The organism is Glutamicibacter protophormiae (genome assembly GCF_014647495.1).
Lineage (GTDB): Bacteria > Actinomycetota > Actinomycetes > Actinomycetales > Micrococcaceae > Glutamicibacter > Glutamicibacter protophormiae.
In genome coordinates, this window is sequence record NZ_BMPH01000003.1 from 114942 (window position 1) to 339622 (window position 224681).

Here is a 224681-nt window from a genome sequence, read left to right on the forward strand (position 1 = left end):
TCACCGCCGGGGAAGTCCAGCACATGGTGGACGTGAAGAACCTGATCGGTTTCGCCTACGTCCTGGGCGCCTGCCTTGCCGTGCTGATGGCCATCGGCATCTGGTACCTGGCCAAGCGCTACGCCGGCGGCGTGCGCCGCGCGCTGTTCTCCGGGGCCATCGCCACCCTGGTGCTGATTGCCGGACTGGTTGCCTTGGCGTTCATGGGCTGGCAGTCGTTCTTCAGCGACTTCCACGCGCTGTTCTTCTCCGAGGGCAGCTGGACATTCAGCATCAGCGACACCCTGATCCGCCTGTACCCGGAGCAGTTCTGGATGGATTCGGCCGTGGCCGTCGCCGGGCTGATCCTGCTGGCCGTGATCATCGTGCTGATCACCTGCTGGCCCACCGGGCGCCGCCGCGAAGCGGCCCGCCTGCGCCAGGAAGCGCGCGCCTTCGGACTGGGCGGCTAGAGAGCACACGGGCTGAAAAGCACGCAGGCTGGTCCACCACGAATCGTGGTGGACCAGCCTGCGTGCTTTTGCGGGGGAGCTGGCCCTAGCGCTGGTAGAGCTCGTCGGCGCGCTGCGCGAAATCGCGGAGCACGTCATGGCGCTTCAGCTTCAGCGTGCTGGTCAGATGCCCCGACTCCTCGGTGAACTCCACCGGAAGCACCACGAACTTGCGGATGGATTCGGCCTTGGAGACGGTGGAATTCGCGAGGTCGAGGTAGCTTTGCACTTCCTGGATCACCTGGGGATTCGCTGCTGCCTCGGCCAGCGACATGGGTCCGAGCCCCTGCGCCTTGGCCCAGAGCACCAGTTCCTCCGGGTCCAAGGACACCATGGCGGCGATGAACGGCCGGTTTTCCCCGACCAGCACGCACTGCGCCACGATGCGCCCGGCACGGACCATTTCCTCCAGCGGGCCGGGGGAGACGTTCTTGCCGCCCGCGGTGACAATCAGCTCCTTCTTGCGGCCGGTGACCTTCAGGTAGCCGGCGTCGTCCAGCATGCCGGTGTCGCCGGTCTTGAAATAGCCCTCCGCATCGAATGCTTCGGCGCTGGCCGCGGGATTCTGGTGGTATCCGGAGAAGACGCCGATGCCCTTGATCAGGATTTCGCCGTCCTCGGCGATCCTGATGCTGGTGCCCGGGATCGGGCGGCCCACGGTGCCCACCCGGGTGCGGGTGGCCTGGTTGACGGTGGCCGGGGCTGTGGTTTCGGTCAGGCCGTAGCCTTCGACCAGCTGGATGCCGGCCCCGCGGAAGAAGTGCGCCAGATCCTCGTTCAATGCGCTGGCTCCGGAAATTGCGTAGCCGCAGTCGCCGCCGAAGACCGCCCGCAGCTTCGGGTAGAGCACCTTGTTGAACAGCGCGTACCGGGCGCGCAGCCCCAGCGGCAGGCGGGCCTTCTGGCCGCGGGCCCTGGCATCGCGGATCCGGGAGACCGCGATGGCGGTCTGCTCGGCCTTCAGGAACAGCTCGCCCTTGCCGCCCGCCTCGGCCGTGGACAGCGCGGCGGTGCGGATCTTCTCGAACACGCGCGGGACTGCCAGCAGGAAGCCCGGCTTGATCGCGGCCATGTCCTGGGCCAGGGTGGCGGTGGAATTCGAATGCGCGATGACGGTGCCGCCGTGGATGCAGGTCTGCTGGACTGCGCGGGCCAGCACATGGGCCAGCGGGAGGAACATCAGGGTGCGGCGTCGGTCGCCGAGGATGTCGTCCATATGAGCTGCGAGGTTGTGCGCGACCAGCGCGAAGTTCGCGTGGGTCATGTTGCAGCCCTTGGGGCGGCCGGTGGTGCCGGAGGTGTAGACCATGGTCGCGGTATCGGACAGCTTCATGGACGCACGGCGCTGCTCGATGAGCTGTTCATCGACGTCGTGCGGGTCGGCCAGCAGCTTGTGCAGTCCCACCGAGGGGATCAGTTCCTTGTTGGAACCGTCGGAGCCTTCGAACATGTGGGTGATGACCGGTTCGCCCAGCTGGGCGGCGGCCTGGCGCACGTGCGAGCGCAGCTCGTGGTCCTCTGCGAACACCACGCGCGCCCCGGAATCACGCAGGATCCATTCAATCTGGAACGGGCTGGAGGTTTCGTAGATCGGCACGGAGATTCCGCCGGCGAACCAGATGGCCTCCTCGGCCAGCGCCCACTCGTAGCGGGTCCGCGAGATGATGGCGACCTTCCCGCCGGGCTGCAGCCCGTCGGAGACCAGCTTCATGGCCAGCCGCTTGACATCCGCCAGGAAGCGGTCGGCGGTCACCTCATGCCACGAACCCGAGCGCTGGACCATGAACAGGGCCTGCCCGCCGGATGCCGCAACGCGGTCCACCAGCAGGTTGGTGGCGTTCACCTCGGGCGCCAAATCCGTCAGTTGCTCGACGTGCACTTCTTGCATGGAAGTTGATTCCTTCGACATCGTTGGTGACGCGTTCCATAGGAAAACCGCATCTATTGGTGGTTTGCGGGGCGCGCAAACCTCCGGGGACTACCCCCAGTTGGGGATCCAGAGCAGCGCGCGCCAGTACTCATCGGCGATCAGCTCGCCGCTCCAAATTGGCCAGAAAAGGGCGGAAACCAGGAGCAGCACTGCCAGGAACACGGAGACCGCGGCAATTCTGGGGCGTAGAGCTGCGCCCCGGCGCGGATCGCTGGAAATGAACTTCCCTATCATATACGTCAGCGCGAGGACCATGGCCGGAACCATCGGCAGGGTGTAGAAGAAATACATGGTGCGCTCGGGGTACATCAGCCAGGGCAGGAAGCCGGCGGCGCCGGCCGAGAGGATGGCCCCGGCGCGCCAGTCCCGCGCGCCGATCCACCAGAGGACCAGCAGCAGCATGCTCAGCGAGCAGGCCCACCACATCACCGGGTTCGGCAGATCCGTGATGACCTCGGTGCAGCGCGAGACATCGCATCCGTTGACGCCCTGGTCGTAGCCTTCGAAATAGAACATCACGGGGCGTCCGGCGAAAGGCCAGGTCCACGGGGAGGACTGCCAGCCATGTGCGGACCCCAGGCCCGTGTGGAAGGTGTAGCCGGCCTGGTGGTATTCCCACAGCGAGCGCAGCGGTGCCGGCAGCCAGCCGACTCCCTCGCCGGGATGCTCCTCGGCCCAGTGCCGGTAGCGTCCGCCGCTGGTGGCGAACCAGCCGGCCCAGGTGGAAAGGTAGGTCAGCAGGACCACGGGCATCATGGCCACGAAGGCGTAGGCGCCATCGCGGGTCAGCGCCGAGCTGAACCATTTGTGGATGCCGGCGGTGCGCCGTGCGGAGAAGTCCCAGAGCACCGCCATGACGCAGAACACCGCGACAAACGAGAGCGCCGACCATTTCACGCCGACCGCGCAGCCGAGCATCACCGCCGCGGCAAGCCGCCACGGCCGCCACCAGAGCATGGGGCCGTGGGCCAGCAGGAAATCATCGGGCCGGTTGCCGGCCGGCACCGCGAGTTTCCTGGCCAGGGACAGCCGTCCCTGGGCCCGGTCCTTGAGCAACGCGTAGAACGCGGCGGCGACGAAGAACATCAGGAAGATGTCCAGCAGCGCGGTGCGCGACATGACAATCGAGTGCCCGTCGACGGCCATCAGCAGCCCGGCAACGCCGGCCAGGTAGTGCGAGCCGAACAGCAGTCGGGCGCTGAGCGTGACGAGCAGGACCGCCAGCGTGCCGAACAGCGCAGCGGAGAAACGCCAGCCCATGCCGTTGAAGTCCCCGAACAGCAGCATGCCCAGGCCAATCAGCCACTTGCCCAACGGCGGGTGCACCACAAAGGACGGATCGCTGGTCAGCCGCGGATCGCCGGCGATGAACTGCGCGTTGACGTCCTCTTCCCACTCGCGTTCATAACCGCTTTGCAGCAGCGAATAGGCGTCCTTGACGTAGTACGTCTCGTCGAAGATCAGCATGTGGGGATGCGACAGGTTGATGAAACGCAACAGCCCTGCAATGAGCGTGACCGCCAGCGGTATGATCCACATCAGCGGCCCCCGGGGAGCCGTTGCGGTCAGCAGCCGAAGTTTCAGGCTCTCCAAGGTGAAGGCCTGGCGGGCAGATCGCACGTGACCGGTGTCCGGGGTTTGCAAGGCAAGGGGGCTCATCAAGAGTCATGCTACCGGCGAGCTTGGCAGAATGTGCGCTTTTCCCACATCGCGTAGGCTAAAGAATGTGCAGAACTCAGAGAATGAGGGCGTCATCGTCCTGGGAGCCACCCCGATAGGCAATTTGTCCGACGCGTCCCCGCGCCTGAAGGAAATCATGCTGAGCGCGGATATCATCGCCGCGGAGGACACCAGGAACTTCCACCACCTGGCCAACGCCCTGGGGTTGAAGATCAGTGCCAGGGTCATGAGCTTGCATGAACACAACGAGGCCCACAAGCTCTCAGAGGTGCTGGAGCTGGCCAAGGCCGGGTCCACCATCCTGGTGGTTTCGGATGCCGGAATGCCCGCGGTTTCGGACCCCGGCTACCCGTTGGTGGCCGCCGCCTTGGACGAGGGAATCCGCGTTACCGCGGTGCCCGGCCCGTCCGCGGTGCTCACCGCCCTGGCCCTGTCCGGCCTGCCTACCGGCCGCTTCACCTTCGAGGGATTCCTGCCGCGCAAAGCCGGCGAACGCCGCAAGCGGCTGGACGCGTTGCTGCACGAGGAGCGCACCATGGTGTTTTTCGAAGCACCTCACCGCGTCGCAGATTTCCTGGAGGCGGCGATCGAGGCCTTCGGAGCCGACCGGCAGGCGGCGGTGGCCCGCGAACTGACCAAGAAGTTCGAGGAGGTCCGTCGCGACAGCCTGGGCGAATTGCACCGCTGGGCGCTTGGAGGGCTTCGCGGGGAAATCGTGGTGGTGGTCTCCGGTGCCCCCGAACCCGTTGCCGCCTCCATCGAGGACCTGCTGCCCAAGGTCGCCGAACTCGTCGCCGCGGGAACCCGGATGAAGCAGGCCGTGGCGGATGTTGCCGAGCAGTTCGGGGTGAAGAAGCGGGACCTGTATGAAGCCGTCTTGGCCGAACGTAAGGTAAGTGAAATATAGCCGATTTGCCGTAGGCTGAATGCACAATGGATTCGCGCTTTCATAGTGCAACGGGCGATTTACAGCGCACGCGTGGCAAGAATAGCGTTGGGATCAACGAAGATTAGCTTCATTTAGATTTTCAGGAGATGTGCGTATGTCGATTACCGCTCAGCGCGAAGCCGAGTTGCTCGCCAAGGTGCCTACCGGCCTTTTGATCAACGGCGAATGGCGCGATGCCTCTGATGGCGGCACCTTTGACGTGCTTGACCCGGCCACCGGCGAGAAGCTTCTCACCCTGGCCAGCGCCACCAGCGAAGATGCCATGGCTGCCCTCGACGCCGCCGATGCAGTCCAGGCTGAGTGGGCCCTGACCGCTCCACGCGAGCGCGCCGAGATCCTGCGCCGCGCCTTCGATCTGGTCACCGAGCGCAAGGACGACTTCGCGCTGCTGATGAGCCTTGAAATGGGCAAGCCGCTGGCCGAGGCCTACGGCGAGGTCACCTACGGCGCCGAGTTCCTGCGCTGGTTCTCCGAAGAGACCGTGCGCCACTACGGCCGCTACATCACCACTCCTGAGGGCAAGAACAAGGTCCTGGTCCAGCACAAGCCTGTCGGCCCGTGCCTGCTGATCACCCCGTGGAACTTCCCGCTGGCCATGGCCACCCGCAAGGTCGGCCCGGCAGTTGCCGCAGGCTGCACCATGGTGCTCAAGCCGGCCAAGCTGACCCCGCTGACCAGCCAGCTGTTCGCCGCCACCATGATGGAAGCCGGCCTGCCGGCAGGCGTGCTGAACGTGGTCTCCGGTGCTTCGGCCTCGAAGATCTCCGGTCCGCTGATGCAGGACGACCGCCTGCGCAAGGTCTCCTTCACCGGCTCCACCCCGGTGGGCAAGCAGCTGATGAAGGACGCCGCAGACAAGGTGCTGCGCACCTCGATGGAACTGGGCGGCAACGCGCCGTTCATCGTCTTCGAGGACGCCGATCTGGATGCCGCAGTCGAGGGCGCCATGGCCGCCAAGATGCGCAACATGGGCGAAGCCTGCACCGCGGCCAACCGCTTCCTGGTGCACCAGGACGTGGCCGAGGAATTCACCGCCAAGTTCGCCGCGGCGATGAAGGCGCTGAAGCCGGGACGCGGCACCGAAGCCGACTCCACCGTCGGCCCGCTGGTCGAGGAGAAGGCCCGCGACGAGGTCCACGCCTTGGTCGAGGCGGCCGTGGCCAGCGGCGCCACCGCCCTGGTCGGCGGTGCCCCGGTTGAAGGCCCGGGCTACTTCTACCAGCCGACCGTGCTGGTCAACGTGGCCAACGACGCGCAGATCCTGGGCCAGGAGATCTTCGGTCCGGTCGCCCCGGTGACCACCTTCACCTCTGAAGAGCACGCCATCAAGCTGGCCAACGCCTCGGAGTACGGCCTGGCGTCGTACATCTACTCCAAGGACTTCAGCCGCCTGTTCCGCGTGGCAGAGCAGATCGAATTCGGCCTGGTCGGATTCAACGCCGGCGTGATCTCCAACGCCGCCGCGCCGTTCGGCGGAGTGAAGCAGTCGGGCCTGGGCCGCGAGGGCGGCGCCGAGGGCCTGGCCGAGTACACCACCGTGCAGTACATCGGCATCGCCGATCCGTACGCAGCCAAGTAGGCAGCCAGCATCAGCAGCTGGCGGGCGGCCCCTTTTGACAGGGGCCGCCCGCCAGCTTTTTAACGCCGCCTACGTTGCCGAGGCCCGGGGCGCCCGGGAATCGTCAAGCCGCCGCAGCCTTGCCGAGCGCAGGGAAGCGGGGAACAGCGCCGCGGCCATCCGGGAGCGCAGCGGCAGAGCCAGGTGCAGTTGCGCCCGCACCGTCTGCAGGTCGGAGACCAGCTGCGCCGCGGCATCGGGTTCCGGATGCCGCGCGGCGTAGAAGCTGGCCTGGACGGCAGATTCCAGCCGCCGCAGTTCGCCGTCGAGCCGGGCGAAGTCCTCGCCGAGCCTGCGTGTGTAGTCGCTGACCGACTCCTGCTCCCCGGCCCGCCTCCCGGCGTCGGCGCCGATGGCCTGCAGCTCCACCCACAGCGCCTCGGCCGCAGGCCCGCCGCCGGCGGCGATTAATGCCTGGCGCTGCCTGGACAGCCGCCGGCGCCGCAGCGGGGCCAGCGAGAGCGCCCCGCCGACCACTGCGATCAGCAGCGCCAGCGCCCACCAGCTGTTGGCGGGTTCTCCCGCGGCCACCTGCGGCGCGGCGGCCGGCGCGCTGGCCTCGGCCGATTCCGCGGGACGCTGGGTGGCGCGGTCCGTGGGAACTTCCTCGTCGCCGAACCCCGCCGGCCCGGCGGTGCTGGTTTCCTGCGGGGCATAGCTCGGCGGCTGGCCCTGGCCCGGGGTCGGCTCGAAGGGAACCCAGCCCAGGCCCTGGAGGTAGAGCTCGGGCCAGGAATGCGACTGCTGCCCGGTGACCGCATAGCCGGTCAGCGTGGTGCCCGGATCCAGCCGCGATTCGAGCTCGCTTTCGACGGGGTCCTTGCCGATTTCCACGCTCTTGCCGTTGGCCTTGCCCGGGGCGTAGCCCACCGCGATCCGCGAGGGGATCCCGGCCTGCCTGGCCATCAGGGCCATGGCGGAGGCGAAGTGCACGCAGTATCCCTGCCGGCGTTCCAGGAAGGCTTCGACCACACGCTTGTTCGCGCCGTCGTAGCCTTCACGCAGCGGGGTGCGCTCGGAATACCCGAACTTGCGCGAGCGCAGGAAATCCTGGATCGCCACGGCCTTCTCGAAATCGCTGCCGGTCGCCTCGGCATCCCGGTAGGCCTCGTCCAGCGCGCCGTCCAGGGCGGTGCGCAGCGTGTTCTCCGGATCCTCCGGCAGCTGGCGGTAGATTTCGCCGGGCGCGTTCGGGGCCACCCCGCCGAAGAATCCCAGGTTGCGGGCCATCTGCGGGCTGAGGTCCAATTCCGAATAGGCCACCGCAATGTCCCCGGTCGCCGCCACGGCGTCGCCGCTGAGCCGCGCCACCGAGGACTCGGGGACCCAGTTCCAGTTGCCGACGATGCCCTCCACGAAGTAGCTGCGGTCCGGCAGCGGCAGCACCGGGGAGGAGATGCCGTTGGCCCATTCCAGCCGGGCCACCTGCTCGTTGGCGTTGAAGGTGGTGAAGTCCTCCTGCATGGCCGTGTTGCCGAAGTAGGTGTCCTCCGGCAGCGCCTCGTTCGGTTCCCAACGGGCCTGCGACAGATCCTCGATGACCGAGGTGCGCAGGTAGGGGGCCTTGTCCGAACTGGTGTAGTAGCTGAGGATGGTGCTGCCGTTATTGGCGCGCAGGTCGCGGCCCAGCGTCAGCAGCGGATCGACGTTGCTGGCCAGCAGGTCGCCGGAGGGGCGGATGCCCTCCGGCAGCATGCCCTTGCGGAAGCCCGGCATCCAGAAGCTGGCCGCCAGCATCGCCGCGATGCACACCAGCGCGGTGGCGGCCAGGAAGCCCAGCTGGCGCGGACCAGGGAAGTGCGCAGCGGCAGGCTGCTGCCCGCCGCGGAACAGGTAGGGAAGCAGCGCCGTGTAGCCCAGCACCGCGGCCAGCAGCAGCGCCACGTTCCAGATGCCGGCGCCTTCCTGCTTGAACAGCGAAGCGATGACCGGGGCGAAACACAGCGGGGCGATCACCAGCAGCGCCACCTTGCGGAAACTGGCCAGCAGCTCGACGAGCAGGCTGATCGCCACCGCGCAGACCAGGATGGCAAACGCCACGTAGCGCGAATAGGCCACCGGCGGCACCTGGGTGGACAGCTGCAGGGCCGCCTCGGAGAGCACCGCGTTGAACCACTGGAAGCCGCTCAGCGTGTACCCGGTGGACAGCATGGCTTCGTGCTGGAACAGCGCGACCAGGCCGACCAGGGCGGCGACCGGGTAGGCGAACCAGTGCAGCCCGCTGATTCCGCGCAGCACCCCGGCGCTGAGGTGGATGGCCAGCACCGGCAGCACCAGCCCCGGGAACCAGGCCCGTCCCTCCACGACGCCGGTCAGCGAGGAGAATCCGGCAAGCACCGCCACGGCCAGGCAGACCGCGGCCGTGGCACGGGCCAGCAGGTTGTGGGCCAAGGGTTCGGTGGGCGCCGGCCGCCGCGGCTCGGCCTCCCGGGCCGGGCGGGCGGGGGAGTCGTGCAGGGCCGCGCTCATGAGAGGCCTCGCGCGTCATCCAACGAACCATTGCCGTGCAGCACGTGGATGTTCCATCCGGTGCGGGCCAGCAGCTGCTGGACCTGGGCATGGCGTTCGGGGTGGGCGGCTAGCAGGAACAGCTCCACATCGCGCACCGTGCGGGACAGGGCGGCCAGGACCGCGGCCTGGTCCGGGCTCACGTGGCCAAGGATCATGATCACCGGTTCCTCGCGCAGCGAGAGCAGCTCGCGGTGCAGGTTCGTTCCAATCAGGTCCTGGACCGGGCGCTGGCCCGTCGCGGAGGGCAGCGGACCGAGTTCCGCGCTGGCCAGATGGAAGTCCTCGAAGCTCGAACGGGCGGCATGCTCGGACAGCTGCAGTGAATCCCCGCCCACCAGCGGGCTGCCGTCCAGATCCCGGAACAGCAGCTGGTACCCGCTCTCCGCGTAGCGCTGGCCGATGCTGCAGGCCAGCGACAGCGCGTTCTCGAAGCGGCGGCTGCTGGCCAGCTCCGGCCCCAGTCCCTGGGGGATGCCCACGCGCAGGTCAGCGCCGCCGGATTGCCAATGCTCCCCGGTGCGGTCCAGCACCATCAGCGCCTGGGCGGTGGCCACGTGGTTCTCCTGGCGCACCATGAGTTTTCCGTGGCGGGCGGTGGCCTTCCAATGCACCTGGCGGATCGAGTCCCCCTGCTGGTAGTCGCGGGTGGCCACGTCGTAGTAGTCGGCCGTGGTGCTGCGCGAGAACCGGGCATCTCCGGTGAGCATGCGTTCGCCCAGCGAGGCGAACCGCGACAGCGGGTGGATCTGGGCGCGCACCGGCACCGGCTGCGGCTGTCCGATGGACACCATGCCGCGGATCAGTCCCAGCGGATCGGAGATCACCTGCCGGGCCGGGCCCAGCAGGTGGATGCCGCGCGAGCGGAACACCAGTTCGTAGTCCACCGCGCCGGGGCCGGCCAGCTCGGGGCCGGGGCCGAAGCCTTCGGGCAGGGTTTCGCGCAGGCGCACCTCGTCAGGGCATTCGAGGGTGACCAGCGCGGCCTCTCCCACGGTCGCCGCGGGGGAGTGCAGCGCCCGGCGCAGGCTGGTGGTGCGCCGGGCGCGCAGGACGATCAGCCAGCTGGAAACCGCCAGCGCGGCCAGCCCGACGCCCAAGGCCATCAGCTCGTGGCGCCCGAGCACATAGGCCAGGGCGACCAGCCCCGCCCCGGCACCCAGGGTGTACCAGCCGCGCGGGGTGAACAGGTCCAGATGCCACCGGCGCAGGGCCTCGGGGCCCTCGTCGGAGCGCGTCCAGGACAGGGCATTGCGCGAGTCGAAGCGCTGGGGCTTGTCCATGCGTCCACCGCCCTAGCTGACCGGCGTGCTGGCCAGCAGTTCCTGCACGACGGCGGCAGGTTCCACGCCGTCGGCCAGGGCACGGCGGGTGAGGATCAGCCGGTGCCCGAGCACCATGTCGGCCACCGCGCGCACGTCTTCGGGCAGCACGTGGTCCCGGCCGGAGATCGCGGCATGCGACTTGGCGGCGCGAACCCACTGCAGCAGCGCGCGCGGCGAGGCGCCCAGCTGCACCTGCGGGTGCTCGCGCGAGGCGCGCCCCAGATCCACCACGTAGGCGCTCAGCCGGTCGGTGACCGTGACGAGCTTGACCTGGTCGATCATCCGGACCAGCTCCTGTAGCCGCAGCACCGGAACCAGCGACTGCAGCGGCTCGTCCCGGTGGTGGCTGCTGAGCATGGCCAGCTCGTCGTCGCGCTGCGGGTAGCCCATGGAAATCCTGCCCATGAACCGGTCGCGCTGGGCCTCGGGCAGCGCGAAGGTGCCCTCGGAATCGATGGGGTTCTGGGTGGCGACCACCATGAACGGGCGCTGCAGCGGGTGGGTGATGGAATCCACCGTCACCTGCTGCTCCTCCATGCACTCGAGCAAGGCGGACTGGGTCTTGGCATTGGCGCGGTTGATCTCGTCGGCAATCACGATGTTCGCGAAGATCGGGCCCGGATGGAAGGTGAACTCATGGTTCTGCGGGGAATACACGGAGACGCCGGTGACATCGCTGGGCAGCAGGTCCGGGGTGAACTGGATCCGGTGCACCGAACCGTCCACGCTGCGCGCCAGGGATTTGGCCAGCATGGTCTTGCCGACCCCCGGCACGTCTTCCACCAGCAGATGGCCCTGGGCCAGCAGCACCACCATGGCGTTGGTGACGGCCTCGGGTTTTCCGGTGATGACGGTTTGCACCGCTTCGAACACGCGCTGGCAATTGTGCCTGAACGACGAGTCGAGCGAAGGCAACGTTGGGTTTGCGCTCATGCGCATCCTCCTGACAGGTTCAGCCTGCTCGCAAGGTCGTTGGGCGCAGTCGAATCCAGATAGCTGTTGCACATATCGTATGGGGTTCTTTTGTCCAGCAACAGACTCTAATTGCCGGAATTCGGACCCGCCGGCTGCGGCCTGCACCATCGTGGTGAGAGAATGTCTGGTGGGCCCAGCGCCCGGAAGAACAGCGGATGTGAAGGACCAGCGGTGGCAGCGAAGAACGAAACGACGAACCCCGGCGATATCTACGCCGGCATCCCCACGGCCTACCGTCCGGACGCCCAGCAGGTTGCGGCGGCAGACGGGGAGCGGGGCCGATCCGGGACCAATGAGAAGGGCGGCTCGAAGCGCAACCTGCGATACCCCGAAGCGCCGGCCCCGCTGCCGGTGGCGGTGGTGGACAACCATACGCACCTGGACTTCCTGGACGGCGAGGTCCGGGTCGAAGCCGCCGATGCGCTGGCCGCTGCGGCGGCCGTGGGGGTCAAGGGCCTGATCCAGGTCGGCTGCGACGTCGAGTCCTCCGAATACGCCGTCAGGGCGGCCAATGACTTCCCCAACGTGCTGGCCGCCGTGGCGATCCATCCCAACGATGCGGCGCGGCTGGCTGAACGCGGAGCCCTGGAGGAGGCGATTGCCCAGATCGAGCAGTTGGCCGCCGATGACCGGGTGCGCGCCATCGGGGAGACCGGACTGGACTATTTCCGCACCGGCGAAGAAGGGCATGCGGCCCAGGAGCATTCGTTCCGCGAACACCTGCGCATCGCCGTGGAGCAGGGCAAGGCGCTGCAAATCCACGACCGTGACGCACACGACGATGTGGTGCGGATCCTGAAGGATTCGCCCCTGCCCGGGCGCGTGGTCTTCCACTGCTTCTCCGGAGGCGCCGAGCTGGCGCGGATCTGCAATGAGAACGGCTGGTACATGTCGTTCGCGGGGACCGTCACCTTCAAGAACTCGCATGACCTGCGTGAGGCGTTGAGCCTTGCCAAACCCGAGTTGCTGCTGGTGGAAACCGATGCCCCGTTCCTCACCCCGCACCCGTTCCGGGGACGGCCCAATGCCAGCTACATGATCCCGTACACCGTGCGTTTCATGGCCGAAACCCGCGGCGCGGATCTGGCCGAATTCTGCGCGCAGCTGGAGGCGAATACCCGCGAAGTGTACGGGGCATTCTAGACCCGTCGAATGTGTTGATGGCCATATGACTGTTGCCTGAAATGTAACAATTCGGTTACGGTAGATGCAGATGTGTTGCACGACGGTGCCCAATTACAGGGCGGCTGGTTGAAACGCAGCCTGATCCTGGTTCCAGAGCCTGGGAAACACGGCGCAGAAACTGAATGATAGACAGGCGGCCTAGCCGCCGGGCCGGACAGCTTTTCCGGGGCACCTTCCGGAGCCCGGCCTACAAACGATGGGGATCTCACTACCGTGACTCACTTGCTCAAGAACCGCTGGGCTAAATACCTGGTCCAGGCGCTCGCCGTGGCCCTGGTGATTGCCGGCACCGTTTTCTATATCGCCGGCCAGAAATCGATCACCATCTCCGTCGACGGCGAGAGCAAGGTGGTCACCACCCGTGCCGCCACCGTGGCTTCCGTGCTTGAACAGCAGGACATCGCCCTGGGCGAGCGCGACGAGATTTCCGTGGCGACCGACGCCCCGGTGGTCGACGCGCAGAAGATCGAGATCAAGCGCAACAAGTCGGTCCAGGTCAACCTGGACGGCACCGAACGCGTGGTGCACACCACCGGCATGACCGTCGCCGATCTGGTCGAGGAACTCGATCTGGAAAAGGGCGCCGAGATCTCCATGGATGAATCGCAGAACCTGGCGGCAGTTGCCAGCGACATCAAGATCATCACCCCGAAGGCAGTCACCCTGCTGGTGGACAAGAAGAAGACTGAGGCGTCGACCACCGCGCAGACCGTCAAGGAGCTGCTCGCCGAACATGGCGTCTCCCTGGGCGACGACGACGAGGTCAACGTCAAGGTCAAGAAGGACACCGAGAAGGACGTCGAGACCAGCACCAAGATCGCCGACGGCCAGCAGATCGAGGTCATCAAGGTCAGCATCAAGACCTGGGACGAGACCCGCGACATCGCCTTCGAAACCGAGAAGGTCAAGGACAAGAATCTGGCCAAGGGCAAGACCAAGGTGGAAACCAAAGGCGAAAAGGGCGAGCGCGAGCTGACCCTGCGCCAGGAGACCCGCAACGGCAAGAAGGGCGAGGAAGAAGTCCTGAAGGCCAAGGTCACCAAGAAACCTGTTGCCGAGGTCGTCAAGGTCGGCACCAAGGAAGAAAAGAAGGAAGAGAAGAAGGATTCTTCCTCGAAGGTCACCAAGGCCCCATCCGGCAGCGTTTCCGCGAACTGGGCTGCACTGGCCAAGTGCGAGTCCGGCGGCAACTGGTCGATCAACACCGGCAACGGCTACTACGGCGGCCTGCAGTTCTCCGCTTCGTCGTGGCGTGCGGTCGGCGGCACCAAGTACGCACCGCTGCCGCACCAGGCAACTCCTGCCGAGCAGGTTGCCGCGGCAGAGAAGCTGCGTGCCAGCGGCGGCTGGGGTCACTGGCCAGCCTGCTCGTCCAAGCTGGGACTGCGCTAGGCACCGCCCCGAATAACTTCATTGAGCGCAACGCGCCGGTTCACTGGAACTGGAGCGTTGCGCTTTTCGTGCGTCCGGCTCCGGCTGAACTAGAATTGAGAACGTGATGTCTAAGGAATCTATGCCGCTGCTTGGGGCCACCGAAATCCGTCGTCTGGCCGATGAGCTGGGGATCCGGCCTACCAAGACCCTGGGCCAGAACTTCGTGATCGACGGGAACACCATCCGTCGCATCGTGGCGGCCGCCAATGTCTCCCCGGAGGAGACCGTGCTGGAGATCGGACCGGGGCTCGGTTCGCTGACCCTGGGCATCATGGACGCCGCCGCCAAGGTGGTCGCCGTGGAGATCGATCCGCCGCTGGCCAAGCGCCTGCCGCAGACCATGGCCGAGTTCCGCCCGGGCCGTGAAAACGACCTGACGGTGATCCTCTCGGACGCCATGAAGGTCACCGAACTTCCCGGCGAGCCCACCGCGCTGGTGGCGAACCTCCCGTACAACGTCGCGGTTCCCGTGGTGCTGCACCTGCTGGAGCACTTCCCCTCGATCCGCCACGGCCTGGTCATGGTGCAGGACGAAGTCGCCGACCGCATGAGCGCGGGCCCGGGCAGCAAGATCTACGGCGTGCCGTCGGTCAAGGGCGCCTGGTACGGAACCATGCGCAAGGCCGGAGTCATCGGCATGAACGTCTTCTGGCCGGCCCCCAAGATCCAATCCGGCTTGGTCGGGTTCACCCGCGACAAGGACCGCAGCGATGCGCCGGACCGCAAGCAGGTCTTCGCGATCATCGACGCCGCGTTCGCCCAGCGCCGCAAGACCCTGCGCGCGGCCCTGTCCGGCTGGGCAGGTTCCGGCGTGCGCGCCGAGCAGATCCTCACGCTGGCGGGCATCGACCCGAAGGAACGCGGCGAGAAGCTGGACATCGACGCGTACATTGCGATCGCCCGCGCCGCCGAGCAGGTTCCGGCCGAGCCGAAGCCAGAGTCCTAGACATGGCCAAACAGCGAGTCATCGCCACCGCACCGGGCAAGATCAATGTCTACTTCCGTGTCGGCCCGCCCCGCGAGGACGGCTACCACGAGGTCGCCAGCCTGTATGTCGCGGTGTCGCTGCTGGAGCAGATCGAGGCGACGCTGCGCGAGGACGGGGAACTGCAGCTGAGCCTGGAACCGGGCTCCGCGGTGGTCTCCGATCCGGAGAACTTCCCGCTGGGCGAGCACAACCTGGTGTACAAGGCAGCGCAGCTGCTGCGCCAGCACACCGGCTGCACCCTGGGCGCGAACCTGCATATCACCAAGCGGGTGCCCATCGCCGGCGGCATGGGCGGCGGTTCCGCGGATGCGGCCGCGACGCTGGTGGCCTGCAACGAGCTGTGGCAGACCGGCCTGGACCGCGAGGAACTGGGCCGCCTCGGAGCCCGGCTGGGCGCGGACGTGCCCTTCGCCCTGATGGGCGGCGCGGCCATCGGCCTGGGCGTCGGCGACAAGCTCGCCCCGCTGCTCACCCGCGCCAAGACCCAGTGGGTCCTGATTCCCGCCAGCTACGGGTTGTCCACCCCGCGCGTCTACGCCATGCTCGACCGGCTGCGCAGCGGGCAGGAAATCGCGGTGCCGCAGGAGGTGGATCCAGACGTCATCGAGGCGCTCATGCACTCGGACGCCCAGGCCCTCTCCCAGGTGCTCGTCAACGACCTGACCCAGGCATCCCTGGCGCTGGCCCCGGAGCTGGGGACAGTGCGCGACCTGGCCGAAGGCGCCGGCGCGCTGCGGGCCATGGTCTCCGGCTCCGGCCCAACCCTGGCGCTGCTGGTCCGCGATGCCGAGCATGCCGGACAGGTGCGCGCCCAGCTGGGCGACGAGGTGGGCGTGGCCACGCTGGCGGTCAGCGCCCCGGCTCCCGGTGCGAAGGTCGAACTCTCCGAGTAACCTCCGGTTTATTTTGGCCAAAGCTCTTGTCAGGCTGTTGCCCGGCTCATAGGGTGAATCCTGAACCCGCAAAGTGAAGCACGTTCATTTTGCGATGCGGCAGTGAAGGATTCTGATGATCAACGGTCACGTATCCCATTGGTGGGAGCACATCGGTCTGCCCGATCCGCGCCCTACCCTTACCGGCCACCACACCGCCGATGTGGCGATCGTGGGCGCCGGCTTCACCGGGCTGTGGACGGCCTACTACCTGGCCAAGGCGCAGCCGGGGCTGAAGATCATGGTGGTCGAGTCGCGCCATGTAGGCTACGGCGCTTCCGGCCGCAACGGCGGCTGGCTGACGAACACGGTGACCGGCGGCCGGGAACGCTACGTGAAGAGCCACGGCCGCAGCGCCGCCGAGGCGTTCCAGGAGGCCATGAACCGCACGGTCGCCGAGGTCATCGCCGTCTGCGAGGCCGAAGGCATCGAGGCGGACATCCAGCAGGGCGGCGAATTCGAGGTCGCCTGCACCCCTGCCCAGGAAATCCGCCTGCGCTCGCACGCGAGGTCCGAAGCCCAGTGGGCGCACACCGACACCAGGCTCCTCGAAGCTCCCGAAGCTTGCGCGAAAATCAACGTCGCCGGAACCCGGGCGGCGCTGTGGCACCCGCATGCAGCGCGCATCCACCCGGCGAAGTTGGTCAAGGCCCTGGCCGCGGTGGTGGAAAAGCTCGGCGTAACGATCTACGAAAACACCCACGTCACCACCATCCGACCGCGCCAGCTGGAATTCGAGGGCGGAACGCTCAACGCTGAATTCATCCTGCGTGCCACCGAGGGCTTCACCGCCGGCATCAAGGGGCACAAGCGGCTGTGGCTGCCGATGAACTCCTCGATGATCGCCACCGAGCCGCTGAGCCAGGGCCTCTGGGAGGACCTGAACTGGAGCAGGGGAGAGGTGCTGGGCGACTTCGCCCACGTCTACATGTATGCCCAGCGCACCGCCGATGACCGCATCGCCATCGGCGGACGCGGGGTGCCGTACAAATTCGGCTCGCGTACGGACACCGACGGCAAGACGCCGCAGGTGACCATCGATGGGCTGAGCGAGGTGCTGCACCGGATGTTCCCGCAGACCGCATCTGCCCGCATCGACCATGCCTGGTCCGGTGTCCTCGGGGTGCCGCGCGACTGGGCGGCCACCGTGGGCCTGGATCCGGCCACCGGCCTTGGCTGGGCCGGAGGCTACGTCGGCACCGGCGTGGCCACCACCAACCTTTCCGGGCGCACCCTGCGCGACCTGGTGCTGGGCGAAACCACCGAGCTGACCGAGCTTCCGTGGGTCAACCATCGCGTGCGCCAGTGGGAGCCGGAACCACTGCGCTGGATCGCCACCAAGGGACTGTACGCCGCGTACGGCTGGGCCGACCGCAGCGAGTTTAACGGGCGCGGCACCACCTCGCCGATTGCCCGCATGGCGGACCTGATTACCGGCAAGCCCTAGCGGGGACGCCTGTCGCGTGGATGGGTCGGAAGCGATGCCTGAGGTCAGCCGGCCTTCGGCTCGGGGCCGGCCATGTAGAGCAGCGCCCTGTCGTAGTCGCTGAGCAGGTCAATACGAGTGAGATTCTTGAACCGGACATTAACGACTTTCTCGTACCAGCGTGTGTTCGGATTGATCATGTGTATCCATGCTGATTTGCGGCGCAATTCTACAACCGTGCCAATCCACAACTTGTCCGGGGCTCGCTCTTCCTCGTAGAGCAGGATAAGCGGCGCGGTCGCAGAGGTTGTGCCGTAGATGCTCCCGGCAGAGCCCAGATCGATGTCGTCGAGGTTCAGCTGAGGTGCCGCCGGTGTCCGGGATTCAATGAACGGCATGAATTTGCGCTTGAGCTTCACCCTCTAGAGGTCTGCAATGCGCAGGATCATGTATCCGTTGAAGTACGCCCTGTCGCGCAATTTCACGAGCAGGACCCAGTCCTCGCCCAGCTTGCTGACGATTCCTTCCTCGCGTTCGTCCGGCGCAACACTGCGTGTGAGCCTCACTGGAATCTGCCCGTCGAGCGAATGGGCCAGCTTCCGCCGGATTTTTGATTTCGACTGTTCCTTGCTCACAATCCATCCGTCTTCGATGCGGCCTGTCCCATGCGCTTGATGGCTTCGACCAGGATCGGGCGGGGGAGGGCGAAGTTCATGCGCACGAACCCCTCGGACCCTTTGCCGCATTGGGCGCCCTCGACCAGTGCCACGCGGGCCTGGCTGAGGAAGAACTCGGCCGTTCGTTCGCCGTGCCCCAACGCCTTGGCATCCAGCCAGCCCAGATAGGTCCCCTCCGGCGGGAGCCAGAACACCCCGGGCAGATGCTCTTCCAGCAGCTCGGTGAGCAGATCCCGGTTGTCCCGAAGATAACCCAAGACCTGCTGGCGCCACGGTTCCCCGCTGTTGTACGCCGCGATGGTAGCCAGTTTGCCAGGCGTGGAGGCTCCATGACCGATGAAGAATCCCTTGTCCCGCCAGAGGTCCAGATCGGCCGGGTTGGAAAAGACCAGTTGCGCGCACTTGAGGCCCGGCATGTTGAATGCCTTGGTCGCCGAGGTTGCCGTGATGGCGTGCGCAGCAGTTGCCGGCGACAGCGAGGCATAGGGCACATGGGCCCCCTGGAAAACCAGCGAGGAATGGATTTCATCCGAGAAGACCCTGGCTCCCTGCTCCTGGACGACTTCCGACAGCGACTGCAGTTCCTGCCGCGTGTAGACCTTGCCGATGGGATTGTGCGGATTGCACAACAGCACCAGACCGCCGCCATTTTGCAGCGCTTCGCGGATGCCGGACAGATCCATCTGCCACCCGGAGTCGCCGCGCAGCATCGGCACCTGGATAATTCGGCGGTTCTTGAGCGCCGGATAGGTCAGGAACGGCATGTAGGCCGGGGTTGGAACCACGACCGCGGCCTGCGGTTCCAGGAAGATGTCCAGCACGGCACCAAGCCCGGCCAGCACATCGGCAATTGGCGCGATGAACTCAGGATCGGGCGTCCAGCCGAAGTTCCTGCCGTAGTAGTCGCTGGCCGCTGCCGCCAACTGCGCATCGAGCGCCGGAGGCGGGTAGCCGAAGAGTTCCGACTCGGCGTAGTCGCGCAACGCTCGGCGGATGGGGGTGGCCAACGGGTAATCCATCTCCGCCACCCACGCCCCGATGGCGTGCTCATGGGCGGTCCACTTCAGCGATCCGTTGGCGCGCAGCTGCTCTTCGGTCAGCTCATCCCACTCAGCGGTAGACACGGAAGCCCACCCTTGCCGGGCGGTGTTCTCCCAGCACCATCTCAACTTGTGCCCGCGCCTGATCCTCGATCGAGTCTGGGCGCAATGCCGCGAGGTATTCGCGGTGTTCGCTTAATGCGGCGATGGCGGCATCGATGTCCTGCTGTTCAATCTGGACGCAATGCGTTGGCGCCCCGTCGGCGAAAACAGCGATCATCTGCACTTCGGTGTGCGGTGGATCGGTGAGTTCGGGGAAGATCCAGGAGTTGGCTGCGTCGGAGACCGCATCGAGTACGGCTCGGCCCACGGCCTGGTGGTCTGCTGAGTTCCGGTAGACGCCGCCGAAGGTGCGTTCAAAGTTCAGCGTGATGACCACATCGGGGCGGTGGCGGCGGATCGCTGCAGCAAAGGCGCGGCGCAGCTCGATGCCGTATTCCAACCTGCCGTCGGGCAGGCCCAGGAATTCAAGCTCCTGAACTCCGACATGGGTTATGGCCCGCCGCTGCTCGATTTCACGCAGCGGTCCGGCCTGCGCCGGGGCCATGGTCTCGATTCCTGCTTCGCCGGCGGTCGCCAAGACATAGGCTACCTCTTTGCCCTGCCGGGTCCAGCGGCTCACCGCCAGTGCGGTCCCGTACTCGGGGTCGTCGGGGTGCGCCATGAGCACCAGCGCCCGCTGCCAGTTCTCGTCGAAGACTTCCAACTCGGGTTCGTCGATTCGCGTGGTATCCATGGGCTCGATTCTTCCCCAAAGGGCTGCGCAATACCAGCAATGGTGGATACGCTAAACGGCATGGACTTGGAACTTGATGGAAAAATTGTGCTGGTTGTCGGCGGGACCGGGCTGATCGGCTCCGCGGTGGTCCGCTGCCTGCGGGCCGAGGGAGCGATCGCCATCAGCGCCGCACGTTCTGCCAGCACGGACCTGCAGCTGGATGCAAGCGATGAGCACTCGGTGCAGGCTGGCATCCAGCAGGTGATGGACATGCATGGACGGATCGACGGCTTGGTGCATGCCGCCGCACCCAGCGCCAGGACACTGGATCCGGCCGGGAACTCCGACCCGGCCCGCGTCATGGAAGCGGTGCAGGGAAAGGCTCTGGGGTTCTTGCGCATGGCCAACGCGGTGCTGCCGCATATGCGGGCAGCCGGCTCCGGACGGATTGTCGGGGTCTCCGGCCAGAACGCACTGGTGACCGGAAATATCGCAGGTTCGGTGCGCAACGGGGCGCTGATCACCATCGCGAAGCACCTGGCCGATGAGCATGCGGGGACAGGGATCGGGATCAATACCGTAAGCCCGGGGATTGTCAGCGAGCATCCGGCGACCTCGGTAGCGCCTGGCGGTTTCGGCGATACGACTCCGACGCAGGTCGCCGAGGTGATTGCCTTCCTGCTCTCGCCGCGGGCCGCGGGGCTCAGCGGTGAATCGATGGCCATCGGGCACCGGGTGCGCGGCGTCGTATCGATGTAGCAGCAAAAGCAGTCGTTTTTGGTGTTCCATAGGCCGAACCCTCCGCAGGACAGCTGACATGAGAAATTGGGCCGTGTAGTCATAGATTTGCACTTTCCCAGAATTCAGCCACGCCCCGAGGCCGCTGGCTCGGTATTCCAAACGATCGCTCCATCCGTTTCCGAGTCTCGTTCCGGCAAATTCAACAAAGCACACCAATAGCTTTGATCAATTCACCTTCATTCATCAAGTACACAGGAGTACACTGAGTACACAGCTATTCACAGGAGAAATCTTGGTCAGTCAGCAAATAACTCAGAATCCTTTCCGTCCCACGGCAGGAGCCGAGCCACCGGAGCTCATCGGCCGAAGCGGACTATTAGACGAGTTCTCCTACGGTCTGCAGATCCGATCCGGTGCCCCAGGCTTGCTCACTATTTTCACCGGAGCCCGCGGTATCGGCAAGACCGTCATGCTCGGCGAGGCTGAAGATCTCGCGCGGGCCCAAGGATGGCTAGTGGTCTCGGAGACTGCAACGACAGGTTTCCTGGGACGAATAGGTGAAGCCATGCGTTCAGCAGCTGAAGAGCTGGGAGAAGGGCCTAAAGGCCGCCGGATTACGGGCGTCGGAGTCGCAGGCTTCTCGATCACCGCTCAGTTGCCTCCGGCCCAGCAACTGGGATGGAGGCAATTGGGCGAACAACTGCTGCAGTTGCTTGAAGAGAAGCGCACCGGGTTGGCTATCACCCTAGACGAGATTCACGGTGCCAACCGTGATGAACTTGCTCAGCTGGCAGCCTTCGTTCAGCACTTTATCCGCCAAGGATTGCCAATTGCCCTATTGTTTGCAGGCTTGCCCGCCTCCGTCTCCGATCTGCTCAATGAGGGCGTCGCAACATTCCTCCGAAGAGCAGACCGGATCGACTTGCATGCCGCGGCAATCCGCGAGGTTGAGGACTCCTACCTCGAAACGTTTGCAAGCCTGGAGCACCCAATTTCGTCGAAACTCGTTCGGAAAGCAGCCGAATCAACTGGAGGCTACCCATTCCTCATACAGCTGGTGGGGTACCACTTGTGGCAGATTGCGGAGTCCAAAGATGCCCCGCTGACGGCAGCAGACGTTGAACTGGCTTTAGCTGCCGCGCACCGGAAAAACAGTCGCGTAGTCCTAGCCTCGGCATTGGCCACGGCATCGCCCAAGGATATTGAGTTCTTACAGGCAATGTCTGAAGATGATGGGCCATCGAGCACTGCTGATATCGGCAGGCGTCTCGGAGACGCAAAAAATACCATCGGCAACTACCGAGCCCGGCTCATTGACGCCGGGCTCGTCCAACCCGCAGGCCGCGGACTGCTTGACTTCGCCATCCCTGGTCTACGTGAGTATATCTCCGGGATTTGATGCTAAAAGGATGCAGTTCATCAATCACAGCCAGCCTTTGCCCTCTAAGGAGGAGCCCGAGATTAGGTTTTAGGTCCGACCTACGATGAGTGCTTGATCCAAAAATTGCGGGCTCTAGCGGTCAAAGAAGTATCGCTGTGTCGTTAGAGGAACCTTGACCGGGCACTTGATTCAGCGTTCCATAATTTGAACCGAATTCTGGGTTATGTGGACGCGGAGGCCGGGCTGATTTTCCTTGCTTCCCATTGACTCATTGGTCAATAATTTTGTTGAGATTCCGAAGTAGTTGCTTGAAACGTTTCTCGCCGTCGCTGCTGAGGCGCACTAAGGTGTATCCGTAGCGATTCTTGCGCTCCTTGGTAACTTCGACCAGTCCACGATCCTCTAGATCACGGATGATCTTGGATAGGTCAGTGGCGGGCAGCCCGGTCGAGGCTTGCAATGCGGGGTAGTCTGCCTGTTCCACCTGGAGAAGATGGGAGAGAGTGACGAAGCGCTTGGGGGCCAAGAGATGGGGATCTAGATCTTGATAGCTCATTGCAACCCGCTACCGTCGGACTACAAGGAATAGGTAGAACACGAGCCAGGCAACAGGTGCCAGACCAGCAAAGATCCATGCCTCAGGGAAAGGTGCGGTGTCACCGCGGGTGATGCCGCGCCAGATTGGCAGTGTCAGCCACGTCGCGAAAGCAATAGTCGAGATAGTGGAAGCCTTGAGTCGTGGTTCGTTTGGGCGCGATCTTCTGTTGGTGACCCAGAAGTTTGATGCTATTAGCGCTCCGGCGGTCGGGATAACGGCCCACCATGGGTATCCCGAAAGTGCAAGCACGCCGGAGGCAAATGACAGGATAATCGTGGTTGCCGCGTTCAAGTGATCCCACAGTTCCAGTCGGCGCCTGGGGCGGGATGGTACCGAAGCTAGTAGTTCCCTTGCCTGAAGCGGAGACATCCGAAGTTCATCTGCGCTGCTGTCGTCGCGATCGCGTCCATTCATGATTCAACAATTGCATCTACCTACATATTATGCAAGTAGAGGCAGGTGCTATTTCATGCCCTGATGGGCCGCATGGAGTTCGACGTCGGGCATTCCGTAAGCGGAACCTTGACTGGGACACAAACGTCGGGGCAGAGAAAACAGAACGGTTAACAGTCAGGACTGCATCATGCCGTCATCTATTTCGAATACATAGAAGCCGTTGTTGAAAAACCAAGTAAGAGACACTCCCGGATTATTCAGTCTTCCCTGCCATCCAGGAAGACCGATAAAAGTGGTTTCCATTCCCAAGGCGTGCACGCGTGTTGTTGCTTCATCGAGAATGGTGGAATCTTTCACCTCCGGCTTGTTGTCCGTGATCTCCCACAGGTGGCATACGACTATATACATCCCAGCGGTGTTATTGACGACGTCACAGTAATCCACGAGATCGAAATAGAATCCATCATTCATGGTGACATTCTCTATGAAGATCAAGGATCTACGCGACAACGTCAACGACTCCTTCGGTTCTCATTTACGGAACCTCTACTGGGACGTTCTACGAAAGCCAAACGGACTCCTTTGGCTACTCCCTATTTCCATACGCAACACCCCCACTAGACTAGCGATAAGCATCCAGCTCAGCAGTGCAGATGACCGGCAACGCAGCGCACCCAGCCAACAGAGCCCAAATCCACAGCAATAACACCGGCCCTGCGAAAACAGCCAAGACTCCACCAAGCAGCGCAGCGACCGGCATAACACCCAACGTGATAGTGCGCTGGGAGGAACCTACAGAAGCCAGAGTCTCAGCAGGAATGGCACGAGGCAAGACCTCCGCCCCAGCAACCGAAGCTATAGCCACCAAGAAACTCCAACTCATCGACTGCGCAGCAAGCCAAATCAATTCGTGTCCAGGAAGCTGTTGGCAAGCAATAGCCATGGCGACAGCTGGCATCGACAGCAGCGCAGCAGCAGTCCGCAAAATCCGGAGCCCGAATTTCGCCGACAATCGCGGAGCGACCGCTGCGCCAAGTATCGCCCCGACGGCCGAGACAATTCCCAAAGCAGCGAAAAACGCCGGAGCGATACCCAGATCCCGTAGCAGGAAGACAGGAAGTACCGTGTTGCCGAGCATCACCCCAGCATTGACTAGCGCGCTGGAAATCGTCAATGACCACAGCGCAGGATTCCGCCGCAGGGTACGAAACCCATCGGAAAACTTTCTGCGTTCTCGTCGATTCAGATTGGAAGAAGCTACTTTCGGCGGAATCCCGCGTTGCAGCAAGAAGGAGACAGCATAGGAGCTGATCGTTAGCCACAACAAACCTGGCAGGCCCAAGAGCCCGAGCATAGCGCTTCCGATAGCGGACGCTGTTGTACCAGCGCTCTGATCAGTAATCGTCAAACGTGAGTACGCGAGCTTCAGCCCTTCTTTGGGAACAATCCCTTGAATGACAGGACCCTGGGCCGTGGTGAAAACGACATCGGCCATTCCGATGACTACTGCAACCCCAAGGACAACTGGCCCCGAAAGCCAGCCAGCGAAAAAGGTGGCAGCAAGTATCACTAGGGCCAAAAAGCGGGCGAGACTTGCGGCACCCATGGCCCTGCGCCGGTCCCGAAGACGGTCGATGAGCATGCCGATCGGCATCCCCAGCAGCAGGAACGCACCCAAGCCGATTGAGTTGATGACACCGACAAATCCGGTACCGTATCCCAAGACGGTGACTGCGAGCAAGGGCATGAGCGTGCGCGCCATCGCGTCTCCGAACCCTTCGGCAGCAGTAGTGGCCAAGATGAATCGGAAAGACCTGGGGAGTTTTTCCGGCGTGAGTGTGCTCAGCGCTGGTGTTTCACTCGAAGTCATGATGCAACTCAACATTCTGTAAGGTAGTACCTGACAGAATGTCAGGTACTACCTTACAGGTCAAGTGCCCCCGTAGACTGGGCACCATGGGACAGAGCGCTAAAGGTGTCAGAGAAATTGCTTCAGCAGATCAGCCATTCATGTGTTCATTCTGTCTTCGACCTCGTGAGGAATCCGGCGTGCTAGTGGGCGCTCCCGCGGTGGGTATCTGCCGTAAGTGCACAGAAGCTGCGGTGGTCCTTTTCCAGAACTCCGCTCCTGAAGCAGAGCCGATGCAGCGAGCTCCATGGGACGCTTTGGATAACGAAGAGCTCCTACGCCAACTGCCCAAGGTCGCGAAAGCCCGAGATGACGTTGAAAATCACCTTAGAATTTGGGTCGGAGCAGCGCGGAGCCGGAAAATCAGCTGGGCCAGCATCGGAGAATCCCTAGGAATGTCCCGCCAGTCAGCCTGGGAGCGCTTCCATCAGTCTGTTGTGACTGAAGATAAATCTGCTTGACGCTAACCGTCCGCGAGCGGACTTTGTGCGGGTCGCTTGATCAGGTCTACTTATCTGCGGATAAAAAGCTAACGTCATGCGTGCTCCACCATTGTGTTCCGGATCCTAGATCTGGTTGGCTGAGAAGAGCGCAATGCAGATAAGTACGAGAAACCAAGGTAGCAAAATGTTTATTTGGTACCAATCGAGTGTTCCTAATCATCGTGGAATATACCCTGGAATTTTCGGTCTTGCCAATACGCTGGCCAATAATGGAAAACTGAGCGATACAGACTGGGCCACTTGGAGGTCAGGTAACGACTGGTACAACGCGGCGTACCCCGATCCGTGCAAAACGAATCCCGCTGTTTACGATTCTCAAGTGAACCCGCACGCGGCAGCTTGGTTCAAGGACACTGCTACGCATTTGCTAGAACGCATCGAACCGTATCTGGAACTGCTCAAACGGCACGACGTACAGGTTGTGAAACTCATCAGCGCTGATCCAGGGCAAATCATCTACGAGGATACGGTGCAGATCGTCGTTGTTCCGCACGAAGTCAAGATCTGATAGGCCTTCTAAGGTTGAGTCACACCGCCCATTAGGGGAACGTTGCGCGGACGTGCACGATAGTTGACATCACATTCTGGTCAATCAGTGCTCTCGTTGACATGTAAAGATAAATCCATGACTTTGGAAACCTTTATCTTGTCAGAAAATAAGTACTGCCTACGCAGGGCTGTTGAAGAAGACCTCGACGCACTTGTTGAGCTCTTGTCCAACGATCCTATTCGTCAAGCCGAGAATCCAGCGGCATCTGAGCATCGTGCTCAATACTTGAATGCCTTCCGGGCGATTGATGCAGACCCCGCGCAGTTGCTTGTGGTTGTGCTCAACGAAGCGGATGTCGTCGTGGCCACCATGCAGTTGACCGTCATTCCGGGTCTCGCGCGATTTGGCGCGACTCGACTAACAGTGGAGGCCGTCCGGGTAGACGAACGGTTGCGTGGTAACGGACTCGGCTCAGAGATGATGAAATGGGCCGTCGCAGAGGGCCATCGGCGCAATGTTGCTTTGGTCCAACTGACTAGCGACAAAGCCAGGGAAGATGCACATCGTTTCTATGAACGTCTCGGCTTTACCGCATCTCACGTAGGGTTCAAATTGGCGCTCTAATCGGCACACAAAGATGATTTTTGGGCATTAGTCAATCGACTGATGCCCCGAATACGCGTTCTTGATCGAGGCTGTCGCAATGTCCCGTAAGGCGGTCCTCATGCGGGACATAAGTCTTGTTGGCTTGGCATATTTTCGAAACTCCGGGTTTCCAACGATTTCAGATTCCCGTATACCCCGCCCGCAAAAATGCCCGGTGAAGGTGCCTTATACGGACACCGAAGTTGGTGAGTTTGGAATGCGATCCAGTACAAATATGTCGTAGCTTATTTGCTGGACGAGCATTGGCCATAGACTATTTCACTCGGCTGATTTCGACCGATTCTGCTTCAAGCGCGAAGTCAGTTTGATCGGATTTCTTGCCATTGGCTTGAGCTGTCACAGTGTGCACTCCGGGGTAGTACTTGCGTGTCGTTATAGGCCTGAACGAATGGGTCTTGCCCAGGGTGACAGTCTCGCCTGGCCCGATTTTCCGTGTGGCAAGTTTGAATGTCTTGGCTCCGTGAGATCCATTTGCGCGCAGGAACCCGACACTGTAATCGATGGCAACGTTGGCTTCAGTGCCGCTATGGTTCGTAACCTGTGTGGTGAATGCGATCTCACCGTTCCAGGCGATGCGGTCACTGGCAAGCAATGGCGCGGAGATCGACAGATGGTCACCGGAAAAACCGAGGAGGGACAACGCTTCGGGATGGCCTTGCTTGGTCAAGGTTCGCAATCCGTGCCGAAGCACCCACGCGGTGTTTTCATCGGCGTTGCCAGCCCATGCGGTGGCCGTCTCGATGAGGGCCTCCTGATCCGCCCGGCTGAGGTCGTTGAGGTGGTTCGCGACCGATCGACGAACGTATTCCGCGGGATCCCGATAGCTGGCGTCGAGAATGGCGCGGGTCTCCCTGGGGTTGGCGACGAGCCAGGGGACGCGTTTTGCCCAAGGGAGGTACAGACGAGTCCCTTCGGTGGCCAGGCGGCGAACGTGTTCATTCTCGTGCTGCGTCCAGTCTTGCGCGTGCTGGAGTGCCCGTTCCGGCCGAGCGATTATCATCGCGCGGATCGCGAACTCACAGGTAAGCCTGTCCGTGAGCAGGGCAAGCGTTTGCATGGCCGCATCGAAGCCTTCGATGGCTCCGGAATCAATTGCCTTGGCGGTGATGAGTTCGGAAACAGGCCAGATCATCCAGCCTGTGAGCAAGGGGTCGCTGAGCGCCTCGTAGATGATCGTTCTGGTGCTGATGAAGTCGACGGCTAGGTCTTTCAGCAAGGCGTTCCGGACGATATCAACTCGGTCTCGCAGACGCATGCCTGCGATGCGTCACGCTGAATCTTTGAGATGGTCCAGCCCGTTTCCAGGAGCAACCTCGGGCAGCGAAGTACGCAATTGCGTAATCACGGTCGGGTTGATGAGTTCGTCCATGGATCCCATATGTTGTCCTCCAAGTGCGCTTGCTAAGGATGAGCTGCTTAGACTGTCAGATGGCTGGCGGACCGGAACGATCGAGGAAAACAAATTCGGGGCATTTGGTCTGCTTCCCAGGAGAGGCGGTGCCCACACGCTTTGGCGACCGACGACAGAAGCCTTCTGACGGTCGAATCGAGTGCCGGATTCAGCCAAGCCGTGAATACATGTACATGTCCTTACGCGCTCCACCAATTTCTTCCCAGCTGCGCAGTAGGCCTTCTCGCGTGTAGCCGCAGCGCTCGGCTGTCCTCCAAGAGCCTTCGTTCCAAGGCTCGACATAGAGTTCCACGCGATGAATGTCCGGCAGTCTGAGCCCCCATTGCGAGATCGCTTCCAGTGCAGCGGAGGCGATTCCTCTGTTGCGGTGCGATGGCCCAACCCAATAGCCGATGCTGGCTCGGCCATGATTGGAATTTTTCAGCCATAGTCCTATCTGGCCCAGCGCCTGATCCGAGACGGCGTCCGCGATGGCAAACGAATAGCCGGATCGTTCAACGAGCCGGTGGTGCTGCCGTTCGATGAATTCGCTGATTTCTTTCCGGGTACCGTTGCGGGGAACTGTTGTGATCAGTGGAATCAGCGGATCGGAGGAAGCATCTTTAATCAACGGTGCGTCTCCTTCGATAAACGGGCGAAGGCGATAGCCGCAAGCATCTATGACAGGCTGAATCAACGGGTCCATCTTGAAAGACTAACTGGTCGATAGGGCGACTGGTTCCGTAAATCTTGCGGTGCGCGTGGGTCGGCTCACAGGTCAAGCTTCGGGACGGCAACCAGTAGGCAGCATTTTCAACACATCATGATTGGCAGGTCGATTGCACACATGGGTTCGGAGAGCCGAATAGCCATTCAGATTCGACTGGGTCGGCATTGCCGCAGAGGAATGCTCCGAGGGATCAAGTTCTAGCTCAATGGGTCGTTTTCCAATGCCATTCGGTATGGGCCAACTGGGATTCGAACGCGACCAGCGCGCCGCAGGCATCGTAAACCGGCATCCGGATACCCCTGCCGCTCTGCGAGTACCCGTCATGAAGAGGCACGGAATCCAGGCCCAAAAATTCTCGAACACCTGCTCTGATTCTCACGCTTCAAACCTAATGCACGGCACTGCAGCTCTCAGGAATTTGCGTGACGGTCAGGGCGGGATATTCGATCCCCGCAATGCAATGAACAAGAATGACGCGAGACCGCAATTGGAAGGAAATACAACGTGTCGGATCTGTGTCTCGAAGATCGCCAACTGCTTTTACCCGGAGGTGAACCACAAGGCTACGGCAAACTACCAATCCGATTTCTTGAAGTTGGTAAGCGGGCAAGGACATGTTAAGAATCCGCCGTCTGCAAGCTTGCCGCGAAGCAAAAGCAAAGCGATGGCTACCACCGAACGGTTGTCGAACTTCAAATGGTTCTCAACTTTGCGTGTTCGGGATAGCCATCGCTGTCCGAGTTAAGCCGGGCAAGAATTGATCAAGCTGGCTTCAGGATCAGCCGACGATCTCGGAGAGTTCCAGCCAGCGTTCTTCCAGTTCGTCAACCTGGTCCTGCAATTCGCTGATTTCTGCGGTGAGCTTGCCCAGGCCTTCGTAGTCGGACTGGTCATGGCTGGCCATCTTCTCGTGGATCTTGGCGATCTTCTCCTGCAGCTGGCTGACCTTGCGCTCGTTGGCGTTCAGCTCCTTCTGCGCGGCGCGCAGCTCGGCGCCGCTCGGGCCTGCAGGCTTGGCCTGTTCGGTGCCGGAAGACTGCGACGGGTTGGACCCTGAGCCAGTGCCCTGGGCGCTGCGCAGTGTCAGGTATTCGTCCACACCGCCCGGGACGTGACGGAAGTGCCCGTCCAGGATCGCGTACTGCTGGTCGGTGACGCGCTCCAGCAGGTAGCGGTCGTGCGACACCACGATCAGCGTACCCGGCCAGGAATCCAGCAGGTCTTCCAACGCGGCCAGCATGTCGGTGTCGACGTCGTTGGTCGGCTCATCGAGGATCATCACGTTCGGCTCGTCCATCAGGATCATCAGCAGCTGCAGGCGGCGGCGCTGGCCGCCGGAGAGCTCGCGGACCTTGGTGGACAGGTGGGCCGAGGAGAACCCCAGGCGTTCAAGCAGCTGGGCCGGGGTCAGGTCCTTGCCGTCCACGTTGAACGTGGTGCGGAAGCGGCCGAGCACCTCGCGGACCAAGTCCTCGCCGATCTGGTCCAGTTCGCGGAATTGCTGGTCCAGTACGGCCAGCTTCACGGTCTTGCCGCGCTTGATCTTGCCGCTGGAGGGCTCCACGGTGCCTGCAATCAGACCCAGCAGCGTGGACTTGCCCGCGCCGTTGGCGCCCAACAGGCCGGTGCGCTCGCCGGGCCCGATGCGCCAGGTGAAAGGCTTGAGGATCTGCTTCGGGCCGAAGGACACCGAGGTGTCCAGCAGGTCGATGACGTCCTTGCCCAGTCGGCTGGTGGCCATGCGCTTGAGTTCCAGCGGGTTGCGCACCGGGGGCACGTCGGCGATGAGCTGGTTGGCGGCCTCGATGCGGAATTTCGGCTTGGCGGTTCGGGCCGGTGCGCCGCGCCGCAGCCAGGCCAGTTCCTTCTTCATCATGTTCTGGCGCTTGGATTCGGTGACGGCCGCGATGCGGTCGCGTTCCACACGCTGCAGCACGTAGGCGGCATAGCCGCCTTCGAAGGGCTCGACAATGCCGTCGTGCACTTCCCACGTGGTGGTGCACACCGCGTCGAGGAACCAGCGGTCGTGGGTGACGACCATCAGCCCGCCGGTGTTCTTGGACCAGCGCTCGTTGATGTGCTCGGCCAGCCAGGAGATGCCTTCGACGTCCAGGTGGTTGGTCGGCTCGTCGAGGATCACGACGTCCCAGTCCTGCACCAGCAGGGCTGCCAGGGCCACGCGGCGGCGCTGGCCGCCGGAGAGCGTGCCCACGGTCGCTTCCCAGTCCAGGTCTGCGACGAGGCCGGCGATGATGTCGCGGGTGCGGGCATCGCCGGCCCATTCGTGGTCGGCCATGTCGCCGACCACCGCGTAATGGATGGTTGAGTCCGAATCCAGGGTGTCGCTCTGGTCCAGGACTCCCACCCGCAGGCCGTTGCGCTGGGTCATGCGTCCCGAATTCGGCTGGATCTTGCCGGAGAGCATGCCAAGCAGCGAGGACTTGCCTTCACCGTTGCGTCCCACGAGTCCAATACGGTCGCCGTCGGAAATGCCGATGGTGACCGAGTCAAAGACAACGTGGGTTGGATATTCCAGATGCAGGGCTTCGCCCCCGAGTAAATGTGCCACGTCTCCAGTTTACTTTCCGGGGCAAATCGAAAGACCAAGCTGTGATAATCGCCTGATTATCGAAGTTGCCATCGCGGTGCGCGTGCGATAAAGCTGAGAATAAAAGTGACTCTCAATACGGTGTTTTGCGATTTCACACAGCACCGCCGGGCATGGCAGAATAATGAGCGTGCTTGGCTGGTTTACCCGCCGAGAACATTTTCCGCCCTGGTGTAATGGCAACACGCCAGCCTTTGGAGCTGTGCATTCTAGGTTCGAATCCTAGGGGCGGAACCATTTTCCAAGCGTCGCTGCTGCGGCGCTTTCTTGGTATCAAAGTTCAGTTGCCTTCGATCTGCGCGATAGACTGGCTGAGGGGTTTTTCTTCACTGCCCAAAACCCCAAAGCGACCCGCAGGAGAAAAGCAACTTGAGCGACCAGGTCAACGCACCAGTAGCCGTCATCGTCCTCGCCGCAGGCGCAGGAACCCGAATGAAATCGGCCAAACCGAAAATCATGCATGAAATCGCAGGTCGCTCCATGGTTTCCCATGCGCTGCATGCGGCCTCTGCGCTTGAACCCCGGAACCTCGTTGCGGTGGTCCGCCACCAGCGCGACCTGGTTGCCGAGCATATCCTGACTCAGTTCCCGAACATCACCATCGCGGACCAGGACGATGTTCCGGGCACCGGACGCGCCGTGCAGCAGGGCCTCGAGGCCATTGATCCGAGCCTTGAAGGCACCGTCGTGGTGACCTACGGCGATGTGCCGTTGCTCACCAGCGAGGTGCTGCTGGAACTGGTCGCCACCCATGAGTCCAACGGCAACTCGGTGACCGTGCTGACCACCGAGCTGGATGACCCCTCCGGCTACGGACGTATCCTGCGCGATGCCAACGGGGACGTCTCCGGAATCCGCGAGCAGAAGGACGCCTCGCCGGAAGAGCTGACTGTCAAGGAGATCAACTCCGGCATCTACGCCTTCGACGCGCAGATGCTGCGTTCGGCACTGAACGAGGTCACCACCGACAACGCGCAGGGCGAAATGTACCTGACCGACGTGCTGGCCATCGCCCGCTCCCACGGCGGCCGCGTGGCCTCCTCGCGGATCGCGGACCGCTGGCAGATCGAGGGTGCGAACGACCGCGTGCAGGTTTCCAACTTGGCCCGCATCTACAACCAGCGCAAGAACGAATTCTGGATGCGACAGGGTGTCACCATCGTGGACCCTGCCACCACTTGGATCGACGCCGAGGTCATGATCGGCCAAGACGCCACCCTCAAGCCGGGCACCCAGCTGCACGGCGAAACCATCATCGGCTCCAACGCTGTCGTCGGACCGGACACCACCCTGACCAACGTCGTGGTGGGCCAGGGCGCAACGGTCAAGCGCAGCGACGCTACCGACTCGCGCATTGCCGACGGTGCCTCGGTGGGCCCGTTCGCCTACCTGCGTCCGGGCACCGACCTGGGTGCCGACGGCAAGATCGGCGCCTTCTACGAAACCAAGAACGTGACCATTGGTCGCGGTTCCAAGCTCTCGCACCTTGGCTACGCCGGGGATGCTGAAATCGGTGAGTTCACCAACATTGGTTGTGGCAACATCACCGCGAACTACGACGGCGAAAAGAAGCACCGGACCAAGATTGGTTCGCACGTGCGCACCAGCTCGAACACCGTGTTCGTCGCCCCGGTCGAAATCGGGGACGGCGCCTACACCGGTGCCGGCGCCGTCGTCCGCAAGAATGTCCCGGCCGGTGCCTTGGCACTGTCCGTGGCTCCGCAGCGCAACACCGAGGGCTGGACGCTGGAAAAACGTCCCGGCACTTCTTCGGCTGACGCCGCGTTCAAGTCCTCGTTGAACTCCTCGGTTTCCGAGTAGTCCGGCACGGATTAATTTTCCTCAGTACACCTCATTTGTGATAGCGAAGCGAGCGAGAAGACATAACCATGAGTGAACTCAGCCATAACGTCGACCGAAAGCTGGTTCTGGCGTCCGGGCGCGCCCACCCGGAGCTGGCGGCCGAAGTGGCCAAGGCCCTGAACACCGACCTGCTGCCGCTGAACGCCTACGACTTCGCCAACGGCGAGATCTACGTTCGGTCGGACGAGTCGGTGCGCGGCAAGGACGTATTCCTGATCCAGTCCTACCCGGCTCCGCTGAACAACTGGCTCATGGAGCAGTTGATCATGATCGATTCGATGAAGCGCGCCAGTGCCCAGCGCATCACCGTGGTTGCCCCCTTCTACCCCTATGCGCGCCAGGACAAGAAGGGCCGCGGCCGCGAGCCGATCTCGGCACGCCTGGTTGCCGACCTGTTCAAGACCGCCGGTGCGGACCGCGTAATCTCCTGCGACCTGCACACCGCGCAGATCCAGGGCTTCTTCGACGGCCCGGTCGACCACCTGTTCGGCTTCCCGCTGCTGGCTGACTACATCAAGACCAAGGTCGATGTCAGCAACGCCACCGTGGTTTCCCCGGACACCGGCCGCGTGCGCGTGGCGGAACAGTGGGCCGAACGCCTGGGCGGCACCCCGCTGGCCTTCGTGCACAAGTCCCGCGACCTGACCGTGCCCAACCAGGCCGAGTCGAAGACCGTAGTGGGCCAGGTCGAGGGACGCACCGCGATCCTGATCGACGACATGATCGACACCGGCGGAACCATCGCGGGCGCAGTGCGCGTGCTGAAGGAAGCCGGTGCCACCGACGTCATCATCGCCGCGACCCACGCGGTCTTCTCCGACCCGGCCGCACAGCGCCTGGCAGAGTGCGGGGCCACCGAGGTTGTTGTCACCAACACCCTTCCGATCCCGGAAGAGAAGCGTTTCGAAAACCTCACCGTCTTGTCGATCGCCCCGATGCTGGCCCGCGCCATCTCAGAGGTGTTCCACGACGGTTCGGTGACGAACCTCTTCGAAGGACGCGCCTAGCAGCCCTCGGTTCGCAAGCCTTCGGCCGGCACCCACTGGGTGCCGGCCGAAGGCGCGTTAATAGCCAGATGGTGTTCTGCCGACTCTCTGACTTAGAGGTGTAGGGAGCCAACGAATCGGGAGGCTGTTTGCTGCGGTGTTTCGCCTGCGGTATAGAGGGTGGCGGTCGCCATCCTCCGGCTCAGCGGATCATCGAGCCATTGGGCGAGGAAGTCGTGGGATTCACGGATCCAATCGGTGCCCTTGACGACGATCGATCGTTCCCTGAGGATCTGCAGAGATCGATCTCGATCGTTACACGGTTCGACGTAGAGAACGTGCTCAACCGGAGCGAGAGCGTTCGCCGTTTGCCGTGCATATCGTGCCTGCGTATAGGATGCATGTCCGGCGCCCAAGGCCACCACCGTGCCGGGATATTCCGCCATGGCCCGCACTACAGCATGGGCACGCGCCTTTTCCCACTCTTGCTCTGCGGCAACACGGCCAACAGCATCGATGCGTTCAATCAGTTGTGCAATGCTCCAGCCGACTTCACCGTAGTAGCCGTCGCCAACATCGTCGAGGTCAATGAATTCCACGGACAGTTCTTGGGCGATGAGTTGGCCCAACGTGGATTTTCCGCTGGCCGCCGGTCCGAGCAGGACCACGCTTGGTGTCGTTGGCATAGTCTTGAGTCTTGCATGAAGTGCCACAAGCAGCGAGAAGCGATGGAATGAAACCGAGAAGTGTCGTCATTGGTGGTGTGAGCCGCCAAGGCATCGAGAAGCGGCTTGCAGCGGCAGGAGTAGAACTTAACGACTACGCTCGCATGCTGCTGGCCCATCAAGTATTCGACTCAGTGAGTCCTGCTGAGCAGGCGAATTTCGCTAGTTTTCGGGTGCAGGATCTTGGAATCCAGCAGCCAGCGACGCTAAAAACGATATTCGATCTTGCCATGAGTCAGGACCTCGCACTTTGTCCTGCTTCGGCCGGCCCATTTCTGCGCTTGGCGACCATGGATCAGCAGAACTCGACGAACTCGATCCTCAGCGCTGGGAAGAAGCCGGTGAACTCACTGACAATTGCCTCACTGCCGTTGGGCACCGACGATTTTCCCAAGGGTTTCTATTTGCGAGTGGTGGACGGCGTGCCCTGGCTGCGCGGCTATCGCTGCGAAAATGCCTATGAGTTCGCGCCGGAGGATGCCTTTATTTTCCAGATACCAGGGCTTGGGTGATCTGGGCGTGGTGTTGGCTACAGATTTTTTCACGGGGCCCGGCAACTGGTAGAATTATTCACTGTGCCCAGGCGAGGGAAACACCAGCAATGGTGTGACCGTTATCGACAAGGCCGGAAAAGCTCTTTCATCTCTTAGATGTTGGTTGCTTCCCGAGTCCACGCAAGGGCCTAAACGAAGCAATCATTTCCTAAGGAGATTCATCATGGCATCTGTCAACCTTGACGCCGTAGTACGCACCGATTTCGGCAAGGGCGCTGCCCGCCAGGCTCGCCGTGCAGGCCAGATCCCAGCAGTTGTCTACGGCGCAGGCTCCGAGCCACAGCACGTTCTGCTGCCGGCACAGGCAACCACCCTGGCTGTTCGCGACCGCGGTGTTGAGCTGGTCCTGAACATCGAAGGCACCGAAGTCAAGACCACCATCAAGGACATCCAGATCCACGCGCTGAACCGCTCCGTGGATCACCTGGACCTGCTGGTCGCTGCCTAAGCATTACGACAAGGCATATAGCTAAGCATCATGAGCAATGACACTTGGCTCGTAGCCGGGCTCGGGAATCCCGGGCCCGGCTACGCTGGCAATAGGCATAATATCGGGCAGATGGTGCTCGATGAGCTGGCCAACCGCGCCGGCTCGAAGTTCAAGACCCACGCATCGCGCGCCCAGATTGTCCAGGGGCGCATGGGCGTGGGAGGTCCCCGCATAGTCCTGGCCAAGCCCATGACCTACATGAATCTCTCCGGAGGCCCCGTGGGCAATCTGGCGAAGTTCTTCGGCATCGGAATTGAGAACCTGATCGTGGTCCACGACGAGATCGATATTCCCTTCGACACCATCAAGCTCAAGCGCGGCGGGGGAGAAGGCGGCCACAACGGCCTGCGCGACATCTCCAAGGCCATGGGATCCAAGGACTACCTGCGGGTGCGCACCGGAGTGGGCCGACCGCCCGGACGCATGGATACCGCCGACTGGGTCCTCCAAGACTTCTCGAAGTCGGAGAAGCAGGTCTTGCCGTTCCTGATCGACAATGCGGCCGACGCCGTTGAACTGCTGATGTCGCAGGGGCTGGAAGCCGCCCAGGGAAAGTTCCATACAGCCTGAAACCTTCGGAATCGCTCCGGCCCCTCGGATTCTTGGGCCGGGGCTTTTCCATGCCCGCCGGACTCCAGTGCGGTCCAGTGCGGCCGTCGCACCGGCTGGGAATGGGGAGAATTCTTCCGCATTTCCCTGTTATGGTTTCTTGAGCCTGTTAACCGTGGCTGATTAGCAGGAAGTCATCAAGTTAAGCGAGTGATACCGGTGCCTCCACCCCACACCCCTCAAACCCAGCCGCCGATGACCGAACGCAGGAACAGCGGAGGGCTGCCGCTGGGCGAAAACGGCCTGCCGCTAAACGGTGCCCAGGCCTTCAGCGAATCCTCGGAGCGGGTGGTGGCCTACCTGAACGCGCATACCCCGCTGGCCGACTGGTCGGTATCGCGAGTGGTGCACGGAGAACAGGTCCACGTGCACGTCCACCAGGATCAGCTGCTCAGTACCGGAGCGAGAATCGACTGGAAAGAGTCCTTCTGCAGCCGCATGGCTTCCGGCGCCGCCCACGTGGTACGCGATTCGCGCACGGACCCCGATTATTCGGATCTCGACGCTTCCGAATACGTGGGTGCCTATGCGGGCTACACCATCAGCGACGACCGCGGTGAGATGTTCGGTGTGCTGTGCGGAGTCCGTACGGAGCCGCTATCCGACGAAGAGCAGCTCGATGAGCAGCTGCTGAACCTGTTCAGCGAGCTGCTGTCCACGCAGCTGGAGCTGGCCCGCGGCATTGACCGGGAACGCCGGCGCATCGAATTATCCGAGGCGTTGGCGAACACGGATGCACTGACCGGCCTGCTCAATCGCCGCGGATGGGATGCCATGGTGGCCGATGCCCAAGAGCGGCTGGAGAGCTTCGGCGATGCCGTGGCAGTCGCCGTTGTCGACCTCGACGGCCTGAAACAGGTGAATGACACCCAAGGGCACACCGCGGGAGACGAGCTGATTATCCGAGCCGCCCAGACGCTGAAAGAGGCCGGCGGAGCCTCATGCCATGTGGCCCGCTACGGCGGGGACGAATTCATGATTCTGGCCAACGGGGTAGTTCCGTCACAGGCCGCAACATTCTTCGAGACCTTTGACGCCGCGCTGGCGTCGGCCGGCGTCGCGGCATCTTGCGGTTTCGCTGCGGCGGAGCCTGGGCTGGCCAGCCTCGCGGACTGCCTCTCCGAAGCGGACCGCATGATGTACCAACGCAAGCACAGCGCAAGGTAGCGCGGAATCCGGGCAACCCCGGGACTCCGGCACGGCCGCGGAAAATACCGCTCAAGCAGTGAGCCAAGTTCACCTCGCGCCCATGAGGCATGTCCTTAAGGCGGAACTTACTAAGGACTAACTTAGGTGTGCAACGGGTTCCAGAGTGGAATAATTACCTAATGTACCTATTGCCTAATCGCATGGCCGCCGGTTTTGCCGGTGGTGTGCTGGGCGATTCATGACGAGAATCCGGAGGACCTGTGCACACCATGACTGGTCAGACTGAAGCGGCCGAAGCGCTTACCGCCAACGAGGTGGCACGTATCAAGGCGGACTTCGAGATCCTTGAGCACCAGGTCAACGGCGCCGATATGGTGTACCTCGACTCGGGCGCCACCAGCCAGAAACCGCGGTGCGTCTACGAAGCCGAGCAGCACTACTACGAAAACGCCAACGCCGCGGTGCACCGCGGTGCGCACACCCTTGCTGTCGAGGCCACCGACATCTTCGAACAGGGCCGTGAAACCGTGGCGAAGTTCATCGGTGCCAAGACCAACGAACTGGTCTGGACCTCCAATGCCACCGAAGCCCTTAATCTGATCAGCTACTCGATGTCCAACGCCTCGCTGGGACGCGGGGGAGACGCCGCCGCCCGGTTCCGGCTCGGCCCGGGCGACGAGATTCTCACCACCGAACTCGAGCACCATGCGAACCTGATCCCCTGGCAGGAACTGGCCTTCCGCACCGGCGCCACCCTGCGCTACGTGCCGATCGCCGAGGACGGCTCGCTGCGCTACGACCTGATCGATTCGCTGGTCACCGAGCGCACCAAGCTCGTGGCATTCACCCACGTATCAAATGTCCTGGGCACCATCACCGATACCCGGCGTTTCGTCGACGCCGCCCGCAGGGTCGGCGCCTTGACGGTGCTTGACGGCTGCCAGTCCGTTCCGCACCTGCCGGTGGACGTCAAGGCCTTGGACGTGGATTTCATGGCGTTCTCCGGGCACAAGATGCTCGGCCCGACCGGCATCGGCGGCCTCTACGGCCGCGAAGAGCTGCTCAACGCCATGCCGCCATTCCTCACCGGGGGATCCATGATCACCGTGGTGGACATGGAACACGCAGAGTACCTTCCGGCACCGCAGCGCTTCGAAGCCGGAACCCAGCGCATCTCCCAGGTCCATGGCCTGGCCACCGCCGCAAGCTACCTCGATGAGATCGGCATGCAGCGCATCGCCGACTGGGAAGAGCACCTGGGTGCGCTTTTGTACGAAGGACTTTCCGCGCTGGAGGGCGTGCGGGTCTTCGGCCCGGTCGATGCCAAGCGCATCGGCACCGTGCCATTCGAAGTCATCGGCGTGCACCCGCACGACGTAGGCCAGTTCCTGGATTCGCGCGGTATCGCCGTGCGCGTTGGGCACCACTGCGCGCAGCCGCTGCACCGCGCACTGGGCGTCACCGCGACCACCCGCGCAAGCACCTATCTCTACAACACCGAAGACGACGTCAAGGCCCTGATTGAGGCTGTGGCTTCGGTGCGCGAATACTTTGGAGTCTAAAATGAACGAACTCGACCAGCTGTACCAGCAGGTTATCCTCGACCATTCCAAGCGACGCATCGGCTCGCCGCTCGTTGAACCGGAGACTGGCCACCGCCACGGCGAATCGCACCAGCACAACCCGATCTGCGGGGACCAGATCCGCGTGCGCGTGGAACTTGAAGGCGAACAATTCACCGCCATGAGCTGGGAGGGGGACGGTTGTTCCATTTCCATGGCCTCCGCCTCGGTGCTCAGCGAAATGCTCCCCGAATTGACCCGCGAACAGTTCCTGGACAAGCTGGATCTCTTCCGGGAAATGATGCGTTCCAAGGGAACCATGACCCCTGATGAGGAGGTCCTGGAAGACGCCGTGGCCTTCGCCGGGGTCTCCAAGTTCCCAGCCCGCGTCAAGTGCGCCATGCTGGCCTGGGTGGCCGCCGAGGTCGCCATGCTGGAAGCGGCATAACAACAACGTGAACTAAAAAATCTCTGGTTCCGCCCAAGGGTGGAACCAGAGATTTTTTGCGTTGCGAACCAGTCAGGAACTAGTTGTCCTCATCCTGCTGGTAGACGTCAGGGATGCCGTCCTTGTTGTCATCACGGGTCTCGCGTTCGGCGATCTCCTTGTAGCGGCGGTTGCGCGGAACCAGCCATAGGGCGCCGAGGATCGCGGCGATGAACGAGCCGGCCAGGATGGCCACCTTTGCGTGCTCATAGTGCTCCGACTCCAGGCCGAAGGACAGCTCGGAGACCAGCAGCGAGACGGTGAAACCGATGCCGGCCAGCAGGGTCACTCCGAACAGGTCGCCCCACTTGGCGTCCTTGTCCAGGGAAGCCTTGGTGAATTTGGTCAGCACCCAGGTCGAGCCCATGATGCCGATCGGCTTGCCGAGCACCAGACCCAGCACGATGCCCCAGAAGACCGGGTCGGTCAGCAGTCCGCCGCTGCCGGATTCCGGGGAAATGACCGTCACGCCGGCGGCGAAGAACGCGAAGACCGGAATGCAGAAACCCGAGGACAGCGGGCGGAAACGGTGCTCGAACTGCTCGGCCAGGCCGATTCCTTCGCGTCCGTCGGTGCGTTTGACCGGGACGCAGAAGCCCAGGACCACACCGGCAATGGTGGCGTGGATGCCGGAGCCGAAGACGAAGATCCAGGTGACGATGCCCAGTGGCAGCAGGATGATCCAGGCGGCCCACAGGCGGGTCGCGAAGAACTTGCCCAAGGTCCGGGCCAGAACGGTGAACAGGATGATCGGGATCAGCGACAGGGCCAAGTAGCCCAGCTTCAGGTCGTCGGTGAAGACGAAAGCGATGATGACGATGGCGATCAAGTCGTCAACCACGGCAAGGGTCAGCAGGAAGATGCGCAGCGCGGTCGGCAGGGACGAACCGATCACCGCCAGCACCGCGACGGCGAAGGCGATGTCAGTGGCCGTGGGAATGGCCCAACCCTGCATCAGCTCGCTGCCGAAACCGCCCGAGGCCGCCGCGACGATCACGAAGATCAGTGCAGGAACTGCGACGCCGCCGAAGGCCGCCGCGACCGGGACGGCCGCGGTCTTGACGTTGTGCAGGTCGCCGATGACGAATTCCTTCTTCAGCTCCAAGCCGGTGAGGAAGAAGAACACCGCCAGCAGGGCGTCGGCGGCCCAATGGCCGATGGAGAGATTCAGGTCGACACCGAAAATGGTGGGCCCGAATTGGAAATCACGCAACGCGAAGTAGGATTCGCGGATTGGCGTGTTGGCCCAGATCAGGGCCAGCACTGCGCCGACAATCAGGACCAGGCCGCCGACGGTCTCCTTGCGCAGGATGTCTCCGATACGCACGGACTCGCTGTAGCTCGGCCGGGAAAATAGGTTCTTTGGGGAACCCGAAGATGGAGTGTTGGTCATGCGTTGTACTCGCTTACTTCGTTAAATGAACAATTCACGCCGACCAGACTTCCCGGCACACCATGTTCAACCCTAACGTAATTCGCGTCCCAACACGCAGACGCCCGGAGGCCGGGCGAAAAAAATCACCGGTCCGGGCGTCTGTGGTCGGCGTCTCAAGCGACGTCGTCGACGCTACTTCGAAAGCCAGGCATTCACCTGTGAAGCCTGAAGATTCAGTGCCTTGCCCAGGTACGGCTCGGCCGCCGAGGCAAGCTTGCCGCCGATGAATGGAATCGAGGAGGAGACCTTGCCCTCAATGGCGAATTCGGTGGTGTCGCCCTGGGCGGTCAGCTTCTCGCTGCCCGATACGGACACGGGCACGCCGGCCACATCGATCTTCACGGATGCAGAACGGTTGCCAGCGGCATCCGGAGCGCTCCACTGCTCAACCTGGGTTACCTGGATCGAGGCACCGACGAACTTGCGGGCGATGTCCGGCACGCGGTCGGTAGGCATGGCGCGAACGGTGGTCAGGGTGAAGGCGCCGGAGGTGTCACCGCTGACGGTGAAGTCCTGCAGGGTGCCGTTGGCCAGCGAGGTCAGGTGCTCAGCGAAGCCGCGGTCAGCCAAGGTGGCGATGACCCGGTCGGCCGGGTGGGCGATCTGAGTGCTTGCGTTCAATGCCATGAATGGATATCCCAATCTAGAAATCTGGGCGGCCGGGAGATCGGCAGCTGCCGGTCCCGGATAATGGACAACATTAACCCTATCTGCTCACCTCGATTAGGTAGGCTAGGAAGGCATCAAAACAACATATTGGCATTTAGCCGGCCGCGGAAAAGCTTTGCGGTCGGTGTTCGTGGTGTCAAACCGGGCTGAACGCCTCGCGCGCGTTGGCCCATAACCTGCCCGAGAGGACACGAAAGCCGCATGAGCCTAGTTGGACTTCATGATTTCCTGCGTGAAGAATCGTCATTCCGCCGTATCCGCCAAGGTGCCTCACAAAGTTTTTCCACCCGCAGCGACGAGCTGGAAATTGCCGCGCCGCAGGGCATGCGTCCGATTATCGGCGCCCACGTCAGCCAGGGGCTGGCCGAAGGACATGACCGCGCCGTCACGCTGATCGTCACCGCCACCGGCCGTGAAGCCGAAGACATCTCGGCCTCGCTGGCCGCCTACCTCCCGTCCAAGCACGTCGCCGAATTCCCTTCCTGGGAAACCCTGCCCCACGAACGGCTTTCCCCGCGCAGCGATACCGTGGGCCGGCGGCTGGAGGTACTGCGCCGGCTGCATGACGGGGATCCGGATCTGAAGATCATCATTGCGCCGATCCGCGCCGTGCTGCAGCCGCTGGTGGCGGGTCTGGGAGAACTGCGCCCGGTTACCCTTGCACTGGATGCCGAGCCGGGATTCGACACGGTGATCCGGGATTTGGCCGCCGCGGCGTATGCCCGCGTGGACATGGTGACCCACCGCGGAGAATTCGCCGTGCGCGGCGGCATCATCGACGTGTTCCCGCCCACCCTGGAGCATCCGGTGCGCGTGGACTTCTTCGGCGACCAAATCGACACAATGCGCTACTTTTCCATCGCGGACCAGCGCTCCCATGACGGGGCCGGGCCGACCTCGATCACCGCAACCCCATGCCGTGAAATGCTGATCACCCCCAAGGTGATGAGCCGCGCGGCAAACCTCAAGGCCAGCTTCCCGGCCACCACGGAAATGCTCACCAAGATCGCCGGCGGCATTGCGGTGGAAGGCATGGAATCCCTGGCCCCGCTGCTGGTGGACGAGATGGTGCCGCTGCTGTCGCTGCTGCCCGAGTCTTCCATTGCCTTGGTCATGGAGCCTGAACGCGTGCGCGCCCGCGCCCACGACCTGAACGAAACCAACGCGGAGTTCCTGGCCGCTGCGTGGGCCTCGGCCTCGGACGGCGCCAGCGCGCCGTTGGACCTGAGCACCGCCGAATCCGGGCGCAAGCTCGAATCCGGTGATTTCGCCTCGCTCGCGCAGACCGTCGAACACGCACACCAGGCCAAGGTCTCCTGGTGGGCCGTCACCTCGCTCGGCTCCGATGAGGAACTGGACCTGGGCGCGGCCACCATCCGCGTGCCGGCTCGCGAACCCCACGGCTACCAGGGCGACATCGAGGCGATGATGGAGTTCATCGCCTCCCGCGTGGCCGACGGATGGCGCCTGGTGGTTGCCACCGAGGGCCCCGGCCCGGCTGCGCGCCTTTCCGAGCTCTTCGGCGAATACAAGATCCCGGCCCACCGCGTGGAAGACCTCTCGGCGGAGCCCACCGCGGGGCTGATCGAGATCACCCAGGCCACCGCCGGGCGCGGCTTCGTCTTCGATGAGCTGAAGACCGGGCTGCTGACCGAAGCGGACCTGCTGGGACGCTCCAGCGCCTACCCGAACCGCAAGTCCCGCAAGCTCACGGTCAAGCGCAAGCGCAACGCCGTGGACCCCTTGAGCCTGCAGGCCGGGGACTTCATCGTCCACGAGCAGCACGGCATCGGCAAGTTCGTGGAGCTGGTCTCCCGCAAGGTCAATGGAGCGGGCAAGGACGCCAAGCGCGAATACCTGGTGGTCGAATACGCTTCCTCCAAGCGCGGAGCACCCGGGGACCGGCTTTTTGTCCCGATGGACCAGCTGCACATGATCACCCGCTACGTGGGCGGGGAAGCCCCGACGCTGTCCAAGATGGGCGGCTCGGACTGGGCCAGCACCAAGTCCAAGGCGCGCAAGGCCGTCAAGGAGATCGCCGGGGACCTGATCAAGCTGTACTCCGCACGCATGGCCAGCCGTGGCCATGCCTTCGCCGGCGACACCCCGTGGCAGGGCGAACTGGAGGAGGCCTTCGCCTTCATCGAGACCCCGGACCAGCTCACCGCCATCAACGAAGTCAAGGCGGACATGGAAAAGGAGATCCCGATGGACCGGCTGATCTCCGGCGACGTGGGCTTCGGCAAGACTGAAATCGCGGTGCGCGCGGCCTTCAAGGCCGTGCAGGATTCCAAGCAGGTCGCAGTGCTGGTTCCCACCACGCTGCTGGCCTCCCAGCACTACCAGACGTTCACCGAACGCTATTCGGGCTTCCCCGTCCGCGTGAAGACGCTGTCCCGCTTCCAGACGGCCAAGGAATCCAAGGAGATCCTGGCCGGGCTGAAGGACGGCAGCGTGGACATCGTGATCGGCACCCACCGATTGCTGTCAAAGAACGTGGAGTTCAAGAACCTGGGCCTGGTGGTCATCGACGAGGAACAGCGCTTCGGCGTGGAGCACAAGGAAGAGCTCAAGAAGATGCGCACGAACGTGGACGTGCTGGCCATGAGCGCCACCCCGATCCCGCGCACCTTGGAGATGTCCTTGACCGGCATCCGCGAAACCTCCACCCTGGCCACCCCTCCGGAGGAACGCCACCCGGTGCTCACCTATGTGGGCCCGCGCAGCGACAAGCAGATCAGCGCCGCGATCAAGCGCGAGCTGATGCGCGACGGGCAGGTGTTCTTCGTGCACAACCGCGTGTCCTCCATCGACCGGGTCGCCGCGGAACTGCGCGAGCTGATTCCCGAGGCGCGCGTGGAGGTGGCGCACGGCAAGATGAGCGAGTCGCGGCTTGAGCGGATCATCCAGGACTTCTGGGAGAAGAAGTTCGACGTTCTGGTCTCCACCACCATCATCGAAACCGGCCTGGACATCTCCAACGCCAATACGCTGATCGTCGACCGCGCGAACAACTACGGGCTCTCGCAGCTGCACCAGCTGCGCGGCCGCGTGGGCCGCGCCCGCGAACGCGCCTACGCCTACTTCCTGTGGGACGCGGAGAAGCCGCTGGGCGAGGTTGCCCTGGAACGCCTGAAGGCCGTGGCCGCGCACAACGAGTTGGGCTCGGGGTACCAGCTGGCCATGAAGGACCTGGAACTGCGCGGTGCCGGCAACCTGCTGGGCGGGGAGCAGTCCGGGCACATTGCAGGGGTGGGCTTCGACCTCTACCTGCGCCTGGTCGGCGAAGCAGTAGCCGACTACAAGGGCGAGGGCGAAGAAGAAGCCACCGAGATGAAGATCGACCTTCCAGTCAACGCGCACCTGCCGCACGACTACGTGCCGGGGGAGCGACTGCGCCTGGAGGCCTACCGGAACATCGCCTCCGCGGAAACCAGCGAGGCGCTGGACGAGGTCCGCGAGGAGCTGGAGGACCGCTACGGCAAGCTGCCGCTGCCGGTGCAGAACCTGCTGCGCGTCGCGGCCCTGCGCATCCGCGCCCGTGCGGTGGGACTGCACGACATCCAGCAGGTCGGCAACCACATCAAGGTGTCGCCCGCGAAGATCGAGGACTTGCCGGCCAGCCGCCAGGTGCGCCTGGAACGGCTGTACCCGGGTTCGGCGAACAAGCCGGCGCTGAACTCCATCTTCATTCCCAAGCCCAAGACCTCGCCGGTCGGCGGACGGGACCTGGCGGACGAAGCCATGCTGGACTGGGCGGAGAACCTGGTCTACGCGATCTTCGAACCCACCCCGGTGGCTGCGGCGAAGGGGTAGCGAAGACTGGATGCCTGATGCAATCAAGATCAGGCAATTGCACAGCGACGTGCCGGGAGCCATAGCTGCCCCGACACGTCGCTGCGGAACCGAATACGCCAGAAGCCAACGGCACATCCCTCTGGTTTGGCTCAAGCAGCCGCCTGTTTATGCTGACCAACGTCGCCAGTAGTTATCCGCGGCTTGCAGAAGGGGCCGTCTCGAGGTTCGAACGCCAATGAGTGGATAACCGGACAAGTGTTCCGGGGAGTTATTGTTTCCGATGTAATTGATGAGTAATAGCGCTGCAAATACGGGAAGTGAAACCAAGCTCGCCAACGTCAGCAGTACCGCATAACCTTTTCCCGGAGCCTGGCCTTGGCGCTTTTGAATTCGGAAACCTGCTGTGCGAGTACCGACGGTGACCCCAGCAGAATACGATATGAAATTGATCATCGCGGCAACCAAAATCCAGCCAATGGCCACGGCAGGAGCGGAATCGGGACCGAAATAAAGCATTCCCAACACTGGTAGCCATATCACCAACGAATCTGCGAATATCGCAGTAATCGCGGACGGCCAGTTCACGAGGTATTTGCGGGGCATGCTCACCGAATAATCATTGCATTCTTGTACAGCGACTTCGCCAACCCGTGTGACTTTGACAGAAGGATTTGGCTCAGCTGCTCGGTTCAGCATTCGACGGCTTCCCAAGGACATCGTGGCAGCGAACTTGAATGCTGAGTCTAATCCCTGCTGCGCACATGCTGTGCCAAGGCGACGGTCGACTGGGTCGGCAGCGCACCGTGGAAGTCGGCGGGGCGGGGCCCGCGCAGCGTGCGCAGGGCATAGACGATGACCACCAGATCCACGACCTCCTGCAGCAGGGCTCCGGTCACCGCCGGAATCACACCCGTGGTGGCGACCAGCATGAGCCCAACGCTCAGCCCGATGCCGATCCAGATGGCGCTATGCGCCACGCTCAGGGTGTAGCGGCTGATGGCCATCACCTGGGCCACCGGTCCGAGCGAATCACGCAGGACCACGGCGTCGGCGGCCTGCCCGGCCGCGGTGGAGCCGCGCGAGCCCATGGCCATGCCGATGTCCGCGGCGGCCAGTGCCGGGGCGTCGTTGGTGCCGTCGCCCAGCATCAGGACCGGCCGGGGCTGCATGTCCTTGAGCAGCTGGACTTTCTGTCCAGGGCGAAGCTCCGCTTCGACCTTGCCGATGCCCACTTGGGCGGCGACGCCCAGCGCTGTCTGTTCCACGTCGCCGGTAAGCATGACCTGGTTTTCCACGCCGTGGTCGCGCATCCAGCGCAGCACCGCGGAGGCTTCAGGGCGCGGTGCGTCGGCCATCAGAATCACGCCGGCGAAGCTGTTGTCCACTGCGACGTAGGCCGCGGACTGCCCCGGCTCAAGCTCGACCCGCTCCAGGGCCGGGTCCATGGCGGCGATGAACGACGGCTTGCCCACGGCTACCCGGCGCCCGTCGACCAGGGCGCTGACGCCGTTGGTGGCCACTTCCTGCGCGTCTTCGGCAGGAAGCAGCGGCAGCCCCCGGTCGGCAAGCGCAGCGGTCAGGCCCGCGGCCATGACATGGGTGGAGAACTGCTCAGCGGAGGCTACCAGCTGCAACAGTTCGTCCGGATCCAGCTGCGTCTGGATGCCGACCAGCGCGGGCCGGCCTGCGGTCAGGGTGCCGGTTTTGTCGAAGGCGGCGCTGCGGACCTTGGCGAGCTGCTCAAGTACGGCCCCGCCCTTGACCACCACACCTTCCTTGGAAGCGCGGGACATGCCGCCTAGGAAGGCGACCGGCACGGCAATCAGCAGGGGACAGGGGGTGGCGAGCACCAGGACCTGGGCGAAGCGCACCGGGTCTCCGGACACCGCCCAGGCGATGCCCGCAATCAGCAGGGACAGCAGGGTGAAGGGAATTGCGAACTTGTCGGCCAGCCGCACCACCGGTGCCTTGGAGTCCTGTGCCTGCCGTACCAGCGCGATGATCTGCTGGTACTGGCTGTCGCTGCTGCGTCGCAGCGCCTGCAGGTAGACGGCCTGCGAGCCGTTGACCGACCCCGACATCACCTCGGACCCCCTGGCATGGATCACCGGAAGCGGTTCGCCGGTCAGCGAGGATTCATCGAAGCTTCCAGTCTCGGAACGCATCAGGCCGTCGACGGGAACCAGCTCGCCGGGACGCACCAGCAACAGGTCGCCGACCTCCACCTGTTCCACCGGGACGTCGGTGACATCCTGGCCGGACTCATCCGCGGCGAGGTGGGCCTGCAGTGGGGAGCGGTCCAGCAGCGCGGAGAGCTCGCTGGTGGCCCGGCGCTGGGCGAAGTCCTCCAGGGCTTCGCCGCCGGAAAGCATCAGCACGATGATCAGGGACGCCAGGTACTCGCCGACCAGCAGACAGGCGATAATCGCCACGAGCGCCAGGATATCCAGTCCGTAGTGGCCGCGCAGCAGGTCCTTGACCATCCCGGCGCCGATCCATAGCACGGCGCCAGCGATGGCAATCCATGCGATCCACCGGCTGGCGGCGTCCATGCCGGCCAAGGCGGCGGCTCCCGTGGCGAGCAGGGCGATGACCGCCGCGGCCAACAGCGGATAGCGTCGAATCAGTTGTCCCAGCTTCACGATGTCTCCCTATCGACCGGTCAGCGCCTGTGTATCGAATAGTCTCACCATAGCAATGATGGCCGGTCCGGAGCCGGGATTCGTCTGGCGGTGAAGTCCAACAGGGGAGTCGTGACGGTAACTTCAAACAGCTCTTCAGAACCGCCTAGGAGTCATGATCGGGATGCTGATCATCACTATTCCGGTGGAGTTCCGTTTCCTTCGTGGATCTCTTGATCAGCTTATAGACCACGATGGCCAGAACCACGGTGATGACCAGAGGGAGGACGTAGAAGACAACTACTTCATGCGCGTTGGGTATTAATGGATTCATGCACCCCCACACTACAGGCAGGGGACGTCGGCCGTGCTGAAATCTGGTCCCAGGGCCGGGGCCGAAGGCCGGTTAAGCAACAGCGGGGAGGCCCGTAGGCCTCCCCGCTGTGATGAAGTATTTTACTTCTGGAATTCCGATGCTGCTGCAACCAATTCCTCGGCCTTGTCGGCGCGGCCCATGAGGTGCATCGGCACCGCGAAGGCGATGACGGTCAGACCGAAGCAGAGGATGGAAGGAATCCAGGCATTTTCAAAAGTCCAGAACGACAGCGAGTACAACGCGCCTGCGAAGACCGCGAAGAAGATAACGAAGGCGACCAGGTTGCCAGCCAGACGACCTTCACCGGAATGGGCAGTGTTCTTGCCGTTCGAGTACACTTTTGCTCCTTGTTGACTTTTGGTGCGGCTGCCTAGTAGCTGGAACCGCTTTGCTCTCCCTCTAGGATAGCAACTCCTGAGCTGGAACCTAGCCTTGTTGCACCGGCTTCAATCATGGCGCGCGCTGTTTCCAGGCTGCGTACGCCGCCGGAGGCCTTCACACCCATCTCGGCGCCGACGGTGCGGCGCATCAGCGCCACATCTTCCACGGTGGCTCCGCCGGTGGAGAATCCGGTGGAGGTCTTGACGAAATCGGCACCGGCGGCCTTGGCGGCTTCGCAGGCAAGGACCTTTGCGTCTTCGGTCAGCAGGCAGGTCTCGATGATGACCTTCAGGATCGCTCCGCCCTCATGGGCGGCCTGGGCGATGGCGAAGATCTCATTGACCAGCGCGTCGCGGTCCCCGCGCAGGGCGGCGGCGATGTCGATGACCATGTCGATCTCGTTCGCGCCGTCGGCGACGGCCTGTGTGGTTTCGAACACCTTGGTGGCGGTGGCGGAGGCGCCCAGCGGGAAGCCGATCACCGTGCAGGTCAGCACGTTCGTGCCTTCCAGTTCGCGGGCGACGGTCGAAGTCCACACCGGGTTCACGCAGACGGACTTGAATTCGTACTTCTTGGCCTCGTCGCAGATCGTCGTGATCTGTTCGCGTGAGGCGTTGGCCGCCAGCAGGGTGTGGTCGATGTAGCCGGCGATGTCGCGGGCGCTTAGTTCAGTCATGATGTCCTCGAATTGTTGGTGCCGCGTTTCCGGGCGGCAGGTATCAGTTGGCGTTCAGGTACGCGGCCAGTTGTTCCTTGATGGCCAGGACCTGGGTTGTGGCATCGAGGCGCGCCTGGGCGACCTGTGCGATGTCATCAACCGGCTCGATGGTTTCCAGGTAGCACTTCAGCTTCGGCTCCGTTCCCGACGGGCGGATGATGACACGCGCCCCGGAGAAGGTATGCAGCACCATGGCATCGGTGGCCGGAAGCCTTTCGGAGCCCTGGGAGAGGTCGGTGACCTCGCTGACCGCGGATCCGCCCAGATGCTCCGGGGGATTGGTGCGGATCTTGTCCATGAGCACGGGAATCTGAGCCAGGTCGGTGAATCGCAGCGACAGCTGGTCGGTGACGTGCACGCCATGGCGGGCGGCCAGCTCATCCAGCCGCTGCGGGATGCTGCTGCCTGCGGCCTTCAGCTGCGAGGCAAGATCAGCGAGCATCACACCGGCGGAGATGCCGTCCTTGTCGCGCACCAGGTCCGGGGCGACGCAGTAGCCCAGCGCCTCCTCGTACCCGAAACCCAGGTTCTCCACGCGGGAGATCCACTTGAAGCCGGTCAGGGTTTCCTCGTGTTCGCGCCCGGCATCCTTGGCGATGGCTGCCAGCATGCGCGAGGAAACGATGGAATTGCCCAGCTTGCGGCCCTCGGGCAGGCGGGTGGCCAGATGGTCGCCCAGCAGCCAGCCCACTTCGTCGCCGCGCAGCATGCGCCAGGCGCCCTGGTCTTCCACGGCCGCGGCGCAGCGGTCGGCGTCCGGGTCGTTGGCGATCACCAGATCCGCCCCGACCTCTCGGGCCAGCGCCAGCGACAGATCGATGGCGCCCGGCTCCTCGGGGTTGGGGAACTTCACGGTCGGGAACTCCGGGTCCGGGTGCTCCTGCGCGGCGACCATGTGCACGTCACCGAACCCGGCGTTCAGCAGGGCCTGGCGCATGGTGTGCCCGCCCACGCCGTGCATGGCGCTGACCACCACACGCAGCTGGCCGCGGTCAGGCTGCGGCTCGACGACCGGGCCGATGGCGGCCAGATACTCGGCTTCGATATCGCCCTCGGTGCCGGCATCGGGCAGTATCTGCCATCCCGAGTCCGCCTGCGGGATCTGGGAGACCGGCTGACCATGGTCGATCAGCGCCGCAATCCGTGCGTCGACAGGGGAGACGATCTGCGCGCCGCGGCCGGCGTCGTCCGAGGCGCGGCCGCCGATGTAGACCTTGTAGCCGTTGTCGCGCGGAGGGTTGTGGCTCGCGGTGACCATGATGCCGGCCTCCGCGGAAAAGCGGCGTACCGCCCAGGCCAGCACAGGGGTGGGCAGCGGTGCAGGCATCAGCAGCACCTCGAAGCCCGCGGCGGTGAACACCGCGGCCGAATCCCGGGCAAACACATCCGAGTTGTAGCGGGCGTCGAAGCCGATGACCACCTTCGGGGTGTAGGCGCTATCGGCCTGCTGCCCCAGGAAGCGGGCGATGCCCGCGGCGGTGCGCAGCACCACCACGCGGTTCATCCGCATGGGGCCCGCACCGAGTTCGGCGCGCAACCCGGCGGTGCCGAACTCCAGCACGCCGCTGAAGCGGTCGGCCAGATCCTCCATTGCGGCGGCGTCCGACCGCGCGCGGGAGACCAGCTCCTGCAGTTCGGCGCGGGTGGCATCATCCGGATCCGCGGACGCCCAAGCGGTCGCGGTCTCCAGCAGCTGGTGCTGTGCGGATTCGTTCTCCATGGTTCTCCCTGCTTAGTTCTTACTCACACGCGCGTCACGGGGCGGACGCCGGTTGGCTGCCGCCCCGCCGGAGCCTAGAGGCGCGCGATGATCTGCGCCAGGAGCTTGGAAATACGCGGGCCGGCGGCTTGGCCTGCCTCGATGACTTCCTCGTGGCTCAGCGGCACCGGGCTGATGCCGGCGGCCAGGTTGGTCACCAGGGACATGCCGAAGATTTCCATGCCGGCGTGGCGCGCGGCGATGGCTTCCAAAGCGGTGGACATGCCCACCAGGTCGGCGCCGATGCGCTTGGCCATCTGGACTTCGGCCGGGGTCTCGTAATGCGGGCCGGTGAACTGGGCGTACACGCCCTCGTCCAGGGTGGCATCGACCTCGCGGGCGATGCCGCGGATGCGCGAGGAATACAGGTCGGTCAAGTCAACGAAGGTCGCACCCTCCAGCGGGGAGGCGGCGGTCAGGTTGATGTGGTCGGAGATCATGACCGGGGTGCCCGGAGCCCAGTTCTCGTTCAGGCCGCCGCAGCCGTTGGTCAGCACCAGCTGGGTGCAGCCGGCGGCCGCCGCGGTGCGGATCGGGTGGACCACTGCGCGCACGCCGCGGCCCTCGTAGAAGTGGGTGCGGGCGCCGAGCACCAGCACGCGCTTGCCGGATTCGGTCAGGATCGAGGAAATGGTGCCGTGGTGGCCGGGCACCGCGGCGGCGTGGAAGCCTGGAATCGCGGTGGCATCCAGGGTGTGGGTAGTTTCGCCGACCAGCTCTACGGCCTGTCCCCAGCCGGAGCCGAGGACCAGGGCGATGTCATGCTGTGCTACGCCGGTCTGCTCGGCGATCGCCTGGGCAGCCTCGGAAGCGAGAACTTGTGGGTCATTATGCATATCAGTCACGTGAAATACGCTACCGCCCACGGGGCGCTTTGTCAGGTGAAACTAGTGCTTCACAACCAAAATCACGCCAGACCTCCTGCGGCGACGATGTGCGCAATATCCGCCCATGGTGAACAATGGTATCCGTGAGCGCAGAACGTAGGAACGAAGCAACCCGATTGGTAATTCTCGGCGGCGGCCCGGGCGGATATGAGGCAGCCATGGGCGCGGCCCAGCTGGGAGCCAACGTCACCGTGGTGGAACGTGCGGGCATGGGTGGTTCAGCCGTGCTGACTGACGTTGTGCCGTCGAAGACCTTGATCGCCACCGCGGATGCGGTGCGACGCGTGAAGCACGCTGAGACCTTCGGTGTCCACGTGGATGGACTGGATTCGGCAGTAACCGACTTTTCGGTGGTCAACCACCGTTTGCTGGACCTTGCCAAGGAGCAGTCCGGCGATATCCGCACCACCTTGGAACGTGCCGGCGTGCGCATCATCATTGGCGAAGGCCGCCTGGTGGACAACCGCACCGTCCATGTATCGCGCCCCGACGGGTCCGAGCAGACCGTTGAGGCCGACGCGATCCTGTTGGCGGTTGGTGCGCATCCGCGCGAGCTTCCCACTGCCAAGCCGGATGGGGAGCGCATCTTCAACTGGACCCAGATCTACAACATGAACGAGGTGCCCGAGCACCTGATCGTGATCGGCTCCGGTGTGACCGGTGCCGAGTTCGCTTCCGCCTACAACTTGCTGGGCGCCAAGGTGACCTTGGTCTCCTCGCGCGACCGCGTGCTTCCTGGCGAGGATGCCGATGCGGCCGGCGTGCTGGAGGATGTCTTCAAGTCCAACGGCGTGAATGTCGTGGCGCAGGCCCGCGCCGAAGGCGTGGAGCGCAAGGGGGACAAGGTCTTCGTGACCCTGGCCGACGGCCGCGTGCTGGAAGGCAGCCACTGCCTGGTTGCCGTGGGTTCCATTCCGAACACCGAGGGCTTGGGCTTGGAAGAGGCCGGCGTGCAGCTGACCAAGTCCGGGCACATCCAGGTTGACGGCGTCTCCCGCACCACCGCGACCAACATCTACGCCGCCGGCGACTGCACCGGCGTATTCGCGCTGGCCTCCGTTTCCGCAATGCAGGGGCGTATTGCCGTCGCCCACCTGCTGGGCGATTCGGTAAAGCCGCTGAACCTGGACCTGGTGGCATCGAACATCTTCACCTCCCCTGAGATCGCAACTGTCGGCGTGACCCAGCGGGCCGTGGCTGAAGGCAAGTACCAGGCCAATATCATCAAGGTCGACCTGAACACCAACGCCCGCGCCAAGATGATGAACGTTGACCAGGGTTTCGTGAAGATCGTCTCCCGCAAGGGTTCGGGAACCGTGATCGGCGGCGTTGTCGTGGCACCGCGCGCCAGCGAACTGATCTTCTCGCTGGCCTTGGCCGTACAGAATTCGTTGCATGTGGATGACGTGGCGGAGACCTTCACGGTCTACCCGTCGCTGTCCGGTTCGTTGGCCGAGGCAGCGCGCCGCCTGCACCGGCACAGCTAGTCGCAATAGCCGCTGGGCCGCCGCTCTTTCCGAACTTCGGAAAGGGCGGCGGCCTTTCCCATTTGTGACATCGACTAAAGCAGATTTGTTCTCTGGATCTTCACAGAACGCGATTGCTCTGATATGGAGTTTGAAGAGATGGTACTAGTCATCCCGTATTCAAGGGACTACGAATTTGTGCAGGTCGGAGCCTGAATCATCGGTGAGTGATTGACGCATTCGAATCAAATGTCCAAATAGTGGACACCGGTATCCGTATGCTGAGCACGCGGGTTTAGGATTGTTACATTCGATTATCGCTCATCACTAAGGAGAAGCCTCCATGTCGAAGGCTAATACCGCGGTAGCGCCAAAGGAGAATACCCGTGGCCGGGTGCTGTTTGCCAGCATGATCGGCACCACGGTGGAGTTCTTCGACTTTTATGCGTATGCCACTGCATCTGTGCTGGTTTTCCCGGCCCTGTTCTTCCCGAACGCAACGACGATCAACGCGATCCTCTCCTCGTTCGCCATCTTCGGCGTGGCTTTCATTGCCCGCCCGCTGGGTTCGGTCGTCTTCGGCCATTACGGCGACAAGCTCGGCCGCAAGGGCACGCTGGTTGCTTCGCTGCTGCTGATGGGCATTTCGACATTCCTGATCGGTTTCCTGCCTCCGGCGCAGGGCATGTGGACCGTGCTGGCGCCGACGGCGCTGGTGCTGTTGCGCTTCGCCCAGGGCCTGGCATTGGGCGGCGAATGGTCGGGTGCCGCATTGCTGGCCACCGAGAACGCCCCGAAGAACAAGCGCGCGATCTACGGAACCTTCCCGCAGCTGGGAGCCCCGGTCGGCTTCATCATCGCCAACTTGATGTTCGTGCTCCTGCAGACCTCGCTGACTCCCGAGCAATTCATGGCCTGGGGCTGGCGCATTCCGTTCTACTTCTCGGCTGTCATGGTCGTCATCGGACTGTGGGTCCGCCTGAAGCTGGTTGAATCGCTTTCCTTCCAGAAGGTGATTTCGCAGGACAAGGTCCTCAAATCGCCATTCAAGGCAACCATGAGGCACCACTGGCGCCCGGTTGTTGCCGGTACCTTCATCATGGTGGCCACCTACGTGCTCTTCTACCTGATGACTTCCTTCACCTTGACCTACGGCACCGCTCCTGCCACCGAGGAAGCGGCCCGCGCCGCGGCCGAGGCCAAGGGCAAGGTCTTCGACGCTGCCGGGTTCGTCCCGGGCCTGGGCATCGATCGTCCGGTCTTCTTGACGATGCTGATCATCGGCGTGGTGTTCTTCGGTATCTTCACCGTGGCCTCCGGACCGCTGGCCGAGAAGTTCGGCCGTCGCAAGTTCCTGATCTGGGTCACCGTGGCGATCCTGATCTTCGGCGCCGGCTGGACGCTGTTCTTCGGTCCGGGCCAGGCCGCCGCCATGGTGGGCCTGATCGTTGGCTTCACCCTGATGGGCCTCACTTTCGGCCCGATGGCCGCATACCTGCCTGAGCTGTTCCCGTCGAACGTGCGCTACACCGGCTCGGCCATCGCCTACAACATGTCTTCCGTGATCGGTGCTGCCCCGGCCTCGTTCGTGGCCATCGCACTGTGGAATGCCGGTGGCGGCAACACCGTGGGCGTGGGCATCTACCTGGCCATCGGTGCAGTCCTGACCCTGGTTGCACTGTTCATGACCCGCGATACTTCGGATGTGGACATGGAAGAGTTCGTCGAGTAACTAACTCCGGCGTGATGCGCAGATGACGCACGAATAGCCCGTATCAACCTTTCGAGGTTGGTACGGGCTTTTCTATTTTCCTAAAAACTAAACAGCGGGTGCTCTGCCATTCATCCAAATGACAATGTCGAGGACTCTAAGAAGAGACAACTTGTGCGCGGCAGGGACACTTGCGCGCAGTACCCGGGCGAAATCTTGTACGGGTTGGTATTCTTCCTCAGTTAGTTGCATTGCCTCCCACCACATCTGCCAGAAATCGCGATCCGTTGCTTCCAGCTCCGCAAGGACAATGCTGTCCTGTATCGGAACCAAATGGGGACGCTTTCGAGCCATGAGTTTGCTTGTAAGAACGGGCCCCATGCCCCATAACTTTTCGGAAGGACTACGCCGGAGAGTATTCCACAGCCGCTGTAGTGCGGAGTGTTCGTCGTACATGGTGAAAGTGCATGAGGGATCATTAATCGCAAGATTAGTTGGGATAGAAGACAAGATCTCGGAGATTTCATTTTTCCGTGTCTCAAGAAATGCCCAAGCTGCTCGCGGCGGCACATTTACAGAAAGAAATGAGACCGCCACGATGTCACTAGCCGTGATTTCATTAGGATTTTCGTCATGAACGGCGAGTTCATCGAAATGCCGCCCGACAAATGCATCGTGGCCGGAGGCAGCATTGCCCTCCAAATATGTAGATAAATGCTGAATGGCCAAATGGTTTGGCGTCAATTTGCCAGTTTCAAAATTTCCGAGCTCATTACTGAGGTAGTCGAGCACCAAACGATCAGGATTGTCATCGAGATTTCTAAGCAAGGTTGTTCCTCATCACTATGGTTTTCTGTGGGGAATATCGTCAATCTAATTTTGCCTTCATTCAGCACGCAGTACTTGAATTGCCCCCAATGTGAATGACACGGCATCAGATATGCCCTTACATCAGCGTTCCGATCGTGGAAGCATGGCACTCACGAACGAAGTATCGGTGATGAGGAGCCAGCATGAAAATCGCAGTGGCCGGAGGGACCGGAGTTATCGGGAAGCAGGTTGTCCAGAAAGTCGATGCCGCAGGACATGAACCCATCGTGCTTTCTCGCTCGGCGGGGTGCGACCTCACCAATGAGCATTCAGTGCGCCGGTGGCTGGTTGGTTGCGAAGCAGTGATTGACGTATCCGGGTCGTCGACGACCAGTGCTTCGGCGTCCATGCGCTATTTCACGCAGTCCACGGCCAACCTCTTGATCGCCGGCCGTGAGTCCGGAGTGCGAAACCACGTGGCCCTGTCCATTGTCGGCGCGGCGCAGATCGACGCCGGATACTATGCGGGCAAGGCGGCTCAGGAGCGGATGCTGCGCGTCCTGCCCGGCGGCTATACGCTGCTGCGCACCACGCAGTTCCATGAATTTATCGGGCAAACCATCAATCGGCTCTCTGCAGGACCGGTGCAGGTGGCACCCAAGATGCGCCTGCAGCCGATTGCCGGCAGCGAAGTGGCTCAGGCCTTGGTCGAGTTGGCTGTGCAACCGGTAGCGGGAATCGTGCAGGAGCTGGCCGGACCCAGGGAAGAATGGATGCCCCAGCTCTTCGCCCAATACCTGGCCAAGAAGAACCAGTCTCCGAGGATTGTCGAGGTGCCGTTGCCCGGAGCGATGGGCAAGGCCATGCGCGAAGGAGGGATCCTGCCCGGGCCGGGCGCAAGGCTCGGGATCGAAACCTACAGTGATTGGTTGGCCAATCAGTAGTGCAAGAGTCGGGCGGAATCTTGAACAACCAGCGCATTCACGGCATAGGGGATTGCAGAGCCGAGGCAAGCGAGAGTTGGGGGAAATGAACGAGTTCGATCTATACCCGGATGACACAGGAGGATTCGATGTCCGAGTCGATGGGCGTTTCCTTCGGGACATTTTGTCGGAGGCTGAGGAAGAGCGATTCCCCTTCATTTCCCTGCTGCGACGGAGTCTGAGTCCGAGCGTTCTGGAGATGCAATTAAGGCGATTTTGCGGCGATGCTCCAGGAGAGTTCTATCCGCATCGGGTCTGGCTATATTTTTGCCCGGTATGTTTTGATGAAGGCTGCGGGGGTGTCAGCGTCAATATACAAACTTCGGGGGAGCATGTCATATGGAGCAATTTCTGCTTTGACAGCGAACCTGAAGAAGGGGAAACGGAGCAGGGCTTGCTTGAAGAAGACGATGCGCTTCTGGAAGTGGGACCGTTGATTTTCGACAAGACCAAGTATCTGGCAGCCGTGACATCCCTAGGCAACGACCTATTAGGCCGTCGCAGGATATGAGACTCCTGGTCAGCAGGGAATACGTGTCTGCTATGGCGGTATTCGACCGGCACGCCGCGTTGGAGGGAATCGGATGCCGGAGGGCTTGGTTCGCGTGCTGCGCGAACCAAGCCCCGACGTTGCGTGGAACTCCTACTTCTCGTCGTTGATCGAAGCGATCACGGCGCCCGAGGACAGCGTCTCGCCCGGGGTGACTTCCAAGCCTGCAATGATGCCGTCGCGGTGCGCGGTGATCGGCTGTTCCATCTTCATGGCTTCCAGCACCACAATCAGGTCGCCCTCGGAGACCTCGGCGCCGTTCTCCACGGCAACCTTCACGATGGTGCCCTGCATCGGTGAGCGCAGCTCGGCGCTGTTGGCCCCGGCGGCGCCGGCGGCCTTGCGGCCCGGCTTGCGCTTCTTCTTGGCTGCGGTGCTCTTTTCCGCACCGTTGGAGGACACCGAGCCCAGCGACGCCGGAAGGGTCACCTCCAGGCGCTTGCCGCCCACCTCGACGGTGACGGTGGTGCGCTCGGCATCCTGCTCCTCGGCCTGTTCGGCAGGGAACGGGTGCGGAGCAATGAAGGTGTCGAATTCGGTCTCGATCCAGCGGGTGTGCACCCGGAACGGTCCCTCGGCCGGAACGAATGCCTGGTCGCTCATCACGGCGCGGTGGAACGGCAGCACGGTGGCCATGCCCTCGATCTGGAATTCCTCCAGCGCGCGGCGGGCACGGGCGGCGGCGATCTCACGGGTCGGCCCGGTGACGATCAGCTTGGAGATCATCGAGTCGAAGTTGCCCGAGACGCTCTCGCCCTGCTCGATGCCCGAGTCGACGCGGACGCCCGGACCGGATGGCAGGTTCATCTTGGTGATGGTGCCCGGGGTCGGCATGAAGCCGCGGCCGGCGTCTTCGCCGTTGATGCGGAACTCGAAGGAGTGGCCGCGCAGCTCGGGGTCGCCATAGCCCAGCTCTTCGCCGCGGGCGATGCGGAACTGCTCGCGCACCAGGTCCATGCCGGCGACCTCTTCGGAGACCGGGTGCTCAACCTGCAGGCGGGTGTTGACCTCGAGGAAGGAAATGACACCGTCCTGGCCCACGAGGAATTCGCAGGTGCCGGCGCCGGAGTAGTTGGCCTCGCGCAGGATGGCCTTGGAGGATTCGTACAACCGGGTGACCTGTTCTTCGCTCAGGTACGGGGCCGGAGCCTCTTCCACGAGCTTCTGGTTGCGGCGCTGCAGCGAGCAGTCGCGGGTGGACACCACCACGACGTTGCCGTGCACGTCGGCCAGGCACTGGGTCTCCACATGGCGCGGGGCGTCCAGGAAGCGCTCGATGAAGCATTCGCCGCGGCCGAAGGCTGCAACGGCTTCGCGGACGGCGGAGTCGTACATCTCGCCGATTTCCTCGCGGTTGCGCACCACCTTGATGCCGCGTCCGCCGCCGCCGTAGGCGGCCTTGATGGCCAGCGGCAACCCGTATTCGTCGGCGAACGCGTAGACTTCCTCGGCGGACTCGACAGGGTCCTTGGTGCCGGGCACCAGCGGGGCACCGACCTTCTCCGCGATATGGCGGGCCTTGACCTTGTCGCCCAACTTGTCGATGGCTTCTGGGGGCGGGCCGATCCACGTCAGGCCGGCGTCGATGACAGCCTGGGCGAACTCGGCATTCTCCGAGAGGAAGCCGTAGCCCGGGTGGATGGCGTCTGCACCGGAGCGTTCTGCGGCGTCCAGGATCTTCTCAATGCGAAGGTACGATTCGGCTGCGGTGGTGCCGCCCAGCGCGTAGGCCTCGTCGGCCAGGCGCACGTGCAGGGCATCGCGGTCGGAGTCTGCATAGACGGCAACCGATTCGATTCCTTCATCGCGGGCGGCACGGATAATGCGCACTGCAATTTCGCCGCGGTTGGCGATCAGTACCTTCGTCAATGGATTCATCATGAACCTTGTCTTCAAAAATTGGGGGTTTCTCACCTAGGAGCCTATCGTTTTTGTGGGAACTATATGTAGTTAACCGCTCAAACCGGGGTGTTTGGCCAGAAACTTTGGAGGATTCCTACAAAATGGGCCTCCCGATGATGAAAGCCTGTTGCGGCCGGCTCCGGCGCATCCGTGGTGCACGGGTCGAGGGCCCGGAAGTCGCAAACGGCTCGACGGGATGAATTCCGCTGGATCTAGCTCATAAGCGCCGGCAACAGGTCCCTGCTTGTTCCCTCCGAGGCAGGCTTAGGCACGTGCCCGGTGGCGCCGCACGGCCGCACGATTCGCGCAGCGGACACAGCAGTATCGCTGGCGCCCATTACGCGTCACGTCCACCACGACGTTGGCGCACGGGGAGGCTTCACAGCGGTGCAGCCGGTGCATGCCGCGGGTGGTCAGGTGCAACGCGGTACCGGTGCAGATGACCGAGCGGAGAACTTGTGGCATGCTTTGGCCGTCGTCGCGGTAGTGCAGATGCCAGCCCTCGTTGTCATGGTCGACGAGGCGCGGATGGGTTGCTGCCGAGGCCAGCTGGAGATTGAGCAGTTGCGCCCGTTCCCGGTCCGAGGGGGCGTCGACCACCTCAAGCCAATCATCAATCACCAAGCGTACTTTGGCGTGGTCGTCGGGCAGGCTGGGGAAGGGCATGGTCATGCCTACCTCACGGGTACGCTCTTCAATGCCGTCACGGTCCAAGGGCCAAGCGTTGGCCAGGGACGACGCGAGCAGGACGGCGTATTCGCCGTAAGGGTTGAGTTGCATAAGGTCATTACATCATGCTGATCTCATGACCTACATAGCCAGGGCCGAAAAGCCTGAAACCCTGAACCACAGCGACGGCGGCAAGCACAGCTGGGAAGTTGAATCCCGGCATTGGACCTCTGAGGGAGAGGTGCTCTACCAGCTCTGCAGCACCTGTTCCTGCCGTCGCCTGCAGCTGCGGCCATTCATGCTGCAATCATCGTTGCACGTCCATGAACTGCGGTAGAGACTTTTTAGGTTGCGCGGATGAAGCCCGCAACCGCGCAACGAAACTCCTAGCGCGAGACGACGTGCGGAATGAAATTCGCGAAGTTGTCGGTGATGGGCCCGTGGCTTTCGCGGATCGCGAGTCCCGAGGGTTCGCCGTCGATCATCCACACACCCAACACCGTGCTGACGTCCTTGCCCTCGTCTTCGCGGTGGAAGACCGGCGGCAAGGCGAGCTCCTGGAGAATGAAGCCTTCCTCGCCGTAGCCCTGGACTTCGCCCATGGTGAGCTCGCCGTTGGGGCGGTGCAGGGTGATGTCCGCGCCTTCGCGGCTGAGCAGCGGTTTGCGCACGTAGCCCAGGCGTTCCAGATAGGACGGCTGCTGGCCCTCGAACCACGCAGGCAGCAGATACTGCGAGCGGTCCGGGTCGTTGCCGAAGAGCTTCCACAGCACCGGCAGGATGGCCTTGGTGCTCCACAGCATCTTGTAGGGCGGTTCGATCCAGATGGTGCCGCCCTGATATGAGGCCCCGTTGAATCCGGAATCAAGCATGTCGTTGAACAGGTCGTCGGCGTGTTCGCTGTGGACCATGTGCTCCCACGGGTAGAGCTTGAAGATGACCTGGATCAGCGGTCCGTCTTCCCCGGCACGGTAGCGTCCGTCGCCGTCGACCCACAGGTTTTCGATGTAGATGGTTTCGGTGCGGTAGCCAGCCGCGGCGCAGGTGTCGCGCAGCACCAGCGTATTCATTTCATCCTCGTGGGAGGCGTCTTCTGCGCTGCAGGCGAAGTAGACCGTGGGCATGGCGCCGATCTTGCGCGTGATCAGCGCCAGGTTGCGCTGCCAGGCGACCACGAGGTCTTCGTACATGTTGGTCCACTGGGTGGCCCCCAGGCTGCGGTTGTCCTCAAACCATTCCCACTGCACGAGGGACTCGACCAGGGAGGTCGGGGTGTCGGCGTTGAATTCGTAGAGCTTCGGGATGCGCTGGTCCGCTTCCGGATGGTTCAGCCCGCCGAAGCGGAAGTCGAAGCGTCCGTATACCGAACCGCAGGCAGGCTCTTCGTTCCAGCTTTCGGCGATCGCGCGCATGGCTCGGGCGGGAATGCCGAAGCGTGCCAGGTCGGCAGCTCCTGCGGGGGAGAGCAGATAGTCCCCGGCCTCCTCCAGCATCGCGAAAACCGATGCGGAGGCGCGGTGCAGCACCTCGATTTCCTTGGGCGACAGCTCGTAGTAGGCGTCGTCGCGCCAATAGCGGTAGAGCTCGGGAGAGGTGCTCACCCGATCCTCATGGGTGTAGACCAATCCTGCGGCATTGACCTTGGCCAGGTAGCCCGGGCGGGCGGTAGTCATTTTGCGCTGCATCGTGCTTAGCCTCCCGAAGTCCCGCCGCCGAAGCCGCCCGAGTGGCCGGTGCCGCTGTTCTTTTTGGAAGTCGAGCCGAACCCGGCCGGCTTTCCGGTAGATGCCGAGTAGCCGTTGCGCACCGTGCCGGACAGTCCTGCCTTGCTGCGGGCGGTCGCGTCGTCGGAACGGAAGCGCTGGTTGGACTGCGCCGGATCGAGCTTGGTGCCCGGACGCAGGCCGCCGGCGTAACGGCCGATCATGAAGAACATCAGCGCCGTGCCGATTCCGGGACCGTGGTGCTGCGCGGAGGTCTGCTGGGCGTCGTCGCACTGGGTCTCGTCGACAATGACATTGTCTTCATCCACGCAGTACACAGTGTCTTCGGGCGCGGTGGACGTGGATTCAAAACCGGTGTCGGAGGTGGAAGCGGATTCGAAACCGGAGTCGCTGCCGCAGCTGGTCAGCACCAGAGCCGCAGCGGTGGCTACCGCCGGCAAGGTGAATCGTCGTTGGACGTTCAAAGTTTGGGTACTTTCTGAAGGGAATAGGATTCCTACAGCAATGCTATCTAGTCGAGGCGGTGGGCCGGTGCAATGACGGCACTGGCCGCCGCGCGCAGATAGCGGGACTACTCACACCGGCCGCAGCCAGGCAACGGCAACCGGAAGCCTGCAGTCGGAGAATATTCGGCGAGTGGTCCATCAACTCGACGCCAGCGAATCGATGATTCTGAATCGTTGTCGTTCAACCGAACTGTGCATTCATGCTCTCCGATAGGCTCCGGCCAAGATGACTTGAGGAGTGTGCCTGGTGAGAATACGTTTTCTCGGCCCGGCGCTGTTGCTGGGCATGGGTGTCGCTTTGCTCCCCGGCTGCGCAAGCGATTCCGGCATCCCGGCGATTGACAGGCCGGCGAAGGCCGGGGACCGATGGCCCGGCGGTTCTTTCCGACAGCGGCATGTCCCTTGAATCCTCCCGGCTGCTGGCCACCTACAATGACCTGGACTACTACGCCGCTACGAGCGAGGACCAAAAAATGGCCTGCTTGTTCACGTTCAGCCATGAAAGTCCCGGTGAAAGTGTGATGAGCGGACGCGGCGGGCTGGGCGAGGCGGATTTTATTGTCGAGATTTCAACTCCCGAATGAGTTAAGCAGCGGTGCCCGCCACGAAGAATTCGTGGCAGGCACCGCTGCTTAACTCATTCGCTGGTCGCTACTTCCAGAGGTCAATGATTTGAACCCCGGCGTTCCCCAGCAGGGTGCGAAGCGTGGAAACATCCAGCCCCACGACATTCTGGAAATTTCCTTCGATGGACTCGATGAAGGAAGCCGCCAGGCCGTCAATGGTGAAGGCACCGGCGCAGGGCAGTGGCTCCCCGCTGGCTACGTAGGCCTCGATCTCCGCTTCGCTGACCTTGGAAAAATGCACCACGGTGGAAGAGATCTGGCCCTGGGCCGTGTCCGGGGCGGCAGTGTCGATGAGCCAATGGCCCGAGTGCAAAACGCCGGTCGAACCACTCAGCTGCTGCCAGCGCTCGCGCGCCACCTCGGGGGTGTGCGGTTTGCCGTAGGCCACGCCGTCCAGTTCGAAGACCGAATCGCAGCCGAGCACCAAGGTGCCTGCCTCGTGGTCATCTGCGGCGACGTCCTCCGCCTTGGCCCTGGCCAGCAGCAATGCCGTCTGCGCCGGAGTGCGCGGACCCAGCTCAGCAACGGCGGCCTGGAGCACGGCATCCTCGTCGACTGCCGAAACCCGGGTAGTGAACGCCAGGCCCGCATCGGTGAGCACCTTCTTGCGGCCCCACGAGGCGGAGGCGAGCAGCAAGCGCGCCGGAGTTTCTACAACTTCACTCATACGGTGACATCCTCCTTGGCGCTGGAGGAGCCGCCATGCGGGTTCTCGTTGTCTTCGGCCTCAAGCATGGCGTTCAACTTTGAGCCTTCCACATCGACATCCGGAAGGATCTTGTCCAGCCACTTCGGAAGGTACCACGCCTTGTCGCCCAGCAGGTGCATGAGCGCCGGGATCAGCGTCATGCGCACCACGAAGGCATCGAAGAGCACACCCACCGCCAGGGCGAAGCCCAGCGGACGGATCATGGTCAGATGCGAGAACACGAAGCCGGCAAATACCGAGATCATGATCAGCGCGGCGGCCGTGACCACCGGCGCTGCCATGGAGAAGCCGGAACGGACCGCGTCGCGTGCTGGCTCGCCATGGGCAAAGCGCTCGCGCATCGCCGAGACCAGGAAGACCTGGTAGTCCATGGCCAGACCGAACAGGATGCCGGTCAGCAGGATCGGCAGGAAGCTGAGCAGCGGGCCGGGCATGTTCACGTCGAAGACGCTGCCCATCCATCCGAACTGGTAGACCATGACGCTGGCGCCGAAGGCCGCGGCCAGGGACAGCAGGAACCCGCCGGTGGCCAGCACCGGCACGACCACTGAACGGAAGACCAGCAGCAGCAGGATCAGCGACAGCCCCACCACGATCGAGAGGTACGGAACCAGCGCCTCGGTGACCTTCTCCGACACGTCGATCTGGGCGGCCACCTGGCCGGTCAGCGAGATCGTGGCGCCGGTGGCGTCATGGAACTTCGGATAGTCAGCGCGCAGCTGGTGCACCAAGGCCTCGGTGGCTTCTGAGGAGGGGCCGTCGGTCGGGATGACCTGGATTGCCGACAGCGTACGGTCCTCGGTCATGGTGACCGGAATGGCCGCCACCACGCCGTCGTAGTCGCGCAGCATGTCCGCGACGTCCAGGGACATGGTGTCCGCGTCGCGCTGCGACAGTCCTTCCGGGAGATCCGCAAGGACCAGCAGCGGTCCGTTGTAGCCGGCGCCGAACTTGTCGCTGGTCTGCTCGAAGGCCTGGAATGCCTGCGAGTCGGCCGGTTCGGCGCTGCCGTCAGGCAATGCCGTGCGCATCTGGGCGGAGGGCAGGGCGATGGCGCCGAGTACCACGACCACCAGCAGGACGGCCGGGATGGCCACCTTGGTCACCATGCGCACCCAGCGGGAGGAGAACGGTTCCTTGATGGTCGGGTTCTCCGCCTCGGCTGCGGCCTTGGCGCGGGCCCGCTTGGAGACCAGGCGGTTTCCGGCCAGCGACAGCAGCGCGGGCAGCAGGGTGATGTTCAGCAGCACCGAGCAGAGCACGGTGAACGCCGCCGAGAGGCCCAGCACGCTCAGGAACGGCAGGCCCGGCACGGTCAGCGCGGCCAGCGCAATGATCACGGTCAGGCCGGCGAAGACCACGGCGTTGCCGCTGGTGCCCACGGCGCGGGCGATGGATTCGCCCACCTCCATGCCGCCCAGCAGCTGGGACCGGTGCCGGTGGATGATGAACAGTGCGTAGTCGATACCCACCGCAAGACCCAGCATCAGAGCCAGCGCGGGGGTAATCGAGGCCATATCGATCAGCGAGGAGAACGCCAGGGTGGTGCCGACGCCGGCGCCGACCCCGAGGATGGCCAGCAGCAGCGGAAGCCCTGCGGCGACCAGGGTGCCGAGCATGACCAGCAGCACGATTGCCGCAATCACCACGCCGATGATTTCTGCTGCTCCGAAGATCGAGGAGATATCCTGGATGATCTCCTTGGAGAACAGCACCTCGACGCCATTGGCCTGCGGGCCGGCGGCGATGGCGGTGATCATGTCGCGCTCGGAGGCGGTCAGCGCATCGGTCTGAACCTTGAAGGTCACCTGCGCGACGGCGGTGCTGCCGTCTTCGGAAACGAAGCGCATGCCGTTGCTGGAGTTGACCTGGCGGGAAGCGAACTCGAGTTCGGCCCGCCCCGATTCCAGGTCCTTCCCAGCGGTGGCAATGTCCTTTTCCGCCTGCTCCAGCTCGGCGGTTTTTTCCTTGATGGTCGCTTCGCCGTCTTCAAGCTTGGTTTTAGCTGCGGCCAATTCCGCCTTGCCTGCCTCGAACTCCGCCTTTTTCTGGTCGAATTCGGCCTGGCCGGCGTTCAGCTTCGATTGGCCGGCACGCAGCTCGGCCCATCCGCTATTCAGCTTGGCGCGGTTGGTGGCAAGCTCCGACTTGGCGGCGTCCAGCTGGGACTTCGCACCGGTCAGTTCGGTCTTAGCGGACACCAGCTTGCCGCGGTTCTTGTCCAGTTCGGCTTGGCCGGTTTTCAGATCGGCGGCGCCGGAGTCCAGCTGCTTGCGGGCGGCATCCAGCTTGGCCAGCCCGCCCTGGGCGGCATTGACCTGGTCAAGGGACCCTTGGGCTTGGGCGATGCCTTCCTTTGCTTGGTCGCGTCCGGCAACGGCTTCTGCCTTCTTGCCTTCCGCTTCCTCCCGTCCGGCGGTGAGCTGCTCCAACATGCCGGTGTACTTGGCGATATCGGCTTCATTGTTCTCTGCCTTCGCCTGGTCCAGCAGCTTCTGAGTCTGGACGATCTGGGTGCTTAGCCCTGCTATGGCAGCGTCTGCCTGCTTGATCCCGGCTTCTGAAGCCGCCAGGCCTTGTTCGGCCTGCTTCAGCCCGGCGGTGGCCTGCTTCTTTCCTTCTGAGAGCTGCGCTTCGACCTTGTCGCGAGGCTGGCCCTGCAGGATGGCTTCCATCCCTGCGGCGTAGTCCTTCTCTCCGGAGTCGATCTTGGCCTGCGCCGCGTCGAGTTTCTTTTCGCCTGCCTGGAACTGCTCCAGACCCTTGTCGTACTGTGCGCGGCCGGCGTTGTATTCCTTGAGACCGGCGTCGTATTTCTTCTGCCCGGCATCCAGCTGGGCCTGGCCGCTGGTCAGCTGCGCTTCGGCCTGCTGCAATTCGGCGCGTCCGTTGGCAAGCTGCGCCGCTGCGGCATCGATCTGAGGCTGCCCCGCGGCGATCTGCTCCTGGCCCTTGTTGTACTCGGCCCAGCCATCGGTGATGCCCTGCTTGGCATCTTCCAGCTGCTGCTTGCCATCGGCGATCTGCTGCTTGCCGTCATCCAGCTTCTTCTGGCCGTCGACCAGCTTCTGCTGCGCCTTGTCCAGTTCCGGCTGCGCGTCATCGAGCTGCTTCTGCAGCTTGAACGGGCTCGTGGCATCCACGACCTGCGGGTGCAGGCCCAGCTGTTCCAAGGAGTCGGCGATCGACTGCTTCTGCGCTTCGTTCAGCGGTTTGCCCGAGCTTTCACGGAACACGATGGAACCGGAGCCGCCGGCAAGATCCGGAAGCTCGTCCTTCATCCGGTCCAGCGTGCGCTGGGTTTCGGTGCCCGGGATGGTGAAGCTATTGGACAGCTGCCCCATGAAGAGGCTGGCGGAGACGCCGATGAAGATGAATGCGGCCAGCCACATCGCGATGACGCGGTAGTGGTGCCGATGAGCCCACCGTGCGAGGCGGTAAAGCATTGAAGCCATGGGATTAGTCTTCCTGGAGTGGTAGCGCGGCGGTGGTGGGCAGGGCGGCGAACCCCTCATTGAGGGTCTTCATCGCCTGGGTGATCAGGTGGTGGAACTCGGCAATCTGCTGATCCGACAGTTCCATGGGCGATCCGTTGGGATTGGGAAGCCGTTCGATCCATTCATCGAAGGCTGCCTGCCCCGCACCCAGGATCGCGTGGGTGAAGACTCGGATGGAGAAGCTGTCCGCCTGCGGATAGCGGCGGGCCACCCGCTCGATGACATCGGTGGTGGCGATCTGCCATTCATCCATATTGGTCGGATAGCAGCCGGTAGGGGAATCCGCCTTGAGATAGGCGCCGAACAGGGCGACCTGGCCCAGCAGCTTGGCGACCTCGTCGGATTTCAGCGCCAGCACGATGGCCTCGATCAACGGCAGGGTATCGGTCAGCTCGTTGATGGACTCGACCATGGTTTCCAGCACCGCATGCAGCGGGTACGACATGATGGCGTCGACCGTGGGGAAATAATTGAACAGCGTGCGCCGGGAAATGCCGGCGGCCTCCGCGATCTGGGTGGCGGTGATGCCGGCGCCATGCCCTTCGTGCAGAAGCCCCGATGCGGCGGCGACGATCGCCTGCAGGGTGGCTTGCTTGTTTTTTTCGCGGCGATTGCCGACGCTGAGGGAAGTCACATACTTACACTACGTGCAAAGTTGCACTCTGTGCAAAACAAAAATGAGTGCACTGCGCAGTGCGGCACTGATGGTTTCGGCTATTCCGTGGTGCGGTTGCCGGTCTGAACTGGATTGGGGGCTCCAGCCATTGCACGGGCTGACAAGCCGGCCAGCCGCTCTAGCGGACCGCGTCCCAGGAAAATGGCCCAGAGGGTGCTTCCGATCAACAGCGCCATCATGGTGAGGGGCAAGGCCGTATCCGACATGAGCATGCCTCCGGGCCCGGCAGCAATAAAATAGCTGACCAGATGGGCGCAGTAGGAAGTCAGCGGCATCGAGCCCATGGCGGCCACGGGCAGAGCTATCCAGCGCAGCGGCGCAGCAACCAGAAGACACAGGCCGAGAACGATGAGGGCGAACCCGCCCGAGCCGATAATTTCCGCAGTGGCGCCGGAGTGCGGTTCTGCGCTGAAAAATGCCTTCCATGCGGAGGCCCCGATTTCTTCGGGGCTGATTGTCTGCGCAAGCCCTGTCCAGCCCATGCCGGAGAAATACGAAGCATCGTAGGAGGAGCTATCGGGCCATTGGCCTGAAGAAAGCTCCGGCTCATCCATGCTTTGCCGCTCGGGGATCTCCTCCGGCGGCACGCAGCTCACGTAGGAACCGGGCACGCCTTCACAGTACATCCCGCCCAGATCGAGTTTCTCTGCCGGCACATACTCGGGCATTGGCATGCTGGAATCACCGATCAGGTCCTCACCGTCAAAGCTTTCTTCCAAGAATGGCGTGACGGATCCCGGCGCGGGGATGAGGGCCGCACCGTAGCCGATGAATGCCAGCATCATTCCCGCGGCCAGGAGCTTGCCGGCCGTGGCAGCTGAGGCAAGTCGGAATTGTCCAATGGCCATCCCCGCAAAGATCAGCGCGAGCCAGGCGGCGGCCGAGTAGATGCCGAAGAACGTCAGCATGACTCCGGGGGCGGAGGGTTCCAAGAGGACGGTCTTCAACACTGCTAGTGTGGCGGGGCCCAGCACAGCGCAAATAACCGACAACACCAAGAGTTTGCCTGCGCTCCAACGTAGAAAGGGTATTGCCGCTACGTAAAGCACTCCGTAGATCGTCAAGATCACCGCGATGGGAGTGTTCAGCAATTCTAGGACCAGGCCAATGGCAAAGATGAAGGCGCCTCGACCCAACATGGCAAGCCTGATCTGGGGGAGCTCAGCAGCCGAGGGGCGCGACCTGCCTCCTGTCATGAGGCTGATGGAGATGCCTGCCAGCAGGGCGAAAAGGAGAGAAGACCGGCCGTTGGCCAACGCGCCCCAGGTGCCCGGTGTGAACAAGTCGACTTCTTCGGGCATATCAAGGTGCGCGACGACCATTCCCAGAATTGCCAAGCCGCGAGCCAGGTCCAATCCCATGACACGTGGGGGCCGTCCAAAATTCTGCAGCCGGGTTCTGAAGCTTGCCTGGGAATGCGCGGGAGCTACCGGATCTTCGCTCTGTTCGATGGTCGTCACAAGCTGAATCTTATAGTCGATTTCGTGTGTGACCTGTAACAATTTGGATACTTTTATTGCCTTGACATCGCTTTGCCATTTCCGGGCAAGAGCTCTGGGGGGCTTAACCGAAGTGACCACCAAACCCCGAAGGGTTTGGTGGTCAAACGACGGCGAATATTCGGGAGCTAGGCCTTGGCTGGCTCCAGTTCCTCGGACAGGTTGTCCTCGGCGAACGGATTCCCGTTGCGCGGCGCGTTGTAGAGGTCCAGATCCAGGATGCCTTCGCGCTTGGCGACGATGGTCGGGACCAGCGCCTGGCCGGCGACGTTGACCGCGGTGCGGCCCATGTCCACGATCGGGTCCACTGCCAACAGCAGGCCTACGCCGGCCAAGGGCAGTCCCAGGGTGGACAGCGTCAGGGTCAGCATTACGATGGCCCCGGTGGTGCCGGCGGTTGCCGCTGAACCCAGGACCGAAACCAGAGCGATCAGCAGGTAGTCGGTCAGCGTCAGGTCGATCTGGAAGAACTGGGCCACGAAGATCGCGGAGATCGCCGGGTAGATCGCGGCGCAGCCGTCCATCTTGGTCGTGGCGCCCAGCGGCACCGCGAAGGAAGCGTAGCCCGAGGGAACGCCGAGGTTTCGTTCGGTGACGCGCTGGGTCAGCGGCAGGGTGCCGATCGAGGAACGGGAGACGAATCCCAGCTGGACTGCCGGCCAGACGCCGGAGAAGTACTGCTTGATGGACAGGCCGTGCAGGCGGATCAGGACCGGGTAGAGCGCGAAGAGCACCAGGGCCAGGCCTACGTAGATGGCCAGGGTGAATTTGCCCAGCGCGCCGATGGTGTCCCAGCCATAGGTGGCCACCGCGTTGCCGATCAGGCCCACGGTGCCGATCGGCGCGATGCGGATGATCCACCACAGCACCTTCTGGATGATGGCCAAGATCGACGCGGAGAAGTTCAGGAACGGTTCCGCGGCCTTGCCGACCTTCAGCGCGGCTACGCCCACCGCGATGGCGATGACCAGGATCTGCAGCACATTGAAGCTGACCGAGGTGCTGGCGACGCCGTCGTCCATGCGGGTGCTGGCGCCCAGGCCCAGGAAGTTCGACGGGACCAGGCCGGTCAGGAAGCCGAGCCAATCGCCGGTCTTGCCGGTGTACTCTTCCGGGGTTCCCTGTCCGGTATTGGCGCCCGGCTGGAAGACCAGGCCCAGGGCCATGCCGATGGTCACGGAGATTAACGCGGTGATGCCGAACCACAGCAGGGTCTGCCAGGCCAGGCGGGCTGCGTTGGTGACCTTGGAGAGGTTTGCAATCGAGGCGACCACTGCGAAGAAGATCAGCGGAATGACCGCCGTGCGCAGCAGGGCCACATAGCTTGAGCCAATGATCTGCAGGGCTTCACCCAGACCGTTGGGCTGTTCGGCGGTGCTGCCGGTGTACTTGGCGGCCAGGCCGAGCAGCAGGCCGACAATCAGGGCCGCGATGATCTGCGGCCCGAAGCTTGTCATCCAACGTGGTAGTCGGGAAGAAGATGCGGTTTTTGACATGTCACAAACCGTAGGCCTTAAATTCCGCGTGTGCGCAGTTTCTGTTACGCAACATTACGAATGGGGATTTACTGTGATCTGCGACGAAGCCGGTGGGCCCGAAAGAGCTGTGAATCACCGCAAATGTGGGAATTTTCCGGCCGGATGGCGAAATGTGACGGCGGCGCTCGACGGTGCGCGCGCAGCTCGCTACGCGCCGAACGGCGCTGCTGGTTGACATTGTCTGCGGCGCGGCTTCGGAGGGCCGGCTCCGCGGAGGGAAGTCTCCCGGAAACTGTTGACAGGCAAGTGAATACTTGCCTATTCTCGGTGCATGGCAGATCTATTCAAGGCTCTGGCGGACGGTACCCGGCGCATCATCATGGATGAGCTGGCGCAGCGCGATAGCCAGACCCTGTTTGAAATCTGCGGGCGGTTGGCGATGAACCACGGGCTGGCCATGAGCCGGCAGGCGGTCTCCCAGCACCTCGCTGTGCTGGAAGAAGCCGGGCTGGTCGTCTCCCGCCGTGAGGGCCGCTATAAATTTCATCATTTGGACACCGGGCCGCTGCGGGCGATCGCCCAGCGGTGGCCCCAATCCACCACCGAGGACTAGAGGATGAACCAATGAAGATCTACATCACCAGCGTCTTCGTCGACGACCAGGCCAAGGCGCGGGAGTTCTACACCACGGTGCTGGGCTTCGTGGTCAAGCACGACATTCCGATGGGGGAGGACAGCTGGCTGACGCTGACCGCGCCGGATGCGCTGGACGGTCCCGAACTGCTGCTCGAGCCTGCGGGGCACCCTGCGGTAGGTCCCTTCCGCGAGGCGCTGGTCAATGACGGCATCCCGTTCACCTCCTTTGCCGTGGAGAATATCGATGCCGAATACGAGCGGCTGCTGGCGTTGGGTGTCGTTTTCACCCAGCCGCCTACCCAGATGGGCCCGGTGACCACCGCGGTCTTCGACGACACCTGCGGCAACCTGATCCAGCTGTCGAGCTACGGCGGCTAGTGCCGCCGGCGGCTTAAACGACAACAAGGATCCTCCGTCCATCGGGTCGGGGGATCCTTGCCGTCGTGTCAGGCGCGGGCCGGGAGCGTCTCAGCCATCGAGCAGGGCACGCTTGAGCGTGTCCAGCCCGACCGAACCCAGCTTCAGCGCACGGGTGTGGAAGGCCTTCACGTCGAAGTCCTCGCCGTCGCGGACGGCCAGCTCATCGCGGATCTGCTCCCAGAGGCGCTGGCCCACCTTGTAGCTCGGCGCCTGCCCGGGCCATCCCAGATAGCGCGTGAACTCGAAGTCCAGCTGTCCGGGGGAATCGTCGAAGTTGGCGCGCAGGAAATCGTAGCCCTTCTCCGGGGTCCAGGTTCCTTCGCCCCATGCCGCCGGGACTTCCAGTTCGAGGTGCACCCCGATGTCGAAGACCACGCGGGCTGCGCGCATCCGCTGTGCGCCGAGCATTCCCATGTAGTCTCCCGGATCGTCCAGGTAGCCCAGCTGCTGCATCAGCCGTTCGGAGTACAGGGCCCAGCCTTCGCCGTGCCCGGACACCCAGCACAGGTTGCGGCGCCACTTGTTCAGCGTGTCCGCCTGCAGCTGGGCGGTGCCGATCTGCAGGTGGTGGCCCGGCACACCCTCGTGGTAGACCGTGGTGAGCTCGGACCAGGTGGTGAACTCGTCCTCGCCCGGCGGGATGGACCACCACATGCGTCCGGGGCGGGCGAAGTCCTCGGACGGCCCGGTGTAGTAGATGCCGCCGTCTTCGGTCGGGGCGATCATGCATTCGATGCGGTCCATCGGCGCCGGGATGTCGAAGTGCGTTCCGGCCAGGTCCAGGATCGCGGCGTCCGCCTTGGACTGCATCCATTCGCGCAGTGCGTCCTTGCCGGCCAGCTTGCGGGCCGGATCCGCGTTCAAGATCTCCTTGGCCTCGGCGATGGAGGCGCCGGGCTGGATCTGTTGCGCCACGCGTTCCTGCTCGGCGATGATCCTTCCCAGTTCCTCGACGCCCCAGGCGTAGGTCTCTTCAAGATCCACCTCGGCGCCCAGGAAATTGCGCGAGGCGAGGGCGTACTGTTCGCGCCCGACTGCATCCTTTGCCGGGGCCGCGGGGAGCAGTTCTTCTTCCAGGACCGCCGCCAGTTTGCGGTACGCCGTCTTGGAAGCCTCGGCGCCGGAGGCCAGGGAGTCCTGCAGGGAGGCATCCAGCATCGCGCCGTCGGCCGCCAGCTCGTCGAAGAAGCCGCCGTCCTTGGCGTAGTCGGTGGACTGCTCCATGACGATCTTCACCTGGCGCCGCGCGGCGACCAGGCCCTTGGCGGCGGACTCGCGCAGGGACTCGATGAAGCCGTCCATGGCGGCCGGCAGGTTGGCCAGGCGTCGGGCGATATGCCCGAAGTCCTCGGCCGATTCCTGCGGCATGAGGTCGAAGATCGCGCGGATCTCCTGGGCCGGGCAGGCGATGTTGTTCAGCTCGGTGCGCCCGGTGGCGATGATCTCCAGCTCCAGCCCCAGCCGCTCCTGCATGGCATCGAGGGTGACCTTGTCGATGTCGTCTGCGGGCTGCAGCTCGCCGAGCTTGGCCAGCGTGCCGCGGGTGGCTTCGGCATAGCGCTGGGTTCCGGCGGGGGAGTAGTCGCCATACAGGCTTTCGTATCCGGGCAGCCCGAGTTCCGCTCCGAGTTCCGGATAGATCTGAAGGGTGTGCTCGAAGTGCTCATCAGCCACGGCGTCGATGGCCGTGGCTGCGCGAGGTGATGTCTCGTTGTTCATGCGGCAAGCCTAGTTGATCTGAAACAGATGTTGAAGAGATGAAGTGAAAATGAATTGGCGTGAGCCCTGCCCGCTGCTGGCGGCGCTTGCCGGCGGCCGAATGGCGCATTGGGACGCGCGGAGTTATGGTGGTTAACTATTGCCTACCTATCGGTAGGTAGGAATCAATAATCACCGTGCATAATCTTTCGAGGAGCAGCAGATGCCCACAACCCAGACCGCCGCCAAGGCCGGCGCCTGGTTCGCCATCTCTTTGGCACTGGTCACCATCCTGGGACCGGCAGGAACCGACATGTACCTGGCGTCGCTGCCCGACATCGTGGCCGACCTGAAGGGCACCGAATCCATGGGCCAGCTGACCTTGACGGTCTACCTGCTCGCCATGGGTGTCGGGCAGCTGGTCTTCGGCCCGCTCACCGATGCGTACGGCCGGCGCAAGCCGCTGCTGGTGGCATTGGTGGCCTTCCTCGCCGCCTCCTTGTGGGCCGCCGGCAGCCCGAGCCTCGAGGTGCTGCTCGGAGCCCGCGCACTGCAGGGGCTGGCCGCCGCGCTCACCCTGGTGGTGGCGCTGAGCATGGTGCGCGACGCAGCCCACGGCGTGCGGGCGGCCCAGCTGTTCGCACTGCTGATGACCATCGAGGGCCTGGTGCCGGTGCTGGCGCCGACCGCCGGCGGGTTCATCGACCAGCACTTCGGCTGGCGCATGGTGTTCCTGGTGCTGGCCGGCCTGACCGCCATCGCCACGGTGAACGCCACCTTCACCATGTCCGAAACCCTGCCCAGGTCCTCGCGGATACGGCTCAGCCCCGGTGAAATCCTGCGCACCTACGCGCGCATCGCCAAGGATCCGGCCTTCCTGCTGCCGGCGCTCGGGCTGTCCCTGGTCTTCTTTTTCCTGTTCGGATACATCGGCGGCGCGCCGTTCGTCTACCAGGGCGAGTTCGGCCTGGACGCAGGACAGTTCGGGCTGCTCTTCGGCTGCACCGGGCTGGCGGTGATGCTCGGGGCCATTCTCACCGGACGGCTGGTTGGCCGCATGGGCGCCGCCAAGCTCGCGTTCATCGGCACCGCGCTGGTGCTGGGCGGAGCGGTGCTGGCCTTCGGACTGCATGCGTCCGGGCTGGGGCTGGGCGGCATCGTGGCGGGCATGTTCGTCTCCCTGTTCGGCCTGGGCATCGCGGAGTCCACGCTGATGGCCCTGGCCATGGGCTCGCAGAACGTTTCGCTGGGTTCAACCGCCGCCCTGCTCGGGGCGCTGCAGCTGACCATTTCCTCGGCGGCCACACCGCTGTCCGGCATTGCTGTCGCGGCCGGCGTCCCGGCCTGGCTGGGATTCCTGATGGCGGGCGCGGCGGCGGCCCTTGTTATTGTGGGTATCAGCGCCAAGCGGGCGCCGGTGCTGACCGATTTGGAAAGCCACTAGGAACCACCAGCACGGATCAAGCGGAGCAACCAGCGCACCATGTCACTTTCCCCCTCGGCCCAGAAGATCTGCGACGTCGCGGTCAAGCATTTCGCCCGATTCGGCTACGACGCCTCGTCCTTGGCGGCCATCGCCGAAGGCGCGGGCATGCGCAAGCCGTCGCTCTATGCGCATTTCGCCGGGAAGGATGCGTTGTTCCTGCAGGTGCTGGAAATCGCGCTGGACGAGGAGAAGGTGGTGGCCCGCACCTCCCTGGCGGCACAGGGCGGGCCTGCGGATGTTCCGGGGGACGGCTACCTCTCCGGGCTCCAGGAACGCTATGACGGTTCGCCGCATTTCCAGTTCCTGCTGCGGACGGTCTACGCGCCGCCGGTGGCCATGCGCGAGCAGATTATCGACAAGTACCGCGGCTACGAGTCCGAGCTCCGGTCGGCCTTCATGGAAAGCCTGGAGCCGTCCCTCGCAGAGGATCGGGCGAACCTGCTGACCGAGGCGTTCCTCGGGGTGGTCGACAGCCTGCAGGTCGAGCTGATCTACAACTCGCCGCAGACCTTCGAGGTCCGGCGCGATGCCATGTGCCGGATGCTGGGGGCATTTGCCGCGGCTTCGGCGCAACCGGGGAGCTGAGGGGCGGGACCACCGGCAGGCCGGTCGTTCGGCAACAGCGCAGACAAGAATGCCGGAGCACCCTCAGGGTGCTCCGGCATGCTCATTGCCGGCGTGCTTAGCGCCGGCCCAGGTTCCAGGACAGGCGCGGGGTGCTCAGCGCAGTGCGCTTGCGCAGCCGCGCCACGCGCTTGGGCGCCTGCACAGTTCGCGCGGTGTCCTGCTCCCGGGAGTCCATCGCCATCAGCAGTGCGGTGACCGCGGCCAGCTCTTCGGGCGTGGGATTGCCGCGGGTGACGGTCAGCTGCGCGGCAGCAGAAGCGTGGGCCTGCTGGTCCATGGTGGAACTCCTTATGCGTCGTGGAAGAAGGGTGCGTGGCGCCGGGTGCCTACAGCGGGATGTTGCCGTGCTTCTTCGCAGGCAGCGTGGCGTGCTTCTCGCGCAGCGCGCGCAGCCCGCGCACCAGCTGCAAGCGGGTTTCGCTCGGGGCGATGACCGCGTCCACATAGCCCAGCTCGGCGGCCTGGTAGGGGTTGAGCAGCTCGGCTTCGTAGTCGTCGATGATCTGCTTGCGGCGTGCCTCGACGTCGCCGCCTTCGGAGTCCACCGCCGCCAGATCGCGGCGGTACAGAATGTTGACCGCGCCCTGCGCGCCCATCACGCCGATCTGCGCGGTCGGCCAGGCCAGGTTCAAGTCCGCGCCCAGCTTCTTGGAGCCCATCACGATGTATGCTCCGCCGTAGGCCTTGCGGGTGATCACGGTCAGCTTCGGCACGGTGGCCTCCGCGTAGGCGTAGAGCAGCTTGGCGCCACGGCGGATGATGCCCTGGAATTCCTGGTCCTTGCCGGGCAGGAAGCCCGGCACGTCAACCAGGGTCACGATCGGGATGTTGAAGGCGTCGCAGTGGCGCACGAAGCGGGCGGCCTTTTCCGAGGCGGCGATGTCCAGGGTGCCGGCGAACTGCATCGGCTGGTTGGCGACCAGGCCCACGGTGCGGCCCTCGATGCGGGCGTAGCCGATCAGCACGTTCGGCGCGTACAGCGCCTGCATCTCGAAGAACTGGCCGTCGTCCACCACTGACTCGATCACGGTGCGCATGTCGTAGGGCTGGTTGGCCGAGTCCGGGATCAGGGTGTCCAGTTCCAGGTCGTCCTCGGTGAGCTCCAGCTCCTCGTCGAACTCGGCGATCAGCGCGTCGGAGAGGTTGGAGGAGGGGAGGTAGTCCAGCAGGTCCTTGCAGAACTCGATGGCGTCTTCCTCGTCGGCCGCCAGATAGGTGGCGGTGCCGGTGTTGGCGTTGTGCTGGCGCGCGCCGCCCAGGGTCTCCATGTCGATTTCCTCGCCGGTGACGGTCTTGATGACGTCCGGGCCGGTAATGAACATGTGGCTGGTCTTGTCGACCATGATCACGTAGTCGGTCAGCGCGGGGGAGTAGGCGGCGCCGCCGGCGCTCGGGCCCATGATCAGCGAGATCTGCGGGACGACGCCTGAGGCGTGGACGTTGTTGCGGAAGATGTCCGCGAACATGGCCAGGGAGGCCACGCCTTCCTGGATGCGGGCGCCGCCGCCGTCCAGGATGCCGATGACCGGGCAGCCGTTGCGCAGCGCGAATTCCTGGACCTTGACGATTTTTTCGCCGTTGACCTGGGAGAGCGAACCGCCGTAGACAGTGAAGTCCTGCGAGTAGACGGCGACCTGGCGGCCGTCGACGGTGCCGTAGCCGGAGACCAGCCCGTCGCCCATCGGCTTCTTCTTCTCCATGCCGAAGGCGGTGGAGCGGTGCACGGCCAGGGCGTCGAATTCAATGAAGGAACCCTCGTCCAGCAGCATCTCGATGCGTTCGCGGGCGGTGTGCTTGCCGCGCGCATGCTGCTTTTCGATGGCGGCCTGTCCACTGGGAGCTTCGGAGAGCTTCTGGCGGCGGCGGAACTCAGCGAGCTTGCCGGCGGTGGTGGACAGGTCGATTGCTTCGTCTGCCTCGGTACGGCCCTGCGTCATGCCCTGGTCTCCCTCGGATCGGTCTGGATGTGTAGGAATGGCACAAGAAAATTGCCAACCAAGCCAGTCTAACTGGGAAAACAGACAGTTTGTTTGTAGGAAACTTACAAATTGGGGCAATCCTGAGCATGACCCACGCCAGAATAAGTTACCCAGTAGTAGCTTACCGGTCGCATCTGACGTAACCTAGGTCACATGACTATTGAATCGCGAACCCTCATCGCCCCCGACCATTCCCGGCTGGCCGGGCGCACCCTGCTGATGAGCGGCGGCAGCCGCGGCATCGGCCTGGCCATCGCGACCGCCGCCGCCCGCGCTGGCGCCAATGTGGTGCTGCTGTCGAAAACCGATGCCCCGCACCCGAGCCTGGAAGGCACCATCCACACGGCGGTGCAGCAGATCAACGACGCCGGCGGCAAGGGCCTGGCAGTGGTGGGCGACGTGCGGGTGGACGAAGACGTGCAACGCGCGGTGCAGCAGGCGGTCGAGGCCTTCGGCGGCATCGACATCGTGGTGAACAACGCCTCGGCCATCAACCTGGCCAAAACCGACCAGCTGGACATGAAGCGCTACGACCTCATGCAGGACATCAACGTGCGCGGCACCTTCCTGCTGTCCAAGACCGCGCTGCCGCACCTGCGCGAGTCCGCTCACGCCCACATCCTGACGCTCTCCCCGCCGCTGAACCTGGACCCCAAGTGGGCCGGGATGCACCTGGGCTACACCATGGCCAAATACGGCATGTCGCTGACCACCCTGGGCCTGGCCGAGGAACTTAAGGACAGCGGCATCGCGGTGAATTCGCTGTGGCCGGAAACGCTGATCGACACCGCCGCGATCCGCAACCTGCCCGGAGGCCAGCAGATGATCCGCGGCGCGCGCAGCGCGGACATCGTCGCGGATGCCGCACTGGCGATCCTTTCCAGCGATCCCGCCGGCGTCAGCGGCAATTTCTTCACCGACGGCCAGGTGCTGAACCTGGCCGGCGTCGGCGACCTGAGTGGCTATGCACTGAACCCCGATGTCCCGCTGGTGGAAGACATCTTCCTGTAAAGCCCGCGGGGGCCGGGCCGTGCGTGACTTAGGGTGGAATTCATGAGCATTGAAAACCAATCCGCCCGCGCCGCACTGGATCCGGCCGTCTTCGACGCCCTGGCTGGCGAGCTGGGGCTGGGGCTGGTCAGCATCCGTGACACCTCCGGCTCGACCAATACCGAGCTGGCGGACCTGGCCGCCTCCGGGCAGGCCGGCAACCTGAGCGTGTACTTCACCGAGCACCAGCAGCAGGGCAAGGGGCGTCTGGGACGCGGCTGGATCACCCCGGCCGGCTCCTCCATCACCGTCAGCGTGCTCGCGGTGCCGGGCGCTGCGATGCCCACGGACTCGCTGTCCTGGTACACCATGCTCGCGGCCTTGGCCTGGTGCCAGGCCGTTGAAGAGCAGGCAGGGGTGGCCGCCCGCATCAAATGGCCGAACGACGTGCTGGCCGGGGACAAGAAGATCTGTGGCATCCTGGCGCAGCTGGTTTCCACGCCGAAGGGCTTCGGGGTGGTGGTCGGCACCGGCATGAACGTCGACCAGGACGCCGACGAGCTGCCGGTTCCCACCGCCACCTCGTTGCGCCTGGCCAGCGGATCGCAGGTTTCGCGCAGCGCCCTGCTGGCCGGCTACCTGCGCCGCTTCGCCGCCCTGGATATCGCCTTCCGCGAAGTCCGCGGCAATGCCTCGGCCCAGATGCCTGGATTCTCCGGCGCCAGCCTGAGCGGCATGGTGGCGGCGAAGCTGGCCACGCTAGGACACGACGTCCGCGTCGAATTCCCAGATGGGAGCCTGCTTGAAGGGCAGGCGGTGGCCCTCGAACCCGACGGCGCGCTGTTGGTGCGCGACGGAGCGGCGCGCACCCACCGGGTGCTGGCCGGAGATGTCCACCACGTGCGGCGCGCCGATGGAAAGTACGCCTAACCTGCTGGTGGAACTGCGCCGGGACTAGTATTAGTAGAACTGAGGCTTCAAGGACCAACCAGGGCAGGAGGGACGAGGATACTGACGATGAAGGTGCCGCTGCATGAGAGGGAACGCGTGATCATCAAGACGCGTGAACATTCCCGAGTGCTGAGACAACCCATTGTCGCCTTCCTGCTGCTGACCGTGATCTGCACGTTCCTGCTCGGCTACCTCAGCCGCACGGACCTTTCGCCCTGGCTGGCCGACAACGCCGGCCTGTGGGTCGTGGTGACGCTGGTCCTGTGGGCGGCGCTGACGCTGATCTGGTGCGTCGCACCCTGGGTGCGCTGGCTGCGCAGCCGGATCGTGCTGACCACCGAACGGATCCTGTTCCGCTCGTCCTTCACCTCCGGCAAGCTGCAGTCCGTGGGACTGTATACGGTGCGCGACCTGATCGCCCACACTAAAAAGCAGAACGCCATGACCCGCGCCGGAACCCTGGATATCGTGCTGGGGCACGGCTACGTGAGGATTGCCCATGTTCCCTCGGTCCCGTACTTCAGGTCCCTGGCCATCGAAGCGATGACCAGCCTGCGCAACAACCAGTCCCCGGTGCAGACCGAGGCATCCAAGAGTGAGGGCATGGCTCCATGAGCACCGAGCACAGCACTACGCCACGGGCCGACACTCCGCAGTCCGCCTCCGTCGCAGCCCACCAGGCCCGCGAACACGCCCCGGTGGAGACCGCGCCCGAAGCGGACCCGATCCTGGAGCTCGCCCAGGCCATGGAGAAGCCGCTGCAGGTCCCGGCCCACACCCCGGACGACATCCGCGACACCGTTGCGGCCCTGGAGCGCCGCTTGATCGGCGGGCAGCGCGAACTGCGCCGCCGCGAGGTCGCCGCCGACGCGGGCATCTCGCTGCACTCGGCCCGCAAGCTGTGGCGCGCCATCGGCTTCCCGGAACTCAGCGACGACGAGGTCTTCTTCACCAAACGCGACGAGGAGGCGCTGGCCACCATGGTCGGCCTGGTGCGCGAAGGGCAGCTGACCGAGGAAACCGCGATCTCCCTGATGCGCTCGGTGGGCCAGATGACCGACCGCATGGTGGTCTGGCAGATCGAGGCGCTCGTGGAGGACATGATCGCCAACCAGAACATGTCCGACCGCCAGGCCCGCCGCCAGCTGTTCAACATGCTGCCGGACCTGATCCCGCAGATCGAAGACCTGCTGCTCTATTCCTGGCGCCGCCAGTTGAACTCCGCGGTGCACCGCATGGCGCTGCGCGCCGAGGCCGGGGTGGCCGCCTACAAGCAGGGCGGCGGCGACGACGACGGCGACACTCCGCTGCCGCTGGCCCGCGCCGTGGGCTTCGCGGACATGGTCTCCTACACCTCCCTGTCGCGGCGCATGAACGAGCGCACGCTGGCCAAGATGGTGCAGCGCTTCGAGTCCAAGAGCGCGGAGATCATTTCCGTGGGCGGCGGCCGGCTGGTGAAGACCATCGGCGACGAAGTGCTGTACGTGGCCGAGACCCCGCAGGCCGGCGCCCGGATTGCGCTGGCGCTCTCGCAGGAGTTCGAAGCCGATGAAATGCTGCCGCAGACCCGCGGCGCGGTGGTCTGGGGACGCATCCTCTCCCGCCTGGGCGACATCTACGGCCCGACGGTCAACATGGCCGCCCGGTTGACCTCGCTGGCCCAGCCCGGCATGGTGCTCACCGATGCATTGACCGCCAATACGCTGAAAAACGATCCGCGGTTCGTGCTCACCGCGCAGGAAATCACCGCGGTGCGCGGCTTCGGGGAGATCCAGCCCTTTGAGCTGTCCCATGGCGAAGGTACAGGACTGGTGGTCGACTGATGCACGGCGAAACTCAACCGGTACCCTTCATCCTGGCCGCGGCCGGGCGCACCGACGTGGGCCGGCGGCGCACCGAGAACCAGGACCGCATCCTGCTGGGCCAAGTGGCCTACGCGGTGGCCGACGGCATGGGCGGGCACGAGGCCGGCGAGGTCGCCAGCCAACTGGCCGTGGAGACCATGGAGGAACTGTGCACCCGCGCAGCGAAGACCTCCGTGCCGACCCTGCCCACCGTGTCCCAGGTGCGCAGCCAGGTCCAGCTGGCCGATGACCGCATCCGCGACGCGCTGGAGTCCCGCGGGGGCACCACGCTGTGCGCGCTGGTGCTGATCAAGGCCGCCGGGCAGGGCCGCGACTCGGTCACCGCGCCGGTGGCCATCCCGCCGTGGACGCAGAGCTTCGCGGCCCAGGGCGGCACCGACGTGATTTCGAAGATTACCCCGGAAATGCTCGAGGCGCACCGCCGCGGGCAGGAACCGGCCACCGCCGCCATGCCGGTCGTCGAAGAGGTGCCGAGCCTGGCGCTGGTGAACGTCGGCGACTCGCGCGGCTACCGGCTGCGCGACGGCGCCCTGCAGCAGTTGACCCGCGACCATTCGGCCGTGCAGGAAATGGTGGACGCCGGGCAGATCACCGAGCTGGAGGCCCGGAACCACCCGCACCGCAACCTCATCACCCGTGCGTTGGGCGCCGGGGCCGAAAGCCACCCGGACATCACCGTGCTGCAGCCGCGCATCGGGGACCGCTACCTGCTGTGCTCCGACGGGCTGAGCGGCGAGCTCACCGAAGACCTGCTGCAGAGCATTCTGGTCAGCTACAAGGACCGGCACGTCGCCACCGAGGTGCTGACCGGCGCCGCGCTGGAAGCCGGCGGCCGGGACAACATCGCGGTGATCGTCATCGACGTGCTCGCCGTCCCCGCAGCACCGGCGGCCGAGGCCGAGGTTCCCGCCAGCTAGGCCTGCTGGCTCCGCTGCGGGACAGTCGAAGGGGCAGAACCGGCCGGCCGGATCCGGGCAACCGGTGCAGCCGCCGGAACCGGGGATTGCAGATGCTCGAACGCGGCGGCGAAGCCTGCCGCACCGGCCGCGTCGGTGCTCTGCTGGATTCGGGCCAGCAGCGCAAGCGAAGTCTTCAGCCGCTCGTATTCCAGCCCGTCCCGGACCTCCTGCATCAGGTGCGCACGCTGCTGGTGGCTCAGATCGCTGAATTCCTGCTGTCGTTCCATGCTTCGCCTCCTCCACCATGAATCCGGTGGCCGCAAGCCTACTCCGACAGGACGGGAAGGGCATCCGATAATCGGGTGTGGGCAGAACTCAATCCAAGGGTTCTCTGGGGCACAATTGGATACGTGAGTGAAAATGACGTAACGCCAGTTGAGACCACAAACGCCCCGCCTGCCCCGGCGCGTGAACGACATGACGAGCTGGTCGAAAAGATCCGCGCGCACCGCGAGGCCTACTACCAGCAAGATGCCCCGCTGGTCTCGGACTCCGAATACGACGCCTTGTTCCAGGAACTGGAACTGCTCGAAGCCCGGTACCCCATCCTGGCCGGCCAGGATTCACCCACCCAGGAGGTCGGCGGCGAGGTTTCCGCGGCCTTCGCCCCGGTGACGCACGCCAGCCGCATGTACTCGCTGGAAGACGTGTTCTCGCTGGAGGAACTGGACGCCTGGCTGGAACGCGCCGGCGCGAACGCCAACCGCCTGCACCCGCAGATCCCGGTGCGCTGGCTGTGCGAGGTGAAAATCGACGGGCTGGCCCTGAATCTCACCTACCGCGACGGCAAATTGGTCCGCGCCGCCACCCGCGGCGACGGAACCACCGGAGAAGACGTCACCCACAACGCGTTGACCATCGCGGACATCCCGCAGCAGCTGGCCGGTTCCGGCTGGCCGGCCGAATTCGAGGTCCGCGGCGAGGTCTTCATCGCCACCGAGGACTTCAACGCCTACAACGAGGCGTTGATCGAGCAGGGCAAGGCCCCGCTGGCCAATCCGCGCAACGCCGCCGCCGGTTCGCTGCGCCAGAAGGACCCGGAGCAGACCGCCAAGCGCCCGCTGCGCATGTTCGTGCACGGGCTGGGGCGCAGCCGCGACTTCCCCATCACGGAGCAGTCCCAGGCCTACGAACTCATGCGCGGCTGGGGGCTTCCGGTCTCCCCGTACGGCCGCGTGGTCGAGTCGCTGGCCCAGGTGCGGGACTTCATCGCCGAGCACGGCGAGAAGCGCCATGAGCTGATCCACGACATCGACGGCATCGTGGTGAAGGTCGACGACCTGTCCACCCAGGAGCAGCTGGGCTACACCTCCCGCGTGCCGCGCTGGGCCGTGGCCTACAAGTACCCGCCGGAAGAAGTGCACACCAAGCTGCTGGACATCCAGGTCCAGGTGGGCCGCACCGGCCGGGTGACCCCCTTCGGCGTCATGGAACCGGTGCTGGTGGCCGGGTCCACGGTGGCACGCGCGACCCTGCACAACCAGGAGGTCGTCAAGGCCAAGAACGTGCTGATCGGGGACACCGTCATCCTGCGCAAGGCCGGCGACGTGATCCCGGAGATCGTCGGCCCGGTGCTGGCGCTGCGCGACGGCAGCGAAACTGCTTTCATCATGCCCACCGAATGCCCGTCCTGCGGCCAGCCGCTGGCTCCGGCCAAGGAGGGGGACGTGGACATCCGCTGCCTGAACGCGGAATCTTGCCCGGTCCAGCTCACCGAACGCGTCGCCTACCTGGGCGGCCGCAGCGCCCTGGACATCGAGGCGCTGGGCTACGAGGCGGCCGCGGCGCTGACCAGCGGCCCGGGCGAGGACCCTGCCACGCAGGGCGGGGTGATCCTGCCGGCAGGCCCGGGCCCGCTGCACAACGAGGCGGAGCTCTTCGACCTGAAGGACAAGCTGGATCAGCTGGCCGAGGTCAAGGTCTGGCGCGAAAAGCGCGTGAAGGGCGAGGGGACCGGAAAGTTCGACCTGGTGCCCTACTTCTTTACGAAGGCCACCGCGAAGAAGCCGTCGGTGCCGACCAAGAGCACGCAAAAGCTCTTCGACGAGCTGGAGAAGGCGAAAGGCAATCCGCTGTGGCGTGTGCTGGTGGCGCTGTCCATCCGCCACGTCGGACCCAACGCCTCCCGCGCCATCGCCACCCGCTACGGTTCCATGGACGCGCTGCTTGAGGTCATCGACGCAGGCAACGCGGTGGAGGAACTGAGCCAGATCGACTCGGTGGGCTCCATCATCGCCGAGGCGCTGGTCGACTGGTTCAAGGTCGACTGGCATCGGGACATCGTCACCGCCTGGCAGGCGGCCGGGGTGAAGATGGTCGACGAACGCGACGAGAACATCACCAAGAACCTCGAAGGCCTGGCCATCGTGGTTACCGGAACGATGGAGAACTATTCGCGCGACACCGCCAAGGAAGCGATCATCGTGCGCGGCGGCAAGGCGACGGGCAGCGTCTCGAAGAAAACCGATTTCCTGGTGGCCGGCGAGGCCGCCGGGTCGAAGCTGGACAAGGCCCGGTCCCTGGGGGTCCCGGTACTGGACGAAGCCGGTTTCGGCATCCTGCTGGAGCAAGGGCCGGAGGCGGCCCGCGAGGCGGCGCTTCCCGCGCCGGAAGGAGAATAAGACCATGGATCGAACCATTGCCCACGACCCGCTGGTGCTGCTGGCCCGCAAGGCCGCAGCCACCGGTGCTGAGATTCTTGCCCGCCGCGACGAGTCGAAGTTCAACACCGATGAGAAGTCCGCTGCGGGGGACTGGGTCACCGACTTCGATCGCGCCGCCGAGGAAGCCATCCGGGCGACCATCGTGACCACCCGGCCGAATGACGAATTGACCGGGGAAGAATACCCCAGCGCCAAGCCGGCGAATCCCAGCGGCCTGCGCTGGAGCATCGATCCGCTGGATGGCACCACGAACTTCGTGCGCAACATCGCGTACTACTGCTCGTCGGTGGCGGTCTGCGAGAAGGACGAAGACGGCAGCGAGCGCTGGGTGGCCGCGGCCATTGCGGCCCCGGCGCTGCACGTCGAGTACTTCGCGGGACGCGGGCTGGGCGCCTGGAAGCAGGACCTGCTCACCGGCAAGCTCACCCAGCTGAGCGGTCCTGCCGACACCGAGGCGCGCATCCTGGCCACAGGTTTCGGCTACGACCCAGCACGCCGGGAATTCCAGGCATCCGTGCTGCAACAGGTGATCGGCGATTACGTCAACGTGCGCCGCCTGGGCTCGGCGGCGCTGGATTTGTGCCTGGTGGCCGAGGGCGCGCTGGATGCCTATGCCGAATTCGGCACCCAGGAATACGACTGGGCCGCCGGCGCGCTGATCGCCGAGGAAGCCGGAACCCTGGTCGGGCGCCCCGTCGGCTATCCGGGATGGCAGTACGCGGGACTGGTGGACGCGTCCAAGCTGCCAATGCCCGATTGAGCGCAAGCCTTCGTCAACGTCGTGGGCGTCTAGCCTAGAACCGTGCCGAGCAGATTGCCCGCATCATGGATCGCCCCGCCGACCAGCACACCGCCGCACACCTGTGAGGCGGTGTGCTGTCCGCTGCGGATGCGCGCCCAGGACAGCACCGCGACGCCGGCGAGGAGCAGAGGCATGCACCCGCCCATGCCGTTGGCTGCCTGCAGCGCCGCATAGGTTCCCACCGAGAGGTGCACTAAGACCTTCCACCTCAGATTGATCATGGACACCGCGAACAGGCCGATCAGGATGGCCAGGACTTCGCGGAAAATCCCGCCCCCGGCGCCCATGGCCCAGAGCAGCAGCAGGGTCGCCAGCGTGACTGGCGCCAGGAAATGGGAGATGCCGAGCGCCAAGCGTCTGACCTGCTGGCCTGGGGCAGCATCCGCGGTGAGCCACATAGGGTAAAGCCTGGCCTATCGTTGTTTTTCCGTGCTCCCACGCCTACTGGGGACCGGGCCGCGGACGGGCAGCGTGGGCGCTTTGCGCAGGCTACCCAGCTGCCAGCGCTCAGGTTATGCTTCCCAGAAGAACCCTGGAGGGACAGCATGCTCAAAATGGCCAGCTGGGTGATTCGATCGGCTATGACCCTGGCAGCCATGGTCGGACTTGCCGCGGCCGGGCTGGTGGCCGCAATGTTCATACCCGATGTCGGCAAGGACGAGTCCTGCGAATTGAACACGCCATATCTGGTAGACAGGACGAGCGCGGCAGGGGCCCGCCTCGAAGTGGCGGTGGACCCGGCTGGCTGCGACGCGGATCTGCCCGAGGGGCAGGTGATCCACCTGGAATTCAAGGTGGAGGATGCTCCGGTACCGCAAGCCGGGCAGAGCGACGCCCGGATGGATCAGGACGGATCAATGCACGCGGTGCTCCCGGTAGATCCACGGAACACGCAGGGCCTGTTGACCGTGAAGGTCATCGGCAGCGTCCCTGGCTGTGACGAAGACACCGCCGCATGCGCCGCATGGTTCCATGAACTTATATCCCGAATTGAAGTCCTGAATGAGTCAGCCGGAGGTGGACAGAAGGAAACTGTTCCGGCTGCGGATCAACCGGGGCATGTACCAGCCCAGCACGAGTCTTTCCGCCAGCCAGCCCAGGGGCCCTAACGGGGCGGCGAAGCTGATTTTGTCGATCATGACAGTTTCCTGGCCGCAGTCGATGAACTCGTGGACGTGCCGGAAGTACTTGAACGGGCCGTGCAGCTGCTCGTCCGTGAAAGTGGTGTGTTCCCGCAGCGCGGTGATCTTCGAGGTCATGCGCAGCGGAACGCCGAAGTGCGTCGCCCGCCACGTCACCTGCTCACCGAGGCCGATCGTGCCGGTGGTGACACCGGCAACGGCGCGCTCTCCCGAATCCTTCATGGAGTCGGTGTGAGCATCGATGTCCAGGGACTTGTCCCAGAGCGACGCAACGCTCTGGGAGGTGCGGGAGACGCACTCGAAGTAGACGGCCATAGGGCCAGACTAGACGATGACCAGGTTCTCTTCGGAAATTCCTGCCGCGGCATCGTCATAGTATTCGCGCTGGGTCAGCTTGGAAGCCGCTGCCTCGTCCAGCACCACGACCGCGTCGCGGTGCAGCTGAAGCACCGAGCCCGGGCAGGCAGCGGACAGCGGCCCCTCGACCGCTGCGGCGATGGCGTCGGCCTTGCCGGCTCCGGTAGCCACGAGGACCAGCCGATCGGCATCAAGGATGGTGCCCAGCCCCTGGGTGACGCAGTGGGTCGGCACATGCTCGATGCCGGCAAAGAACCGTGCGTTGTCCTCGCGGGTCTTGGCGGCCAGGCGCTTGATGCGGGTGCGGCTGGTCAGGGCGCTGCCCGGCTCGTTGAAGCCCAGGTGGCCGTTGGCGCCGATTCCCAGGATCTGGACCTGGATGCCGCCGGAGGCCTTGATCGCGGCATCGTAGGCATCCGCGGCTGCCTGCACCGCCGGCACCGAAGCCCCGGTGCCCTGGGGCACGGACAGGTTTTCGGCGCGCAGGCCGATGACGTTGCAGACCTCGTTGATCAAGGTCTGGCGGTAGGACTGCTCATGGGTGTCCGGGATGCCGATGTACTCATCCAGGGCGAAGCCGAGCGCCTCAGAGAAATCTGCGCGTGATTCGGAGACCGCCTTGCCCAGTTCCCGGTACAGTCCCAGCGGGGAAGATCCGGTGGCCAGGCCCAGCACCTGCCGTTGCCCCGCCCCGTGCTCGGCCAAGCCTGCCAGGACGTTGTCAGCGGCGATACGAGCTACTTGGTCAGCGTTCGAACCAATCAGTACGCGCATAGAATGAGGATCCAATCTTCGAAAAACGGGGTGCGCCGGGCGGCGCGGCGGTCTGCTGCAGTCAGCGCAAGCGCAGAACCGCGAAAACACTATTCTCTCAGGTTTTACCCTGGGCTAGCATTTTTGTTCCGCGGGGATCTGCAACATCTCCATCACGGTGCGGGCCAGCACGGGGGAGGCGCCATAGGTGGTGATGTCGGCCCCGGGAGCGGGCCAGCCGAAGTTCACCACCAGCACGCGGTGGCCAGCCTGGCGCAGCTGGGCGGCCAGTGTATGCACCGCATGGGTTTCCGACAGGGCCCGGGCCGCCAGCAGCACCTTCGCGCCGGGACGCAGATCTTCCGGTGCGGCCGTCGAAGCAACGCTGGACAACCCCCACGGTACGTGGCCCACGGCCATGTTGCTGTCGGTGTCCACCTGCACCAGCTGTACCTCGGCTGGATCCGAAATCCAACCGGCAACCTCGGCGGAGGTTTCAAAGGCCTGCGACCAGTCGCCGGTCACCAGCTCGCACGGTTCGCAAGCCCGGTCCTGCACCCGGTAGTGGGTGGCCAACGCGGTGTTGCGGGCCGCCGCATCGCGCAGGCGCTGCGGATCAAGGGTGCCTTCGCGCACTGCGTGGAGGATGGCGTTGACAACTTGTTCGTAGTCTTCGCGTTCCATGTCGGTGCCCAGGCACAGCAGGTCGGCGCCGGCGCGCAGCGCACGCACCGCTGCCACCGGGATTCCGGTTTCGGCGCTGGCACCGGCCATGTCCAGGGCATCGGTGACGATGACCCCGGTGAAACCCAGCTCATCGCGCAGCAGGTCGCCAAGGATGGCGCTGGAGAAAGTGGCGGGATTTTCCGCATCCAGCGCCGGAACCATGATGTGGCTGGTCATGATGGCCGCGATGCCGGTCTGGATCGCCGCGGTGAATGGGGCCAGTTCGCGTTCGGCCAGGGTGAAGGGATCCACCGCGACGACCGGCAGCGACAGGTGCGAGTCCGTGGAGGTGTCGCCGTGCCCGGGGAAGTGCTTGGCGCAGGCGGCAACCATTTCCCCCTGCAGGCCCACGGTGAACGCTGCGGTGTGCATGGCCACCTTGCGCGGGCTGATCCCGAAGGAGCGCACCCCGATGACCGGATTCTGCGCATTGGTATTCACGTCCGCGTCCGGGGCCAAATTCAGGTTGAAGCCGTAGGAACGCATTTCGCGGGCGATGGCCCGGGCACTGGCGCGGGTGAGCTGCGGGTCGTCCATTCGCCCCAGCACCGCGTTGCCCGGCTGGTTGGAGCCGTCGCGGTAGTGCAGCCGGGTGACGTCTCCGCCTTCCTCATCCAGTGCCAGAATGGCCCCGGGGGACGCCTGGCGGATCTGGCTCATGAGCGCGGCCAGCTGCCCGGTGTCCTGGATATTGCCGCCGTAGATGCACAGCGATCCGAGCCCGGCTTCGAGTTCTTCGGCAACCCATCCGGGGAGTGTGGTGCCGATGAACCCCGGCATGAGCACGGCGCGAGCCAGGGAACGCAGCGCCTGGTCGTCGTGGTGGTTTTCCATGGTGTTATCCCTTCACAGCGCCGCCGACCAGGCCGGAGGACATCCGGGACTGGACCAGCAGGAAGAAAATGATGACGGGTACGGCAACCAGGGTGGAGGCCGCCATGACCATGCCCCAGTCGGTTTCACGGGTGGCCGAAGCCTGGATGAATGAACGCAGCCACAGCGGCAGCGTCTTGGCCTGGTCTTCGGTCATGACCACCAGTGCCACGGTGAATTCGTTCCAGGCCTGCAGGAAGGCGTAGACGCCGGAGGCGACCAGGCCGGGGGCCAGCAACGGAAAAGTGATTCTCAGGAATGCCTTGGTGCGGGACAGGCCGTCCACCATGGCGGCTTCTTCCAGCTCCACCGGCACGCCTGCCACGAAGCCGCGCAGCATCCAGATGGTGAACGGGACCACGGCCGCCGCATAGAGCACGGTCAGGCCCAGCACGGAGTTGAGCATGTTGACGCTGGACATCATCTTGTACTGCGCGATGAACATGCCTTCGGCCGGCAGCATCTGGATCAGCAACAGGGCCAGAATGAAGGACTTTCGGCCGCGGAAGCGGAAACGGCTGATGGCCAGCGCGCCGAGGAATGCCACGATCAGGCAGATGCCCACGGTAGCCAGGGTGACGGCCAGCGAGACGCCGAGCGCCTGGACGAACGCGCCGTCGGAGAGCACCGCTGCGAAGTTGTCGAAGGAGCCGCCGACGGGAAGGAACTGCGGGGTGGTGGACTGCAGCGTGGTGTTCGGAAGCAGGGAGGAATTCAGCATCCAGTACACCGGGAAGGCCCAGATCAGGGCCGCCGCCAGGGCGATGGCCCCGGAGATGTAGGTGGTGATCTTCGTGCGCATCAGTGTTCTTCCTTCATCAGCGAGCGGACGTAGTACCAGCTGATCCCGACGGTGATCAGCAGCATCAGGATCGACACGGCACTGGCAATGCCGAAGGATCCCGAGCCGACGCCGGCCTGGTAGATGTAGGTGCCGAGCAGGTGGGTCTCATTGGCGACGCCGCCGGCATCCTGCAGCAGCTTGATCTGCGTAAAGACGCGCAGGTCCCAGATCAGCTGGAGCAGCATCACGATGGAGAGCACCGGGGCGATGACGGGAAGGATGATGTGGCGGGTGCGCTGCCAGCCGGTGGCCCCGTCCATGGCCGCCGCCTCCAGCATCTCCTCGGAGATCTGGGTCAGCCCGGCGAAGATGCTCAGCGCCACGAATGGCACCGAGGCCCAGACGACGATGACCAGCGCGGTGATGAAGAAGGTCACGGGGTCGGCCAGCCAATTGTGTCCCTGGGCGTCCACTCCGAGCTTGACCAGCACCCAGTTCAGCAGGCCGCGGCGCCAGTCGACCAGCCAGACCCAGACGGTCATGGAGGCGACCACCGGCATGGCCCAGGCCAGCAGCAAGGCGATCTGCAGGATCAGGCGCACTGACTTGTGCACGCGCTTCATCAGCAGCGCCAGCAGGAAACCGAGCAGCACGGTGAAGGAGGCGGCGAGCAGGCAGAAGAGCAGGGAACGCCCGAGCACCACCCAGAAGTTCGCGTCGCTGAGCAACTCGACGTAGTTGGCGAATCCGACGAATTCGGGGGCCTGGCCGAACTGCTGCTTGAGGCCGAATTCCTGGAAGCTGGTGACCAGCTGCCAGCCCACGGGGTAGCCCAGGGCGAGCACGAGCAGCACGATCGTGGGAAGGATCAGCAGCCGGGCGCGGGAACGCGGCGGCTTGGACGGGCGCACGGCGTCGGGCCGGTCCCGGTCCTTCGCCGGGTTCGGCGTGGAGAGCTGGGTTGTCATGACGGAGTTCCTTGCAAGGGTGGTGACGAAGTTCAGGTCGGTGGCGAGCCGATGGCCGGAGCACGAGGGTGCTCCGGCCATCAGCGGGCCCGGTGGTGAACTCTTACTTCAGGTTCAGCATCGGGGTGATCTTGGCGTCGTATTCCTCAGCCAGCGCCTTCAGATCCGTTGCGGATTCGATCTTGCCGAAGAATTCTTCCAGCACGAGGTTGGTTTCCACAGCGGCCCAGCCCGGAGCGGCAGGGGTCAGCTTGGAGTTCTTCATGGCCTCGATGGTGGTGGTGGCGAACTGGTCGTCACCCAGCGAGGAGGAATACTTCAGGTTGGCTGGCCCCAGGCCGTTCTTGCCCAGCATGTTCTGGTATTCCTCGGAGAAGATGACGCGCATCAGTTCCTTGGCCAGTTCGGGGTTCTGGCTCTTGGCCGAGATGCCGATGTTCGAGCCGCCGGCGAGCACCGGTGCCGGGTTGCCGTCGTTGCCCGGCAGGGCGAAGATGCCGAAGGTCTCGTCGTTCCATTCGCGCGCGTCCTTGCCGTCCACCTTGGTCAGGTCGCCAATGGACCAGCGGGCCCAGTTCGGCGCCATGATGGTCGCGGCGGCCAGGGAGGTCTTGCCGGTCGGCTTGCCCGCTTCGTCCAGGATCTGGTCCGCGTCGTTGATGTACAGCCACGGGGTGACGTCCTTCGCGTCGGAAGGAGCCTTGGACGCGTTCTTGTACAGGTCCTGCAGCTGTTCCAGGCCCTTGAGGGTGTTCTCGTCGGCCAGGGTGGAGACCCACTGGTCGCCGTCCTTCTTGGCCAGGTCGCCGCCGTTGGCGAAGATCCAGGAGACGCCGTTGCGCCAATCCTGGCCGCCCAGGAAGAAGCCGGAGAAGTTCTTGATGTCGCGCGGGTTCTTCTCGGTGATGGTCTTCACCGCGGTGTTGAACTCATCCAGGGTCTTCGGGGTTTCCACGCCGGCTTCTTCCCAGAGGTCCTTGCGGTTGAACATGTAGCGCGAGCCGGCGTAGTACGGAAGGGTGAACTTCGCGCCGTCGACGCTGCCGGCCTCGACGAAGGACGGGATCAGGTCGGCGCCGCCGAGCTCTTCATACAGGTCGCTCAGGTCGAGGAACGCGCCGATGTTGGTGAAGGTCGGGGACTGGGTGTTGCCCATTTCCACGACGTCCGGGGTGTTGTTCGCATCCGGCAGCGCGGTGGTCATCTTGGTGACCAGGTCGCCCCAGCCCTGCTCCTCGATCTTCAAGGTCGCGCCGGTGTTCTCCTTGAAGGTGTCCTTCAGGTAGGTGCGCAGTTCGTCGGGGGTGTCGCCGCCGGCCAGCCAGAGGGTGATGGACTTGCCGGCGTTGGCCTCCTTGTCCAGCGGGGCGTCGGAGGACGGGGCCGGGGTGCCCGAACCGCCGGCGCAGGCGGTGAGGGCTACGGAAGCTGCCACGGTCGCGGCAAGAGACAGCAGTGTCTTCTTCACGTTGATGGTTCCTTTCGGGAATGCATGTTGCGAGTGATTTGGGTAGAGCATGTCGTGCAGAACTGGCGGGTGTCGATTGCTCAGGCCACCCCCAGCTCGTTGAACAGCACGTTCACGGCCGCACCGCGGAGCACGATGTCGTCGGGGTTCCGAGAGAGCTGAACCGTGAAATTGGGGCGCTGCGAGGTGTTGGTCCGGGCGCTGATGGTCTCACGCACCGCGGCGAGCAGCTTGTCGTCGACATAGCGGGCCGGCCCGGCCAGCACCAGGTCCTGCACGTCGAGTACCGAGACAATGGGGGCCAGCACGATGCCCAGGCGTTCACCGGCCTGGGCCATGACCGAGCTGTGGTGGTCGGCTTCCGCTACGCCTTCCGGACGCTGGGCCAGCGCGCGGCGGATGGAAGGGATGGACGCCCAGGTTTCCACGCAGCCGTGTTTCCCGCAGACGCATTCAGGCCCCTGGTCGGTGCCCACGATGACGTGGCCGAGTTCCCCGGAGGCAGCATTCGCGCCGCGGACCCGGGTGCCGTTGACGATGGTTCCGCAGCCGACGCCGCGGCCGAGCTTGACCAGCATCATATGGGCGCTGCCGCTGCCGAAGGTGTGCTCGCCCATGACGGCGCCGTCGGCGTCGTTGACCACGTGGGTGGGGAGATTGAAATGTTCGCAGACCTGCTGGCGCAGGTCGAGGTCTGTCCATCCGAAGTTCGGTGCGGTGAGGATGCATCCGTCGTCGGTGACAATGCCCGGGGTTCCCACGCCGATGCCGATGATGCGTTCGGTGGCTGCCTGCACGGCGCGCGCGGTCAGCTCGATGACTTGGGCCGAGGCTGCCTCGCCCTTCTCATCGGTGGTTTCCAGCTCCACGCGGGTCAGCACGTTGCCGTTGAGGTCCATGACGGCGGCGCGCATCACGGCCGAGTCTGCGAGGTCGACGCCGATGATCTGCAGGCCCTGGCGGTTGATGTCCAGCAGGATGCTCGGCTTGCCCGGGCGGCTGGCGCTGGAGGTGCCGACTTCGATCACGTGGCCGCGGGAAATCAGTTCGACCACCAGATCCGAAATGGTCACGCGGGTCAGGCCGCTGGAACGGGAGAGGTCCGCGCGGCTCATCGGTCCCTGCGCATACAGGTGCTGCAACAGCAAGGCGAGGTTGAGCTCGCGTCCGTGCGACGGCAGTGAAGCGGTGCGCCGGGACATGGTGCTGCGGTTGCCTGTGGTCGAAGTCATGACTGTTAGTTAACTTTACTAACAAACATTTGGTAAGTAGTTTTTCGCGGCAAAAGATCGCCCAGCGCTCCGGAAAGTGGTGTCGATCACCAGATCAAGAACTGATAAAGGCTATTTGACCTGCTAAATCGCTGGAATATCGCGAATCCATTGAAGTCGATCACGGAAATCATAACTTTTGAATGCATGGATGATTATTCCGGCTCCCACCGTGGTGGGATCCGGTAGTCGAACGGTGGCACTATTAACGAACCATGTCTTTGATTGATGAATTTCGCGTGACCTGCGACGGTCTGGTTATCGAACCGGCCGCGCCAGCCGACTTTGAGCGAGTCGGCGACATTACCGTTGACGCCTACCTGGCGGCTGGGCACTTCGACGACCCCCAACACGAGTACATGCAGTTCGTCCGCAGGGTTGCGGACCGCGCGGCCAAGGCGGAGGTCTACGTTGCCCGTCGCGAGGGTGCGGTGATCGCCTCGATGACGCTGGTTCCCTTCGGCAGCGACTATGCCGACATCGCCCGCGCAGGCGAGCTGGAGATCCGCATGCTCAGCGTGGATCCCGCGGTGCAGCGTTCAGGTGCCGGGAAGGCCATGGTGCTCGCCGCAATTGAGCGTGCACGGCAGCTTCCGGGTGTGCACACGGTCTCGCTGACCACCGGAGGAAACTGGACCGCAGCCCGGGCCCTCTATGAATCCCTGGGATTTGTGCACTGCCCGCAGCGCGACTGGTACGTGCCCAATACTGAGATCTTGCTGGTCGTTTACACCATGGATCTCGGTTAACGGTCACGTCATTGTTGGTTCTCGGCGCCGGGTCATAGAATGGCGCCATGAGTGCACTTCGCCGAAAAGTCATTGCCCTGTCAGTTGCGAGTCTTGTTGCAGGCACCCTGAGCGCCTGTAGTTCAGCCCCCGCAGACCCGGCTCCGTCGGCAGACGCACTGGCCGCCGCGCTGAACTCCGGAGACTTCTCCGGCATCGCATTCAGCAACTCTGATGCGGCCGCGGCCGCGGCAACGCTGGACACCGCTTTCGGCAAACTCGAGGACATCAAGCGCACCAGCACCGTCAGCTCGGTGGCCACCGACGAGCAGAAGCAGGACGGGGTCACCACCGCCACTGCTACCATCCAGACCGTCTGGGACGTGGATGCGACCGAGACGGATCTGAGCTACCAGACCCAGGCAATCTGGCAATACGACGCCGAGGGCAAGACCTGGCAGCTGCGCTTCGACCCGTCGATCCTTGCTCCGGACATGGCCGAAGGCGACTTCCTGGCGGCCAGCTTCGAAGCAGGCGTCCGGGGCAACATCACCGACGGGGAAGACAAGAATATCGTCACCGAACGCCCGGTGATCAATGTCGGCATCGACAAGACCCGCGCAACCAGCGACGAATGGGCATCCTCGGCAAAGGCGCTGGCCAAGCTCGTGAACATCGACGAAGACGCCTTCGTGGCCAAGGTCAAGGCCGCCGGCGAGAAAGCATGGGTGCAGGCAATCGTCCTGCGCGATGACGCAACCCGCGAGGTCACCGACGAGCAGATCGCCAAGATCCCGGGAGCCGTCGGCCAAGCCGACCAGATCCCGCTCGCGCCGACCCGCTCCTTTGCGCGGCCGCTGCTCGGCTCGGTCGGCGAAGCCACCGCGGAAATCATCGAGAAGTCCGACGGCAAGATCCATGCAGGGGACCAGGTGGGCCTCTCCGGCTTGCAGGCAACCTACAACGACACCCTCTCGGGCACCTCAGGGGTAACCATCTCCCGCTACAACGCCGCGAAGGAAGCCCAGTCCGAGTTGTTCTCCAGCGACCCGGTGGACGGCAAGGACGTGCAGCTGACCCTGGACCAGGACCTGCAGAAGGAAGCGGATGATCTACTGGAAGACGCCGAATCCAACTCGGCCATCGTGGTGATCCGCCCGTCCGACGGAGCGGTGCTTGCCGCATCCTCCGGTCCGGTGTCCTCAGGACTGAACACCTCGCTGCAGGGCAAATATGCCCCGGGTTCCTCTTTCAAGGTGGTCAGCGCCTTGGCAATGCTCCGTGACGGGGCGAGCGCCAGCACCAAATTCGACTGCAAGGCCACCACCGTGATTGACGGCAAGACCTTCAAGAACTTCGACGGCTACCCGGCATCGGCCCTGGGAAATATCCCGCTGTCCGAGGCCATCGCCCAGTCCTGCAACACGGTTTTCGTCGACGAAGGCGAAAAGATCGGCGGCGCCAAGCTGGCCGAGGCCGCGGCGGCCCTGGGTCTGACCGGCGAGGACGGCACCGGAGTCGGCGCGGTCCTCGGCTCGGTGCCCACCGATTCCACCGGAACCGAACAGGCGGCGAACATGATCGGCCAGGGCGTGGTGGAAGCCTCGCCGCTGGGCATGGCAACTGTCGCAGCCTCCGTCCAAGCCAAACAAACCGTGTCGCCCAAGCTGGTGATCTCACCGGAACCCAAGGCGCCTGAAGCCGCGAAGTCCAAGCTCACCGAGGAGGAAGCCAGCGAGCTGGCCACGATGATGGCCGCCGTCGTCGACCATGGAACGCTCAAGGACCTGAAGGGCACCGGCACCGGGAAGATCATCGGCAAGAGCGGCACCGCCGAATACGACAGCGAGCGCAACGCCCACGCCTGGGCCATTGCCGCCCAGGGCGACATCGCCATTGCCGCATTCGTCGAAGACGGCAACGGCGGAGCGCAGACCGCAGGCCCGCTGGTGAAGGACATGCTCAAGGCTGCACAGTAGGCATCAGGTTCAGGCTGCCCTCCAGGAATTTCTGGAGGGCAGTTTCTGATTGCGGTTTACGCCTCTTGGCAGTAGGCCCCGTACGCCTTGCGCGCCGCATCCGGGGCTTTCGCATCCAGGGTCAAGGCACAGTCCAGAACTCCCGAGTCGGGATCGATCCACGTCGAGAATTCCAGCTTGTACCGGTTTTCCGGCTCATTCTGGCATTGGACGCTGAATTCATGGGTCAGCGGTGTCGCGGCGAGGTACACCAAATTGCCGGCAGATCGATCGGAATTGGCGAGCAGCGAATCAAATTCGCCGGCGCGGGGGAAGGGCAGTTCTTCGAGCCTGTCAGGAGAAACGGCATTCACTGCAGTGACAACTGCATCAAGGTTGTCCCATGCGGGCAGCGGGGTCCACGCGACGGAAGATGCAACTTCCTGATTGAGCACTGTTTTGCCCAGATCCTGATCGTAGAACCTGTCGACCCGGATGAATTGGGGTTTTCCTTCGGACTGCCCCGCACTCACCACATACGGTCGATCGCAAGAAGTGGTGGGTGTTGGTGTCGGGATTTCCTCCCCTTGCGGCAGACCAGGGCTCGTACAGGAGACAAGTCCCAAGGACAGGCAAGCTGCCAACGCTGCGATGCGGCCTTGCTTCATCTATTTACTCCTTGTCGGTCTACCGCTTGACTGCGGCTTTAGCCGCCGGTGAGTATGAATGATAATTCAAGTCAGACCGCAGATATCCTTGTGCAGCCACGGACAGCTTCGGTTGCTTGCCAGTAGCCTATCTGTGCACCTTCGAACTGTACAACCGGCCAGGAATACGGCGTCAGCTGGCGAAGTACTCGCGATCCAGGAATCCCATGACGAGCGCGTCGTGGAATCTTCCGTCATGGAAATACGCGTCCCGTTCCCTGCCCTCGACACTGAAACCAGCCTTTTCGTAGGCACGAATGGCGCGCGAGTTGAACGCAGCGACCTTCAGGGCGACGCAGTGCAGACCCAGTTCCTTGAAACCATAACCGCACATGAGTTTCACCGCGCGGGTTCCCAATCCCTTGTCCACGTATTCCGGGCCGATCATGATGGACAGGTCGGCGGCGCGATGGGGGAGCGTGCCGCCGTACAACGTCACATGACCCACCAGGGAACCGGTGGCTTTCTCGAAAATGCTGAAGCCTGCCTTGCCGCTCTCCGGCCGATTAACGCACCAGGACGCGAACATGTCGGCCAGATGCTGGGATGGGCGGGGCTTGATGACCCTTTGCTGCAACACGGCCCACCGCGGATCGTTCCACCACGGTGCCAGCACCGCGAAGTCCTCCGGTTCGGACTCGCGAAGCACCACTGCATCGTCTTCAAGCAGCGTTGTCCCATAGTCCTGGGCTTGCTGCCCGGTGGTCCACTCGCAGTTAGTTTCCATGCCGTCTATGCTAGGCATAAACGTCCTGGCTCCTGATCATTTGGTGCAGTACTTGTGCCAAAACAACCCACCTGAAAGTCGATGCGCATGGGAATCATCTACAACACGACGATGAAGCCGAGCAAAAACGAACTGGTTGAAGACTGGCTGGTCCGCCAGGATTTCTTCACCGGCAAGAAGAAGCCGCAGCTCAAGCACGTCGGCGGCTTCCGGCTGGAAGACCCTGCAGGGGAGGTCGGCATCGAGTTCCGTCTTTATGCTGATAACGCCGATCTGAGCGACGTCATCTACCACGTCCCGCTGACCTACCGGGACGCACCGTTGTCTGGGGCCCAGAAGTACCTGCTGGGGACCAGCGAGCATGGAATTCTGGGCAAGCGCTACATCTATGACGCCGAAGGCGACCCGGTCTTCACGGCGCGGTTGCAGGCGTTCGCCGAAGGCAAGGCCGTCGCGCAGCACCATACCGAATCCTTCGCGGATGAACCGCGTGTGATCCTGACCAAGGACGCCGTTGGAAAGAAGCTGCAGATCATCCGACGCCCGGTGCGCTCGGCCGGCACCCGGTCCGGGGTCGTGGGATATTGGGAGAACGCCCTGGGGCAGGACCTGACCGGTTTGGTATTGCGCACAGCGTAGCTGATGCGCCACATTACGGCCTGATGGCAGTCCGGCACGGGATAGACTTGTCTATGAAACCCATCCGCCCATTCTAGGGAGATATATGTCTGCCATCAGCCGTGAGGACCTTGTGCACCTGGCACAGTTGGCCCACATCGAGATGAGCGACGCAGAGCTGGACAAGATGACCGGTGAGCTCGACGCAATCGTCGGTGCCATCGCGTCTGTCAGCGAAGTCGCCTCCTCCGACATTCCAGCAACCAGCCACCCGATCCCGCTGACCAACGTCCTGCGCGAGGACGTGGTGGGCCAGACGCTGAGCATTGACGAAGTGCTGCTCAACGCGCCGGATTCGGACTCGGACCGCTTCAAGGTCCCGGCAATTTTGGATGGTGAATAATCCACGTGAACGAACTGATTAAGCTCTCTGCCGCAGAACTGGCCGCCAAGCTGCGTGCTGGCGAAGTGACCTCCGTGGAAGCCGTCCAGGCGCACCTGGACCGCATCGCCGAGGTCGACGGCACCCTGAACGCCTTCCTGCACGTGAACGCTGAGGAAGCGCTCGCCGTGGCCGCCGAGGTCGACGCCATCCGCGCCGCCGGCGGCGCCGAGGCCGAAGCGCTGCACCCGCTGGCCGGCGTGCCGATCGCCATCAAGGACCTGATCGTCACCAAGGGACAGCCCACCACCGCGGCATCGAAGATGCTCGATGGCTGGATGAGCCCGTACGACGCGACCGTGATCGAGAAGATCCGCGCCGCCAAGCTCCCGATGCTGGGCAAGACCAACTTGGACGAGTTCGCGATGGGATCCTCCACCGAGCACTCGGCCTACGGCGTGACCCGCAACCCTTGGGACCTGGGCCGCATCCCGGGCGGTTCCGGCGGCGGCTCGGCCGCGGCAGTGGCCGCCTTCGAGGCTCCGCTGGCCCTGGGCACCGACACCGGCGGTTCCATCCGCCAGCCGGGCGCCGTCACCGGCACCGTGGGCGTGAAGCCGACCTATGGCGCGGTCTCGCGCTACGGCGCCATCGCCATGGCCTCCTCGCTGGACCAGATCGGCCCGGTGTCCCGCACCGTGCTCGACTCGGCACTGCTGCAGGAACTGATCGGCGGGCACGACCCGAAGGACTCCACCTCGCTGCCGCAGGACCTCGAAGGCCTGGTGGCCGCCGCGCAGACCGGCGCCGCCGGCGACCTGACCGGCGTGCGCGTGGGCGTCATCAAGGAACTGCAGGGAGAGGGCTACCAGGAGGGCGTGCAGGCGCGCTTCAACGAGTCCCTTGAACTGCTCAAGAACGCCGGCGCGGAAATCGTGGAGGTGTCCTGCCCGAACTTCAAGTACGCGCTGGGCGCCTATTACCTGATCATGCCTTCCGAGGTCTCCTCGAACCTGGCCAAATTCGACGGCGTGCGCTTCGGCCAGCGTGTACTGCCGACCGAGGGCCCGCTCACCATTGAGCGCGTCATGGCCGCCACCCGCGCCGCCGGCTTCGGCGACGAGGTCAAGCGCCGCATCATCCTGGGCACCTACGCCCTGTCGGCAGGCTACTACGACGCCTACTACGGTTCGGCCCAGAAGGTCCGCACCCTGATCCAGCGCGACTTCGACGCCGCGTTCGAGCAGGCCGACGTGCTGATCTCCCCGACCGCTCCGACCGTGGCCTTCGAGCTCGGCGCGAACGACAACGACCCGGTCGCCATGTACCTCAACGACGTGGCCACCATCCCGGCAAACCTCGCCGGCGTCCCGGGCATCACCGTGCCCGGCGGCCTGTCCGAGGGCCTGCCGGTGGGCATCCAGTTCCTGGCTCCGGCGTACGAGGATGCCCGTCTGTACCGCGCCGGCGCCGCACTGGAGACGCTGCTTGAAAAGCAGTGGGGGCGCACCCTGATCTCGCAGGCACCGGCCATTGACACCGCTTCGATCGCGCAGGAGGCCTAGGGAATCATGAGCAACTACACCGATGAACTAGTCGATTTCGACGAGGCCCTGGATCGCTACGATCCGGTGCTCGGCTTCGAGGTCCACGTTGAGCTGAACACCAAAACCAAGATGTTCTCCGACGCCCCGAACGCCTTCGGCGACGACCCGAACACCAACGTCACCCCGGTGGACTTGGGCCTGCCCGGCGTACTGCCGGTGGTCAACAAGACCGCAGTGGAGTACTCCATCCTGATCGGCCTGGCGCTGAACTGCCAGATCGCCGAAAAGTGCGGCTTCGCCCGCAAGAACTACTTCTACCCGGACACCCCGAAGAACTTCCAGACTTCCCAGTACGATGATCCGATCGCCTTTGACGGCTGGCTGGACATCGAGCTGGAGGACGGCGAGGTCTTCCGCGTGGAGATCGAGCGCGCCCACATGGAGGAGGACGCCGGCAAGCTGACCCACATGGGCGGCGCCGCCGGACGCATCCAGGGCGCCGACTACTCGCTGGTCGACTACAACCGCGCCGGCGTGCCGCTGGTGGAGATCGTGACCAAGCCAATCGTGGGCGCCGGCAAGCGCGCCCCGGAGCTGGCCCGCGCCTATGTGGCGGCGGTTCGCGAGATCGTGAAGAACCTGGGTGTCTCGGACGCGAAGATGGAACGCGGCAACGTGCGCTGCGACGCCAACGTTTCGCTGATGCCGAAGGACGCACAGAAGTTCGGCACCCGTACCGAGACCAAGAACGTGAACAGCTTGCGTGCCGTGGAGCACGCGGTGCGTTTCGAGATCGAGCGCCACGCAGCGGTGCTGGATTCCGGGGCGAAGATCGTCCAGGAAACCCGCCACTGGCATGAGGACACCCGCTCCACCACCTCGGGCCGCCCGAAGTCGGACGCGGATGACTACCGCTACTTCCCGGAGCCTGACCTGGTGCCGATCATCACCACCGCCGAATGGGTGGAGGAACTGCGTTCCCGCCTGCCCGAGCCGCCGGCAGACCGCCGCAAGCGCTTGAAGGCCGACTGGGGCTACGCGGACAAGGAATTCCGCGACGTGGTGAACGCCGGGGTACTGGACGAGATCGAAGCGACCATTGCCGCGGGCACCTCCGCCGCCGTGGCCCGCAAGTGGTGGATGGGCGAGATCGCCCGTCTGGCCAAGGCCTCCGACAAGGAGATCGCAGATCTGGGTGTTACGCCGCAGACCATCGTTGAGCTGAACTCGCTGATCGAAGCGAAGAAGATCAATGACAAGATCGCCCGCCAGGTGCTCGAATTCGTGCTGGAAGGGGAGGGCTCCCCGACGGATATCGTCGAGAAGCGCTCGCTGGCCGTCGTGAATGACGACGATGCGCTGGGCAAGGCCGTGGATGACGCCATGGCCGCCATGCCTGACGTGGTCGAGAAGATCAAGGGCGGCAAGATGCAGGCCATCGGTGCGCTGATGGGCCCGGTCATGAAGGCCACCCGCGGCCAGGCCGACGCCGGTCGCGTCCGCGAGATCGTGATGGAGAAGCTGGGACTCTAGCCCGAGCTTCACCAACGTCCGATGGCCCGCACTCTTGAAGTGCGGGCCATCGGTGCTTAAAGGTGGTTCTCGACGGCAAGTTGGTACCGAGGGACGGACAGCGGCCGCGTTGGTATTGGGTGTTGTCCAGAATGGCGGTGCGATTGTCCTGCCTGGTCCTGCGACAACTATGCACAACGGGTAGCTGGAGCTGATGCCGTGGAAATTGAAGATCCAGGCGTCGCTAGCCCTCAAAGTTCATGAGGGTTGAGCAATCTGACGCTAATCTGGTTAAAATCTTTTGTATTTCGCGTTACGAGAGTCATCCCGTGCACAAGCGCAGTCGCAGCAATCAGGGCATCCATTTCGGGCATTGGATCTGGCACGTGCAGGCCGGCCGCCACTGTTGCAATTTCCTCGGTAACCGGATGAATTTTGCGAGAGAACGTCGTTCGAACACTGTGTTCAAGCCATTCTCGAAGCAAGCGACCTTGAACGTTGTCTCGGCGTTCGAGCCTTTGAACTCCTTTTTCAAGTTCGAAAATAGTGATAACGCTAATCGCCAGCTCGGATATCCTTTGCTGGGAAAGCCAGTTGTTCAGTGCCGGCGAACTACGCCGCCGTGCGTCGCTCAGAATGTTCGTGTCGAGAAGATAGTTCATAGCTCAACCGGCGGTCGTGACACCGAACGTTCTGAAATTTCGAGCTCAATTTCAGTGTTCTGACCGCTCCAGAGGATATCGCCAAGTTTCCTGTCTGAGCCCAGCAGTTTGTCGTAGTCCTCGACGCTGAGCAAAACGTGCGAAGGGCGCCCATGATCAGTAATGGTCACGGGACCATGCAAAGCCGCTTTCTTTGCAGCAGAGACGTCTTGATTGAATTCTCGGCTGGTAAATGTTGTGTTCATTCTGACCCCCGATCGAAGTACCTACAGTAGTTACATTACGCTCAGTCGCAGTAGCGCGGAAGGCCATCGTGGGACTGTGGGTAGATCGCCACTTCTGTGATTTCGCGACGCTACGGTAGCTAAAGGATCTATGCTGGCTGGTCCGCTTGGGATCAGGCGGCTAGGTGGCAACTAAACCTGCCCACCATGAGGAACACGCTCGACTGGCAACAGCTGCGCACGGTGTCGCTGAATCAAACTGTCTTTTCCGATTGCCGGGCGGGAGGCAGCGTAGAAGAAGCACCGCGGGAAAGAGCGAAACCGCTGGGCCGATAGTTGGGCAGAGAAAACTCAGGACTGGGGTGCCAGCGAGGCGAGCACGAACTTGCCGGTGGCTGTAGCGGGGGAACCGGGCACAAGTTTCACGGCATCCAAGTAGGCAAGCTGTTCTCCATTGACCGTGCAGTGATCATGCAGGGCAATGAGCATCTGGAGAACTTCAGCGCTCGGTTCAATGACCGCTGAATCTAGGATCAATGCCTGCGGGTCCCAGTTCTCCCTAAGTGCCATGACGTTCAGGTCGAGGAATCCTTCGCTGCGCGGAGTTGCCTCAACCTCGTCCTCGCCTTCGAAAACGATGATGCCTTCTACCGGCAGGTCTATCTGGCGGTTGTTGACGACCAAATCGACGGCGCCAGGACCCAGCGCCACCTGGCTGCGTCGAATTCCCGGGTACCGACTGTAGGGCTGGGTACCGGTAATTTCGGCAATGCTGATCTTCCACGTCCAGTCGCCGCCGTTCGCGAGGTCGTCGCTGAAGAGCGTGCGCGTAACACCCTTGCCGTTCTTCCATAATTGCGGCGATAAATCTGCATAGCGAACGATGGACATTGTCATGATGAAGTTCGATTCCTTGCTGTAGTTTTGAGCCAGTTCCATCATTTCATTGACCACGGAAGCAGAAACCGGCAACCCGGTATCTACTGTCTGATCGGACAGAAAATATCGGGAAACTGCGATTCGGCTTTGCCGCGAAAACAGAATTGCGCCGTGTTGATGAGTTTTGATCATCTGACCGAGAACGATGCCTCTGAATTCATTAAATCGAGCAGCTACCCAGCCCGCGTGAGTAGCCATCGGTCCGCGGAGGAAGCCGCCAGACTCGTGCACCATGGCTGGGTCTGGAACTCGTCGTCGCAGGGATACTGGATCTGCGACGGGGATCCACTGTTTCGTGGTAGCGAGTATTGAAGAGTTGAGTGATCATGGACCGCTGGTCGATCTGGGGCCCGCTGCAGGATGCTGCGGGCTGGGCATGGAACTGTAGTTCTGCAGGTGCTTGCCGACAACGTCTCTACCGAAGTGCCAGAAGTGATCCGCGTCGAGGGACAGCCTCGGGACAACGACGTTGCCATGCGCAAGACCTCCGTACCTGCCGTCGTCGTCACGCAAGCTCGCTGTCACTAGGGCTGGCCAACTGATGTCGGACAGTTTCCTGCATCGATAGCCTTTGCCATGATTCGAGTCGACTGGGAATCCGTCGAGACTGCAACCTTTGAACTACAGGACGTCGTCGCTGATTTTCAACAGGGGCATCAACCACCTTGAAGATCAGACGCCCGGCGACCATCAGCAGCTGGATCGTCCGGACGACCCGCAGCTGAGCATGGCACACCAGGCTTCGTTGTCGCCCTCCCTGGCGAGCGCTTCTGCTGATATTCTTCGGGCATGAACGGGCAACAAGGGGTGAGTCCACTGTATGCACGGGCCGGGCGGACACTGCTGGGTGCCGCGATGCTGGTGGGGATCACCGGATGCGGCACAGCATGGGGTCCCGGGGGACAAGCTGACACCTCGTGTATGCCCCCGCACTTCACTATCAGCCCGGCATCAGCCCCGGCGGGCAGCGAGGTGGTGATCGCAGCGCCGCCAGCCCTGTGCAACCCGGCCTATGGAGCGCAGGCAGAAATTGAATTGGAGATCACCGATGCCACCGGCGAACGGATCCTGCACACCACAGCACCGATGAAGGACGATGGCGAATTCAGCTATCGCTACACTATCGATGCGAAGGCCGCCCCTGGGGTAGCTCAGGTCGTCGCCTACCCACATGAGTTGGATTGGTGCGATGACACAGGGGAGAACAACCGGCTCAAAGGACAATCTGAGATCCAGCGGACTTCGTGTGTGATCACAACCAGGGAGCTGCTCGTTGAAGACGCGAGGACCGATACTAGTCAGTGAAAGGGTTTGGATAAACCGGTAGTGGACTACGTATTTTTGAACGTCGCGCCCAGTCTACCCGGACGGTTCGCCTAGGATGGATCAATGACCGAAGCCTCTGCAGCCGTGCCCGGGCTGCCAGCCGCAGAAGTAGCAATCACTCGTAGCCTTGTCCGCGAATTACTTCAGGAACAGGTACCGCAATGGGCCGGATGGGATCTATCCTACGTAGCGACCGGCTGGGATAACGAGGTTTACAGACTAGGCGATGAACTGCTGATTCGACTCCCGAGACGAAAAATGGGCGAGGCCACCGGGCGAAACGAACGTCAATGGCTGCCAAAACTCGTCCGGGAAACCGGGCAGGACGTAGCGAGCATAGTCTTCGAGGGACAGCCTAACGCGGCCTACCCTTTTACGTTTTCAGTGGTGAAATATGTTCCGGGGCAGAGTGCCGCGAGAATCGGACGCCCCTTGCGTGATGGATACGCGCCGGAAATGGCAACCTATTTCCGCCTACTGCACCAGCCGGCAACGGACCCCCGGCCCGTCAGCGACTATCGTGGATGCCCATTGCAGACACTGGACATTAAAACGCGTGGAGAAATCTCCTTATTGGCGTCCGGACAGCGGGCAGCCGCCGTCGAAGTGTGGAGGGCAGCTGTGGAAGCGCCGGTGCATGAAGGACCGCCGCTGTGGTTGCACGGTGATCCGCATCCCCACAACACGATCATCAAACAGCACGGCCGGGAAATACGACTGGCAGCCCTGGTTGATTTCGGGGATCTATGCACCGGGGATCCGGCGTCGGATCTTGGTGCGGCGTGGATGCATTTCACCGTCTCGGGTACAGAATCATTCATGGCCCACTATGGTGTGCTTGAAGGCAGTCCGTTGTGGCTGCGGGCGCGGGGATGGGCCCTGCGATATGCGATCCTGACATCGGGCCTGGCCGAACAGGATCCGTTGGGCATTGTCGGCAGGGAAACCCTAGAGCTTCTTTTACGCTGAACATCGATGACTTGCCGGGAGACTTTTCACTAGTTGGCGGGGAGGCAAGCTGGCCTGCCTGATGCGCAAGGCACACTTCATTGGTGACAGAATAAGCAATGCTAACCAAAATGGGGCAATTGGCCCTTCGAAAGGTTCATCGCTACATGTCTCACAAGATCGATCCGGCTCGTGCCAGGAATTTCGCGTCGGTGCTCCAGGAGATCTTCGCGGCGCCCGGGCGCTCGCGCAAGGACATCGCGGATGCCATCGGCATCAGCGTCGCCTCGGTGACCAGCATTGCCGCCAGCCTCCTGGAACATCGGCTGATCAGCGAATCTGCGCCGGTCGCCGCGGGGCAGGGCCGTCCGAGGGTTCCTCTGAGCGTTGACACCGACTCGAACTTGGTTATGGGGATCCACCTCGGCCCGCGAGTCACGGGTATCGTGCTGACCGGGCTGGACGGAGTTGCCAAGGCCTCCGTGCTCGTCCCGCACTCGGGGATGGCCGCGGCAACGGCCTTTGAGCTGGTGATCGCCCAGGCACAGAAGCTGGTTGCGGACCATGCCGACGGACGCCCGGTCTTGGGCACCGGGGTGGCTACCGGCGGCATCGTGGATCGGGAACAGGGGTTGATCGTCGAGAACGCGGGAGCCGGATGGTCGCAGGTCCCTGCGCAGCGCATGCTCGAAGCCCTGCCCCAACCGCTGGTCTTGGACAACAACGCCCGCGCGGCAGTGGCCGTGGGGGATCTGGGCGCCCGTTCGCTGCGCGATCAGGGGCAGACGCTGCAAATCCCTTCCCAGGACCAGAACGTGGTGCGCTACTTCGAGGCCGACCAGCAGGCCGAAGCAGTTAAGTAGTCCGAAAATGAACTCAGGGCTCGGCGAACCAGATGGTTCACCGAGCCCTGCGGGGTCGTTTGGCCCGTCGTGCTACTTCGCCTCGATGGCCAGATCCGCCAGCTGGTCCATGTGGGTGAAGATCGTGCTGGCGCCGGCCTGAAGCAGTGCCCCGGGATCGGTGCTGGTCGGGCCTCCGGAGGAGTAGCCATAGACCGTCGCCCCGGCCCCAACTCCGGCGGTGACACCCGTAACGGTGTCCTCGATGACCAGTGCCCCGCGGGGATCGATGCCCAACGCTTCGGCAGCGGCCAAGTAGACGTCCGGGGCCGGCTTGCTGCGCGGGAACTCCAAACCGCTGAACACCCGGTCTCCGAAATACTTGTCGAGCCCGGTCAGCGCAAGCTGCATTTCCACCTTGGCGCGGTCGGCACCGGTGACGCAGGCGATTTTCGAACCGTAGGCGCTGGCTACTTCCGCCACGGCCTGCGTGGATCCTGCCACCGCGCGCAGCTGCGTACGCAACGCTTCGTCGCGACGGGCACGGAAGCCGGCAATCCAGGTGTCGTCGATGCGCACGCCGGTGTGCTGGTAGATCGGTTCCCACTGGTCCTTCAGCGCCTTGCCGATGAAGATCTTGATACTGTCTTCCATGCTGATGTCCCATCCGTTTTCCTGCAGGATGCCTCGCAGAACGGAGTTGGTGATGAGCTCGGAATCCACCAGGACCCCGTCGCAGTCGAAAAGGACGGCAGAGAATTTTTGAAGCAAGGCGTGGAGTTCCCATCCGGTTGAAAGCGTGGAATGTGCTGTGCCGCTGGTGACAGAGTCGGCACTCAGCCCGCGGCCATTCGGTGTCACGTCTTCAACAATAGTTTGTTCTCGGAAGCCTTGTCGTTTCGCCGGCATGAGACGCACAGGTTTTCCCGTGAGCCCAGAGGTATCCGGCCCGGCAACGGGCGGATCTGGTCTGGAGCGAGTGGTGTAAGTCCTCAAGAATGGGCGGCGATACGTCGATCCAGTTCGTTGCGCACCTGAGGCCACTCGGCTTTTAGGATCGAGAAGACCACGGTGTCGCGCAGCGACCCGTCAGGCATCCGCGAATGGGCCCGCAACACCCCGTCCTGCTTGGCGCCCAGGCGCGTGATCGCCATGCGCGACTGGAAATTCATCCAGTGCGTGCAGAACACCACGACCTCGCAGCCCAGCGTTTCGAAGGCGTAACCCAACAGCAGCCGCTTGCTTTCAGCATTGGCACCGGAACCGTGGGTGCTGGCCGCGTTCCAGGTGTAGCCGATCTCCACGCGGGGCAGCCCGAGGTCGATGCCGCAGTAGGTGGTCATGCCGATGATCCTGCCAGGCAGGCCGGTATCGGGATCGTTGAGCCGGGTGGTGAACGCCAGCATGGAACCTTCCGATTGCAGCGTCAGACGCCTGCGGATTTCTTTGCACATGTCATCGGGGCGCGGCACCGAGGTGTACCAGAGGTTCCACAGCTCGCCGTCGCTGGCCGCCTGCACCAGTTCGTCGTGGTGGTCCAGAGACAGCGGTTCAAGGGTGACATGCGCACCGCGCAGGGTGACGGGGTCAAGAATTTTCATGCGAATACTGTACGCGCTGAAAATCGTCCCGGCACCCTCCGCGCCGCCGATAATCTAGGCAGGCGGGAATCCCGGAAGCAGGTGAGGGCTATTCGGTGTCCTGCGTCAGAGCCACAGCCAACGCGGTGGAACACATCATTGTTGCGCCGCCAGACACCGCCACGGTGCAGGCAACAGCCAGCGCACCAGACCCAACGGCAGCCAGCATGCCCAGCGTCGCAGCGATGCCATGGGTGCCGAACACGGTGGCGATTCCGTCCAGGTACAGCGGAACCAATCCTCGCTTCTGTGCACCCACGCACCGGAGTAATCGTGGCGGATTGGATGGGACGAGAAGTGCAGGGTGCATATTTCTCGACGTCATGCGTTGGAAATTTTCGCGCAACGTCCCATTGCTACTGTGATGCATCATGACGATGATTATCCGGCGAGCAGATTTCACCGACCCCCGGCTGCCCGCGTTCCTTGCCGCGCATCACTCCGACTTGGCACCCCAGTCTCCGCCGGAGTCACAGCATGCGTGGGGCATCGAAGCGCTGAAGCGTCCGGGCGTCAGGTTGTGGGTAGGGCAATCCGCAGACCAGCTTGCGGCCACCTGCGCGCTGGCACCCTTGGAACCGGGACATGAGGAGCTCAAGAGCATGCGCACCCACCCCGGGGTGCGCGGGCGAGGTTACGCATCGCGGATGCTGGCGCACGCCATTGAGGATGCATCGAAGCGGGGTATCACGCGAATCTCGCTTGAAACCGGGTCTGCGGAGTTTTTCGCTGCGGCGCGAAGGCTGTATGCCGTGAACGGATTCGAGCCCTGCGCCCCGTTTGGGTCCTATGGCGAGGACCCATACAGCAACTACATGACCCGTTCGTTGACCTAATTCGGTCCAGCGGACGGGCATTGACTAACACGGAAGCGAATCGGGGAGCATCCTCGGGGTAGCGACGACCGCACCGATCTCGTTGGTGCCGCGATAGGCACGGCAGACTCCGAGCCCGCGCGCTGCGAGGTTCGACTTGATCTGGCGCAGCGAATCCGGGGCGAACCCCTGCCATCGCATGTGCATCAGGACAGTGTCGCCCGCCCGTGCCGCGGAGGCACGCGAAATGATGATCGCCTTGTTCTGAACCTGCCAGTCACGGGTGTCGACGGTCCAGGTCCAGATCTTCATGCCGATGCTGCTATAAGCGCACCGGGCCGCGGTATCCAGTGCACCGTAGGGCGGGCGGCCCCAATTGGTGCGCACGCCGGTGCCCAGCAATTCGCGCTCCGCTCCGGCACAGGAAAGCGTGGTCAAATCACGGTGCGTCACCGAATGATTGATGACCCATTGGCCCTTGGCGCGGGCGCGGGCAGCCAAATCGACGCCGTAGCGGCTTCGGAAAGAGGAGAGGCAGTCCCCGGTCGGAGCGAGGACCAGGCCCATGTCATTGCTTGCTGCGTACCCGATGGCCGAGTCGAGGGCCGCCAGGGTGCGCGGGCAATCGTCGAAGGTCAGCACCACGCGAGGTCCGCGGTTGGGTCCCTTGCCCTGCGACGTGGAAGGCGGTGTCTTCTTCAGATACGACCCGCTGGCCCATCCGGTGCGTCCCCGATAGGTGACCTTGTACCAGCCGCTGCTGGCACGGGCAGATACATCGACCCGAGCTCCTCGCGGCATCTCGGTGACGATCGGAAAGGTTGCGTTGCTGCCGGTACGCAGGTTGAGTTCATCCTGGGTGTAGAGCTGCGTCGGCAGGGTCTGGGTGGTGGCCTTGAGGTACCTGCCGCTGGCCCAGCCTGTATAGCTCTTGTAGATGACTTGGTACCAGCTGTTGCTTGCCCGGCTCAGGACGGAGACAACGGAACCCTTGGGCATCGTTGCGAGGATTCCGAAGGAGACTCCGCTTCCCATGCGCAGATTCAGCTCGTCGAGCGTCACCATGACGGACGGCAGGCTGACGGCTGCTGGCGAAATAGTTTCGGTGATCTGGGTGTCTTGGAACGCCGGTGGTGAGGTATTCGCAGAAGTTCCCGTGGCGCTCGCGCCGATTCCACACAGAACGCAACTAAGCGCCGTGGCCAGACCGATGGCACGCATTCGGAGACTCATGCGAATCGCCCCCAAAAAATAAGTGGCTGCCCCTGCCATTAATATGATGCTTCATTATGGGCCTGCACCACGGACCCCACAAGCACTAGAGAGTGTTAAATGACTGGGAAAAAACACGTGGCATGGTGCGCGTATTTCCCCATGTCACACGGCCCAACTTTGGCTGACTCCAAGACTGCGGGGGAAGCCCGCCATGGCGTGTTCGGCTAAGCTCCGACAAGCCCCCGGATGGTCTGCCGGATCGCCTCCACGACATCCATGACCGGCTCCCGATGGAGGTGTTCCGCCCGGACCAAGACGTCGATTTGTCGACCTGCTGATAGGCCCTGAATTGGTCGTAAAGTCACCGCGCCACCCAAGGATTTCCGCGCGGTATAACGCGGCAGGATCCCGAGGCAGCCGCTGGTCTCGATCAGCGACCCGGCGGTGGCGTAGTCGTTGACCCGGTGCTCTACCACCGGTGCGCGTCCGGCCAGGGCCGCGATGGTTTCCAGAACGTCGGCAGGGGAGTACCCGGAACGCGAAACGACCCAGCGCTCGCCGATGACCTGTTCGGGGGAGAGCTCCGCGTGCTCTGCGAGCGGATGATCCCGGTGCAGCGCGATGTCCAGCGGCTCGAAAGCCAGCGGGATGACTGCAACGTGGTTCTGCGGCCACGGCGCGGTATGGGGCATGCGGTGCGCCAGCACGAGATCATAGGCGGAGGTCAGCGCCGGGAAATCCTGCTGCGAGACATCTTCGTCGGAGAATCTCAGGGGCGGCAGGGCGCGTTCGGTCCAGTTGAGCAGAGGAGCGAAGATCGTCTGGCCGATGGAATGGAAACCTGCGACCTTGACCGGCGTCTGTCGGTCTTGGTCCTGGGTCTGGATCTTCGCCGAGGCTTCGGCGAGCGTCGAGGCGACGTGTGCCGCAGCGGATGCCAGCAGCCTGCCTTCAGCAGTCAGCACCAAGCGCCGTCCGTCCTTCATGGTCAGCGGGGCGGTGAAATTGCGCTGGAGTTGGGCCAGATGCTGCGAAACCGCCGAGGGGGAGACATACAGCGCTTTGGCCACCGCATTGACGCTCCCCAGATCGGCAAGTTCGCGCAGGATCCTCAGCTGATGTAATTCCATGAAGTAAATACTAAATCGTCAGATCAGTATTTCGATGATCAACTAAGGTGTTATCCGTGCCCGGACGGTGCGACACTTGAACTGATCCCATAATTCGTGTCCACGACGCAGCTTCTTGATCAAAGGAATCCCTGATGAAAGCCTTGTACAAGTCCGGACCACACGCCGGTTTGGAACTCGTTGAACGTCCGGAGCCGGAAGTAGGCGTCCACGACGTCAAGATCCGCGTCATGACCACCGGCATCTGCGGCACCGACCTGCACATCGAAGCCTACGACGAGGCCGCCAAGGCCATGATCAACACCCCTCTGGTTCCAGGCCACGAATTCTACGGCGAGGTCGTCGAGGTCGGGGACTTCGTTCACAACGTCAAGGTCGGCGACCGCGTCTCCGGCGAAGGCCACGTGGTGTGCGGGCTGTGCCGCAACTGCCGGGCCGGACGCAAGCAGATGTGCATCAATGTCAGCTCCGTGGGCGTGCAGCGCGACGGAGCCTTCGCCGAGTTCGTCTCCATCCCGGAGAGCAACGTCTACGTGCATCGCGACGAGCGCATCACCCCTCTGCTGGGCGCCATCTTCGACCCCTTCGGGAACGCCGTGCATACCGCCCTGCAGTTCCCAATGGTCGGCGAGGACGTGCTGATCACCGGCGCCGGGCCTATCGGCCTGATGGCCGCCGCTGTGGCCCGCCACATCGGCGCCCGCAAGATCGCCATCACCGACATCTCCGAGCAGCGCCTGGACCTGGCCAAGACCATGGGCGTGGATCTGGCCGTGAACGTCGCCAAGCAGCGCATCAAGGACGCCCAGGGCGAGCTGGGCATGATCGAGGGCTTCGACTACGGCATGGAGATGTCCGGACACAAGACCGCGCTGCCGGAAATGATCGAGAACATGAACCACGGCGGCAAGATCTGCATGCTCGGCCTGCCCAGCGAGTCCATCGACATCAACTGGGGCAAGGTCGTGACCCACATGCTGACCCTGCGCGGCATCTACGGCCGTGAAATGTTCGAAACCTGGTATGCCATGAGCGCCATGCTCACCAGCTCCGAGCTGATGCGCGAGCGCATCTCCTCGGTCGTCACCGATTTCCTGCCGGCCAGCGAATGGCAGCAGGGCTTCGAGGCAGCCCGTGGCGGCCACGGAGGCAAGGTCGTGCTGGACTGGACAGTCTTCAGCAGCTAAGAATCGCTCGGATCAACAAGGAGTAATTGGGAATGTATACCGACCTCAAGGAACAGCTTGCCGGGGAACTGGATGAGCTGCGCACCGCGGGCCTGTTCAAGGCCGAACGCCACATCGACTCGGCGCAGTCCGCGTCCATCCTGGCCGGCTCGCTGGGCCAGGACGCCCGCAAGGTGCTGAACTTCTGCGCCAACAACTACCTGGGGCTGGCCGACGACCCGCGCATCATCGAGGCCGCCAAACAGGCCATGGACGAGCGCGGATTCGGCATGGCTTCGGTCCGTTTCATCTGCGGCACCCAGGACCTGCACCTGGAACTGGAGTCCGCCGTCTCCAAGTTCCTGGGCACCGAAGACACCATCTTGTTCTCCAGCTGCTTCGACGCCAACGGGGGCGTCTTCGAGTCGCTGTTCGGCCCGCAGGACGCGATCATCTCCGATGCGCTGAACCACGCCTCGATCATCGACGGAATCCGCCTGTCCAAGGCCGCGCGCTTCCGCTATGCCAACCAGGACATGGCAGACCTGGAAGTCCAGCTGAAGGCCGCGGCCGCCATGAACGACGGGGCCGGCGCCCGCCGCACCATCATCGTCACCGACGGAATCTTCTCCATGGACGGCTACATCGCCCCGCTGGAAGCCATCTGCGACTTGGCCGAGCAGTACAACGCGCTGGTCATGGTGGACGACTCGCACGCCGTGGGCTTCATGGGCGCCACCGGCGCCGGAACCCCGGAACACGCGGGTGTCTCTGACCGCGTGGACATCTACACCGGCACCTTCGGCAAGGCCCTGGGCGGCGCCTCGGGCGGCTATGTCTCCGGCCGCGGCGAGATCGTTGCGATGCTGCGCCAGAAGGCCCGCCCGTACTTGTTCTCCAACTCGCTGGCTCCTGCCATCGTGGCGGCGACCTTGAAGGCGCTGGAACTGGTGGAGGGCTCGGGCGAGCTGCGCGAGAAGCTCTTCGAGAACGCTGCGCTCTTCCGGACCCGCATGAGCGAGGAAGGCTTCGACCTGCTGGACGGGGAGCACGCCATCGTCCCGGTCATGTTCGGGGATGCGGTCAAGGCCGCAGAAGTGGCCGGCAAGATGCTGGAGCACGGCGTCTACGTGACCGCCTTCAGCTTCCCGGTGGTTCCGAAGGGCGCAGCGCGCATCCGCGTGCAGCTCTCCGCCGCCCACTCGGCCGAGGACATCGAGGCTTGCGTGCAGGCGTTTGTCGCCAGCCGCTAAATGACTCGGGCATCGCCCGCAGTCTTCCGGCGAGACGGAAGACTGCGGGCGATGCCTGTTTAAGAAGTGGAAATGCCGGAAGCGCGCGATACCGGGCCTAGGGAAGATCCAGCGAGATGACCGCCATGAAGCCGCGGCCGCTGATGCGCGGCGAATCCTCTTCGCCGCCGATCACGGTGTCGCGAAGCTCCAGCGCCGACTCGGAGTTCTCGCGCAGGACGCTGGCCTTGCCCTGCAGCAGCACCCCGAACTGGGAGCCGAACAGGTGCTGTTCGCGTTTCTTCGACAGCTCCACGATGCGCACGTTGCCGCGTACCTTGCCGCTGCGGGTGATGAGGTTCAGCGCCAGGATTTCCCCGGTGGGCAGTGCAGCGGAGGTGGCCGCTGCGCCGGGGAACTTGAAGGGCCGGTAGATCTCCAGCGCCTGCGAGGCGCCGTCGACGGTGAGTTCGAGCAGCTCCCCGGCGATGACCGTGAGGGTGCGTTCGCAACCGTCGTAGGGCGTGAAGTCCCCGGCTTTCTCGATGGATGCGACCGAGATCCGCCAGTCCCAACCGCCTTCCGGAGCAGTAGCCAGTGATCCGTCATCGGCCAGGATGCCCTTGGCGATTTCCCGGATCTGCCCCTGGGCTGCTCCCCACGGTTTCTTGGGGCTTGAAGAAAGCTGGATCTGAGTTCCGATGGACAGCGAGGCATTGCTTTGGCTCATGGTTCGAGCTTATTCTCCCTACCGGGCTATCACGATGCCTGACACCGTTACTGGCTGCTGAAACTTGTGCAGGGTTCTGACCGACAGTCATGGCACGGCATTGGGATCGCGGTGCCTGACTGGAATACGCTTACCCCCCCCCGGCGCGATGAAGTGTTGCCGGGGAGTAGCAACCCGGAAGCCTAGCGGATGCTGGCGCTTCCTTCTGACAGGCCGGTACGCACAGGGCCGGAAATCCATTGCTCCAGCATCTCGTTGTGCTGCCCGAGAACCGGAGCCGGCGAGGGAGGCACCGAGCCGGTCAGCCGCAGTGGAGATGCCAACGTCTTGAATCCATCAGATTCCACCGCAACAGTTCCGCGATATACCGAATGTTCGCTGGCCAAGGCGTCATTGACCGATTGTACCTTCGAGACCGGAACTTGGTGCTCGGAGAGCAAGGCAATCGCCTGGTCGGCGCTGAACGGAGCCAGAGCTTCTTCCAACGCCGCGCGGAACTCGACCGGGTAGGTGTTGCGCAGCGTCTGTTCCTTGAATCGCTCGTCCTCTAGCCATTCTGGTCGGTTCAGTGCTTCGGTCAGGCGTGGGAACAGCCGGTCGCCCGCAATAGCAATGGCAATGGAACCGGACCCCGTGGCATAGGTGCTAAACGGAGTCGACATGGCGTGGTCGTTGCCGCAGGCGACTGGTTCTTCGCCGTGCAGTGCTCGCATGCCAACGGATTCCAAGACCGAGATCAGGCTGTCGAGCATGGCCACGTCGACCTGCTGGCCCTTGCCGGTGTTGTGCCGCTCGTTGACGGCGGCCAGCGCTGCAATGGCGCCGTAGAGGCCGGGAATGAGGTCGCCCAAGCTGACACCGGTGCGGGTCGGTTCTCCTCCTGGCCATCCGGTGATCGACATGAGACCGCTCATGGCCTGAGCGATCAAGTCGTAGGCAGGTGCCTTCTGCAACGGCCCGTCCTGCCCGAAGCCTGAGATGCTCACGATGATCAGGCGGGGATTGATTGCCATGAGATCTTCTGCTGCCAGCCCTAGGCGGGCCATCACGCCGGGGCGGAAGTTTTCAATGAGGATGTCCGAGCGGCGCACCAGTTCAAGCAGCTGTTCGCGCTGTTCGTCAAGCTTCAGATCCATGGTAAGGCCGTACTTGCTGCGGTTGAACAGCCGGTAGTAGGCGGATTCCCCGTTGTACCAGGGGCCGAAATGCCGTGAATCGTCGCCTTCAGGGCTTTCGATCTTGATGACCTCGGCGCCCAGATCGGCCAGGATCATGGCGCAGAAAGGGCCGGCAAGAACTCGTGAGAGGTCAAGAACGCGCAGCCCCTCAAGGGAACCAGGGGTGTTCAGCGACGCTGGTTCTGGACGATCGTTGAGGGACATGGTGGTGAATCCTTTTTCTGTGGCTTGAAGCACGCCAGCTGTTAGTTGTTGTTTCCATCACAGCATTGAATGACCGTCCGAACCCAATCGACCCTGATTAAGTCGTCTGGGATTACAGACTTCTTGGCTTACTATTGTCGGATGGGAGTGAATAATGCGCCGCAGGTTCCCGCGGCTAAGAATGTGCTGTCGGTGCTAAGGTATATTGCCGCGCAGGCCGGGCCGGTGGGCGCCGGCGCCATTGTGCGGGATGTCGGTCTGCCTCGCTCCACGACTTACCACCTGTTGGCAGCCCTGATTGAAGATGGCTTCGTTACGCACCTGCCAGAGGAGCGCAAGTATGCGCTGGGTGTGACGGCCCATGAGCTCGGTTCCGGATATTCGCGTCAGGCGCCGCTGCAACGTATTGCACGATATCCAATGACTCAGTTAGTGGAGCGCACCAAACGCACGGCGCATCTGGCTATCATGCATGGACGCGACGTCATCTACGTCATCGAGGAACGTGCCAAGCGGCAGGCCGACCTAGTGACCAATCCCGGTGTGAGGCTGCCCGCCCACCTCACGGCCAGCGGACGGGCAATGCTTGCGACTTTTTCCGCTGAACAACTTGCAGCCTTGTATCCTGGCCCGGAAGCCTTCCCTACGAGGTATGAAACCGGGGTACATACCCCTGAAGCGCTCAACGAACTTCTAGTCCAGATTCGCGCGGTTGGGTATTCGTGGGAGCAGGACGAGGTGACCGAGGGATTTTCATCCATTGCCGTCCCTGTCATGGACCACGCCGGGCATGCGGTGGCCAGCGTGACACTCACTATTGCTAACAGAGAAAATCTGAATAAAGCTGCAGCATCGCGGAATGCCACTGTGGGGGTTCTTCCCGAGCGCACCATACACTTGGAGGATTTGGTCTCCGAGTGGCTACCGCAAGTCACTAGGACCGCGGCCGAAATCTCACGCAGGTTGCGTCCAAGCGGGTGATGCCACGAGAAGCCGGCTTAAGCGGAGGGGGAAACGAAAAAGACTTCCGGAGGGTGCCGCGACTTCTTCGGTAAAGAAGTTGCCGCACCCTCCGGAAGTTCCACTTGCAGTGTTCAGGTCTTGGACGCCGGTGGCTAGGCGCGGTGCGAAGTGCCTAGTCCGCTACGCCTGGTGGGAAAACCATTTCTTTGGGAGGGTGCTGGAACTTGCGGGCCACGGGGTAGTACACCGCAGCAGTCACGACCAGACCGACAATCCATGAAATATCGGCGCCCCCCAAAAGCGCTGTCATCGGCCCGGTGTACATCGTCTGGGCGAGAAATGGGATCTGGACCAGCACGCCAACAACGTAGGTGATCAGGGCCGGGACATTCCACTTTCCGTAGCGTCCCTTTGGATCATAGAGCGCGGGAATGTCGACCTTCTCCTTGGAAATCAGATAGTAATCAACCAGGTTGATTGAGCTCCACGGAATGAAGACCATCAGCAGCATCAGCACGAAGTTCTTGAAGTTGGAAATGAATTCTTCGGTCGCCAGGATCGCAATCAGGATTGAAATGGTGATGAATCCGATGACGTAGGCGAAACGAACCCACGGGGCAAAGCGCAGCTGGCGGGTAAACGCGCTGACAGAGGTCAGGATCGTCATGTATCCGCCGTAGGCGTTGAGAGTATTGACCGTTAGCTTGCCGACGACGATCACTACGTACATCAATACGGCAATGGCTCCTCCGCCGGCAAGGTTGCCCACGAAGCCGATTTGCTGGTCGAGGAAATCCTGGCCGGGAGGCATCGCGATCGAAGCGAACAGTGCGCCAAGAATCATTGACCACTGCGCGCCGAGGACCGAGCCCGAGAAACAACCGAGGAAAGTTCGATGTGCCGGGGTGTCGGCAGGGAGGTAACGGGAGTAGTCGGCCACGTACGGTCCGTAAGTCAGCTGCCATCCGGCGCTCAGTGAAATGGAGAGCAGGAAGGTCGGGATGGCGAAGCCTTCGGGGCTCAGGATCGCGCCGATGTCGTTCGCCATGAATAGCCGAATACCCAAATAGGTGAAGCCGATGATCCCCACGGTCGTAGAAATGCGCCCCAGAGCGTGAATGTACTTGTAGCCGAGCGTTGCGACCAGAACGGTCAGTGCTCCGAAGACGACAAGACCGACAATCGGGTTTCCGGTGGGAATGATCTGGTCGACGGCCTGGCCGGCGAGCACAGCACCGGTTGCCGCGAAGCCCAGGTACATCACGATGACGAGCACCAGTGGAAGCACCGCTCCATAGACGCCGAACTGTGCGCGGCTGGAAATCATCTGAGGCAGACCCAACTTAGGCCCCTGCGCGGCATGCAGAGCCATCACTGCACCGCCTAGAACATTGCCAATGAGCAGTCCGATGATTCCCCAGAACGCGTTGGCACCGAAGATCACCGAAAGGGACCCGGTGACGATGGCAGTAATTTGCATATTGGCACCAAACCACAGGGTGAACTGACCAAACGGCTTTCCGTGGCGTTCGCTTGCAGGCACAAAATCGATGCTGCGGCGCTCCACCGCCGGCCCGGTTGTGTTGACTGTTTCGATCCTTGACATGTGTCGTTCTCCAAATTTTTGGGAAGCCACATTCGGTTGTGGCTCATCAAGCATGCTTTGAAAAGTTGGCAAGATTATGAAGTGTGACACGAATCTCGTCTGGGATTACAGACAAACGAAGCTTTTCTGTGATCCAGGCCATTGATGGTCTGAAAGTAAGGCTATGTTCGATGGAGAACGGCCCGACACTTCTTCTGGAGGATCACAATGACAACCAACGCTTCAGCGCCAACTGCTGCCACCGAATTGCCATATGCGGACGGAGACTTCTTCGGCTTCGAGTCCCTCTTGCCAGCCCACGAGCTTGATCGGCTGAACGCCATCCGCGACTGGGTGGAGGCAGAGGTTCGCCCAATCGCGCAGGACCACTGGAATCGCAGCGAATTCCCGGTCCACCTGATTCCGAAGATCGCCGAGCTGGACATGATCAGCCCGGTGCGCCGTCAGGGCTACTCCCACCTTCTGGCCGGCATGATCACCGCCGCCATCCACCGCGTCGATGCGTCCTTCGGAACGTTTTTCAGCGGCCATGACGGACTCTTCACTGGATCGATTGAGCTGCTGGCGTCCGAAGAACAGAAGGCCGCCTGGTTGCCTGACATCTACGCGCTGAAGAAGACCGGCGTCTTCGCGATTACCGAACCGCTGGCCGGCTCAGATGTTGCCGGTGGCACACGGACGACCGCCGTACGAGACGGGGACAACTGGATCTTGAATGGCGAGAAGCGCTGGATCGGCAACTCGACCTTCTCCGACTATGTGCTCGTCTGGGCCAAGGATGTTGCTGACGACCAGGTCAAGGGGTTCCTCGTGGAGACCAAGACCCCGGGATTTAGCGCAACCCTGATGGAAAACCGCATCGCGCTTCGTGCGGTGCAGAACGCGGATATCGTGCTGGACAATGTAGTGGTACCGGATTTCTTCAAGCTCGCGAATGCCAACAGCTTCCGCGACACCAACAAGGTTCTGAAGTCCACTCGTGCCACGGTGGGCTGGCAGGCTGTCGGCCTGCAGATGGCAGCATTCGACGTAGCACGCAAGCATGCGGTGGAGCGACTGCAGTTCGGCAAGCCGATCGCCTCCTTCCAGCTCATCCAGGAACAGCTGGTCACCATCCTGTCCAACGCACAGGCTTCGATGGGCATGATGGTCCGCCTGGCCCAGATGGAAGACGAAGGCACCAGCCGCAACGAGCACTCGGCGCTGGCCAAGGCGTTCGTCACCAAGTGTATGCGCGAGAGCGTGGCGCTGGGTCGCAGCATCCTGGGTGGCAACGGCCTGCAGGTCGACTACGAAATTGGCAAGATCTTCTGCGATGCCGAGGCCATCTACACCTATGAGGGCACTTACGAAATCAACACCCTGGTCGCCGGCCGCGCGATCACTGGGGTGGCGGCGTTCGTCTAGCCGGTCGGCGCTTCGGCGCATCATCGAATCGTCTGGGATGCCAGACGGGTAGATGTGCCGGAGCGCACATTTCCGGGACCGTGGATGGTTCGATTAATACCAAGAACCCTACCTCGGGAATCCACTCCAGACTTCAAGCACACCAACGAAGGAATTATCATGAGCTTCACCCAGCACGACCCCTCACGGGTCATCCGCGCACCTCGCGGCACCACCCTCACCGCCAAGTCCTGGGCCACCGAAGCCCCGCTGCGCATGCTGATGAACAACCTCGACCCGGAGGTCGCCGAGCGTCCCGAAGACCTGGTGGTCTACGGCGGCACCGGCCGCGCCGCCCGCTCCTGGGAAGCCTACGACGCCATCATCAAGACCCTGACCGATCTGGAAGAGGACGAGACCCTGCTGGTCCAGTCCGGCAAGCCGGTCGGCGTGTTCAAGACCAACAAGTGGGCGCCGCGCGTGCTGATCGCCAACTCGAATCTGGTGGGCGACTGGGCCACCTGGCCCGAGTTCCGCAAGCTCGAGGCCGAGGGCCTGATGATGTACGGCCAGATGACCGCCGGTTCCTGGATCTACATCGGCACCCAGGGCATCCTGCAGGGCACCTACGAGACCTTCGCCGCCATCGGTGTCAAGCGATTCAACGGGACCCTGGCCGGCACCTTGACCCTGACCGGCGGCTGCGGCGGCATGGGCGGCGCCCAGCCGCTGGCCGTCACCCTCAACGGCGGCGCCTGCCTGATCGTTGACGTCTCCGAGGACCGCCTGCGCCGCCGCATGGGCAAGCGCTACCTGGACGACGTGGAGCTGGACCTGGACGCAGCCGTTGCCAAGGTCACCGCAGCCAAGAACGAAGGCCGCGCACTGTCCGTGGGCTACGTCGGCAACGCCGCCGAGGTCTTCCCTGAACTGCTGCGCCGCCAGAAGGCCGGCGAGATCTCCATCGACATCGTCACCGACCAGACCTCGGCCCACGACCCGCTGTCCTACCTTCCGGTGGAATACACCGTGGAGCAGTGGGATGCCGAGGCGAAGGCCGACGAAATCGGCTTCACCAAGAAGGCCCAGGCCGCCATGGCCGCCCACGTCGAAGCCATGGTCGGCTTCCAGGACATCGGCGCCGAGGTCTTCGACTACGGCAACTCGATCCGCGACGAGGCACGCAAGGGCGGCTACATGCGGGCCTTCGAATTCCCGGGCTTCGTTCCGGCCTACATCCGCCCGCTGTTCTGCGAGGGCCTTGGCCCGTTCCGCTGGGTGGCTCTGTCCGGCGATCCGGAGGACATCCGCGTCACCGACGAGGCGCTCAAGGAGCTCTTCCCGGAAAACGAGCACCTGCGCCGCTGGCTCGATGCGGCCGCCGAGCACGTTGAATTCGAGGGTCTTCCGGCCCGCATCTGCTGGCTGGGCTACGGCGAGCGCCACAAGGCCGGCCTGCTGTTCAACAAGCTGGTCGCCGAGGGCAAGGTCTCCGCACCGATCGTGATCGGCCGCGACCACCTGGATTCCGGTTCGGTGGCCTCCCCGTACCGCGAAACCGAAGCCATGAAGGACGGCTCGGACGCGATTGCCGACTGGCCGCTGCTCAACGCCATGACCGCGGTGTCCTCCGGTGCCAGCTGGGTTTCGCTGCACCACGGCGGCGGAGTCGGCATTGGCCGCTCCATCCACGCCGGCCAGGTCTCGGTGGCCGATGGCACCGAGCTGGCAGCGGCCAAGCTCGAAGCGCTGCTGACGAACGACCCGGGCATGGGTGTCATCCGCCACGTGGATGCCGGCTATGAGCGCGCGGTAGATGTTGCCAACGAGCGCGGCGTGCGCATTCCGATGGCAGAGTAGTTGAACTTGTCGTGGTGGCTGCACTCACTGGGTTTAAGGTGTGTGCAACCGCCCCGCACACCCTTTGCGCTGGAGACCTTCCTGCGCAATGAATGACAGTTCGGTTGCCGGCGCCGATAGTCAGGTTGCCGCTGCATCAAGAAAAGGACATTCCACAACGTGAGCACAGTAAATTCCCTGCTAGCCGCGATCAGCGGCGAGGGCCGCGACGCCAAGCGCGGCGGCTACTCGCGCCCGGTCTACTCGGACGCCGAGATTACGCTGCGCGAGTGGTTCATTGCCGAAGCCTCCGTGCGTGGGCTGGAGGTGTCCACGGATGCCAACGGCATCATCTGGGCTTGGTGGGATCTTCCGGGGTCCGCCGGGGACGACGCCTCGCGCAAGGGTTCGCTGGTCACCGGCTCCCACCTGGACTCCGTGCCCGGCGGCGGCGCCTTCGACGGCCCGCTGGGCGTGGCCAGCGCGCTGGCCGCCTATGACGTGCTGGCCGCCCGGGAAGCCTCCGGCGAGCTGGTGCGAAACCGTGCCCTGGCGCTGGCCGTCTTCCCGGAGGAGGAAGGCTCGCGCTTCGGGGTGGCCTGCCTGGGTTCCCGGCTGCTCAGCGGCGCCATCGACCCGGTGAAGGCGCTGAACCTGCGCGACGCGGAGGGCAACACCTTCGCTGACATCGCCGCCGCCAACGGGCTGGACCCGGCGCGCATGGGCCGCGACGAGAAGGCCCTGGCCCGGATCGGCGACTTCATCGAGCTGCATGTGGAGCAGGGCCGCGGGCTGAACACCGAACAATACACCGACGCCGCCGGCCGCGGGCCGGCCGTCGCGGTGGGCAGCTCCATCCTTGGCCACGGCCGCTGGCGGCTGAGCTTCAGCGGCCAGGGCAACCACGCCGGCACCACCTTGATGATCGACCGCGCCGATCCGATGGTGGCCGCCGCCCAGCTGGTGCTCAAGGTCCGCGAGATCGCCACGGCGCAGCCCGACGCCCGCGCCACCGTGGGCCGGCTGGAGCCGGTGCCCGGCGGCACCAACGTGATCGCCTCCCGCGTGGACATCTGGCTGGACGTGCGCCACCCGGACGACGCGGTCACCGCCCTGCTGGTGGAGAAGATCCACGGCCAGGCGCAGAAGATCGCCGCCTTCGAGGGCTGCTCCGTGGTGCTGACCGAGGAATCGCTCTCCGGCACCGTGCACTTCGACGCCGCGCTGAGCGCCTCGCTGGAACGCTCCGTGCACCGACTGGTTCCCGACGCCCCGGCGCTGCCCACCGGCGCCGGCCACGACGCCGGCGTGCTGGCCGCCTACCTGCCCACCGGCATGCTGTACGTGCGCAACCCTTCGGGCATCAGCCACTCGCCGGAAGAATACGTGGAAGACGCCGATGCCGAGGCCGGCGTGCTGGCCTTGGCCGACGCCCTGGAGGACCTGCTGTGAGCGGAAAAACCACTACCGTTCCGGCGCCGGTCAACGCGCACTCGCACGCCTTCCACCGGATCCTGCGCGGCCGCACCCACCAGGGGGACAACGGCGGAGCCGGGAACTTCTGGACCTGGCGCGAACAGATGTACGCCGCCGCCGCCGGGCTCACCCCGGCCGGCTACGAGCAGCTGGCCACCGCGGTCTTCGCGGAAATGGTCGTCAACGGCTACAGCGCGGTGGGGGAGTTCCACTACCTGCACCACGACGCCACCGGTGCACCCTACGCCGGGACAGATGAGCACGGCATGGAGATCGCGCTGGGCCGCGCGGCGAAGGCCGCGGGCATCCGCCTGGTCCTGCTGGACACCTGCTACCTGCAGGGCGGGCTGGACGCGCTGGGCAACGCCATCGAGCTGAACGAAACCCAGCGGCGCTTCACCGACGGGGACGCCGCCGGCTGGCTGGCCCGCCACGCGCGGCTGCGCGAGGCCCTGGCCGAGCTGGACGCAGGGGAAGGGCTGCTGAGCCTGGGAGCCGCCATCCACTCGGTGCGCGCGGTGCCGCCAGCCCAGCTGGAAGCCATCGCCGCCGGGCTGGACCCTGCCTTGCCGCTGCATGTGCACCTGTCCGAGCAACCGGCCGAGAACGCGTCCTGCCAGGCGGCCTTCGGGCTGAGCCCGACCGGGCTGCTTGAACGCCACGGCCTGCTGGCCCCGCGGCTCTCGGCCGTGCACGCCACCCACCTGAGTGATGCGGACATCGCCGCGCTGGGCGCCGCCGGCGCGGGCATCGTCATGTGCCCCACCACCGAGGCGGACCTGGGCGACGGGATCGGCCCGGCCCGCGAACTGGCGGACGCCGGCGCCGTGATTTCACTGGGCAGCGACCAGCACGCGGTGCTGGACCCCTACCTGGAGCAGCGCGCCCTTGAACACGGCGAGCGGCTGCGCAGCGGGCAACGCGGGCGCTTCTCCCCGGCGGAGATCTCCGCCGCCGCCCGCGAGGGCGGTCTGCGCTCGCTGGGCCTGGCGGAGAACGAGGACCACCTCGTGGTGCGCACCGACACCATGCGCACCTCCGGGTCGCGCACCGCCCAGCTGCCGCTGAGCGCCACCGCCGCAGATATCGTGCAGGTCCACGTCAATGGCAAGCTGGTAGCCAGCAATGGCCTGCACACCACGCTGGGAGACCCGGCGGATTTGTACGCAGCATTCTTCACCGAGTACCCGGAGTTTTCATGAGCACCACACTGATCACCAACATCTCCGAGGCCTTCCTCTCGGACGCGGCGCACACCCTGATCGAGAACGCCGCCATCCTCATCGACGGCGAGGACATCGCATGGGTCGGCGAAGCGGAGCACGCCCCGGAAGCCGATTCCGTGATCGACGCCGGGCAGCGCGCCGCGCTGCCGGGCTGGGTGGACTCCCACAGCCACCTGGTCTTCGCCGGGGACCGCAGCCGCGAATTCGTGGCCCGCATGGCGGGGCAGGACTATGCCGCCGGCGGCATCGCGGTGACCACCAAGGCCACCCGGGCCGCCTCCGACTACGACCTGACCCGGCTCGTGATGGGACGGGCCGCGGAAGCGCTGGCCGGCGGCACCACCTATCTGGAAACCAAAACCGGCTACGGGCTGAACGTGGAGGAAGAAGCCCGCCACGCACGCATCGCCTCCACCGTGGTCGACCAGGTCACGTTCCTCGGAGCCCACCTGGTCCCCGCGGACATGGACGCCCAGGAGTACATGGACCTGGTGTGCGGCGAGATGCTCGAACGCGTGCTTCCCTTCGTGCAGTTCGCCGACGTGTTCTGCGAGCGCGGCGCCTTCGACGAGGCGCAGTCGCGCCAGGTGCTTGCCGCGGCGAAGGACGCCGGGCTCGGGCTGCGCGTGCACGGCAACCAGCTGGGTCCGGGCCCCGGCACCCAGCTGGCCGTGGAATTCGGCGCGGCCAGCGTGGACCACGTGAACTTCCTGGACGCAGACGACGTCGCGGCGCTCGCCGGATCCTGGGCGGACTGGGATGCCCGGGCCCGTACCGGCACCGCGGGGACCGTGGCCACCTGCCTGCCCGCCTGCGACCTGTCCACCCGCATGCCCTTCGCCCCGGGCCGCGAGCTGATCGATGCCGGGGCGCAGATTGCCCTGGCCTCGAACTGCAACCCGGGCACCTCCTACACCTCGTCGATGGCCTTCTGCGTGAGCACCGCGGTGCTGCAGATGCACCTGAGCATCGAGGAAGCGATCGTCGCCGCCACCTACGGCGGCGCGCTGGCGCTGGGTGTGCAGGATCGTGTGGGAAGCCTGGAAGTGGGCAAGAGGGCGGACATCCAGCTGCTGAACGCCCCGTCCGTGGCGCATCTGGCCTACCGCCCCGGCATGAACCTCTCCGGTCCGGTCTTCCGGGCCGGGCAGCTTGCGGCGGGGCAAATTTAGCGAGTCCGGTAGTGGGGCCGGGCACCTTCGTGGTAAACAAGGAGTATGGCTAATACTGCATTCAAAGGTACCCCTGTCCAGACCATTGGCGACCTGCCAGCCGTAGGCTCGCAGGCACCTGCCTTCACCCTGACCGACACCGGCCTGGCCGACGTCACCAGCGAATCGCTGGCCGGACGCCGCGTCGTGTTGAACATCTTCCCGTCCGTTGACACCGGTGTGTGCGCAGCCAGCGTCCGCCGCTTCAACGAACTGGCCGCCGGCCTGGAGAACACCACCGTGGTGTGCGTCTCCGCTGACCTGCCATTCGCCATGGGCCGCTTCTGCGGCGCCGAGGGCATTGAGAACGTCGTGTCCGGCTCCGTGTTCCGCTCGGACTTCGGTTCCGATTACGGCGTCACCCAGATCGACGGCCCGCTGGCCGGTCTGCTGGCACGCTCCGTTGTCGTGCTGGACGAGTCGGGCAAGGTCATCTACACGCAGGTGGTCCCTGAGATCACCACCGAACCAGATTACGATGCAGCTATCGCAGTCCTGAACTAGCAATCAACCGGCGGCCGCCAGCCGATGAGGTGGTTCTCCAATGGCGTCTTTGCCGACCTGTGGTCGACGAAGACGCCATTTTTTGTGCGCGCCCGAATCTGCTGTCCAAGATTCCCCAAGGACTTTGCCCCGGGGGATTCTCAAGATGCACTTCTATCCCCATATTCTTTGTAGATTGCTTATGATTGTTATGATCGAAAAGAAATCATAAAACATCAGATACTTTTCACTGAGTGGTCAAACGGTTTCACTGTGAATGATGAGGGAGAATATCGATGAGCGAGCGGTCCCTTCTGGGTGCGCACATGGAACAGGAGCTGGTTTCCCAGCCAGAGATGTGGCGCCGCGCCATCGCCCAGCAGCAGCCCGAAGACCTGCTTCCGGCCAAAGGCGCCAAGGTCGCAGTGGTCGGATTCGGTGCCTCCTGCTTCATAGCCGATGCCTACCCGGCCATGGGCCACCGCCACGACCCGATCTCCAACGCAGCGCCGAACCGAGTAACGTGGATACTTGGCACCCAGCCCGAAGGCCTGGACACCGATGTGACTCGCACCGGCGCGATCTACGCGAACGAGGACCGCCGCCTGCTGGCCGACCTCGCATCTATCCACCGGGTGACCCTGGACCGGGCTCGCGCGTGCAATCTCGATCCGGATAGCCCACGCAACCTGACCCGTTTGGTCATCCTGGAAGGCTAAAGGCCATGAGTGAACATTTCCTGCTCTTCGACGTCGGAGGCACTGACATCAAGGCGGGGCTGGCCAACACCAATGGCGATATCCTCCAGGTGCTGCGCGAACCAACCCGCAAAACAGCACCTGAGGAATCCGCCGCCGAGCTGGTCACCCAGCTCGGCGAAATCTCGCGCCGCCTGACGGCCGAATCCGGCACCACCCCGGTCTCCGCCGGCCTGGCTGTCTGCGGCCTGGTCGACCCTGAAAACGGCATCGGCATCTTCTCCGCCAACTTGGGCTGGCGCGACGCGCCGCTACAGGCCATGGCCCGCGAAACACTCGGCGTCCCGGTGGGCTTCGGGCACGACGTCGCCATGGCCGCTCGCGCCGAGCTCGAACTGGGCAGCGGCGCCAAGGACGCGGCGCTGCGCCGCAATGCCGTGGTCATGGTCATCGGCACCGGGATTGCCAACGCGCTGATGGTCGACGGGCGGCTGATCAGCGCCGGGGGATACGCCGGGGAATTGGGCCATGCCCAGGTGCCCGGCGGGCTGCCGTGTGCCTGCGGCGCCACCGGCTGCCTGGAAACCCTGGGATCCGCCGGGGCCATCGCCAAACGCTATCTGGCGGCCACCGGCAAGCGCGGCGGAGCCCGTGAAGTGTTCGCCGCCCGGGCAGCAGGAGACCAGGTCGCCGCGGGCATCATCCACGATGCCATTGAGGCGTTGACCTTCACCATGGCCCAGCTGTGCTCCTCGGTGGCTCCCGAGGGCATCGTGCTGGGCGGCGGACTGGCCCAGGCCGGCCCGTCGTTCTTCGCCGAGCTGCGCGAATCCCTGCACCGCAGGCTGTCCTTCCACCGCGAACCGCGGCTGATCCCCGCGCACCTGGGTGCCGACGCCGGCCTGCAGGGCGCGATGATCCTGGCTGGGGATGCCGCCGGGCGCTCGGCGCGCATCGCCCTGTGATCCTGGCGCTGAGGCCGACCCCGGCGACCGACAAAACCTGCGTGGTCCCCGGGGCGGACCTGCTGGAACGAATTCGCTGCCGAGAACCAAACCGCTGAGCGTGGCACTGGCCAAATTCATCGGCCAGTACGCGACCGTCTGGCCAGAAGTCTTCGACGTTGCCATCGTGGCTATCGTGCCGCTCATCATCCTTTTCGCGCTGAATGAATAAGCGCCTGAGTGGCGGCCTGGCCGCCGGAACGGTCAACTAATGTCGCAAAATACAGCTCTGGAAATCGTCGCCACCAGCGGAGCCTGCGCCCGGAGGGCTTTCGCCGCCGGCGCAGACCGCATCGAGGCCTGCGAAGCACTTGAACTGGGCGGCATCAGCCCGGGGCCTGAAGTCTTGGAAGATATCTTGGAGCACCGACCAGCGCTAGGCGTGCACGCACTGCTGCGCAACCGGCCCGGGGACTTCCACTACGGCGAGGCGGATCTGCAGGTCATGGAACGCCAAGCAAGGCGGCTGGCTCGCACCGGCGTGGACGGTCTGGTGCTCGGCGCGGTGGATGCCAGCGGGACGGTGGATCTCAAGGCGGTCGCACGGATGGCGGCGGCTGGACTGGAGGTGAACCCGGAGCTGGAAATCACCATGCACCGGGCCATCGATGCCAGCACGGACCCGGTGGCATCTGTGACACAGCTTTTGGACCTTGGCATCCACCGAGTGTTGACTAGGGGAGGGCAAGACTGCGCCGGTGAAGGCCTGGAAGTCATAGAGCGGATGGTGCAGGCCGCCGGCGGCCGGATCCAGATCATGGCCGGAGGTTGCATGAAGGCCCGGGACATCGGCCCAGCGCTCCGCGCCGGAGCCGCGGCTGTGCACTTCTCCGCCAAGACACAGCATGCCGGCACCATCAGGGTCTCGGAGCAACATGTGGAGCAGCTGCGCAACATGCTGAACGCGCTGACCGATTAAGGAGGCAGGATCCATGAAACGCGAGGAGCGACTTAACCATATCCTCGACCTGCTGGCCAGCCGCGGCCAGATCGATGTCGATGAGATTGTGCAGCAGCTGAGCACCAGCCCGGCGACTGCCCGGCGGGACCTGGATTCCCTGGCTGCGGCCTCGCTGCTGACGCGCACCCACGGCGGGGCGGTCTCCAACTCCGTGGCCTACGACCTGCCCTCGCGCTACCAGCGCGAGGAACACGACGAAGAAAAAGTGCAGGTGGCCAAGGCTGCCGCGGCGCTGGTGGAAAAAGACATGGTCATCGGACTGTCCGGCGGCACCACCACCAAGGCCATCGCCACCGAACTGGGGCTGCGCCAGGAATTGGTCGGAGAACCGGGCAGGGTTACCCTCACAGTGGTCACTAACGCGGTGAATATCGCCTCGCTGTTGGCAGTGCGCCCGCATATCCGGGTCATGGTCACCGGCGGGGTGCTCAACGACCGCTCCTACGAGCTGGTCGGGCCTATGGCACAGGCTTCGCTGGCGAAGATCACTCTGGATCTGTCTTTTGTCGGGGCCAACGGACTGGATGCGCAGACCGGCCCGATGGTAGGAGACGAGATGGAAGCGGCGGTCAACGAGCAGCTGATCCGCCAGTCAGAGCGCAGCTTCGTGGTGGTGGACTCCTCCAAGATCGGACAGCGCTCGTTTGTCATTCTGGACAGGGAACACCTCACCGGGATCATCACCGATACCAAGGTCACCGATGCGCAGCGGGCGGCATTGGCTACAGGCGGCATGCCGGTGTACAGCTAGGCAGACCCCTGTCCGGAAACGGCGGGCGGCCGTCCGAAGTGCTACCGGTTGCGGGCGCCGGCCGCGGCGGCCGCGCGCAGGATGCGCGGGCCGATCTTGCGCATGAGCTTGTCCAGCCGGGGCTTGTCGCTGCGCGAGAGGGCATCCGAAAGCCGTTCCAAGCCCATCAGGCCCAGCCAGATCCTGGCCCGGCGGGCCTGCTCGGTGTCCGGGGCGATCTGTTCGACCAGGTCCTGCCCGTGCCACAGCGCCAGGTAGGCGGTGTTCAGCGCCGGGTCCCAGGCGCAGGCCAAATCCCAGTCCAGGATCCCGACCAGCTTCCCGTCCGCCCAGTGCATGTTCTGGCCCGCCAGATCGCCGTGCACCAGCGAGGGCGGCACCTGATCCAGGTGGGCGATCTGCGCAAACACGGACTCGGCCGCGGTGCGCAGCTGCCCGGACAGGTAGCCCAGGCAGCGGCTCCGCGAGCCGTCGTTCCATCGGCCGCGGAACGCGAACGGCTCGGCCAGGTCCGCGGCCAGCGGTTGGAGGTCCACGGCCGCGAGGTCCTGCACGATCCGGCGCAGCACCACAGGATCCCCGCGATGCGGTGCGTGGGCGGTGCCGGGGATGAAGCGCAGGGCCACCGCGTTGCGTCCTTCGAATTCGAGCATCGCGCTGCAGGCGGTGGGCACCCGGTATGGCAGCTGCCCTGCCACGAGGTTGTGCAACCGGATGCTGCGCGGCATCTGGGCGCTGGAGGCTTCGGTACGAGCCATGCGGATGACGGCTTGGTCGTTGGCCAGCAGCACGGTGTGGAACTGCCCGGCCTCATTGACCACCCCGCCCTCCCAGGACAGCTGGGGGCACAGGGCCCGGCCCAGGTTGATCTCGGCTTCGGTGGCGGGACGGGACACGGCAACTCGCTTCGCGGATCAGGGAAAACAGCCTCTTCAGGCTACCGCATGGCGTCCCGATCGCTGGGTGTCCGCACAGCTTGCGCGGTCTATGATCAAAGACGTGAATGCACAGACCAGCACCCAAACCGAGGACCGGCGCACGCTGAAGATCGAGATCGCGCTGGTGATGGCCCTGTGCCTGGGACAGAGCGCGGTGTACTCGATCATCAGCTTCGCCGACAAGGTCACCAAGGCGCCGCTGTCCGAGCAGACGACCTCGATGAACAACCCGCTGAGCACCCGCGAGTACTTCGACCTGGCCTACCAGCTGCTGGACATCGTTTTCGCCCTGGTTCCCGTGCTGCTGGCGCTTTATCTCATGAAGCGCAGCACCGGCACCACCGTGTCGATGATCGGCTTCGACCTGCGCAAACCCGGGCGGGATACGCTGCTGGGCGCCGGCCTGTTCCTGGCCATGGGGCTGGGAACCCTCGGCGTCTACGCCGCGGGAAGGGCGCTGGGCATCACTACGGCGCTGTCCACCGCGAATCTCGGGGACTACTGGTGGAGCATCCCGGTGCTCATGCTCTCGGCCGCGCGGCATGCGGTGCTGGAGGAGGTCATCATGCTCGGCTTCCTGTTCACCTACGCCAGCAAGCTCAAGCTGGGCCTGTGGACCACGATCATCGCCTCGGCGCTGATCCGCGGCAGCTACCACCTCTACCAGGGCGTCGGCCCGATGATCGGCAATGTCGTCATGGGTGTGGTGTTCGGCTGGGTCTACCACCGTTACGGCCGGGTGATGCCCCTGGTCGTCGCCCACTTCCTGCTCGACGCCATCGGCTTCGTCGGCTACCTGCTGCTCGGCCCGGCAATTGGCATCGGCGCCTAGCCTGGACGTAGCCTTCTGACATGGAAATCATCGAACTCTCCGAGACGTGGGTGGACCAGGCCGTCGAGCTATGGGAACGCACCGGGCTGACCCGTCCTTGGAACGACCCGCAGGCCGATACCCGCAAGGCCCTCGCCGGTACGGATTCCACGATCTTGGGCCTGGTCCATGGACAGCGGCTCATTGCCACCGCCATGGCCGGCGATGACGGGCATCGCGGCTGGCTGTACTATGTCGCCGTCGACCCGGGCTCGCAGGGCCAGGGATGCGGGCAGCGCATCGTGGAGGCGGCGGCGCAGTGGCTGCGCACCCGGGGCACCGTCAAGGTGCAGCTGATGGTTCGCACCGGCAATGATGCGGTGACGCAGTTCTACGAGAAGCTCGGCTACGAACGCCAGGAGGTCTCGGTGCTGGGCAAGCGGCTGGTTCCCTGACCGGCGGGACATTTGAAGCGCACGTTCAGAAAAAGCGGATAAAGTAACTCCGGTACAAATATCCGCCACTGTGAAGAAACCCTTCCTGATGAAAGAGCATCCGGCAGGGACTTGAAGGGACGACATGCCGTTCGCCGAACTCTGGAGCAAATCGCGCGCCTGCCTGGCACTGATGGCGATGCTGATTCTGACCGAGCTCTTGGCGCTGCTGGTCCCGGTGGAGATCGAAAATACCAGCAGGGAAGGCCTGAGCGTCGTTTCCTCCTTCGGCGTGCTCTTCTGCGGCGCGGTGTTGGGCACCTACGCTGCGTGGGTGGGAAGCCGCTTCGGCGTGCAGGCCCTGCGCCGCGTCCGCGGACCGCGCCGCATCGCGGCGACCGCCCTGAAGCTGTTGGCGCCACCGCTCGTTGTCGGTGCCAGCGCCTACCTGCTGGGCTACGCAACGGCCATGTACCGGATGGGCGAGATGTTCTTTCCCGATCCCGGCCTCTTCCTGCTCTCGATGCTCATGATGCTGGGTTTGTGCCTGGGTGGCCTGGGGCTGGGATTGCTGTTCAGGCCGGGGCCGGCCATCACCTTGAGCATCGTGCTGTTCTCCGGGCTGCAGCTCTTTTCGTTGCTGGCGCCGGGCCCGGTGCTCTCCAACATGGCCGGACTTTCTGGATGCTGCAGCCTGGATTACGGGCCGAACCCCGGGGTGATCCAGGCCGTGGCCCTGTGCTACCTGGGCTGGACGGCGCTCGGTCTCTTCGCGATCTGTCTCAGGGTGCGGGCAATGGGCAAAACGCTGCGCCGGCTCCTGGCGGTGGCCGGTGCGGCGTCGCTGGCCGTGCTGTGGGGCGGCGGGGCCTTGGCCGCCCAGGAGGCGGGATCCGAGCAGGAGCTGAGCCGTACCTCGCAGTTGCTGTGCGAGCGGCCGGGCGACGGGCACCAATACTGTTTTTGGCCCGGCCAGGCCGCGCATTGGGGCGACTGGGGCTCGAATATCGTCTCGGGCATTGCCCGCATGGAAGAAGCCAGCGGGATCCGGCAGCCCGAGGCCATTACCAGCAGCAAGGCCCACGCCCTGGCGACCGGAGGACTGCGCCTGGATTTCGAGGACCGTTATTCGCCCGAGTCGGTCATGTGGGAGCTGGCAATGGCAATGGCGGTCAGCCCCACGGAAGAATGCCTGGGCGGTTTGGCGGAAGATCATGTTTTGCCCGACATCGCGGCGGTCGATTCCGAAGCCCAGCAGCAGATGTGGGCGCAGTACGACCTGCTGTACCAATGGTGGGCCGGTAAAGCCGATCGCGACTACCTGGATGACGCGGAAAACCATGAGCTCGCCGAGCTGCGGGACCTGGACGAGCGGGCCCAGGCCGCCTGGGTGCGGAAGGCGGCTGCCGGTATCGAAGACTGCCAGCTGGTGCCGCTGCCAGGTTCGCAGGACGGCCGCGGACTTTCGGGTTAAAGAACCAAAGGTAGGTGGGGACGCCGTTGTCCCCGCCTACCTTTGGTGTGGTGCCCGGTAATCCTAGAGGACCACCGTGCCCTTGCCGGTCTTGAACGTCACCGACAGGATGCCAGGAGTTCCGTTGGGTGCCTGGTACTTGGTGGTCACCGGCCCGAGATTGACGTTCTCCGGCTGTCCCAGCCATTCAAGCACGCGCTCGCGGGAGCCGGCGATGCTGATCTCGCTGATTTCACCGGTCGGATCCAGCGCGCGCGAGGGATGCAGTTCCTCGGTGCCGTCGTCCCAGCGCAGCAGGTAGGGTACCTGCGGGTCCGCGATCAGCCCCTTGATGCCGATCTGCTGCCAGGTCAGTTCGCGGCCGTCGGGGAACTTGCGGTTCCCGGGAACGGCCTTGCGTTCCAGGCGTTCTTCTGCGCCGCTCAGGTCGTCCAATGAGACGCACCAACCCATCCAGCCGCCGCCCAGCTCGGAGCGGGCGCGAACGGCCTGACCGAAGGGAGCCTTGAGGCTGGCCGGATGATTCAGTACCTCGACGACCTCAAGGTACTGGTTGTGCTTCAGCGGGAAAATGACATTGCGAGTTCCAAACCGTGGATGCACGCCTCCCTTGACGAATTCCAGGCCCAGGGACTCTGCAATTCTCTCAGCAGTTGGCATCAGCCCGTCTGGGCCGCATGCGTACGTAACGTGATCTAGCCTCATCATGTGCCAATCATGACAACAATGTGATCCCAGTCTCTACTTAGGCGATCCTAAGACGCGCGTGTCCTTCGAATTCTGTGCGGCAACCGGGCGGATCGCCGTGAATATGACTGATTGAGACTCCGTCCGCGCTGGCGAGTTGTCAAAATATTCGATTCTCAGGCACACTGGAAGCAGGTCATGAGTCCCAGTAACAAGCCCCGGCTTACTGGGCGGCAACCCTCCAACCGCGGTGGGGTGCCCCGGGTGAAGACCTGGCCCTTGAGCTATTCGGCGTCGAGGACAAGCGCGGGTTACCCCTCTGGCAACACCTCCTAGAGGTACTGCCCGGCGGTGTGTGTTCAGTGGTGTACCCCCATAGTTACGGAACTTTTGGAGGCTGCCATGAGCAACAACTGGTCGTTTGAAACCCGTCAGATCCACGCAGGCCAGACCCCTGACCCGGTCACCGGCGCACGCACCCTGCCGATCTACCAAACCACGTCCTTCGTTTTCCCGTCCGCGGAGAGCGCCGCCGCGCGCTTCGCGCTGCAGGAGCTGGAGCCGATCTACACCCGCATCGGCAACCCGACCACAGAAGCCGTGGAAAACCGCATCGCCGACCTCGAAGGCGGCGTGGGCGCGCTGCTGCTGTCCTCGGGGCAGGCCGCAACCACCTTCGCCATCCTGAACATCGCCGAGGCCGGCGACCACATCGTGGCCAGCCCCAGCCTTTACGGCGGCACCCAGAACCTGCTCAAGCACACCCTGAAAAAGCTGGGAGTGCAGGTCACCTTCGTCTCCGACCCGGACAACCTGCAGGAATGGCGCGAAGCCGTCCAGCCGAACACCAAGGCGTTCTTCGGCGAGACCATTTCCAACCCGCGCCAGGACGTGCTGGACATCGAGGGCATCTCCGCGATCGCCCACGAGGCCGGCGTCCCGCTGCTGGTGGACAGCACCCTGGCCACCCCGTACCTGATCCGCCCCATCGAATGGGGCGCGGACATCGTGATCCACTCGGCCACCAAGTTCCTCGGCGGCCACGGCAACGCCATCGCCGGGGTGATCGTGGATTCGGGCAACTTCGACTTCGCCAAGAACCCGGAGCGCTTCCCGAGCTTCAACACCCCGGACGAGTCCTACAACGGCCTGGTCTACGCCCGCGACCTGGGTGTCAACGGCATCCTCGGCGCCAACTTGGCCTACATCCTCAAGGCCCGCGTGCAGCTGCTGCGCGACCTGGGTTCGGCTCCGGCCCCGTTCAACGCATTCCTGATTGCCCAGGGACTGGAAACCCTGTCCCTGCGCATCGAACGCCACGTGGAAAACGCGGCCAAGGTGGCCAACTGGCTCGAAGCCCGCGCCGATGTCGAGGCAGTGGCCTATGCCGGCCTGGAATCCTCGCCGTGGTTCGAGCGCGGCCGCAAGTACAGCCCCAAGGGCGCCGGCTCCGTGCTGGCCTTCGACCTGCCCGGAGGAGTGGAAGCCGGCAAGGCGTTTGTCGATGCACTGCAGCTGCACTCGCACGTGGCGAACCTAGGCGACGTCCGCTCGCTGGTCATCCACCCAGCTTCCACCACCCACGCGCAGCTCTCCGACGCGGAGCGCCTGGCCGCCGGGGTCCGCCCGGGCCTGGTGCGGCTGAGCGTCGGACTGGAACACATCGACGACATCCTGGCCGACCTTGAGCTGGGCTTCCAGGCCGTTGCAGCCCTTGATGGCAAGGAACTGCAGGAAACACGCTAGGCATGGCATCCATTGTGACTACCGAAGACGCCCTTGACGCCGAAGAGCTCACCGACGGGACGCACGGCATTTTGCGCCGTGCCTCGGTGGGGGAGTATTCCTTTGAATTCGGCGGCTACCTGCCGCAGGTGACCCTGGCCTATGAAACCTGGGGCACGCTGAACGCGCAGCGCAGCAACGCCGTGCTGGTCATGCACGCCCTGACCGGGGACGCCCACGTCTCCCGTGGCGATTCGCAGACCGACGGCTGGTGGGAGGACTTCGTAGGCCCCGGCCTGACGGTGGACACCAACCGCTTCTACGTGGTGTCGATCAACATGGTCGGCGGTTGCAATGGGTCCACCGGTCCCTCCTCCCTGGATGAGCAGGGTGTGCCGTGGGGTTCGCGGTTCCCGTTCGTCACCATCAAGGATTCGGTGCGCCTGGAGCAGCGCCTGGCCGGGCAGCTGGGTGTTGAACGCTGGCACACCGTGCTCGGCGGATCCATGGGCGGGGCCCGAGCGCTCGAGTACGCAGTGGAATTCCCGGACCAGGTCGCAAACCTGTTGGTCATGGCCTCCACCGGCCAAGCTAGCGCCGAACAGATAGCGTTCGCGCAGGTGCAGACTCAATCCATCCGGCTTGATCCGCATTTTGCCGGGGGAGACTACTACCAGAACCAGACGCGCCCGGACGAAGGCCTGGGGCTGGCCCGCCGGTTGGCCCACCTGACCTACCGGTCCGAGGCGGAGCTGGAGCACCGCTTCGGCCGCAAGGCGCAGGACGGCGAGGTCCCCGATGCTCCCTTCGAAGGGCGCCGTGGACGCTACCAGGTGGAGAGCTACCTGGACCACCAGGCCAGCAAGCTGGTCAACCGCTTCGACGCGAACAGCTACCTGGTCCTCACCGAGGCCTTGATGAGCCACGACGTGGCCCGCGGGCATGAATCCTTCGAACACGCGCTGGCGCGGCTGGAACAGGTCAACGTGCTGGTGGCGGCAGTGAAGTCCGACCGCCTGTACTACCCGGAGCAGTCGGTGAAGCTCGCTGCTTCCCTGGCCACGCCCAAGCCGGTGCACTACATCGATTCGCCGATCGGCCACGACGGATTCCTGACAGACGCCGCCCAGCTGGACGGGGTGCTGCGCACACTGGTTTTCGACGAGGACTAATCGAGAGCGACATGGCATGGAACGAAGGCCGCACCACCAGTTATCGGTGATGCGGCCTTCGGCATGTTCGGGGCTAGGGAGCGCTGTCGCCGGCTCCCAGCGAGTCGTTCGGCGTGCTCTCGGCAAAAGGCGTCGGGGTGGGGCGCTTGGCCGTGATGCCGTCGCCTGAGGACTGGTGGCGCAGCCGGCGCAGTACCCACGGGGCCAGATGCTCGCGGGCCCAGTGCAGGTCCTCGATCCGCGCTTCCTTCCAGCTGCGGGTGTCCTGAACCGCGTCGATGCGGGTATCGCGCGTGTGCGGGACGTTCAAGGCATCCAGCGCCATCGCCGCGATGCGCTGGTGGCCCAGCGGCGAGAAGTGCAGGCGGTCGGCGGACCACATGACCGGCTGGTGCAGTTCGCGCAGCGCCCACATGTCGGCCACGATCGCGTCGTAGCGGGCGGCGACGGTGCGGACGTTTTCGTTGTAGATCGCCACGCGGCCGCGGATGCTTCCGAGCACTGGGGTGTCGCGGATATCCGGGCCGGTAAAGAGCAGGATGGTGGCTCCGGTGGAATTCAGCCGGGAAATGGTGGAGTCGAGCTGGTCGGCAATCTTGTCCGGATCCCCGCCCGGGCGCAGCACGTCGTTGCCTCCGGCGCAGATGGAAATCAGGTCCGGTTTCAAGTCGATGGTCGGTTGGACCTGCTCCTCGATGATCTGGGCAATCAACCGGCCGCGGATCGCGAGGTTGGCGTAGGCGAAGTCCGGCACACCCCGGCTGAGCTCCTGGGCCAAGCGGTCGGCCCAGCCGCGGAAAGACTGCGGGGACAGGGGATCGGGGTCGCCCACGCCCTCAGTGAATGAATCCCCGACCGCTACGTAGCGGCGCCAGGGGTGCACCGTGGAATTCTCGGAATCAGGGGTTTCGAAACTCGGGGAAATAGCCACAAGCTACATTGTTACTCGTTAGTAACGTTGTGTCAACGATTCGAGAAAACTATCCGAGCAGGACCTTGCTGCGGGCCTCGGCGTATTCCTCGGCGCTGATCAACTGCTTGGAACGCAGGTCGTCCAGTTCACGCAGCCGGTCCTCCTTCGACTGGGCCGGGGCGAGCAACGCTGACTTCGAAGCCTTGGCCGCGATGTCGGTCTGCACGGTGAAGATGTCGACCCCGGCGTTCTTGGCCGCTCGGTAGTTGCGCACCCAGACCACGATGATGAATACGACCACTAGCGTGAAAACGACAATGAAGAGTATGGACAAGATGCTGACGCCGGTAAACACGGTTTCCATGGTGTCCATGGGATTGGAATCGAGCAGTGACGAGGGGGTGTCGACCTCTTCGATGAACTCCACTGGGGCATCGTCAAAATTCATTGCAGGTACGGCCTTAAGTTGGCGGACATGGGCTTGAAGAAACTGATGGCACTAGTCAACCACGAGTTCCGGGACAGCGAAACAAGTAAATCCAAACGTTACAGATTCGCAATAACGTCGACCGGCGCCTCGGTGTCGATTGATATGCCACGGACCCCGACTGTCGATAGGCTTGAACCACTATGAATAATCCTGAAGCATCAACGGTTGCCCTGATTTCCCGCAACGACGAAACCCGCCTCGACACACCGCTGCTGGTGTTCCTGCACGGCTACGGCTCGAATGAAGAAGACCTCATGGGCTTGTCCCGCTACCTGCCGGAGGAGTTCACCTACCTTTCGGTGCGCGCTCCGCTGCAAGCAGGGCCCGGCTTCAGCTGGTTCCCATTGACCCAGGAAATTGACTACTCGATCGATGCAGTGGCGCAGAGCGTGAAGGACCTCTGGGTCTTCTTGGAGCCGATTGCCGCTCAGCACTCGTCGCTCACACTGCTCGGCTTCTCGCAGGGTATGGCCATGGCCACCTCGCTGGCCCGCTACCAGCGCGATGCAGTGTCTGCAGTAGTCGGCCTGTCCGGTTTCGCGGTCGAGGCTCCGGAGCTTGACCTCTTTGACGACGCGAAGCTCAAGGCTAACCCGCTGCCGCTCTTCTGGGGCAGAGACCTGGCCGACCCGGTCATCACCCGCGACAAGATTGAATTCACTCTCGGCTGGGTTCCAGCCCACACCGAGCTGACCAGCGAAACCTACCCGCAGATTGCCCACTCGGTGAGCATGGAAGAAATCCAGGATGTCGATTCTTTCCTCAAACGCGAGGTATTAAAGCTCAAGGGTTAGGCCTGCTTCGCAGGGCCTGGGCAATCGACTGGGCCCTGCTCAGGGTGTTGGATAATCGCAAGCAAGACTGCTCTCAATGGTGACGTGGCCCCCCGATCCCACGACCTTTGACCGGTGCAAGCCTGAAGTGAAACCGCTGTCTATCGCCGTTTGCGAGTCCACCGACGAAGTCGGCCGCAGAGCAGGGTAAAGGCCTGGATCTAGCTGGCTTACCGCTTATGGGGCCGAGGGTTATTCGATGATGCGAAACCGTTGACAACGGTGTGTCGGATAAGACCGGTGTATGGAAAACTTTCATCATTCCCCAGCCATGTCCTGATTGCAGCTGCCATGGCTGGACACAGGGAACTCTGCTCGGACGCTCCGAACCCGCGGGTCGGTGATGGAACCTCCGGTGTCGCATTGGAGCTGAATGAACGCATAGACTCTACTTCGGCCTCATGGACTTCCCGGATGTCGCAGATGGCGTGACCGGCGGGTAGATCGTTGCGCACCATCTGTGGGGAATTGCCGACGGTATGCCGGGGAATGATATTGACGTTTTGAATAAGCCGCACTGCGCATGCACGCCTTGGGAATGAGTCCGACCCTAATCGGACTTCCGTGGTGGCAAGGAAACTTCGATACCCCGGCAACGTCTCTTGCTTGGTTCTTCAACAGGTGTTTCCATGTCTTCGACATGCGCGACGGTGTGACAAGGCCTGAATTACTTGGAACGAAGTCAACCGAGTCGAATTTAAGTGCCGGCCAAACGATGCATTGAGTCGATCGTTTGTAGGCTTGTCTTATGAAACCTCTGGTTGGCAAACTCACGAAGATGCTGGCCGTCATTCTGGCAGCAGTAGTCATCATCGTCATTTCGGTATCCACGCTCATATCAAATGCGATGGAAGACTTGATCGCGGCCGTTGAGGATTCATCGCACCACGACCCGGCTACGATGTACAAGGACGACGAACGTAAACTTGCCAATAAAATAGCGAAGCTTCCTGCCGTCGAAACATCGGATTCAGGCAAATCGGACGCCAATACGACAAGAATTCAGATCGTCTTATCTACGCCATATCCAAGCAGCGGCGACCTTATGGCGATTTCCTCCGCCTGCACTTCGCATGCAACACTGTGGGGTCCTTTCGAGACAAGACCCGTCGTCTGCACAGTCGTTTCCGGTTCAGGTGAATCCGTGGACACATACAAGTGGCTCTTGGACTGACCTGCCTGCCATTGGGGAGTCTCGCTTCGCCACGGTGCCGGTAGGCCTCGTCGAGCATGAACCTTGGCAAAGGGGTTGTTGAAGCCGCTCCAAACTACAATGACTCAGCAAGATGGTTCACGCGGAACGGGGCACTATCGCTGGGCTAGCGCTCGCCGAGGAGGTATCGCTCCTCGGAACTAGGCGCGGCTGGAAATCTTGACGCATTCGCCGTTAACGCAGACCACGTCGTTCTGGTGGATCTGTGCCCCGCGGCGGGTTTCCACTTGCCCGTTCACTGTAACCGCGCCTTCGGAAATCAGCTCCTTGGCATGGATGCCGTCCTCGGCGAGGTTGGCCAGCTTCAGCAGCTGTCCCAGCCGGATGGACTCGTCGCGGATTTCCAGGTCAAAAGCTTCGTTTGCACTCATGGGCACCATTCTTCCCTATTGAAGACGCGTCAAGTCGCGCATCGGGGAAAAGAGCGGGGAAGTTCACCTGCCGATAACTTGGACCGACTTAGTTTCACAGGCCTTGAAACGATAGTCTTGGAAGGTATGTATTTTTCTACGGACCGCAACCAGCGGCCTCGTAATTTCCTATGGAGTTGATATGGCGCCACAGTCCAAGCTTGATCAGGTCATTTCCCTCGCAAAGCGTCGCGGGTTCGTCTTCCAGGCCGGTGAAATTTACGGCGGTTCCCGCTCCGCATGGGACTACGGGCCCCTGGGCACCGAACTGAAGGAAAACATCAAGCGCGAATGGTGGCAGTCCTTCGTGCGCGGCCGCGAGGACATGGTGGGTCTGGACTCGTCCATCGTCCTGCCCAAGGCCGTCTGGGAAGCGTCCGGCCACGTCGCGACCTTCACCGACCCGCTCGTCGAGTGCACCCAGTGCCACAAGCGCCACCGTCAGGACCACCTGCTTGAGGCCTTCGAGGCCAAGAAGGGCCGCGCCCCGCAGGACGGCATGAGCGAGATCGCCTGCCCTGACTGCGGCACCAAGGGCCAGTTCACCGAACCGCAGCAGTTCTCCGGCCTGATGAAGACCTTCCTCGGCCCGGTGGATACCGAAGCCGGACTGGCCTACATGCGCCCGGAAACCGCGCAGGGCATCTTCGTGAACTTCGCCAATGTGCTCACCGCCAGCCGCAAGAAGCCGCCGTTCGGCATCGGCCAGATCGGCAAGGCGTTCCGCAACGAGATCACCCCCGGCAACTTCATCTTCCGCACCCGCGAGTTCGAGCAGATGGAGATCGAGTACTTCACCGCTCCGGAAGACGCACCGAAGTTCTTCGACCAGTGGGTCAAGGACTGCTGGGACTGGTTCCTGGACCTTGGAATCAAGGAAGAGAACCTGCGCCAGTTCGACGTGCCTGATGGCGAGCGCGCGCACTACTCGGCCGGCACCATCGACTTCGAGTACCGCTTCGGCTTCCAGGGATCGGAGTGGGGCGAGCTCATGGGCGTCGCCAACCGCACCGACTACGACCTGTCCAGCCACGCCAAGGCCTCCGGAGCCGAGCTGAGCTACTTCAACCAGGCCACCGGCGAACGCTACACCCCGTACGTGATCGAGCCGTCCTTCGGCCTGACCCGCTCGATGATGGCATTCCTGGTCGACGCCTACACCGAGGACGAAGCCCCGAACACCAAGGGCGGCGTGGACAAGCGCACCGTGCTCAAGCTCGACCCGCGCCTGGCCCCGGTCAAGGCCGCCGTACTGCCGCTCTCGCGCAACGAGAACCTCTCGCCGAAGGCCAAGGATCTGGCCAACGAGCTACGCAAGCGCTGGAACATCGATTTCGATGACGCCGGGGCCATTGGCCGCCGCTACCGCCGCCAGGATGAGATCGGCACCCCGTTCTGCATCACCGTGGACTTCGACACCCTCGAGGACCAGGCCGTGACCATCCGCGAGCGCGACACCATGGCCCAGGAGCGCGTCGCCCTGGACCAGGTGGCGGCCTACCTCGCCGAGCGTCTGAACGGAGCCTAAGCGCCCGATGAATGAACTGGAATTCCGCCCCTGGCGTTCCGGGGACGACCTTGAGCTGCTGCAGATCTTCGGCGACCCGCGGTCCCCGCAGGCGCACCAGGATCGCACCATGCTGCGCGAGAACAGCGATGCGCCGTTTTCCCGCACGCTGGTGGCCACCGTCGATACGGTGGCCGTCGGCGCGGGTGTCGTCTTCGCCTCGTCGCTGCACCCGCAGCGGCTGTGGTTGTACGTCGAGGTCGCCCCGGACATGCGCCGCAACGGCGTGGGCACCGAACTGGTGGCGCGGCTGCGCGAGCAGATCCCGGCGGGGACCGCGAGCGAGCTCAAGGCCCGCTACACCGTGACCGCAGGCGACAGCGCGCAGGCCGCCGCGGCGTTCTGCGCCGCGCTGGGCCTTGGCGAAATCCAGGTCTCGCGCGATGTCATCATCGAACCCGGAGCCCTGGCGGAACCGGTGTTCGACACCAATGACCGCGTCATCGAGGAGCTGTCCACCGGCAGCGTGGAACTGACCCGCCTGGTCATGGACTTCTACAATGCGGTGCACGCCGACTGGGATCCGGCGGCCATGACCGTGGGCTCGGCCCAGCGCATGCTGCTGGACGAGAACACCGGGGCGCAGGCCGCGCTGGTGCTGCGCGACAAGCCGAAGACCGAGGGCGGGGTGCCGCTGGCCTTCGCCGTCAGCTACATCCCGGCCCGCGAGAACGCCCCCTCTGACGTGCTGGTGGGCCACAACCCGGCCTTCAGCGACGACGAGGTGGCCGAGGCGGTGCGCGACATGGTCGCCATGCTGGTCTACCAGCACCCGGTGAAGCTGGAAGTCGACTCGTCGATGTTCGTGCTCTCCTCGCTGGTCGATGCGCTGGCCAGCGTGGAGCAGGCCACCGTCATCTCCACAACCCACATCATGGCCAGCGACGCAGCTCGCTAGCCTTGGCACACCGCAACGGGACCTGCATTGCAGGTCCCGTTGTCGTTTTTGAACCGGACATCCACTGCACGAAAGCCAGCTTTTGACCTCCCGCACCACCACGCCGGGCTCCCGCACCGGCGGCACCCTGCTTTTCATCCTGCTCAGCGTCGGCTCCGGGCTGCTGCTGTCCATCCAGTCGCGCATCAACGGCGCGCTGGCCACGGCGTTGGGCGACCCGATCGCCGCGGCCACGTTCAGCTTCGGAGTGGGCCTGCTGGCCCTGGTGCTCACCGCGCTGTCGGCGCCCACGGCCCGCCGGGGCGTGCGGCGGATCCCCGCGGTGCTGCGCGAGCGCCGGTTCCCCTGGTGGTACCTGGCCGCCGGAGCCGTCGGCGCGATGATCGTGTTCAGCCAGTCCGCCACCGTCCCGCTGATCGGGGTGGCGCTGTTCACCGTCTGCCTGGTCACCGGTCAGTCCATCGGCTCCATGGTGATGGACCGCGTGGGCTTCGGCGGGGCGGTGCCGCGCAAGATCAACTTGCTGCGCGTGATCGGCGTGGTGCTGACCATTGCGGGTGTGGTGTGGGCGGTGAACCCCGGCGCGGCCGGAACCGAGCTGTCCAGCCAGCTGCTGCCCATGGGCTTCGCCCTGCTGGTGGGCATGCTGATGGGTTTCCAGGGCGCGGCCAACGGGGCGCAGTCCGCGGCCTACGGCAGCGCGATCGCCGCCACCCTGGTGAACTTCGTGGTGGGCTTCGCGGTGTTGGCCGCCGTGCTGCTCACGCGCCTGGCCGGCGGGGTGGAGCTTGCGCCGCTGCCCACCGAGCCCTGGTACTACATCGGCGGGCTGCTGGGTTGCATCTTCGTGGGGCTGACCGCCACGGTGATCAAGCGGCTGGGGGTGCTGGTCACCAGCCTGGCCGCGGTGGGCGGGCAGCTGGTCGGCTCGCTGGTGCTGGACATCGTGGTGCCGGCCGCCGGCAGCCACGTGAGCACCGCAACGGTGCTGGGAACCCTGCTGACCCTGCTGGCGGTGGCGCTGGCCACGGTATCTGGGGCTCGCGGGACCACCGCCGCGGTGGAAACCCGGCAGAAGATCCACCGCTAGTTCCGGACGAAGCGCCGTTTACCTGGCGTTTTCCTTGCCCGCGTAGGCTGATTCCATGAACAGCGAGCAGCACACCCAAACGGGGTCGGCCTGGGAAGTGTTCCGCGTCTTCCTGAAGCTTGGATTAACCTCTTTCGGCGGGCCGATAGCGCATCTGGGCTACTTCCGCACCGAGCTGAGCGAACGCCGCCGTTGGGTCACCGACACGCAGTATGCGCAGCTGGTGGCCCTGTGCCAATTCCTTCCCGGGCCTGCCTCCAGCCAGGTGGGTTTCGCCCTGGGCCTGCACCGCGCCGGGATGCGCGGAGCGCTGGCCGCTTTTGCCGCCTTCACGCTGCCCTCCGCGGTGCTGCTGGCCCTGTTCGCCTACGGCGCCTCGCTCTTCTCCGGGACGATTGGCGAGGGCTTGCTCTCCGGGCTGAAGATCGTGGCGGTGGCCATCATCGCCCAGGCGGTGCTGGGCATGGCAAAGACCCTGACCCCGGATGCCACCCGCGCCTCGATTGCGGTGGCCGCCGCGCTGGCGGCCCTGCTGCTGGGCGGTAGCCTGGGACAGGTGCTGGCGATCGTGCTGGGCCTGGCGGCCGGCTACTTCCTTTGCCGCACGCCCCAGCCTGCACAGGCAGGCAGCTCCGAGGCGCCGCTGCGTTTCACCGTCAGCCGCCGTGCCGGAGCTTTCAGTCTGGGCGCGTTGGCCCTGCTGCTGGTGGGCGCCCCTATGGCGGCGGCCGCCACGGGGTGGGGAGCGCTGTCGCTGTTCGACGCGTTCTACCGCTCGGGCGCGCTGGTCTTCGGCGGCGGGCATGTGGTGCTGCCGCTGTTGCAGGGCGCGGTGGTGGACACCGGCTGGGTCTCGAACCAGGATTTCCTGGCCGGATACGGGGCGGCGCAGGCAGTGCCAGGGCCGCTGTTCACCTTCGCCGCCTATCTGGGAACCATCTCCACGGTGGGTCCCGGCGGCGTGCTCGGTGCCGCGATCGCTCTGGCAGCCATCTTCCTTCCCGGCTTCCTGCTGCTGGTGGGGGTGCTGCCGTTCTGGAACGAAGTATCAGCCCATCCACGGGCGCAGGCCATCATGCGCGGAGCCAACGCGGCGGTGGTGGGAATCCTGGCCGCCGCGCTGTACGACCCGGTGTTCACCAGCGCGGTCACGGGACCCGGGCAGTTCGCCCTGGGCCTGGTGTGCTTCGTGCTGCTGGTGTCCTGGAAGATTCCGCCGTGGAGCGTGGTGGTTATCGGCTCTTTGGGAGGAGTTCTGCTGGCGCTGCTCGCAGCCTGACCACCTTGGTTCCGGCCGCCAGATCATGCGGTCCGCGACCCTCGCGCTGCAAACCGACCATCAGCAGATAGACCGCCGGCAGCACATCGGCGAAGACCGCCACCGCGTACAGCCAGGCCGGGAATATGGAGCTGCCGGTGGATGCAATGGCCACGAAGTGCCAGGCTGAGAAATGGGCGATCTCCCACGGCAGCAGCTTGACGACGGTGCGCAGCAAGATCCGCGGTTTGGATGCCTGCCCGCCGCTCCGCGCATCGACGACCCGCAGATTCAGCTGGCGTTTGCCGAGCGTGGCCTGCGCGGCGGAGGATTCCGAAAGGTACAGGTAGACGCCCACGGGAAGCACCAGCACCACGAAGCCCAGCAACTGGGCGCCACCGGTTCCCAGCTCGAGCCAGTTGTAGATCTTGCCGGTGGACAGCCACAGCAGGACGGTAGCCAGAGCAAGCACCACCATCCACCCGAGGATCAACAGGTAATCCACGAGCGAGGCCAAAACCCGGCTCCAGAAAGTGGGTCTGGTCGACTCCTGCACGGCCGCCATGCCTGTATGCTAGCACGGCTGCACTGTGAGGGCCATGGGCGGCAGAGGTGATCAGTCCAGCCCGCTGATCTTGTAATCGCGGGCGATTGAGCTGGTCATCCGTCCCCACAAGCTCGACGCTGCGCGCTCCTGATGGGCCTTGAACGCTTCCGGATCGGTGAATTCTTCCTCAACCGACCAGACCAGCGGATCCTGCGTGGGGGATACCTCGAAAGAGATGCAGCCCGGCTCATTGCGGGTGAGCTCGACATGCTCCGGGAGATGGTCGATCACCACATCGGCTTCTGCAGTGTTTGTGCACAGCAGCAGCCCGTTCAAACGCACGTTGTCCATTCGGCAGTCCTCCAAGTCCCGATGATTCTAGGCGAGATTCTTCCTCATTTTGATGCTCGTGGTTTCATAACTGAGCAATTCATGCAGACCCCGCGTCGAATGGTTGATCCCGAACACGCTCAGCCCGAGTGTGGGTGCGCCCTGGGACCGTGCGTAGTCTTCAGACAAGAGCATGCCTTCCTCGCCGCAGCCCTTGCCGCGGTGCTCCGCTTCGATCAGGATGTCCCGGACCCACCAAGCGCTGGGGTCATTGGACTGGTCGCGTCCGATCCAGAGGCAACCGACCTCGGAGCAAGCCGAATCACTCAAAATGAAAATCGCATTTGCGACGGTGGCAAGCCTCGCCGGGAACGCATCTCGAACGCTTGCCACGGCAGCCATGCGCGAACAGAGCTGGGTTCCAGTGCTGAGGCATTGAGGGACATCATCGAATTGTGACTTGACCTGTCGCGTTGCACGGCGTTCACGGCTGAAACCGGGTTCGCCGTGCGTTGCAGATCTTTGCTGACGCAGCTGTGCAGGTGCTGGAGATGAACAAAAATTCTGTTCATTTTCATCGGTGGCCTTCCGCCGGATCCGTCATGCCTGGATTCCGATGAAGAATTCGAGGCGCGGCTGCAACGGCTTTTTCCTTGACAGCCATGGGTACGCGACCGAAACTGGCAATTACTGGTCATCATCTGGTTCCGGCACGTCTAACGGCCGGCATCGCTGGAGAGGCATGAAGCATGAGTGCTGGGAATGCTGGAAGTGAACGGAACGTCAAGGACCCAACGATGCTTGATGCGCTGGTGCCGCTGTTCTCCATGATCCTGCTCATCGCCGCCGCCTTGCTGGTCTTCGGCCTGGAAGCCTTGGACGGTCCGATCCAGGTGGCGCTGGTGGCGTCCTGCCTGGTGGTGTCCCTGGTCGCCCTGAAGAACGGCCACCAGTGGTCCGCGGTGCAGCAGGCAGGCCAGTCCGCGCTGGCGTCCATCACCTCAGCGGTGTTCATCCTGCTGGCCGTAGGGGCACTGATCGGCACCTGGAACTTGTCCGGAACCATCCCCACCATGGTGTTCTACGGTTTGGCCGTGCTCTCTCCGGCGTGGTTCTATCCGGCGGCCGCGCTGATCTGCGCACTGGTGGCGCTGAGCATCGGAAGCTCGTGGACCACCGCCGGGACCATTGGCGTGGGGCTGGTGGGGATCGCGGCCATGCTGGGTGTCTCCCCGGCGATTACCGCCGGGGCGGTCGTCAGCGGAGCCTATCTGGGAGACAAGCTTCCCCGCTGTCGGAAACCACCATCCTGACCGCCCAAATGGTTAAGGCCGACGTGATGACCCACATCAAGGCCCAGGCCTGGACCTCGGTGCCGGCCTTCGGGCTGGCCATGGTGTTCTTCACGATCCTGAGCCTGACCGGCGGGGCCGATTCCGTGCCGCCGGCGCCGACCGAGGTGGAACTGGACAAGCTCGGCGAGGTCTTCGCGATCACCCCGTGGAACCTGCTCCCGCTGCTGTTGCTGGTGGTCCTGTCCGTCAAGAAGGTGCCGGCCTCCATGGCCCTGTTCTTCTCCGCGGTATTCGCGGGAATCACCGGCGCGATCCTGCAGCCCGGGGTATATGCCGCCTTCGTGGGGCAGGAAGCGCTCGGCGTCCTCGACGCCGTCCGCGCCGTCTGGCAGGCGCTGGCCACGGGATTCGAAACAACCACCGGCCTGGCGGACATCGACAGGCTGCTCTCGCGCGGCGGCATGGATTCGATGCTGCTGACCCTGTGGCTGATCATCGGCGCGGTCACCTTCGGGGCGCTGATGGACGAGCTGGGACTGATCTCGCGGATCACCGAACCCATGATCGCGCGGGCCAAGAGCCGCGGCGCACTGTTCCTGACGGTGTTCGCCTCGGCCTTCGGCCTGAACATCGTGGCCGGGGACCAGTACATCGCCCTGGTGCTGCCGGCCCGCACCTACCGGGCTGAGTTCGCCCGGCGCTCGCTGGCCCCGACCAATCTCTCGCGGCTCTGCGCCGACTCCGGCACCGTCACCTCCGCGCTGGTTCCCTGGAACTCCTGCGGGGCGTTCATGGGATCCACCTTGGGGGTGGCCACCGTGCTGTACCTGCCGTTCGCGTTCTTCAACATCTTCTCGCCGCTGCTCAGCGTGCTGTACGGATTCACCGGGTTCAAGATCGTGCACACGGAGCCGGAACCGCTGGAATCCGGCAGCTGACACGAAAGGCGCCTGCGGAACAGACTGCGCGGGGGATCAGTCCGCCAGCTCCGTGAAGCTCACCTGGCCGTCGGGGCTGGCCACGGCCAGCAGCGAACCGGGCCGGGTGGACAGGGCCTCGGTGATCCGGTTGGCCAGCTGCTGGGTGATCTCCTCGGGCAGCCGCGGACCGCTGGACGCGATCCAGCGCACCGCGAGGCCTTCGGTGAGCTGCAGCGTGGACAGCAGGTGGTCGCTGCCGTGCGGCGCGACCACGATCACCGTGCGTACGTCCGCCGGGGCCGGTTCGGCCGGTGCCGGGGAGTCCTCGGCCGGGGCGGCCGGGGCCTGCAGCCGGGCGGCGGCCAGCCGTTCCCGGTCCGACTTCCACAGGGCGAAGTGGTAGGCCGATACACCTGCGGTGGCGAGCAGCCATCCCAGCGGGGCGCGGATGTAGTCCAGCAGGTTCAGCGCCGGGCTGGCCCCGCCTACCAGCATCTCGAACACCCGGTAGCCGACAATCAGCAGGGCCACCAGCGCGACGACGGCGCTGACGCCGAAGAACAGCACCAGGTACACGCGCCGGGATTCGGGATCGGCGGGGGAGCCGGGCTGGAAGTACTTCACCCAGAACAGGATTCCCACCAACGCCAACGCGATGCCGGTGCGCAGCACCGAGGGCGCGGTTTCGGAATTCAGCGGGGAGGAAATCGAGGCCAGCAGCGCGTTGACGACCATGCCCAGGCCGCTGGCCAGCAGCGCCAGCGAGATGCCGCTGATGATCTGCCGGGACACGGAGACGACCAGCGTCCCGCGGCCCGCGAGCTGCCAGTGGTGGTAGGTCCAGAACATGGCGCCGGACAGCAGTGCGGAGATCGCCAGCGGGCCGAAGCTGGCGAACCTCTCGCCCATGGCGCCGATATCCCACGGCAGCGGGATGATGATGTTCAAGGCCGCGGCGGCAGCCAGCAAGGTGGCCAGCGCGGCCAGGCAGACGCCAACCAGCATTACCACGAAGGAGGTGAAGACATCGCGCAGCGTCTGGACCCGCTGCAGCTTCCAGTGCCAGAACCACAGCACGGCGGCGCCCACGGCCCAGACCACCGCGCCGAGCAGGCGGGGCAGCGGGCTCTGGCCTAGCAGCGTGATGGCCGGGACGAAGATCAGCTCCAGTGCGGTGCGCAGCGCCATGGCCAGCGAGAATCCGGCCAAGCCCAAGGCGTAGGCGTTGCCCAGGGTCACGGCCAGGTGCGGGAGTTCGCGCGGCGCGTACTTCACCGAATTCAGCATCCGGAACTGCCAGAACGTGATCAGGCCCCAGCCAAGGACGGTGCCGGCCCTGTCCTGCCAGGTGTCGGCGGCGGTGCCGCCGACCAGGCTGGAGAGCAGCTGGAGCAGGGCGGTGGAGGACATGATCAGCGCGATCAGGTAGACCGCCGAGCCCTGCATGGACCAGATCGCCGCATCGGTGGGATGGGCGGTGACCAGCTTCCTGCGGATCCATACCCAGAGCGCCCAGGCCAGCGGCCCCGGAATGACGGTGAAGGCCAGCGCGGTGGCCAGGACCAGCTGGCGGTCCTCGTCCACGGCAAGGCCGCGCAGCGACATGCTGATCAGCAGGGACAGGCCGATGCCCAGCAGCACGAGCAGGATCAGCAGCAGCCCGTGCAGGATCAGGCCGCGCAGGGCGTTGACGGTCTGTCCGGTGGCGGTTTTCGCAGGTGCGCTCATTGCTAGAGCCCCAATTCTTCCGCGGTGCACAGGCTCATCTGCCACGGGGCGGCGGTGATCAGCCAGGTGCCGTCGATCTTCTTCAGTTCGAAGTTCTCCTGCGACTCGTAGGATTCGAAGGGCAGCGCCCCGTCGGTGGCATAGGCGATGGACACCGTGATGGTGGAGCTGCGGTCGGTGGTGACCTCGCGGATCAGGCTTACCTGCGCGGCGCCGTCCTCCGTGAGGTAGTTGACGCAGTCCTGCTTGTCTTTCCCGTCTTCAACAAGTGCCTGCGCTGCGGCCAGGTCCGAGGACTGGTAGGCGAGCACGTAGCGCTGCACGACCCCTGCCGGGGTGTCGGCTTCGCGCAGCGGCGGGGCGGGGCGCAGCGAAACCACGATCAGGGCGGCTATTATCAAGCCCACACTCGCCGTCACCAGGGCGATCAGCGCGCCCCTTGCCGGCACAGAAATACTTGTCATAGTCTAATTTTCTGATATTGCCGATGGATAAACCAGTTTCGTGACGTTGCGGTTTGATCAAGATCTCACCGCAGGATTTGCCCCCATGGGCGATAATGGAGTGGTGACGATCCTGACTGATGTGCAAAGCGAAACGCCGACCCTCAAGCTGCCTCCGCTGCAGCTGGGCAAACTCACCATCGAGACCCCGGTGGTCCTTGCCCCGATGGCCGGCGTGACCAACCGCGCCTTCCGCCGGCTGTGCCGCGAATACGGCGGCGGACTGTATGTCACCGAGATGGTCACCGCCCGCGCGCTGGTCGAGCGCAACCCGGAATCCATGCGCATCATCTCCCACGACGCCGACGAGGACATCCGCTCCATCCAGATCTACGGCGTGGATCCGGCCACCGTGGGCGCCGCCGTGCGCTTGGTGGTGGAGGAGGACCGCGCGGACCACATCGACTTGAACTTCGGCTGCCCGGTGCCCAAGGTGACCCGCAAGGGCGGCGGCTCGGCCCTGCCCTGGAAGTCCGACCTGTTCACTTCCATCATCGAGGCGGCCACCCGCGAAGCGGCCAAGGGAGATGTCCCGCTGACCGTGAAGATCCGCACCGGCATCGACAACGACCACCAGACCTACCTGGAATCCGCCAAGATCGCCCGCGACCACGGCGCCGCCGCGGTGACCCTGCACGCGCGCACCGCGGGCCAGTACTACGCCGGCCACTCCGACTGGTCGGCCATCACCACCCTGCGCGAGGCCATGGACGATATGCCGGTGCTGGGCAACGGCGACGTCTTCAGCGCCGAGGACGCCATCGAGATGGTGGAGCAGACCGGCGCCGCCGGCGTCATGGTCGGCCGCGGCTGCCAGGGCCGCCCGTGGATCTTCGGCGACCTGCAGGCGGCCTTCGAGGGCCGTGCCGAGCGCATCCGCCCCGGCGTGCGCAAGGTCGCGGACACCGTGTACCGCCACGGCGAGCTGCTGGCCGAGTTCTTCGAGGACGAGGGCAAGGGCATGCGCGACATCCGCAAGCACATCGCCTGGTACTTCAAGGGCTACCCGGTGGGCGGGGAGATCCGCTCCCAGCTGGCCCAGGTCCCGTCCCTTGAGCGCCTGCGCGAACTGCTGGACCAGCTGGACCTGGACCTGCCGTACCCGGGCGACGCCGCCGAAGGCACCCGCGGACGCGCCGGCCACCCGAAGAAGACCCACGTGCCGGACGGCTGGCTGGATTCGCGCAACATGACCGATGCGCACCGCGAAATGATCAAGGCCGCGGAGCTGGACATTTCCGGCGGCTAGGCCCGCAGCTACGCCGACGGTGGATAAACCCGGCGGCCCGCCAATTAGTCACTAGACTTGGAGCTATGACTCAGATCCCCGGATACACCGACATGGATGCGGAACGCTGGGTGCCCGAGCCGGCCAAGAAGTCCTACCGCACCGCCTTCGAGCGCGACCGCGCCCGCGTGCTGCACTCCTCGGCGCTGCGCCGGCTGAGCGCCAAGACCCAGGTGGTCGCCCCGACCCAGGACGACTTCGTGCGCAACCGGCTGACCCACTCCCTGGAAGTGGCCCAGGTGGGCCGCGAACTGGGGGCCGCGCTGGGCTGCGATCCGGACGTGGTGGACACCGCCTGCCTGGCCCACGACCTGGGCCACCCGCCCTTCGGGCACAACGGGGAGAAGGCGCTGGACAAGCTCGCAGCGGACATCGGCGGGTTCGAGGGCAACGCCCAGACCCTGCGGCTGCTGACCCGGCTGGAGACCAAGACCTTCAGGCACAACGGCCACTCGGCCGGGCTGAACCTCTCGCGCGCCTCGCTGGACGCTGCCTGCAAATACCCGTGGCTGCGCGCCGACGCTCCGCAGGTCGACGGGAAACCCACCCGCAAGTTCGGCGTCTACGCGGATGACGCGCCGGTCTTCGACTGGCTGCGCTCGGTGCCCGAGGCCCAAACCGGCGTGGTGTGCATGGAGGGACAGGTCATGGACCTGGCCGATGACATCTCCTATTCGGTGCATGACGTGGAGGACGCCATCGTCGGCGGCAACCTGCAGCTGCGCTGGCTGAAGAAGGATGCCGCCCGCACCCGGGCGCTGCAGGTCACCAAGGACTGGTACCTGCCAACCACCGCGGACCAGGACATCGAGGCGGCGCTGCGCCGCCTGGAGCAGAGTCAGGAATGGGTGGCGCACTTCGATGGCTCGCGCCGTTCCATGGCCGGGCTGAAGGACATGACCAGCCAGTTCATCGGGCGCTTCGCGGCGGCCGCCATGGACGCCACCCGCGCCCGCTACGGCACCGGCCACCTGACCCGCTACAACGCGAGCCTGATCGTCCCGGAGGAAACCGAGCACGAGATCGCTGTCATGAAGGGCATCGCGGCCAGCTACGTGATGACCTCGGAGGGGCGCCAGCCGCTCTACGACCAGCAGCGCACGCTGCTGGCCGAGCTGGTGGAACTGCTGCTGGAGACCGGCAGGGACAACCTGGAGCCGATCTTCGCCGCGGACTGGGAGGACGCGGCGGACGCGGACGCGCAGCTGCGCGTGGTGATCGACCAGGTCGCCTCGCTCACCGACGTCTCCGCCACGCAGTGGCACTCCTATCTGGTCAAGGGCGAGGCCCCGGACGCAACGCTGTTTTAGAAGGGAATCATGGCAGGGCTGATCAAGCGCGAAGACATCGACGAGGTGCGCAACCGCACCGACCTGCGCGAGGTCGTCGAATCCTATGTCACGCTCAAATCCGCGGGCATCGGATCCTTCAAGGGCCTGTGCCCGTTCCACGACGAGCGCAGCCCCTCCTTCCACATCCGCCCGCAGCTGGGCACCTTCCACTGCTTCGGCTGCGGCGAATCCGGCGACGTCATCGCCTTCATCCAGAAAATGGACCACTCCTCCTTCACCGAAACCGTGGAGCTGCTGGCCGCCCGCATCAACTACGAGCTGCATTACGAGGACGGCGGCCCGGGCCCGCGCCGCGAGGACTACGGCAAGCGCCAGCGCCTGGTCGATGCGCACAAGGTCGCCGAGGAATTCTTCCGCACCCAGTTGGAAACCGGCGAGGGTGCGGCGGCGCGCGAGTTCCTCACCGGCCGCGGCTTCGACGCCGAGGCGGTGGCGCACTTCTCGGTGGGCTACGCGCCCAAGGGCTGGGACGGGCTGCTCAAGCACCTGCGCAGCCGCGGCTTCGTGGACGAGGAGCTGAAGCTCACCGGCATGTTCTCCGAGGGCAACCGCGGGATCTACGACCGCTTCCGCGGCCGGGTGGTATGGCCGATCCGCGACCTGTCCGGGGCCACCATCGGCTTCGGCGCGCGCAAGCTCTACGAGGACGACCAGGGCCCGAAGTACCTGAACACCCCGGAAACCCAGCTCTACAAGAAGTCCCAGGTGCTCTACGGCCTGGACCTGGCCAAGAAGCAGATCTCCAAGGGGCGGCAGATCGTGGTGGTGGAAGGCTACACCGACGTCATGGCCTGCCATCTGGCCGGCATCACCACCGCGGTGGCCACCTGCGGCACCGCCTTCGGCACCGACCACATCAAGATTTCGCGCCGTCTGCTGCAGGACGACGGCACCGGCGGCGAGGTGATTTTCACCTTCGACGGCGACGAGGCGGGCCAGAAGGCGGCGCTGCGCGCGTTCGAGGAGGACCAGCGCTTCATCGCCCAGACCTACGTGTGCGTGGAGCCGACCGGGGTAGACCCCTGCGATCTGCGCCTGCACCGGGGCGACGAGGCGGTGCGCGAGCTCATTGCGAACAAGCGGCCGCTGTTCGAATTCGCCATCCGCGCCGAGTTGAAGAAGTTCAACCTGGACACCGTGGAGGGGCGGGTCCAGGCCCTGCGCCAGACCGCGCCGATTGTCGCGGCGATCCGCGATTCGGCCATCCGCCCGGCCTATGCCCGCGAACTGGCCGGCTGGCTGGGCATGAACAACGAGGACGTCAACCGGTCGGTGGCCGCGTCCATCAAGCGGGCCAAGCTGCCGCGCAACACCCCGCCCGCGCAGCCCCAGGCCCAGGCCCAGGCGCAGGCGCAGGGCACCCCGAGCGCTCCTGCCTTCGAGCGCCCGGACCAACGCGACCCGGTGATGCGGCTGGAACGCCAGGCGCTGGAAGTGGTCATCCAGCAGCCGCAGCGACTGACCGACGAGCAGTGGCAGGCCTTCTATGAATCGCGCTTCATGGCCCCGGCCCACGCCGCGGTGCATGACGGGATCGTCGCCGCCTCCACCGCTGGCGCCTCGGCCGCTTCCTGGGTGGAAGTCATCCGCGAGGAGGTGCCCGAGCAGCTGCGCAGCTTCGTCTCGGAGCTCGCCGTGACCGTCATTCCGGCGCTGGACGAGCACAACCTGAACCGGTACTGCTCGGACATCATCAACGGCTTGATTGAGCTTCAAATCACACATCGCAAGGCGGAGTTGATCGGCCGGCTGCAGCGGGCCGAAATGGACCCGGATGGCGAGGAATATTCACAGGTCAATAAGGAATTGATGGAGCTGGAGATGCGCCGGCGGATCCTTCGGGGAACCTAGCGCGCCGATTTTGCATTCGGGAAAACCTCGGGTAAAGTTATATCTCGTTGCAATCCTCCATAGCTCAATTGGCAGAGCATTCGACTGTTAATCGAAGGGTTACTGGTTCAAGTCCAGTTGGAGGAGCCAAGGAAAATCTCCCAGCCGTTTCATACGGCTGGGAGATTTTTGTTGTGCCGGAAATCAGTGCTCCCAGAGCCTGCGGGATTCCAGGTACCAGAAGTAGGCGAAGAGCCCGATCTGGAACCATTCGATGATGAACACCGCCTGCCGCACACCCAGCCATACGAGCACCGGCCAGGCAGCCAGGCCCGCCCCCATCAGCCACAGGATCCCGGCATAGTGGATCCGCCGCCCGCCGCTGGTGTCGTGCTCGCACAGGCCGCCGGCGCCCAGATGGCTGGCGATCGCCAGGGCCATCGAGCAGACCAGCAGGAACGCAGCGGTGACATGGACGCCGGCGAAGTACGTGCCCTCGACAACCCGCCAGAGCACCAGCAGCAGGAAGACTGCCAGCAACACTGCACACAGGATCATCAAGAACCGCCGCCGCGGCGTGCCCAGCAACTCGGGGCCCGGCCAGCGCCTGGTCCTCCACCCCAGATAGGCGAAGACGGCCGTGACGACGAGTACGGCGATGATGGCCACGCGCACGGACAGGATGGAACGTGTTCGCCCCGCCTCATCGAGCAGGGCCAGCGAGGCCTCGAAACGGGTGGGAACCAGCGCGACGAACATGGCGTAGAACCCCGCCAGGTTCAGGGCCAGGTCCTCCACCGGCGGACCGGAATACACCACCAGCAGGATGCCGGTGCTGACCACCATGGCGACGAACAGGTCCCGGGCCGGCCCGAGGTAGTAGGAGCTGATCGAGTCCTCGATCCGATGGTTCACCACCGCGTAGACGAGAATCGCAATGATCAGCAGCAGCGGCACGACCAAAAGCATCAGCCGCACGTAGCGCAGGGTCTCCAGTCCATCGGGACGATCCGTCATGTTGCCCATATCCGCATTCTGCACCGGGACCGCGTGGCCTGGCTAGGGGACAGGGGCGGCAAGGCCGGCAGCGGGCCATAGTGTCGGTCGCGCTTGGCATGATGAAGTCCAGGTCGTTCCAGACCTCGGCACGCAGAAGGACATCACTTCCCGCCGCTGCCGAAACCCGGTGCGCTGGGCGCGCCATCATCACTCGAGGAATCATTCATGTCTGTTGGAAATCAGCTGGACCCCGGCCACCAGATGCCGGCACCGGCTCCCGCCCCGGTCGCGAAGTCGTCGGCCGGCAAGGGCCTGGGCGTCGCCGCCCTGGTCATCGGCATCGTTGCACTGTGCCTGTGCTGGGTGCCGATCGTCAACAACTTCGCCGCGGTGCTGGGCTTCATCGCCCTGGTCCTCGGCGTCGTCTCGCTGGCCATCGCGTCGAAGAAGAACGGAGGCAAGGGGCTGGGCGTCGCCTCGAGCATCATTGCCGTTGTCGCCATCGTGCTGGTGTTCGTGACCCAGGCCGCCTACGTGAAGGCGTTGGACGGGTTGTCGGCGGCCATCGAGGATGCCGGCGACGGCGAAGTCGCCGCTTCGGAAGAGGTGCTGGAACAGGCGCAGGATCCTGCGCAGGCCCTGGACCTGGGGCAGGCCGCCGCGATCGGAGAATACACGGTCCGCGTGGATGCGGTGAACCTGGAGGCGGACAAGGAAATCGCCGCCGCGAATCCGTTCAACGAAAAGCCCGAAGGCCAGTACGTGCTGGTTGACCTCGCCACGGAGTACAACGGTGCCGAGGAAGGCGACCCGTGGATCGACCTGACGGTCGAGCTGGTCGGCTCCGACGCGCGCATCTACAGCACTGCGACCAACATGGCGGTGACGGAGCGCCCGGCGACGGACGTGCCGACCCTGACCGCCGGGGGCGAGGGCTCCTACCAGCTGGCCTTCGACGTGCCGGCCGCAGCCGTCGAGGACGCCAAGATCCGCGTTACCGAAACGCTGTCCTTCAAGGACGAGTCGGGCCTCTGGGCCACCAAGTAGTTCCAGAGCGCCCGAACAGCCGCAGGATGCAATCCTGCGGCTGTTCGTTGTCCGGCGCTGCTTGCGGCCTGCAGGGTCAACCGCGGGTCTTGCGTGCGAAGACGTAGAGGGAGAGGCCCCAGGCCGCTGCGAGCAGGCCCAGCAGCCAGGCCGCGGAGACCCAGATCGATGCATCCACGCCGCTCCCGGTCAGCAGCGAGCGCAGCGAATCGACGATGGCGGTGATCGGCTGGTGCTCGGCGAACCAGGCCACGGCCTTGGGCATGGAATCGGTGGGGACGAACGCCGAGCTGATGAACGGCAGCAGGATCAGCGGGTAGCTGAACGCGCTGGCCCCGTCCACGGTTTTGGCGCTGAGTCCGGCGATGACCGCGACCCACGTCAGCGCCAGGGTCGTGGCCAGCAGCAGGGCCGCGACGGCCAGCCAGTCCAGGACGGAGGCCTGGGCGCGGAAGCCCGCCAGGAAGGCCACGCCGATGACCAGCAGCAGGGAGATGGCATTGGCCGCCAGCGAGGTCAGCACATGGCCCCACAGTATGCTGGACCGGGAGATGGGCAGGGAGCGGAGCCTGAGCATCATGCCTTCGGACATGTCCAGGAACAACCGGTAGGAAGTGTAGGCGACGCCCGAGGCAATGGTGATGATCAGGATTCCCGGGAGCATGTAGTCTACATAGGATTCGCTGCTTCCGGTGTTGATCGCCCCGCCGAAGACGAAAACGAACAGCAGCATCATGGCGATCGGCGTGATCGCGGTGGTGATGATGGTGTCGGGGCTGCGCAGAATGTGGCGCAGGGAGCGAGCGGTGAGAAGACGGGTGTCGTGCAAGGCTGCGCTGCTCATGACGTGGCTCCTTCCGGGGTGCTGGCGGAACCGACGAGGTTCAGGAAGATGTCTTCCAGCGTCGGTTCCTTGGCAACGTGTTCGATCGTGGCCGGGGGCAGCAGCTTGCGCAGATCGGCCAGGGTGCCTTCCTGGATGATGGTGCCGTCGTGCAGGATGGCGATCCGGTCCGCCAGCTGTTCGGCCTCGTCCAGGTACTGGGTGGTCAGCAGGACGGTGGTTCCGGAGGCGGCCAGTTCCCGGATGATGTGCCAGGTCTGGATCCGGGATTGCGGATCCAGCCCGGTGGTCGGCTCGTCCAGCAGCACGAGCGGCGCGCCGCCGACCAGTCCCATGGCGAGGTCAAGCCGTCTGAGCATGCCCCCGGAATAGGTCGAGGCCCGGCGCGATGCGGCTTCGGTGAGGTCGAAGCGTTCGAGCAGCGCGTCGGCTGCGCGCTCCGGATCGGGTTGCCGACGCAGCCTGGCGAGCAGGAGCAGGTTTTCCCGGCCGGTGAGCACCCCGTCAATGGCGGCGAACTGCCCGGTCAGGCTCAATGACTCGCGCACATGGCGGGGCTGGGTCGCGGTGTCGAAGCCGTTGACCAGTACCTGCCCCGCATCGGCGGACAGCAACGTGCTCAGGATCTGGACCAGCGTGGTCTTGCCCGCTCCGTTGGACCCGAGCAGTGCGTAGATGCTGCCGGGCTGAACGACCAGGTCCACGCCGCGCAGCACGTGCAGGTCCTTGTAGGACTTGTGCAGCCCGTGGACCTCGATTGCCTGCATGGCTACTGCCCTTCTTCCTTCCGTTCGGCCTGGTCGATTGCCTCGATCAGCCGTGTGCGTTCCTTGTCGATCCAGCGCTGGCCTCCGTAGGCCGCGGTGAATTCCTCGGCGAACTCCACCGGGTTTTCACCGACGATTTCGCGTACCGGGGTGCCGGCCGCGGCGGCGCCCTCGAAGAGATCGGCCAGGTCGCCGAGCATGGCGACCAGGATGTCGCCGTCCGTGACCCCGCCTTGGTAGAGGAAGTAGCGCTGCAGCGCGGCGGCGGTTTCCTTGTAGGGGGAGGCCAGCTCCTGGAGCCGTGCGGCATTGCGCTTGTACTGCTTTTTCTGTTCCAGGGATCCGGTCATCATTTCGATCCATTTGGCTGCCATGATTCAGCGTCCTTTGCTGTTGTGGGGGAGGTTTTCAATGCGGCTGACCAGCTGGTTCCACGTGGACCAGAAGTCCTTGAGCTGGGCCCGGCCCGCGTCGTTGAGGGTGAAGACCTTGCGCGGCGGCCCCTTGGCGGAGGGGACCTTGTCCACCGCGACGAGCTTCTTGGTTTCAATGCGAATCAGCAGTGCATAGATGGTGCCTTCGGCGATATCGGTGAAACCGCGTTCTCGAAGTTCGGCGGTGATTTCGTAGCCGTACGCGGGGCGTTCGGCGAGGATCGACAGCACAATGCCTTCGAGGGTGCCTTTCAGCATTTCGGTCATCTGTGTTCCCATGGCATCTCCTGTCTACTTAGCGATGTTGAGTACAGGTAGATAGTAGAACTAAGTAGCAGTAACTAGCAATACTTAGTAGTGAAGTTTTTTCCTGTTCAAGCAAAAGCGATTCCCACAGGGGACTGGAACACGCAAATTTTCCGGACGAAAGAACCCGACAACGAACTAGGCTGGGGCCATGGAAAACGCAGCCCGATGGCGGTTGATCGATGAGGAACGCCGGCGCCTGGACAACGTGCTGGCGGCGCTGGAGCCAGGGCAATGGGAACTGCCGACGCTGTGCGGGGACTGGGACGTGCGGCACGCGGTCGCGCACCTCAGCGCGGCCGGGTCCACCGCGACCCCGCGATGGCTGGTGAATATGGCGCGCTCGGGGTTCAACACCGACCGGCATAACGCGCGGCTGCTGGCCGGGCAGCTGGGGCGGGACTGGTCCGAGACCCTGGAACGCTATCGCCTGGTCTGCACCCGCCGCATCGCCCCGCTGGGATCCAGCCAGGGCCTGCTCGGCGAGGTGCTGGTGCACGGGCAGGATATTACCAGGCCGAACAAACTGCGCCTGGACCCCTCTGTCCCGGCGGTGCGCGAGGTCGCAGAATTTTTCGCGGCCAAGGATTTCGCGGTGAACAGCAAGACTCTGTCTAAGGGGCTGGCCCTGGTCGCGCTGGACGACGAATTCTCCGCCGGCTCCGGCCCTCAAGTGCGTGGAACCCTGCTGGACCTGGTGATGGCGATGGCCGGGCGGCGCGAAGCCTGCAACCGGCTTGAAGGCGAAGGCGTCGCGGCCCTCGCCGCCCGGATCGGGTAGGCGCCGCACCGGAACGCACGGCGTTCCCGGCGCGGCACCCGCGGAGAAGGAAAAATCCTACTCCATGGCAACGAGCGCCGATGCCAGCGGATTCTCCAGATCTCCGGCATACAGCAGGCCGCCCGACTGGTCCGCAAGATTCAGCATCTGCTGGTTGTTGCGCAGCTGGAGACGGTTCAGGCAGGAAAGCGGAAAGTCCTGGGCGAACAGCACCAAGCGGTCGAAGTCTTCGGCGAAGTCCGGATGCCCGCTGCGGTAGGCCAGCAGGCGCTCGGAGACGATGCGCCAGAAGTCGTCCTCGCCCAGCACCTTTTCGGCGTCCAGCAGCGGCGCGAGGAAGCGGAAGAACGAATCGAACACGTCGGTGAAGATCGACAGCACGGGATCGCCTCCGGTGCGTACCCGGCGGACCTCTTCGGGCAGTTCAACCCGGTCGGAGAGCACCGCAATCTCCTCGCCCAAATCCTTGAGCAGCACTCGCTGCACCGCCCCGTCCTTGAGCACCAGGATGACATTCTCGCCATGCGGCATGAACACCAGGTCGTAGGCCGCCAGGCAATGGACCAGCGGAACCAGGTACGCATCGAGGTAGGTTGCCAGCCACTGCCCGGCGTCCAGGCCGCTGCCGCGGATCAACGCCGCGGCGAACGACCGGCCCTGGTCGTCAACGTGCAACAGGCTGGCCATGGTGGCCAGGCGCTCGCCTTCGGCCAGGGTGCCGATGGGGGACTCACGCCACAGGGCGGCAAGCATCTTGCGTTGCGCCGCCGAGGCATCGGTGGCGGCTTCGAATTGCGGGTTGCGGTATCCCACCGCGGCGATTTCGCGCAGCAGCTCCACCGGCTGCGTGCTCAGCACCGGGTCCTTCTCGAACAGCTCGCCCAGCCACTGGTTGATCGCCGGGGTGGCCTTCATGTATTCGGCGCTCAGGCCGCGCATGAAACCCATGTTGAGGATCGACATGGCCGTCTTCACGTAGTGCCGTTCCGGGTGGTCCACGTTGAAGAAGGTGCGGATGGACTGCTGCGGCTGGTAGTGATCCGCGCTGGCGCCCAGCCAGATCAGCTGGCGGGCGGCGATGTCGTTGGCGAAAGTGATGGACAGCCTGTTCTCCCACTGCCATGGATGCACCGGCAGCAGGATGTAGTCCGCCGGATCCCCGCCCGTGCCGTCCAAGGAACGCTGAAGCGTCCGCTCCAGCCGTGCGCGTTCGGCCGAACCCAGTTCCGCGGCCAGCAGCCCCTCGTAGTCCAAGGTATCGACCGAGCTGAAATGGGCCCGTGAGCGATGGGCGGCGACCCAGCCCAGGCGCAGCGCTGTTCCGGTCTCCGGGGCGTAGCGCAGGTAGTCGGTGCGGCCCAGTCCCATGCGTCCGTTGTTGGCGACGAAGCAGGGGTGCCCTTCGGTCATCGCCGCCTCGATCCGCTGGAACGACTGCGCTGCAGTTCCAGCGAACCGCGCCAGCTGCGCGCTGGAGTGCGAGGCCTGCAGCTGCTTGTAGCAGTGGCTGCTGAGCGTCGAGGACAGTTCTTCCAGATAGGTGGGCAGCTGGGCTTCACCCAGGGTGAGTTCGCTGCGGTAGAGCGTGACGAAATCGAGCACGTCGACCGGGGCCGGCTGCCAGGATCCGTCGGCCCAGCGTTCGTGCCGGATCGACTGCGGCTGCACCAGCCAGTGGTTCATCCGGTACCTCCCGGCGGTGAACCGGTAGCGGTGCCCGTCCTTGTGCAGGCTGTACGACCGCTCGCCGTGCTCGGCAGGCTCCAGCAGCCGTTCATGGCTGAATTCACCCAGCGCCTTGGCCAGGACATGGCGGTTGGCGCGTTCCCAGCGTTCGGGGGAGAGCACGGTGCCGGTTGGCACCGTGCCGGTGGCTTGCTCGAAATCGGCGCGGGTGATGATCGACAGCAGCGCATGCTTGGTGCCGCCGTTTGCCTCCACCAGCCGAACCGGCCCGCAGGGCCTGAATCCCACGCTGGCGTTGAGCGCCTGGATCGACTTGTTGCGCAGGTCCGGCTCCACGATGATCCGTTGCACCCGCGGATCGGCGAAGCCTTGCTCCACGGCGGCGGACAGTGCACGGTTGGTGAACCCTGCTTCGGGCGCGGTGGTTGCCGGGGCCAGGAAGTGCAGTCCTAGATCGCCGGGGACGTGGCGGTAGGCGCCAGCCAGCGGGGAAGCCAGCGGATCGTAGAGTTCCACCAGGAAGCGGGCGGCCTGGTGCTCAACGCCCAGCAGCACCTGATACCGCGGCGTGCCCAGCAGCTCGGCGTAGGCCGACTCGATCTCCGTGGCGGTGGCGTGCGGCATGCCCCAGAACGCTGCGTGTTCGGTGGCAATCCAGGAATGCAGCAGTTCGGTGTCTTCGGGCAGGCGGAGGGAACGGAATTCAAAAGTCATGGGTGCTCCTAGGCGTGGGTGGCCGTTGCAGTGGGCAGGATGTCGAGGGAATCGGCGCCGAAGCGCTGGAAGGCGATGCGATCTTCCACCGGGTAAGCGGTCTCCTGCGTGATCCGGTTGAGCAATACAGAGTTGCGGTAGGCGCCCATACCCAGATCCGGGGCGGTGAACCCGTGGGTGTGCAGCTCCGCGTTCTGCACAAAAATGCCCGGACCGATGCCGTACTCCCGGTCCACGTCCAGCCGCCCGTCGGGCAGGGTGTTGATCCGAGTGCTGATGCCGGCCAGGAAATCCGGCAGCTGGCTCGTGTAGCCGGTGGCCAGGACCAGCTCGTCGGTCACGAATGACAAGTCCCGTGCCGTGCATTTGTGGTGCAGTTTCACGGCCAGGCCCTCGGGGCGCAACTGGATGTCGGTCGCGGCGCACCCGGTGCGCAGATGCACGTTAGGGCGCCCTGCCACGCTGCGTTCGTAGAGCTCGTCGTAGATCTCGTTGACCAGGTCCGCGTTGATACCCTTGTAGAGCCCCTTTTGCCCGGCGGCCAGCCTGTCGCGTGCACTTTGCGGGAGCGCATGGAAATGGTCGATGTATTCGGGCGAGGTCATCTCCAAGGTCAACTTGGTGTATTCCAGCGGGAAATAGCGTTCCGACCGCGTTGCCCAGATGAGATGGTCCTCCTCGGGCAGGCTGCGCAGCAGGTCCAGGAAGATCTCCGCCGCGCTCTGCCCGCTGCCCAGCACGGTGGTGACCTTCGGGCGTGAGGTGCGCGGCTGCAGCAGGCGGCCTCGATGGCGCAGGTAGTCGCTTGAATGGACGGCCTTGGCCGCGGCGGCTTCGCCGAGCGCCGGCGGGAGGTAGGGCTGGGAACCTGTCCCGAGCACCAGCTTGTCGCAGCTGAATTCGTCAACGCCACCGGCGGTAAGCACCGATACCCGGTAGCGGCCCGCGGCATGCTCGACCGCGAGGACCCGATGGCCCAGATGGACGCTGTCGAGTTCTTCGGCCGCCCAGGCAAGGTAGTTGCTGTACTCGGCGCGCAGCGCATAAAAGTCTTCGCGGATGTAGAACGGGTAGATCCGGCCTTGCTGCTTGAGGTAGTTCAGGAAGGAGAACCGGCTGGTGGGGTCGGCCATGGTGACCAAATCCGCCATGAAGGGCACCTGGAGGTGGGTGCCTGGCAGCATCATGCCGGGGTGCCAGCTGATCGTATCCCGGGCTTCGAAGACGGCCAGGCTCAACTGCTCCAGCGGCTCGGCCAACGCGGCGAGACCGAGATTGAAGGGGCCGGCACCGATGGCGATGACGTCAAAATGCTTCACAGTGGTATTCCAGCTTTCTGATCGGAGAGTATTTCGCGGCCTACCCGGCAGATGACATCGAGAATGGCGCTGATATCGGACAGGGAGGTGTTCGGGTTCAACAGGGTGAGCTTGAGCAGGCGCTCGCCGTGGTGGGTGGTGGCAGCGATCATGGCTTCGCCGGAGGCATAGAGCCGATGGCGGATCTGGTCGGCGAGCTGGTTCTTCTGCGTCCGGGACAAGGCGGCGTGCGGGGCATCGAAGGCGAACACCAGGGTGCTCAGCTGCACCGGGGCGACCAGCCGCAGCTCGTCGCGCAAGGCCACTTCGCGCTCGGCCATTTCCGCCAGCTCGATCACCTGGTCGAACATGTCGCCCAGTTCTCCGGCGCCCAGCGTGCGCAGCGTGGTCCATAGTTTCAAGGCATCGAAACGGCGCGTGGTCTGCAGGGACTTGTCCACCTGGTTGGCGCTGCCGGCCGCCTCGGACCGCGGATTGAGGTACTCGGCGTAGTGGGTGATGGAGCCGAAATCCTGGCCGCTGGCCAGGATGAGCGCGCTGGATCCGATGGGCTGGAAAAACGACTTGTGGTAGTCCACCGTGACGGAGTCCGCGGTTTCGATGCCGGCCAGCCGGTGGCGGTGGCGCCGGGAGATCAGCAGCCCGCATCCGTAGGCGGCGTCGACATGCAGCCAGGTCCCGTGCTCCGACGCGATGCTCCGCAGTTCGGGCAGCGGATCGATGGAGCCGAAATCGGTGGTGCCCGCCGTCGCGCTGATGCTCATCGGTTGCAGCCCGGCCTGCACGTCTGCCTCGATCTGCCGGCGCAGGGCCGCGGGATCCATGCGGTGCAGGGGGTCGGTGGGAATCGCAACGGCGGCCTCGACGCCCAGGCCGAGCAGCATGGCGGAGTTGCGGATGGAGAAATGTGCATCGGCGGAGCAGTAGATCCGGAGCTTCGACAGGCGGTGGGGCAGCGAACCCTGCAGCTTGGCGGTGGCAATGTTACGGGCGATCAGCATGGCCTGGAGGTTGGATTGGGTGCCGCCGGAGGTGAAGATCCCGTCAGCCTTCTGGGGATCGAAGCCGATGAGCCTGGAGGTCCAGTCCACGAGCTTGCGTTCGATCAGGGTGGCCCCGGCGCTTTGGTCGAAGGTGTCCATCGAGGTATTCACGCTGGTGACCATGGCCTCGATGGCCGCTGCGGGGATGGCTACGGGGCAGTTCAGGTGGGCGGCGTAACGGGTGTCGTGGAAATAGATCGCATCCCTCAGATAGAGCCGCTGGATCTCTTCCACAGCATCGTTGAGATTGCCCAACGGAGTATCGAGGTCCACGGCCTCGATTGCCGGTCTGAGCTCCTCGGGGCTGGCTCCGGTGGCGGGGGAGGCTATGCCGGATAGCTGTGCGGCCAAGTGACTCAGTACAAGGGCCGACTCGGTTTCGAATTGCGCTGCGGTCTGTGCAGACAACAGCGAGCTGCCATGACGTCGTGAAATCACGGTGGCTCTTTGCATGGAAGGCAATGGGGTACCCAAGTGCATGCTCCTCAGTTTTGCGCGGGAATGTATGGTCAGGCTTACCTAACGACAACTATTAAGAACATAAGATATTTAGTTAATGCAAGCCCGGTAACTCAAATTGAAAGTTTCATGACGCTGATGCCATTTGGGCGCGCTTGTGGTAACGCCGGATATATTTGGCCGCTTTGACCTGTGCGTTTCCGAATGCGACACGGTAGCACCTGGGAACCTAGCGGAGCGATTTCCGCCGGATCGGCATGCTTGAAAGTTTGAGCTAATCGATTGACTTGCAAGCAGGAGTGCGATTGGCATGTTGACTGGTAGGTTTCAAGAACTAGGGGAGGTGGCATATGGCTGATCTGCGCAAGTCGCAACGAATGCTGCTGTGCTCGAATGCCGCAGATGCCGCCGGCCGGACTCTGGGTGAGTTCACCGTGGAACTGCTCTTCATTTCCACCTTGGCCGCCAACGCATTCGACATGGGTTTGCTTAACGCCCTGGGGACGTTGGCGTTCGTGGCGGCCACGCTTCCGGCGGGATATGTGGTGGATCGTCTCGGACCGCTCCGAGTCCTGCGGCTCGGACTCGGCGCCAAATTCGGACTCATGGGTTGTCTGCTGATCCTCAGTGCTGCCGGGGCGCTGAGTATCGCGCTGGGGCTGGTCCTGGCGACGCTTCTGGGCTTCTGCAATGTTTTCAGCGAAACGTCCCAGGCCACTGCGGCGCCCGCGCTGACAATTGAGCGGACCTCGATGGCCGGGCTCATTGCACGGCTGGCCGCAGCCGATCAGGCATTGAGCATCATCATTCCGGCCGCCGCGGGAACGGTGTTCGCGCTTTTGGGCGCTCCGCCGTTGCTGGCGGCCGCCGCGGCCTTGCTGCTTGCGGCATTCGGCACCTCGTGCGCCATCCGCGGGAAGGAAGCAGCTCATCAAGCGGGGGCTGAAACCGTGCGAAGCGTATCTGGACGAGGGTCCTTCGCCGCCGGCATGCGCTACGTGTGGGGCAGCCCGATGCTCAAGGCGCTGACCTTGAGCGTCGCGTTTTCCAATCTGGGACTAGCGATCGGTTCGGCCGTTGAAGGCCTCTTCATCGTCAATGAGCTGGGGCTGGGTGCCACGGGGTTCGGACTGTATGCGGCACTTGGCGGACTTTCCGGCTTGACGGGTGCCCTGCTGGCTCCACGGTTGGCAGAAAAATTCACGCCAAGCCAGCTCGCGCTGCCGACTATCGCGGGGCAGGTCGTCTTGTCGGGTCTGGTACTCGCCGCGGGATTCGCCGCGCCGCCGCTGGCGGTCATTCTGCTCGCCGCGCATGCGTCCGGGTGGGGGATGCTGCTCCTGGTGTTCAACGTGGCAATGGCAACGTGGGTAGCCGAGATTACCCCTGAGCAGCTGCTTGGGCGCGTTACCAGCGCACGTCGATTGTTCACATTCGGCGTCGTGCCACTCGGGGGCCTGCTGGGCGGAGGCATCGGCGCAGTCTTCGGAATCCGGGCGGCATTGGGGGCTTGGGTGCTGGCAAACGTTGTGGGATTGGCGTGCTACCTGATGCTCTCCAAGGCTGGCCGGCATGCGCAAGATCCGTCTGTCGATGAAGAAGTCCCTGAACCCTAGCGGATAGGCTTAACTTCCAACCGCTGCCAACGACGAAGGCGACTCACCTCGTGAAACTCGTTATCGATGCCCGATACACCCGCATTACCCACCATGACGGGATCAGCCGTTTCACGGCAGGGCTGATTGCGGCGGCTTCCGAGCTTGCCGAGGTCACGATGCTGATCAATGATCCCCGGCAACTGCCAATGCTGCCGGACGTGCCCTACCTGAAGGTGTCGTCCCCGACCAGCCCACTTGAGCCGCTGGTAGCGCTGCGGGTCAACAAGCTGAACCCCGATGTCGTGTTCTCGCCGATGCAGACCATGGGGACGCTCGGGCGCAAATATCCGGTGATCCTGACCCTGCACGACTTGATCTACTACTCGCATCCCCACGCCCCGAAATTCCTGCCGGCGCCGATCCGGCTCGGCTGGTACCTGTTCCATCAGGTGTACTGGCCGCAGCGCTGGCTCCTGAACCGGGCCGATGCGGTGGCCACGGTATCCAATACGACCGCTTCCCTGATGCGCGAACACAACCTGACGCGCAAGCACATAGGGCTGGTCTCGAATGCGCCCAGCGGAACTTTTGCCCGGCGCTCGGAAACTGCCGAACCCAGGAAGACCCTGCTGTACATGGGCTCATTCATGGAATACAAAAACGTCGAGACGCTGCTTGCAGGCATGGAGTTCCTGCCCGACTTCGAACTGCACCTGTTGAGCGCCATCGCGGATCAGCGCCGCAGCGAACTCGAGCAGCGGATCCCCGAAGGTGCAAGAGTCGTTTTCCACAACGGCGTCAGCGACCAGGAGTACGAAGAAATGCTGGGAGAATGCACCGCCTTGGTGACCTTGTCGCGTGAAGAAGGCTACGGGCTGCCGCTGGTGGAGGCCATGAGCATGGGAACCCCGGTCGTCGCCACCGACATGCCGATTTTCCGTGAAGTCGCGGATGATGCTGCGCTCTTTGCTGCGCCCGACGATCCCCAGGGTTTCGCGGCGCAGGTGCGCCAGCTGGCGGACAGCGGCACATGGAGCCTATTTTCGCGACGCGCGGTGCAGCGCGCGGAAAATTATTCCTGGGAACGTTCTGCCCGCCAGTTGATCGAGCTCGCAGGGTATGCCTCAAATCACAGGGCGAGGTTGAAGGGTGGCGCGGGAAAAACTTCCGGTGCCATGGGGTAATACCCGGAAAATCAACGGGAAAATGCCCCACAATCCCATGGCCGCTGCCGATTTGAAAACCCGGCTTGGCCAGTGATAAGGTATATCTCGTTGCAATCCTCCATAGCTCAATTGGCAGAGCATTCGACTGTTAATCGAAGGGTTACTGGTTCAAGTCCAGTTGGAGGAGCGAAAAGAGCCTCCCAATCACCTCTGGTGGTTGGGAGGTTTTCTCATTTTCGTGGACAGAAGCGCTCGGCTACTGGTCAGGGCGCGCACAATTTTTTGCATCGCTTATAGTCAACCGGGTTCAGGCGATAGACTTTCGATCGAGAACAGATACACCCGTGGCATGAGATCGAGCCGTGGGTATTACGCCTGAAGACTGAGTCGCCTGCGACAACTGGAGTGCTAGCGTGAGTACTACCGGTTATCCGGCCATCAAGAATATGGAGAAACCATGTCTGAAGCTGAATCGACCCAGACTGATGAAAGTCTGAAGTCGAGCGTCAAGAGTGCCAAGGCACAAGTCGAAGGCCTCAAGGAACTTGTTCCGCAGCAGATCTCGGACGAACTGAAGCTCGCGACGACCCTGCTTAAGAGCAAGGGCATCAGCCTGGGCATGGCTGGCGCCATGGCCGGCGCGGCCTTGGTCCTCGTCCTGCTATTCGGTATCGCTGTCGTGGTCACCTTGATCAACGTTTTGACGATCTGGCTCCCAGGCTGGGCTGCTGCTTTGATTTTGGCGGGAGTCTTCCTGGTTCTTGCCGCACTTCTGGCGCTTGTCGGATACCGCAAGGTCAAGAAGGCGATGCCGCTCAAGCCTGAGGCAGCGATTCGCGGCATCCGCCACGACATCGGTGTTCTCAAGGACGGCAGTAATTTCGACGTCACCACCCTGGACGAACCGTTGAAGAAGAAGTCCGAAGACGCCGAGGGCAAGGATTCCAAGTCCAGCGAACCCAAGCCGCCGGCACCGAGTGCCGATGAGCTCATCCTGCGCACCAAGCGCCGCCGTCGCCAGATCCAGGCCCTGCGCGACAATCTCGGAGAAAGCATCCAGGTTCCGCTGGCGAAGGTCGACAAGGTCCGCCACTTTGCCGAAAGTACCGGTGAACGCGTCAGCAACGCGGCCGCCAAGGCTCGCAGCTTCGTGCGCCCGTCCTCCGCTTCCGGCGAAGACCTTTCGGAGTCCGACAGAGCCGCTGCCGAACGCATGGAGAAAGCCAAGCCTTTCGTCGTCGCGGCAGGCTCAGCGACCGCGCTGGCGGTTGTGCTCCGCAAGCTCTTCAAGCGCTCCTAGGCTTTGATGCCGAGGGCGGACGCGCGCGACGTCTCGCGGCATGAAAACAACTAGGCCAGAAAGGCACTGACATGGTTTGGATCGCTATTGCAGCGGCACTATGCAGTGCCTTTTGCCTTGCTTTCGGAGCCCACTTCCAAGCCATGGCCGTGCGCAATTCCGTGGGCGGTCTCGATCTGAAGATCGGAAACATCGGCAAGCTCGTTTCCAATGGGCGCTGGATGAGCGGTTTGCTCCTGATGGTCTCGGGCATGGCGTTGAACGTCTTTGCGCTGGCGAATGCGCCATTGACGGTTGTGCAGCCTGTGGGTGCCATCGCGTTGGTCATCACCGCCTTGGTCAACGCCAAGGAATCGGATCTGACGCTGAACCGGCCCACCGTATTGGCCATCGCCAGCTGCATGGCCGGCTCGGTTGGTTTCGTGCTCATGGCCATCATGGTCACCAACACCAACCAGAGCATGACGCAGGCCGAAGCGCATCTGATTGAATTCATCCTCGCCTGCGTCGTGGCTGCGGTGGCCCTATGCACAGTGGTGTTCCACAAGCGGCTCGGAGCGTTCTTTTACATCGCCGGCGCCGGAATCCTGTTCGGATTCGTCGCCGTGCTCGTACGCATGATTGCAGTGGCCTTCCTGAATCTGGGGGACGCAAGCCTGTCCAATCTGCCGTGGCTCGCCGGGCTCTCCGTGGTCGTCGCCGGTTTGCTCGGATCGTATTTCGTCCAGAAGGCCTACGCCAAGGGCCCTCCCGATCTGGTTATCGCTGGACTGACCGTCATCGATCCGATCATCGGCATTGCCATCGGCGTGATCATCCTCGGGGAGCTCCGACCGGATGTGCCGGTGCTGATATCCCTGGCCATGCTGGTCGCCGGCATTCTGGCCATCATCGGTGTGGTGGCCTTGTCCAGGCACCATCCTGATGTCATTGAGCGACGGGTCAAGCATGCGGCGCACCGCAGCAAGAGTATGCAGGGCGAAGAGAAATAGTCGTGCCACGCGGCACGCAATGGAATTAGTACATGTTGAACGACAAAGGATGCTTGTGGCCGAGGATAAACCGCTGACTATCGTCATCGCCGCCGATACCTACCCGCCGGATGTAAACGGCGCCGCCATGTTCTGCTATCGCCTGGCAACGGCCATGCATGAACGCGGCCACCGGGTGCATGTCTTGGCTGCGCGAGGAGAGTCCGGCCGAACCTATACGGAGGTTCGCGACGAGGCCATCGTGCACCGACTCAGGTCGCACGCCGTGCCGACCCACGAATATTTCCGCATCGTCTTCCCCTGGGAAGTCAATCGGCAAATTGAGAAGTTACTTGCCGAAATCAATCCGGATGTAGTGCATGCGCAAAGCCACTACATGATCGGACAGCACACCCTCGCCTGGGCGCGGAAGCACAAGGTCCGATCCATCGCCACGAACCACTTCATGCCGGAGAACCTGGACCCCTTCCTTCCGTTCCCGGTCTGGTTCAAGAAAATCGTGGCGCACAACTCCTGGCGGGACATGGGCAAGATCTTCGGCCGCGCCGACGCCGTGACCACCCCGACGCCGCTGGCCGCCAAGGCTATGCGGGAGCGGGCCAGGCTGAAGGACGTCCTTCCGCTGTCCAACGGCATCGAGGTCGGCAACTATGAGCTGGCCGAGGGTGAAACTGTGCTCAAGAACGAGGCGCCCACGATCCTCTTCGCGGGCAGGCTGGCCGTGGAAAAGAACATCAATGAACTCATTGAAGCGCTGCCGCTGATGCATTCGGTACCCAACGCAATACTCGAGATTGTCGGCGGCGGCGAGCAACGCAAGAACCTGGAACGTATCGCCGTCGAGCAGAAAGTCGGCGACCGGGTGCGCTTTTTGGGGCAAGTTCCAGATGAAGAACTCCGCCAGGCTTACCTGCGTTGCGATGTTTTCTGCCAGCCTGGCACCGCTGAATTACAGTCCCTAGTGACCTTGGAAGCATTGTCGGCTTCCAAACCCGTAGTGCTGGCAAACGCCATGGCCTTGCCGCACCTCGTGGACGAAGGCATCAACGGTTACATGTTCACCCCCGGGGACCGGCGGGACCTTGCCGACAAGCTGGAAAAGGTGCTTGGACTCGACGAGGCCGGCCGGGCCAAGCTGGGCCAGGCAGGTCATCGCAAGGTGCTGAACCATGCGCAGGAAAAGACCATGGACGCCTTCGAAGCCCTGTACCGCGGACAAAAAGTGACCATCCACTAATTGGGTTCAACCCCGTGCGCCGAATCGGCGTTTGGGCTGGTGATGCCCTAGAATATTTCGAGTGTGCTTCGCTTGGACTGACAGGAAAGCTCACGGATGGGGAGTTAGCTCAGTTGGTTAGAGCAGGGGACTCATAATCCCTTGGTCGTCGGTTCAAGTCCGTCACTCCCTACCAAGCAAAATCGCCCGGCGACCTGCGTAAACAGGTTGCCGGGCGATTTTCGTTTAAGACCATTTTCGTCGGTTTGACCATAATTTGACCATAATTTTATTTTTCATGCGCCGAAGTTTCCGCGATTCCGGAAGCGGTCCTGCAGTGAAATCACGTTATCCGGCTGCGGTACCGGTTTGGGCTCCGGCTCAGCCCAATGCGCGGACAACTTGTCCGCGACGTCCTGGTGCATCTCATCGAGCACATGCTGGTAGCGCTGCAGCATGGAGATCTGCGACCAGCCCAGGATCTCCATCACCACCCGTTGGGGAACACCGAGCAGGAGCATGGTCGTGGCCGCCGTGTGCCGGCCGTCGTGGATGCGGCCGGGCGGCACCTTCGCCTCGGCTAGCAGCTCGCGCCACGCCGTCCAATCCGCCTTCGAGTACAGTGGCATCCCGCCCGGCCGGCAGAAAACCAGATCCCGCTCAACCCCGTTCTGGTCCTTCCATACCGCCCACGGTTCGTGCGCGCGTATCGTTTTCCGGGCCTCAGCATGCCTCAGGAGCGCCTGACGCAGTGGACCTGGCATGGTTACGCTACGAACGCCTGCGGCGCTCTTAGGCGCGCCCGTGAAGTATCCGCCGCCCCTCCGCATCGGGCAGTGCCGGCCGAACTTCCGCCCGCACTTCGGCGCCAGCGGATCATCCGGGTTGCACCCGTGCTCCCACGGCAGCACGAACAGCTCACGTTCGATGCGGATCTTCCCGTTCTCAAAGTCAATATCCGACCAGGTAAGCCCCAGCGCTTCACCCTGGCGCGGACCCAGCATCAGATTCAGCAGCCACCGCGCCTCATCATCCCGGCTCTTGGTCGCCGTGATCATTCGCCGCACCTCTTCGGTCGAATACACCTGCGGCTCAAACGGCTCTGGCGAGGGCGCATCCAAGACCAATATCGGGTTCTTCCCGAGGACTCCGCGCTTGACCGCCATATTCAGCGCTCGCCGGAGGATGGCGTGGAGCCCGAGGAGGCTGGTTTCGGATAGCCCAGCTTCGCGCATCGCCGCGTAGATCACTTCGAAGTCGGTGGGCGTGAGCTTGTCCAAGCGCTTGCCGGCCAGCCGGTGGGGCCGGATGTGGCTGTTGATCTTGTTGCTGTAGCCCTTGCGTGTCTGGGGGCTCTTGGCGGTGGCTGGGGCGATGTTGGCGAGCCAGTAGTCGAGCCATTCGATCAGGCGAGGCTTGAGCCCTACAGTCGATTGGCCAGCGTGGACTTCGCGCAGCGCTTCACGGAGCTTGCGGGTGCATTCCGCTTTGGTCTTGCCATAGGCCGATTTGAGTATGGCGTGGCCGCTGGGCTTGTAGCCGGCGACGTAGTTGGCTTGCCAACGGCCGTCGGCTCGCAGCCTCGGTTCGGAGCCTTCCTGGTTGCCCCGCTTGGCGCGGGGTTCTGAGGTCGTCATGGTTCCCTCCTTGGGGAAATTGTGCGCGCCGAATAGACCCCGCGAGCGGGGTTATTGGCGAGTTGTGGAAAACAGGATTAGGCGATGTGCTCTGAGGCTGGCCAGAGCTGCTGGATCTGGTCGCCGTCGAGTGTCTGCAGGCGGTCGATGACGACTTGCTCGGTGACGCCGAGTTCTTCGGCCATCACCCAGGGGCTGCGTGACCAGCCGGCGACGCGCTGCAGGTCTTCGAAGCTGACTAGGAAACGGGCGGTCTCCAAACAGATCTGTCGTTCGACGGATGGCGGCTGGCAACCTTGGTGGCCGTGCTTGATGTGGAAGGCCTCGTGTGCGAGGAAACATCGCCGCTCGGCCGCCGTGAGTTCTGGGTCCACCCAGATGCGACGGCCGTCTGTGGCCGCCACTAGATCTGGGTGGGGTCGATTCCAAATGATTACTACCTGGGCAAGCGTGCGCAACATGCCCCAAACGTTCTGCATGATTCGAATATATATTCGAATCATGGTGTGGGCCTAATGCAAGAGGAGACTTGTGTTGTTGCTTTTTAGTAGTTAGGACACCATTGCTTGCAGTTCATTTGCGGCGTTTGATGCGTCTAGGTCGAGTATGCCAGCGTGCTGTTCGACCGGTCGCAGTAGGTCATCCAGAAGATCCCTATCGGCTCTGTTGAGCGGAAGCATGGCTATGATTCTAGGAGCTTTTCCGACGCGTTCCACGGCATCGATTCGAGTTCGAAGGTAAGATATCGCCAATGGATTTGGGCTTAGGGCTTCGAGGGTTACACGGTGGTCTTCGCCTAGCCCAAAATCAAAAGGAATCGGCACCTCGGGAGTATCGAGGTCCCAGCGTCCGGGTAGCAGAATTCGCTCGTGAACCTCGATTTGAGCCTCAGCAAGGACATGCCTCGCGAGATCCAAAGGAGCTTGGATTGGCTTCTCGGGAAGTGTCACCATTTCGCTGAAAAGTCTATCGGCGAGAAAGCGAGGTTCGCCGGCTATTTCCATGATTGTTCCGCCGTGGATGGCGCTAAAGTTTGACGGTCGCTTCTCTGGTATCGATAGTGCCTCGCTCCATCGGCCGGTATGTGCTTTACGTGCAAAGTACTCTATCCAGGACTGATAGGTCGATTTAGATACGCCGATACCGCGTAAAAGACGGCCGTTGATTTTACCGCTGCGGTCCACACCACGAAATCGCAGAATCCACTGCTCGCCCACATTTAGAACGACGCCAATGTTGCGAGGTTCATGTCTCCGCAAATCAGCGGTAATTTGGACGAGGTACCAGTCTGCGTGCATGAGATCCTCCTTCTGTGAGTGGTCTAGTCAGTCCGCGCGGGAACCTGGGATATTCTGGCCAAAGAGATCTGGGACCTCAAGGTTATATGTGTGCGCCGACAGAAACACTATATTTAAGGTTCTGTGGTGCAGGAAACGACGGTACTGATCGATATGCGCTTTGCTGGCCAGTTTACGTTGGTACGCGGCATCGCAAGCTGCATCTACCCACCGTTTTCCCTGGCTGAATATAAGGCCTGTCCACCAGCCCAAGAGTTCAGCTGATGGAGTGACTTCTCGGTAGACCTGCGATCGATGAGTTGAGTTTTCAACTCCCCGCAAAGCATTCGGATGTCGAGGGTCCACTCCGTTGAAACACTGCTCATGATCGATTGCCCACAACCCCACATCGGGCGTCCAGATCAGATTTGCGTCTGTACGGTCGATGTTGAGTAGCCACACGTCAAAAGCAGCTATACCTGAGTATATGTGAGGCTCCACTACTGCGGCTTCCTGCGGGTTCGGTGGCGCGGAAACTTCGCCATCGGTGCCAACAATCGCGGTTGCCCAGGCGCGGGCATTGTGCTGGACGGCAGCAAGCTCGCCGAAGGGGACGGGGATACCCATGGAGTGCGCGAGTCTTGCAGCTAGGTACTCGTGGAGAACGACTGGGTGTTCTGAATCTTCGTCTGATTTCACGAATACTCGCGCAATGCCTTGCTGTAAGTCTTTTGAACCTAAATCGCTAGCCACTAGTTCGGATACAGCTAGCCCAGGAAGTCCGCGGAATGCCACTAGTGATCGTCCCTCGAATTAGATGCGTCCACGCCGGTTTGTTCGTCGAGCTGCTCGTGTATGTTCTTCGATTTCGACTTCGATGGTGCGGCTAAAGGATTCACGGCTTTGAGTCCCCTTTGGCAGGTCCACTACTCTGCAGTTTAGCGACATTCGCCATAAGAGCCGCTAGCTCAGAAACTGCCGCAGTATTATTAGGCGGTTCTGGATTTTTGTCGTCGGCGCCTGGTTCGTTGCCGAAAACTCTTCTCGCAAATTCCATGCGCAGCTGATCTCGGGCACCCTCCTCACCGATTAGTTGTATATATGGCGTGAAGGTTTGGAGCTGGACACTGACCGTGTCACTCCAAACCGAGAGCCTACGGTGATAATTGGACTGCCTTAGAAGATATGTGCCAATTGCGGATCCACCTGCGACTACCGCAAGTTTCCATGCCAAGGTTGGCCAATTAAACGCCTCGTCGGCAAGGATAAAAGCGTAGATTACGGCAAAAATTGCCACCGTACTCAGGACCGTAATCCCAACCCAAAAGTATGCCGTTGACTTCTCATCGTGAGAGTTATGGAAGTTTTCGAAATGCTTGATTAGAGCCTTCTTGGAGTCTTCTTCGTTTAGGACTTCTTGTTGAGCCTGAACCGATGCATAGCTCTGTTGGGCTTGATCAGCTAACGCGGCAGCATTTTCAGCAATAGTTCGGTATTTGTTGAGTTCGGCAGTTCTTTGGGTAGCTTCCTCGTTGAGCTTTTCGACTTGTTGCGCCAACTCATTCGCTCGTTGAAGGGACGATTGGAGATCGTAACCACCCTTGGCGGCTCTCGTCAGCTCATCTCGAACTTTAGAAAATTCGGCGTCTACAACTTCCTGCTGAAGCTCCCTGCTGTAAGCGAACCTCAAATTTATGGCTGACTCATTTACCCGATGCATACGCTGATGAACATCGTTGGGTCGCTCGCGGAGCTCCATATATTGACCCATATCAAGCATCATGGCGAATTCGTCCTGAACCCATCGAATGATTTCATCGCAATCTTGAAGGCGCGTCCGTTTGGGTAGATTCAAGTCGCGAACGGAACTATTTAGAATCATCTCAACCGACTGCAGAGATTTTGCATCAGCCATGTCGATAATGTAGACCATGTCACTCAAATAGGAATCAACCGCTAAGGCCACATGATCGGCAATCAGTTGTCGCATACGGTGTGATGCAGGGGAGCCCTCAGGCTTGTTGGCCCAGTCCCTGAATTGAGTTGCGATGTCTCCAAGGCTAAGACGGAGCTGACGGAAGGCCATTTCCGCAGATTTATTTACATTGGACGTCATTTAGTTCTCGTTCCTCGAGTCCGATTCCTCGTCGAGCTGTTCGCTCCTGGTTTTCACCTTCGGATGCGCTGCCAATTGCTCTATCGGCGGGGCCGGGTACTTCTCGGCTTCGGCGCCGTGGAATTCGATGATGCTGTCATCCGGCCCGGTCTTCTGTTCCTGGCCAAGGTTACTTTCAGAGGAGACACCGCGACTTTGGTGCCGAGAAATTTTCGTAGGTTCTGAGCTGGTGCGTTCTGCATTGCTGCCTGCTTCGAGGTCGACGAGGACCCGAACCATCTCTACGACTGCTTTCCGCGATTTAGGCGAGAGGTTGTCTGCGCCTGGTGGGAGTTCGTCTGCGAGTGGCGGGCCCGGGACTGGTTGTCCCGCTGCTGTGAACGCCACAGAATCCTCAACGCCGGCAAGCCAGGCAATCGCACGAAGGGTTTGTTCGCCTGGAACAGACTTGTACGTGTTGCTCCGAATTTGGTTCAAAGTCGTGTAGGTGATTTTGAGACCAGCCTCTTGAGCCTTGAAGGCAAGTTGCCGGGCAGACGTTTGGTGTCGCTCGACCGCCATCTCTATGAGGCCCTTGAGGGAATCTGTATCGTTCACAACCACGACTTTCCTAGATGAACTCTCGCTTGCTCAATTCCCTGAACTTTGCAGGTGAAAAGTAACAAGTTCATCATCCCAATAATTTCGCGGGTAAATCCACTTTTCGACTTGACAACTTGGTGAGTAGTGAATGATAGTTAACTTGTCAGATCGAAAAGTGGAAGGAATACTGGTTATGCGTGGAACGCGTCGTCATCTCAATCTCGTTCGAAAGGAGAGCTGGATGCGTGTTATCGATCCCGCTGCGCTGAGGCGCAAGCGGATAAATCAGCGGTTCAGCCAGCGTGACCTAGCTGGCCTGGTCCGTCGCTCGCAGGCTACGATCCACCAGCTGGAGACCGGCAAGATGAAGACCCTCACCGAGGATCTGGCTCTGTTGATCGCTGCTCGGTTATTCACCGACTGGGAGGACTTGTTCATCCTTGAGGAGCATGAAGTTGCGCCTCGTGTGACAAGTGGGGGATCATCCGGCGTCAACTCGGCGGTGAACGCGGCATGAGTGTCGACGAAGCCAAGAGCAACCTGCAAGCTCAGCTCGACTCCCAGGCGCTCGCCGCCCAGGTAACTGTCTCCCGGGATGAACTTGAAAAGTTGCTCGATTGGGCGGACTCCGCCAGTCGAACTATCGGCGAGTTCGTCGCCTGGGCCAATTCGTGCCCGGCAAACGAAGAGCCCCCAGCAGTTGCACCTGCTGAGGGCGGATCGGGAGTAGGCACGCTGTGGATTCCCGAGTCGGCAACGCTAGACGATCTTGTGTCAGCTCTCGGTCCCGGCGAGTTTCCGACCATCGATCAGGATATGTCCGAGGTCGTCAAAAGTTTCGAAGATGGCTCCCTTTATCCGCTCGACGTCGATCGTGTTGTCCAGGAGGGTTGCCGCGTAGTTGAAAGAGATCTGGCTAGCCCTCGTGATGAGGTACGAGACAGCCGGGCGGTCATCCTCTGTAGGAATGAAGACGAAGCGGAAAGCGGCGTGCTTGTTAAGAAGTTCGCACACTGCAACGTCAAGGGCAGCAAAGATCAGGTCCGCGTTTGCTTCAGCAGTGATGACGTCGGCTCCGTTGAGATTCATTTTGGCCATCAGATTTCCCTCTCGGTAGTTGGAGCACCGGATGGTGCGGGTGTTGGAACCTCTGAGTCTACCGAGAGGGGTCAAACTCCGACCTTGTCGGAAAAAGAAATGCCCTCAGCAGTTGCACCTGCCGAGGGCGACGAAACCAAAAACCAGTCTGCAAGAAAGGTGTGATTTCAATGCCCAGTGTAATCGGTTTCCCGATCCAGGGTGCAGGAAACTGCCCCGGCACTATCGACGTGGAACCAGGCGTGCCTGTCGAATCCCGTCCCGTCCGGCTCCTGTACACCGTTGCCGATACCGCGGAACTGCTATCCATTGGCCTGTCTTCGGTCTACGACCTGATCAACGCCGGCGACTTGCCAAAGGTCATGGTCGGCACCCGCGGCAAGACCACTCGCATCGCCGCGACTGACATCCAGGCATACATCGACAACCAGAGAGTAGTGGCGGAGTCATCGTGGGCAATGTGAACCGAACCTACGCCGACGGCGGCAGGGTGACCGGCAGCTCGTCTAAGGGCAAGGTCTTGATCATTCCGGAGGGCCGTGGGCTCGCCGTCGCTGAGCTGGATATCAAGTGGCGCCACTACCCGAAGGCCGACAAGGCGATCCAGGCGCGCAAGGCTGCGGCGTTATGGGCGAACTACTTCTACCGGGCCGCGACCGCCGACGTGTTTGTCGACATGGGGTCGATCAGTCCGGCCGATCCGGACGGCAAGGGCGGGATCTTCCTTGGCAGGAAGCGCACCCACGACTTCACTGTTCTGGAGGATTTGCCTGAGCCGGTGCCAGCAGCGTCCCTATTTGGGGGTGGACGCTGATGAGCGCCGGAACGATTATCGCCCGCGCAACGAGGCGCATGTGGCTGATCTGGATGCCGGCTATCTTCGCAGTCCTGGCCGTCGCAGTGATGACAGCTTCGATGCAGAACGGGTTGAGCGTGCTGGCCATCATGGTGGCCGGCGGGCTCGTGCTCATGTCCTTGGGGGACTGGTTCTCCGCCGAACTCGCAGCTAACCGCGCCAGCTGACCGCTGGCACCACACACTCTCTTTTTTCTTTCTCTCGACACACCTTATGGAGGATTTCGTGTCTCAAAAACCAGGTGAACTCAGAATACTGCCGGTCTCGGCCATCCACCCGGACCCGAAGAACCCGCGCGAAGACATGGGCGACATCGACGGCCTGGCGCATGAGCTGAAGACCATCGGCCAGTTCGACTCGATCACCGTGTACCCGCATCCGGAGCTCGACGGGGACTACATGATCCAAGGTGGCCACCGCCGCCACGCCGCCGCGCTGCGCGCCGGCCTGACCGAGCTCAAGTGCGAGATCGTGCCTTCCCCGGAGAACGCCGCACTCGACTTGTACACCGAGGCCCTGTCTACCGGCACCAACCACATGCCGCTCGACAGCATGGGCCAGTCCAAGTCGCTGCAGGGCATGCTGACCGAGGGGAAGTCCGAGGCATGGATCTCGAAGAACTTCAACATCCCCAAAGCAGAGGTGAAGCCCCGCGCCCGCCTGGCCGACAACCCGCGGGTCGCTCAGATCCACGCCCGCGGCACCATCGACCTGCTCAGCGCCGCCGCAGTCCTCGACGTCGAGGAAGAGACTGGCGATACCAGCATTTTCGACGGCATTGTTGACGATCTGGAAGCTTCCCACTGGAAGAAGGACCAGATGGAAGTGAACCGTCTGATCGAGCAGAAGAAGCAGAACGCCCGCCGCGACACCCTCCGCGCCGAGCTGACCGAGCAGGGCGCCGTCGAAATCGACTCGCAGAACCGCTACAGCGGCAAGTGGGCCAAGACCGAGCAGGTGCTCGACGTGGCCGGCCATGTGGCGGCGGGGCATCAGTTCGATGTGAGCACCCCGGATTCCGTGGACTGGTGGGAGAAATCCAAGGCCGCGGCCAAGGCGAAGGCCTCCCCGGAAGAGAAGGCGCGCCGGGAGAACATCCGTCGCCTGGACGGCGTCCTACCGATCGCGCAGCGCGCCCGCCACAAGTTCGTGATCGACAAGATCCGCGACCGCAAGGGCATCGAGGACCGCAACGCGCGCGGCCTGCTGGTTTCCATGATCTTCCAGGAAGCCCGCGGCGACTACGAGACGTTTAAGCGTCAAGCCATTGGCGAGGCCGTGGGCCTCCCGTTCCCGGAACTCGAAGATGATCAGACAAACCGAGCCCCGGAGGTGGAGGATGCCCGGAAACGGTGGGAGGCCGAGGCGCGCAAGGTAGCGCTGGGCTTGACCCTGCAGCAGCTTTCGCTACTCCTGGCCTACGTGCCGGTGGCAATCACAGACCGGAACCTGGGCAAGACGAATTGGTACATGCGCGACTCGTGGGAGAAGGAGAACCGCTGGGCTCCGCTCTCGCGCTGGTACCAGCAGCTGATCGACTTCGCCGGATACCTGCCGTCCGAGGACGAAGCAGAAATGATCCGGATCGCACAGCAGACCCGCGAGAACGCGCTCAACGACGTTCACCTGAACACGGCGACCTGCAAGAACTGCAACCAGGAAGTCGTCTCCGACAAGCACTGGGCCGGGATTTGCGCCGAGTGCGCGCCGGCCATCGACGGAATCGAGGTGGCCTAATGTCTCCGGGCCAAGTTTCCGACGAACTGGGCAAGCCACCCGCGCCAGCAGTCGATCCTGGCCGGATCCGCTCGCAGGCCCAGCACCCTGCGACGGCCGGCACCGCACCAAAGCAACGGGTCGTGGATCTGGACCGCGGGCATGAGCAGATCCTGCCAGCGCTCAAGCACGTGCTCAGCTACCCTCGCACCACAGTTCGCGCTGTGCCTGGTGTGAAGCCCGGGGAGACGATCTACGTCGCGAAGGTCTGGGTCGCACCGGGCCGACCAGCGCGGGTCAACGCTCGCTCGGTTACCAAGTCCACGGGTTCCCGATCTGAAGTGTTCTGGTGGGCGCAGCGGGCAACGGAGCACTTCCGTGACATCACCGAGTTTCACCGCACCGGCGAGCTGGGCCGGCCGCACAGAAGATGGGCGCCCCAGTGGTAACCAGAGGCAGCGCGAGCACGGTGAAGTACCAGCTGGCAACGCACTCCGACACCATCGACTGGCGCCAGGAAGCGGAGTGCAGGAAGCACTACGACCTGCTGCGCGGCGGGGGAGACCCGTGGTTCCCTCCACCAGGTAAGTCAACGGAGGTCAACGACAAGGCCTTGAAAATTTGCTTCAGCTGCCCGGTCCAGCAGCAATGCCTGGAATATGCGCTGGAGAAGAAAGAACTCAAAGCCGGGATCTTCGGGGGCAAGACCCCGACCGAACGGCAGTACATCTTCAAGAAACAACAGCAGGCCAAGGGCATCAAGACCAAGACCCGGAAGAAACGAAAGGCGAAAACATCATGATTACCGCACCAGAAGCACTAGAAGCAGTCTCCAGAAGAACCGCCGGCGCAGACACCGGCAACGTCGCCGTGACCATCCCGGCCCGCGAGCTGCTGGCCATGCTGAAGAAGATCCGCATCGTCGGACGTATGCCGGCGCCGTTCCTCACTCTAACGGCACTGCGCTTCCAGGAGTCCGGCTGGCTGGAAGCCACGACTTTCGATTACCAGACCAGCCTGCGCATCACCCGCGGCGAGGCAACGGGCGAGACGGTGCACGAACGGCTCATCGCAGGGAACTATGTCATCAACACCCTGACAGAGCTGGTGCGCGGCGCGGCCAAGGATTTGGACGTCACGCTCAAGTGGGAGTGGAAGGCCAAGGACTCGATCAGCCTGCTGACACTGGAAGCCGATGGGTTCGAAATCGCGGTGCCATCGTCGCTCGCCAGCGCGTCCCAGGCAGAGGAGTTCGGAACTATCGCCGACTGGAAGAACGCGCTGGGTCAGGAGCAAATCGCTGGGGCAGTGGTCGATGTGCAGGCATTCCGCGACCTGCTCGACTCGGTAGCTCACACGGCGAGCAAGGATGACACCTTGCCGGTCCTGACCGCGATCAACGTCGTATTCTCCGCGGACCGCATCACCGCGTACGCCACCGACCGGTACCGGCTGGCGCGGGCCTGGATCCCTTCACCCGTCTCTTTCGAGGGGAGCTTCCTGATCAAGTTGTCCGAGTGGAATCGGATCCGGGTTCTCATGGACAAGCCGGGGGACATGCACCTGCTTTTGATGGGCTCGGGTGGATACAGCCAGTTCGAAGCGGTGCACTTCTCCGGGAAGGACTTCGTCGTCAACGCTCTGACCGTCAACGGTGAATACCCGAAGCTGCGCGACCTGTTCGCCAAGGAATACTCGTCGCACATGGTGTTCTCGGCCGCGGCCATGAAACGAGCTTCCCGGGTCATCGGGTCGACCACCGAACGGAACCAGCCTTTCGAGCTGACCAGCGCCGAGGATCGCACTGCGCTTCGAATCAGTACCACCTGGGAAGAGAACCCGGCGAAGTCGCCGCTGATCCCGGCGGAGGGTGAAGCCGACGTGCGAACTGCGTTCAACCCGTACTTCTACCAGGATGCGCTCAGAGCGCTGCCCGGCGACAAGGTGCGTCTCTCGTTCGCAACGATGGCTCAGCCTGTCCGGATCACCAGCGGTCTGGAACCCCTCGACTCGGTCGTGCTGGAACAGCTGGTTATGCCGGTTCGCCTGCCGCCGAAGCAAGACAAATAGGCCGTCAATCCTTGTTTCACAGAAAACAAACCAAAAACATTGTATTGGAGGAAATCGTGACCGAGATTCAGACCCACATCTACGAGGACGAAGAAGTGCGCACCCTTCTCGTCGACGGGCAGCCCTGCTTCATCGCGAATGACCTGTGCGAAGTGCTCGGGTTGGCCAATCCGCGCACCAGCCTCGCTTTGCTCGACGAGGACGAAAAGGGTGTACACACTATGGACACCCTTGGCGGAGACCAGCAGATGGCCTACGTGACCGAAGCCGGGATGTACTCGCTGGTGCTGCGCTCGCGCAAGCCGGAAGCGAAGGTGTTCAAGCGGTGGCTGACGCACGAGGTGCTTCCAGAGATTCGACGCACCGGCATGTACGCGGTCAAACCGAAGACCCTGGAAGAGCGTGCTCTGGAAATCGTGGGGGAGCTGCAGTCCGTCGTCGCCAATCAGGCGCAGGAGCTGGAAGCCGCCCGCCCGAAGGTAGCCCAGATCGACATGTACCGGCAGGCCGAGGGCCTGCAGACGATCAGTGACCTCGCCAACCAGCTGCAGGTATGGGCGCAGTCCAACGCGCCTGCCGCAAGGGTGCGGCACCAGGATGTATTCGACCTTGCCGGCGAACTGCACATCATCATCCGCGGGGAGACCGTCCGCCGCAACCAGGCCACCGCGCAGGCGGTCAAGGCTGACTGGGTCAAGGTCAAGGAATCCATCATCGGTTCCGGCGACAGAGAGCGCGTCGTGTTCTCGGTCAGACTCACGCACCGCGGTGCCGGACGTCTCTGGGACGCCGCTATCGCACGCCTGTCCGCAGGCGAACCCATCTACAGGAAGAAGGCAAGCTAATGACCGTTGAAGAATTGCTGGGAAGCGTGGCCGGGCTCATTGAGCAGTACGGCCCAATCATCATCGTGCTGTACTGCGTCTTCGCGGTCGTAGTGCTCGGCCTGGTAATCACCATTTTCGTTTTCGTGCTGCGACAGTTCCACCGCATAAATCGTGACTTCGACGATTTCGACCGACGCCACCGGGGTGGTCGGTGGTGAGCCTCCAGATCACCGTCTACGCCAAGGACGACTGCGGCGACTGCGCCCGCACGAAGATGCTTCTCACCCAGAAGGGCATCGCACACGCGACGAAGCACGTCGCCGAGGATAACGCCAAGCTGATCGCATCGCTCCGCTCGATCTCTGACGCGAAGGGCATCCCTCTGGGCATGCCCATGGTCGAGGTAACGAACCTCGACCTTGGCGAAACAGAACAGTGGTTCGGGCACCGCCCCGACCTGGTCCTGCAGCACATCATCAACCCGACAAGAAGAAGAGGCTAACCATGACCGAGAACATCACCGTATGGGAGCTTGGCGAAGACAGCGAACTGTGGCTGGTCACCGGCACCACCGACGCGCACAGCGCCGACGAAGCCGTGCGCCAGTGGGTCGAAGCAACAACCGGGGAAACCATCGAAGCGCTGCACGACGCAGACGACCTGATCGAATTCAGGGTCACCCGCCGCACCGATTGGGCATGGCGGCCGGGCCTGAACCCGGACGACCCAATGGAAGATGCAACGCTACTCCACGGAGGCCCGACCAAAACCGGCATCCTGCCGACCTTCACCGGGTTCCTGGTGCAAGCATGAGCGTCATGATCGAAGCCCGCCGCCTCAACGGCACCGACCTCGGCCGCACCATCGGCAACTTCGGAGTCCTGAAACAGGTATCCCACGGAACACTCCAAGTCGAGGTCGAAGAAGACAACGGCAACCTGAACCCCATGAACCTCAAAACGGTCATCATCAAAACCAGCACCGGTGAATACGCACTCACCCCCAGCACCAAAATCACCATCACCGGCAAGCGCTCGTCGGAGTCCGGGCAGTGAGCGCGTGGTCGTGGCTGGTGCTGGGCATCGGCTTGCTCGTGTTTCAAGCACCGTTCCTAGCGTGGACTCTCGCCAGATTCCTCCGCGTATCCATCGACAACGAAAGGAAAGCCGATCATGAGCAGTCCAAGTATCGCTAGAGCGATAGACCTGGCCAAGCGCGCCGAGCACTGCCGGAAGACCGGTCAGCCGCGCATGGCAGCGCTGTACGAGAAGAACCTGCGCCAGGCACTCCGCAAGGTCGAGAAGGAAGCCCGAGCTGCCCGAATCCAAGCAAATTCATTCCGCGCCTTCCAGTACCTCGGGCAGGACTTGGTCGAAGGCATAGGGGCTATTGCAGAAGGGTTAGCCGCGGTTGTCGAATCCATCGCGGATGCCGTGACTACTGTGCAGAGCACGCGGCAGTCAGATTTCGCGCTCGGCGGTCCCCTGCCAGATTTAGCACCCATACATCAGCGTAGGAGCAAGGAATGAAGCCAGGAATCATCAACCTCGCCAAGCTGAATCGAGCACAGCGCAAGATGCTCTTTGAATGGGCATCGGCGAATGGCGTGCGGCACTACGTGCCGCTTGAATCCCACATGGTGATCACCGGGAACAAGTTCACCGTGGAAACCTTCGACATCGAGCGCATTGGGCAGAAGAACACGAAGTGGGCGCGTCGGTTCGGCTCCCGGAACATGCCGCGTCGTATCCGGACATACCGAATTCGGGTTCCGTTTCGGGCACCCGAGCGAGGCCCATCTGTAGGAGCTCAGTGGGAGGACGAAGTTAATGTCTGAACAGCCCAAGCTAGACCCGTTCGCAGTCGAAGCGACGGCGAAGAACCTCTACAACCAGTATGGGAAGGGTAACTGGGGTGCTGATTGGGATTACCTGCACCCTCGAATCCGCGCCGAGTACACCGACAAGGTAGAAGAGCTCGTCAGTGAGTACTTCGCTGCCGCACTGCCGGGATTGTCCGGCGGTCCATGGTCGGTTACCCAGATCCGTACATACTTCGAGTGGGGCGGGCAGGTGCGCCTAGACCCAGCGGAGTTCGACAGGGTACTGGCCAACGAACGTGCCGAAGCACTCGAAGAAGCGGCAGACGCAATGGACGCCGACGCAAGCGTGCACGATCCGCTGCGACTGAAATCCGATTGGATACGAATCCGCGCCGCACAGCTCAGGCAGGAGACCGAAACCAGATGACCGAGACCCAGGAGCACCAGGGCCCGCCGCAGATGCTCAACCCGGTTCGGGACATGGAAGAGATCCGCATCGGTGAGATCAACTATTTCCACCGCGGGCTCCACGCCCGCATCCCGCTGCCGGGAAACAAGATGATCTACGGGCAGATCGTCTTTGCACTGCACAGCGAGCTGTCCAGCAAGATAGCCCTCCGCTGGGGCGGCGAGCAGATGGAAACCAAAGCCCACCCGGAGCAGATCATCAGAATTGAGGCCACACCATGAACCGTCGAATTTTCCGCTACGAACTCAATGTAGATGACCAGGTGCGCGGACTGCCGGCCGGGAAGGTCGTGCACTTCGCCGACTACCGGATGAAAAATATCACCGGAGAGCGCAACCGTGTTGAAGTGTGGGTCGAAGCCGAGTTGGTCGGGAACAGCTTGTCATTCGATTTCGCAGGCGTGCAGAACGTGCAGATCTTCAGCACCGGGCATCCCATCCCCGACGGCGCCGACCACCTCGCCAGCTGCCTGGCCAGCCAGTTTGTCTGGCACCTCTACCGACTCCCGGAAACCCCCGCAGGAGACAGCTGATGCAAAATACCGAAGCCCGCGCACCGCCGCCGACCACCACACGAAACGAACGTACTGATCCATTTCATGAAAGGAGGGAAAAGAATTGCCATTCTTCCAAGTTGACGACCAACTCCACGTCAATCCCAAAGCATCAGCGCTCGCCGAAAAGGCGTTGCAGGATGACTTGGTGGGGATCGCAGCCATGGGGCTGTGGACGATGGCCGGCAGCGTGACCCAGGCGGCTTTGACCGACGGCCTGGTCTCCCACATCCAGCTGATGAAGATCCTGCTCAATAGTGATGCAGTTGATCTCTTGGCCGGGCAGTTGGTTGAGACGGGCCTGTGGCATACCGCCGGGCATGCATGCGAGCAATGTCCTGCAGTCAAGGAGGGGCATTATCTTTTCCACGACTGGTTCCAATTCGGGTATGACACCGGCGACAACGTACGCTTGGCCAGAGCCAAGCGTAAGGAGCTCGCTGATCCGCAGATTCGCGCCGATGTGTGGGCGCGTGACGCGGAGGACTTCCCGAAGTGTTCCAGGGGAAAATGCCGCTACTGCGGCGACATGGTCTTCAAGAAGACCAGCAAGGGAGACAAGCGCCCTGAATTGGATCACATTGACCCTACCCTTGCCGTGGGTGCCAGGAACATCGTGTTGTCCTGCGCCGCGTGCAACCGGGAGAAGGGCAGACGCAATCCGGAGCAGGCAGGCAAGACCCTGCGCCCCGCTCCAGTCCGTGAAACCGCTTCGGCTTTGTCGAGCTCGACGATCGCACCTTCGGGTCCGCTGAACGTCGCTCCGGAGACCGTCCCGGAATCACCGGCTGTTGAGCTGGGGGCGCAGGATCCAGCCTCACGCTTCGGACTCAACCTCGCCGCCAAGAAGCCGGCAGCCTCCGGCGCTCCGTTGAGCTCGACGATCGCACCTTCGGGTCCGCTGAACGTCGCTCCGGAGACCGTAGAGGCACCGCCGGTCATTCAGGCAGCCACCGCTCTGTCGAGCTCGACGATCGCGCCCAGGGGCCTGCAGAACGTCGCTCCGGAGCAGGACGCCGAACAGGCCGAGGACGAGACCAGCGCGCCTGCCTGGATGATCGAGGAAAACCCCGACATTCCGGCTGCAATGACCAAATTCTCGACCATCGATGGTCCAGTAGACGAACCATCCATGGTCGAAGAGCAAGAAGCTGTCTACGGGCGCGCGCATGCGCGTGCACGGGCTGGCAGGGCAGGGCAGGGCAGGGATGGGTTAAGGGCTGGGTCTGGCCAAGGTCAGCCTGAGCTACCCACTGATTCCTCTAAGCCTCGAAGATCCAGATCCAGACGCAGACGGGGAAAGAAGAATCCTGATCTGCAGTCGCAACCTTCCAGCACTCAACTCTCAGGACAGCAGGACCATGGCACCCATGATGCGGGTGAGGCTCCGGCTGTGTTGACGGGTGGGAGGTACGGGTCCAGGTATTACGGGGTCAAGGGTCAGAAGGTGGACGAGCCGAACGTCGATTGCCAGCTCCATGGATTGCAGCTTCCATGCCGGAAGTGCCAGGACTCGGTCGATGGATGCGCTGCGGGTGGTGGTGCTTGAAACCTGATCAAGTCGAGGGGTGAGTGCGGTTGTTGGATTGTTTGCAGGATTTGATGAGAGGAAGCACAGTGACTCAGGAGAATGTTTTGAGTGAGAAGCAGCAGTTGAAGCGTGGCCGTACGTGGCGGTTCCGTGATCAGTTGCTGGATTGGTCTCCGGAGATTATCGAGGTTGAGGGCGAGGGGCCTCGCGTGGGGATGCAGAAGCCGTTGCTGTTGGAGCTGCAGGAACAGGTGCGTCCGTCGGGGGAGGGTGGTGCTGGTGGTGCTGGGTTTGGCCCTGGTATGCCGGTGGCTGCTGCTGCGTTGGCGTTGATGCAGGATATTGAACGTGAGGTGGCTGATCGGTTATGGTCGTTGCCTCGGCCGGCTCAGGTTCCGGAGAAGCTGGCTCAGCGGATCCAGTATTGGGTGACGTGCTTGAATGATCGTCCTGATCTGATCGATGAGTGCTATACGGTGCTGGGTGGTTGGGTGCAGCGGATCAATGATCTGTTCAATCCCCCTACCGTGGTGCGGTTGCGCCGGAAGTGCCCGGCCTGCAATCTGTCCCATGTATGGGAAACCCTGGATGGGGAGAGGGTGCAGAATCGTGCCCTGGTGGCTGCGATCCGCCCGGCCTCGGATACGCCCGTACTGGTTGAGTGCCGGGCATGTGGCGCCGGGTGGTGTGGGCCGAGCATTCATGAGCTGGAGGAGCTGACGAGACCGCAGGAGTAGTGCGTGTCGCTGGTGGTTTGCATTCCGTAGGTGAGGTGGTTTAAGCTGAGACCACTTGCTACACGTGTATCCAAATCACGGTGATTCGAGAGGGCTGGCCGACATGGCTGGCCCTCTTGTTCGTTAAGGCTGTGGGTTGGAGGTGCAGTGGTGGCGACTTCTCGCACCGGCACGGCGCTGTGGAAGAAGATTGTGGCGCGTGTGCGCTATCGCTGTCGGGTTGTGGAAGGTCAGACGCGTTGTCCTTGGTGCAGTGTGGTGCTGAACTGGGAAGTGTCGAAGCTGCCGAACTCGGCAGAGGTTGATCACATCGTTCCTTCTGCTCAGGGCGGTGCGGACTCGGAGGAGAATGCGTGGGTGATTTGCCGGCGGTGCAACGGCTCCAAGGGGAAGCGTTCACGGCCGCGGAGCGTCGTTCATCACGCGCCGCTGCGCAACTCGGGTCGCTTCTGATGCGGCTCGCTTCGCCCGGCGTGCCCCTGGGGGGTATCCCCTACCCCCTCTCAGCCAATCGCCCCCACCTCGCATAGCGATATATCCCCCCGGGCTTCTGACCTGAGGTTTTGAAAATTATTCGACTCTGACTAGGTGTTTTGCGAATGGCTTGCGCGCTCACCTGGTTGCCGGATTCTGACTAGGCATTTTGTGGTCAAAAACCCCGGAATCTCGAGGATTTTTGCGTTACAACTTGGTAGAATTGAAGCATGAGGAAATGCGAGCACTGCGACAAGGATCTGGCTACGTGGCGTAGCCGGCGTGCTCGCTTCTGCTCGGTCCGCTGCCGCGTTGCCAGGTGCCGCGCCAACAAGCGAATCCCCAAGGATCTGACCAGCCGCAAATGCTGGGTACGCCGCGACGCGCTGAAGCGTCCGCTCACCACCACCGGCGCACTGGCCTCCGTCAGCGTCTCCAACGGCTGGACCTCCTATCAGGACGCCAAGAACGCCACAGCAGGCGTCGGAATGGGCTTCGTCCTGGACGGCTCCGGCATCGGCGTCATCGACCTCGATCACGCGTTCGCTGCCGACGGCACGCTGCACCCCTGGGCGGCCGCCGTGCTGGACCAGAACCCGGACACCTTCACCGAAGTGTCCCAGTCCGGCAACGGGCTCCACATCTGGGGCTACCTCGCCCCGCAGCGCGGAAAGAAACTCCGCGACGGCCGAAACATCGAGATCTACTCCATGGGCCGATACATGGCGCTCGGAACCCCGCGCCGGGGAACCAGCCCAACACTCAAACCACTCGTCGTCCCCATCTAGCGCGGCCCGGTGCTGCGCTCGCCGTGAAGGAGTCAGCACCGATGGCAACCAATGATTTCCCTGAAAAGAACGCGTTGACCGAGGCGGTTCGCCTGGCGGACGGTTTGGGGCGGCGCGTCTCCGTGGTGCTTCACCAGCGTCGGAACGTCTTGCCACAGATTTTTGCCGATACCATGGCGCTGGCCACCCCTACGCGGGTCGCTCGTGTGCGCCGCGTCTACGGCAGTGAGCGTATCGACTTCGCCAGCGGAGGTAACATCCGATTCTTCGCGCCGCCGCGCACGATTGCGGGTGACAGCGCCGATGTGCTGGTGCTATCCGATGAGCTGACAGAAGAGCAACGCGAATACTGCATACCCGCGATTGTCACCAGCAAGAACCCGGCGGTCATCCAGCTCGGTGACCTCGCGAACCGATGAATCACGAACCAGCCGGTCTGGGGGAGCGCGGCGCCCGGGTCTTCCGGTCCCTGACCAAGGACGAGACGAGCCCCATGATCCTTGAAACAGCGATCGAAGCAGCCCGCGCTGCCGACCGGCTCGATGACCTCGACCGTGCGATCCAGGGCGAAGGCGTGCTGGACCTGATGCGCGCCGCACTGGAAGACAACGGCGTCTACGGTGGCGAGCACAAGATCACGATCAAGCTCCAATTCTCCGGAGTCCTCATGGAAGGCCGGCAGCAGCAGGACAACTTCAGGAAGCTCATCGCCGAAGTCGCACGCCTCAAGACGCTAGGCAAGCCAAAGACCGAGGGCGCCACACCGGCCCCAGAAGCGCCGAAGGTCGACAACTCCACGGAGAACGAACTCGACAAGCGGCGCAAGGCGCGGGAGAGGGCGCGCAAACACGGGTAGGACGGTGATGCACGGTGCTGTACGGCAGTCAGATCCCGTTGCACAATACCGCACCGGACGGCGAGGAGTATCTGGACGACCATGGCGAGGACGCGGTCTGGTACGCCCAGAAGTACGGGCTGACCGCCGACCCCTGGCAGAACACCACCGTGTGCTCCTGGCTTCGGCAGACACCGGACGGCAAGTGGGCCTGCGCGGTCGCGGGTGTCACCGTGGCGCGCCAGAACGGCAAGAACGGCGGCTTGGAAGTCGTCGAGCTGTACCTGATGGCCCAGCTCGGGATGAAGATCCTGCACACCGCGCACGAGGTCAAGACCGCGCAGAAGGCGTTCGCCAGGCTCAAGCACTTCTTCGGGGAATCCAAGGACGACCCGAACGCGAAGTTCCCCGAGCTCAACGCCATGGTTGAGAAAGTCCGCAACGTCAACGGCCAGGAAGCGATCATCCTCCGCAACGGGGGAAGCATCGAGTTCGTGGCCCGCTCCAAGGGCTCGGGCCGCGGCTTCACCGTGGACGTGCTGGTGCTCGACGAAGCCCAGGACATCAACGAGGAGCAGCTGCAGGCGCAGTTGCCGACCATCTCGGCCGGCCCGGCGCAGAACCCGCTGACCATCTACATGGGCACCCCGCCGTCGCTGGAAGAGCTGGCCAAGGGAAACGGGCGCCCGTTCCTCCGGGTGCGAACCAACGCGCTCAAGGGCCTGCAGCGCATCGCCTGGGTGGAATTTGGAACCCCCGAGTACATCGAGGACATGACCCCCGAGGAACTGGCCGAGTACGTGCAGGATCCGGCGAACCACGCCAAAGCCAACCCGGCCTACAACCTGCGCATCATGCCTTCCACCATCGAGGGCGAGCTGGGCCAGTTCTCCCCGGAATCATTCGCGCGAGAACGCCTGAACAAATGGCCCAAGAGCCTCGAACACGTCTCGGTCATCCCCACCGAACGGTGGAGCGCCCTAGGCGTCGAACCACCGCCGCTGGCTGTCGCCAACCTCTGGCAGACCGCATCTTTCGGCGTGGACATGAACCGCGAACGAAACCGCGTCTCCATCTCGGTCTCATCATTCGTCCCGGAAGACGAAGAGAAGATCGTCCTGGAACTCATCGGCTCCGCCAAATACGACGACGGCGGCACACCCAAGCTCGTCCAGTACCTCTGGGACCGCGCCAAGCGCATCCACCCGGTAGTGATCGACGGGCGCTCGCCGGCCGTGTCGTTGGTGCCGCATCTTCGGAAGAAGAAGATGAAGGTTCGTGTGCTGGGCGGTGCCGAGTTCGTCGAGGCATCCATGGGGTTCTATGACGCGGTCATGCGTGACAAGACGATCGAGCACCATTCGGAGCCGCGCTTGGACCAGTCCTTGGAGGGCCTGGGCAAGCTGGCCGTGGATAAGACCGGCGCGCAGTGGAAGTTCACGCCGATGGATCTGACCAAGCCGTATCACCCGTTCATGAGCACCTTGTGCGCTCATTACGGGGCAGTCAAATTTGTCCGCCGCCGTATCGGCGAATCCGCCGAAACCCGAGATAGTCACGGGTTCGGTTAAGAATCTGAGGAGGTGCGTTCGTGATTCGTGCACTGGATGACGATGAGCTCAAAGAACACACCGAGATGACTAAGCGCATCGAGGACAAGTACCGGCGCAACAAGCTGAAGCTTGATTACTACGACATGAAAGCCAAGCTGGATTTCATCGGCTTCTCCATCCCAGATGACATGAAGGACTTGGAAAGCGTGATCGGCTGGGCGGCCAAGTCGGTGAACGTCCCATCTGACCGCATCCGGCGCACCGGCTTCACCGGCCCCGAAGGCAACGCGACGCTGACGCGCCTGACAGAGCTGGAGGAAGAAACCGAGTTCCAGCGCCTTGAAACCATGGCCCGGCACTCGGCCGCGCAGACCTCATGCAGCTTCGCGTTCTTCACCCCCGGCGATACCGACGCGGGAGAGCCGGAGAAGATCGTCAGCATCAAGGACGCCACGATGGCCACGGCGATCATCAACCCGCGAACCCAGCAGGTGACCGCCGCACTGGAAGTCGTGGATCGAAACACCCAGTTGCTGTACCGGCCGTTCGTGACGCTCCGCTTGGAGCGCCGCGGCGGACGCTGGGTGGTCGCCGACGAGTACGAGACGGGCACTCGCCGGGTACGCTGCACCCCGTACACATGGCGCCCGGAGCTTCGCCGGCCTTTCGGCTCGGCACGCATCAACCGGGCCGTCATGGGGCACATCGACCGCGCGGTGCGCACGATCCTCCGCCAGGAAGTCAACGCCGAGTTCTACAGTTCGCCCCGCGGTGTTCTCGAGGACGCGCACAAGGGTGCGTTCTTCGACAAGAGCGGCAAGCGGATTGACCCGTTGCGCGCCATCGGAGCGATCTGGGGCATCCCGGCCTACCGGGACATGGAAACCGGCGACATGCGCTCGCCGGCCTTCAAGCAGCTGACCCAGGCGTCGTTCCAGCCGCACTCCGAACTTCTGCGCAGTATCGCCATGAACTTCCACGCCGACACTGACATCCCCCTCGGTCAGCTCGGAGTGGTTCAGGACAATCCATCCTCGGCCGACGCGATCCGTGCCGCGGAGGATGGGTTGATCGCCGTCTGCGTGACGCAGAGCGACCACTTCGGGTACAGCTCCCGGAGCGCCGCGCTGAACATGCTGTCCTTGGAAGCGCCCGACAAAGAGATGGACGCGATCACCAAAGACATGGCGAAGATCCGGCCGAAGTTTGCGAACCCGGCGACCCCAACGCCGGGTTCGCAAGCTGACGCTGGCTCCAAGTTCGTGACGGCATTCCCCGATCTGCAAGGCTCGGATCTGGCGCTGGAACGCTTCGGGCTGGACTCCGACGAGGTCAGCAGGGCCAAGGAGTACATGCAGTCTAAGAACGGCAAGAGCGCGCTGCAGCAGGCGCTGGAAGCCGCGTCGGCACGCCCCCAGGCGCAAGCATCCGGACAGCAGAAAGTGCTGCACCCGCTGGAGGAACAGAAGCTACGCGCCGAGATGCTCGGCCTGCTGCGCCGCGCCGGCGTCACCGCGGAAGCAGCGGCGAAGTCCGCCGGCCTTGAAGGCATGGAGTTCGTGCCAGGTAACCCGGTGACCATCCGCGAAGAGCCGGCCTGATGGCCAGCAGCGAGGAAGCCCGCCAGCTCCGTGCCGCAAACGCGGAGCTGGTCGGGCTGGTCACCGACGAGCTGGAATCGATCTTCTACGCACTGAATCTGGAACGCCCGGAACAGACCCGCGACGCGATGATCGAAGTCCTGCCGCTCCTCCTGGACAAGTACGGGCCAATCGCCGGGCAGATCTCGGCCGATTGGTACCGCATGATGATGCCAGGATCCAAGCCGGAAGTGATCGGCTCGAAGATCAAGCTCGAACAGATCCAGCGAAAAGTTCATTGGGCCGCCGCCGACCTGTTCACCGACAACCCGTTCGCCACCCTCCGCAAGCTCACCAGCACCATGGGAGTCTGGGCCCGGCAGCCGGGACGGGAAACAATCCAGATCAACGCGAACCGCGACAAGGTCGGATGGGGACGAATCCCCAGCGGGCCGAAAACCTGCGCATTCTGCCTGATGCTGGCCAGCCGCTCCGGCGCATGGCTCTACAACAGCGAAGAATCCGCACTCCGCGCCGGCCACGGCGACAAATACCACCACGAATGCAACTGCGAGCCAATGCTCATTCGTGGAGCTGACGACCTCCCCGACACCGGCTTCGACCACCGCGGCGCATACGTGGCCTACTCGCAGGCCATCGAATCCGTCGGCGGAGCCGCATCCCCGGACGAGATCACCGCGGCCCTGCGCCGCATGTTCCCAGACCTCCTCACCGACGGGGTCCACGAAATCTACTGAGCAGGACAGGCGCGATGCCTGCCCCGCTGCACGTCTCGCGATGAGACACCACCACCCACCAAAGGAGCACATCACCATGCGCAAACCCACCCCACCAGCCTTCTTCGAACCGCTGCCCTACTACATGACCGCGATGGGCATGCAGGGAGCGCGATTCATCGAAGGCAACGACGGGTCCGGATCCGGCGAAAGCGGCAATAACGGCGACGGCGAGCAGGGCGGCGACAACCAGGAAGGCGGAGAGGGAGGCAACGACCAGGGCGAACAGCTCAAGGAGTCGGGCAAGAAAGCCCTCGAAGCTGAGCGCAAACGCGCCAACGAACTGGACAAGCTGCTGAAAGCCGAGCAGGCCAAGACCAAGGCCTTCGAGGACGCGAAGCTCACCGACGCCCAGCGCGCCGAAAAGAACACCAAGGAGCAGCAAGAAGAACTCCAGCAGCTCCGCCGCGACAACCTCCGACTCACCGCGCTCGCCGGTCACTCGATTCCTGAGAAGTATCAGGCGTTGGTGAAGGGCGAGACGAAGGAAGAGCTGGATGCCTCGGCTGCATTGATCGCTGAACTTCTGGCTCGCGCCGGTGGCTCCGGAGACGGGAAACCTGGCCAGAAGCAGGACAAGCAGGAGAAGCGTGATCCGGTGCCCGGTTCGGGTTCCGGTGGTGATGGCCCCAGCCAGAAGAGCTTCGCGGCCGGCGCGGAGCGCTACAAGCAGCGCAACCCGAAAAAAGACTAGAGAGGAAGAAACCCCATGGATCTGAGCATCAAGCGCGTGACCTTCGGAGTCGAGGATCAGTCCTGGCTCGGTTCGGCCCACGGCACTAACGCCGCGCAGACGATCACCCTGGACGTCTCCACGTTCACCAAGGCCACCCACTACCCGGAAGGCCTGCTGAAGTCCGGCCTGCCGCTGATGAAGCTGCCCAGCGGGAAGTACGGACTGCACACCGGCCCGGCCGAACCAGTGGCAGATACCCCGGTGCTGGCCGGGTTCCTGTTTACGACCACCCGCGCTCCGGAGAGCTCGGCAACGCCGATCGGCGCCGCCCTGCTGGAACACGGGCGCGTGAAGGTCGCGAACCTGCCCGTACCCGTCGACCCGGCTGTGCAGGCGACCGCCGCCGGCCGACTCATCTTCGCCTAGAAAGGAACATTTCTCATGGCACTGACCCTTGATGACCGTTATGTCGCTCCGCAGGAGCTGACCGGTTATGTACGTGAAGCGCTCTCGGACCTTCCGCAGAACGCGTTCAACCTGGAAACCTACCTGCCGGACAACCCCGTTGATGATATCGAGTTCCGTGCGGTGACCGGTGGCCGAGGCCTGACCCAGGTTGCGAAGTTCCGCAGCTTCGACACCGAGTCGAATATCGGCAAGCGCGAGGGGATCGCCAAGATCTCCGGCGAGCTGCCGCCGATCTCGGAGAAGATCCGCCTGGGCGAGTACGACCGCTTGAAGCAGCGCAAGGCCGACACCGCGATTGCCGATGCGATCATGGACGACGGCGTGAACCAGGCAATGAAGATCCTGGCCCGCGCCGAAGTCGCCCGCGGTGAGCTGCTGCAGACCGGAAAGGTGACCATCACCGAGAACGGTCTGGGACTCGAAGTGGACTTCGGCCGCAAGGCCACCCACAGCCCGACCGCGGCAACCCTGTGGAACGCCCCGGGCTCCAAGCCGATCGATGACCTGCTCGCATGGGTTGCGGTCTACCGCAAGACCAACGGCATCAAGCCGGAGACCATGCTGACAGACCAGCAGGTCGTGTCGGTGCTGATGCGTCACGAGCAGATCCGGTCGATGACCCTGGCTCCGGGCGCAACCACCCAGATCGTCACCATCGACGCGATCCAGGCCCTGTTCACGTCCCTCGGCCTGCCGCGCATCGAGGTGTACGAAGCGCAGGTCGCGGGCGACGACGGCGACGCCGTGGACATCTTGGACCCGAAGAAGGTGACCCTGCTGCCTCCGCTGACCGCCAAGATCGGTGAAACCACTTGGGGCACCACCGCCGAGGCGCTGTCTCCGGCCTACAAGCTGGACGAGGAGATCCGCCCGGGCATCGTGGTTGGTTCCTACTCGGATCAGGATCCGGTCGCGCAGTGGACGAAGGCTAGCGCCATCATGCTTCCGCTGGCGCCGAACACCAACCTGACGCTGGCCGCCAAGGTTCTCTAGAGCCTGCCGCGCCACATCGACGCCCGCCGGCGGTTCCGCAGCCCGCGAGGGTTCGGGACCGCCGGCCGGGCGCACCAGACTCGATACAGAAAAGGAGCGTGAACCAGATGCCAAAATTTACCGCGCACGTTCACCTTTACGATGAAACGGGTGTCCTCGTGTCGTTCGCCCCGGGTGACATCGCGCCGGCATGGGTCAAGACACTGGCCGGAGCCCACGTCCTGGACAAGCCGTTCAGCAGCAACAGCCCGTCGAACCGCAACCGTCAGGCGGCCGCCAAAGCCGACCCGAAGAAGCAGGAACCGAAGGGCCAGGAAGAATCTGGCACCTCGGAGAAGGAAAACGATGAGGAAGCTGGCAAGGAGTCCGAAGACGCCGGCAAATCGGAAGGCTCCGACGCTGAAGACGACGAGCTGTCGTTCACCAGCGAGGAATCGGACGAAGAGGGCAAGGGCCAGTAATGGCTTCGCCCTTCGCGAACCTCGCGGACCTGCGCAAGCACTGGCCAGCCCTACCCGCCGAGGATGAAACCGAAGCGGAGCAGAAGCTGATCGAGGCGGCGCTGATGATCCGCCAGCAATTCAAGGACATTGATTCGCGGATTGCGCGCGGCGACATCGACGCCGACGTGGTCAAGCTGGTGGCGTGCCGGATGGTCAGGCGGGCCATGGACCTCCCGGAGGACGTTCCTGAGAACGCTGGCCAGCTCAGCTTCGCGGCCGGCGGCTTCTCGCAGTCGATGACCTTGCGGAACACGGACGGCTCGCTCTATCTGGGCAAGCAGGACATGAAGCTGCTGGCCCCGGACGACGAGTCCGGCCAGTTCTTCAACCTCATGCCGGGAAGGTGAGCACCGATGGGTATCGTGTCCAGGTTTCCGAAGTCGTGGAAGATCACCGTCGAGGTGCACCGCTCCGGCGGGTCCGACGACAACGGCGACCCGAAGCCAGTGCAGGTCATCAGCCTGAAGGAATGCTTGATCGGCCCGCGCTCGTCCACGGAGAAAGATTCCGCCTCGGACGCTGCGACCAGCGAGCTGTCCTTGTTCCGGGATCCTGACCCGGGCTTCCGCTTCAAGTCGACCGACCGGATCGTGGTTCCTGCAGGAGCATTCAACGCCGGGTCTTACCTGGTGTCGGGGCGGCCGCGGGAATTCCCCATCGGCGTGGAAGTGCCGCTGGAAGGGGTGGGCCCGGATGTCTAAGCACTACGAACAGGATGCCACGGGGCTCGCCGAGGTCGCCCGGTCGCCCAAGATGCAGGCCGCGATGGTTGGCATCGCCACCGCGGCGGCCGCCGGAGGCCGGGCGATCAGCCCTGTGGACTCCGGAGAGTACCGCGACAGCTTCCGGGTTGTGCCCACCACGAACACGGCGGGCTGGAAGCGGGAAAAGCGCGCCGCGGCGCGCATCGAGAACGTGGCGCCGCACGCGGCAGCAGTGGAGCGCCGAAACAAGATCCTATCCAAACTCGCCTCCATCATCGAGAGCGGGTAACCCCATGATGGAGGTATCGCATGTTCGTATTCCCTGACGCAGCAAAATGCGTGAAGGCCGAGCTGGAGGCCGTCGGCTTTGACGCTACCTTGCAGCTGAACCCCGAGGACCTCGATGGACGCGAAATCGTGCATATCAAGGACATCGGCGGGACAGAGCAAAGCGTGTTCCGCACAGACCGCCTCACCGTGGACGTATACGCCCAAGGTCGCACCGCAGCCAAGGACCTCGCAGAGGCAGTCCGCGCTGCGCTCCTGGATCGTCCGCTGGACACCCCGGACGGTGTGGTCGACAGCGTCAAGGTCGACGTGGTCCCCACCAAGGAGGAATTCCCGTCCGCCACCCTGGTCAAATTCACCGCGATTTACCGGGCCGAGACCCGGCCGATCTAGACCGCCCATCCTAGAAGAAACCACCACCAAGCCCTTCCACCCGGGAGGGCTTTCTTTATGCCCGGATACCGGGCGGAAAGGTCGTGTGAGCAATGACTGCACAGACTTGGGGCGCTTTCCAGAGCGCCAACGAAAACGCGAAGGGTGTCCGCAAGACGCTCGGCGCTGCCCTGTTCCTCGCACCGGAAGATGCTGCGGTGCCGGGGGAGCTGGTCGACGCGACCGGCCTGCTCATCAATGAGCTGCCCGCCGGGTACCTTGCGGTCGGCCTGCTGTCTCCGGACGGCATCAACCACGAGCGCGAGACCGACTCCGAAGGTGTGCCGGCGTTGGGCCACCTTTCGCCGATCCGCGAGGACGTCACCGGGGACACCCGCAGCATCACCTTCACCGCGCTGGAAACCGTGCGCGCCAACGTGGTCGCACTGGTCGAAGGCATCACCCTTCCAGAAGTGTCGGCGGCCGGACTCGTCCGCTACTCGGTGCCGGACTTCCCGCAGAACAAGTTCTACCGCTGCGTAGCGATCACCTTCGACGGCTCGATCACCGAACCGTGGTTCGAATCCAAGTTCTACCCGCGAGTCTCCGTGACCAGCTTCCCCTCGGAAGCCTGGACGCAGTCCGATGCCCGATCGTTCGAGATCGGCCTGAAGGCCTACCCGGATTCGGAGCTCGGCTACATCAAGGACGAGCAGAAGGGCGGCCTCGGCTTCAAGAAGAACGCCGAAGCCCTCGGCTGGGAGATCGCCACCCCGTAGCCGCGGCCTATCAATACTTCGTGGCGGCTGGTTTCTCTGGGTGTTCCAGCCGCCACGGATTTACCTCCAACACCCGAACTCTTCAACCAAGGAGCACACCATGACTGTCCTGGTAAGCCCAGACAAGAAGATCGAAATCCCGACCGAGAATCCGACCGAAATCGTGCGTCTCAAGGCCGAAGGCTTCACCGTGAAGCCCGGAACCGACAAGCCCACGGATAAGCCGGCCAGCACCCCGGCCAAGTCCACCAAGTAACCACCCAAAACACCCAGAAAGCAGGTTCGTCATGACCGATGCACCAAAGATCAACGCCACCCTGAACGATCTCGATTCCGGAGCTCAGGCTGGTTCCTTCGTCCTGGGATTGAAGGGCGGCAAGCGCATCACCTTCCCGGACCCGGGCGCGATGGAATGGACCGCTGCCGAAGAATTTCTTCAGGACCTGCAGTCGCAGAACACCCGCGGAATGCTGGAAAAGTGGCTGTCTGAAGCTGACTTCAAGAAGCTGCTCGCCGACAAGCTGAACCTGTACCAGATCAGCGAGCTGGGCAAGCTGGTGAACGCCCACTACGAAGCGATCTTCGGTGAGCAGGGAAACGGCATCGGCTCCTAGGAGCCCTGTACCGGTACCGTGACGCGATCACCGCAGACCTTGCGCAGGTCTACGGGGCAGACCTCGAACAGCTGTGGGGCGCTCGCCGATGGGCGCACCTGCTGCGGCTGATTGACGGCCTGCCCGACGCGTCACGGTACAAAGCCGCGATCCTCAACGATCCGGAGATGGCACGGCTTCTGGTGGAGCAGGAAAGCGGAGGCGAGTACTCGGCACCGATCGAGGAATGGGACACGGCGAACAAGATCGCCGCCATGACCTATGACCGGATGGGCGAGCTCATCAAAGCAGTCCTGTCCACCATCCAGGTGCAGAAGGGCAAATCGCCACCGAAGTACCCGGCCAAGCCGTTCCCCGGCCCGCGCACTGCGGTCGAGGACGCTCGGAAGGCATTGGCCCGGGAAACCGGGCAAATGCTCATCAACTGGGCCACCCCTCACGCCGCCGACGGCTAAAAACACCCTCCAAAGATTCGCTCGTTTACGACCTTCTGAGGAGGGTGTTTTGGCATTTAATGCTGGCAACGCATTCGTGACAGTCACGCCACGATTCGTCGCGTTCCAAACCTACGTGCGCCGTGAGATGAACTCGGTCATGCCCACCGAGGGGCGCTCCGCCGGCAACGCCTTCGGCAAGTCAATGTCCGAAGGCGCGCAGGCCGGAATCAACTCCGAACTGCCAGGACTCAAGCGTGCCGCCGAAGCCGCAGGCAAAACCGTACAGTCCGCCACCGAGAAAACCGTCAAGGCCCGCGACACCGCGGCCGACGCGGTCGGCAAGCTGCGCGTCGCCGAAGAGAAGCTGAACCAGGTACGAGACTCGGGCAAGGCGACTCCGGACCAACTGGCCGCGGCCGAGGAGCGCGTGGCCTCCGCACAGCGCAAGGTAGAACAGACCTCCCGCGCCGCCGAGAGCGCGCAAAAGACCTACGTCGAGGCCATGAAGACCTCGTCCGCGGCCCACGAGACCCTGCAGAAGGCCGCCGAGGAATCGGAAAAGGCCACCAAGGACGCAGGCAAGTCCTCCTCCGAAGCATCCAAGACCTACGCCTCCGGCTGGCGCGGCGTGGGCCAGCGCATCAAGGGTGCGCTGACCGGCGGCGTGAAGACCGCTACCGCGGCCGCCAAGAAAGAAGCAGAGTCCGGCGGCAAACGCGCCGGCACCGGATTCTCCAACGCATTCAAGGGCGCCGTCACCGGCGTAGCAGCAGGCTTCTCCGTCGCCGCCGTCGGCGGCTTCGTCAAGGACTCACTCGACCTCGCCGGAGCAGCAGAGCAGTCCGTCGGCGCCATCGACACAGTCTTCAAGCAGAACTCCGCCGTCATGCACCAGTGGGCCGCGGACGCGAAGAAGAACGTCGGCATCTCCTCCAACGAGTACCGCGAACTGGGAACCCTGCTCGGCTCCCAGCTCAAGAACGCCGGCACCCCCATGGACGAGCTCGCCGACAAGACCAACGGCCTGATCGGCATGGGCGCCGACATGGCCTCCATGTTCGGCGGCACCACCAAGGAAGCCGTCGAAGCGATCTCCTCAGCCCTCAAAGGCGAAATGGACCCCATCGAGCGCTACGGCATCACCCTGAGCCAGACGGCACTCGAAGCAGAAGGCCTGTCCAAGGGGATCCTGAAACCAGTCGTCGACTCGGAGAAGGTCTCCGAAGCAGCAACCAAAATGGCGCTGGCCCAGAAGAAGTACAACGAGGTCGTCAAGAAGCACGGCAAGGAATCCGACCAGGCCCAGCGCGCACAGCTGGCACTGACCTCCGCGGAGCGCGCCTACAACAAGGCGACAGCCGGCAAGGTGCCGAAGCTCGACAACGAATCAAAGGCGCTCGCCGTGCAGTCGGCGCTGTATGCGCAGTCGGCTGACGCGCAGGGCAACTTTATGCGCGAGGAAGACACCTTCGAGCACAAGCGCCAGGTGGCGATCGCTTCCTGGCAGGACTTGAAGCAGACCCTCGGCAATGTTTTCCTGCCCGCGGCGACGCAAGTGTTTTCTTTCATCGGTGACCAGGCGATTCCGGCTCTGGAGTCGTTCGGCGGCTGGGTGAAGCAGAACGAGGGTTGGCTGAAGCCACTGGCAATCGCGGTGGCTTCGGTGGCCGGCGGGTTCCTCGCGTTCAGGGGCGCCATCTCGATCATCAGCGGTCTCACGACGGTTGTGACCGGGTTCAAGGGCGCTTTCGCGGCGCTGAACGTGGTCATGAAGGCGAACATCTTCGGCATCATCATCAGCGCGATTGTCGGGCTGGTGGCCGTGTTCATGTACTTCTGGAACACGAACGAAGGCTTCCGGAACTTCTTCATCAACGCGTGGGAGGCGATCAAGAACGCCGTCGGCGTCGCCGTGGAGTGGATCAAGGGCGCACTGGCGACCATGGGCGACTTCTTCAGCACCGTCTGGGGAGGCATCAAGGTCGGCGTAGCTGCGGTAGTGGACTTCTTCACCAACACAGTCGCGCCGATGTTCGTGTGGTTCTACGAGAATGTCATTACCCCGATCTGGAACGGCATCAAACTGGTCATTGCCATTGCCGTGACCGCGGTGATCGGCATCATCAAGATGTGGGTCTGGGTGTGGCAGAACATGCTTGCGCCGGCGATCACGTTCGTGTGGGAGAAGATCCTCAAGCCCACGTTCCAGGCGATCGGCAACTTTTTCGCGTGGGTGTGGACGAACCTGCTGAAGCCGGCATTCGACGCGCTCGTTGCCGGATTCAAAGCGGTCGGCACGTTCTTCTCCTGGGTGTGGACCTCGCTGCTGAAGCCGACGTTCAAGGCCCTCGGCGATTTCTTCGTCTGGGTTTGGAATACGCTGCTTAAGCCAGCTTTCAATTGGGTAAAGCAGAGTTTCACGAATATCGTAAATTCGATTAAGTGGACTTGGAATAACGTCCTCAAGCCGGTTTTCAACGCCCTGGGCACTTTCTTTAAGTGGGTTTGGGAAACGATTCTGAAACCGGCGATTGACGCGGTGAAGAATCACTTCCAGAATTTCGTGAACAATGTCAAGTGGTTCTGGAATAACATCCTGAAGCCAGTGTTCAATGCGGTGGGCACGTTCATGCGCGATACGGTCGCACCGATTTTCAAGCGTGCCGTGGACACCATCAAGGACGTGTGGTCGTCGATCAAGGGGGCATTCAAGAACGTCTGGGATTGGGTTTCTGAGAAGGTTTTCGACCCGGTCAAGAAGCTCATCACCGAGACGATCCCAAATGCCTTCCAGACCGGTGTGGATTCCATCAAGGAAGCTTGGAATAAGGTCGCGAATATCGCCCGGAAGCCAATCAACTTCGTGATCGAAACCGTCTACGGCGGCCTGCGAAGCACCTTCAACAAGGTGGCCGACACCCTCGGCCTGCCCGACGACTGGCGCCTGCCTGAGGTCAAGCCGCTCGGTGAGTTCTACACCGGCGGCTGGACGGGCCCGGGGCACAAGTACCAGGAAGCCGGTATCGTCCACGCGGACGAGTTCGTGGTCCGCAAGGAGTCGCAGCGTTCGATCGAGCGCAGCGCCCCGGGCTTCCTGGACGGGCTGAACCGGTTCGGTGCGAAAGCGCTCGGCTACGCGAACGGCGGATTCGTCCGGCCGGTCAAGGGAGGCGCCTACACCTCACGGTTCGGAGCTTCCCGCGGACGGTACCCGCACGCCGGCCTGGACATCGCGGTGCCCATTGGCACACCAGTGTTCTCGCCGATGGACGGCACCGTCCGGGTCGCCAAGACCAACGCGGTCACCGGCCGCACCGGCCTCGGCATCCTGGTCGATCACGCCAATGGCATCTCCACCTACCAAGGCCATCTGTCGCAGCTCATCGCACAGGCTGGACAGCAAGTGAAAGCCGGCCAGCAGATCGCCCTCTCCGGCAACACCGGCCGCTCGTCCGGACCACACGTCCACTCGGAAGTGTGGATCAACGGCAAGCCGGTGGACCCGTGGAGCTACATCAACGGCGGAGCCACCCCGACAGGAGGCTCCGGCGGTGGAGGGTGGAACCCGCTGCAGGCCCTGTTCGACCTGAAGGACAAGATGGTCGCCGACTTCACCGACCAGTTCGGTTCCAGCAACATGCTCGCCCAAATCGCGAGTGGTGCGCTGGGCCGGCTGTTCACCGGTCCTCTGGACTGGATCAAGGAGAAGGCGGCAGCCGTCGGCGACTTCGCACAGGACACCTGGGGCAACGTCAAGGACGTGTTCAACGGCAAGGACTCAGAAGCCCAATCTGCAGTCCGCAACGTCGCCAACGGGTACGGCTGGGGAACCGGACGCCATTGGGACTCCCTGTCGAAACTGATCAACAAGGAGTCCTCGTGGAACCCGAACGCCCAGAACCCGACATCGTCGGCGTACGGACTGTTCCAGTTCCTCAATAGCACCTGGTCCGGCGTCGGAGGCCGCAAAACCTCCGACCCGGCACTCCAGGCCCAGTACGGCCTGAAGTACATCCAGCAGCGCTACGGAGACCCCGAGAAGGCCTGGGGCTTCCACAAGAAGAACAACTGGTACGCAAACGGCGGCCGGGTCACCCCCGTGCCGGCGTTTGCCAAAGGCGGACTCGCCAAGGGCATCGCCCTGGTCGGCGAGAACGGCCCCGAGCTGGCGAACTTCTCGTCCACGGCGCGCATCAGCACCGCGGACATGACCTCCCGCATCCTCGACGGCGCCGGACTGCAAACACAGCTCGCCGCCACCCAAGGACTCGGAGCCGGGTACATGGACGCCATCCTGAAATCCATCGAGGTCACCAGGCACGTCTCAGACGGCCGCGGATTCGAAGGAATCCGCATCGACCGCGTGGAACTGCCACCGCGGGCCACCGTGGACGACCTGGTCGGAGCGCTCAAGTTCGAGAAGCGCATGAGCGCGAGAGGCGGTGCTCGATGAGGTTTCGTTTCGACGGGGTCGAATTCGGTGACAAGCTCCCATTGTTTGTCACCGACTTCGACCAAGGCACGACCGAGTACCGGACGAACGACACCGAGCGCTCGCAGGGTGACGGGATGATTGCCGGCCGGGACTTCCTCGGCGGGCGTACCTGGGGGTTCAGCGTGTCGACGAACATGCGGAACTTGCCGGATGCGTCCATGGTGGAGTCCCGGCTGGCGGCCGCTTGGCATAACCCGAAGCACCGTAGTAAGTCGCTGGCGCTCGTCCCGCTCTCTTATGAGCTGGGCGGGCGCTGGCGGCGCGTGTATGGCCGGCCGTCGCGGTATGCGGGCATTCGCGGGGACATTCAGGCGGTGCAGGGCCATGGCCGGATCGAATGCGATTTCCGGATCCATGACCCCCGCTATTTCGATGACGTCGAAACAGTGTTGCCGTTGCCGATTGTTCCGGCTTCGACTGGCGGGCTGATGGCGCCGTTGGTGGCGCCGTTGTCGACCGTCCGGTCTTCGGCGCCGCGGGCCGGATTCGTCGACAACACCGGGACCGCCCCCACGCCGCTGAAAGTGATTTTCAAAGGGCCGGTCGTGGATCCCTACGTCCGTTCGGCAGCAGGGTGGGAGATCGCATTGAATGCGACGATCCTGCCCGGGCAGACGGTCACGGTGGATGCCTTAGCGGGGAGTGTGCTGCGCGGTAATGCTCCGGCCGCTGGGCTGCTGACCCGTAAGACGCGATTGTCTTCCGCGGTGCTTCCTACGGGTGTATCTGACCTTACTTTCGGTGGTATTGATCCAACGGGGACGGCTTCGGTCGAACTTCGTTGGCGCAATGCCTACTGGAATATCTAACTGAGGAGACTGTTTTGGCTATTGATTCAACCCCCTGGTTCGTGGGAGGTGGTGCCCAGCATTCACCTGAGATTGCTCGGGTGCTGGCCTACGCGGCTACTTCCGGTGCTGAGGGTGTGGTGGAACCGCCTTCCCTGCGGGTGACTGCGCAGTCCACTCCGAACGGTACGGTGTCGGTGCGGCCAGGTGCTGCGTTGATCCTGAACCGATATGCGGGTGGCGGTCAGCAAACCTATGTGCTGCGCAACGCGTCGGCAACATCGGTGGCAATTCCGGCGACGGGTGCTGGGGCGAGCCGGACGGATGCGATCATCGCCCGTGTACTGGACCCCCAATACGAGGGATCAGCACCAGCCGACCCCGTCACGTTCCAGTACTCGAAGATTGAACATATTGGCTCGGTGCCGGCGAACCTGACTGACATCAAGCAATTGAATCTGACCTACCCTGCTGTTTTGTTGGCTCGGATCCAGATCCCGGCTTCTACGGGCACGATTACGAGCGGGATGATCACTGATTTGCGAGAAGTGGCTATCCCGCGCCGGGAGAGCGTCTTGCGGACCTACGCGTTTACCAGTGGCGAGGGGAAGATCCTTGGAAACACCACGGCTTACCCCACCGGGTCCACGTGGGCTGAGGAAGCACCTGACGCGTGGGGCCCGATCCGGATCCCGTCGTGGGCCACCAGGGTTCGCATCACGGTGATGTGGGCTGGCGTAGGTTGCCCTGCCGGGAATGCGAAGGGGTACGTGTGGGCGCAGATCGGCTTGAACTCGAATCCTGATCGAGTGATAACGCAAGGAACGAAATACGATACCGCGTCATCCGGCGGTTGGACACGGCAGGTGTTCATCGCAGCTGACGATAAATACATCCCGGCGTCGTTACGTGGCACCGAGCAGAAGATCTACCCGCGCGCGAACGTGGATGCCTCTGTGCCGACAGCCTCGCGAGTGCAGCTGGATCCTGGTTCATCGATCATTCTGCAGGCGGAGTTCATCGAGACCGCCGATTAGGAGGCATGGTGTCTGACTGGCGTTTTCATTTGCTGACGCTGCCCGGCGGCGTGTGGGTAGATCGCGATCTGCCGTTGCAGGACGCTCAAGTGGTTACCGCATTGTCAGCCCCTGCGTCGATCAGCGGTCAACTTCCGCTCGGCTACCGGGGAATTGAAACCCCCGGCGGTCAACGGGCTTTGGTGGAGTGGGGTGCTGGGATTGTCGCTGAGCAGGAGGGCCGCGACCCAGTATTCGGGATCGTTGACGAGGTTAGCACCGATGGTGACTGGTTGAACATCAGCGCTGGAGGGTTCACGTCGTATCCGACGGGGATGCCGTGGACCGGCCCGCAGTTCAGCTCCACCCATGTTGATCCCCTCGACGTCGTGCGACTGATCTGGGCCCGGTTGCAATCCTACGAGGACGGAAACCTTGGGGTGGTCGTAGACCCAGTGAAGTCGGGAACCTTCCTGGGGAAACCAGAGGGCAAGGAACTAACCGCCGCGAAGCAGCGCCAAGCGTACATGCAGGAGCAGCTGGACTACACCAAGGAGCAGGCTGAAGGCGACGCGCAGTTGGTGGAGCAGTACGCGACCAAGGCGCTCGCTGCGGCAGGCCTTCCGAAGGGTGGGCTGCTGATCCGACAGACGAGCGCCCCGTCTGGTGATAAGCGGTCGAAGCGGAACCTGTGGTTCAAGGGCAACGCTGACGGACTGACTGGCGGGTACACCTGGGATGGCAAGAAATGGGTGGAGCTGCCGGCAGCGAAGTTCAACTCGGCTAGTGACTGGTTCTTCCAGTGGGTCGAGCAGAAGGAAGTCCTGAAAGATTCGAAGGCGATGCTTTCGAAGACGAAGACCGAGTTCAACGAGGCCAAGTCCAAGGTGTCGGATCGGTCTGATCAAAAAGCGGAACCGTACCAACTGTCCTGGTGGGAGACCCACGACCTCGGGGCGGTGATCTCCGACCTGGCGAAGGAAACCCCGTTCGAATACCGCGAGGAAACCAAGTGGATTGGCGACGACGGCCTGTCACACCGCGTCGTGATTGGCACTCCGGAGTTCGGGGTGCGCCGTGAGGACCTGCGGTTGGAGATCGGCGTGAACGTGACCGCACCGCCGCCGTTGATCGAGTCGGAATACGCCTCCCAGGTGCTGGTGCTCGGCGCTGGCGAAGGCCGATCCATGCTCAACGCTTCGGGGTATGAGGACCGAGGCCGCCTCCGCCGCACAGTAGTCGTTGAACGCAAGGACCTGAACAAGCTGGACCGGGTGCAAGCTCAGGCACGCAAGGAGATCAGTTGGCGGGACGCCGAGTGGTCTTTCGAAAGTTTGTCCCTGGTCGATCATCCGATGTGCCCCTACGGCAGCTTCGACGCGGGTGACTACCTGTATCTGACCGGAGACGCCGGTTGGGCGCAAATAGATCAGTGGGTACGCGTCACTGAAATCGCAGTGGAATGTAAGACAGGAAATCTGAATCTGAAGGTGGTGTCAGCGTGACCAATTTGCGTGACGAGGCGCGTTGGCTGATTGGTGAGATCAGCGAGGCCAAACGCCTGGCTCGTGCCGGCGGCAAGCCACAGCTGGCAAACTCGGCCATTGAGGCAGGCCGGATCGAGGAGTACGACCAGGACGGCACCCTGGTGCAGATCGTGGGGGAGCAACACGACGGCACCCATACCCCGGTCACCGTGAACGGTCCAGTACCGCCTGAGCCGTCGGCGCCCGCGATCACCGCAGGGATCGGCAGTGTGGAGGCTCGCTGGTCCGGGAAGTTCGACAGCGACGCGTTGTCGCCGATGGATTTCTCCCACGTGGCTTTGCATGCTTCCCGCGTGGAGGTCTTCACCCCGTCGAATGAGACGCAGCTGGCCACGATTACTGGCGAGCTTGGGGATGTGGCCGTGGTGTTGCTGGAGCCGGGCGAATGGACGTTCGCTCTGGTGGCGGTGTCGAAGGCTGGCAAGTGGTCGGAAATGTCTGAGACGGTCACAGTGGATGTACCGGATTACCCCTCGCCCGTGGACATCCAAGACGAACTGATCTTGCTTGATGAGAAGTACGACGGCGTCATTACCGAGGCCGGCAACCTCGGCAACCGACTAGATCAAGCTGAGGAAGATCTTACGGCGCACGAGGGGCGGCTAGGCACTGCTGAGCAGCGTGTCACCGAGGCGTTCGTGCAGATCGATGCGGCGGATGGGAAAGCGACCGCCGCGGCGGGAGTGGCATCTGCCGCGCAGTCGAAGGCAGACACCGCTGCCCAGGCAGCAGCTGACGCGGCCGGCATCGCCAATGGCAAGGGCAAGGTACTGGTCCAGTCCACCGCTCCGGGTGCTGCTGATCGTAATGCAGTGACCTTGTGGATCGACACCACCGGCGGAGCGAACACTCCGAAGCGCTGGACTACTGGCACGACGTGGGTGGCGGTGACGGACAAGGCGGCGACCGATGCCGCCGCAGCTGCCGCGCAGGCTGCCCAGGCCGCGGCGAATGCCCAGTCTGCGGCAGGTTCCGCGCAGGCCACTGCCAACAGTGCGCTGACGATGGCCGGCACTAAAGGCAAAGTGTTCTACAGCGCCTCCACCCCGTCCGGCACTGGCACCGCTGAGGGCGACCTGTGGCGGCGTGTGGACGGCTCGAAGAACGTGATCGGTGAGTGGTACTGGTCTGGCTCGGCGTGGGTGTCCTCGCAAATCACTACCTCGGCTATCGCGAACCTCGATGTTGGCAAGTTGACCGTTGGGACGGGAGTTATCGCTGATCTGGTGGCGCAGTCCATCGCGGCCAGCACGGCGGCGTTCCAGACGGTTGATGTAAAGAACCTGTTCGTCACCACCGGCACGATGACCGAAGCGGTCATCAACAAGCTGTGGTCCGATGTGGTCATGTCGCGGAAGATCACCGCGCAGATGGTGGCCATTGGGTCCTTTGAAAACTTGGTCCCGTCGCCGCGATTCGAAATTCCAGAACAGTGGACTTTGGTTGCTGGATCTGCGGCTTCTGCGCCGAGAATCCAAGCAACAGGCGGTCGGAACGACGGACCTCGTATGGCGATACCCAGTCATGCGAACAACAGCACTTCGAATCCTTCTGCGCTGTATTCAGATGGTTTCGTGGTGGAAGAGGACGCGACTTATCGCATGTCGGCGTGGTGGATGACCGGCTTCAACTCCACAGCCCCGATTGCGCGCCTATACGTCCGCTTCTATTCCGGCAGCTCGTATACATCAAAGTTAGTTGCAACAGCAGGAAGCGGATCTCCAAACGTTTGGTCAGTGATCCGCGGGGAATTCACGGTACCGGCAGGTACAGAGTTTGTGAGGGTGGCTGGCGCATCGTCCTCGACCAGCGTCTGGGTCTACATCGACAGCTTCAGCCTGAACCGTATGGATGCAGGTGAACTGACGGTCGATGGGTCGATCAAGGCCACGAAGATCGATACAGAGGATCTAGCCGCAAACACCGGTTTCATCGCGGACCTGACGGCCCGCATCGTCAAGTCCGACATGTTCGTCGGCAAGGAGTTCCAAGGCGGCACTTTCACTGGCTCGGTGTTCCAGACCAGCGGCATCGCCAGCGTTGGGTTGAAGCTCGACAACCAAGGCCTACGCGTCTATGGTGCCGAGGGTGGCGAACCAGTCACAGAAATCCGAGCGAACGGTGGAACGGTCTACTCGATCACCGACCCGGCCACCGGTGACACGCTCGCGTCGCTTGACCGCGACGGCGGGGTCTCCGGGCAAGAGCTGAACATCGCCGGAGATCCGGTGTTCCTCGGCTCTCCGCTGCTCGGGGACACGGTCAACTTCCAGCACCCTTCCGAGTTCGAGACGCCGGGCCTTCTCGATGTTCTACCCCGTGGCATGATCGCCCGAGGATTCCGGAACATCTCAGACCGAACCTCGGTCACGAACCAGGAGATGGAAATCCTGGAATACAACTACGTGCACGAACCGGGTCGTGGCTATCGGATTACCGTGGCGCCATTCTCCGCCTATGTGGGAGGGGGCAACGCCTACGGCTATCTGAACGTCTACGTCACCACAGACGGTACGCGCCCTTCGATGAGCAGCACGCCGACATTCCGTCAGTACGTCCGAAACCAGGCGTCGGGGGCGGAACTCGCCACGTTCGGAGGGGTGTTCTACAACACCGGATACCAGCCTGCTCCGAGGGTGGTCCGCATCATGATCACCATCTCCTCGGAAGGAGGCACGCTGTCCTTCCACCCGAACGCGCTGGCTTCCACGGTCCGCACGTGGGTGGAAGACATGGGCCTGTCGGCACCGGACACCAGCATTGACCGCAACGGCCGCATGGATCTTTCCGTACCAACACCTGTACCGCCTCCGGAACCGCCTCCGGTGCCGAAGGAAAACTATACGCAGGTGTGGAAAGCGACCGGCTATCGTTCCTTCGACGGCAATGGCCGCTACACGTACGCGGACGGGACGAACAAGATCTATCAGGGCACCGCCGGGTACACCGGGATGCTGCGTTCCATGGTCACGTTTGGCACTGGTTCCAAGGGGCAGACGATCGTCCAGGCCCTGTCCGGCGCGAAGATCAACAGCATCAAGGTCACGATGCGGTTCGATCACTGGTGGTCCAGTGCTGGTGGGACGGCGCAGATCATGCTTCATGGATCTGCCAGCCTCACCTCGGTGCCGCCGTCAATGACGTTGGCGGCGACGTCTTCGAAGTGGCCGAAGCCCGGAACCCGCACCGTGTCGATCCCATCCTCACGCTGGGAGGGTTTCAAGAACGGTGATTGGAAGGGTATCGGTTTGGGCAACGGCTCGTCCGGTACCGCCTATTACGGATATGCCAGGGCTTCCTCGGTGTCGCTGGAAATCAAATACACCAAATAATCAGCAACTTGTTGGGGCGGGGGAGTATTGCCCGCCCCAACAACGCGCCTAGCCAATCATTCTTTGGAGACTAAAAATGGCAGAATCATTATTCCTCGCAGCAGCGCGAGCCATGGATGACTTCGCGATCAAGCAGCGGATACGGGCAGCGGTGGCATTCCACGCACAGACTCTTCTTAGTGGCAACGGGAATGAAACGAACTACGCAATTGCTGCACTGCTCAATCCGCAAGCGCTCGACGCGACCATGATGGCGCTGGTACTCGTGGATGAGAGCATCGCGAGCATGATCACCGTTAGCGACGATGGACAGACTTTGGATACTTCGACAGTACCTGATGCCAACATCCTGTCCCGTGTCCAGGCTGCTTGGCCTTTGGTGGCATCGAAATACCCCAGCAACCCGTTAGGGTGACCCGGGCCGACGGGACACTACCGAACGGAAGGGAGGCTCTCGGGTGTTCCGGCACCCTCGAATACTTGTTGCCAGATTGCCGTGATGTGGCCGATATCGAGTGTTTGAATTCCATGGCGTGCCAAACGGTAAGCCAGTAGTGTTCCTGCGGGGCCTAGCGCCGCGAGAACTAGGTCTGGTTTCTCGGCAATGATTGATTCGACTATTGAATCCAGATCGTCAAAGGCATTCGATGCGGGGGCATCAAAACGGGTGATGCTATTGAGCGAACCAAAGAGGTCATCAACCATCGTGAAACGAGACCCCTTGCCGGCAACTAAGAGGGCGTCGCGGCCTTCCCATACGGAGCGCCAGGCTTCAACGGCGGACTGACGATAAGTGCCAAAGAATTCACGTCTCGTCACCTGCGTGTGCCCGAGTCGGGGTTGTTGCTCGACTAGGGGTTTGAGGCGATGCCAGTGGTTCGTCCAGAAGTCAGTCCAAAAGCGGTCTCGCGAGGCTTCAGGGAAAGTGATGAGCAACGGGAGATCCTGCGATCCCATGGCCTCTAAGAGCTCTTCCCGAAGCGCTACCGAGTTTTGCTGGAACTTGATATCGAAGTCAGGGTACAGCGCGAGGCGAAGTTCACCATCCCCGAACCGTGCGAGGCTTAGGCGTTCTTCACGCACGGTTTTCAGCGTATCGAACATGGACAACTGACGATTCCGCATTGTGCTGAATATTTCTTCGCGAAGAGGGTGCAGTGCTGCGTTGCGCAAACCGTCCATTAGACGTGTTTGCGTTTCGACCTGCTTCAATACTGCTGCTGTGTGCGCATTCTGTTCTGTCAGCAAGTTTTTCAAATCCTGGACTTCCGCGAGTAGGGCGGTGACTTCAGGGTTGGGCGCAGGGGCAGCAGGCTTGCGCAAGAAGTTAAATTTCATCACGGGTCGATCTTAGCAATCCGAAACAGCATCATTCAGACGCGTCGTTCGCTGCGACTGAGAGCGGTAGCGGCGGCATTTTATTTTTTGGAAGACATCAACGATCAGGAGGGCTAAATGAGTAGTGATCCGCGGAAGCCGAATTACGTTTTTTCGCATGGGAGGGCGGCCTGATGCCGACGCATGTTTTCAAGCCGACCCGGAACCCGCCCCGCTGGTGGGACCGGCTACTGGTCCACCCCATGGATACGACGGTTGCGGCCGTCGCCGTGCTCTTCGGAGTGCTCGTTGTCCTGTCGCTGATCGTCCCGGACTTCATACCGTCCAAGAGCATGGACAAGATGCCGTGGCCGATCGTCATCCTCGTGTCGGGATTCCTCGGCACCGGGGGATTGCTCGCGCTGACCGGGTTGAACTGGTGGGGTGACAAGGTCTCGACCGGTTGGGCCATGGAACAGCTGGGCTGGTGGATGGCCGCTGGCGGCTTCGCCACCTACGCGCTGTCCGTCTCCTGGCATTACCCGGGCAGTGCTTTCGCTTGGGGCGTGCCACTGGCCCTGGGTATCGGATCAGTGGTGCGGGCGGTGTCGATCATCATGATCGAGCGGTCTGTGCGTCGGACTCTGGCCGAGGTGGAAGGACACCAGCATGAGTGAAACCTCCATTGTCGCGATCATCCTCGGCGTACTAACCCTCGTTGGGTCTGTTGGCGGAGGTTACTGGGGGCATAAGCAATTCCGAAAAGAAGCGCCAGTGCGCAAGCGTGATGCGGATATCGCTGTAGCGGAGAAGTCGCAGCAGATGGCCATGGCCATCGCTGACGATTTGCGGGAGGACTACGGGCGTTTGCGCACGGACCTGAATTCCGAACGCGAGGAGCGGCAGAAGCTGGCCGGCCGGGTGGATTCCTTGGAAACACAGATCCGGGAACAGAACCGGACTATCCAACGGCTGCGCGAAGCGGTCCGGACGTTCAACGCCGCGTGGGATGACCTCACGCACCGTTGGCATCACTACCGGGCATCTGAGCACCCGCCGGCACGCCCGAACATCACCATCGACTGACCGCCGTAAGCGGTCATTAGTTTTGCCCCGTCACAGTCCTTGTGGCGGGGCTTCGTCATACCTAGGAGTTTTCATCATGGCGCTTACTCGCCTCGGCTGGGACGTTCTCGAACCCGGCTCCAACCGACTCACTAACCTCTTCTGGATCACCGGCAAGGTTCGCAACGGGGACGCTCACACGATCCTCAACGAGCTTGGCCGACGCTTCAACTCCGAGGTGGAGGCCATCCGCAAGGACTGGTCTTGGGGTTACGCCAAGCGCCCTGTGCGTGGCGCGTCCGTAGCCTCTGAGCACTCCGCTGGTGTTGCTGTGGACTTCAATGCACCAGCGCACGGCCTTGGGCTGTCTGGCACGTTCTCCGCCGTGCAGGTCAAGGCTATTCGCAAGATCCTTGCCGACCTCGACGGCGCTGTTCGCTGGGGCGGTGACTACGGAGGCCGCAAGGACGAAATGCACTTTGAGCTTCAGGGCGGTGTCGCCAAACTCGCCAAGGTTGCAGCGAAGATCAACGGCGGTATGGGCGACGTGAAGCCCGCAGGTAAGCCGTCGAAGCCGAAGCCAGCAGGCAAACGCCCCACTGATTACAAGGATCTGGAAATCGACGGCAAGTTCGGTTCCGCGTCCGCCGAAGCCGTTCAGATCCTCATGTCCCAGATCGGCCTGTACGAACGCGAGATCGACAAGAAAGCCGGCGAACACACCTGGGCGGCAGTTCAGGAATGGTTGAACGGCCTCGGCTACTACAAGCGAGACGTTGACGGCGACTTCAGCAAGCACTCCGTCATCGCGTTGCAGCAGTTCTTGGCGAAGAAGGGTCACCTCGACACTCGCAAGTGGCTGATCGACGGCAAGTTCGGCGCAGAAACCATCAAGGCGTTCCAACGCTACCTCAACACACAGAATGGGAAGTAGACCATGTTGACCATCAACTTTTGGAAGGGCGCACTCGAACGTGCGGTTAAGTCCTTCTTCCAGACCTTCGTCGCTGTCGTAACCGCCGCTCTGGGCGCGGAAGCAATTGGAGTTTCCGCTGGTCTGTTGGACGTGTCGTGGCTGGACGCTCTGAGCATTGCAGGTCTCACCACGGTGCTATCGCTGGCGACTTCACTCGGCAACGCAGACTTCACCGCAGGACGGGGTGCAATTCCGAACGTGGGGGAAGTGACCCTAGTGCATGACGTTCGCATGGATGAGACCGGCAAGGTTCAGGTAAACACCAGCGCCGAAGACGACGAGCCGACTGCCCAACCGACCTACAACATCCAGGTTCCCGAAGGAATGGACTTTAAGACTGCGGCCGAGAAGCTACGCGCCGAAAAGTATTTTCCACGCTCCATCAAGGACAAGCCAGATATGCGCCGGTTCGTCAGCTTCACCACCGACCCGGATCTAACTGGCGAAGTGGACATCTACGTGAACGGCGAGAAGATCGGCGTTGCGCCAATCTTCAACCAGCGTGTTCTATACAAGCTTCCGGAACTACCAGCCGGTGATAACAAGGTGAGTGCCGTTCACCCCGAACGTGGAGTGCTCTACACCTTCACCTTCGACTCTGAACCCGGCAAGCACGTAGCCGAGTAGCGCTTTGGCGCATCGTTTGAGGAACCCGCAAATTGTCACCATCCTCAAACACCTCTTAAACAGAAACCGCCCCACTGGATCTTCACAGATCTGGTGGGGCGGTTTTCTGCGTTACGAGGAAACTATTAGAAGTCCAACGGGTAGCCCTGTGATTGAGCGTCCTCCAGTGGAATCACCTCGGCTTCGCCAACCAGACCACCGAGATCGATCGTCATGCGAGTGAATTCATCTGGGAGATCATCGCCGGTTACCACCGTGAACTCCTTCACGGCACCTGGATTCGCGACCAACTGTTCAGAATCGAAAGCAGCTTCGTACTTGCTGAACAGCTTTTCATAGGATTTCCACTCTGGGCTATCGACTTTGGCATCGGGGGCGTCGGGCAGTTGATCTTGGACGACTTCCACGAGATCCAGTGTCCCGACAAACAGATATTCTCCACCGTCTTTGTCGTACGCGCGGAATTCATTGGGGAATGCCTCTGCCTGACCTTCGCGGTTATCGATCTTCACGGTCCAGAAAGTGAACTCATCCTCGTAGGTATCGCCCTCTGCCTCAGCCGCTGCCTTGAGAAAAGCTCGCAGCTCGGGACTTGGTTCACCGGCCGCACGGATCTTGCCAAAGGTCATCCCAGTGGCAAAAGCATACTGCGGCACGGAAGACTTTGTGGCTGAACTTGTGGGCAAAGCAGATGAATCTGTCGTCGCAGAGCTCGCCGGTGGAGTCTGGCTTGTGGATTCGTTCGGCGCTGGTGTAGACGACGGTTCGGATCCTCCGGTACAGGAGACAAGGGCCAGGCTCATGGCGAGGGCTGAAGCCGTGATGAGTGACTTCTTCAAGATGGGTACCGCCTTTGGTATTGAGTGATGGTGGGTTGGAAATAACGAGTTCAGTTCGATCATATTGGCGAGGTGGTTCCTGACATACTTGGTTCGGACTTCGTCTACGTGTGCGAAGAGTTTTTTCGGAGCGGCTCGTACCATAATTTGAACCATAATTTTTTCGGAAGTTGTCGGAAATAGCGCTGTGGGGTCAGACTGAATTCGCCGGCATTTCAACGATTTAGCTACAGCCGTAAGTCTCCGGAAATGGATGAGGGCAGCTCATAATCCCTTGGTCGTCGGTTCAAGTCCGTCACTCCCTACCCAAGGAAATCGCCCGGTGATCTGTGCAACAGGTTGCCGGGCGATTTGTCGTTGCGGGGGAAGGTCCGATTTCGACCACACTTTCCCCATATTTTTCTCCGCGCTCCTAGCGCAGCGGCAGGAGGATGGATGGCCGCAAGTCGCGGATGAGCAGCACCGGATCGATGTATTCGCCGTCGAGCCGAACGCCCCAGTGCAGGCAGCGCTGCGAGCAATGCGCTCCGGTGGCCACGGTTCCGACGTTGTCTCCCGCCTCGATCCAGGTGCCGACCGCGAGCTCGCTGCTGACGGGTTCGAGGCTGGTGACGAAGCCCCCACCGTGGTCGATCACGAGCACGGGACGGTCCACCACCGTTGAACGGAAGCTGACTCGTCCCCGGTGCGGCGCCAGCACGCTCGTCCCTTCAGCCGCCCGCAGATCGACTCCCCGATGACCGGCAAGCCACTCCTGTTCGGGTTTGTCGAACGGCGTCAGAATTCCAGGCTCACCAGCCAGCGGCCATTGCCAACCCGGTCGTCCGGTGGCTGTTGCCGGCAACGGGACCTGCACAGCGGTATCGCGCGGCGTGCCAGCGGTGGTCAGCATCGTGAGCAGAAACAGCAACTGGAGCAGCGAGAGCAGGCGAAAAGTTTTCATGGCTCCACACTGCGCCGCCGGGGGCTGGACTGCGCCGGAATCCCCGCCATTTGTGGGCGGCACGGTGGGCGCTACGTCACCTATCCCTCCGGCAAAGCGGGGCCGGTGGGTGTAGTACACTGAAAAGTGCAGTTTTTTGTCAGAGGTGTGTCCAAATTCGGATGTTCCGGACAGGAAATTGACTTCGCGCAAGAAGACCCTTCCCACGCAAGCGGGGAGGCCGTCCGTTCCAGTGGTCCGAGAGAATCGGTGGACGGCGTGCGGAATGCCAAGCATTCCGGGTTCATGCCAGGGCGGATGCTCACCATGTGCATCTGCAACAACCCAAACAACTAGGGCAGTTACCGCGGGCGTTCGTGCGCCCGGTCCGCTACTGCTGAAAGGAGTTGCGACATGCCAGTCGTAACCATGCGAGAGCTGCTGAACAGCGGCGTACACTTCGGCCACCAGACCCGTCGCTGGAACCCGAAGATGAAGCGTTTCATCCTGACCGAGCGCAACGGCATCTACATCATCGACCTGCAGCAGTCGCTGTCGTTCATCGACCGCGCCTACGAGTTCGTGAAGCAGACCGTTGCACACGGCGGCTCGGTGCTGTTCGTTGGCACCAAGAAGCAGGCTCAGGAATCAATTGCCGAGCAGGCTAACCGCGTTGGCCAGCCATACGTGAACCAGCGCTGGCTCGGCGGTATGCTGACCAACTTCCAGACTGTCTCCAAGCGCGTCCAGCGCATGAAGGAACTGGAAGAGATCAACTTCGACGACGTTGCCGGTTCGGGCCACACCAAGAAGGAACTGCTGCTGCTGAAGCGCGAGCTGACCAAGCTGCAGAACAACCTCGGTGGTATCCGCAACCTGACCCGCACCCCGTCGGCCATCTGGATCGTTGACACCAAGAAGGAACACCTGGCAATCGACGAGGCCCAGAAGCTGGGCATCCCTGTTGTCGCCATCCTGGACACCAACTGCGATCCTGACGAAGTCACCTACCCGATCCCGGGTAACGACGACGCCATCCGCTCCGTCAACCTGCTGACCCGCGTTGTTGCCGACGCAGTGGCAGAGGGCCTGATTGCCAAGAACAACAAGGCTGCAGGCAAGACCGAGGGTGCCGCTGAGCCACTGGCTGAGTGGGAGCGCGAGCTGCTCGAGGGCGAGAAGGCCAAGGCTGAAGCCGCTGAGGCTGCAACCGAGGCTCCCGCAGCCACCGAGGCTCCAGAAGCCACTGAGGCTCCAGAAGCCAAGTAGTCACTTCCGTGACTCCCGGAGTTTCCCTTCGGGCACTAGCGTGCTGTGAAGGGACACTCCACACTCTCGTGGGACGGGTTGGGTATCCGACCCGTCCCACGGGCAAACTAACTTGAAACTCCTAGCTGAATGGGATTGCACGTGGCAAACTACACCGCTGCTGATATCAAGGCACTGCGCGAGCGCACCGGCGCCGGCATGATGGACGTTAAGAAGGCTCTGGACGAGGCCAACGGCGACGCCGAGAAGGCCATCGAGATCATCCGCGTCAAGGGCCTGAAGGGCGCTACCAAGCGCGAAGGCCGTTCGACCGCCGAGGGCCTGGTGGCCGCTAAGGTCGACGGCAAGGCCGGCGTCATGATCGAGATCAACTGCGAGACCGACTTCGTTGCCAAGAACGACAAGTTCATCACCCTGGCCAACAAGGTCCTGGACGCAGCTGTCGCCTCGGGCGCAGCCGACGTCGAGACCCTGCTGGCTTTCGAGGTTGACGGCAAGACCGTTGGCGACACCGTCATCGAAGAGGGCGCAATCCTCGGCGAGAAGGTTGTTGTCCGCCGCGTAGCACGCGTCGAGGGCGAGCATGTCGCTGCCTACCTGCACAAGACCAGCAAGGACCTGCCAGCGCAGGTTGGCGTGCTGCTGGCTGTCGATTCCGATTCGGAAGCCGCAGCTGCCGTGGCCCACGACGTGGCCGTGCACACCGCTGCAATGGCACCGACTTACCTGACCCGCGACGAAGTTCCGGCAGAGAAGGTCGCCGACGAGCGCCGCATCGCTGACGAGACCGCCCGCGCCGAGGGCAAGCCAGAGGCCGCTCTGACCAAGATCGTTGAAGGCCGCCTGACCGGCTTCTTCAAGGAGCTTGTCCTGGTCGACCAGGCTTTCGCCAAGGATGCCAAGAAGTCCGTTGGTTCGGTTCTCGAAGAGGCCGGCACCAAGGCTGAGGCCTTCGCTCGTTTCCGCGTAGGCGCCTAAGCTTCACCGCTGAAGGCATTCGCGCGAAATGCGTCCGCGGCCGCTAGCCGGCCGCACTAGAGAAAAGGGAGGTGGGCACCGAGCATACACTCGGTGGCTCACCTCCCTTTTCTCGAGCCCGGATCTCAAGGTAGCTTGGGACTCGGGATAATCCCCTCACCACAGAATTACCAACTGCAGGAGTTAGACCCCATGTCAACCACCCCAGAAACCAAGCGTCGCCGCGTACTGCTCAAGCTCTCGGGAGAAGTTTTCGGCGGCGGCAAGGTGGGCGTCGACCCGAATACCGTACGCGGCATTGCCGAGCAGATCGCCCAGACCGTCGGCGAGGTAGAGGTGGCAATCGTCGTCGGCGGCGGCAACTTCTTCCGCGGCGCCGAGCTGTCGGCTTCCGGCATGGACCGCTCCCGCGCAGACTACATGGGGATGCTCGGCACCGTCATGAACTGCTTGGCCTTGCAGGACTTCCTGGAACAGTGCGGCGTCGAGACCCGCGTGCAGTCGGCCATCGCCATGGCCCAGGTCGCGGAGAACTACATTCCGCGCCGCGCGATCCGCCACATGGAAAAGGACCGCGTGGTCATCTTCGGCGCCGGCGCCGGCCTGCCGTACTTCTCCACCGATACCGTGGCCGCCCAGCGCGCCCTGGAAGTCGACGCCGACGAGGTGCTGATGGCCAAGTCGGGTGTGGACGGCGTGTACACCGCCGATCCGAAGACCGATCCGACCGCGACCAAGATCGACACCCTGACCTACACCGAGGCGCTGGTCAAGAACATCCGCGTGATGGACCAGACCGCCATGACCATGTGCCAGGACAACAAGCTGGACATGCTGGTGTTCGGCATGGAAGGCGAGGGCAATGTCACTCGCGCCATCCGCGGCGAGCGAATCGGCACCACCGTCACCGCATAAGCGGTGAACGTGGCATAGGATTGTTCTAGATTTATTTTCCCTTGGTGGAAACAGCAATGAGTACTTGAGGAGTACCGGTGATTGACGAAACACTGGCGGAAACCGCCGAAAAGATGGACCGCACCATTGAGGCTGCGAAGGAAGACTTCGCGACGATCCGCACCGGTCGTGCCCACCCGGGCATGTTCTCGAAGGTCATGGTCGACTACTACGGCTCGCCAACCCCGCTGCAGCAGCTGGCATCCTTCGCCGTGCCCGAGGCGCGCACCATCACCATTACCCCGTTCGACGTGACCGCCATGCGCGAGATCGAAAAGGCACTGGGTGATCCAGAGGTCGGCGCCAACCCGTCGAGCGATGGCAAGATGATCCGCGTGACCCTGCCGGTGCTGACCGAGGAACGCCGCAAGGAATACGTCAAGCTGGCTCGTTCCAAGGGCGAGGACGCCAAGGTCTCGCTGCGCAGCCACCGCCGCAAGGCCAAGGACGCCATCGACAAGTTCGTCAAGGACGGCGAGATCGGCGAGGACGAAGGCAACCGTGCCGAGAAGGACCTGGACGCCCTGACCAAGAAGCACGTTGACGCGATCGACGAGATTCTGAAGAACAAAGAAGCCGAGCTGCTGGAAGTCTAATGCCGGGCTCGACAGATCACACTGAGGGCACGGCTTCGGCGGTGCCCTCAGTGGCATCCGGTGAAGCCAAACCCCTGACCCGCCGCGAGGCGCGAGCCCTGCAGGAAGCCCAGCAGAAGGAAGCCAAGCGCCGCGGCGCGAAGCCTGCCGCGCAGGAACCCGAGGCAACGGGTCCGCAGCCGGAGATTGAACCGGTTCCGGCGGCCCCTGGCGCCGCGGTGGACTCGCAACAGGCCAAGGAGCGTGCCAAGGCGGCCTTCACCGCAGAGGACCGTTCACCGGTTCCTCCCGAGGAGCTCAAGGTCGAAGGGCCTGCCGAGCACCCTCCGGTCAGCGAAACCAAGGACCTTGCCGAAACCGGTGAACCGGATGCCGCCCGTGCGGCGGTGCCGACCGAACTGCTGGTGGGTGCGCCGGCCGAACCCAAGAAGTCGCGGGCCGGGCGCAACCTTCCGGCCGCTATCGGCGTCGGCCTCGTGATGCTCGGCCTGGTGCTGGCTGGCCTGTTCCTCTTCGAGCCGCTGCTGGTGGGGCTGATCGTGGTCCTGGCCGGGGTCGGCAGCTGGGAAGTCGCCCGGGCCACCACCCATGCCAAGACCTCGGTGCCATTGGTTCCGCTCTTCCTGGCCTCTGCGATGCTGCCCGTCAGCGCGATCTGGGGTGGCCTGGAAGCCGTGGGCTTCACCTACATGATCTGTTTGGTCATCGCACTGCTGGTGCGGTTGACGGAGGGGCTCAAGGGGGCCGCGGCCTCGGTGATGAGCAGCGTGTTCATCATCAGCTGGGTCCCGCTGCTGTTGTCCTTCGCGCTGCTGATCCTCGAAGAACCCAACGGCCAGTGGCTGATCGCCACGATCCTGCTGCTGGCGGTCAGCAATGACACCTTCGGCTATATCGTCGGGGTGCTGTTCGGCAAGCATCCCATGGCCCCGAAGATTTCGCCCAAGAAGTCCTGGGAGGGCTTCGCCGGGTCGATGCTCGGATCCATGGCGGTCGGCGCCTTGGCCATGCATTTCTGGCTGGACATGCCATGGTGGACCGGCGTGATCCTGGCATTCTTCACCACGATCGCGGCCACCACCGGAGACTTCTCGGAATCCATGATCAAGCGTGAGCTGGGCATCAAGGACATGAGCAACTTGCTGCCGGGGCATGGCGGCATCATGGACCGACTGGACTCGGTGGTCTTCGTCGTCCCGCTCGGCTACCTGATTTCCCACCTGCTGACGTGGAGCGTTTCCCTGCAATAATCCGCAACGCCGGCGCGGTGTGATCCTTTCCCATGGATGGCACCCGCCGGTGTGGCTTTTAACCCATGCCTCGGCTCACCCCATAGAATAACTAGGGATCACGGATCGCCTCGATCCGCCCCTGACTTTATCGAGAGAAGAAGGAACAGTCGTGTCGCAGCAGCAAGATGCTCCGTTTTCCCGGGTCCCGGATTCGGAATTCGGCTACAACGTCAAGCAGGTTGATGCGTTTCTCAGCCGCGCCCGTGCCACCTTCAACGGCGGCGGCAACGACGACAGCGTGGTCACCAGCCACCTGATCCGCCGCACGACCTTCGCCCCGCAGAAGGGCGGCTACCAGGCCCGCGAGGTCGACGGTGCCCTGGACCGCCTGGAAGACGTCTTCGCCAAGCGCGAGCGCGACGACCTGATCGCCCACCAGGGCGAGGAAGTCTGGCTGCAGCAGGTTGGCCGGCTGGCGGCGATCCTGCGTGGCCGCCTGCACAGAGCCAAGGGGGAACGCTTCC

The 224681-nt window shown here is 63.2% G+C and carries 228 protein-coding genes, 4 tRNA genes, 1 pseudogene and 1 riboswitch (2 of these 234 cut by a window edge); of the genes and pseudogenes, 147 read left to right on the top strand and 86 right to left on the bottom strand.

Going from position 1 to position 224681, the window contains the following annotated elements; all coding sequences use genetic code 11:
• Positions 1-452: the end of a TIGR01906 family membrane protein gene (locus tag IEY43_RS04845; protein ID WP_188947485.1), read on the top strand. Its footprint begins 1015 nt before the window's first position; only the last 452 of its 1467 coding nucleotides appear in the window; the start codon falls outside the window, past its left edge; the stop codon is at positions 450-452.
• Positions 453-537: 85 nt separating this feature from the next.
• Here IEY43_RS04845 and IEY43_RS04850 read toward each other — a convergent pair whose 3' ends face one another.
• Together IEY43_RS04850 and IEY43_RS04855 are read right to left on the bottom strand one after the other, a co-directional pair.
• Complete coding sequence (locus IEY43_RS04850; protein ID WP_188947486.1) at positions 538-2379, bottom strand: AMP-dependent synthetase/ligase; 1842 nt, start codon at positions 2377-2379, stop codon at positions 538-540.
• Between the two features lie 90 nt (positions 2380-2469).
• Positions 2470-4080, bottom strand: a complete 1611-nt coding sequence (locus IEY43_RS04855; protein WP_188947487.1) for a dolichyl-phosphate-mannose--protein mannosyltransferase — start codon at positions 4078-4080, stop codon at positions 2470-2472.
• A gap of 31 nt (positions 4081-4111) precedes the next feature.
• Between IEY43_RS04855 and rsmI the strand changes: the two genes are divergently transcribed.
• Positions 4112-5008 (top strand): 16S rRNA (cytidine(1402)-2'-O)-methyltransferase, encoded by an 897-nt coding sequence (gene rsmI / locus IEY43_RS04860; protein WP_188947488.1) that lies wholly within the window; start codon positions 4112-4114, stop codon positions 5006-5008.
• A gap of 136 nt (positions 5009-5144) precedes the next feature.
• A complete protein-coding gene (locus tag IEY43_RS04865; RefSeq protein WP_188947489.1) occupies positions 5145-6629 on the top strand; it encodes an NAD-dependent succinate-semialdehyde dehydrogenase in 1485 nt (494 codons plus the stop codon).
• Positions 6630-6698: 69 nt separating this feature from the next.
• Here the strand turns inward: IEY43_RS04865 and IEY43_RS04870 are convergent, their stop codons facing one another.
• The 3 genes from IEY43_RS04870 to IEY43_RS04880 are packed head-to-tail and all read right to left on the bottom strand — an operon-like array spanning position 6699 to position 11434.
• Positions 6699-9137, bottom strand: coding sequence for a transglutaminase TgpA family protein (locus IEY43_RS04870; protein ID WP_188947490.1), 2439 nt, complete (start codon positions 9135-9137; stop codon positions 6699-6701).
• Positions 9134-10459, bottom strand: coding sequence for a DUF58 domain-containing protein (locus IEY43_RS04875; RefSeq protein WP_188947491.1), 1326 nt, complete (start codon positions 10457-10459; stop codon positions 9134-9136). The genes IEY43_RS04870 and IEY43_RS04875 overlap by 4 nt, the downstream gene beginning before the upstream one ends.
• Positions 10460-10471: 12 nt before the next feature.
• The gene (locus IEY43_RS04880) at positions 10472-11434 is read right to left on the bottom strand and encodes an AAA family ATPase (RefSeq protein WP_188947492.1); all 963 of its coding nucleotides are present in this window, start codon (positions 11432-11434) and stop codon (positions 10472-10474) included.
• Positions 11435-11647: 213 nt separating this feature from the next.
• Here IEY43_RS04880 and IEY43_RS04885 point away from each other — a divergent pair, with 213 nt between their 5' ends.
• The 5 genes from IEY43_RS04885 (at position 11648) to IEY43_RS04905 (ending at position 17462) form a co-directional block, all read left to right on the top strand.
• The gene (locus IEY43_RS04885; protein WP_229777285.1) at positions 11648-12619 is read left to right on the top strand and encodes a TatD family hydrolase; all 972 of its coding nucleotides are present in this window, start codon (positions 11648-11650) and stop codon (positions 12617-12619) included.
• Between the two features lie 255 nt (positions 12620-12874).
• On the top strand, positions 12875-14053 hold the full coding sequence (locus tag IEY43_RS18110; RefSeq protein ID WP_188947494.1) for a resuscitation-promoting factor: 1179 nt from the start codon (positions 12875-12877) through the stop codon (positions 14051-14053).
• Between the two features lie 106 nt (positions 14054-14159).
• Positions 14160-15041, top strand: a complete 882-nt coding sequence (rsmA, locus tag IEY43_RS04895) for a 16S rRNA (adenine(1518)-N(6)/adenine(1519)-N(6))-dimethyltransferase RsmA (RefSeq protein ID WP_188947495.1) — start codon at positions 14160-14162, stop codon at positions 15039-15041.
• Positions 15042-15043: 2 nt separating this feature from the next.
• On the top strand, positions 15044-15976 hold the full coding sequence (locus IEY43_RS04900) for a 4-(cytidine 5'-diphospho)-2-C-methyl-D-erythritol kinase (RefSeq protein ID WP_188947496.1): 933 nt from the start codon (positions 15044-15046) through the stop codon (positions 15974-15976).
• 115 nt (positions 15977-16091) lie between these two features.
• Positions 16092-17462 carry an NAD(P)/FAD-dependent oxidoreductase gene (locus IEY43_RS04905; protein ID WP_188947497.1) on the top strand — a complete coding sequence of 457 codons (1371 nt, stop codon included), beginning with the start codon at positions 16092-16094 and terminating at the stop codon, positions 17460-17462.
• Positions 17463-17506: 44 nt separating this feature from the next.
• On the opposite strand, the gene IEY43_RS04910 is transcribed toward IEY43_RS04905, so the two are convergent.
• Genes IEY43_RS04910 through IEY43_RS04925 form a run of 4 tightly spaced genes read right to left on the bottom strand, consistent with a single transcriptional unit; the run spans position 17507 to position 19954 of the window.
• On the bottom strand, positions 17507-17839 hold the full coding sequence (locus IEY43_RS04910; protein ID WP_188947498.1) for a hypothetical protein: 333 nt from the start codon (positions 17837-17839) through the stop codon (positions 17507-17509).
• A 24-nt stretch (positions 17840-17863) separates the two neighbouring features.
• Positions 17864-18076 carry a hypothetical protein gene (locus IEY43_RS04915; protein WP_188947499.1) on the bottom strand — a complete coding sequence of 71 codons (213 nt, stop codon included), beginning with the start codon at positions 18074-18076 and terminating at the stop codon, positions 17864-17866.
• Positions 18073-19242, bottom strand: coding sequence for a MalY/PatB family protein (locus tag IEY43_RS04920; RefSeq protein WP_188947500.1), 1170 nt, complete (start codon positions 19240-19242; stop codon positions 18073-18075). Before IEY43_RS04920 ends, IEY43_RS04915 begins: the two co-directional genes overlap by 4 nt.
• Complete coding sequence (locus IEY43_RS04925; RefSeq protein WP_209550382.1) at positions 19229-19954, bottom strand: PIG-L deacetylase family protein; 726 nt, start codon at positions 19952-19954, stop codon at positions 19229-19231. Before IEY43_RS04925 ends, IEY43_RS04920 begins: the two co-directional genes overlap by 14 nt.
• Before the next feature lie 60 nt (positions 19955-20014).
• Between IEY43_RS04925 and IEY43_RS04930 the strand changes: the two genes are divergently transcribed.
• Positions 20015-20695, top strand: coding sequence for an SDR family NAD(P)-dependent oxidoreductase (locus IEY43_RS04930; protein WP_188947501.1), 681 nt, complete (start codon positions 20015-20017; stop codon positions 20693-20695).
• 274 nt (positions 20696-20969) lie between these two features.
• Complete coding sequence (locus IEY43_RS04935; RefSeq protein WP_188947502.1) at positions 20970-22076, top strand: DUF8462 domain-containing protein; 1107 nt, start codon at positions 20970-20972, stop codon at positions 22074-22076.
• Positions 22077-22326: 250 nt separating this feature from the next.
• Here IEY43_RS04935 and IEY43_RS04940 read toward each other — a convergent pair whose 3' ends face one another.
• The 3 genes from IEY43_RS04940 to IEY43_RS04950 form a co-directional block, all read right to left on the bottom strand.
• Positions 22327-22614: a MarR family winged helix-turn-helix transcriptional regulator gene (locus tag IEY43_RS04940; RefSeq protein ID WP_188947503.1), complete on the bottom strand. Its 288-nt coding sequence runs from the start codon at positions 22612-22614 to the stop codon at positions 22327-22329.
• Positions 22615-23226: 612 nt separating this feature from the next.
• Complete coding sequence (locus tag IEY43_RS04945) at positions 23227-23523, bottom strand: hypothetical protein (protein WP_157379031.1); 297 nt, start codon at positions 23521-23523, stop codon at positions 23227-23229.
• A 151-nt stretch (positions 23524-23674) separates the two neighbouring features.
• On the bottom strand, positions 23675-24922 hold the full coding sequence (locus tag IEY43_RS04950; protein ID WP_188947504.1) for an MFS transporter: 1248 nt from the start codon (positions 24920-24922) through the stop codon (positions 23675-23677).
• Between the two features lie 140 nt (positions 24923-25062).
• Between IEY43_RS04950 and IEY43_RS18490 the strand changes: the two genes are divergently transcribed.
• From IEY43_RS18490 to IEY43_RS04965, 3 genes are all read left to right on the top strand, one after another.
• Complete coding sequence (locus IEY43_RS18490) at positions 25063-25422, top strand: ClpX C4-type zinc finger protein (RefSeq protein ID WP_374189853.1); 360 nt, start codon at positions 25063-25065, stop codon at positions 25420-25422.
• Positions 25423-25588: 166 nt separating this feature from the next.
• A complete protein-coding gene (locus IEY43_RS04960; protein ID WP_209550383.1) occupies positions 25589-25972 on the top strand; it encodes a hypothetical protein in 384 nt (127 codons plus the stop codon).
• Positions 25973-26089: 117 nt separating this feature from the next.
• The gene (locus IEY43_RS04965; protein ID WP_188947506.1) at positions 26090-26578 is read left to right on the top strand and encodes a GNAT family N-acetyltransferase; all 489 of its coding nucleotides are present in this window, start codon (positions 26090-26092) and stop codon (positions 26576-26578) included.
• A 295-nt stretch (positions 26579-26873) separates the two neighbouring features.
• Here IEY43_RS04965 and IEY43_RS04970 read toward each other — a convergent pair whose 3' ends face one another.
• The 3 genes from IEY43_RS04970 to IEY43_RS04980 form a co-directional block, all read right to left on the bottom strand.
• The gene (locus tag IEY43_RS04970; protein ID WP_188947507.1) at positions 26874-27875 is read right to left on the bottom strand and encodes a YhaZ family DNA alkylation repair protein; all 1002 of its coding nucleotides are present in this window, start codon (positions 27873-27875) and stop codon (positions 26874-26876) included.
• A gap of 304 nt (positions 27876-28179) precedes the next feature.
• Positions 28180-28716: a GNAT family N-acetyltransferase gene (locus tag IEY43_RS04975; protein ID WP_188947508.1), complete on the bottom strand. Its 537-nt coding sequence runs from the start codon at positions 28714-28716 to the stop codon at positions 28180-28182.
• Positions 28717-29518: 802 nt separating this feature from the next.
• Positions 29519-31309, bottom strand: a complete 1791-nt coding sequence (locus IEY43_RS04980) for an ABC-F family ATP-binding cassette domain-containing protein (RefSeq protein WP_188947509.1) — start codon at positions 31307-31309, stop codon at positions 29519-29521.
• Positions 31310-31510: 201 nt separating this feature from the next.
• Here IEY43_RS04980 and IEY43_RS04985 point away from each other — a divergent pair.
• The 3 genes from IEY43_RS04985 (at position 31511) to IEY43_RS04995 (ending at position 34218) form a co-directional block, all read left to right on the top strand.
• A tRNA-Gln gene (locus IEY43_RS04985) sits at positions 31511-31585 on the top strand.
• Positions 31586-31717: 132 nt separating this feature from the next.
• A complete protein-coding gene (gene glmU / locus IEY43_RS04990) occupies positions 31718-33169 on the top strand; it encodes a bifunctional UDP-N-acetylglucosamine diphosphorylase/glucosamine-1-phosphate N-acetyltransferase GlmU (RefSeq protein ID WP_188947510.1) in 1452 nt (483 codons plus the stop codon).
• A 68-nt stretch (positions 33170-33237) separates the two neighbouring features.
• Positions 33238-34218 (top strand): ribose-phosphate diphosphokinase, encoded by a 981-nt coding sequence (locus tag IEY43_RS04995; RefSeq protein WP_188947511.1) that lies wholly within the window; start codon positions 33238-33240, stop codon positions 34216-34218.
• Positions 34219-34310: 92 nt separating this feature from the next.
• Here IEY43_RS04995 and IEY43_RS05000 read toward each other — a convergent pair whose 3' ends face one another.
• Entirely contained in the window at positions 34311-34883 is a 573-nt protein-coding gene (locus IEY43_RS05000; protein WP_188947512.1) for a shikimate kinase, read from the bottom strand.
• Between the two features lie 11 nt (positions 34884-34894).
• Here IEY43_RS05000 and IEY43_RS05005 point away from each other — a divergent pair, with 11 nt between their 5' ends.
• The 6 genes and pseudogenes from IEY43_RS05005 to sufU all read left to right on the top strand — a co-directional run bounded on the left by IEY43_RS05005 (position 34895) and on the right by sufU (position 39734).
• A complete protein-coding gene (locus tag IEY43_RS05005; RefSeq protein ID WP_245353549.1) occupies positions 34895-35434 on the top strand; it encodes a hypothetical protein in 540 nt (179 codons plus the stop codon).
• Positions 35435-35636: 202 nt separating this feature from the next.
• Positions 35637-35912, top strand: a pseudogene (locus IEY43_RS05010) (50S ribosomal protein L25); the annotation flags it as partial.
• A 42-nt stretch (positions 35913-35954) separates the two neighbouring features.
• Entirely contained in the window at positions 35955-36536 is a 582-nt protein-coding gene (gene pth, locus IEY43_RS05015) for an aminoacyl-tRNA hydrolase (protein WP_188947514.1), read from the top strand.
• A 234-nt stretch (positions 36537-36770) separates the two neighbouring features.
• A complete protein-coding gene (locus IEY43_RS05020; RefSeq protein WP_188947515.1) occupies positions 36771-37742 on the top strand; it encodes a GGDEF domain-containing protein in 972 nt (323 codons plus the stop codon).
• Positions 37743-37993: 251 nt separating this feature from the next.
• Positions 37994-39286, top strand: coding sequence for a SufS family cysteine desulfurase (locus tag IEY43_RS05025; RefSeq protein ID WP_188947516.1), 1293 nt, complete (start codon positions 37994-37996; stop codon positions 39284-39286).
• Between the two features lies 1 nt (position 39287).
• A complete protein-coding gene (gene sufU / locus IEY43_RS05030; RefSeq protein WP_188947517.1) occupies positions 39288-39734 on the top strand; it encodes a Fe-S cluster assembly sulfur transfer protein SufU in 447 nt (148 codons plus the stop codon).
• A gap of 79 nt (positions 39735-39813) precedes the next feature.
• Here sufU and nhaA read toward each other — a convergent pair whose 3' ends face one another.
• Both nhaA and IEY43_RS05040 read right to left on the bottom strand, forming a co-directional pair.
• Complete coding sequence (gene nhaA / locus IEY43_RS05035) at positions 39814-41166, bottom strand: Na+/H+ antiporter NhaA (RefSeq protein ID WP_188947518.1); 1353 nt, start codon at positions 41164-41166, stop codon at positions 39814-39816.
• A 174-nt stretch (positions 41167-41340) separates the two neighbouring features.
• The gene (locus tag IEY43_RS05040) at positions 41341-41835 is read right to left on the bottom strand and encodes a DUF2505 domain-containing protein (RefSeq protein ID WP_188947519.1); all 495 of its coding nucleotides are present in this window, start codon (positions 41833-41835) and stop codon (positions 41341-41343) included.
• Between the two features lie 243 nt (positions 41836-42078).
• On the opposite strand from IEY43_RS05040, the gene mfd reads away from it, so the two are divergent.
• Positions 42079-45693, top strand: coding sequence for a transcription-repair coupling factor (gene mfd, locus IEY43_RS05045; protein ID WP_188947520.1), 3615 nt, complete (start codon positions 42079-42081; stop codon positions 45691-45693).
• A 147-nt stretch (positions 45694-45840) separates the two neighbouring features.
• Here the strand turns inward: mfd and IEY43_RS05050 are convergent, their stop codons facing one another.
• Positions 45841-46371 (bottom strand): hypothetical protein, encoded by a 531-nt coding sequence (locus IEY43_RS05050; protein WP_188947521.1) that lies wholly within the window; start codon positions 46369-46371, stop codon positions 45841-45843.
• A gap of 47 nt (positions 46372-46418) precedes the next feature.
• On the bottom strand, positions 46419-48317 hold the full coding sequence (locus IEY43_RS05055) for a heavy metal translocating P-type ATPase (protein WP_188947522.1): 1899 nt from the start codon (positions 48315-48317) through the stop codon (positions 46419-46421).
• A 154-nt stretch (positions 48318-48471) separates the two neighbouring features.
• Here IEY43_RS05055 and IEY43_RS05060 point away from each other — a divergent pair, with 154 nt between their 5' ends.
• Positions 48472-48621 (top strand): hypothetical protein, encoded by a 150-nt coding sequence (locus IEY43_RS05060; protein WP_188947523.1) that lies wholly within the window; start codon positions 48472-48474, stop codon positions 48619-48621.
• A gap of 131 nt (positions 48622-48752) precedes the next feature.
• On the opposite strand, the gene IEY43_RS05065 is transcribed toward IEY43_RS05060, so the two are convergent.
• The 4 genes from IEY43_RS05065 to IEY43_RS05080 all read right to left on the bottom strand — a co-directional run bounded on the left by IEY43_RS05065 (position 48753) and on the right by IEY43_RS05080 (position 52366).
• The gene (locus tag IEY43_RS05065; protein WP_134780801.1) at positions 48753-49010 is read right to left on the bottom strand and encodes a hypothetical protein; all 258 of its coding nucleotides are present in this window, start codon (positions 49008-49010) and stop codon (positions 48753-48755) included.
• A 32-nt stretch (positions 49011-49042) separates the two neighbouring features.
• The gene (deoC, locus tag IEY43_RS05070) at positions 49043-49729 is read right to left on the bottom strand and encodes a deoxyribose-phosphate aldolase (protein WP_188947524.1); all 687 of its coding nucleotides are present in this window, start codon (positions 49727-49729) and stop codon (positions 49043-49045) included.
• Between the two features lie 43 nt (positions 49730-49772).
• Positions 49773-51491, bottom strand: a complete 1719-nt coding sequence (locus IEY43_RS05075) for a phospho-sugar mutase (RefSeq protein ID WP_188947525.1) — start codon at positions 51489-51491, stop codon at positions 49773-49775.
• A 74-nt stretch (positions 51492-51565) separates the two neighbouring features.
• On the bottom strand, positions 51566-52366 hold the full coding sequence (locus IEY43_RS05080) for a purine-nucleoside phosphorylase (RefSeq protein ID WP_188947738.1): 801 nt from the start codon (positions 52364-52366) through the stop codon (positions 51566-51568).
• A 125-nt stretch (positions 52367-52491) separates the two neighbouring features.
• Here IEY43_RS05080 and IEY43_RS05085 point away from each other — a divergent pair, with 125 nt between their 5' ends.
• Complete coding sequence (locus IEY43_RS05085) at positions 52492-53904, top strand: NAD(P)H-quinone dehydrogenase (protein WP_188947526.1); 1413 nt, start codon at positions 52492-52494, stop codon at positions 53902-53904.
• A gap of 322 nt (positions 53905-54226) precedes the next feature.
• A complete protein-coding gene (locus IEY43_RS05090) occupies positions 54227-55615 on the top strand; it encodes an MFS transporter (RefSeq protein WP_188947527.1) in 1389 nt (462 codons plus the stop codon).
• An 87-nt stretch (positions 55616-55702) separates the two neighbouring features.
• On the opposite strand, the gene IEY43_RS05095 is transcribed toward IEY43_RS05090, so the two are convergent.
• The gene (locus tag IEY43_RS05095; protein WP_188947528.1) at positions 55703-56422 is read right to left on the bottom strand and encodes a DUF6308 family protein; all 720 of its coding nucleotides are present in this window, start codon (positions 56420-56422) and stop codon (positions 55703-55705) included.
• A gap of 185 nt (positions 56423-56607) precedes the next feature.
• Here IEY43_RS05095 and IEY43_RS05100 point away from each other — a divergent pair, with 185 nt between their 5' ends.
• Both IEY43_RS05100 and IEY43_RS05105 read left to right on the top strand, forming a co-directional pair.
• Positions 56608-57348 carry an SDR family oxidoreductase gene (locus tag IEY43_RS05100; protein ID WP_188947529.1) on the top strand — a complete coding sequence of 247 codons (741 nt, stop codon included), beginning with the start codon at positions 56608-56610 and terminating at the stop codon, positions 57346-57348.
• Positions 57349-57433: 85 nt separating this feature from the next.
• Positions 57434-57898: a hypothetical protein gene (locus IEY43_RS05105; RefSeq protein WP_188947530.1), complete on the top strand. Its 465-nt coding sequence runs from the start codon at positions 57434-57436 to the stop codon at positions 57896-57898.
• Positions 57899-58030: 132 nt separating this feature from the next.
• Here IEY43_RS05105 and IEY43_RS05110 read toward each other — a convergent pair whose 3' ends face one another.
• The gene (locus IEY43_RS05110) at positions 58031-59815 is read right to left on the bottom strand and encodes an acetyl/propionyl/methylcrotonyl-CoA carboxylase subunit alpha (protein ID WP_188947739.1); all 1785 of its coding nucleotides are present in this window, start codon (positions 59813-59815) and stop codon (positions 58031-58033) included.
• Positions 59816-60103: 288 nt separating this feature from the next.
• Entirely contained in the window at positions 60104-60619 is a 516-nt protein-coding gene (locus IEY43_RS05115; protein WP_188947531.1) for a CGNR zinc finger domain-containing protein, read from the bottom strand.
• Between the two features lie 25 nt (positions 60620-60644).
• Here IEY43_RS05115 and IEY43_RS05120 point away from each other — a divergent pair, with 25 nt between their 5' ends.
• Complete coding sequence (locus IEY43_RS05120) at positions 60645-60845, top strand: hypothetical protein (protein WP_188947532.1); 201 nt, start codon at positions 60645-60647, stop codon at positions 60843-60845.
• A gap of 49 nt (positions 60846-60894) precedes the next feature.
• On the opposite strand, the gene IEY43_RS05125 is transcribed toward IEY43_RS05120, so the two are convergent.
• Positions 60895-62181, bottom strand: coding sequence for a glutathionylspermidine synthase family protein (locus tag IEY43_RS05125; protein ID WP_188947533.1), 1287 nt, complete (start codon positions 62179-62181; stop codon positions 60895-60897).
• 17 nt (positions 62182-62198) lie between these two features.
• Positions 62199-62696 carry a hypothetical protein gene (locus IEY43_RS05130; RefSeq protein ID WP_188947534.1) on the bottom strand — a complete coding sequence of 166 codons (498 nt, stop codon included), beginning with the start codon at positions 62694-62696 and terminating at the stop codon, positions 62199-62201.
• Positions 62697-63133: 437 nt separating this feature from the next.
• Here IEY43_RS05130 and IEY43_RS05135 point away from each other — a divergent pair, with 437 nt between their 5' ends.
• Positions 63134-63322, top strand: coding sequence for a hypothetical protein (locus tag IEY43_RS05135; RefSeq protein WP_188947535.1), 189 nt, complete (start codon positions 63134-63136; stop codon positions 63320-63322).
• A 67-nt stretch (positions 63323-63389) separates the two neighbouring features.
• Here IEY43_RS05135 and IEY43_RS05140 read toward each other — a convergent pair whose 3' ends face one another.
• The 5 genes from IEY43_RS05140 to IEY43_RS05160 form a co-directional block, all read right to left on the bottom strand.
• Positions 63390-64031: a Maf family protein gene (locus tag IEY43_RS05140; RefSeq protein WP_188947536.1), complete on the bottom strand. Its 642-nt coding sequence runs from the start codon at positions 64029-64031 to the stop codon at positions 63390-63392.
• A complete protein-coding gene (locus IEY43_RS05145; protein WP_188947537.1) occupies positions 64028-67528 on the bottom strand; it encodes an MMPL family transporter in 3501 nt (1166 codons plus the stop codon). Before IEY43_RS05145 ends, IEY43_RS05140 begins: the two co-directional genes overlap by 4 nt.
• 4 nt (positions 67529-67532) lie before the next feature.
• Positions 67533-68204, bottom strand: coding sequence for a TetR/AcrR family transcriptional regulator (locus IEY43_RS05150; RefSeq protein ID WP_188947538.1), 672 nt, complete (start codon positions 68202-68204; stop codon positions 67533-67535).
• A gap of 80 nt (positions 68205-68284) precedes the next feature.
• The gene (locus IEY43_RS05155) at positions 68285-69706 is read right to left on the bottom strand and encodes a heparan-alpha-glucosaminide N-acetyltransferase domain-containing protein (protein WP_188947539.1); all 1422 of its coding nucleotides are present in this window, start codon (positions 69704-69706) and stop codon (positions 68285-68287) included.
• Between the two features lie 167 nt (positions 69707-69873).
• Positions 69874-71241 (bottom strand): dicarboxylate/amino acid:cation symporter, encoded by a 1368-nt coding sequence (locus IEY43_RS05160; RefSeq protein WP_188947540.1) that lies wholly within the window; start codon positions 71239-71241, stop codon positions 69874-69876.
• A 313-nt stretch (positions 71242-71554) separates the two neighbouring features.
• Between IEY43_RS05160 and IEY43_RS05165 the strand changes: the two genes are divergently transcribed.
• Together IEY43_RS05165 and IEY43_RS05170 are read left to right on the top strand one after the other, a co-directional pair.
• A complete protein-coding gene (locus IEY43_RS05165) occupies positions 71555-71836 on the top strand; it encodes an ArsR/SmtB family transcription factor (RefSeq protein ID WP_188947541.1) in 282 nt (93 codons plus the stop codon).
• A gap of 11 nt (positions 71837-71847) precedes the next feature.
• Positions 71848-72237, top strand: coding sequence for a VOC family protein (locus IEY43_RS05170; protein ID WP_188947542.1), 390 nt, complete (start codon positions 71848-71850; stop codon positions 72235-72237).
• 90 nt (positions 72238-72327) lie between these two features.
• On the opposite strand, the gene IEY43_RS05175 is transcribed toward IEY43_RS05170, so the two are convergent.
• A complete protein-coding gene (locus tag IEY43_RS05175; protein ID WP_188947543.1) occupies positions 72328-73998 on the bottom strand; it encodes a DUF885 domain-containing protein in 1671 nt (556 codons plus the stop codon).
• Between the two features lie 202 nt (positions 73999-74200).
• Between IEY43_RS05175 and IEY43_RS05180 the strand changes: the two genes are divergently transcribed.
• Both IEY43_RS05180 and IEY43_RS05185 read left to right on the top strand, forming a co-directional pair.
• Positions 74201-75421 carry a multidrug effflux MFS transporter gene (locus IEY43_RS05180; protein WP_188947544.1) on the top strand — a complete coding sequence of 407 codons (1221 nt, stop codon included), beginning with the start codon at positions 74201-74203 and terminating at the stop codon, positions 75419-75421.
• Positions 75422-75460: 39 nt separating this feature from the next.
• Positions 75461-76048 carry a TetR/AcrR family transcriptional regulator gene (locus IEY43_RS05185; protein ID WP_188947545.1) on the top strand — a complete coding sequence of 196 codons (588 nt, stop codon included), beginning with the start codon at positions 75461-75463 and terminating at the stop codon, positions 76046-76048.
• Between the two features lie 97 nt (positions 76049-76145).
• Here the strand turns inward: IEY43_RS05185 and IEY43_RS05190 are convergent, their stop codons facing one another.
• Positions 76146-76367 carry an acyl-CoA carboxylase subunit epsilon gene (locus IEY43_RS05190; protein WP_188947546.1) on the bottom strand — a complete coding sequence of 74 codons (222 nt, stop codon included), beginning with the start codon at positions 76365-76367 and terminating at the stop codon, positions 76146-76148.
• A 49-nt stretch (positions 76368-76416) separates the two neighbouring features.
• Complete coding sequence (locus IEY43_RS05195) at positions 76417-78027, bottom strand: acyl-CoA carboxylase subunit beta (RefSeq protein WP_188947547.1); 1611 nt, start codon at positions 78025-78027, stop codon at positions 76417-76419.
• 195 nt (positions 78028-78222) lie between these two features.
• On the opposite strand from IEY43_RS05195, the gene IEY43_RS05200 reads away from it, so the two are divergent.
• The 5 genes from IEY43_RS05200 (at position 78223) to IEY43_RS05220 (ending at position 82792) form a co-directional block, all read left to right on the top strand.
• Positions 78223-79080, top strand: a complete 858-nt coding sequence (locus IEY43_RS05200; protein ID WP_188947548.1) for an SDR family oxidoreductase — start codon at positions 78223-78225, stop codon at positions 79078-79080.
• A gap of 42 nt (positions 79081-79122) precedes the next feature.
• Positions 79123-79989 carry a biotin--[acetyl-CoA-carboxylase] ligase gene (locus IEY43_RS05205; RefSeq protein WP_188947549.1) on the top strand — a complete coding sequence of 289 codons (867 nt, stop codon included), beginning with the start codon at positions 79123-79125 and terminating at the stop codon, positions 79987-79989.
• Between the two features lie 87 nt (positions 79990-80076).
• A complete protein-coding gene (locus tag IEY43_RS05210) occupies positions 80077-80625 on the top strand; it encodes a PH domain-containing protein (RefSeq protein WP_188947550.1) in 549 nt (182 codons plus the stop codon).
• Positions 80622-81833 carry an adenylate/guanylate cyclase domain-containing protein gene (locus tag IEY43_RS05215; RefSeq protein WP_188947551.1) on the top strand — a complete coding sequence of 404 codons (1212 nt, stop codon included), beginning with the start codon at positions 80622-80624 and terminating at the stop codon, positions 81831-81833. The genes IEY43_RS05210 and IEY43_RS05215 overlap by 4 nt, the downstream gene beginning before the upstream one ends.
• Positions 81833-82792: a PP2C family protein-serine/threonine phosphatase gene (locus IEY43_RS05220; RefSeq protein ID WP_188947552.1), complete on the top strand. Its 960-nt coding sequence runs from the start codon at positions 81833-81835 to the stop codon at positions 82790-82792. Before IEY43_RS05215 ends, IEY43_RS05220 begins: the two co-directional genes overlap by 1 nt.
• Here the strand turns inward: IEY43_RS05220 and IEY43_RS05225 are convergent.
• Entirely contained in the window at positions 82789-83061 is a 273-nt protein-coding gene (locus IEY43_RS05225; protein ID WP_188947553.1) for a hypothetical protein, read from the bottom strand. The two genes, IEY43_RS05220 and IEY43_RS05225, sit on opposite strands and share 4 nt — an antisense overlap.
• A 123-nt stretch (positions 83062-83184) precedes the next feature.
• On the opposite strand from IEY43_RS05225, the gene ligA reads away from it, so the two are divergent.
• Together ligA and IEY43_RS05235 are read left to right on the top strand one after the other, a co-directional pair.
• Positions 83185-85455: an NAD-dependent DNA ligase LigA gene (gene ligA, locus IEY43_RS05230; RefSeq protein ID WP_229777286.1), complete on the top strand. Its 2271-nt coding sequence runs from the start codon at positions 83185-83187 to the stop codon at positions 85453-85455.
• A 4-nt stretch (positions 85456-85459) separates the two neighbouring features.
• Positions 85460-86257 (top strand): inositol monophosphatase family protein, encoded by a 798-nt coding sequence (locus IEY43_RS05235; protein ID WP_188947554.1) that lies wholly within the window; start codon positions 85460-85462, stop codon positions 86255-86257.
• 29 nt (positions 86258-86286) lie between these two features.
• On the opposite strand, the gene IEY43_RS05240 is transcribed toward IEY43_RS05235, so the two are convergent.
• The 8 genes from IEY43_RS05240 to IEY43_RS05275 all read right to left on the bottom strand — a co-directional run bounded on the left by IEY43_RS05240 (position 86287) and on the right by IEY43_RS05275 (position 94602).
• On the bottom strand, positions 86287-86697 hold the full coding sequence (locus tag IEY43_RS05240; protein ID WP_188947555.1) for a hypothetical protein: 411 nt from the start codon (positions 86695-86697) through the stop codon (positions 86287-86289).
• A 609-nt stretch (positions 86698-87306) separates the two neighbouring features.
• Entirely contained in the window at positions 87307-87756 is a 450-nt protein-coding gene (locus tag IEY43_RS05245; RefSeq protein ID WP_188947556.1) for an SRPBCC family protein, read from the bottom strand.
• Between the two features lie 9 nt (positions 87757-87765).
• Complete coding sequence (locus IEY43_RS05250; protein WP_188947557.1) at positions 87766-88572, bottom strand: glucosamine-6-phosphate deaminase; 807 nt, start codon at positions 88570-88572, stop codon at positions 87766-87768.
• A 114-nt stretch (positions 88573-88686) separates the two neighbouring features.
• Complete coding sequence (locus tag IEY43_RS05255; protein WP_188947558.1) at positions 88687-90111, bottom strand: glycoside hydrolase family 3 protein; 1425 nt, start codon at positions 90109-90111, stop codon at positions 88687-88689.
• A gap of 4 nt (positions 90112-90115) precedes the next feature.
• Positions 90116-90952: a carbohydrate ABC transporter permease gene (locus IEY43_RS05260; protein ID WP_188947559.1), complete on the bottom strand. Its 837-nt coding sequence runs from the start codon at positions 90950-90952 to the stop codon at positions 90116-90118.
• Positions 90952-91902 (bottom strand): carbohydrate ABC transporter permease, encoded by a 951-nt coding sequence (locus tag IEY43_RS05265; RefSeq protein ID WP_188947560.1) that lies wholly within the window; start codon positions 91900-91902, stop codon positions 90952-90954. The genes IEY43_RS05260 and IEY43_RS05265 overlap by 1 nt, the downstream gene beginning before the upstream one ends.
• Positions 91903-92005: 103 nt before the next feature.
• A complete protein-coding gene (locus IEY43_RS05270) occupies positions 92006-93370 on the bottom strand; it encodes an extracellular solute-binding protein (RefSeq protein ID WP_188947561.1) in 1365 nt (454 codons plus the stop codon).
• Between the two features lie 80 nt (positions 93371-93450).
• Entirely contained in the window at positions 93451-94602 is a 1152-nt protein-coding gene (locus IEY43_RS05275; RefSeq protein ID WP_188947562.1) for an ROK family protein, read from the bottom strand.
• Between the two features lie 254 nt (positions 94603-94856).
• Here IEY43_RS05275 and IEY43_RS05280 point away from each other — a divergent pair, with 254 nt between their 5' ends.
• Both IEY43_RS05280 and IEY43_RS05285 read left to right on the top strand, forming a co-directional pair.
• Positions 94857-95390 (top strand): GNAT family N-acetyltransferase, encoded by a 534-nt coding sequence (locus IEY43_RS05280; RefSeq protein WP_188947563.1) that lies wholly within the window; start codon positions 94857-94859, stop codon positions 95388-95390.
• 47 nt (positions 95391-95437) lie between these two features.
• Positions 95438-97348, top strand: coding sequence for a penicillin-binding transpeptidase domain-containing protein (locus tag IEY43_RS05285; protein WP_188947564.1), 1911 nt, complete (start codon positions 95438-95440; stop codon positions 97346-97348).
• 56 nt (positions 97349-97404) lie between these two features.
• Here the strand turns inward: IEY43_RS05285 and IEY43_RS05290 are convergent, their stop codons facing one another.
• Both IEY43_RS05290 and IEY43_RS05295 read right to left on the bottom strand, forming a co-directional pair.
• Positions 97405-97995 carry a hypothetical protein gene (locus IEY43_RS05290; protein WP_188947565.1) on the bottom strand — a complete coding sequence of 197 codons (591 nt, stop codon included), beginning with the start codon at positions 97993-97995 and terminating at the stop codon, positions 97405-97407.
• Between the two features lie 172 nt (positions 97996-98167).
• Positions 98168-98761, bottom strand: coding sequence for a GNAT family N-acetyltransferase (locus tag IEY43_RS05295; protein ID WP_188947566.1), 594 nt, complete (start codon positions 98759-98761; stop codon positions 98168-98170).
• A gap of 111 nt (positions 98762-98872) precedes the next feature.
• On the opposite strand from IEY43_RS05295, the gene IEY43_RS05300 reads away from it, so the two are divergent.
• The 4 genes from IEY43_RS05300 (at position 98873) to gatB (ending at position 102841) form a co-directional block, all read left to right on the top strand.
• On the top strand, positions 98873-99400 hold the full coding sequence (locus tag IEY43_RS05300; RefSeq protein WP_188947567.1) for a maltokinase N-terminal cap-like domain-containing protein: 528 nt from the start codon (positions 98873-98875) through the stop codon (positions 99398-99400).
• Positions 99401-99485: 85 nt separating this feature from the next.
• A complete protein-coding gene (gene gatC, locus IEY43_RS05305) occupies positions 99486-99782 on the top strand; it encodes an Asp-tRNA(Asn)/Glu-tRNA(Gln) amidotransferase subunit GatC (RefSeq protein ID WP_188947568.1) in 297 nt (98 codons plus the stop codon).
• Between the two features lie 5 nt (positions 99783-99787).
• A complete protein-coding gene (gene gatA, locus IEY43_RS05310) occupies positions 99788-101326 on the top strand; it encodes an Asp-tRNA(Asn)/Glu-tRNA(Gln) amidotransferase subunit GatA (RefSeq protein WP_374189847.1) in 1539 nt (512 codons plus the stop codon).
• A 6-nt stretch (positions 101327-101332) separates the two neighbouring features.
• Positions 101333-102841 carry an Asp-tRNA(Asn)/Glu-tRNA(Gln) amidotransferase subunit GatB gene (gene gatB, locus IEY43_RS05315; protein WP_188947569.1) on the top strand — a complete coding sequence of 503 codons (1509 nt, stop codon included), beginning with the start codon at positions 101333-101335 and terminating at the stop codon, positions 102839-102841.
• 230 nt (positions 102842-103071) lie between these two features.
• Here gatB and IEY43_RS05320 read toward each other — a convergent pair whose 3' ends face one another.
• The 3 genes from IEY43_RS05320 to IEY43_RS05330 all read right to left on the bottom strand — a co-directional run bounded on the left by IEY43_RS05320 (position 103072) and on the right by IEY43_RS05330 (position 104879).
• Complete coding sequence (locus IEY43_RS05320; RefSeq protein ID WP_161447715.1) at positions 103072-103482, bottom strand: type II toxin-antitoxin system VapC family toxin; 411 nt, start codon at positions 103480-103482, stop codon at positions 103072-103074.
• A complete protein-coding gene (locus IEY43_RS05325) occupies positions 103479-103727 on the bottom strand; it encodes a type II toxin-antitoxin system Phd/YefM family antitoxin (protein WP_188947570.1) in 249 nt (82 codons plus the stop codon). Before IEY43_RS05325 ends, IEY43_RS05320 begins: the two co-directional genes overlap by 4 nt.
• A gap of 330 nt (positions 103728-104057) precedes the next feature.
• Positions 104058-104879, bottom strand: coding sequence for a HutD/Ves family protein (locus IEY43_RS05330; protein ID WP_188947571.1), 822 nt, complete (start codon positions 104877-104879; stop codon positions 104058-104060).
• Between the two features lie 555 nt (positions 104880-105434).
• Between IEY43_RS05330 and IEY43_RS05335 the strand changes: the two genes are divergently transcribed.
• The 3 genes from IEY43_RS05335 (at position 105435) to IEY43_RS05345 (ending at position 107782) form a co-directional block, all read left to right on the top strand.
• Positions 105435-105950, top strand: a complete 516-nt coding sequence (locus tag IEY43_RS05335; protein WP_188947572.1) for a hypothetical protein — start codon at positions 105435-105437, stop codon at positions 105948-105950.
• 84 nt (positions 105951-106034) lie between these two features.
• Positions 106035-106940, top strand: a complete 906-nt coding sequence (locus IEY43_RS05340) for an aminoglycoside phosphotransferase family protein (RefSeq protein ID WP_188947573.1) — start codon at positions 106035-106037, stop codon at positions 106938-106940.
• Between the two features lie 146 nt (positions 106941-107086).
• On the top strand, positions 107087-107782 hold the full coding sequence (locus IEY43_RS05345) for an ROK family protein (RefSeq protein ID WP_188947574.1): 696 nt from the start codon (positions 107087-107089) through the stop codon (positions 107780-107782).
• Positions 107783-107854: 72 nt separating this feature from the next.
• Here IEY43_RS05345 and IEY43_RS05350 read toward each other — a convergent pair whose 3' ends face one another.
• The 3 genes from IEY43_RS05350 to IEY43_RS05360 form a co-directional block, all read right to left on the bottom strand.
• Positions 107855-108532, bottom strand: a complete 678-nt coding sequence (locus IEY43_RS05350) for an HAD family hydrolase (protein WP_229777287.1) — start codon at positions 108530-108532, stop codon at positions 107855-107857.
• 221 nt (positions 108533-108753) lie between these two features.
• Complete coding sequence (locus IEY43_RS05355; RefSeq protein ID WP_188947576.1) at positions 108754-109362, bottom strand: GNAT family N-acetyltransferase; 609 nt, start codon at positions 109360-109362, stop codon at positions 108754-108756.
• 88 nt (positions 109363-109450) lie between these two features.
• Positions 109451-109660 carry a hypothetical protein gene (locus tag IEY43_RS05360; protein ID WP_188947577.1) on the bottom strand — a complete coding sequence of 70 codons (210 nt, stop codon included), beginning with the start codon at positions 109658-109660 and terminating at the stop codon, positions 109451-109453.
• Between the two features lie 112 nt (positions 109661-109772).
• On the opposite strand from IEY43_RS05360, the gene IEY43_RS05365 reads away from it, so the two are divergent.
• Positions 109773-110237, top strand: coding sequence for a GNAT family N-acetyltransferase (locus IEY43_RS05365; RefSeq protein ID WP_188947578.1), 465 nt, complete (start codon positions 109773-109775; stop codon positions 110235-110237).
• Positions 110238-110261: 24 nt separating this feature from the next.
• Here the strand turns inward: IEY43_RS05365 and IEY43_RS05370 are convergent, their stop codons facing one another.
• Positions 110262-111281 (bottom strand): SH3 domain-containing protein, encoded by a 1020-nt coding sequence (locus tag IEY43_RS05370; protein WP_188947579.1) that lies wholly within the window; start codon positions 111279-111281, stop codon positions 110262-110264.
• Between the two features lie 374 nt (positions 111282-111655).
• A complete protein-coding gene (locus IEY43_RS05375; protein ID WP_188947580.1) occupies positions 111656-112561 on the bottom strand; it encodes a LysR family transcriptional regulator in 906 nt (301 codons plus the stop codon).
• A gap of 134 nt (positions 112562-112695) precedes the next feature.
• Here IEY43_RS05375 and tdh point away from each other — a divergent pair, with 134 nt between their 5' ends.
• Both tdh and IEY43_RS05385 read left to right on the top strand, forming a co-directional pair.
• Positions 112696-113748: an L-threonine 3-dehydrogenase gene (tdh, locus tag IEY43_RS05380; protein WP_053797581.1), complete on the top strand. Its 1053-nt coding sequence runs from the start codon at positions 112696-112698 to the stop codon at positions 113746-113748.
• 32 nt (positions 113749-113780) lie between these two features.
• A complete protein-coding gene (locus IEY43_RS05385; RefSeq protein WP_188947581.1) occupies positions 113781-114980 on the top strand; it encodes a glycine C-acetyltransferase in 1200 nt (399 codons plus the stop codon).
• A 97-nt stretch (positions 114981-115077) separates the two neighbouring features.
• Here IEY43_RS05385 and IEY43_RS05390 read toward each other — a convergent pair whose 3' ends face one another.
• Both IEY43_RS05390 and IEY43_RS05395 read right to left on the bottom strand, forming a co-directional pair.
• Positions 115078-115689: a HutD/Ves family protein gene (locus IEY43_RS05390; protein WP_188947582.1), complete on the bottom strand. Its 612-nt coding sequence runs from the start codon at positions 115687-115689 to the stop codon at positions 115078-115080.
• Positions 115690-115871: 182 nt separating this feature from the next.
• A complete protein-coding gene (locus IEY43_RS05395) occupies positions 115872-117071 on the bottom strand; it encodes a CaiB/BaiF CoA transferase family protein (protein WP_188947583.1) in 1200 nt (399 codons plus the stop codon).
• 141 nt (positions 117072-117212) lie between these two features.
• On the opposite strand from IEY43_RS05395, the gene IEY43_RS05400 reads away from it, so the two are divergent.
• Positions 117213-118052, top strand: a complete 840-nt coding sequence (locus tag IEY43_RS05400) for an IclR family transcriptional regulator (RefSeq protein ID WP_188947584.1) — start codon at positions 117213-117215, stop codon at positions 118050-118052.
• A gap of 154 nt (positions 118053-118206) precedes the next feature.
• On the opposite strand, the gene IEY43_RS05405 is transcribed toward IEY43_RS05400, so the two are convergent.
• The gene (locus IEY43_RS05405; RefSeq protein WP_188947585.1) at positions 118207-119640 is read right to left on the bottom strand and encodes a purine-cytosine permease family protein; all 1434 of its coding nucleotides are present in this window, start codon (positions 119638-119640) and stop codon (positions 118207-118209) included.
• A gap of 207 nt (positions 119641-119847) precedes the next feature.
• Here IEY43_RS05405 and IEY43_RS05410 point away from each other — a divergent pair, with 207 nt between their 5' ends.
• The 10 genes from IEY43_RS05410 (at position 119848) to IEY43_RS05455 (ending at position 130675) form a co-directional block, all read left to right on the top strand.
• The gene (locus tag IEY43_RS05410; protein WP_188947586.1) at positions 119848-121047 is read left to right on the top strand and encodes an acyl-CoA dehydrogenase family protein; all 1200 of its coding nucleotides are present in this window, start codon (positions 119848-119850) and stop codon (positions 121045-121047) included.
• Positions 121048-121206: 159 nt separating this feature from the next.
• Positions 121207-122886: a urocanate hydratase gene (gene hutU / locus IEY43_RS05415; protein WP_188947587.1), complete on the top strand. Its 1680-nt coding sequence runs from the start codon at positions 121207-121209 to the stop codon at positions 122884-122886.
• Positions 122887-123045: 159 nt separating this feature from the next.
• Positions 123046-124317 (top strand): allantoate amidohydrolase, encoded by a 1272-nt coding sequence (locus IEY43_RS05420; RefSeq protein ID WP_188947588.1) that lies wholly within the window; start codon positions 123046-123048, stop codon positions 124315-124317.
• Positions 124314-125543, top strand: coding sequence for a formimidoylglutamate deiminase (locus tag IEY43_RS05425; RefSeq protein ID WP_188947589.1), 1230 nt, complete (start codon positions 124314-124316; stop codon positions 125541-125543). Before IEY43_RS05420 ends, IEY43_RS05425 begins: the two co-directional genes overlap by 4 nt.
• Positions 125540-126739 (top strand): imidazolonepropionase, encoded by a 1200-nt coding sequence (gene hutI, locus IEY43_RS05430; protein ID WP_188947590.1) that lies wholly within the window; start codon positions 125540-125542, stop codon positions 126737-126739. Before IEY43_RS05425 ends, hutI begins: the two co-directional genes overlap by 4 nt.
• 45 nt (positions 126740-126784) lie before the next feature.
• A complete protein-coding gene (gene tpx / locus IEY43_RS05435) occupies positions 126785-127282 on the top strand; it encodes a thiol peroxidase (protein WP_161447673.1) in 498 nt (165 codons plus the stop codon).
• Between the two features lie 275 nt (positions 127283-127557).
• Positions 127558-127980: a hypothetical protein gene (locus tag IEY43_RS05440; RefSeq protein WP_188947591.1), complete on the top strand. Its 423-nt coding sequence runs from the start codon at positions 127558-127560 to the stop codon at positions 127978-127980.
• 5 nt (positions 127981-127985) lie between these two features.
• The gene (locus tag IEY43_RS05445) at positions 127986-128924 is read left to right on the top strand and encodes an ROK family protein (RefSeq protein ID WP_188947592.1); all 939 of its coding nucleotides are present in this window, start codon (positions 127986-127988) and stop codon (positions 128922-128924) included.
• Between the two features lie 250 nt (positions 128925-129174).
• Positions 129175-129882 (top strand): copper homeostasis protein CutC, encoded by a 708-nt coding sequence (locus IEY43_RS05450; protein ID WP_188947593.1) that lies wholly within the window; start codon positions 129175-129177, stop codon positions 129880-129882.
• Positions 129883-129895: 13 nt separating this feature from the next.
• A complete protein-coding gene (locus IEY43_RS05455) occupies positions 129896-130675 on the top strand; it encodes a DeoR/GlpR family DNA-binding transcription regulator (RefSeq protein WP_188947594.1) in 780 nt (259 codons plus the stop codon).
• 41 nt (positions 130676-130716) lie between these two features.
• On the opposite strand, the gene IEY43_RS05460 is transcribed toward IEY43_RS05455, so the two are convergent.
• Complete coding sequence (locus IEY43_RS05460; protein WP_188947595.1) at positions 130717-131571, bottom strand: phosphotransferase family protein; 855 nt, start codon at positions 131569-131571, stop codon at positions 130717-130719.
• A 91-nt stretch (positions 131572-131662) separates the two neighbouring features.
• Here IEY43_RS05460 and IEY43_RS05465 point away from each other — a divergent pair, with 91 nt between their 5' ends.
• The 3 genes from IEY43_RS05465 (at position 131663) to IEY43_RS05475 (ending at position 134332) form a co-directional block, all read left to right on the top strand.
• Entirely contained in the window at positions 131663-132445 is a 783-nt protein-coding gene (locus IEY43_RS05465) for a CPBP family intramembrane glutamic endopeptidase (RefSeq protein ID WP_188947596.1), read from the top strand.
• Positions 132446-132465: 20 nt separating this feature from the next.
• Positions 132466-132879, top strand: coding sequence for a GNAT family acetyltransferase (locus tag IEY43_RS05470; RefSeq protein WP_188947597.1), 414 nt, complete (start codon positions 132466-132468; stop codon positions 132877-132879).
• Between the two features lie 124 nt (positions 132880-133003).
• The gene (locus tag IEY43_RS05475; RefSeq protein WP_188947598.1) at positions 133004-134332 is read left to right on the top strand and encodes a hypothetical protein; all 1329 of its coding nucleotides are present in this window, start codon (positions 133004-133006) and stop codon (positions 134330-134332) included.
• Between the two features lie 63 nt (positions 134333-134395).
• Here IEY43_RS05475 and IEY43_RS05480 read toward each other — a convergent pair whose 3' ends face one another.
• A complete protein-coding gene (locus IEY43_RS05480) occupies positions 134396-135040 on the bottom strand; it encodes a VOC family protein (protein ID WP_188947599.1) in 645 nt (214 codons plus the stop codon).
• Between the two features lie 173 nt (positions 135041-135213).
• A riboswitch (SAM riboswitch) is annotated at positions 135214-135332 on the top strand.
• 89 nt (positions 135333-135421) lie between these two features.
• Here IEY43_RS05480 and IEY43_RS05485 point away from each other — a divergent pair.
• Positions 135422-136765 carry a bifunctional o-acetylhomoserine/o-acetylserine sulfhydrylase gene (locus IEY43_RS05485; protein ID WP_188947600.1) on the top strand — a complete coding sequence of 448 codons (1344 nt, stop codon included), beginning with the start codon at positions 135422-135424 and terminating at the stop codon, positions 136763-136765.
• Between the two features lie 2 nt (positions 136766-136767).
• Complete coding sequence (gene metX / locus IEY43_RS05490) at positions 136768-137916, top strand: homoserine O-acetyltransferase MetX (RefSeq protein ID WP_188947601.1); 1149 nt, start codon at positions 136768-136770, stop codon at positions 137914-137916.
• Positions 137917-137989: 73 nt separating this feature from the next.
• Here metX and IEY43_RS05495 read toward each other — a convergent pair whose 3' ends face one another.
• Both IEY43_RS05495 and IEY43_RS05500 read right to left on the bottom strand, forming a co-directional pair.
• Positions 137990-138841, bottom strand: coding sequence for an SGNH/GDSL hydrolase family protein (locus IEY43_RS05495; RefSeq protein WP_188947742.1), 852 nt, complete (start codon positions 138839-138841; stop codon positions 137990-137992).
• A gap of 55 nt (positions 138842-138896) precedes the next feature.
• Positions 138897-139277, bottom strand: coding sequence for an SHOCT domain-containing protein (locus IEY43_RS05500; RefSeq protein ID WP_188947602.1), 381 nt, complete (start codon positions 139275-139277; stop codon positions 138897-138899).
• A 182-nt stretch (positions 139278-139459) separates the two neighbouring features.
• On the opposite strand from IEY43_RS05500, the gene IEY43_RS05505 reads away from it, so the two are divergent.
• Together IEY43_RS05505 and IEY43_RS05510 are read left to right on the top strand one after the other, a co-directional pair.
• Positions 139460-140113 (top strand): alpha/beta hydrolase, encoded by a 654-nt coding sequence (locus tag IEY43_RS05505; RefSeq protein WP_188947603.1) that lies wholly within the window; start codon positions 139460-139462, stop codon positions 140111-140113.
• A 787-nt stretch (positions 140114-140900) separates the two neighbouring features.
• The gene (locus IEY43_RS05510; protein WP_188947604.1) at positions 140901-141326 is read left to right on the top strand and encodes a hypothetical protein; all 426 of its coding nucleotides are present in this window, start codon (positions 140901-140903) and stop codon (positions 141324-141326) included.
• Positions 141327-141505: 179 nt separating this feature from the next.
• Here IEY43_RS05510 and IEY43_RS05515 read toward each other — a convergent pair whose 3' ends face one another.
• Positions 141506-141736 carry an RNA-binding S4 domain-containing protein gene (locus tag IEY43_RS05515; protein ID WP_188947605.1) on the bottom strand — a complete coding sequence of 77 codons (231 nt, stop codon included), beginning with the start codon at positions 141734-141736 and terminating at the stop codon, positions 141506-141508.
• A gap of 181 nt (positions 141737-141917) precedes the next feature.
• On the opposite strand from IEY43_RS05515, the gene IEY43_RS05520 reads away from it, so the two are divergent.
• From IEY43_RS05520 to chrA, 4 genes are all read left to right on the top strand, one after another.
• Positions 141918-143303, top strand: a complete 1386-nt coding sequence (locus IEY43_RS05520; protein ID WP_188947606.1) for a glycine--tRNA ligase — start codon at positions 141918-141920, stop codon at positions 143301-143303.
• A gap of 7 nt (positions 143304-143310) precedes the next feature.
• On the top strand, positions 143311-144240 hold the full coding sequence (locus IEY43_RS05525) for a GNAT family N-acetyltransferase (protein ID WP_188947607.1): 930 nt from the start codon (positions 143311-143313) through the stop codon (positions 144238-144240).
• A gap of 82 nt (positions 144241-144322) precedes the next feature.
• On the top strand, positions 144323-145330 hold the full coding sequence (locus IEY43_RS05530) for a DMT family transporter (protein WP_188947608.1): 1008 nt from the start codon (positions 144323-144325) through the stop codon (positions 145328-145330).
• Positions 145331-145385: 55 nt separating this feature from the next.
• Positions 145386-146609 carry a chromate efflux transporter gene (chrA, locus tag IEY43_RS05535; protein WP_188947609.1) on the top strand — a complete coding sequence of 408 codons (1224 nt, stop codon included), beginning with the start codon at positions 145386-145388 and terminating at the stop codon, positions 146607-146609.
• On the opposite strand, the gene IEY43_RS05540 is transcribed toward chrA, so the two are convergent.
• Genes IEY43_RS05540 through IEY43_RS05550 form a run of 3 tightly spaced genes read right to left on the bottom strand, consistent with a single transcriptional unit; the run spans position 146563 to position 147867 of the window.
• Positions 146563-147153: an RDD family protein gene (locus tag IEY43_RS05540; RefSeq protein WP_188947610.1), complete on the bottom strand. Its 591-nt coding sequence runs from the start codon at positions 147151-147153 to the stop codon at positions 146563-146565. The genes chrA and IEY43_RS05540 overlap by 47 nt on opposite strands.
• Before the next feature lie 51 nt (positions 147154-147204).
• On the bottom strand, positions 147205-147486 hold the full coding sequence (locus IEY43_RS05545) for a putative quinol monooxygenase (protein WP_188947611.1): 282 nt from the start codon (positions 147484-147486) through the stop codon (positions 147205-147207).
• Positions 147487-147513: 27 nt separating this feature from the next.
• Positions 147514-147867, bottom strand: coding sequence for a GNAT family N-acetyltransferase (locus IEY43_RS05550; protein WP_188947612.1), 354 nt, complete (start codon positions 147865-147867; stop codon positions 147514-147516).
• A gap of 395 nt (positions 147868-148262) precedes the next feature.
• Here IEY43_RS05550 and IEY43_RS18120 point away from each other — a divergent pair, with 395 nt between their 5' ends.
• Entirely contained in the window at positions 148263-148778 is a 516-nt protein-coding gene (locus IEY43_RS18120; RefSeq protein WP_209550386.1) for a Na+/H+ antiporter NhaC family protein, read from the top strand.
• 26 nt (positions 148779-148804) lie between these two features.
• Positions 148805-149698 (top strand): Na+/H+ antiporter NhaC family protein, encoded by an 894-nt coding sequence (locus tag IEY43_RS18125; protein ID WP_209550437.1) that lies wholly within the window; start codon positions 148805-148807, stop codon positions 149696-149698.
• A gap of 36 nt (positions 149699-149734) precedes the next feature.
• On the opposite strand, the gene IEY43_RS05560 is transcribed toward IEY43_RS18125, so the two are convergent.
• Both IEY43_RS05560 and IEY43_RS05565 read right to left on the bottom strand, forming a co-directional pair.
• On the bottom strand, positions 149735-151408 hold the full coding sequence (locus IEY43_RS05560; protein WP_188947613.1) for a DUF5671 domain-containing protein: 1674 nt from the start codon (positions 151406-151408) through the stop codon (positions 149735-149737).
• Between the two features lie 2 nt (positions 151409-151410).
• On the bottom strand, positions 151411-151872 hold the full coding sequence (locus IEY43_RS05565) for a hypothetical protein (RefSeq protein WP_188947614.1): 462 nt from the start codon (positions 151870-151872) through the stop codon (positions 151411-151413).
• Positions 151873-151957: 85 nt separating this feature from the next.
• Between IEY43_RS05565 and dusB the strand changes: the two genes are divergently transcribed.
• The 4 genes from dusB (at position 151958) to IEY43_RS05585 (ending at position 156531) form a co-directional block, all read left to right on the top strand.
• Entirely contained in the window at positions 151958-153160 is a 1203-nt protein-coding gene (gene dusB, locus IEY43_RS05570; RefSeq protein ID WP_188947615.1) for a tRNA dihydrouridine synthase DusB, read from the top strand.
• Between the two features lie 65 nt (positions 153161-153225).
• A complete protein-coding gene (locus tag IEY43_RS05575) occupies positions 153226-154509 on the top strand; it encodes a deoxyguanosinetriphosphate triphosphohydrolase (protein WP_188947616.1) in 1284 nt (427 codons plus the stop codon).
• 9 nt (positions 154510-154518) lie between these two features.
• On the top strand, positions 154519-156402 hold the full coding sequence (gene dnaG / locus IEY43_RS05580; protein WP_188947617.1) for a DNA primase: 1884 nt from the start codon (positions 154519-154521) through the stop codon (positions 156400-156402).
• Positions 156403-156455: 53 nt separating this feature from the next.
• Positions 156456-156531, top strand: a tRNA-Asn gene (locus IEY43_RS05585).
• Between the two features lie 54 nt (positions 156532-156585).
• On the opposite strand, the gene IEY43_RS05590 is transcribed toward IEY43_RS05585, so the two are convergent.
• Positions 156586-157407 carry a hypothetical protein gene (locus tag IEY43_RS05590; RefSeq protein WP_188947618.1) on the bottom strand — a complete coding sequence of 274 codons (822 nt, stop codon included), beginning with the start codon at positions 157405-157407 and terminating at the stop codon, positions 156586-156588.
• Positions 157408-157605: 198 nt separating this feature from the next.
• Here IEY43_RS05590 and IEY43_RS05595 point away from each other — a divergent pair, with 198 nt between their 5' ends.
• Positions 157606-158427 carry a DUF4190 domain-containing protein gene (locus tag IEY43_RS05595; protein ID WP_188947619.1) on the top strand — a complete coding sequence of 274 codons (822 nt, stop codon included), beginning with the start codon at positions 157606-157608 and terminating at the stop codon, positions 158425-158427.
• Between the two features lie 76 nt (positions 158428-158503).
• Here the strand turns inward: IEY43_RS05595 and IEY43_RS05600 are convergent, their stop codons facing one another.
• From IEY43_RS05600 to IEY43_RS05615, 4 genes are read right to left on the bottom strand one after another with little or no spacing between them, the layout of a single operon-like run.
• A complete protein-coding gene (locus IEY43_RS05600; RefSeq protein ID WP_188947620.1) occupies positions 158504-159271 on the bottom strand; it encodes an ABC transporter permease in 768 nt (255 codons plus the stop codon).
• A complete protein-coding gene (locus IEY43_RS05605) occupies positions 159268-160038 on the bottom strand; it encodes an ABC transporter ATP-binding protein (RefSeq protein ID WP_188947621.1) in 771 nt (256 codons plus the stop codon). The genes IEY43_RS05600 and IEY43_RS05605 overlap by 4 nt, the downstream gene beginning before the upstream one ends.
• A gap of 2 nt (positions 160039-160040) precedes the next feature.
• Positions 160041-160412 (bottom strand): DUF1048 domain-containing protein, encoded by a 372-nt coding sequence (locus IEY43_RS05610; RefSeq protein ID WP_188947622.1) that lies wholly within the window; start codon positions 160410-160412, stop codon positions 160041-160043.
• Between the two features lie 3 nt (positions 160413-160415).
• The gene (locus IEY43_RS05615; RefSeq protein ID WP_188947623.1) at positions 160416-160751 is read right to left on the bottom strand and encodes a PadR family transcriptional regulator; all 336 of its coding nucleotides are present in this window, start codon (positions 160749-160751) and stop codon (positions 160416-160418) included.
• A gap of 178 nt (positions 160752-160929) precedes the next feature.
• Here IEY43_RS05615 and IEY43_RS05620 point away from each other — a divergent pair, with 178 nt between their 5' ends.
• Complete coding sequence (locus tag IEY43_RS05620; protein ID WP_188947624.1) at positions 160930-161559, top strand: maleylpyruvate isomerase family mycothiol-dependent enzyme; 630 nt, start codon at positions 160930-160932, stop codon at positions 161557-161559.
• Positions 161560-161616: 57 nt separating this feature from the next.
• Here the strand turns inward: IEY43_RS05620 and IEY43_RS05625 are convergent, their stop codons facing one another.
• From IEY43_RS05625 to IEY43_RS05635, 3 genes are read right to left on the bottom strand one after another with little or no spacing between them, the layout of a single operon-like run.
• The gene (locus IEY43_RS05625) at positions 161617-163959 is read right to left on the bottom strand and encodes a GNAT family N-acetyltransferase (protein ID WP_188947625.1); all 2343 of its coding nucleotides are present in this window, start codon (positions 163957-163959) and stop codon (positions 161617-161619) included.
• 8 nt (positions 163960-163967) lie between these two features.
• The gene (locus tag IEY43_RS05630; RefSeq protein ID WP_188947626.1) at positions 163968-165278 is read right to left on the bottom strand and encodes a lysine N(6)-hydroxylase/L-ornithine N(5)-oxygenase family protein; all 1311 of its coding nucleotides are present in this window, start codon (positions 165276-165278) and stop codon (positions 163968-163970) included.
• A complete protein-coding gene (locus IEY43_RS05635; protein WP_229777289.1) occupies positions 165275-166672 on the bottom strand; it encodes a pyridoxal phosphate-dependent decarboxylase family protein in 1398 nt (465 codons plus the stop codon). Before IEY43_RS05635 ends, IEY43_RS05630 begins: the two co-directional genes overlap by 4 nt.
• A 458-nt stretch (positions 166673-167130) precedes the next feature.
• On the opposite strand from IEY43_RS05635, the gene IEY43_RS05640 reads away from it, so the two are divergent.
• From IEY43_RS05640 to IEY43_RS05670, 7 genes are all read left to right on the top strand, one after another.
• On the top strand, positions 167131-168396 hold the full coding sequence (locus tag IEY43_RS05640; RefSeq protein WP_188947628.1) for an MFS transporter: 1266 nt from the start codon (positions 167131-167133) through the stop codon (positions 168394-168396).
• 50 nt (positions 168397-168446) lie between these two features.
• Positions 168447-169562: a glycosyltransferase family 4 protein gene (locus IEY43_RS05645; RefSeq protein WP_188947629.1), complete on the top strand. Its 1116-nt coding sequence runs from the start codon at positions 168447-168449 to the stop codon at positions 169560-169562.
• A 96-nt stretch (positions 169563-169658) separates the two neighbouring features.
• Positions 169659-169731 (top strand) — tRNA-Asn (locus IEY43_RS05650).
• Positions 169732-170001: 270 nt separating this feature from the next.
• Complete coding sequence (locus IEY43_RS05655) at positions 170002-170844, top strand: phage holin family protein (RefSeq protein ID WP_188947630.1); 843 nt, start codon at positions 170002-170004, stop codon at positions 170842-170844.
• A gap of 143 nt (positions 170845-170987) precedes the next feature.
• Positions 170988-171836, top strand: coding sequence for a DMT family transporter (locus IEY43_RS05660; RefSeq protein ID WP_308425041.1), 849 nt, complete (start codon positions 170988-170990; stop codon positions 171834-171836).
• A gap of 49 nt (positions 171837-171885) precedes the next feature.
• The gene (locus IEY43_RS05665) at positions 171886-173073 is read left to right on the top strand and encodes a glycosyltransferase (RefSeq protein ID WP_188947632.1); all 1188 of its coding nucleotides are present in this window, start codon (positions 171886-171888) and stop codon (positions 173071-173073) included.
• Between the two features lie 98 nt (positions 173074-173171).
• A tRNA-Ile gene (locus IEY43_RS05670) sits at positions 173172-173248 on the top strand.
• A 100-nt stretch (positions 173249-173348) separates the two neighbouring features.
• On the opposite strand, the gene IEY43_RS05675 is transcribed toward IEY43_RS05670, so the two are convergent.
• The 6 genes from IEY43_RS05675 to IEY43_RS05700 form a co-directional block, all read right to left on the bottom strand.
• Positions 173349-174689, bottom strand: a complete 1341-nt coding sequence (locus IEY43_RS05675) for a tyrosine-type recombinase/integrase (RefSeq protein ID WP_188947633.1) — start codon at positions 174687-174689, stop codon at positions 173349-173351.
• A 77-nt stretch (positions 174690-174766) separates the two neighbouring features.
• Positions 174767-175168 (bottom strand): M78 family metallopeptidase domain-containing protein, encoded by a 402-nt coding sequence (locus IEY43_RS05680; protein WP_188947634.1) that lies wholly within the window; start codon positions 175166-175168, stop codon positions 174767-174769.
• Between the two features lie 72 nt (positions 175169-175240).
• Complete coding sequence (locus IEY43_RS05685; RefSeq protein WP_188947635.1) at positions 175241-175987, bottom strand: hypothetical protein; 747 nt, start codon at positions 175985-175987, stop codon at positions 175241-175243.
• A gap of 27 nt (positions 175988-176014) precedes the next feature.
• A complete protein-coding gene (locus IEY43_RS05690) occupies positions 176015-176761 on the bottom strand; it encodes a HipA family kinase (RefSeq protein WP_308425042.1) in 747 nt (248 codons plus the stop codon).
• Positions 176762-176861: 100 nt separating this feature from the next.
• Complete coding sequence (locus IEY43_RS05695; RefSeq protein WP_188947637.1) at positions 176862-178082, bottom strand: hypothetical protein; 1221 nt, start codon at positions 178080-178082, stop codon at positions 176862-176864.
• Entirely contained in the window at positions 178083-178679 is a 597-nt protein-coding gene (locus IEY43_RS05700) for a hypothetical protein (RefSeq protein ID WP_188947638.1), read from the bottom strand.
• Positions 178680-178905: 226 nt separating this feature from the next.
• Between IEY43_RS05700 and IEY43_RS05705 the strand changes: the two genes are divergently transcribed.
• The 46 genes from IEY43_RS05705 (at position 178906) to IEY43_RS05930 (ending at position 213797) form a co-directional block, all read left to right on the top strand.
• Positions 178906-179181 (top strand): helix-turn-helix transcriptional regulator, encoded by a 276-nt coding sequence (locus IEY43_RS05705; RefSeq protein ID WP_209550387.1) that lies wholly within the window; start codon positions 178906-178908, stop codon positions 179179-179181.
• Complete coding sequence (locus IEY43_RS05710) at positions 179178-179927, top strand: hypothetical protein (RefSeq protein ID WP_188947640.1); 750 nt, start codon at positions 179178-179180, stop codon at positions 179925-179927. The genes IEY43_RS05705 and IEY43_RS05710 overlap by 4 nt, the downstream gene beginning before the upstream one ends.
• Before the next feature lie 5 nt (positions 179928-179932).
• Positions 179933-180226 (top strand): helix-turn-helix domain-containing protein, encoded by a 294-nt coding sequence (locus tag IEY43_RS05715; RefSeq protein ID WP_188947641.1) that lies wholly within the window; start codon positions 179933-179935, stop codon positions 180224-180226.
• Entirely contained in the window at positions 180214-180576 is a 363-nt protein-coding gene (locus IEY43_RS05720; RefSeq protein WP_188947642.1) for a hypothetical protein, read from the top strand. Before IEY43_RS05715 ends, IEY43_RS05720 begins: the two co-directional genes overlap by 13 nt.
• Positions 180576-180785, top strand: coding sequence for a hypothetical protein (locus IEY43_RS05725; RefSeq protein ID WP_188947643.1), 210 nt, complete (start codon positions 180576-180578; stop codon positions 180783-180785). Before IEY43_RS05720 ends, IEY43_RS05725 begins: the two co-directional genes overlap by 1 nt.
• Before the next feature lie 58 nt (positions 180786-180843).
• Complete coding sequence (locus tag IEY43_RS05730; protein ID WP_188947644.1) at positions 180844-182355, top strand: ParB/RepB/Spo0J family partition protein; 1512 nt, start codon at positions 180844-180846, stop codon at positions 182353-182355.
• Positions 182355-182783, top strand: coding sequence for a hypothetical protein (locus IEY43_RS05735; protein WP_188947645.1), 429 nt, complete (start codon positions 182355-182357; stop codon positions 182781-182783). The genes IEY43_RS05730 and IEY43_RS05735 overlap by 1 nt, the downstream gene beginning before the upstream one ends.
• A 20-nt stretch (positions 182784-182803) precedes the next feature.
• A complete protein-coding gene (locus IEY43_RS05740; protein ID WP_209550388.1) occupies positions 182804-183136 on the top strand; it encodes a WhiB family transcriptional regulator in 333 nt (110 codons plus the stop codon).
• Complete coding sequence (locus IEY43_RS05745; RefSeq protein WP_188947647.1) at positions 183133-184404, top strand: DNA polymerase III subunit beta; 1272 nt, start codon at positions 183133-183135, stop codon at positions 184402-184404. The genes IEY43_RS05740 and IEY43_RS05745 overlap by 4 nt, the downstream gene beginning before the upstream one ends.
• A 56-nt stretch (positions 184405-184460) precedes the next feature.
• Positions 184461-185249, top strand: a complete 789-nt coding sequence (locus IEY43_RS05750; RefSeq protein WP_209550389.1) for a BRO family protein — start codon at positions 184461-184463, stop codon at positions 185247-185249.
• The gene (locus IEY43_RS05755) at positions 185249-185449 is read left to right on the top strand and encodes a hypothetical protein (RefSeq protein ID WP_188947648.1); all 201 of its coding nucleotides are present in this window, start codon (positions 185249-185251) and stop codon (positions 185447-185449) included. The genes IEY43_RS05750 and IEY43_RS05755 overlap by 1 nt, the downstream gene beginning before the upstream one ends.
• Positions 185446-185733, top strand: coding sequence for a glutaredoxin family protein (locus IEY43_RS05760; RefSeq protein ID WP_188947649.1), 288 nt, complete (start codon positions 185446-185448; stop codon positions 185731-185733). Before IEY43_RS05755 ends, IEY43_RS05760 begins: the two co-directional genes overlap by 4 nt.
• A 2-nt stretch (positions 185734-185735) precedes the next feature.
• The gene (locus IEY43_RS05765; RefSeq protein ID WP_188947650.1) at positions 185736-186044 is read left to right on the top strand and encodes a hypothetical protein; all 309 of its coding nucleotides are present in this window, start codon (positions 185736-185738) and stop codon (positions 186042-186044) included.
• Entirely contained in the window at positions 186041-186286 is a 246-nt protein-coding gene (locus tag IEY43_RS05770) for a hypothetical protein (protein ID WP_188947651.1), read from the top strand. Before IEY43_RS05765 ends, IEY43_RS05770 begins: the two co-directional genes overlap by 4 nt.
• Positions 186287-186403: 117 nt before the next feature.
• Positions 186404-186760, top strand: a complete 357-nt coding sequence (locus IEY43_RS05775; RefSeq protein WP_188947652.1) for a hypothetical protein — start codon at positions 186404-186406, stop codon at positions 186758-186760.
• Positions 186757-187068: a hypothetical protein gene (locus IEY43_RS05780; RefSeq protein ID WP_188947653.1), complete on the top strand. Its 312-nt coding sequence runs from the start codon at positions 186757-186759 to the stop codon at positions 187066-187068. The genes IEY43_RS05775 and IEY43_RS05780 overlap by 4 nt, the downstream gene beginning before the upstream one ends.
• Entirely contained in the window at positions 187061-187480 is a 420-nt protein-coding gene (locus tag IEY43_RS05785; protein ID WP_188947654.1) for a hypothetical protein, read from the top strand. Before IEY43_RS05780 ends, IEY43_RS05785 begins: the two co-directional genes overlap by 8 nt.
• Positions 187477-187743, top strand: a complete 267-nt coding sequence (locus IEY43_RS05790; protein ID WP_047117727.1) for a hypothetical protein — start codon at positions 187477-187479, stop codon at positions 187741-187743. Before IEY43_RS05785 ends, IEY43_RS05790 begins: the two co-directional genes overlap by 4 nt.
• Entirely contained in the window at positions 187740-188054 is a 315-nt protein-coding gene (locus tag IEY43_RS05795) for a DUF7352 domain-containing protein (protein WP_188947655.1), read from the top strand. Before IEY43_RS05790 ends, IEY43_RS05795 begins: the two co-directional genes overlap by 4 nt.
• Before the next feature lie 85 nt (positions 188055-188139).
• On the top strand, positions 188140-189624 hold the full coding sequence (locus tag IEY43_RS05800; protein ID WP_188947656.1) for an HNH endonuclease: 1485 nt from the start codon (positions 188140-188142) through the stop codon (positions 189622-189624).
• 68 nt (positions 189625-189692) lie between these two features.
• Positions 189693-190343 (top strand): DUF7341 domain-containing protein, encoded by a 651-nt coding sequence (locus tag IEY43_RS05805; RefSeq protein WP_188947657.1) that lies wholly within the window; start codon positions 189693-189695, stop codon positions 190341-190343.
• A gap of 273 nt (positions 190344-190616) precedes the next feature.
• Entirely contained in the window at positions 190617-190796 is a 180-nt protein-coding gene (locus IEY43_RS18495; RefSeq protein ID WP_374189854.1) for an HNH endonuclease, read from the top strand.
• 251 nt (positions 190797-191047) lie between these two features.
• Positions 191048-191605 (top strand): DNA primase, encoded by a 558-nt coding sequence (locus IEY43_RS05815; RefSeq protein ID WP_188947659.1) that lies wholly within the window; start codon positions 191048-191050, stop codon positions 191603-191605.
• A gap of 41 nt (positions 191606-191646) precedes the next feature.
• Positions 191647-192024, top strand: a complete 378-nt coding sequence (locus IEY43_RS05820) for a hypothetical protein (RefSeq protein ID WP_188947660.1) — start codon at positions 191647-191649, stop codon at positions 192022-192024.
• The gene (locus IEY43_RS05825) at positions 192021-192461 is read left to right on the top strand and encodes a hypothetical protein (RefSeq protein WP_188947661.1); all 441 of its coding nucleotides are present in this window, start codon (positions 192021-192023) and stop codon (positions 192459-192461) included. Before IEY43_RS05820 ends, IEY43_RS05825 begins: the two co-directional genes overlap by 4 nt.
• Before the next feature lie 14 nt (positions 192462-192475).
• A complete protein-coding gene (locus tag IEY43_RS05830) occupies positions 192476-194011 on the top strand; it encodes a hypothetical protein (protein ID WP_188947662.1) in 1536 nt (511 codons plus the stop codon).
• A gap of 20 nt (positions 194012-194031) precedes the next feature.
• Positions 194032-195594: a hypothetical protein gene (locus IEY43_RS05835; RefSeq protein ID WP_188947663.1), complete on the top strand. Its 1563-nt coding sequence runs from the start codon at positions 194032-194034 to the stop codon at positions 195592-195594.
• Positions 195594-196331: a VG15 protein gene (locus IEY43_RS05840; RefSeq protein ID WP_188947664.1), complete on the top strand. Its 738-nt coding sequence runs from the start codon at positions 195594-195596 to the stop codon at positions 196329-196331. Before IEY43_RS05835 ends, IEY43_RS05840 begins: the two co-directional genes overlap by 1 nt.
• A 76-nt stretch (positions 196332-196407) precedes the next feature.
• Positions 196408-197064, top strand: a complete 657-nt coding sequence (locus IEY43_RS05845) for a hypothetical protein (RefSeq protein ID WP_188947665.1) — start codon at positions 196408-196410, stop codon at positions 197062-197064.
• 15 nt (positions 197065-197079) lie between these two features.
• Positions 197080-197472: a head decoration protein gene (locus tag IEY43_RS05850; protein ID WP_188947666.1), complete on the top strand. Its 393-nt coding sequence runs from the start codon at positions 197080-197082 to the stop codon at positions 197470-197472.
• Positions 197473-197487: 15 nt separating this feature from the next.
• The gene (locus IEY43_RS05855; protein ID WP_188947667.1) at positions 197488-198507 is read left to right on the top strand and encodes a major capsid protein; all 1020 of its coding nucleotides are present in this window, start codon (positions 197488-197490) and stop codon (positions 198505-198507) included.
• Between the two features lie 107 nt (positions 198508-198614).
• On the top strand, positions 198615-198968 hold the full coding sequence (locus IEY43_RS05860) for a hypothetical protein (protein WP_188947668.1): 354 nt from the start codon (positions 198615-198617) through the stop codon (positions 198966-198968).
• Complete coding sequence (locus tag IEY43_RS05865; RefSeq protein ID WP_188947669.1) at positions 198968-199357, top strand: Gp19/Gp15/Gp42 family protein; 390 nt, start codon at positions 198968-198970, stop codon at positions 199355-199357. The genes IEY43_RS05860 and IEY43_RS05865 overlap by 1 nt, the downstream gene beginning before the upstream one ends.
• Before the next feature lie 6 nt (positions 199358-199363).
• On the top strand, positions 199364-199711 hold the full coding sequence (locus tag IEY43_RS05870; protein WP_188947670.1) for a hypothetical protein: 348 nt from the start codon (positions 199364-199366) through the stop codon (positions 199709-199711).
• A complete protein-coding gene (locus IEY43_RS05875) occupies positions 199704-200003 on the top strand; it encodes a hypothetical protein (protein ID WP_188947671.1) in 300 nt (99 codons plus the stop codon). Before IEY43_RS05870 ends, IEY43_RS05875 begins: the two co-directional genes overlap by 8 nt.
• A 20-nt stretch (positions 200004-200023) precedes the next feature.
• Positions 200024-200395 carry a gp17 family tail completion protein gene (locus tag IEY43_RS05880; RefSeq protein ID WP_188947672.1) on the top strand — a complete coding sequence of 124 codons (372 nt, stop codon included), beginning with the start codon at positions 200024-200026 and terminating at the stop codon, positions 200393-200395.
• A 92-nt stretch (positions 200396-200487) separates the two neighbouring features.
• Positions 200488-201153, top strand: coding sequence for a hypothetical protein (locus IEY43_RS05885; protein ID WP_188947673.1), 666 nt, complete (start codon positions 200488-200490; stop codon positions 201151-201153).
• A 100-nt stretch (positions 201154-201253) separates the two neighbouring features.
• Positions 201254-201409 carry a hypothetical protein gene (locus IEY43_RS05890; protein ID WP_188947674.1) on the top strand — a complete coding sequence of 52 codons (156 nt, stop codon included), beginning with the start codon at positions 201254-201256 and terminating at the stop codon, positions 201407-201409.
• A 31-nt stretch (positions 201410-201440) separates the two neighbouring features.
• Positions 201441-201767 (top strand): hypothetical protein, encoded by a 327-nt coding sequence (locus tag IEY43_RS05895; protein WP_188947675.1) that lies wholly within the window; start codon positions 201441-201443, stop codon positions 201765-201767.
• 167 nt (positions 201768-201934) lie between these two features.
• A complete protein-coding gene (locus tag IEY43_RS05900; RefSeq protein WP_188947676.1) occupies positions 201935-202222 on the top strand; it encodes a hypothetical protein in 288 nt (95 codons plus the stop codon).
• A 49-nt stretch (positions 202223-202271) separates the two neighbouring features.
• The gene (locus tag IEY43_RS05905; protein WP_188947677.1) at positions 202272-206657 is read left to right on the top strand and encodes an aggregation-promoting factor C-terminal-like domain-containing protein; all 4386 of its coding nucleotides are present in this window, start codon (positions 202272-202274) and stop codon (positions 206655-206657) included.
• Positions 206654-207508 (top strand): phage tail family protein, encoded by an 855-nt coding sequence (locus IEY43_RS05910; protein WP_188947678.1) that lies wholly within the window; start codon positions 206654-206656, stop codon positions 207506-207508. Before IEY43_RS05905 ends, IEY43_RS05910 begins: the two co-directional genes overlap by 4 nt.
• A 14-nt stretch (positions 207509-207522) precedes the next feature.
• Complete coding sequence (locus tag IEY43_RS05915; RefSeq protein ID WP_188947679.1) at positions 207523-208524, top strand: hypothetical protein; 1002 nt, start codon at positions 207523-207525, stop codon at positions 208522-208524.
• A 5-nt stretch (positions 208525-208529) separates the two neighbouring features.
• Positions 208530-210008 carry a hypothetical protein gene (locus tag IEY43_RS05920; protein ID WP_188947680.1) on the top strand — a complete coding sequence of 493 codons (1479 nt, stop codon included), beginning with the start codon at positions 208530-208532 and terminating at the stop codon, positions 210006-210008.
• On the top strand, positions 210005-213382 hold the full coding sequence (locus IEY43_RS05925; RefSeq protein ID WP_188947681.1) for a hypothetical protein: 3378 nt from the start codon (positions 210005-210007) through the stop codon (positions 213380-213382). The genes IEY43_RS05920 and IEY43_RS05925 overlap by 4 nt, the downstream gene beginning before the upstream one ends.
• A 76-nt stretch (positions 213383-213458) precedes the next feature.
• A complete protein-coding gene (locus IEY43_RS05930) occupies positions 213459-213797 on the top strand; it encodes a hypothetical protein (protein ID WP_188947682.1) in 339 nt (112 codons plus the stop codon).
• A 17-nt stretch (positions 213798-213814) separates the two neighbouring features.
• Here IEY43_RS05930 and IEY43_RS05935 read toward each other — a convergent pair whose 3' ends face one another.
• Entirely contained in the window at positions 213815-214720 is a 906-nt protein-coding gene (locus IEY43_RS05935) for a GT-D fold domain-containing glycosyltransferase (RefSeq protein WP_229777299.1), read from the bottom strand.
• Positions 214721-214893: 173 nt separating this feature from the next.
• Here IEY43_RS05935 and IEY43_RS05940 point away from each other — a divergent pair, with 173 nt between their 5' ends.
• From IEY43_RS05940 to IEY43_RS05955, 4 genes are all read left to right on the top strand, one after another.
• Positions 214894-215376: a hypothetical protein gene (locus tag IEY43_RS05940; RefSeq protein WP_188947684.1), complete on the top strand. Its 483-nt coding sequence runs from the start codon at positions 214894-214896 to the stop codon at positions 215374-215376.
• The gene (locus tag IEY43_RS05945) at positions 215369-215785 is read left to right on the top strand and encodes a hypothetical protein (protein ID WP_188947685.1); all 417 of its coding nucleotides are present in this window, start codon (positions 215369-215371) and stop codon (positions 215783-215785) included. The genes IEY43_RS05940 and IEY43_RS05945 overlap by 8 nt, the downstream gene beginning before the upstream one ends.
• Before the next feature lie 76 nt (positions 215786-215861).
• Complete coding sequence (locus IEY43_RS05950) at positions 215862-216698, top strand: M15 family metallopeptidase (RefSeq protein ID WP_188947686.1); 837 nt, start codon at positions 215862-215864, stop codon at positions 216696-216698.
• Between the two features lie 3 nt (positions 216699-216701).
• The gene (locus tag IEY43_RS05955) at positions 216702-217367 is read left to right on the top strand and encodes a holin (protein ID WP_188947687.1); all 666 of its coding nucleotides are present in this window, start codon (positions 216702-216704) and stop codon (positions 217365-217367) included.
• 125 nt (positions 217368-217492) lie between these two features.
• Here IEY43_RS05955 and IEY43_RS05960 read toward each other — a convergent pair whose 3' ends face one another.
• Positions 217493-217996 (bottom strand): hypothetical protein, encoded by a 504-nt coding sequence (locus tag IEY43_RS05960; protein WP_188947688.1) that lies wholly within the window; start codon positions 217994-217996, stop codon positions 217493-217495.
• Between the two features lie 4 nt (positions 217997-218000).
• On the opposite strand from IEY43_RS05960, the gene IEY43_RS05965 reads away from it, so the two are divergent.
• Positions 218001-218234 carry a hypothetical protein gene (locus IEY43_RS05965; protein ID WP_188947689.1) on the top strand — a complete coding sequence of 78 codons (234 nt, stop codon included), beginning with the start codon at positions 218001-218003 and terminating at the stop codon, positions 218232-218234.
• A 384-nt stretch (positions 218235-218618) separates the two neighbouring features.
• On the opposite strand, the gene IEY43_RS05970 is transcribed toward IEY43_RS05965, so the two are convergent.
• Positions 218619-219149 (bottom strand): M23 family metallopeptidase, encoded by a 531-nt coding sequence (locus IEY43_RS05970; protein WP_229777290.1) that lies wholly within the window; start codon positions 219147-219149, stop codon positions 218619-218621.
• 393 nt (positions 219150-219542) lie between these two features.
• Between IEY43_RS05970 and rpsB the strand changes: the two genes are divergently transcribed.
• The 6 genes from rpsB to IEY43_RS06000 form a co-directional block, all read left to right on the top strand.
• On the top strand, positions 219543-220397 hold the full coding sequence (gene rpsB, locus IEY43_RS05975; RefSeq protein WP_188947690.1) for a 30S ribosomal protein S2: 855 nt from the start codon (positions 219543-219545) through the stop codon (positions 220395-220397).
• A 141-nt stretch (positions 220398-220538) separates the two neighbouring features.
• On the top strand, positions 220539-221375 hold the full coding sequence (gene tsf / locus IEY43_RS05980; protein WP_188947691.1) for a translation elongation factor Ts: 837 nt from the start codon (positions 220539-220541) through the stop codon (positions 221373-221375).
• 192 nt (positions 221376-221567) lie between these two features.
• A complete protein-coding gene (pyrH, locus tag IEY43_RS05985) occupies positions 221568-222290 on the top strand; it encodes a UMP kinase (protein WP_188947692.1) in 723 nt (240 codons plus the stop codon).
• A 77-nt stretch (positions 222291-222367) separates the two neighbouring features.
• Entirely contained in the window at positions 222368-222925 is a 558-nt protein-coding gene (frr, locus tag IEY43_RS05990; protein WP_188947693.1) for a ribosome recycling factor, read from the top strand.
• 50 nt (positions 222926-222975) lie between these two features.
• Positions 222976-224175, top strand: a complete 1200-nt coding sequence (locus IEY43_RS18130; protein WP_229777291.1) for a phosphatidate cytidylyltransferase — start codon at positions 222976-222978, stop codon at positions 224173-224175.
• Positions 224176-224326: 151 nt separating this feature from the next.
• Positions 224327-224681, top strand: the 5' portion of a protein-coding gene (locus IEY43_RS06000) for a DivIVA domain-containing protein (protein ID WP_188947694.1). It continues 218 nt past the right edge of the window; only the first 355 of its 573 coding nucleotides appear in the window; it begins with the start codon at positions 224327-224329; its stop codon lies off the right edge, out of view.

Excerpts from the sequence above, each read along its gene's own strand:
- IEY43_RS04850 (WP_188947486.1), bottom strand. The coding sequence starts at position 2,379 with ATGCAAGAAGTGCACGTCGAGCAACTGACGGATTTGGCGCCCGAGGTG.
- IEY43_RS04855 (WP_188947487.1), bottom strand. The coding sequence starts at position 4,080 with ATGAGCCCCCTTGCCTTGCAAACCCCGGACACCGGTCACGTGCGATCT.
- rsmI (WP_188947488.1), top strand. The coding sequence starts at position 4,112 with ATGTGCGCTTTTCCCACATCGCGTAGGCTAAAGAATGTGCAGAACTCA.
- IEY43_RS04865 (WP_188947489.1), top strand. The coding sequence starts at position 5,145 with ATGTCGATTACCGCTCAGCGCGAAGCCGAGTTGCTCGCCAAGGTGCCT.
- IEY43_RS04870 (WP_188947490.1), bottom strand. The coding sequence starts at position 9,137 with ATGAGCGCGGCCCTGCACGACTCCCCCGCCCGCCCGGCCCGGGAGGCC.
- IEY43_RS04875 (WP_188947491.1), bottom strand. The coding sequence starts at position 10,459 with ATGGACAAGCCCCAGCGCTTCGACTCGCGCAATGCCCTGTCCTGGACG.
- IEY43_RS04880 (WP_188947492.1), bottom strand. The coding sequence starts at position 11,434 with ATGAGCGCAAACCCAACGTTGCCTTCGCTCGACTCGTCGTTCAGGCAC.
- rsmA (WP_188947495.1), top strand. The coding sequence starts at position 14,160 with ATGTCTAAGGAATCTATGCCGCTGCTTGGGGCCACCGAAATCCGTCGT.
- IEY43_RS04900 (WP_188947496.1), top strand. The coding sequence starts at position 15,044 with ATGGCCAAACAGCGAGTCATCGCCACCGCACCGGGCAAGATCAATGTC.
- IEY43_RS04905 (WP_188947497.1), top strand. The coding sequence starts at position 16,092 with ATGATCAACGGTCACGTATCCCATTGGTGGGAGCACATCGGTCTGCCC.
- IEY43_RS04910 (WP_188947498.1), bottom strand. The coding sequence starts at position 17,839 with ATGCCGTTCATTGAATCCCGGACACCGGCGGCACCTCAGCTGAACCTC.
- IEY43_RS04925 (WP_209550382.1), bottom strand. The coding sequence starts at position 19,954 with ATGGATACCACGCGAATCGACGAACCCGAGTTGGAAGTCTTCGACGAG.
- IEY43_RS04930 (WP_188947501.1), top strand. The coding sequence starts at position 20,015 with ATGGACTTGGAACTTGATGGAAAAATTGTGCTGGTTGTCGGCGGGACC.
- IEY43_RS04940 (WP_188947503.1), bottom strand. The coding sequence starts at position 22,614 with ATGAGCTATCAAGATCTAGATCCCCATCTCTTGGCCCCCAAGCGCTTC.
- IEY43_RS04945 (WP_157379031.1), bottom strand. The coding sequence starts at position 23,523 with ATGAATGATGGATTCTATTTCGATCTCGTGGATTACTGTGACGTCGTC.
- IEY43_RS04950 (WP_188947504.1), bottom strand. The coding sequence starts at position 24,922 with ATGACTTCGAGTGAAACACCAGCGCTGAGCACACTCACGCCGGAAAAA.
- IEY43_RS18490 (WP_374189853.1), top strand. The coding sequence starts at position 25,063 with ATGTGTTCATTCTGTCTTCGACCTCGTGAGGAATCCGGCGTGCTAGTG.
- IEY43_RS04960 (WP_209550383.1), top strand. The coding sequence starts at position 25,589 with ATGTTTATTTGGTACCAATCGAGTGTTCCTAATCATCGTGGAATATAC.
- IEY43_RS04965 (WP_188947506.1), top strand. The coding sequence starts at position 26,090 with ATGACTTTGGAAACCTTTATCTTGTCAGAAAATAAGTACTGCCTACGC.
- IEY43_RS04970 (WP_188947507.1), bottom strand. The coding sequence starts at position 27,875 with ATGCGTCTGCGAGACCGAGTTGATATCGTCCGGAACGCCTTGCTGAAA.
- IEY43_RS04975 (WP_188947508.1), bottom strand. The coding sequence starts at position 28,716 with ATGGACCCGTTGATTCAGCCTGTCATAGATGCTTGCGGCTATCGCCTT.
- IEY43_RS04995 (WP_188947511.1), top strand. The coding sequence starts at position 33,238 with ATGAGTGAACTCAGCCATAACGTCGACCGAAAGCTGGTTCTGGCGTCC.
- IEY43_RS05000 (WP_188947512.1), bottom strand. The coding sequence starts at position 34,883 with ATGCCAACGACACCAAGCGTGGTCCTGCTCGGACCGGCGGCCAGCGGA.
- pth (WP_188947514.1), top strand. The coding sequence starts at position 35,955 with ATGAGCAATGACACTTGGCTCGTAGCCGGGCTCGGGAATCCCGGGCCC.
- IEY43_RS05020 (WP_188947515.1), top strand. The coding sequence starts at position 36,771 with ATGACCGAACGCAGGAACAGCGGAGGGCTGCCGCTGGGCGAAAACGGC.
- IEY43_RS05025 (WP_188947516.1), top strand. The coding sequence starts at position 37,994 with ATGACTGGTCAGACTGAAGCGGCCGAAGCGCTTACCGCCAACGAGGTG.
- sufU (WP_188947517.1), top strand. The coding sequence starts at position 39,288 with ATGAACGAACTCGACCAGCTGTACCAGCAGGTTATCCTCGACCATTCC.
- nhaA (WP_188947518.1), bottom strand. The coding sequence starts at position 41,166 with ATGACCAACACTCCATCTTCGGGTTCCCCAAAGAACCTATTTTCCCGG.
- IEY43_RS05040 (WP_188947519.1), bottom strand. The coding sequence starts at position 41,835 with ATGGCATTGAACGCAAGCACTCAGATCGCCCACCCGGCCGACCGGGTC.
- mfd (WP_188947520.1), top strand. The coding sequence starts at position 42,079 with ATGAGCCTAGTTGGACTTCATGATTTCCTGCGTGAAGAATCGTCATTC.
- IEY43_RS05050 (WP_188947521.1), bottom strand. The coding sequence starts at position 46,371 with ATGCTGAACCGAGCAGCTGAGCCAAATCCTTCTGTCAAAGTCACACGG.
- IEY43_RS05060 (WP_188947523.1), top strand. The coding sequence starts at position 48,472 with ATGATCGGGATGCTGATCATCACTATTCCGGTGGAGTTCCGTTTCCTT.
- deoC (WP_188947524.1), bottom strand. The coding sequence starts at position 49,729 with ATGACTGAACTAAGCGCCCGCGACATCGCCGGCTACATCGACCACACC.
- IEY43_RS05075 (WP_188947525.1), bottom strand. The coding sequence starts at position 51,491 with ATGGAGAACGAATCCGCACAGCACCAGCTGCTGGAGACCGCGACCGCT.
- IEY43_RS05080 (WP_188947738.1), bottom strand. The coding sequence starts at position 52,366 with ATGCATAATGACCCACAAGTTCTCGCTTCCGAGGCTGCCCAGGCGATC.
- IEY43_RS05085 (WP_188947526.1), top strand. The coding sequence starts at position 52,492 with ATGGTATCCGTGAGCGCAGAACGTAGGAACGAAGCAACCCGATTGGTA.
- IEY43_RS05090 (WP_188947527.1), top strand. The coding sequence starts at position 54,227 with ATGTCGAAGGCTAATACCGCGGTAGCGCCAAAGGAGAATACCCGTGGC.
- IEY43_RS05100 (WP_188947529.1), top strand. The coding sequence starts at position 56,608 with ATGAAAATCGCAGTGGCCGGAGGGACCGGAGTTATCGGGAAGCAGGTT.
- IEY43_RS05105 (WP_188947530.1), top strand. The coding sequence starts at position 57,434 with ATGAACGAGTTCGATCTATACCCGGATGACACAGGAGGATTCGATGTC.
- IEY43_RS05110 (WP_188947739.1), bottom strand. The coding sequence starts at position 59,815 with ATGAATCCATTGACGAAGGTACTGATCGCCAACCGCGGCGAAATTGCA.
- IEY43_RS05115 (WP_188947531.1), bottom strand. The coding sequence starts at position 60,619 with ATGCAACTCAACCCTTACGGCGAATACGCCGTCCTGCTCGCGTCGTCC.
- IEY43_RS05120 (WP_188947532.1), top strand. The coding sequence starts at position 60,645 with ATGACCTACATAGCCAGGGCCGAAAAGCCTGAAACCCTGAACCACAGC.
- IEY43_RS05125 (WP_188947533.1), bottom strand. The coding sequence starts at position 62,181 with ATGACTACCGCCCGCCCGGGCTACCTGGCCAAGGTCAATGCCGCAGGA.
- IEY43_RS05135 (WP_188947535.1), top strand. The coding sequence starts at position 63,134 with ATGTCCCTTGAATCCTCCCGGCTGCTGGCCACCTACAATGACCTGGAC.
- IEY43_RS05140 (WP_188947536.1), bottom strand. The coding sequence starts at position 64,031 with ATGAGTGAAGTTGTAGAAACTCCGGCGCGCTTGCTGCTCGCCTCCGCC.
- IEY43_RS05145 (WP_188947537.1), bottom strand. The coding sequence starts at position 67,528 with ATGGCTTCAATGCTTTACCGCCTCGCACGGTGGGCTCATCGGCACCAC.
- IEY43_RS05160 (WP_188947540.1), bottom strand. The coding sequence starts at position 71,241 with ATGTCAAAAACCGCATCTTCTTCCCGACTACCACGTTGGATGACAAGC.
- IEY43_RS05165 (WP_188947541.1), top strand. The coding sequence starts at position 71,555 with ATGGCAGATCTATTCAAGGCTCTGGCGGACGGTACCCGGCGCATCATC.
- IEY43_RS05170 (WP_188947542.1), top strand. The coding sequence starts at position 71,848 with ATGAAGATCTACATCACCAGCGTCTTCGTCGACGACCAGGCCAAGGCG.
- IEY43_RS05175 (WP_188947543.1), bottom strand. The coding sequence starts at position 73,998 with ATGAACAACGAGACATCACCTCGCGCAGCCACGGCCATCGACGCCGTG.
- IEY43_RS05180 (WP_188947544.1), top strand. The coding sequence starts at position 74,201 with ATGCCCACAACCCAGACCGCCGCCAAGGCCGGCGCCTGGTTCGCCATC.
- IEY43_RS05185 (WP_188947545.1), top strand. The coding sequence starts at position 75,461 with ATGTCACTTTCCCCCTCGGCCCAGAAGATCTGCGACGTCGCGGTCAAG.
- IEY43_RS05190 (WP_188947546.1), bottom strand. The coding sequence starts at position 76,367 with ATGGACCAGCAGGCCCACGCTTCTGCTGCCGCGCAGCTGACCGTCACC.
- IEY43_RS05195 (WP_188947547.1), bottom strand. The coding sequence starts at position 78,027 with ATGACGCAGGGCCGTACCGAGGCAGACGAAGCAATCGACCTGTCCACC.
- IEY43_RS05200 (WP_188947548.1), top strand. The coding sequence starts at position 78,223 with ATGACTATTGAATCGCGAACCCTCATCGCCCCCGACCATTCCCGGCTG.
- IEY43_RS05205 (WP_188947549.1), top strand. The coding sequence starts at position 79,123 with ATGAGCATTGAAAACCAATCCGCCCGCGCCGCACTGGATCCGGCCGTC.
- IEY43_RS05210 (WP_188947550.1), top strand. The coding sequence starts at position 80,077 with ATGAAGGTGCCGCTGCATGAGAGGGAACGCGTGATCATCAAGACGCGT.
- IEY43_RS05215 (WP_188947551.1), top strand. The coding sequence starts at position 80,622 with ATGAGCACCGAGCACAGCACTACGCCACGGGCCGACACTCCGCAGTCC.
- IEY43_RS05220 (WP_188947552.1), top strand. The coding sequence starts at position 81,833 with ATGCACGGCGAAACTCAACCGGTACCCTTCATCCTGGCCGCGGCCGGG.
- IEY43_RS05225 (WP_188947553.1), bottom strand. The coding sequence starts at position 83,061 with ATGGAACGACAGCAGGAATTCAGCGATCTGAGCCACCAGCAGCGTGCG.
- IEY43_RS05235 (WP_188947554.1), top strand. The coding sequence starts at position 85,460 with ATGGATCGAACCATTGCCCACGACCCGCTGGTGCTGCTGGCCCGCAAG.
- IEY43_RS05240 (WP_188947555.1), bottom strand. The coding sequence starts at position 86,697 with ATGTGGCTCACCGCGGATGCTGCCCCAGGCCAGCAGGTCAGACGCTTG.
- IEY43_RS05245 (WP_188947556.1), bottom strand. The coding sequence starts at position 87,756 with ATGGCCGTCTACTTCGAGTGCGTCTCCCGCACCTCCCAGAGCGTTGCG.
- IEY43_RS05250 (WP_188947557.1), bottom strand. The coding sequence starts at position 88,572 with ATGCGCGTACTGATTGGTTCGAACGCTGACCAAGTAGCTCGTATCGCC.
- IEY43_RS05255 (WP_188947558.1), bottom strand. The coding sequence starts at position 90,111 with ATGGAAAACCACCACGACGACCAGGCGCTGCGTTCCCTGGCTCGCGCC.
- IEY43_RS05260 (WP_188947559.1), bottom strand. The coding sequence starts at position 90,952 with ATGCGCACGAAGATCACCACCTACATCTCCGGGGCCATCGCCCTGGCG.
- IEY43_RS05265 (WP_188947560.1), bottom strand. The coding sequence starts at position 91,902 with ATGACAACCCAGCTCTCCACGCCGAACCCGGCGAAGGACCGGGACCGG.
- IEY43_RS05275 (WP_188947562.1), bottom strand. The coding sequence starts at position 94,602 with ATGACTTCGACCACAGGCAACCGCAGCACCATGTCCCGGCGCACCGCT.
- IEY43_RS05280 (WP_188947563.1), top strand. The coding sequence starts at position 94,857 with ATGTCTTTGATTGATGAATTTCGCGTGACCTGCGACGGTCTGGTTATC.
- IEY43_RS05285 (WP_188947564.1), top strand. The coding sequence starts at position 95,438 with ATGAGTGCACTTCGCCGAAAAGTCATTGCCCTGTCAGTTGCGAGTCTT.
- IEY43_RS05290 (WP_188947565.1), bottom strand. The coding sequence starts at position 97,995 with ATGAAGCAAGGCCGCATCGCAGCGTTGGCAGCTTGCCTGTCCTTGGGA.
- IEY43_RS05295 (WP_188947566.1), bottom strand. The coding sequence starts at position 98,761 with ATGGAAACTAACTGCGAGTGGACCACCGGGCAGCAAGCCCAGGACTAT.
- IEY43_RS05300 (WP_188947567.1), top strand. The coding sequence starts at position 98,873 with ATGAAGCCGAGCAAAAACGAACTGGTTGAAGACTGGCTGGTCCGCCAG.
- gatC (WP_188947568.1), top strand. The coding sequence starts at position 99,486 with ATGTCTGCCATCAGCCGTGAGGACCTTGTGCACCTGGCACAGTTGGCC.
- gatB (WP_188947569.1), top strand. The coding sequence starts at position 101,333 with ATGAGCAACTACACCGATGAACTAGTCGATTTCGACGAGGCCCTGGAT.
- IEY43_RS05320 (WP_161447715.1), bottom strand. The coding sequence starts at position 103,482 with ATGAACTATCTTCTCGACACGAACATTCTGAGCGACGCACGGCGGCGT.
- IEY43_RS05325 (WP_188947570.1), bottom strand. The coding sequence starts at position 103,727 with ATGAACACAACATTTACCAGCCGAGAATTCAATCAAGACGTCTCTGCT.
- IEY43_RS05330 (WP_188947571.1), bottom strand. The coding sequence starts at position 104,879 with ATGGTGCACGAGTCTGGCGGCTTCCTCCGCGGACCGATGGCTACTCAC.
- IEY43_RS05335 (WP_188947572.1), top strand. The coding sequence starts at position 105,435 with ATGAACGGGCAACAAGGGGTGAGTCCACTGTATGCACGGGCCGGGCGG.
- IEY43_RS05340 (WP_188947573.1), top strand. The coding sequence starts at position 106,035 with ATGACCGAAGCCTCTGCAGCCGTGCCCGGGCTGCCAGCCGCAGAAGTA.
- IEY43_RS05345 (WP_188947574.1), top strand. The coding sequence starts at position 107,087 with ATGTCTCACAAGATCGATCCGGCTCGTGCCAGGAATTTCGCGTCGGTG.
- IEY43_RS05355 (WP_188947576.1), bottom strand. The coding sequence starts at position 109,362 with ATGAAAATTCTTGACCCCGTCACCCTGCGCGGTGCGCATGTCACCCTT.
- IEY43_RS05365 (WP_188947578.1), top strand. The coding sequence starts at position 109,773 with ATGACGATGATTATCCGGCGAGCAGATTTCACCGACCCCCGGCTGCCC.
- IEY43_RS05370 (WP_188947579.1), bottom strand. The coding sequence starts at position 111,281 with ATGGTGACGCTCGACGAGCTGAATCTGCGCATGGGAAGCGGAGTCTCC.
- IEY43_RS05375 (WP_188947580.1), bottom strand. The coding sequence starts at position 112,561 with ATGGAATTACATCAGCTGAGGATCCTGCGCGAACTTGCCGATCTGGGG.
- tdh (WP_053797581.1), top strand. The coding sequence starts at position 112,696 with ATGAAAGCCTTGTACAAGTCCGGACCACACGCCGGTTTGGAACTCGTT.
- IEY43_RS05385 (WP_188947581.1), top strand. The coding sequence starts at position 113,781 with ATGTATACCGACCTCAAGGAACAGCTTGCCGGGGAACTGGATGAGCTG.
- IEY43_RS05390 (WP_188947582.1), bottom strand. The coding sequence starts at position 115,689 with ATGAGCCAAAGCAATGCCTCGCTGTCCATCGGAACTCAGATCCAGCTT.
- IEY43_RS05395 (WP_188947583.1), bottom strand. The coding sequence starts at position 117,071 with ATGTCCCTCAACGATCGTCCAGAACCAGCGTCGCTGAACACCCCTGGT.
- IEY43_RS05400 (WP_188947584.1), top strand. The coding sequence starts at position 117,213 with ATGGGAGTGAATAATGCGCCGCAGGTTCCCGCGGCTAAGAATGTGCTG.
- IEY43_RS05405 (WP_188947585.1), bottom strand. The coding sequence starts at position 119,640 with ATGTCAAGGATCGAAACAGTCAACACAACCGGGCCGGCGGTGGAGCGC.
- IEY43_RS05410 (WP_188947586.1), top strand. The coding sequence starts at position 119,848 with ATGACAACCAACGCTTCAGCGCCAACTGCTGCCACCGAATTGCCATAT.
- hutU (WP_188947587.1), top strand. The coding sequence starts at position 121,207 with ATGAGCTTCACCCAGCACGACCCCTCACGGGTCATCCGCGCACCTCGC.
- hutI (WP_188947590.1), top strand. The coding sequence starts at position 125,540 with ATGAGCACCACACTGATCACCAACATCTCCGAGGCCTTCCTCTCGGAC.
- tpx (WP_161447673.1), top strand. The coding sequence starts at position 126,785 with ATGGCTAATACTGCATTCAAAGGTACCCCTGTCCAGACCATTGGCGAC.
- IEY43_RS05440 (WP_188947591.1), top strand. The coding sequence starts at position 127,558 with ATGAGCGAGCGGTCCCTTCTGGGTGCGCACATGGAACAGGAGCTGGTT.
- IEY43_RS05445 (WP_188947592.1), top strand. The coding sequence starts at position 127,986 with ATGAGTGAACATTTCCTGCTCTTCGACGTCGGAGGCACTGACATCAAG.
- IEY43_RS05450 (WP_188947593.1), top strand. The coding sequence starts at position 129,175 with ATGTCGCAAAATACAGCTCTGGAAATCGTCGCCACCAGCGGAGCCTGC.
- IEY43_RS05455 (WP_188947594.1), top strand. The coding sequence starts at position 129,896 with ATGAAACGCGAGGAGCGACTTAACCATATCCTCGACCTGCTGGCCAGC.
- IEY43_RS05465 (WP_188947596.1), top strand. The coding sequence starts at position 131,663 with ATGATCAAAGACGTGAATGCACAGACCAGCACCCAAACCGAGGACCGG.
- IEY43_RS05470 (WP_188947597.1), top strand. The coding sequence starts at position 132,466 with ATGGAAATCATCGAACTCTCCGAGACGTGGGTGGACCAGGCCGTCGAG.
- IEY43_RS05475 (WP_188947598.1), top strand. The coding sequence starts at position 133,004 with ATGCCGTTCGCCGAACTCTGGAGCAAATCGCGCGCCTGCCTGGCACTG.
- IEY43_RS05480 (WP_188947599.1), bottom strand. The coding sequence starts at position 135,040 with ATGATGAGGCTAGATCACGTTACGTACGCATGCGGCCCAGACGGGCTG.
- IEY43_RS05485 (WP_188947600.1), top strand. The coding sequence starts at position 135,422 with ATGAGCAACAACTGGTCGTTTGAAACCCGTCAGATCCACGCAGGCCAG.
- metX (WP_188947601.1), top strand. The coding sequence starts at position 136,768 with ATGGCATCCATTGTGACTACCGAAGACGCCCTTGACGCCGAAGAGCTC.
- IEY43_RS05500 (WP_188947602.1), bottom strand. The coding sequence starts at position 139,277 with ATGAATTTTGACGATGCCCCAGTGGAGTTCATCGAAGAGGTCGACACC.
- IEY43_RS05505 (WP_188947603.1), top strand. The coding sequence starts at position 139,460 with ATGAATAATCCTGAAGCATCAACGGTTGCCCTGATTTCCCGCAACGAC.
- IEY43_RS05510 (WP_188947604.1), top strand. The coding sequence starts at position 140,901 with ATGAAACCTCTGGTTGGCAAACTCACGAAGATGCTGGCCGTCATTCTG.
- IEY43_RS05515 (WP_188947605.1), bottom strand. The coding sequence starts at position 141,736 with ATGAGTGCAAACGAAGCTTTTGACCTGGAAATCCGCGACGAGTCCATC.
- IEY43_RS05520 (WP_188947606.1), top strand. The coding sequence starts at position 141,918 with ATGGCGCCACAGTCCAAGCTTGATCAGGTCATTTCCCTCGCAAAGCGT.
- IEY43_RS05525 (WP_188947607.1), top strand. The coding sequence starts at position 143,311 with ATGAATGAACTGGAATTCCGCCCCTGGCGTTCCGGGGACGACCTTGAG.
- chrA (WP_188947609.1), top strand. The coding sequence starts at position 145,386 with ATGAACAGCGAGCAGCACACCCAAACGGGGTCGGCCTGGGAAGTGTTC.
- IEY43_RS05540 (WP_188947610.1), bottom strand. The coding sequence starts at position 147,153 with ATGGCGGCCGTGCAGGAGTCGACCAGACCCACTTTCTGGAGCCGGGTT.
- IEY43_RS05545 (WP_188947611.1), bottom strand. The coding sequence starts at position 147,486 with ATGGACAACGTGCGTTTGAACGGGCTGCTGCTGTGCACAAACACTGCA.
- IEY43_RS05550 (WP_188947612.1), bottom strand. The coding sequence starts at position 147,867 with ATGGCTGCCGTGGCAAGCGTTCGAGATGCGTTCCCGGCGAGGCTTGCC.
- IEY43_RS18120 (WP_209550386.1), top strand. The coding sequence starts at position 148,263 with ATGCTTGATGCGCTGGTGCCGCTGTTCTCCATGATCCTGCTCATCGCC.
- IEY43_RS18125 (WP_209550437.1), top strand. The coding sequence starts at position 148,805 with ATGACCCACATCAAGGCCCAGGCCTGGACCTCGGTGCCGGCCTTCGGG.
- IEY43_RS05560 (WP_188947613.1), bottom strand. The coding sequence starts at position 151,408 with ATGAGCGCACCTGCGAAAACCGCCACCGGACAGACCGTCAACGCCCTG.
- IEY43_RS05565 (WP_188947614.1), bottom strand. The coding sequence starts at position 151,872 with ATGACAAGTATTTCTGTGCCGGCAAGGGGCGCGCTGATCGCCCTGGTG.
- dusB (WP_188947615.1), top strand. The coding sequence starts at position 151,958 with ATGGGCGATAATGGAGTGGTGACGATCCTGACTGATGTGCAAAGCGAA.
- IEY43_RS05575 (WP_188947616.1), top strand. The coding sequence starts at position 153,226 with ATGACTCAGATCCCCGGATACACCGACATGGATGCGGAACGCTGGGTG.
- dnaG (WP_188947617.1), top strand. The coding sequence starts at position 154,519 with ATGGCAGGGCTGATCAAGCGCGAAGACATCGACGAGGTGCGCAACCGC.
- IEY43_RS05590 (WP_188947618.1), bottom strand. The coding sequence starts at position 157,407 with ATGGGCAACATGACGGATCGTCCCGATGGACTGGAGACCCTGCGCTAC.
- IEY43_RS05595 (WP_188947619.1), top strand. The coding sequence starts at position 157,606 with ATGTCTGTTGGAAATCAGCTGGACCCCGGCCACCAGATGCCGGCACCG.
- IEY43_RS05600 (WP_188947620.1), bottom strand. The coding sequence starts at position 159,271 with ATGAGCAGCGCAGCCTTGCACGACACCCGTCTTCTCACCGCTCGCTCC.
- IEY43_RS05605 (WP_188947621.1), bottom strand. The coding sequence starts at position 160,038 with ATGCAGGCAATCGAGGTCCACGGGCTGCACAAGTCCTACAAGGACCTG.
- IEY43_RS05610 (WP_188947622.1), bottom strand. The coding sequence starts at position 160,412 with ATGGCAGCCAAATGGATCGAAATGATGACCGGATCCCTGGAACAGAAA.
- IEY43_RS05615 (WP_188947623.1), bottom strand. The coding sequence starts at position 160,751 with ATGGGAACACAGATGACCGAAATGCTGAAAGGCACCCTCGAAGGCATT.
- IEY43_RS05620 (WP_188947624.1), top strand. The coding sequence starts at position 160,930 with ATGGAAAACGCAGCCCGATGGCGGTTGATCGATGAGGAACGCCGGCGC.
- IEY43_RS05625 (WP_188947625.1), bottom strand. The coding sequence starts at position 163,959 with ATGACTTTTGAATTCCGTTCCCTCCGCCTGCCCGAAGACACCGAACTG.
- IEY43_RS05640 (WP_188947628.1), top strand. The coding sequence starts at position 167,131 with ATGGCTGATCTGCGCAAGTCGCAACGAATGCTGCTGTGCTCGAATGCC.
- IEY43_RS05655 (WP_188947630.1), top strand. The coding sequence starts at position 170,002 with ATGTCTGAAGCTGAATCGACCCAGACTGATGAAAGTCTGAAGTCGAGC.
- IEY43_RS05660 (WP_308425041.1), top strand. The coding sequence starts at position 170,988 with ATGGCCGTGCGCAATTCCGTGGGCGGTCTCGATCTGAAGATCGGAAAC.
- IEY43_RS05665 (WP_188947632.1), top strand. The coding sequence starts at position 171,886 with ATGCTTGTGGCCGAGGATAAACCGCTGACTATCGTCATCGCCGCCGAT.
- IEY43_RS05675 (WP_188947633.1), bottom strand. The coding sequence starts at position 174,689 with ATGACGACCTCAGAACCCCGCGCCAAGCGGGGCAACCAGGAAGGCTCC.
- IEY43_RS05680 (WP_188947634.1), bottom strand. The coding sequence starts at position 175,168 with ATGCAGAACGTTTGGGGCATGTTGCGCACGCTTGCCCAGGTAGTAATC.
- IEY43_RS05685 (WP_188947635.1), bottom strand. The coding sequence starts at position 175,987 with ATGCACGCAGACTGGTACCTCGTCCAAATTACCGCTGATTTGCGGAGA.
- IEY43_RS05695 (WP_188947637.1), bottom strand. The coding sequence starts at position 178,082 with ATGACGTCCAATGTAAATAAATCTGCGGAAATGGCCTTCCGTCAGCTC.
- IEY43_RS05705 (WP_209550387.1), top strand. The coding sequence starts at position 178,906 with ATGCGTGTTATCGATCCCGCTGCGCTGAGGCGCAAGCGGATAAATCAG.
- IEY43_RS05710 (WP_188947640.1), top strand. The coding sequence starts at position 179,178 with ATGAGTGTCGACGAAGCCAAGAGCAACCTGCAAGCTCAGCTCGACTCC.
- IEY43_RS05715 (WP_188947641.1), top strand. The coding sequence starts at position 179,933 with ATGCCCAGTGTAATCGGTTTCCCGATCCAGGGTGCAGGAAACTGCCCC.
- IEY43_RS05725 (WP_188947643.1), top strand. The coding sequence starts at position 180,576 with ATGAGCGCCGGAACGATTATCGCCCGCGCAACGAGGCGCATGTGGCTG.
- IEY43_RS05735 (WP_188947645.1), top strand. The coding sequence starts at position 182,355 with ATGTCTCCGGGCCAAGTTTCCGACGAACTGGGCAAGCCACCCGCGCCA.
- IEY43_RS05745 (WP_188947647.1), top strand. The coding sequence starts at position 183,133 with ATGATTACCGCACCAGAAGCACTAGAAGCAGTCTCCAGAAGAACCGCC.
- IEY43_RS05755 (WP_188947648.1), top strand. The coding sequence starts at position 185,249 with ATGACCGTTGAAGAATTGCTGGGAAGCGTGGCCGGGCTCATTGAGCAG.
- IEY43_RS05765 (WP_188947650.1), top strand. The coding sequence starts at position 185,736 with ATGACCGAGAACATCACCGTATGGGAGCTTGGCGAAGACAGCGAACTG.
- IEY43_RS05770 (WP_188947651.1), top strand. The coding sequence starts at position 186,041 with ATGAGCGTCATGATCGAAGCCCGCCGCCTCAACGGCACCGACCTCGGC.
- IEY43_RS05775 (WP_188947652.1), top strand. The coding sequence starts at position 186,404 with ATGAGCAGTCCAAGTATCGCTAGAGCGATAGACCTGGCCAAGCGCGCC.
- IEY43_RS05780 (WP_188947653.1), top strand. The coding sequence starts at position 186,757 with ATGAAGCCAGGAATCATCAACCTCGCCAAGCTGAATCGAGCACAGCGC.
- IEY43_RS05785 (WP_188947654.1), top strand. The coding sequence starts at position 187,061 with ATGTCTGAACAGCCCAAGCTAGACCCGTTCGCAGTCGAAGCGACGGCG.
- IEY43_RS05790 (WP_047117727.1), top strand. The coding sequence starts at position 187,477 with ATGACCGAGACCCAGGAGCACCAGGGCCCGCCGCAGATGCTCAACCCG.
- IEY43_RS05795 (WP_188947655.1), top strand. The coding sequence starts at position 187,740 with ATGAACCGTCGAATTTTCCGCTACGAACTCAATGTAGATGACCAGGTG.
- IEY43_RS05815 (WP_188947659.1), top strand. The coding sequence starts at position 191,048 with ATGAGGAAATGCGAGCACTGCGACAAGGATCTGGCTACGTGGCGTAGC.
- IEY43_RS05820 (WP_188947660.1), top strand. The coding sequence starts at position 191,647 with ATGGCAACCAATGATTTCCCTGAAAAGAACGCGTTGACCGAGGCGGTT.
- IEY43_RS05825 (WP_188947661.1), top strand. The coding sequence starts at position 192,021 with ATGAATCACGAACCAGCCGGTCTGGGGGAGCGCGGCGCCCGGGTCTTC.
- IEY43_RS05840 (WP_188947664.1), top strand. The coding sequence starts at position 195,594 with ATGGCCAGCAGCGAGGAAGCCCGCCAGCTCCGTGCCGCAAACGCGGAG.
- IEY43_RS05845 (WP_188947665.1), top strand. The coding sequence starts at position 196,408 with ATGCGCAAACCCACCCCACCAGCCTTCTTCGAACCGCTGCCCTACTAC.
- IEY43_RS05850 (WP_188947666.1), top strand. The coding sequence starts at position 197,080 with ATGGATCTGAGCATCAAGCGCGTGACCTTCGGAGTCGAGGATCAGTCC.
- IEY43_RS05855 (WP_188947667.1), top strand. The coding sequence starts at position 197,488 with ATGGCACTGACCCTTGATGACCGTTATGTCGCTCCGCAGGAGCTGACC.
- IEY43_RS05860 (WP_188947668.1), top strand. The coding sequence starts at position 198,615 with ATGCCAAAATTTACCGCGCACGTTCACCTTTACGATGAAACGGGTGTC.
- IEY43_RS05865 (WP_188947669.1), top strand. The coding sequence starts at position 198,968 with ATGGCTTCGCCCTTCGCGAACCTCGCGGACCTGCGCAAGCACTGGCCA.
- IEY43_RS05870 (WP_188947670.1), top strand. The coding sequence starts at position 199,364 with ATGGGTATCGTGTCCAGGTTTCCGAAGTCGTGGAAGATCACCGTCGAG.
- IEY43_RS05875 (WP_188947671.1), top strand. The coding sequence starts at position 199,704 with ATGTCTAAGCACTACGAACAGGATGCCACGGGGCTCGCCGAGGTCGCC.
- IEY43_RS05880 (WP_188947672.1), top strand. The coding sequence starts at position 200,024 with ATGTTCGTATTCCCTGACGCAGCAAAATGCGTGAAGGCCGAGCTGGAG.
- IEY43_RS05885 (WP_188947673.1), top strand. The coding sequence starts at position 200,488 with ATGACTGCACAGACTTGGGGCGCTTTCCAGAGCGCCAACGAAAACGCG.
- IEY43_RS05890 (WP_188947674.1), top strand. The coding sequence starts at position 201,254 with ATGACTGTCCTGGTAAGCCCAGACAAGAAGATCGAAATCCCGACCGAG.
- IEY43_RS05895 (WP_188947675.1), top strand. The coding sequence starts at position 201,441 with ATGACCGATGCACCAAAGATCAACGCCACCCTGAACGATCTCGATTCC.
- IEY43_RS05900 (WP_188947676.1), top strand. The coding sequence starts at position 201,935 with ATGGCACGGCTTCTGGTGGAGCAGGAAAGCGGAGGCGAGTACTCGGCA.
- IEY43_RS05910 (WP_188947678.1), top strand. The coding sequence starts at position 206,654 with ATGAGGTTTCGTTTCGACGGGGTCGAATTCGGTGACAAGCTCCCATTG.
- IEY43_RS05920 (WP_188947680.1), top strand. The coding sequence starts at position 208,530 with ATGGTGTCTGACTGGCGTTTTCATTTGCTGACGCTGCCCGGCGGCGTG.
- IEY43_RS05930 (WP_188947682.1), top strand. The coding sequence starts at position 213,459 with ATGGCAGAATCATTATTCCTCGCAGCAGCGCGAGCCATGGATGACTTC.
- IEY43_RS05935 (WP_229777299.1), bottom strand. The coding sequence starts at position 214,720 with ATGAAATTTAACTTCTTGCGCAAGCCTGCTGCCCCTGCGCCCAACCCT.
- IEY43_RS05940 (WP_188947684.1), top strand. The coding sequence starts at position 214,894 with ATGCCGACGCATGTTTTCAAGCCGACCCGGAACCCGCCCCGCTGGTGG.
- IEY43_RS05945 (WP_188947685.1), top strand. The coding sequence starts at position 215,369 with ATGAGTGAAACCTCCATTGTCGCGATCATCCTCGGCGTACTAACCCTC.
- IEY43_RS05950 (WP_188947686.1), top strand. The coding sequence starts at position 215,862 with ATGGCGCTTACTCGCCTCGGCTGGGACGTTCTCGAACCCGGCTCCAAC.
- IEY43_RS05955 (WP_188947687.1), top strand. The coding sequence starts at position 216,702 with ATGTTGACCATCAACTTTTGGAAGGGCGCACTCGAACGTGCGGTTAAG.
- IEY43_RS05960 (WP_188947688.1), bottom strand. The coding sequence starts at position 217,996 with ATGACCTTTGGCAAGATCCGTGCGGCCGGTGAACCAAGTCCCGAGCTG.
- IEY43_RS05970 (WP_229777290.1), bottom strand. The coding sequence starts at position 219,149 with ATGAAAACTTTTCGCCTGCTCTCGCTGCTCCAGTTGCTGTTTCTGCTC.
- rpsB (WP_188947690.1), top strand. The coding sequence starts at position 219,543 with ATGCCAGTCGTAACCATGCGAGAGCTGCTGAACAGCGGCGTACACTTC.
- pyrH (WP_188947692.1), top strand. The coding sequence starts at position 221,568 with ATGTCAACCACCCCAGAAACCAAGCGTCGCCGCGTACTGCTCAAGCTC.